Here is a 222,009-nt window from a genome sequence, read left to right on the forward strand (position 1 = left end):
GGGTCGTGGGTGCACGGACGGCAGGTGGCCGAGCGCTCGCCGGGCAGCGCGCCCTTCGCCGGGTCCGCCTGATCACCGAGCGGCCCCTTCGCCACAGCCGCGCGATCGACCGCCATGGCGAACGCGAACCGCACGGCCGCGTCTTCGAACCGCTTGTCCCCCAACGGAAACACCAGATAGCCCGCGGACGGCAGCGGCCACATCGCGTGCCGGTCGGCGAAATCGGTGTGCATCGCGTCGTGGCGGTCGCCGGGCACCTCGGTGGCCAGGTCGAGAGTGCCCGCCTTCACCTCGTCGTAGTGCGTGCCCGGCGCGCCGACGCGCAGCTCGATTTCCTTTGGTTTCCCCGGTTCCGGCGTGACGCGGGTGAGTTTCGCGCCCTTGCCGGGTTCCCAGGGCGCGGCCATCCGGTAGGGCCCGTTGCCGATCGGAGTACGGGAAAAGCCGGCCCAGTCCCGGGAAACGAGCACCGATTCCGGCAGCGGGAGAAAGGCGGGCGCGGTCAGCTTCACCGGGATTTCCCCGGACGGCTGGGCGAGCACGATCCGCACGGTGGAATCGTCGACCGCGGTGATTTCCGTGGCGCCCAGCGAACCCCCGGTCAATCGCCAGGTGTCCACATAGGACTTCGCGGTGACCGGGGTGCCGTCGTGGAACCGGCCGGTGGGTGGCTTCACCGTCCAGGTGCGCAGATCCGGGCTGGTGGCCGCCGACGGCGGGATCGGCGTCCACAGCGCCGAAACCACCGTCCGCCCGGTCTGGTCGCGGAGTTCGGCGGGCACCAGGCTGCCCGGCTCGGTGACGCCGGCGGTGAGCACGTCCGGGGCGGGCGGCTCGGGGGCCGGCGTGCACGCGGCGGCGAGCACCGCGGCGGCCAGGAGGGCGGGGATCAGGCGCATGGGCTCTGTCTAGCACCAACGGAAGGCGGTTGTATCCGGTGAACGCCGCGCAATACAGTGCTCTGGGCTCGTCACTGGGAGGTCACCGATGTTCCGCACCTGCCTGACCCTCGCCGCCGTGGTCACCACGGCGATCGTCACCGCCCTGCCCGCCGGCGCGTGCGGGGAGGAGGACGGGCCGGAGCCCAAGGCGGCCCCCGCCGCCGGTGCGCCCGGCGCGGTCAAGAACGTCGACGCGGTCGGCAACGTGCCCGACGCCCAGGGCGCCATCGCACTGGAGTTCCTGGACTACGGCAGGCGCGACGTCATGGTGGTCTCCGGTGAGTTCGGCCTGAAGACCTACGACCTGGCCGATCCGACCGCGCCCAAGCTGATCGGCGAGCTGAGCCTGCCCGGCATGTGGGAGACCGAGAACACCGAGGTCGACCGCAAGCGCAAGCTGGTCTTCCTGGCCAGGGACCCGCGCGCGTTCGGCGGGAACACCCAGACCGGCGAGTCCGGCATCTACGTGGTCGACGTGAAGAACCCCGAGAAGCCGGTGGTGCGCAGCTACGTGCAGGTGCCCGCCGGGCACACCACCAGCTGCGTCAACGACTGCCGGTACCTGTGGACCGGCGGCCCGGCGAAGGCGGCGAACCAGCCCGCCGACTGGGGCGGGCGGCCCATCTGGGTGACCGACGTCCGCGACCCGGCCAAGCCGAAGGTGCACCCGGAGCCGATCGAGCTGGCCCGCAACGACGGCAAGACCGACTACGTGCACGACGTGCAGGTCGACCAGACCGGCGTGGCCTGGGTGTCCGGCCGTGGCGGCGTGCGGGGTTACTGGACCGACGGCTGGCGCAAGGACCCGGTTCAGGGCAAGTGGCGCAAGGCCACGCCGACCGCGCCGGTGCCGTACGCCGGTGGTGGCGTCGAGGAGACCGCGGCGCCGTCGAAGTTCATGCACAACAGCCTGCGCCCGGTCGAGCACGGGCCGTGGGGCGAGAACGACCTGATCTACGCCGTCGAGGAGAGCTTCCTCGACGGGTGCGCGGGCGACGGCGTGCTGGTGATCTCCTCGCTGGAGGGTTCCTACGACGGCCAGGGGTGGCGGTCCACGCCGGAGGACCCGTTCCGGATGAAGACGGTCGGCACCTGGGGCGTGGCGGGCCAGGAGGGCAGCGACCCGGCGTCGGGTGACTGCTCGGCGCACTACTTCGACAAGCGCGGGGACGTCCTGGTGCAGTCGTTCTACGCCCAGGGCACCCGCTTCCTCGACGTCAGCGACCCGACCGACCCGAAGCAGATCGCCTACCACCGGCCCGCCGACGCCGCGTCGTGGGCGCCGTACTGGCACAAGGGGCTGGTCTACGTCGCCGACAACACCCGCGGCGTGGACATCCTGAAGCTCAGGAACTGAGCTCCAGGAGCATCCTCGTGTTGCCGAGCGTGTTCGGTTTCACAAAAGGAAGATCGAGGAACTCGGCGACGCCGGGGTCGGCGGAGCGCCGCATCTCCTCGTAGACCTCCTGCGACACCGGCGCGCCGTCGATCTCGCGGAAGCCGTGACCGGCGAAGAACGAGGTCTCGAAGGTGAGCACGAACAGGCGGCGCAGGCCCAGGTCCACCGCGTGCTGGATGAGCCTGCCGACCAGCGCGTGCCCGATGCCCTTGCCGCGGGCCTGCTTGCCCACCACGATCGTGCGGAGTTCGGCGAGGTCCTCCCACAGCACGTGGAGCGCCCCGGCGCCGGCCACCTCGCCGTTCCCGGCGCCGTCCTCGGTGCCGGTCACCTCGGCCACCCAGAACTCCTGCACGCTCTCGTACAGGGTGACCAGGTCCTTTTCCAGCAGCACCCGGCCGGCGTCGGCGTCCACCAGCTCCTTGATCCGGCGGACGTCGGCGATCAGGGCACGGCGGACGACGACCTGGTCCGCTTCACGCTTCATTGGCACGTCCGCCAACCTAGGCGCTGTCCGGCGAGTCTGGTCGATGGGCTTCGCGATCCAGGTGGTTCCTGGCGGTGCGGCGGGATCGCCCTCGTACTGGCCGTACTCGGGCGCATCCCGCCGTGCCGCCAGGGGCCGCCTGGGCGTGAAGAGGGCGACCAGGGCTGGCCGGACAGTGCCTAGGACCGGCGCTCCGAGGGACGACAGTTACGCTGATCCTCGTGCCTTCTTCCACCACGAACGCTTCGTCCAGCCCGCGGCGGGTCTCGCTGCTGACCCTCGGGTGCGCCCGCAACGAGGTCGACTCCGAGGAGCTGGCCGGCCGGCTGGCGGCCGGCGGCTGGGAGCTGGCCGAGGAGCCGGAGGGCTCCGACGTGATCGTGGTGAACACCTGCGGCTTCGTCGAGCAGGCCAAAAAGGACTCGGTGGACACCCTGCTGGCCGCCGCCGACACCGGCGCGAAGGTGGTCGCGGTCGGCTGCATGGCCGAGCGGTACGGCGCGGAGCTGGCCGAGAGCCTGCCCGAGGCCGACGCCGTGCTCGGCTTCGACCACTACCCCGACCTGGCCGAGCGGCTCGGCGACGTGGTCTCCGGCCACGCCGTGCCCTCGCACGTGCCCGCCGACCGCCGCACGCTGCTGCCGATCAGCCCGGTCCAGCGCCCGGCCGCGGCGCAGGAGGTCGCGCTGCCCGGCCACGCGCAGGAGGGCTGGGGCCCGCGTGTGCTGCGCACCCGGCTGGACGACTCGCCGGTGGCCGCGCTGAAGATCGCCTCCGGCTGCGACCGGCGCTGCTCGTTCTGTGCCATCCCGTCCTTCCGCGGCTCCTTCGTCTCGCGCCGCCCGGACGAGCTGGTCGCCGAGGCGCGCTGGCTGGCCGAGCGGGGCGTCAAGGAGCTGTTCCTGGTCAGCGAGAACTCCACCTCCTACGGCAAGGACTTCGGCCGCGAGTTCGGCGGCACCCGGGCGCTGGAGCTGCTGCTGCCGCAGCTGGCCGAGATCGACGGCATCGAGCGCGTGCGCGTGTCCTACCTGCAGCCCGCCGAGACCCGGCCCGGCCTGGTGCAGGCGATCGCCACCACGCCCGGCGTTGCCACCTACTTCGACCTGTCCTTCCAGCACTCCAGCGAGACCGTGCTGCGCCGGATGCGCCGGTTCGGCTCCACCGACTCGTTCCTCGCGCTGATCGAGCAGATCCGCGAGTACGCGCCGGACGCGGGCATCCGCACCAACGTGATCGTCGGCTTCCCCGGCGAGACCGAGGCCGATGTGGCCGAGCTGGAGCGGTTCCTGATCGGCGCGCGGATGGACGCCGTGGGTGTGTTCGGTTACTCCGATGAGGACGGCACCGAGGCCGAGGGCTTCGACGGCAAGCTCGACGAGGAGACCGTGGCCAAGCGGGTCGCGCGCGTCTCGGCGCTGGTGGAGGAGCTGACCACGCAGCGCGCCGAGGAGCGCATCGGTGACTTCGTGGACGTGCTGATCGAGTCGGTCGAGGAAGGCCCAGACGGCGAGGTGACCGGCCGCGCCGCGCACCAGGCCCCCGAGGTCGACGGCGAATGCGTGCTGGTCGACGCCGGCGAGCGCGAGGTCGGGGAGTTCGTGCGCTGCGAGGTGACCGACTCCGCCGGAGTGGACCTGATCGTGCGTCCGGCGGGCGCGGACCGGTGAGTGCCGCGCCCAGCGAACCGGCCGAGGGCGAGACCGGCCCCCCGCCGTCGCCGCGGCCGGTCGAACTGCCGGAGCCGACGCCGGTGCCCACGCTCAACGTGGCGAACCTGCTCACGCTGTCCCGGCTGGTGCTGGTGCCGCTGTTCATCGCCGCGCTGTTCGCCGGGGACGGCACCGAGACCTTCTGGCGGGCGGTGGCCACCGCGTTGTTCGCGGTGGCCTCGTTCACCGACCAGGTGGACGGCTGGGTGGCCCGCAAGTACGGGCTGATCACCGACTTCGGCAAGATCGCCGACCCGATCGCGGACAAGGCGCTGATCGGCGCCGCGCTGGTCGGCCTGAGCGTGCTCGGCGAGCTGGGCTGGTGGGTGACCATCGTGATCGCGGTCCGCGAGATCGGCGTCACCCTGCTGCGGTTCTGGGTGATCCGGCACGGGGTGATCCCGGCCAGCCGCGGTGGCAAGGCGAAGACGATGGCGCAGATCGCCGCGATCACCGTCTACCTGCTGCCGCTGCCCGCCTCCGCCGATTTCGTCGGCTGGGCGCTGATGGGCCTGGCGCTGGTGCTCACCGTGGTGACCGGCATCGACTACCTGATCCGCGCGCTGAAGCTCCGCGCTCTGGGTGATCGGACCGGCTCGACCTCGTGAACGCCGACGAAGTGGTCGCCGCCCTGATCCGCCGCGGTGAGACGGTCGCCACAGCCGAGTCGCTGACCGCGGGTCTCGTCTGCGTGACGCTGACCGAGGTGCCCGGGTCGAGCGAGGTGGTGCGCGGCGGCCTGGTGGTCTATGCCACCGAGTTGAAGGCGACTCTGGCCGGGGTCGACCCGGACTTGCTCGCCGCTCGGGGCGCGGTCGACCCGGAGGTGGCCGCGCAGCTGGCCGCCGGGGCGCGAACACGCTGCGGAGCCGACTGGGGCCTCGGCCTGACCGGGGTGGCCGGCCCGGCGTCGCAGGACGGCGTTTCCCCTGGCACGGTCCACCTCGGGCTGGCCGGACCGGGCGGGACGATCACCCGTGAGCTGCGCTTACCCGGCGATCGGGCGGCCGTGCGGACCGGCTCGGTGACGGCCGCGCTGGGCCTGTTGGGGGAACAAATCACCTGAAATCGGCGTTCGCCCTTGGCGTACGTACGTGTGTACTGATGCTATCCACCGAGTTCTCTGGGTAACGTGGACACAGATCGATGGAAGGGAGGCGCGCGATGACCGTGCTGTTGCGTGAGGCGATCGGTGATCGGCTCCGTCATGCCCGCACCAACCAGCGGCGAACGCTGCGCGACATCTCCCGCGCCGCCAAAGTCAGCCTGGGCTACCTGTCCGAGGTCGAACGGGGGCAGAAGGAGGCTTCCAGCGAGCTGCTCGCCTCGATCTGCGAGGCGCTCGAGCTGCCGCTGAGCGAACTCCTGCACAAGGTGGCCGCCGACGTGTCCGCGCTGGACAAGGTGGAGGAGACCCTCGACCGGCCCGAGCGCGGTGGCGCCAAGCCGGTGGAGACGGCCTCGGCCGAACGTGGTTTCGAGGGTGGCCGCCCGGTGCCCGAGGTGATCGGTAACGATCTGGCCGATCTCCGCCTCTCGCCGCCGCGCATGTCGACCACGCTCCGTACCACCATCACCACCCCGGAACTGGCGGCCATCGTCGCCGCCTGATCCACCGCGGTCGTTACCGCCCAACGGCAGAAGTGGGGCAGCTCTCACGCGCGAGCGCGAGTGCTGCCCCACTTTCCGCGTTCCGGCTGGTAGCTCTCGGTAGGGGCCATCCCTGAATTACCCCGGGGTCGCCTGGAACGACGGCGGTCAACCTGACACGATGGAACCCAACGCCGGGTACGGAACGTTGCCTAGTCGGATCGATCGCCCGCCAGGTATGGGGGAGGGCCGGTTCGATCAACGGGCGCGCAGCGCACCCGGTGACAGGACCAGTGGGACGCAAGAAGGCAGGCGGAGGAGATGGCCAACCCTTTCGTGAAGTTCTGGAAGTACCTGATGGCGTCGTTCTCGTCGAAGGTCGACGAGCACGCTGACCCCAAGGTGCAGATCCAGCAGGCCATCGAGGAGGCGCAACGCCAGCACCAGGCGCTCTCCCAGCAGGCCGCTTCGGTGATCGGCAACCAGCGTCAGCTGGAGATGAAGCTCAACCGCCAGCTCGGCGAGGTGGAGAAGCTGCAGGCGTCGACCCGGCAGGCGCTCGTGCTCGCCGACGAGGCGCGCGCCAAGGGCGACGAGCAGAAGGCGCAGGAGTTCGAGACCGCGGCGGAGGGCTTCGCGGCCCAGCTGGTCACCGCCGAGCAGAGCATCGAGGACCTGAAGACCCTGCACGACCAGTCGCTGCAGGCCGCCGCCCAGGCGAAGCAGGCCGTCGAGCGCAACGCCAGCATGCTGCAGCAGAAGCTGGCCGAGCGCACCAAGCTGCTCTCGCAGCTGGAGCAGGCGAAGATGCAGGAGCAGGTCTCCGCTTCGCTGAACCAGATGTCGCAGCTGGCCGCGCCGGGCAACACGCCCTCGCTGGAGGACGTGCGCGAGAAGATCGAGAAGCGCTACACCACCGCGCTGGGCTCCGCCGAACTGGCGCAGAACTCGGTGCAGGGGCGCATGCTGGAGGTCCAGCACTCGACCACGCAGCTGGCCGGGCACTCGCGGCTCGAGCAGATCCGCGCGTCGATGAAGGGTGACTCGGTCGCCCAGGTGACCAGTGGTTCCCAGGCCGCCGCCGCGGCGAAGGACCAGGCCGCCGCGGCCAAGACCAGCGCGAACATCCAGCAGGAGATCCAGCAGCGGGTCCAGGCCGAGCAGCAGAAGAACCAGGCCTGAGAACCGGCGGCGGGCACGGGGAGTGGTGATGGGGTCGGGTAAGCGGGATTTCGGCGAACTCAGCGCGAAGCTGGAGAAGCACATCGAACGCTTGCCCGACTACGCCCAGCGTGCCCAGGAGAAGCTGCAGAAGTACCTGCCGCCGAACGACGGCACGAAGCCGGACGAGCAGCGGGATCCGCAGGTCTACCGCAAGGTGTACCCGCCGAGCGGCTCGGCCGACGGCGAGGGGCGGAAGCCGTCGCTGCCCGTGCCGAAGCTGCCCAACCTGCCGAACCTGCCCGACTTCGCCGCGGCGTCGCCCGCGGTGGACGGGCTCAAGGCGAAGTGGGTCCAGTGGAACGAGCCCGCCGCCAAGCTGGAACGGCGCAAGCGGCGGGCCTCCCGGGCCGCCACCCTGTGGCTGGTGCTGGCCCTGATCAGCGTGCTCGTGGTGGTGGCGGGCTTCATCGCCGCCACGACGGCCACCGCCGCGCTGATGACCCCGCCGGTGCTGGGCGGGGCCGCGGGCGCGATCGCCTTCAGCACGCTCGGCGTGCGCTCGGCGACGCGGTTGCGGCAGCTCAACCGGATGGAGATCCCGGCCAGCACGGCGCCACCGCCGCTGCCGCCGTCCGGCTCGGCCGCCAGGAAGCCGATGGAGCGCCTGGCCGAGTCGGAGGCCTCGCTGCGGGAGCTGCTGCGGCAGCTGGCCGTGCCGAGCACCACCGGGGTCACCGCGGTGCCCGAGGTGTCCGTCGAGGACGCCCGCAACACCGCCGACGAGGCGGCGAAGAGCCTGCGCGGGCTCGCCGGCCGCATCCAGGCCATCGAACGCGCCCGCAACGCCGCTCCGCAGGGTGAGCGGGCCGCGCTGGACGGCGCCGTCCGCACCCTGGCCGAGCAGCTCGACGACGGGCTGGAGGGGTACGGCGCGCTGGTCGCCGCGGCCGGTCGCACGGTCGCCGCGAGCAGCGACGGCATCGGCACCTCGAAGGAAGCCCTGACCGACGCCACCGACCGCCTGGCCGGTCTCGCGATCGCCCTGCGTGAGCTGGGTTCTTGAATCTAGCCGTCCTTTGTGGACAGGTATGGACACGGTGTGCGCGCGGTGTCACTCTGTGACGGAGTGAAACACGTACGTAACCGAATGGACGTTTCCGTCGCAATCGCCGTTGCCTACCGTTTTCCTCATGTCCACATCCATTCCGGAGGCACCAGTGCGCTGATCGCGGGTCCCCCACGAGGAAAGGACGGCGGCTGTGAACACACTTCCTCCCGAACCGGAGCCGTTACCCACGGCACCGCCGAGTGCTTTCCAGCGGGTGATCTCCGCTTACGAGCGCCTAGCCGAAACCGATCGCGCGAACGACTGGGAGACCCTGCGTTCCGAAGAGGACGTCCTGGTCGAGGCCAAGGCCATCGACGAACGCGTGCGGGCGGGTGAGGACCTGCCGCTGGCCGGGCAGCTGCTCGCCGCCGGCGCCACCACGGCCATCGCCGGACTGCCCGGCGACACCGGGCTCGCCGAGGTCAGCGCGGTCGCCGTCCAACGGCTGACGCAGGCCGGAGCGGTGGTGCTCGGCCGGGCCGGGAAAGCCTCGGTACCGGCCGTTGTTGTCTCCGGGGCCGCCGACCTGGGGTTGGAGACCGGCATCCCGCACCGGGAGGCCGCGTTCGCGCTGCGGGCCACGCCGGGGCTGATCCCGGACGTGCCGGTGCTCTACGCGCGGGAGCTGACCCTGGCCCGCCAGGCCATGGGCACCGCGACCGCCGCCGACGCCTGGCCCGCCTCGTTCCGCCTGTCCGCCGGGGAGCACCCGCGCGTGGCCGTGCCGGGTGCGGCCGAGCTCGCGCCGCTGCCGGTGGCCGTCCGGCGGTCGTTCGAGGCCGTGGTGGCCGCCTTCGCCGCCTCGGGCATGCGCATCCGGTCGTTCGGGGAACGGTTCGACGTGCAGCTCACCCCGTTCGCGCTGGACCTGGCCGGGCCCGAGTTGCCGACGGTGTCGGTGCCGCTGGGTGAGGTCGGCGGGGAACCGTTCGGCATCACCCTGGCCACCGCCGCCTACGAGGAGCAGCTGGCGCTCGACCTGGCCTCGCTGCTCACCGCGGCCCCGGCGGGGGAGCCGTACGCGGCCACCAGCGTCGAATTCGTGGTGTTCGGGGAACAGGTGCGCGGCCGCCCGCTGAGCGCGTGGCTGGCCGAACTGGGCGCCCGCTACGCCGGGGACGTGGTCACCGCCTCGCACTACCGGATGGTGCTGCTCGCCGGGCCCGAAGCCGGGGTGGTGCCGGGTGCGCAGGCGCTGACCGGGGAGCGGTGGACCATCTCCCCGGACTCCTTCGAGCAACTGCGGGACGGGCTGGGTGCCCCGCTGCGGATCACCACGGTCCGCCTGGAGAACGGGGTCTCGCTCCCCGCCATCACCTGCGACCCGATGGCCGAGAGCACCGAGCTCACGTCCTATCGGGACTGGCGGGCCTACCTCCGCTTCCTCAGCACCGCGAAGGGGAAGACGGCTTAGGCATCGGCCAGGCCCCGGTGCACGCGGCGGACCAGGCCGGGGCCGTGCAGGGCGAAGCCGGTGTAGAGCTGGATCAGGCTCGCACCGGCGTCCAGCATGCGGGCCGCGTCGTCGCCGGACATGATGCCGCCGACGCCGATGATCGGCAGCCTGCCGCCCGACTCCTTGTGCACGAAAGCGACCACCTCACGCGCACGAGCGGTCAGCGGGCGGCCGGACAGCCCGCCCGCCTGCTCGGCGGTCGAGGCCTCCGGCGGGATGACGCCTTCGCGGCTGAGCGTGGTGTTCGTGGCGATCAGGCCGGACACGGCGTGCTCCTCGCACACCTCGATCAGCTCGGCCAGCGCCTCGTCGGTCAGGTCGGGCGCGACCTTGACCAGCAACGGCGTGGCCAGCTTGCCCGCCTTCGCCGCGAGCGAGGCCGACGTGGCCTGGAGTTCGTTGAGCAGTTCGCTCAGCGCCCCGCGGTCCTGCAGGCTGCGCAGGCCGGGGGTGTTGGGGGAGCTGACGTTCACCGCGAAGTAGTCGGCGTGCGGGTGCAGCAGCCGCAGCGACTCCTGGTAGTCGGCCACCGCCTCGTCCAGCGGCGCCGCCTTCGACTTGCCGATGCTCACGCCCAGCGGCACCGGCGGCTTGCCGGTGCGCTCCAGCCGCTCGGCCAGCGCGGCCGCACCGGCGTTGTTGAAGCCCATCCGGTTGATCACCCCGTCGCTGCCGGGCAGGCTGAACAGCCGGGGGCGCGGGTTGCCGGGCTGCGGCAGCCGGGTCACCGTGCCGACCTCGACGAACCCGAAACCGAGCGCGGGCCAGGCCCGCAGCGCGCGCCCGTCCTTGTCCATGCCGGCGGCCAGGCCGACCGGGTTCGGGAACTGCACGCCGAACACCTTCACCGGCCGGTCGGCGCGGTAGACGCGGTGCAGCGCACGCAGGACGGGCTCGGCGGCGGACAGCCTGCCGAGCGCGGTGATGGTGCGTTCGTGCACCAGCTCGGCGTCGTTCTTGCTCAGCCGGTAGAGCGCGGGGCGGACCAGGTTGTCGAAGAGCACGGCTACATGGTGCCGCACCGGCTCTTCCACTCGTCCTCGAGCATGGCGTAGACGAACTCGTCACCCCATTCGCCCTTGAACACCTCGGCCTCGCGCAGGTGGGCCTCGCGGCGGAGGCCGAGGCGCTCCATCAGCCCCCACGAGGCGGTGTTGCGCGCGTCACATCGGCCGCAGATGCGGTGCAGGCCGAGTTCCTCGAAGCCGAGCCGGAGCAGTTCGGTGGCCGACTCCCTGGCGTAGCCCTGGCCCTGGTGGTCGGGGTGGAAGACAAAGCCGAACTCGCCCTGCCGGTGGGCGCGGCTGGTCCACTGGAGGTTGAGGTCACCGATCAGCTGCCCGGTTTCGGCGAGTTCGACGGCGACGGCGAGGAACTGGCCCTCGGTTTCCAGCGTCGCGTTCCGGATGCGGGTTTCCAGCGCCAGCGCGGATTCCTCGCGCGAACGCGGTTCCCAGTAGAGGAAGCGGGCCACCTCGGGCCGCGACTGGAAGTCGTTCAGCTCGTCGAGGTCGGCCGGGGTGAACGCCCGCAGCAGCAGGCGCGCCGTCCGGATCGGATAGGCGGGTCGAAGCAAAGTTCCCCAGATTTCTTGCCGTGGTGTGGGTTTCCCCGGTGCGCCTCCCACGCGCCGTCAAACGCGCGGGCCCGAGCCGGACCGTTGCTCGGGAGCACCGGGGAACCGGTGACTGCCTGGTATTCACTGGCAGGCAACAAAACGAAGCAGGGTACGAGCCGACAGGTGGCCGAGTCGCCTGCTTGGTCAGTCCATTCGTTCTGCCGTCCGCTAGCGGACAGTCACCTCACGAGTCCTGTTGATATCCAACTTCGGACCACCTCCCTTCTCGTGTACTGCCCACGCTAGGCAAGTTCTCGCGCTCCGGCAACAAGATTTCGTCACCCGGTACGGGGAGCGAGTCGATCTCCGCGAGCAGCACCGCCTTGGCCTCGGCGGAAAGGAACGAGGACGTCACGGAATTCGCCGCCAGCCGCGCCAGTTCGGCCGGGCGCAGGCCCAGCGTCCTGGCCACCGCGAGGTATTCGCCGGTCAGCGTGGCGCCGAACATGGGCGGGTCGTCGGTGTTCAGCGTCACCACCACCCCGTGGTCGAGCAGGCGCCGCACGGGATGCGCTTCGAGCGAACGCACCTGGCCGGTGCGCAGGTTGGAGGTCGGGCAGACCTCCAGCGGGATGCGGTGCTCGGCCAGGTGGGCCAGCAGCGCCGGATCGGCGGCGGCGCTGGTGCCGTGGCCGATCCGCTCGGCGCCGAGGTCGTGCACCGCCGACCAGACGGTGGCCGGGCCGGTGGTTTCCCCCGCGTGCGGAACGCTGTGCAGCCCGGCTTCGCGGGCGGCGGTGAAGAACGGCGCGAACTGCGCGCGCCCGACCCCGACCTCGGGCCCGCCGAGTCCGAAGCCGACCAGTCCCTCGGGGCGTTCGCGCAACGCGAACAGCAGGGTTTCCCGGCCGGCCTTGACGCCCTTCTCACCGGGAATGTCGAAGCACCAGGCCAGTTCCACCCCGTGCTCGGCCGCCGCGGCGGCCCGCCCTTCGGTGAGCCCGTCGAGCAGTTCGTCGCCGGACATGCCGTCGAGGAGGTGGTTGTACGGGGTGACGGTCACCTCGGCGTAGCGGGCGTTCTGCCGCGCGAGTTCGGCGGCCAGGCCGACCACCAGCGTGCGGACGTCCTCGCGCCCCTTGATCATCGACTGGACGGCCCAGTAGACGCGGAGGAAGTGGTCGAAGTCGCGGAAGCGGAAGAACTCCGCCAGCGCGGCGCGGTCGGCGGGCACCCCGGCCTCGGGGTGGCGGCGGGCGAGGGCGAGCACGGTGTCGATCCCGGCCGAGCCGACCAGGTGGACGTGCAGTTCGGCCTTGGGCAGGGCCTGGACGAAGGCGCGCAGATCCGCGCCCGTGGTGTTCGCGGGCATGGCGAAGCTCCCTGGGTTTTCGGTAAGGGGTGTGGTGACGGGAGGAACCGCGGGCGATCAGGGAGCGAGATCGCCGCGTTCGGTGTCCGCGCCGTAGAGCGGCAGCTTGAACGACGTCACAGCCCCGATCCTAGCTGGCGTGAGCTGGTCCGCGCGGGTGTTTCTCTAGCCGGCCGGGGCTGGCCCGTGCTGACAGCGGGGGCAGTACCAGGTGGGCCGTCGCTGGACGTCGTGGCCTTGGGTGCCCACGCGGACCCGGCCACCGCAGCGGAAGCAGCCCTGCCGCGTGCGTTCGTAGACCCAGTTGCGCCGCCCGCGCGCGAGGTCGCCGGTGGTGCTCTGCTCGTGGCGCCAGGCGTTGGCGAGCAGCAGTTTGCGCGCCAGCGCGACCGTCGCCTCGGTGTCCACTTCGGACACCGGTGTCCACGGGGTGACCCGCAGCAGGTGGCAGACCTCGCACTTGTACAGGTTCCCCACGCCCGCCATCACGCGCTGGTCGAGCAGCGCGAGGCCGAGTTCGCGCGCGGGCCGCGCGGCCAGGTTCGCCGCCGCGCGCCGGGTGTGCTCGTCCGTCCACATCGGATCGAGCAGATCCGGGCCGAGGTGCCCGACCAACCGCGATTCGTCTTTGGTGGCAAGGAGTTCCATATCGTGCAGGCGGAACCCGATGACCAGCGAGGTGGCGTTCTCGAACACCGCGCGGGCGTGGTGGGCGGGCATCGGCCAGCGCGCGCCCGGGGTGAGGAAGCGCCACGCGCCGTCCATCTTCAGGTGGCTGTGCAGGCTCAGGTCCCCGGAGAACCGGAGGAACATGTGCTTGCCCGCGGTGCGGACGCCGAGCACGGTCCGCCCGGTCAGGTCCACAGTGGCCAGCCGGGGGTGGCGGAGGTCGGCGCGCAGCAGCTCCCGCCCGGCGAGTGCCTTCTCCACCCGCTTGCCGGCCAGGAAGACCGTGTCGCCTTCGGGCACTAGCGGCCCTGGCCCGGCCCCACCCGGGGGATCGGGCCGGTGGTCTCGGTCTCGGTCGCCTCGGGCGCGTCGTCGGTTTCCCAGGCCGCGCGGTGCCGACCGGCGCGGCTGGAGCGCAGGATCTTCGCCAGCACCATGTTGAAGGTCAGCGCGATCTCCTGCGCCCCGGGCGAGTTCCACTCGTGGATCGGCACGCACGCGCCCTGCGCCTGCTGGATGGCCAGCCGGTCGGGGATGGCCGTGGGCATCACCAGCGAGCCGAACGACTCGCGCAGCTCCGCGATGCGGAACTGGTGCTCGTGCGAGCGCACCCGCAGCTTGTTCACCAGCACCCCGACCGGGCGCAGGCCAGGGTTCATCCGGTCGCGGATCTCCTCGATCGCGTCGAGCGCGCGCTCGGCGCCCGCCACCGCGTACATCGTCGGCTCGGTCACCAGCAGCGCGCTGTCCGCGGCCACCAGCGCCGACTTGGTCAGCCTGCCCAGCGACGGCGGGCAGTCCAGGATCACCAGCTCGTACGGGTCGCCCCGCAGCGGCTCGCGGTGCAGCTCGTCGAGCGCGCGGGAGAGGTTCTCCAGCCGCCGGTTCTCCGGCCCCGGCTCGTTGAGCTGCTCCAGGTCCTCCGAGCCGACCAGCACGTCGAGCTGGTCGTCCCAGACGCTCGGCGCGATGGCCCGCTCCAGCATCGCCCGGTGCGGGGTCTCCAGCACCTCGGCGAGCGTGGCGTCGGTCAGCGGCGGGTCCAGCGACGCGGTGGCGTTGCCCTGGGGGTCCAGGTCGGCCACCAGCGTGCGGGAACCCCTACGGAGCGCTGCCGAGGCGATACCCAGCGCGACGGTGGTCTTGCCGACCCCACCCTTGAGGCTCAGTACGGCGACGGTGTGCACGCCAAGCAGCCTACGGGCGAAGCCACCACTACGCTGTGGCCCCATGCGAACGGACACCGCGGCGGCCCGCGGCCCGGCGGCGGTCCGCCGGGTGCTGGAATCGGAGCTGACCAAGGCACGGGAACGCGGCTCGGCCGAGCCGCACGTCGTCGACGTGGGCGGCGGCAGCGGCGGGTGGGCCGTGCCGTTCGCCTCGGCGGGCTGCCGGGTGACCGTGGTCGAGCCCAATCCGAACGCGCTGGCCACGCTGCGCCGGCGCGCCGAGGAGGAGGGCGTCGCCCAGCGGATCACCGTGGTCGCCGACGACTCCGACGCGCTCGGCAAGCACGTCGCCGCCGGTTCGGCGGACCTGGTGCTGGCGCACGGGCTGCTGGAGGTGGTGGACGACCCGGCGGCGGTGATCGCGGCGCTGGCTGAGGCGGTCGTGCCCGGCGGGGCGGTCTCCGTGCTCGCCGCCAACCGCAACGCCGCCGTGCTGCACCGCGCGCTGGCCGGCCGCCTGGCCGACGCCCGCCGCCTGCTGCTGATCCCCGACGGGGTGCTGCCCGAGGAGCGCGACACGCTGCTGCGCCGGTTCGACAGCGAGGCGCTGACCGGGCTGCTGGTCGCCGGCGGCCTCGAGATCGGCCTGCTCCAGGGCGACGGCGTGGTGGCCGACGCGGTGGTGCCGGACGGGGTGCTGGCCACCGACGAGGACCTGACCGAGTTCGAGGCGGTGGCCTCGGCCACCGCGCCGCTGCGCGAGATCGCCAGCAGGCTGCACGTGCTGGCGCGGCGCCCGAAACTGTCGTAGGCACCGGCTACTGTCGGGCGCATGGGGAGGAACACCGGGCTGCCCGCCGAGTTCGCCCGGTTCAAGGTCACCGCCGAGGCGGAGGCGGCCGGACCGGGCGCCGAGGGCTGGCCCGAGGACGAGGGCTGCGCGTTCCTGCACGTGGACATGGACGCCTTCTTCGCCGCGGTCGAGCTGCGCACCCGGCCGGAGCTGGTGCACCGGCCGGTGGTGATCGCCGGGGCCGGGCCGCGCTCGGTGGTGCTCTCGGCGAACTACCCGGCGCGCGAGTTCGGCGTGCGCTCGGCGATGCCGGTCGGGGCGGCGAAGCGGCTGTGCCCGCACGCGGTCTACCTGCCGCCGACGCGCGGGCTGTACAGCGAGGTCTCCGCGGGCGTGATGGCCATTTTCGCGGAGCTGACGCCGCTGGTGGAGCCGCTGAGCCTGGACGAGGCCTTCCTCGACGTGAGCGGCGCGCTGAGGCGGCTGGGGACCACGCCCGCCGGGATCGGCGCGATCATCCGGCGGCGGGTCGAGCGGGACCACGGCATCACCTGTTCGGTGGGCGTGGCCGGGGCCAAATTCCTGGCGAAGCTGGCCTCGGGCATGGCCAAACCGGACGGCATGGTGGTGGTGCCGGTGGCGCGGGCGCTGGAGTTCCTGCACCCGCTGCCGGTCTCGGCGCTGTGGGGGGTCGGCAAGCGCACCGAGGAGCAGCTGCGGCGGCTCGGGCTGGCCACCATCGCCGACGTGGCGAACGTGCCGCCCGCCCGGCTGCGGCGGGCGGTGGGCAACGCGGTCGGCGACCACCTCTACGCGCTGGCGCACGGGCACGACAACCGGGCCGTGGTGCCGGACAGCGCGGAGAAGTCGCTGGGCGCCGAGGTCACCTTCGACGTGGACGAGTTCGACCGGGCGAAGCTGGCGCGGGAGCTGCTGCGGTTGTCCGAACGGGTGGCGGCCAGCCTGCGCGGGCGGGGGCTGCGCGGGCGGACGGTGTCGATCAAGGTGCGGTTCGCCGACTTCAAGACCGTCACCCGGGCCCGCACGCTGGTCTCGGCGACCGATGTGGCGCATGCCATCCACGCCACCGCCGTGACCTTGCTGACGGAACTGGGGCACGGGGGCGCGGTGCGGCTGATCGGGGTCCGGGTCGAGGGCCTGGAGGACGCGGACTCGGCCGAACAGCTCACCTTCGAGACCGATGCCCCGCGCTGGCGGGACGCCGAGGTGGCGGCCGACGTGGCGCGCTCCAAGTTCGGCTCGGCGGCGGTGCGCCCGGCGTCGCTGCTGTCCAGCCACGAAGAGTGAACAGGGGTGGATTCCGGGGGTTCAACCGGGGTTCGCGTACTCGTTGCGGGTGGTTCCCGGCAATTCGTTCAGTGCTTGATACGGGATCGGGTAGTCGTTCGCCCGCCGGACTCGTATCCTGGAGTGCAGACACCCCAGACGGGGTGAAGTTGGGTCCACTACTGTTGCGCGGCCCGGCGCCCGCGACAAGCTGTGCCGGAGGAGGAAAGATGCCACTCTCCGAGCATGAGCAGCGGCTGCTCGACCAGATCGAGCGCGAGCTCTATGCCGAGGACCCCAAGTTCGCATCCACGGTGCGTGGCACCAGGTTGCGCCGACCCGCCCGACGCCGGCGCCTGCAGGGCGTGGCCCTGTTCGTCGTCGGGGTCGCGCTGCTGGTGCTGGGCGTGGTGGTGCCGTTCCGGGTCGCCGACATCCCGCTGATCAGCGTGTTCGGTTTCCTGGTGATGTTCTTTGGGGTTCTGCTCGCCGTCACATCGTTGCGGCAGCAACCAGAGGGTGAAGGGTCAGAAGGCGAGCAGGCGGGTTCCTCACGCGGACGGCCGCAGGCGCGCAAGAGCTCGTTCACACAGCGGATGGAGGAGCGCTTCCGCCAGCGTTTCGAAGACCAGTAGCGAGTTTTCTCCCGAGCGCACAACTGAACAGACCGAGTGTGGGGCATGACCGGTGGACGCCGGGCATGCCCCACACCCACTTGTGCCCTGGTCGCCGGTCGCGGGTGCCTGACCTCGCTCAGGTACCCGCGTACTGCTTCGCGGGTGCCTGAGCGAGTGGCTTGAGCGCCGGCTCACCGGCCGCACCCGGCTCAGGCGAGCCGGGCACGGGCCTCAGCGTCAGCGGCGCCGGCGGAACAGGGAGCGCGGGAACAGCCGTCCCCGCCAGGACATGGGGGCGTTCCGGGTCAGGCTGGACCGCACCTCGTCGAAGGCCGGGCCGAAGCGCGGGTCCGGGTCCGCCGCCCCGCCGTACCAGGAGCGCTCGACCACACCGACCACCGTGCGCAGCCCGCCCTTGCCCTCCTCGTCGAGGCGGTGGCGCTGCGCGATCTTCTGCGCCGTGGTCCGCACCGTGTCGCTGACTTCCACCGGCACCCCGCGGTCCCGGCACTCGTCGAGCAGCTCCCGCCACGCCGCGTTCGCCGCGTCCGGACCGCTGGCGCCGATCACCTGCAACCGCTTCCGCCGCACCACCTCGCGCGCCATCGACGGCCCGACCGCGACGAGCAGCACGACCACCAGCGGCACCGCGAGCAGCGCCGTCCACAGCCAGGCCAGCAGGCCGACCCCGATGATGCCCAGCCCCGCCGCGATGGCGGGCAGCCAGCTCTCCGCGGCGCCCTGGGGCGCGCGGGCCGGCGGCGGACCCGGGGGAGCCCCCGGTCTCGGCGGCCCCGGTCTCTGCCTGCTCGCCCGTTGCCACAGGATCCCGGCCACCACGGCGGCCGCGGCCAGCGCGACCAGCGCCAGCCACAGCGCCCAGTCCGGGCCCTCACCCGGCCGCTGCTCCTCCTCCGGCTGGTCCGGCAGCGGCGCGGCGTCCGGCGTGTTCGTCTCCTCGCCCGGCAGCCGCGGCGACTCGACCGACGGGGCGGTGCTCGGGGCACCCGAGTCCGCCGGGTCCTGGGGGCTGTTGTCCGGGCGCAGGTACGGCGGGATGAACCCGCGCGAGTCGGACAGCGGGGTCGGGTCGAAGGTGACCCAGCCCAGCTCGCCGAAGTACGCCTCGACCCACGCGTGCGCGTCCTGCGAGGTGATCGACCGGTAGTCCGCGGTGGTGTACCCGGGGGTGAACCCGATCGCCACCCGCGACGGGATGTTCAGCGTCCGCAGCATCACCGCCATCGCGGAGGCGAACTGCTCGCAGTACCCGCGCTTGCCGTTGAGCAGGAAGTCCGCCAGCGCGTCCGAGTCGGCGGCCGCGGCGGTGCGGGTGTCGTAGGTGAACCCGTTCTGCGAGTTGAAGTAGTTCCAGACCGCGGTGGCCCGGTCGAAGTCGTTGGTGGCGCCCTGGGTCAGCTGCTTGGTCAGCGCGACCACCCGGTCGTCGACCCCGTCCAGTCGCGTGTAGATGGACGGGATCTGGTCGGCCTCGGTGTCGGCGTTGCGCAGCGCCTCCTTGGTCGGGATGCGCAGCGAGGCGGTCTGCACGTACGGCGGCGACTGGCGCTTGGCCTCGCTGTACACCGCGCCGCTGACCGAGTCGTACTGCCAGCCGTCGGAGATGTTGCGCAGCGCGCGCGGCGCGCCGTACACCGGCAGCCAGACGTCGACCCAGTTGACCGGCTCGATCTGGATCTCCTTGGTCTCCCCGGTGCCGTCGTCACCGGGGGCCAGGGGCAGGCTGGGCTGGTTCGCCGGGACGCCCGGCGGCATCCGCGGCTCGTCGGCGATCTTCCAGCCCTGGTTCGGCTCGAAGTAGTTGAGCGTGAACGCGCGCAGCATGCGCCGGTCGCCGGGGGCGTTGAGCCCGCGCACCCGGAACAGCTCCACGTTCTGCCCCTGGTCGAGCAGGCCGCGCAGCTGGGTGAACGGGTTGATGCCGAGCCCGCCGGTCGGCTGGCTGCCCTCGCCGCCCTGGCCGTTGCCGGGAATGCTGCCGACCGTGCCGATCGCGGTGATCGTGCCGCCGGCCACCAGGCCCAGCGCCAGCGCCACGGAGACCACCGCCACCGGCGCGGAGGCCGCGGCCGGGGACGCGCCGAGGCCGGGGGCGGTCCGGTTGCGCCAGCGCCGGTGCCGGTGACTGCCGTCGACGGCGAGCAGTCCGGCGAACGCCGCCGCGCCGAGCAGGAAGGTCCACCACGGCAGCATGCCGTCGGACAGCGAGGCCGGGACCGCGTAGACGCACAGCAGCACCAGCCCGGTGGCCGCGGGCGCGGAAGCCGCCACGGCGAGCGTGTCCACCAGCACCGCGACCAGCCCGATGGCGATGGTGACCAGGCACAGGATCGGCGGGGTCGGCTCCACCGGCGGCAGGCCCATCCGGATCTGCTCGGCCGATTCGACCAGCACCTCCCGCAGTTCCGAGAGCGCGGCGGGGCCGGGGATGATGCCGAGGATGCCGTTGCTGGTGAACACCCCGGTGATCAGGAAGGCCAGCACCAGCAGCTGCGCGAGCCCGACCACCAGGGTCGGCGTGCGCAGCGAGCGCAGGGCCAGGCCGGTGCACGCGATCAGCACCACGGCGACGATCAGGTAACCGAACCAGGCCGCGCCGCCGACCACCCCGGTGATCGAGGTGGACGCGCAGATCGTGGCCAGTCCGGCGGCGAGCGGGGCGAAGATCGAGCTGACCCAGGGCGCGGCCGGGGGCTCGGGCCGTTCGGTCGGGGTGTGCGGGATCGGCGGGGCCGGGGGCGCGGCGGTCACCGGGCGTCGCCGATCAGCGTGGCGCGCCGGGCGGTCGAGCGGCACAGCTCGCCCCACACCTGCGGCATCGGGCTGGCCGGTCCGGCCACCACCACGCCCCAGCCGGCCGCGCGCAGCAGGCTCGCCGACTCCTCGGTGGCCGCGGCGCGGTGCTCGGGCGCGCTGACCCCGCCGGACCAGGCCGGGGTGTCGAGCAGGACGGCGAGGCTGCGGATGCCGCGCGGGCGGAACCGGTTGAGCTCGTGCACCGCCTCGTTGCTCACGGTGCCGAGCACGGCGATCAGCTCCTGTCCCTCGGCGGGATCACTGCCGGTGGTCACGTCGCGCTGGTGCGCGGGCTGCAGCCCGGCGAGCGCGTCGAGGATGAGGTGGTCGTGGTGGTCCCCGCCGTCGCCGGGGGCGTCGGCCAGGGTGAGCCCGTGCTCGGTGACCAGCCGGACGCGGTGCCCGGCGCGGCGCAGGTGCAGGCACACGCTGGCGACGAAGGACACCGCCCACTCCAGGCTGGCCGACGGGCCGGTGCCGTGGTGCGCGGCCGCGCGGTGGTCCAGGAGCACAGTGGTGCCCCCGCGCCACGGCCGCTCTTCGACGCGGACCATGATCTCGTCGCGGCGGGCGGTCGAGCGCCAGTGCACCTTGCGCAGGTCGTCACCCTGGCGGTACTGCCGGACGATCACGTCGGACTCGCCCTGCCCGGCGTGCAGCCGGACGTTGCCGTCGTCGCCGACGCCGATGCCCGCCCCGGACGGCAGCCCCCACAGGCTGACGAACCGCGGCACCACCACCAGCTTGGTGTGCCCGATCAGCTCCCGCTCGAACTCGCACAGCCCGAACGGGTCGGTGACCGTGGCGCGCAGCGGGCCGACCTGCTGGATCCCGCGCAGCATCGGCTGGATCGGGTAGCGCAGGGCGACCGCCTGGTGCTGCGGCAGCCGCTCGACCACGAACCGGGGCCGCCCGCCCAGCGAGTACGGCACGCCGTCCTCGAGCAGCACCTCCCCGGTCGGCAGCCGCCCGGTGCGCCACAGCTCCAGCTGCACCTCACCGGCGCCGCCGACCTGCACCCGGTCCGGGAACAGCTTGCGGGCCGCGCCGATGCGCACCTTGGCCGCCGAGATGAACCACGCCACCAGCAGCGGCAGCGCGATGACAAAAACGGCGACCCGCAGCAGATCGCGCTCGTTGAGCACGGTGGCGCAGACCGCGGCGGCCACGCCCGCGGCGAGCAGGCAACGGCCTCGGGTGGTCAGGCCGGACAGCGAGCGCAGCATGACCGGGCTACCGGCGGCTCTGCCCGTTGGCCGGCGAGCCCGCCTGCGGCACCGGCACCCGGCTGAGCACCGCGCGCACCACGTCGGTGGCCGAGCGGCGGGCGGCGTGCGCCTCGGTGGTCAGCACCAGGCGGTGCGCGAGCACCGGCACCGCCACCGCGTGCAGGTCGTCCGGGACCACGTACTCCCGGCCGGCCAGCGCGGCCTGCGCGCGGGCCGCGCGGACCAGCTGCAGGGTGGCGCGGGGCGAGGCGCCGAGGCGGATCTCCGGCAGCTGCCGGGTGGCCGAAGCCAGCTCGACCGCGTACTGGCGGACCTCGGGCGCCATGTGGACCTTGCGGACCGCGCGGATCAGCCGGTGCACGGTGGCCGCGTCGGAGACCGGGCGCAGGTCCTGCAGCGGGTTGTGCCCGGCGTGCTCGTCGACCATGGCCAGCTCGGCCTGCGGGTCGGGGTAGCCGATCGACACGCGCGCGGTGAAGCGGTCGCGCTGCGCCTCGGGCAGGGCGTAGGTGCCCTCCATCTCGATCGGGTTCTGCGTGGCGATCACCATGAACGGCTCTTCCAGCTCGTACGTGCTGGTGTCGACCGTGACCTGGTGCTCCTCCATGCATTCGAGCAGCGAGGACTGCGTCTTCGGCGAGGCGCGGTTGATCTCGTCGCCGACCACGATGTTGGCGAACACCGGGCCGGGGCGGAACTCGAACCCGCCGGTCTGCCGGTTGTAGATGGACACCCCGGTGACGTCGCTGGGCAGCAGGTCGGGGGTGAACTGGATGCGGCTGACCGTGCAGTCGATGGACCGGGCCAGCGCCTTGGCCAGCGAGGTCTTCCCGACCCCCGGCACGTCCTCGACCAGCAGGTGGCCCTCGGCGAGCAGGGTGACCAGCGCGACCCGCACCACGTCCGGCTTGCCGACCAGCACCCGCTCGACGTTGGCCGCGATCCGGGCGGCGGTGTCGTGCAGCTCGCCGAGCGACGCGGAGCCGTGCCCGTTGGCGCCGCTCGTCCCGCGCGCCCCGGCCGCGGGGTCACTGGGGTAGTACGGCGTCTGGTCGCCGGGCACCGCGGACTGCGTTCTCGACGTCACTCGACCTCCTGGTGCCGACGCGCAAGCGTCTTGGAACAACGGGCGGACGCGCCCGTGCGTGCCTGTACCGGCCACCCGTTCAAGGGTCAGCCTCCCACGAAGTGTGTCAAACGTGAGCGAAACGATGGGGAGAACCCTGCGATCACTGAGTGCTACCACCAATATTGGGCCATTCGGGTGAGTAACGCCCTGGTGGGCTGGGCGATGTTCTCACGCCGCGTTCTGTCGTATTCTCCTGAGCGGATTCAGTCGGCTACGGAAGGTGCTTGCCATGCCGGAGGTCGAAACGAGGGACCGGGTCACCCCGGGGGCCGCCGCCGCGTTCAGCGTGGCGCCGGAGCTGGCCGGTGACGCGTTCACGCGGCTGTCGGAACTGCAGGACGTGGTCGGCGAGATGGTCCGCCACGCCAAGGTGCTCGGCAGGCAGGTCCCGCTCGGTGGTGGATACGCGGACGAGGTCGGCCGGTTCATGGCCGAGTACGGCATCGGGCAGCAGGGCTCGGCGGTCGAGTCGCTGATCGCCTTCGGCCGGGAGCTCGAGGACCTCAAGTCCCGCATCGCCGAAGCCGTGGAGCAGTACTCCGAGGCCGACGGCAAGGCCGCCGACGACGTCGAGTGCACCGGCGGCTGACCCGGATGCCCCGAACGCCCCGCCTCTTCCTTCTGCTCCCCGCGCTGGCGCTGCTCGCCGCCTGCGGTCAGGGCGGCCAGGCCGCCTCCGGGGAGAACACGGTGCACACCGTGCCGCCACCGCCCGCGGCACCCAGCACCGCCCCGCCCGCGAACCAGGGCGGCCTCGACCCGTGCACCCTGCTGACCTCGGCCGAGCGGTCCACCGCCGGGCTGACCTCGGTCGGCGAGCCCAAGGCGATCGGCTCCGCGCGCACCTGCGACTGGACCGAGCCCGGCACCTTCGGCCTGGCCATCTCGGTGGACGGGTCGAAGGGGCTGACCGATCTCCGCACGGAGAAGAAGACCGCGAAGCAGATCAAGGTCGGTGCCCGCGAAGCCCTCAAGGTCGCCGATCCGAAGGCCGATGACGGAACCTGTGCGGTGTTGCTGGGCGCGGGGGAGTCGGCGAGCGTCCAGATCGACGTCAGCAACACGAACTTCACCGGCACCGAGGCCGCGTGCGCCCGCGCGGACAAGGTCGCCGGACTGGTGGAGCCCAAACTGCCCTGAGCCGCCACCGACCCCTGAGCCGCCACAGCGATGGGAGCACCGATGCCCGAGCACAGTCCGCCCGTGTCCACCCGGCGCTACGAGGCCTACAGCCACCAGGCGATGAAGGACGAGGTCGAAGCGGGCAACGATCCCGGGGAGGCCGGCCTGATCGGCGGCCAGTGGGACGAGCTGGCCGGCCGGTTCCACGAGTCGGCCCAGGCGCTGACCGCCCTGCTGGAGAGCAGCCGGGAGAACTGGTCCGGGGAGGGCGGCGAGGCGCTGCGCGGGGTGCTGACCCAGGCGGCGCGGTGGTCCGGTGAGGTCGCCGGGGTGTCCACTTCGGTCGGTGGCTCGGTCTCGGCGCAGGCGGAGATCGCCGCCAGGGCCAAGGCGGAGATGCCCGAACCGGTGGAGTACGACCCGGCGAGCATGATCCGCAACGCCGCGGCCAGCGGCAACCTGCTCGCGCTGGCCGGGCTGCCCGCGGCGATGGAGGAGACCAAGGCCGCCGCCGAAGCCGCCCGGCAGAAGGCGATCGACGTGCTGACCGCCCGCGACGCGGCCCTGCGGGACGCCATCCCGGTGCAGCAGACGTTCTCGCCACCGCCGCACCTGACCAGTTCCTGAGGCCCCGGCGTGATCCGGGTTTCCGCCTCGGCCTTCGACGTGCTGTGGGCCGACCTCGGGCTGCCGCGCGCGCCCGAGGTGCTCGGCGTGCGCAGCGTGGGCACCACCGACGCCGAACGCGCCGAGATCAAGGAGTCGGTCTACGCCAACCTCGCCGAGCGCGGGCTGTACGACCCCGCCCACGGGCTCGACGAGGCGCTGGCCGACCGGCTGCACACCCTCGCCACCGCCTCGGTCTACGTCGAGTGCGAAGCGCTGCTGGACATGACCTCGGACACCCCGTTCCGCGCGGTGGCCGCGGCGAAGGGGCGGCACGGCGTGCTGGCCACCCAGCCGAACCGGACGATCGGGCTGTCCACCATCCGGGACGGTGAACTGCTGCCGTCCATTGTGGAACTGCTGCCCGCGCTGGAACCCGGCCCCGGTTACGGGGTGAGCCTGCCCGCCGCCGCGCTCGCGGCCGGGGTCGAGGACCCGGTGTTCGCCGGGAACGGGCGCGCGGCCGGGCGGGAGAAGCAGGTCCGCGAGGTGCTCGCGATCCAGGCCCGGCCGATCTTCGGCGCCGGGCAGTTCACCGTGCGCGTGCGTGACGGAGCCCACCCGCGCCGGGTCGGCGGGATCAGTTGGTTCTGGACCGACGTCGGCGCCTACCTGAGTTCGCTGGAGCCGGGCCGCGGCGGGCAGGACTGGGTCACCGTGACCCCGGTCGACGGCCCGCGCCTGGTCCAGCGGCTGGCCGGCCTGCTCGAGGGCTGATTCCCCACTTCCCCCACCCGCCCCCACCCGGGACCGCCCGCGGGGGTGCCGGGGGACGCGTGGCGACCGCCCCCGTTGCCCCTCACCCCCGACTTGGGGGATCTTCGTCGGCACCCCCCACTGCGCCCCCACCTGGCCCCCACCGCTCTCACCTGCGGAAACGGCTGCTCGGGGGAGTGAATATGCGGTCAATTGCCGTTGACTGTGGTGAAAAGTGGGGTACGGTGGTGCCAAGTGGGGCGGAAGGGAGCCCCGTGGCCGATCCCCGCCTTGGCGGAGACCGGCGGGGAGGTGGCGGCCGATGTTCCTCGGTACCCACACCCCCAAGCTCGACGACAAGGGGCGGCTCACACTGCCCGCGAAGTTCCGCGACGCGCTGGCAGGTGGGCTGATGGTCACCAAGGGACAGGACCACTGCCTGTATGTCTTCCCGCGCGCCGAGTTCGAGCAGATGGCCCGCAAGGTCGCCGAAGCCCCGTTCACCAACGAGGCGGTGCGTGCCTACCAGCGCTACCTGTTCGCCGGGACCGACGAACAACGCCCGGACGGGCAGGGGCGCATCCCCATCGCGCCCGAGCTCCGCCGCTACGCGGGGCTCAACAAGGAGTGCGTGGTGATCGGGGCGATCACCAGGCTCGAGATCTGGGACGCCCAGGCGTGGCAGGGCTACCTGGACGAACACGAGGACAGCTACTCGAAGGCACAGGAGGAAGTCTTGCCGGGCGTGTTCTGACACGCGGCCGCCGGCACCCACGCCGTCGGGGGGCGGGGGTCCCACCGGCCGCACGAGGAGAGTTCCGGCTTCGCGGATGCCGTCAGGCCTCTGTCCGCTCAGTGGCCCTGGTGCACCTTCCCCGGCACCAGGTTCGCAGCGGGCGGACGGAGACCTGGCGGCATCGGCGTTTCCACCAGTGCCAGGCAAGACCGAGGAAGGGGGTGGGTGTGGTGGCCGAGCACGTTCCGGTTCTGCTGGACCGGATCCTCGAGCTGTTCGAGCCCGTCCTCGCCAAGCCGGGCGCGGTGCTGGTCGACGCCACCCTCGGCCTCGGCGGCCACTCCGACGCCCTGCTCTCCGCGCACCCGGAGCTCACGCTGGTCGGGCTCGACCGCGACCCGGCCGCGCTGGAGCGCTCGGCGGACCGCCTCCGCCACCACGGCGACCGCGTGCACCTGGTGCACGCGGTCTACGACGAACTGCCCGGCGCGCTGGCCGGGCTCGGCATGTCCACTGTGGACGGGCTGCTGTTCGACCTCGGCGTGTCCTCGATGCAGCTGGACCGCGACGAGCGCGGGTTCTCCTACGCCAGGGACGCCCCGCTGGACATGCGGATGGACCCGACCACCGGGCCGACCGCGGCCGACGTGCTGAACACCTACCCGCCCGGCGAACTGGTCCGGATCCTGCGCGAGTACGGCGAGGAGCGGTTCGCCCAGCGGATCGTGAAGTCGGTGGTGGCCGCGCGCGAGAGCGAACCGTTCGAGCGCAGCGGCAGGCTGGTCGAACTGCTCTACGCGGCGGTGCCCGCGGCGAGCAGGCGCACCGGCGGGCACCCGGCCAAGCGGACCTTCCAGGCGCTGCGGATCGAGGTCAACGGCGAGCTGGAGGTGCTGCGGCGGGCCATGCCCGCGGCGCTGGGCGCGCTGGCGATGGGCGGCCGGATCGTGGTCGAGTCCTACCAGTCGCTGGAGGACCGGCTGGTCAAGCAGGCACTGGCGGCGAAGGCGAAATCCCGCACCCCCGAAGGACTTCCGGTCGAACTGCCGGGGCACGGCCCCGAGCTGCGGCTGCTGACCAGGGGCGCGGAACAGGCGAACGAAGCGGAAATCGAGGCGAACCCGCGAGCGAGCTCGGTGCGGCTGCGAGCCGCGGAGCGGATCGGAGAGGCGGCACAGTGACGGCACCAGCTCGTTCCCGCACCCGCGCGCGTACCGAGCAGCGCGGGACCACCGGCGGCCGCACCCGCACCTCGGCCGCCGAGCGCGCCTACGCCCGCCGGGCGCAGCGCGCCGCCGAAGCGGTGGCACGCCCCGAAAACCAGCTGGAGGGCGCCGCCTCGGCGGTCAAGGTCCGCCCGAAGCTGAAGCTCAAGCTGCGGCTGCCGCGCTCGCGCGCGTCCTTCGTGCTGCTGATGATGGGCCTGCTCGCGGTGGGCGTGGTCACCACGCTGTGGCTGTCCACCCAGGCCATCGCCGACAGCTACCGGCTCGACGAACTGCGCAAGGACAACGCCGGCCTGGTCGAGCAGGCCGAGCGGCTGCAGCGCGAGGTCACCAAGCAGGAGTCGACCTCCTCGCTGGACGAGCGCGCGAAGGCGCTCGGCATGGTGCCCGGCGGCGATCCGGCCCGGATCATCGTGAACCCGGACGGCACCATCACGGTGATCGGCGAGCCGAAGAAGGCCGCCCCGCCCGCCGCACCGGGCGCGGGTGACCAGAGCGAGCCGCAGGACGCGCCGCCGCCCATCCCGGCGGTCGGCGGCGGCCAGCCGGATCCGTCGCTGCAGCTCCCGGAAGCCGAGCGGCAGCAACAGGAACAACAGCAACAGCAGCAGGACCAGCAGAACGCGCCAGGAGGACAGTGAGATGACGGGCAGGCCGCGGCGGGGCCCGGTCCGCGTGGCCGGCACGCGGGCGCAGGCCAGGCGGACCAGCGCGGAGACCGCCCGCGGGCGGTCGGCCCCGCACCGCACCTATTCGGCGACCGGACTCCGCCGCGCCAACGGCAAGACCGCCGAGGGCAGCACGCGCAGCCGGTTCGCCTCGGTGCGGATCATCCTGGTGGTGCTGCTGTCCATCGCCGGGCTGCAACTGGTGAAGGTGCAGGCGTTCGACGCCGAGGCGCTCTCGGCCAGCGCCGAGCGCCAGCGCACCACGCCGATCGACATCCCGGCCCAGCGCGGGTCCATCATGGACCGCAACGGCACCAAGCTGGCGTTCAGCGTGGAGAACCGCACGCTGTCGGTGAACCTGCGGCTGATGCGCAAGACCTGGACCGAGTTCGCCCAGGAGCACCCGGAGAAGGGGCAGAACTTCGAGACCCGGTCCGCCGCGGCGGCCCGGTTCATCGCGCAGAAGCTGCCGGACAAGACCACCGAGGCCGAGCTGCTGGAGAAGTTCCGCAAGCCGGACAACTTCACCTTCCTGGTCGACGACGTGGAGCCGTCGATCGCCGACGAGATCACCGACGGCGAGAACTTCCCGGAGATCAGCAAGGAGAAGCGCGCCAAGCGCGAGTACCCGGGTGGCACGCTGGCGGCGAACGTGGTCGGCGTGGCGAAGTGGCAGATGGAGGACCCGGACGTCTCCAAGCACAACCTGCACGGCCTGGCCGGGCTGGAGGCCACCTGGGACAACGAGCTGGCCGGTACGCCGGGCCGCCGCCTGGTGGACACCGAGCAGGGCGGGGACGTGGTCATCCCCGGTACCGAGCGCGACCTGCAGCCCGCCACCGCCGGCTCCGACCTGGAGCTGACCCTGGACGCCGACCTGCAGTACGACCTGCAGAGCAAGCTGTCCGACTACGTGGCCAAGAGCCGCGCCAAGGGCGGCAGCGCGGTGATCATGGACTCGAAGACCGGTGAGGTCTACGCGCTGGCCAACGACCGCACCTACGACCCGAACGACCTGGCGAAGGCCACCCCGGACCAGATGAACAACCGGGCGGTGACCACCCCGTTCGAACCGGGTTCGGTGAACAAGATCGTCACCGCGGTGGCGGCGATCCAGAACGGCATCGCCACCCCGGAGTCGGTGCTGTCGGTGCCGGGCGCGCTGCGCGTGGCCGACCACACCGTGCGCGACGCGTGGACACACGGCACGCAGAACTTCACCACCGCGGGCATCTTCGGCAAGTCCTCGAACGTGGGCACGCTGCTGCTCGCGCAGAAGCTCGGCGAGGAGCCGTTCGCGGACATGCTGAAGAAGTTCGGTCTCGGGCAGCGCACCGGCATCGGCCTGCCCGGTGAGAGCCCCGGTTCGGTGCCGCCGCGCAACCAGTGGTCCGGCACCACCTTCGGCAACCTCCCGATCGGCCAGGGTCTGTCGATGACCGTGGTGCAGATGGCCGGGATGTACCAGGCGATCGCCAACGGCGGTGTGCGCGTGGAGCCCAGGGTGGTCCGCGCCAAGGTGAACCCGGACGGCACGCGGGTGGACCAGCCCGCGCCGAAGACCACCCAGGTGACCACGCCGGAGACGGCGAAAACGGTGCTGGACATGATGCGCGCGACGGTGCAGAAGGGGAAGGGCCAGAACTCCGGCACCGCCCCGACCGCGGCGCTGGAGGGGTACCAGATCTCCGGCAAGACGGGCACCGGGCAGCAGATCGACCCGAAGACCAACGCCTACAGCGATTCGCTGTACAACATCACCTTCGCCGGGGTGCTGCCCGCGGACAACCCGCGGTTCGTGGTGGGCATCCACCTCGACGCGCCGGACACCACGCTGCCGGCCGGGCACTCCGCCGGTCCGCTGTTCCACGACGTGGCCTCGTACCTGGCGCAGCGCTACCAGCTGCCCCTGTCGGACGGCGCTTCCCCGGTGGTCCCGCTCGTCCTGAGCTGACCGAGTCGGCCCGCCGCGGCACCGGTACCGGCGGCTCGGCGGGGCCTCAGAAACGCTGTGAATGTGGCTTTCACTGCGGAATCCGCAGTGAAAGCCACATTCACAGCACCTGGGCGCGGCCCGCCGGGGGACCGGTACCGTCGCCGGGGAGCTTCTCGGCGACGGAAGGGAACGGCATGACTGGGGTGGATCGGGCGCGGGCGCTGCTTTCGGCGGCGCAGCTGGCGGATGGGCACAACGACCTCCCGTGGGCGTTGCGCGACCTGGCCGGGCCGGATCCGCGCGAGGCGGTGGCCGCGGTCGACCTGCGCCAGCACCAGCCCCGCCTGCACACCGATCTGCCGCGCCTGCGCGAGGGCAAGGTCGGCCTGCAGTTCTGGTCGGTGTTCGTGCCGTGCGGGTTCACCGGCGACAGCGCGGTCACCGCGGTGCTGGAGCAGATCGAGGTGGTCCACCAGCTCCTGGAGCGCTACCCCGACCACCTGGCACCGGCCCGCACCGCCGACGAAGCCGAGGCCGCCTTCCGCGACGGCAAGGTGGCCTCCATGCTCGGCGCCGAGGGCGGGCACAGCATCGCCGGCTCGCTGGGTGTGCTGCGGATCCTGCGCCGCCTCGGGGTGCGGTACATGACGCTGACGCACAACTCGAACACCCCGTGGGCGGATTCGGCCACCGACGAGCCGGAGCACGGCGGGCTCACCGACTTCGGCCGCGACGTGGTGCGGGAGATGAACCGCATCGGCATGCTCGTCGACCTGTCGCACGTCGCGCCGAGCACCATGCGGGACGCGCTCGAGGTGAGCACCGCGCCGGTGGTCTTCACGCACTCGTCGTGCCGGGCGGTCAACGACCACCCGCGCAACGTCCCGGACGACGTGCTGGCGCGGCTGGCGGGCAACGGCGGGGTCTGCATGGTCACCTTCGTGCCGAAGTTCGTCTCCGGCAAGGAATCCGTCGGTGTCGAGGACGTGGTCGAGCACCTGGAGCACGCGCGCGAGGTGGCCGGGATCGACCACATCGGCGTCGGCGGCGACTACGACGGGGTGAAGTCGCTGCCCGCGGGACTGGAGGACGTCTCGAAGTACCCGGTGCTCTTCGGCGCGCTGCTGGACCGGGGCTGGAGCGAGGACGACTGCGCCAAGCTGGCCGGCCGGAACGTGCTGCGCGTCCTGCGCGGTGCCGAGGACGTGTCGAAGGCCGCGGGCTACCCGATGGCCTGATCTGTGGCCGTTCGGTCATTGTGGACATCCGGGGATCCGGTAAGTCTGGGGTGGTGCAGACCGGGGAGATCGTGCGCGACGTGGTGATCGTCGCGGAGCCGGGGCTGGCGGCGCTGGACGCCACCGGCCCGATGGACGTGTTCGCGTTCGCCGCCGCCGCGGGTGGCCGGTACCGGGTGCGGATCGCCGCGCCCGCGGGGGCGCCGGTGCGCACCGGCAGCGGTTTGCGCATCGCCCCCGACCTGGCGATCGAGGAGCTGGACGGCCCGGTCGACACGCTGATCGTCACCGGCGGGCTGGGGGCGAACGGCTCGGTGCCGGTGTCCCCGCGGCTGGTGCGCGAGGTTTCGCGGCTGGCCCCGCACACGCGCCGGATCACCTCGGTGAGCACCGGGGCCTTCGTGCTCGGCGCGGCCGGGCTACTCGACGGGCGCCGGGTCACCACGCACTGGCTCTGGTGCGACCTGCTCGCCGAGCGCTGCCCGGCGGCGGTGATGGTGCCGGACGCGATCTTCGTCCGTGACGGGCGGGTGGCCACTTCGGCGGGCATCACCGCGGGCATCGATCTGGCGCTCTCACTGGTGGAAGAGGACCACGGCGCCGACCTGGCGCGCGAGGTGGCCAAGTTCATGGTGGTGTTCCTGCAGCGCCCCGGCGGGCAGTCGCAGTTCAGCGTGTGGTCGAAACTGCCGGCGCCGCAGCATTCCGCGCTGCGCAAGGCGACCGACGCGGTGTTGCTGGAACCGGCCGCCGACCACTCCATCCCGGCGATGGCGCGGCGGGCCTCGGTCAGCGTGCGGCACCTGAACCGGCTGTTCTCGGAGAAGCTCGGCACCACCGCCGCGGCCTACGTGGAGCAGGTACGGGTGCAGGCGGCTCAGGGGTTGCTGGAGTCCAGTTCGGACGGTATGGAGGCGGTCGCGCGCCGCTGCGGCTTCGGCAGCCCGGAAACCATGCGGCGCGCCTTCGTCCGGCTGATCGGCATCTCGCCGGGTGCCTACCGCTCCCGTTTCCGCTCCGCGGGCTGGAGCATCGCCTAGGCGAGCCGCGCGGAGACGACGACTTCCTCGGTGTGGTTCCCGACGCTGCGGTCGTAGGTCGCCGCGCAGGTGACCAGGCGGAGTTCCGCGCCGTTGCCCGGGCTGCCGGTGTAGTCGGCGGCGGTGGCCGGGCCCGTCTTCCGCGGCCGCTTCTCCACCAGGTACACGGCGAACTCCGCGATCGTGCCGTCCGACCGGCCCACCCGCACGAGGTCCCCGGCCCGCAGTTCGCGCAGCCGCTCGAACACCCCGCGCGCGAAGGCGTACATCGCGTGCCCGCTGATCAGCGACGGGCCGGTCTCGCCGGGGGCCGGGCCCGGGGCGTACCAGCCCGCGCGCTGGCCGTCACCCGGTACCTCCATCGCGCCGGTCGCGGTCTGGCCCAGTTCGGCCAGCGCCCCGGTGGACAGCCCGATCGCCGGGATCTCCAGCGAGACGGGCTTCGCGGGTGGCAGCGGGCGGTTCGACGGGGTCGGGGCCCCGCGCGGGGCGACCGCCAGCTCCCCGCCGGTCGCCGGGACCGCGCTCCGCTGCGGGGTGACGATCAGCGTCACCCCGGTCAGCGCGCCGGTGAGCACCACAACCACGGCCGCTACCACGGTGGCCAGCCGCCCGGTGTCCCCGACCCCGCGGCACCCCTCTTTCATGGCTGCTTGATCGCTGTTAACCACGTACGGCGTTACCTCCCCGAGACCCGGTGCCCCTGGGTATCACCCGGATGGGGTATGTTAAAGATTCCTTTACTGGGGTTTGGCGGCGTGAATTTGCGGGAAGAATCGGGTACCTGCGGACCCTGTGCACACAGTGGGAGGTCGTGCGTGCCGGAACAGCTCGTCGGAGTGCTTGATGTGGGGGCGTTCAGCGCACGGCTGGTGCTGGTGGAACGCGGCGGCTCACCGGTGGAACCGGCGCTCGTGCACAAGACCAGGCTGCGCCTGGACCGCGCGCTCGACGCCGAGGGCAGGCTGAGCCGGGACGGCATCGAATCGATCGCCGACGCGGTGCGCAAGGCGAACCGCGTCATGGTCGAGCACGGTGTTCAGACCGTCTTCCCGTTCGCCACCTCGTCGGTGCGCGACGCGGCGAACGCACGCCAGGTGGTCGCGAAGGTGGCCAGGGCGACCGGCACCGAGCTGCGCTTCCTCTCCGGCCGCCGCGAGGCCGAGCTGTCGTTCCTGGCCGCGCGCCGGTGGTACGGCGCCTCCGCCGGGCCGCTGGTGGTGCTGGACGTCGGCGGCGGCACGGTGGAGATCGCCGCGGGCTCCGGTGAGGTGGCCACCTTCGCGCGTTCGCTCAAGCTCGGCGCGCGGGAGATGACGCGGTCCTGGCTCCGCAGCGACCAGGCCTCGGCCAAGCGGATGGACGCGCTGCGGGAGCACACCCTCGACCAGGTCAGGGCGTCGCTCGGGGACGCCGGCGAGCTGATCCGCGGCGCGCGGGCGATCGGCTGCTCGAAGGTGCTGCGCCAGCTGGCCCGCCTCGCCGGGGCGAGACCGCAGCGGGACGGCGACTTCGTCCCGCGCACGCTGCACGTCGAAGACCTGCGCCGCTGGATCCCGCGGCTGGCCAAGCTGCCGGTGGACCGCCGCGCCGAACTCCCCGGCATCTCCCGCTGCCGCTCCCGCCAGGCGCTCGCCGGCGCCATCGTCGCCGAAGCACTGCTGACCCTGTGCGGGGAGCGCGTGGAGATCTGCCCGTGGTCCACCACCGAGGGCCTGCTGCTGACCATGCTGGACGGCGAGGCGGGCGACCTGCGCCTGATCGCTTAGCGAACCACCGTCCGGGTACCCCTCGGACATGGTCATCCACGTGAGCCGGGACGCCTTTCTCGGCACCTACGTCAACGACCACCTCGCCGGCGCGACCGGTGGGGTGGACCTGATCCGCCGGTTGGCGGCCGCCGAACGGCAGACGGACTACGGTCCCGAACTGCGCAGGCTGGCCGCCGAGATCGCGGAGGACCACCGCAGCCTGCTCGGCATCATGGGCGCGCTCGACGTGCCGCGCGCCAAGCACAAGGAGGCGCTGGCCTGGGCGGGGGAGAAGGTCGGGCGGCTGAAGTTCAACGGCAGGCTGTTCAGCCGGTCGCCGCTCAGCCGGGTGGTGGAACTGGAGGCGATGCGGCTCGGCGTCGAGGGCAAGGCGGCGGCCTGGCGCACGCTGCGGCAGCGCGCGGTCGGCGACTCGCGCCTGGACGTGGCCGAGCTGGACCGGTTGCTGGAGCGGGCGAACGCGCAGAGCGAGGCGCTGGAACGGCTCCGGATGCGCGCGGTCACCGAGGCTTTCGGCTGAGCGAGGTTGTCAACGCGCCCGTTCGCGGGTAACCCGGGAGTATGCGCGAACACCAACGTCGCCTCGACGACGAAGACGAGGACCAGCCGCTGTCGGCGGAAGTGCCGCGTCCGCCGCACCGCGATCTCGACCCCCAGCACACCAAGGACGTCGACACCGACCTCCTCCCGAACCAGGACGACGTGGAAACCCCGCCGACGGGCGAGAAACCCGAGCCACCCGACTAGCGGCGCCGTATCGGGGCCCGGCCCGGCGGCTGGACGGGCGCGGGCAGGTCCGGTGCGGCCGGGATGGGCAGCGTGGCCGCCGTGGCGGTCACGGTGACCTTCTCGCCGTGGTGGCGGATGTCCAGGTGCTCCCCGGTGATCAGCCGGTAGCTGGCCTGATCGCCGGTGATCTCGACGGAGAAGTGGCTGCCGCGGAAGATCAGCCGGAAGGCCACCCGGTCCAGCCCGCGCGGCAGGCGCGGGGTGAACGACAGGCTGCCGTCGTGGTCGCGCAGCCCGCCGAGCCCGGCCACGGTGGCCAGCCACGCCCCCGCCAGCGACGCCATGTGCAGCCCGTTCCGCACGTTGTTGTGCACGTCGTGCAGGTCGGTGAAGGCGGCTTCGGCGAGGTAGTCGTAGGCCAGGTCGAGGTGGCCGACCTCGGCCGCCAGCACCGCCTGCGTGCCCGCCGACAGCGAGGAGTCCCGCACCGTCCGCGCCTCGTAGTAGGCGAAGTTGCGGGCCTTTTCCTCCGGCGTGAACGAGTCCCCGCGCAGGTGCATGGCCAGCACCAGGTCGGCCTGTTTGACCACCTGCTTGCGGTACAGGTCGAAGTACGGGTAGTTCAGCAGCAGCGGGTAGTGCTCGGCCGGGGTGCCTTCGAAGTCCCAGTCCACGTGCTGGGTGAAGCGCTCGGCCTGCGGGTGTACCTCGAGCAGGTCGTCGTAGGGCACCACCATCTCGTCGGCGGCCCGCCGCCATTCGGCGATCTCGCCGGCGTCCACCTCGAACGCCCCGGCCAGGTCGGCGTGCCGTTCGCAGGCCAGCGCCGCCTCGCGCAGGTTCCGCTGCGCCATCAGGTTCGTGTAGACGTTGTTGTCCGCGATCGCCGAGTACTCGTCGGGACCGGTCACGCCGTCGATCCGGAAGCCGCCGTGCCTGCCGTGGTGGCCCAGCGAGATCCACAGGCGGGCGGTTTCGAGCAGGATCTCGGTACCGCAGTCCCGCTCGAACTCCTCGTCGCCGGTGGCCGCCACGTACCGGGCGACCGCGTCGGCGATGTCGGCGCTGACGTGGAACGCGGCGGTCCCGGCCGGCCAGTACGCCGAGCACTCGGCGCCGTTGATCGAGCGCCACGGGAAGGCCGCGCCGCGCAGGCCGAGCTGGGCCGCCCGCTCGCGTGCTTTGCCCAAAGTGGAGTGACGCCAGCGCAGCGCGTCGCGCGCCGCCTCCGGCATGGTGTAGGTGAGCACCTGGAGCACGAAGGATTCGGTGTCCCAGAAGGCGTGCCCGTCATAGCCCGGCCCGGTCAGCCCCTTGCCGGGAATGGCCCGGCTCTCGCCGCGGGCCCCGGCCTGGAGCACGTGGAACAAGGCGAACCGCACGGCCTGCTGCAGTTCGGGGTCGCCGTCGATCTGCACGTCGGCGGACTCCCAGAACTCGTCGAGGAACCGGCGCTGTTCCTCGAGCAGGCCCTCCCAGCCGGTCTGCAGCGCGCCGTCGAGCGCGGCCTCCACCTGCGCGCGCAGCGCGGGGGCCGACCGCTGCGCCGACCAGCCGTACCCGAGGTACTTGGTCAGCGTGAGCTTCTCGCCCGCGGGCACGTCGACCGCGGCGGTCAGCCTGGCCAGGTCGTCCTCGGCGTGGATGTTGGTGCGCAGGCCGTCGGAGGTCTCCAGCCGGTGGTCCATCGCCGCGGCCATGCGCAGCCCCGACTCCCGCGTGCGGTGCACCAGCACCGCGCGCGTGTCCTCGGCCATGGCGAACTCGCCGACCAGCGGCGACTGCAGTGCCGCGGCCACCCGCGGGTCGCTGGTGTCGGACTCGATCGGCTCGTTGGCCAGCAGGTCGGACTGCACCACGAGCTGGATCTCACCGTCGAGCGGCTCCACCTCGTACCGGATGGCCACCACCGCGCGCTGGGTGAACGAGACCAGCCGTTCGGTGCGCACGCGGACGCGGCGTCCGGTCGGCGAGGACCACTCGGTGGTGCGGCGCAGCGTGCCGGAGCGGAAGTCGAGCACCCGCTCGTGCGCGGTGGCCTGGCCGTAGCGCATGTCCAGCGGTTCGTCCTCGACCAGCAGCCGGATGATCTTGCCGTCGGTCACGTTCACCACGGTCTGCCCGGCCTCGGGGTAGCCGTACCCCGCTTCGGCGTAGGGCAGCTGGTACGACTCGTAGAACCCGTTCAGGTAGGTACCGGGCAGCCCGCGCGGCTCGCCCTCCTCCAGCGTGCCGCGCAGCCCGATGTGCCCGTTGGACAGCGCGAAGGTCGATTCGGTGCGCTGCAGCTGTTCGACGTCCATGCCGACCCACCGCAGCTCCCACGGCGACCGGTCGGACTGTTCGTAGCCGTGAGTCACTCAGCCCTCCAGTAGCTCGGCCAGATCGTCGACCACCACGTCGGCACCCGCCGCGCGCAGCTGATCGGCCTGATCGGCCCGGTTCACCCCTACCACGTACCCGAATTCTCCCGTTTTACCCGCTTTGACCCCGGCGATGGCGTCCTCGAAGACCGCCGCCGCGGCCGGTTCGGTGTCCAGCGCCCTGGCCCCGGCCAGGAACGAGTCGGGGGCGGGCTTGCCCCGCAGTCCCTGCTTGACGATCTCCACGCCGTCGATGCGGGCCTGCACGAACTGGGTCAGGTCACCGCCTTCGAGCACCTTGGCCCCGTTCGCCGACGAGGTGACCACGCCGATCTTCAGCCCGGCGTCGCGGGCGGCTTCGAGGTAGCGCACCGAACCGGGGTACGGGCGCACGCCGCGTTCGTCGATGATCGCCAGCACCAGGTCGTTCTTGCGGTTTCCCACCCCGTGCACGGTCGCGCGGTCCGGCGGGTCGTCGGGGCCGCCTTCGGGCAGGGTGATCTCGCGTGAGGCGAGGAACTCGCGGACGCCGTCGAACCGCGGGCGCCCGTCGACGTGGTCGGCGTAGTCGCGCTCGGTGAACGGGCGGAACCCGTCTCCGTCGCGGGCGCGCAGGAACTCGTCGAAGGTCTGCTTCCACGCCTGCTTGTGCAGTTCGGCGGTGCCGGTGAGCACGCCGTCGAGGTCGAACAGGCAGGTGGTGATCTCCTCGGGCAAACCAAGCATGTTTCGCACGGTACCGGCGTCGTGGCGGTGGTGCCTGCCAGCGCCGGGGTGGGGGCGGACGTGGTGGATCAGGTCGTGCGCGGTGGCGTCGGCGAGGCGGTAGCGCACCACGCGGCCGGTGCGGTGGCCGGTGACCAGGCCGTGCGCGCGCAACAGCCGCAGCGCGTGCGAGACGGCGGTGTCGCTCATCCCGGCCGCCGTGGCCAGGTCGGAGACGCAGATCTCCTCGGCGTAGTGGATGCACACCAGCAGGGTCAGGCGCGAGGGATCGGCGAGGATGGCGAACCGGTCGGCCCACTCGCGCACGGTGGCGCGATCGCCGAGGCCGTCGAGGGCACGCTCGACCCGGTCTGGGTCGATCGGTTCCACCGGCACGCCCCCGATCGTCTCACGCGCCCCGGCGCCGGGCGGGCTACTTGCCGCGGGCACGCAGGAAGCGGTCGGCGCCGGTCCGCAGGTCGACGATCGGGGACGGGTAGTCCTCGGCGCCGCTGTGCTTCCACGGTTCGTGCACCGCCGGGCCCTCGATGCCCGAAAGTTCCGGCACGTACTCGCGCACGTAGTCACCCCGCGGGTCGTACCGCTTCCCCTGCAGGATCGGGTTGAGCACGCGGTTCGGCCGCGTGTCGGTGCCGGTCCCGGCCACCCACTGCCAGTTGAGCTGGTTGTTCGCCACGTCCGCGTCCACCAGGTGCGCGAGGAAGTGCCGCGCGCCCTCCCGCCAGTCCACGTACAGCGTTTTGGTCAGGAAGCTGCCGACGATCAGCCGCGCCCGGTTGTGCATCCAGCCCTCCCGCAGCAGCTGGCGCATCCCGGCGTCCACGATCGGCACCCCGGTACGGCCTTCCCGCCAGGCATCCAGGTCCTTTGTGGACTTACGCCAGCGGTCGCCGTGGGAGCGGTAGTCGGTGTGCGAACTGGCCGGGCGCGCGGCGAGCACCTGGTGGTGGAAGTCGCGCCAGGCCAGCTGCCGCACGAACGCCTCGGCCCCGGCCGACCGGCCCGCGCGGTGGACCAGCTCGTTCGCCGACACCGAGCCGAAGTGCAGGTGCGGTGAAAGCCTCGACGTGCCACCGGCGGCCATGTCGTCCTGCAACCGCGTGTACTCGTCCACCTGCCCGCCGAACCAGTCGTCCACCAGTTCGCGGCCCGCGCGCTCACCGCCGTCCGGCAGTCCCGGCGCGGTCTTCCCGGCGCAGATGTCCTTGGCCGACGGCACTTTCCCGAGGCGCACCCGCGCGGGTGTCAACCGCGGTGGTTCGAGCACCGAGCGCCGGTCGGCCTCCGACCAGCGCCGGAAGTACGGGGTGAACACGGCGAAGTGGTCCTTGCCGCCGGTCGGCGTCACCGCGCCCGGCGCGAGCACCGTGGTCACCGCGTCGTGCACGACCAGCCGATCGCCCAGCGCCTCCCGCAGCGCGTCCTCGCGCCGGTGGGCGAACGCGCTCACGTCGGCCGCCACGTGCACCTCGTCGGCGTCGAACGCGCACACCTCGTCGACCAGGTTCCCGCGCCGGTTCACCAGCCGCGCGCCCAGTTCCTTCAGCCCGGCGTCCAGGTCCCGCAGGCAGGCGGCGAGGAAGGCGGCCCGGTTCGGCGTGCCGGTGATCCGCTCGTCCAGCACGAACAACGGGATCACCCGGTCCGCCTTCGCCGCCGCGGTCAGCACCGGGTTGTCGTGCACCCGGAGATCCCTGGTGAACAACGCGATCGCGACGCTCAAAAGTCCTCCCGTTCCCTCTCCTGCTCGACCAGCGCGTCCAGATCGGACAGCCGGGAAAGGCCGTTCAGCGGTTGCCGCATCCGGTGGTTGTCCCGCAGCCGGTCGGCGTTGCGGTCGAGGAAGGCCCAGTAGCCCGCGGTGAACGGGCAGGCGTCGGCCCCGACGCGCACCTTCGGATCGAACTCGCACCGTCCACAGTGGTCACTCATCCGGTTCAGGTAGGCGCCGCCCGCCGCGTACGGCTTGGTCGCCACGATGCCGCCGTCGGCGTACTGGCTCATCCCGATCACGTTGGCGGGCATCACCCACGGGAAGCCGTCGACGAACGCGGTGGCGAACCACTCGGTCAGCTCGCGCGGCTGGTAACCGCGTTGCAGCGCGTGGTTGCCGAGCACCATCAGCCGTTCGATGTGGTGGGCGTAGCCGCGGTCCCGCACCCCGGTCAACGCGGTGCGCAGGCACCGCGCGGTCACCGCGTCGGGATCGAGGTCGCGCCACCAGTCCGGCAACGGCTTCCTGGCCAGCAACCTGTTGCGCCCCAGGTAGTCCGGGCCGAGGTACCAGTACAGCTGCCACACCCACTCGCGCCAGCCCAGCAGCTGCCGGACGAAGCCTTCGACGCAGGCCAGCGGCGCGCGGCCGGCCTCGTAGCGGGCGGCGGCCCGCTCGGCGACGTCGAGCGGGTCGAGCAGGCCGAGGTTCAGCGGAACCGACAGCAGCGCGTGCGACATCGCCCAGTCCGCGCCGAGCATCGCGTCCTGGTGCGGGCCGAAGGTGGGCAGCCGGTCGTCGAGGAACTTCCGCAGCGCCCGGAGCGCTTCGGCACGGCTGACCGCGAACCGGCGCGGCCCGTCGACGCCGATGGGCTGGATCTCGCCGTCGCGCGCCATCCGGTCCAGGTCCGCGCGGACCTCGTCGTCGATCGCGTTCTCCCGCGGCTGCCACGGTCCCGGCACGTCCAGCGTGCGCTGCTTCGGCGGTGGTTTCCGGTTCTCCTGGTCGAGGTTCCACCGCCCGCCCACCGGTTCGCCGTCGGGTTCCAGCAGCACCCCGAGCCGGCGGCGCTGGTCGCGGTAGAAGTCCTCCATCAGGAAGCGCCGCCGGTCGCGGGCCCAGTCGGCGAAGTCCGCCTTGGTCCGGGTGAAGCCCGGTGTCGGCCGGATCCCGGTCACCACGCCCTCGCGGTGCAGCCGGCGCACCAGGCGGTTGGCCGCGTGCGAACCCGGTTCGTGCACCACCACCGGCCTGCCGTACTCGGCCAGCCCGGCCCGGTAGGTCGGCGCGCGGAGGTAGGTGACGCGATCGCCGAGCTCGGCCGCGAGCTGCCGCATCCCGGCCAGCACGAGGTGCAGTTTCTGCCGGTGGAAGCGCTTGTGCGCGAAGGCGTGCGCCGACTCGATCAGCACGATCGGCCGGTCCGCCAGGTCCCCGGTGCGGAAGTGCGGGCCGAGCTGGTCGGCGAACAGCCACAGCGCGCTCTGGTCAGTCACCCGACCAGCCTGCGGGCAGCGCGCCCGTCCCGCAGCGCGAAAACGCCCCGGCGGGGTGATGCCCGCCGGGGCGCTTCCGGTCCGGCGCGATCAGCCGCCGTTGCGTTCCTTGGTGGCCCTGGCCGAGCGGGTGCAGACCTCGCCGACGTCCACCGTCTGCCCGCGATCGGCGAACACGTCGGTCAGCCCGACGATCTTGCCGCGCGGCGAGGTGCAGGTCAGCGTGTACGCCTCCTTGGGCCCGTAGGTGGTCGGCAGCGGCGAGGCGAACTCGACGCGGCCGGTCCAGTCGTCCGGGCTCGCCGGGTCGACCTGGTCGTAGTTGACGAAGACGGCCAGGTAGTCACCGGCGGGCGGATCGAACATCACCGCGCGCTCGGAGCGCGTGCTGCCGTTGGCCGACTGGGTGACCAGCTTGCCGGTCGAGTCGAACACGTAGACGTCCCAGTCGGTGGCCGTGCTGGTCCAGTCCACCGCCACGGTCAGCTTGCCGTTGTCCACCGCGGGCAGCCCGTCCACGTGGAACGGCACGCTCTCCACGTTGACGTCGTCGTTCGGGTAGTCCTGGTTCTCCGCGGGCACGCCCGGCGGGTTGGCCAGGGTGATCCCGGCCTGCGGCGGGCCCTGCGGGTCGCGCCCGTACCGGCCGGCCACGTACGGCCGGGTCGACGGGTTGACCGACCAGGCGAACCGGCCGCCGGTGGTGGTCAGCTTCGAGTCCAGCTGGTCGGTCACGTAGATCGGCGCGCCGGTCGAGCCGTCCGGGTTCTGCACTGGCGAGGTCGGCGTCTGGAAGGTCTTGTGCAGCTTGAGCTCGTACCCCTTGGGCGCCGAGCCGATCAGCGTGGAGTGCGCGGCCGGGTCGGCGGCGTTGGCCAGCATGTCGACGAACGCCTGCCGGTTGCCGCCCTTGCCCGCGCCCGCCGCCGGGGCCAGCCCGGCGTACTCGGCGATCACCCCGTCGGCGAACGGCGGGTGGAACTCGTTCGGGCCGATCTCGAAGGTGAAGCCCCAGCCACCGGTGGCCCAGTAGGACCAGTCCTCGGTGGACCCGGTGGTGTCGTAGAGCGCCCACGACGGCTGGTTGGTGTACCCGTTGCGGGAGGCCATCTTCGCGCCGAGCGCGGCGTAGGCGGGCTCCTCCAGCGGCGCCCGCACGTCGGCCACGCCGGGCACCCGCAGCACCAGGTTGGAGTAGGTGTGCAGGGTGATCAGGTTGGTCACCTGGCGCGAGGACACGATCGAGCGGATGTTGCGGGTCTCCGGCTCGGAGAACGGGCCGGAACCGCGGAAGGTGTCGTCGCTCCACGCGGTCGCCGCACCGGGACCGCCCCAGAACCCGGCGTAGTTGCGGTTCGGGTCGGTGCCGCGCAGCCTGCCCGCCGGGTTCGCCTTGCACACGCCGGTGGCGTACTGCGGCGGCGAGTCGGCGGCGTTGCAGTTCTTCCGCTTCATCTCGTAGTCGAACAGGGTGAAGTCACCGCGCGGCTCGGCCTCACGGGAGATGGAGAAGCCGTCGGGGTTGACGATCGGGACGACGATGTTGCGCGTGCGGCCGACCAGGTTCTTCAGTTCGGCGTTGTTCGTGCGGTAGCCCTTGACCAGTTCGTGCAGCCACTCCATGGCGTGCTCACCGGCGGGCCACTCGCGGGCGTGGTGCACGCCCATGGTGAAGTTCACCGGCTTGCCGTCGGCCGGGTTGGTCACGTTCGTGGCCACCTCGGCGGCGACCACGTCGCGGCCTTCGTGCGTGGCCTCGGGCAGGGTGAACGCGCGCACCAGGTTCGGGTTGTTCCGCGCGAGTTCCTTCACCTCGAACTCGTAGTCGTAGAGGTGGCGGTAGGCGGTGCGGCCCGACGGCAGCACGCTCGGCGGCGCCTTCGCCGCGAACTCGGCGTCGGTCTTGGCGTTCTGCACCGACTTCGCCGACAGGTCACCGATGACCACGGTGGACTGCAGGCCGCTGGCGGCCAGCTTGCCGCGGTCCTCGTCACCGGCCAGCACGACCTCGACACCGGTGGCGTCGGCCTTCTCGGTCACGTCGAGGCCGAGGTCCAGCAGCCGGTCCTTGTCCTTTTTGGACGGAGTGTGCACGCGGACCAGTTCGGCCTTCTGCGGGGCGGTGCCCTGCGGGGTCAGCGCGAGGAAGTCCACGCCGAGCACGGCGTTGCGGGCCGGACCGCCGTAGCGGCACGCCTGCACGACGAGCTGCTGGCCCTGCTTGACGAAGCTCTCGGCGAGTTCACGGGTGCGCAGTCCGGCGGACGCGGCGACCACCTTGCCGGAGGCCTTGTCGAACACGGCGAGGTCCCAGTCGCCCTCGCTGCCGCGCGAGGGCGACAGCCGGGCCTGGACCAGCCCGTCCACCGAGGCGGTCACCTCGCGGCGGTCCGCGCCGGGCGCGTTCTTCGGCAGTGGGGCGGCGAAACAGGATCGGTTGACCGATTTGTCCGCGCGGACCACGTTGTCCGCGGCGGTCGCGGTGGTGGCGGACGCCAGCCCGCCCGCGAGCGCCACGGCGAGCGCGCCCGCGGTGACCCCGCGCCGGAGTCTTCTTCGTTCCGGTGAATTGCCCACTTGCCGGTCCTCCCAGAAAGTTGTTGCCCCGCAGGGGATTCGCCCCGCCGGGTGCACCGGATGAGGACTGTAGACGGTCGGCAGCGGTTAGGCGATAAGCCGAAAGTCGGTTCAGTCCAACTGGCGGACCCGGCGCTGCCGCACGGCTTCGGTGCCGCCGAGGCGGTGGAGGATTTCCGCCAGCAGGGCGCGGGCATCGGCGACCCGGTCGACGCCCCACTCCGCTTCCAATTCGGACTCCAGCGCGGCCCGGTGCGCCCGCGCGGATTCGACCGACGCGCGCCCGAACCCGGTCAGTTCGAGCAGGCGCGCCCGCGCGTCGTCCGGGGCGGGCTTCCTGGTGAGCACACCCCGGCGGACCAGATCGGCCACCGCCTTCGACGCGGCCTGCTGGGTGACGCCCATGCGCTCGGCGAGCGCGGAGACGGTCAGCGGTCCGGCGAGCACGTGCTGGAGCACGAAGCCGTCGTTGAACCGCAGCCGCTCGAACCCGTCGCCGTCCATCCGCCGCTGGACCTCGCCGGTCATCGCCCAGCCGGCGAACAGGGACAGCAGCGACAGTTCGGTCCGGCTCGGCTCTACCGGTGGCTCGCTCATCGGGTTAAAGTACACAACCATGGTTGTGGAATCGGCGGTGACCCCCGGCGAGGTGGTGGCCGGCTTCGTGCGGGTGGCCCACCGGGTGGTCTGGTGCTCGATGGCCACGGTCGACCGGCGCGGGCGGCCGCGGTCGCGCGTGGTGCACCCGTACTGGGAAACCGGCGCGGACGGCCTCACTGGCTGGGTGACCACGCGACCGACGCCGTTGAAGCGCGCGCACCTGGCGCGCACGCCCTACGTCTCGTGCTCGTACTGGGATCCGGGGCACGAGGTGGCCGTGGCCGAATGCGAGGCCGAGTACGCCGATGCGCCGTCGATCCGGCGGCACGTGTGGGAGCTGTTCGGCGCGGCCGACCCGCCACTGGGCTTCGACCTGCGGATCCTGGGCGTGGACGACCCGCTGGACGAGCGGTTCACCGTGCTGCGGCTGCGACCGTGGCGGCTCAGCGCGGGTGAGCTGGCGTGGCGGCGCGGGGTCGGCCATCCGGCCGATGGCGGCCCGGCCGAAGGAATGATCCCGTGGTGATCATCACCCCATAGTGTGACCTCTGTCAGCAAATCGTCGTCTACGGGGAGATCACGAAAATGCTTCGCAGAACAGGGGTGCTGGTGGCCGGACTGGCCGCCGCGGGCGCGGTGCTGGTCCCGGGGGTCGCCGCGGCGGCCGAGGGGCCCACGCCGTACGTCATCGGGGGCCACGACGCCACCGAGGACTACTCGTTCATGGTGTCGTTGCAGCAGGCGGGGAACCACTTCTGTGGTGGCTCGCTGATCAGCGACGAATGGGTGGTGACCGCGGCGCACTGCGTCGACGGGGCCAAGCCGGAGGAGGTCACCACCAGGATCGGCGCGCGGGAGCACGCCAGCGGCGGCACCGAGACCGGCGTCGGCAAGATCATCGTGCACCCGGACTACAGCGGGCTGAACCCGCCGGGGAACGACATCGCGCTGCTCAAGCTGGACAAGAAGGTGAGCGAGCAGCCGATCAGGATCGCCGCCGCCGCGGGGGAGACGGGCACGGCGACCCGGATCCTCGGCTGGGGTGAGCACTGCGTCGACCAGAACTGCGGGGCGCCGGACGTGCTCCAGGAACTGGACACCAAGGTGATGGCCGCTTCGGACTGCACCAACTTCGCCGAGGGGCAGGAGATCTGCACCGGGACCGACACCCCGGACGCGATGGGCTGCCACGGCGACTCGGGCGGGCCGCAGATCAAGGGCCGCACGGGGGAGTGGGAGCTGATCGGCGCCACCAGCCGTGACGGGGACCAGGACCCGAAGTGCGCCAGCGGCCTCGGCGTGTGGACCGACGTGACGGCCTACACGCCCTGGATCGCCGAACAGCAAGCGAGCTGACCGGCGCGCGCTGCCGCTGTGAATGTGGCTTTCACTGCGCCAGGCGCAGTGAAAGCCACATTCACAGCATCGCGGGGGCTACTCCTCCAGGTCGCCTTCCAGTTGGAGGTAGACCTCGCGCATGCGGGCCAGCAGGTCCGGGTCGGGTTCGGCCCACAGGCCCCGGTCGGCGGCCTCGGTCAGCCGCTCGATGATGCCCCGCAGCGCCCACGGGTTCGCCTTGGTCAGGAACTCCTGGTTCTCCTTGTCCAGCACGTAGGACTCGGAGAGCTTCTCGTACATCCAGTCCTGCACCACGCCCGCGGTGGCGTCGAAGCCGAACAGGTAGTCCACCGTGGCCGCCAGTTCGAAGGCGCCCTTGTACCCGTGCCGCCGCATCGCGCCGATCCAGCGCGGGTTCACCACCCGCGCGCGGAACACGCGCGTGGTCTCCTCGCCGAGCGTCCTGGTGCGCACCGCGTCCGGGGTGGTGCTGTCGCCCACATAGGACACCGGGGCCTGGCCGGTCAGCGCGCGCACGGTGGCGATCATGCCGCCGTGGTACTGGAAGTAGTCGTCCGAGTCGGCGATGTCGTGCTCGCGGGTGTCGGTGTTCTTCGCCGCCACGGTGATCCGCCGGTACGCGGTTTCCATGTCCGACCGGGCCGGGGCGCCGTCGAGGTCGCGGCCGTAGGCGTAACCACCCCACACCGCGTACACCTCGGCGAGGTCGGCGTCGTCGCGCCAGTTGCCCGAGTCCATCAGCGGCAGCAGCCCGGCGCCGTAGGAACCCGGCTTCGAGCCGAAGATGCGGGTGGTCGCGCGGCGTTCGTCACCGTGCTCGGCCAGGTCCGCCTTCGCGTGCGCCCGCACGAAGTTCTCCGAGTCCGGCTCGTCCAGCCCGGCCACCAGCCGGACCGCGTCGTCGAGCAGCTCGATCACGTGCGGGAAGGCGTCGCGGAAGAACCCGCTGATCCGGACCGTGACGTCGATGCGCGGGCGGCCCAGCTCGGCCAGCGGGATCGCCTCGATCCCGGTCACCCGCCGCGAAGCCTCGTCCCACACCGGCTGAACCCCCAGCAGCGCCAGCACTTCCGCGGCGTCGTCACCCGAGGTGCGCATGGCCGCGGTGCCCCACACCGAGAGCCCGACCGACGGCGGCCACTCACCGGTGTCCTCGCGGTACCGCTTGAGCAGCGAATCCGCCAGCGCCTGCCCGGTTTCCCAGGCCAGCCTGCTCGGAATGGCCTTCGGGTCGACGGTGTAGAAGTTGCGGCCGGTGGGCAGCACGTTGATCAGCCCGCGCAGCGGCGACCCGCTCGGCCCGGCTGCGACGTACCCGCCGTCGAGCGCGTGCAGCACCGCGTCGATCTCCCCGGTGGTCCCGGCCAGCCTCGGCACGATCTCGTCCGCGGCGAAGGACAGTACTTTGTGGACGGTCTCGTCCGGGGCGCCGAGCACCTCGGTGCACACCGCCCCGACCGCGGCCGGGGCCCAGTCGCGCTGCTCCATCGCTTCGACGAGCTTGCGCGCGGTCGCCTCGATGGCGTCCACTTCGGACGTCGGCGCGTCGCCGTTCTCCTTGAGCCCCAAGGCCGAACGCAGACCGGGAACCGCGCCGTGCTGACCGCCGAAGATCTGCTGCGCCCGCAGCATGGCCAGCACCAGGTTCACCCTCGCCTCGCCGGCCGGCGCTTCACCGAGGATGTGCAGCCCGTCGCGGATCTGCGCGTCCTTGACCTCGCACAGCCAGCCGTCGATGTGCAGCAGGAAGTCGTCGAACTCCGCGTCGTGCGGGCGTTCGTCCACGCCGAGGTCGTGGTCGAGCTTGGCGGCCTGGATCAGCGTCCAGATCTGCGCGCGGATCGCGGGCAGCTTCGCCGGGTCCATCGCGGCGATGTTCGCGTGCTCGTCGAGCAGCTGCTCCAGCCGCGCCATGTCGCCGTAGCTCTCGGCGCGGGCCATCGGCGGCACCAGGTGGTCGACGATGGTGGCGTGCGCGCGGCGCTTGGCCTGCGCGCCCTCCCCGGGGTCGTTGATCAGGAACGGGTAGATCAGCGGCAGGCTGCCGAGCACCGCGTCCGGCGCGCACGACGCGGACAGCCCGGCGGTCTTGCCCGGCAGCCACTCCAGCGAGCCGTGCTTGCCCAGGTGCACCGCGGCGTGGGCGCCGAAGTCCTCCTCCAGCCAGCGGTAGGCGGCCAGGTAGTGGTGGCTCGGCGGCAGGTCGGGGTTGTGGTAGATGGCCACCGGGTTCTCGCCGAACCCGCGCGGCGGCTGGATCATCAGCAGCACGTTGCCCGCCTGGATGGAGGCCAGCACGATGTCGCCGCCGTCCACGTACAGCTCACCGGGCGGCGGACCCCAGTGCTCCGCCATGTCCGCGCGCAGGTCCTCGGGCAGCGCGTCGAACCACTCGCGGTAGCGCGCGGCCGGCACGCGGATCGGGTTGCCGGAGAGCTGTTCCTGCGTCAGCCATTCCGGGTCCTGCCCGCCCGCGGCGATGAGCGCGTGGATGAGCGCGTCGCCGTCGGGCTGGTCGGTGCCGGTCGGGTCGAGGCCGGGCAGGCCGTCACCGAGGTCGTACCCCTGGTCCCGCATGGCGCGCAGGAGTTTCACCGCGCTGGCCGGGGTGTCCAGGCCGACCGCGTTGCCCACGCGCGAGTGCTTGGTCGGGTACGCCGAGAGCACCAGCGCGATCCGGCGCTCGGCGGGCGGGATGTGCCGCAGCCGCGCGTGCCCGAGCGCGATCTTGGCCACCCGGGACGCGCGTTCGGGGTCCGGCACGTAGCGCGGGAGGCCGTCGCTGTCGGTTTCCTTGAAGGAGAACGGGACGGTGATCAGCCTGCCGTCGAACTCCGGCACCGCGACCTGCGAAGCCGCGTCGATCGGGGACAGGCCCTCGTCGTTGGCCGACCAGGCCTGGTGGTCGTTGGTCAGGCAGAGCGCCTGCAGGATCGGGATGTCCAGGGCGGCGAACTCGGCCACGTCCCAGGCTTCGTCGTCCCCGCCGGCGCCCGCCTCGGCCGGTTTGGTGCCGCCCGCGGCCAGGACGGTGACCAGCAGCGCGTCGGCCTTGGCCAGCTCGGCTATCATCTCGGGTTCGCGGGTGCGCAGGGTGGCGCAGTAGACCGGCAGCGCGCGCCCGCCCGCGTCCTCGACCGCGTCGGCCAGCGCGTGCACGAACGCGGTGTTCCCGCTGAGCTGGTGCGCCCGGTAGTAGAGGATCGCGATGGTCGGACCCTCGGTGGTGCGGGGTTCGCGGTCGAGCACGCCCCAGGCGGGCTGCTCCACCGGCGGCTCGAAGCCGTGGCCGGTGAGCAGGAGCGTGTCGGAGAGGAAGTGGTGGAGTTGCTCCAGGTTCGCCGGGCCGCCCTGCGCGAGGTAGGCGTGCGCCTCGGCGGCGATCCCGGCGGGCACGGTGGACAGGCGCATCAGCTCCGCGTCCGGGGCCTGCTCGCCGCCGAGCACCACCACGTGCGCCCCGCTCGCGCGGACCTGGGCGAGCCCGTCGGGCCAGGTCCGCTCGTTGCCGAGGATGCGCACCACGACCACCGGCACCCCGTCGAGCAGCGCGGGCAGTTCGGCGAGCTCGAGCCGGGCCGGGTTGGCGAGCCGGTACTCGGCCCCGGCCGCGCGGGCGCTGAGCAGATCGGTGTCCGAAGTGGACAGCAGCAGGATCATGACGCGGGACGCCTCCGTTGAGTAGGTCGGCTCTCACTCTCCGGGCACGCCGTGGCCCGCGTCAAGGTGATCTAAGCCGACCGCTCCGAGTCGCCGATGCGCGGGAAGGGGGCGGTCGAGAAGATCACCTCGACCGCCACCTCGAAGTACTCCGCGATCTTCAGCGCCAGGTAGAGGCTGGGGCTGTACTCACCGCGTTCCAGGTAGCCGATCGTCTGGTAGTGCACGCCCAGCGCCTCGGACAGCTGCCGCCGCGAGATGCCCCGTTCGGCCCGGAGCACGGCGATCCGGTTGTAGATCGCCTCGCTCATCGGAGTTCCCCGTTCACGTCCCCACCCGCTGCATCGCCCGTTCCCGCCGGGCGGCCACCGCCGAACCCGACTCACGGCGGGCCATCCTACGCAACAGGACCGGGGCCAGCACGAGTCCGGCCACCGCCCACACGCCGAGCACACCGACCGTCTCCAGGTGCCGCCACGACTCGCCGATCTCGGCGGCGACCAGCGCGTCCGGCAGCAGCGCCGAGCGCATGCCCAGGCCGAGCCAGTACATCGGGAACACCTGCGCGATCCACTGCACCCACTCCGGCAGCGCGGTGATCGGGTAGAAGATGCCCGAGATCGCCGCCAGCCCCATGAACGGCAGCATCACCAGGCCCATGTTGCGCGGGTTGGCGGTCAGCGAGCCGATCGCCGCGCCCAGCGGCATGGTGGCCAGCATGCCGAGCACCAGCACCGCGACGAAGCCGGCCCAGGCGCCGAACCCGCCGTCGAACAGCCCGTCGAACAGGAACACCGCGGGCACCAGGATCATCAGCAGGCTGACCACCACGGTGGCGGAGAGCATGGTGATCTTGCCGATCAGGTAGCCGATCATGCCGTGCGGGGTGGCCTTCGCGCGCAGCAGCGTGCCGTCCTCGCGGTCGACCATCAGCTGCCCGGCCACGCCGATCATGCCGCCGAAGACCACCTGCATGCCGAGCACGCCCGGCACCGCGGCGCTGCCGAGGGAGAAGTCCGTGCCGGGCACGGTGGCGCCGCGCATGAAGATCATCACCACCAGCAGGATCAGCATCGGGATGACCGTGCCCGCCAGGTCCTCGCCGGTGGTCAGCGTGTTGCGCAGTTCGATCCGCCCGCGGGCCAGCCCGGCCCGGACGGCGTTCGTGGTCGGGTTCATGCCTGCTCTCCCGTGAACTCGCGGACCGCTTCGGTGGCGTGCCCGGTCTCGGCCTGGTGCACCAGCGTCATGTAGGTGTCCTCCAGCGACGCGCGGCGCACCTCCAGCTCGCCGATCCCGTCGCCGTACTGCTTGAACAGCTCGTGCACGTACTTGGTGGACTCGGTGGTCAGGTGCACGAACCGCTGGCCGTCGCGGGTCCAGCGGATCTCCGCCTCGCCGCTGATCCGGCGGGACAGCTCGTCGGCCGAGCCGTCGGCGATGATGCGGCCGTCGGCCAGGATCAGGATGCGGTCGGCCAGCTTCTCCGCCTCGTCCAGGTCGTGCGTGGTGAGCAGGATCGTGGTCTCGTCGTCGTCGGCGAGGCGGTGGACCAGGTCGTGGAACTCGCGCCGCGCCTCCGGGTCGAAGCCCGCCGTCGGCTCGTCGAGGAAGAGCAGTTCGGGTTTGCCGACGATGCCGATGGCCACGTCGAGGCGCCGCCGCTGGCCGCCGGAGAGCCGCCCGATCCGCTTGTGCGCGTGTTCGGTGAGCCCGACCGTCTCGATCAGCTCATCGGTGTCCCACGGACGGCTGATCTGGTCGGTGGCGAACGGCGCGTAGTAGCGGCCGAGGTGCGCGAGCAGGTCGCGCACGCGGAAACGGCCGTGGTCGCGCCAGGACTGCAGCACCACGCCGAGGCGGGCGCGCCAGGCCTCGTCGCCGTGCGCCGGATCGGTCCCCAGCACGGACACCTCGCCCCCGGAGCGCATGCGGAAGCCTTCCAGTATCTCGATCGTCGTGGTCTTGCCCGCGCCGTTCGGCCCCAGCAGTGCCACGACTTCACCGCGGCTCGCGGTGAAGTCCACCCCCTTGAGCACGTCGTTGGTGCCGTAACGCATGCGCAGGTCGCGGACCTCCAGCACCGCGTCCCCGGCCGGTCCCGGTCTGGGCGCCTGGGTCACCGGTTCTCCCACCCTCGTCATAGACCTTCACCACCCCATCTAATGTCTCGTGCAGATGATAGTACATCTACTACATCCTTTACAGTGACGAACGTGGAAATCCGCCAGCGCGCCGACGCCTGTCCCGGCGTTTTCGCCACGCACGACGCCGCGGACGGGGCGCTGGCCAGGGTCCGCCTGCCCGGCGGCCGGGTCACCGCCGCGCAGCTGCGCGAACTCGCCGCCTGCGCGGCCGACCTCGGCGACGGCGAACTGCACCTGACCTCACGGGGGAACCTGCAGCTGCGGGGCCTCCGGCGGAACGACCCCCGGCTGGCGGAACGGCTCGCCGCCGCCGGGCTGCTGCCCGCGTTCAGCCACGAACGGGTGCGCAACTACCTGGCGTCACCGGAGCCCGAGGTGGACGACCTGGTCACGGCGCTGGACCGGGCGGTCTGCGCGGAACCGGACCTGGCCGCGCTGCCGGGCCGGTTCCTGTTCGCGATCGACAGCGGCCGCGGGGACGTCGCCGGGGAACGCGCGGACGTGACCTGGTGCGGTGGCGCCTTCCTGATCGACGGCGAGGACACCGGCGTGCGGATCACCCGTGCGCGGGCGGTCGAGGCGCTGGTCGCCGCGGCGCTGGCGTTCGTGGCTTCGCGCGGGGAGGCGTGGCGGCTGCGGGAGTCCGCGGTGGCACGCGACGCGGTGCTGGCCGCTGTCCGTCCACTGGGGACGGTCGTCGAGCCGGAGCGGCCGGTGCTGACCGGCCCGCCCGCGGTCGACGGCCGGGTGGTGGCGCCGTGGTTCGGCTGCCTGACCGGGGCGCAGGCCGGGGTGCTGGCCGCGCTGGCGCCGTCGGTGGTGGTCACGCCGTGGCGGTCGATCGTGCTGCCCGAGGCCCGTCCTTCGCTCGCCGGCGCGGGCTTCTTCGTCGACCCGTCGACGCCCGGGGTTGCGCTGAGCGCGTGCATCGGCTCGCCCGGCTGCGCGAAATCGCACGCCGACGTGCGGGCCGAGGCGCGCCGGGTGGCCGCCGCGCTGCCGGTGAGTCTCCGCGCACATTTCTCGGGATGCGATCGCCGCTGTGGTAGACCCCGGGGCGACCATGTGGACGTGGTCGCCACCGGCGACGGTGGTCGTTCCGTGGACGGGCAACGGTTCTCGTCGGTGGACGAGTGGCGGGAAGGACGCGTGTGATCGAGTACATCCGGGACGGGGCGGAGATCTACCGCCACTCCTTCGCCACCATCCGGGCGGAGGCCGATCTGGCCGTGCTGCCCGACGACCTGGTGCCGGTGGCGGTGCGGATGATCCACGCCTGCGGCATGGTCGACCTGGTCGAGGACCTGCGGTACACGCTCGACGTGGTGGAGTCGGGCCGGGCCGCGCTCGAGGCGGGTGCCCCGGTGCTGTGCGACGCGAACATGATCGTCAGCGGCATCACCCGCAAGCGCCTGCCCGCGGCGAACGAGGTGCTGTGCACGCTGTCCGACCCGGCGGTGCCCGGACTGGCCGAGCGCATGGGCACCACCCGGTCGGCGGCGGCGCTGGAGCTGTGGCGCGACAAGCTGCCCGGTTCGGTGGTGGCCATCGGCAACGCGCCGACCGCGTTGTTCCGGCTGCTGGAGCTGCTCGACGAAGGGGTCGGCGCCCCGGCCGCGATCCTCGGCGTGCCGGTGGGTTTTGTCGGCGCGGTGGAGTCGAAGGAGGCGCTCGCCGAGCGGGCGCCGGCGCCGTACCTGCTGGTGCGCGGGCGGCGGGGCGGCAGCGCGCTGGCCGTGGCCGCGGTGAACGCGATCGCGAGCGAGGTCGAATGAGCGGCGTGCTGTACGGGGTCGGGCTCGGCCCCGGTGACCCGGAGCTGGTGACCATCAAGGCCGCGCGGGTGATCGCCGAGGCCGACGTGATCGCGTACCACAGCGCGCGGCACGGGCGCAGCATCGCGCGGTCGGTGGCCGAGCCGTACCTGCGGGCGGGGCAGCTGGAGGAGGCACTGGTCTACCCGGTGACCACCGAGACCACCGACCACCCCGGCGGCTACGACGGCGCCATCGCGGAGTTCTACGAGCTGAGCGCGAAACGACTCGCCGAGCACCTGGACGCCGGGCGGTCCGTGGTGGTGCTGTGCGAGGGCGACCCGTTCTTCTACGGCTCGTACATGTACATGCACGAGCGGCTCGCCGACCGGTACGAGGCACACGTGATCCCCGGGGTGACCTCGGTCAGCGGGGCGGCGGCGATGGTGGGGCTGCCGCTGGTGCAGAAGGAGGAGGTGCTGACCGTGCTGCCGGGCACGCTGCCCGGGCCGCAGCTGGCGATGAAGCTGGCCGAGGCCGACGCGGCGGCGGTGCTCAAGCTCGGGCGGACCTTCACCACGGTGCGTGACGCGCTCGCCGAGGCGGGCAAGCTGGACGACGCCTGGTACGTCGAACGCGCGACCTGGGGCTCGCAGCGGATCGAGCGGCTGGCGGAGGTGGATCCGGCTTCGGTGCCGTACTTCTCGCTGGCCCTGTTGCCGAGCCCGGCCTACGCCTCGCGGGTCCGGGGGACGCCTGCTTCTCCGCCGGTGGCGGTTTCGCCGGGTTCCGTTGTGGTGGTGGGCCTGGGTCCGGCCGGTCCGGACTGGCTGACCCCGGAAGCCGCGGCGGCGCTGAGCGCGGCCGACCACCTGGTCGGGTACGGCCCGTACCTCGCCAGGGTGCCGCAACGGGCGGGCCAGCAGCGGCACAGCACGGGAAACCGGGTGGAGGCCGAACGGGCGGTGGACGCCTTGGAGCTGGCCCTTTCCGGGGCTTCGGTGGCGGTGGTGTCGTCGGGTGATCCGGGCGTTTTCGCGATGGCGTCGGCGGTGCTGGAGCAGGCGGAGGACGCCCGGTTCTCGTCGGTCTCGGTCCGAGTCCTGCCCGGGGTGACCGCCGCCCAGGCCGCCGCCGCCCGGGTGGGGGCACCCCTCGGCCACGACTACTGCGTGCTGTCGCTGTCGGATCGGCTGAAGCCGTGGGAGGTGATCGAACGCCGCCTGGACGCGGTGGGCGCCGCCGACCTGGTGCTGGCGATCTACAACCCGGCGTCGCGGAGCCGGACCACGCAGTTGGCCACGGCCGTGTCGGTCCTGCTGCGGCACCGTTCCGCGGACACCCCGGTCGTACTCGCGCGGGACGTGGGCGGGGCGGAGGAGTCGGTGCGGGTGGTCACCCTGGGCACCCTGGATCCGTCCGAAGTGGACATGCGGTGCCTGCTGATCATCGGCTCGTCACGGACGCGCGTCTCGGAGGACGGCTCCGTCTGGACCCCGCGCCGCTACTGACGGCTCGGGGTCCAGCCCTGGACGGGGTCGGCTACCGCGTCGGCTGGGTGCCGTCCGGCTGGGCCGGCCCCGGGCCCGGGGACCACCAGCCCGAGTGCACCTCCTGGCCCCGGATCACCATCGGCGGCGCGCCGTCGGTGTACGGCTCCAGTTGCTTCAGCACCCCCCACGGCGCCCCCGGCTGGCCCATCAGGAAGCTCGGCACCTCCGGCTGGTCGGCGACCTCCTCCAGGAAGCCGTTCGGCCCGCCGGTCTTGCTGCCCGCCCAGTCCGCCTCGAACGCCAGGTCACCGGCGGTCACCCGGTACGACGGCACCTCGGCGATCCCGTCCCGCACCTTCATCGGGTTCATGCACGGGTACACGAACGAGGCCGGCCAGTCCAGGTACACCGGCGCGTCGCCGACCCGCTCGGTCAGCGTGGTGAACGTCGGCACGCGGGGCGCGGTGGCCGCCACCCAGCCGTCCTCGGTGAGGTCGTTGTCGGCCGCGACCACCCGGACCGAGGACACCTCGGGCGGCAGGAAGTCCAGTCCGATCCGCACGTCGTTCCAGCGGAAGTTGCCGCCACCGGGCACCAGCACCGGCAGGCTGCGGACGGTCTTCATGCCCTCGTCGGTCTCCGCGCCGAACTCCAGGTCCACCGTGGTGGCCTTGGTCGGCGGCGACATGGTGGCGATCACGATCTGCCCACCGGCCGGCCGCTCGGACAGGTCGTACCAGTCGCTGCGCAGCCGCCCGATCGGGCTCTCCTTGGTCCGGTAGCTGCTCCACATCGGCACGGTGTCGGTCTTGAACCCGTGCGGTGGCTCGTCGAGCGGGTCGTTGGTGTCGATCGGCTCGCGGTGGAACCCGGACTGCACCGGCCCGTTCTCCAGCTCGGGCAACGGGAGCGCGTTCTCGTCGGCCGGCTCCGGCTGCTCGATCGGCGCGGTGGCCTGCTTGTCCGGCGGCAGCGCGGACAGCACGCTGGACACCGGCTCCCGCTCCACCATCACGTGGTCGGACAGGTTGCAGCTGCGCCCGAACAGGTGCCCGAAGTTCGCCGCGCCCAGGCTGTAGCTGGACCGCTGGGTCTGGATCGCCCAGGCCATCGAGGCGAACTCGGCGGTGGCCATCAGGCCGCACACCACCACCAGCGACAGCGAGCCGAGCTTCAGCGCCCGCCCGCGTTCCTTCTCCTGCTGGATGCCGAACATCCGGTCCGGCCGCTGCGCGCGCACGTTCTCCATGAACGCCACCACCGCCGAGATCGCCGCGGCGACCAGCAGGATGGTGGACAGGTTCACGCCCTGGATGGTCGGCGCCTGCGCGGCCCACGGCACACCCATGTTCGAGACGAACCAGTACGCGTTCGGCCCGGTCATCGCCAGTGCCGCGACCACCAGCAACCCGGCCAGGAACCCGGCCCGGTTGCGTTTCGAGCGCAGCACGGTGGAACTGGTGGCCAGCGCGGTCAGCGCCGCCATCGCCGCGCCGACCGCGGCGAACGCGCCGAAGTGGTGCGTCCACTTCGTCGGCGTCAGCGCCAGCAGCAGGAAGAACAGCGCGACCGTGCCGATCAGCCGCCGCGACGGGCCGAGCGCGGCACCCGGGATCCGCCCGCGGCGCAGCAGCACCACCAGGCAGGCGCCGGTGCACAGCAGCACCAGCAGCACCGGGAACCGGCGGGCGGCCGAACCGTCCGCGGTGGGGCTGAACAGCAGTTCGTAGCGGGACAGCTCCTCGAACCACGACAGGCTGGGGCCGACCTTGCTGCGGATGCGGGTGGCCTCCTGCACGGTGGCGAAGGTCTGGTCGGCGAAGACCACCACCAGCACCATCAGCCCGGCCGCGAAGATCGGCGCGAGCACCGCCGACCAGCTGCCCCGCGCCCGCTGCTTGAGCAGGTGGAACAGCGGGCGGCCGGCGACCAGGAACGGGGCCACCGCGATCAGCCCGGTCGGCGTGGCGGCCAGCGTCAGCGCGGCGGCGATCAGGCCGAGGCACAGCGGCAGCAGCCGCCGGGTGACCAGTGCGCGTTCCACCGCGCAGATCGCCAGCAGCGAGCCGACCGCGGCCACCGGCTCCGGCCGGACCCCGTTGTTGAACGGCATCCACCAGACCAGGAACACCGCGGCGGCGGCCCAGCCCGCCGCGCGGCTGGTGCGCACCTGGGTGCCCAGGCGCGGCATCACCTCGCGGCTGATCAGCAGCCAGCTGATCACGCCGAGCAGGAACGAGGGCAGGCGGATCCACGGCGGCACCACGCTGACGTGCGACATCAGCTCGTAGACGTGGTAGAACCAGCCGAACGGCGCCTCCGCCACGCCGAACCACCGGTGGTAGTTCGCCAGGAAACCGGCGTCCTCGGTGACCCTGGACATGGTCAGGATGTAGCCGTCGTCCGAGGTCACCGGGCCGATGAAGACCCACACCCCGAGCGCGACGATGACCGTGGTGTCGCGGCCGGTCAGCCGCCACCAGCCGACCGGCGCCCACTTGGGCGCGCGCCGGGCGACCCGCGAGTCGAGCCGGTTCACCGCGATCAGGCAGCCGATCAGGGAGAGCACGCAGAGCACGCTGACCGCGGTCTTCCAGCCGGTCGGCGAGGACTGGTAGCGGGTGTCCGGGGTGACCGAGACGTCCAGGCCGGTGATCGGGTCCTGCTCGGCGGTGATGTCGGTGTAGATGCCGACCACCCGCGGGCGCACGTCGTTCGAGTCGGTGTAGAGCACCTGCCCGGCCACCGTGATGGTGGTGGCGTGCACGGTGGAGGAGACGCCGATGTCGCAGTTCTCCGGCGGCAGCGGCTGGCGGGCCAGCTGCTGCGCCCGGTTCGACACGATCAGCAGCCCGTTGTCCACCTGCAGCTGCATGCCGGTGCCCTCGGGCACCCTGGCCTCGGGCACGGTGGAGAACAGCATCGCCGGGCCGTCGGTGCGCTGGTCGAGCGAGCGCACGGTGTCGCACGGGAAGCTGGCGCTCAGGTCCTGGGCCCAGTACGCGGTGAGCGGGGCGTTGACCTGGCTGGTGTCACCGTTGGCCGGCCAGGCGATGCGCGCGGTGTCCTGCACCACGGGCATGAAGGGGACCGCCAGCGCACAGGCGGCGGACAACAGGCCGAGGGTGATGGCGAGCAGGCGCCACACTCGAATGCGGCTGCTTTCCGGGGTGTTGTGCTCCGGATCTGTCGCCTGGTCAGGCTCGGCCGAACGGCTACGGGTCGCGATCGGCATCGCGACAACGCTAGCGCCCGCCCGGATGGGCCTTGCGCGGGGATACCGGATTCCCCTGGTTCGCGCACGGTGGCCACACCGGCACGACCGGTTAGTCCGCTTGCCGTAGTGACTCGGGGGCGGTCTCCACGGCCGGTGGGCGCAGCCACTCCAGTGCGGCCTCCACGGTGGCGACCGTGTGCGGTGCCCCGGCCGGGGCGGGCCGCCGGACCAGCACCACCGGCAGGCCCAGCCGGCGCGCCGCGTGCAGTTTCGCGGCGGTCATGCCGCCGCCGCTGTCCTTGGTGACGAGCACCTCGATCCGGCGCGTGCGCAGCAGCTCGATCTCGCCCCCCACCTGGTACGGACCGCGGTTGAGCAGCAGTTCGTGCTGCCGCGGCAGCGGCGGCTCCGGCGGGTCCACGCAGCGGATGAGGAACCACAGGTCGTCCAGGTGCGCGAAGGCCGGGAGGCCCTGGCGGCCGCTGGTGAGGAACACGCGACGGCCCAGCCCCGGCAGCAGGTCCGCGGCTTCGGGCAGCGACGACGCCCAGTGCCAGTCGTCCCCGGGTGAGGCCTGCCACCCCGGGCGTTCGAGCCGGAGCAACGGGACCCCGGCCTGACCGGTGGCGGCCACCGCCGAGGCGGACATGCGTTCCGCGAACGGATGGGTCGCGTCGACCACCGCGCCGACGCCCTGCTCGGCCAGCCACGCGGCGAGCCCGTCCGGACCGCCGAAGCCGCCGACGCGCACCTCACCGACCGGCAGGCGCGGGCGCGCCACCCGCCCGGCCAGCGAGGACACCACCGGCACCCCGCGCTCGGCCAGCGCGACGGCCAGCGCCCGCGCCTCCGCGGTGCCTCCGAGGATGAGGACCTTCTCCACCCCGATCTCCTCCCAACGACCGATGCCGCCCGCCGCCGATCTTCCTACCGTTCGGAGGCGGCCGTTCGAGGGCCATCGGAAAGGGGCTGATCAGTGGGGATCCGGGGGATCGTGCTCACCGCGCTGGTGGTGGGCGCTTCGGTGGTCGTGCCGGGGGTCGCGACCGCCACACCGAAGTTGACCGGCGAGGGCGTGTTCCTGCCGAACCTGGACGACGACACCAGCCGGTGCGCGCTCGAACCGGGCGACCTGGACCGGCCGGGGCTCGAGGTCGACCGTCGGCTGGCGGCCTGCCACGACGCCGCCGACGAGGTGGTCAACGGCAGGCGCGACGAGGACGACCTGACCAAACTGCGGCTGAAGGGGAGCGAAGCCGCGCGGGTCGAGGTCGACCGGGGCGAGTACCTGCGGGTGTTCGTCCGGCGCGGTGGGCAGTACCGCGTGCTGGCACCGGGGGAGGTGCTCACGGCGCGGGAGATGCGGACCGGGGTGGATGTCGCGGTGGAGGGCCGCGACATCGTCCGCGACGCGGCGAAGTGGGACGGCCGGGTGCGCCTCACCGTGCGCTCGGCCGGGCGGGCGGTGGTCCGGGAACTGCGGGTGGCGCCGCTGCTGTTCCAGCACGACCTGCTGCCCGCGACCACGGTGTTCGCCGCGAAACCGGGGGAGGGGCCCGGGTGGCCGGTCGAGGGGCTGCCACCCGGGCATCCCGGTGAGTGGGACCGGTTCAGCGGCACGCTCCGGCAGGCGACCGCCGGCGTGCCGACGCGGTTCATCGCGGGCAGCAGCCTGTGGTGGAAGGACGTCTGGATGCAGGACCTGTTCGAACCGGCGGTGGCGAGCAACGGGCGGCAGACCATGCGCGTGGCGATCCGGTCGGCCAACAAGTGGGACGCGGGCGAGCCGACGCTGCGCCCGGCCGGGCGCCTGCTCTTCCGCGACTTCCGCGGGCCGGACGTCGGCGTGGTGCAGGAGTTCACCGACGGCCCGCCCGCCGACGCCTGGACCGACCAGCGCAACGCCACCGGCAACTTCGAGGCGCTGCCGCCGTACCGCGGTTATCCGAAGGGGCGGATCTACTACGGCACGGGCGACAGGAAGCCGGACGCGGCGTTCCTGCGGATGCTCGGCGCGCAGGGGCAGCAGCCGCCGGTGGCGATCGACACGTCGTGGCTGATGGTCGGCCACGTCGACGAGACGCTGCACGTGGTGCGGGCGGACAACGCGCGGGGCTGGACGCTGATGGTGGCCGACCCGCGGTTGGCGGAAAGCCTGCTGCGCCAAGCGAACGGGACGGGCACCCGGTTGTTCGAAGGCACGAACCACGAGTACCAGCCGACCGTGGAGGAACTGCTGGGGAACGCGGATTTCCTGGCGCAGAACGAGACCGCGGCCCGGCACATCGACGATCAGGTGGCGATCATGCTGCGGGAGACGGGATTGCGGGCCGACGAGCTGGTGCGCGTGCCGGTGCTGTTCCACGAATCCCAGCGCGCGCCCGGCCTGGTGGCGCTGGCCCCGGCGGTCACCAACGGCCTGTCGGTGACCGCGGACCGGTACGCCGCGCCGGACCCGCACGGCCCGGTCGTCGGCGGCCGGGACCTGTTCAAGGCGGCCACCGAGCGTGCCCTGCGCGGCATCCGGGTGAACTGGGTGGAGGACGTGTTCTGGGCCCACGTCGGCGGTGGCGAGGTGCACTGCACCACCAACGCCTGGCGGGATACGAGGCCTCTCACCGGCTGAGCCCGGTTAGAGCGAGTCCGGTTGCCGGGAGCGGTCCCGGGCCGCCGAGTACAGGAAGCTGTCCGGGAACTTCTCCGCCGCCAGCGTCCGGCCGACGAAGATCACCGCGGCCCGGCCGATGCCCGCCTCCCGCACCTGCGAGGGCAGCGAGGCGAGCGTGCCGCGCAGGATCTTCTGGCCGGGTTGTGAGGCGTGCGCGACCACGGCCGCCGGGCAGTCCTCGCCGTAGTGCGGGATCAGCTCGGCGGCCACCCGGTCGATCTTGGTGATGGCCAGGTGCACCGCGAGCGTGGTGCCGCTGGCGGCGAAGGTGGCCAGGTCCTCCCCGGGCGGCATCGAGGTCGACCGCGCCTGCACCCGGGTGATCACCAGGCTCTGCCCCACCTCGGGCACGGTCAGCTCGCGGTTCAGCACGGCCGCCGCGGCGGCGAACGCGGGCACGCCCGGCACCACGTCGTAGGGCACCCCCGCCGCGTCGAGGCGGCGCATCTGCTCGGCGACCGTGCTGTACAGCGAAGGATCACCGGAGGTCAGCCGCGCGACGTCGTGGCCGTCGGCGTGCGCGGCGGTCAGCTCACCGATGATCTCGTCCAGGCTCAGGTTCGCCGTGTCCACCACGCGCGCGCCCGGCGGGCAGTGCGCGAGCAGGTCGGGCGGGGTCAGGCTGCCCGGGTACAGGCACACCGCGCAGGCGGCGAGCAGGTCGCGCCCGCGCACGGTGATCAGGTCGGCGGCACCGGGTCCGGCGCCGATGAAGTGCACGGTCATCGGGTGAAGCTCCACTGGGTCACGGTGCGGGCGGGGGTCCAGCCGGTGAACCCGCCGAGCGGCGCCGCCTGCTCGACGGCCAGCCGCAGCAGGTCACCGCCGTGGCGGGCGTACGCGCCGGCGAGCACGGTCTCGGTTTCCAGGGTGACGCCGTTGGCGACCACCTTCGGCGCGTGCAGGCAGGCGTCCAGCACCTCGGAAGTGATGCCGCCGCCGAGGAACACCGCGTCGGGCACCGGGAGGCCGTCGAGCGCGTCCGGCGCCGCACCGGTCACCACGCGCAGTTCCGGCACGCCGAGGCGTTGGGCGTTCCGGGTGATGCGCGCCGCTCGATCGGGGTCGCGTTCGATCGCGATGGCGCGGTTGTCCGGGTGCGCGCGGGACCATTCGATGGCGACGCTGCCCGAACCGGCGCCCACGTCCCACAGCAGCTGCCCGGGCAGCGGGCCGAGCCGGGCCAGGGTGACCGCGCGGACGTCGCGTTTGGTCAGCTGGCCGTCGTGCTCGAAGGCGTGGTCGGGCAGGCCGGTGCGCGGCAGCGGTTCACCCTTGGTCTCGCATTCGATCGCGACCACGTTCAGCGCCGCGCCCGGCGGGTGGTCCCAGCCGTCGGCGAGCCCGCTGAACCGCCGTTCGGCCGGTCCGCCGAGTTCCTCCAGCACGGTGAACCGGCTCGGCCCGTACCCGGCTTCGGTGAGCTGCGCGGCGAGCACCGCCGGGGTGGTGGCGTCCTCGCTGAGCACCAGGAGCCGCGCGCCCGGCGCCAGCGCGCGGTTCACCCGGTGGGGCGAGCGGCCGACCACGCTGATCACCTCGGTGCTCTCGGCGGACCACTTCAGCCGCGCCCTGGCCAGTGCCGGTGACGACAGCGCGGGCAGCACCTCCAGCTCGCCGAACCGGCGCGCCAGCGTGGTGCCGATGCCGGACAGCATCGGGTCGCCGCTGGCCAGCACGCACACGCGGCGGCCGTGGTGCTCGGCGAAGAGCGCGTCGAGGTGGGGCAGCAGCGGACTGGGCCACGCCACCTTGACGGCCCGGCTGCCCGGCACCAGGTCCAGCTGGCGCGGGCCGCCGATGAGCACCTCGGCGGCCTCCACCGCCGCGCGCGCCGGACCGGAGAGCCCGGCCCAGCCGTCGGCTCCCACGCCTACCACGGTGATCTGCACGGTGGTTGACGGTAAACCCGTCGTGCGGCGGGCGCGGGGTCAGACTTCTCACGTCTTCGGCGGCGGTTCGCTGTGCGATGATCGGCGAGGGCTGTTTTCTCGGGCAGGCGTTGGGAGTTGTGCATGCGGGCGTTCCCGTTCACCGCGGTGGTCGGCCTGGCCGACCTGCGACTGGCGCTGGTGCTTTCGGCGGTGTCCCCGGCCATCGGCGGGGTGCTGGTCCGCGGCGAGAAGGGCACCGCGAAGTCGACCATGGTGCGGGCGCTGGCCGGGTTGCTGCCGCCGGTGGACGTGGTGACCGGGTGCCGGTTCTCGTGTGACCCCGCCGCTCCCGATCCCGCCTGCCCGGACGGACCGCACGACGCCGGTGCCCCCGCCGAACGCCGCCCGGCCCGGTTGGTCGAACTGCCCGTGGGCGCCGCCGAAGACCGGGTGATCGGTTCGCTGGACCTGGAACGCGCGCTGGGCGAAGGCGTCACCGGCTACCAGCCGGGACTGCTCGCCGCCGCGCATCGCGGGCTGCTCTACGTCGACGAGGTCAACCTGCTGCACGACCACCTGGTCGACGCGCTGCTGGACGCCGCGGCGATGGGACGCGCGACCGTGGAGCGCGAAGGCGTTTCCGTCTCGCACGCCTCGCGGTTCGTGCTGATCGGGACGATGAACCCGGAGGAGGGCGAACTCCGGCCGCAGCTGCTGGACCGGTTCGGGCTGACCGTCGAGGTGCGCACCAGCCGCGAGCCGTCCGAACGCGTCGAGGTGGTGCGACGGCGCCTGGCCTACGAAGCCGACCCCGACGGGTTCGCTGCCCGGTACGACGAAGCCGAAGCCGCGCTGGCCGTGCGGATCGCCGACGCCCGCCGCGGGCTGCCCGCGGTCACCCTCGACGACGCCGCGTTGTTGCAGATCGCCGAGGTCTGCGCCTCCTTCGACGTCGACGGGATGCGGGCGGACATCGTCACCGCGCGAACCGCCGCCGCGCACGCCGCTTGGTCCGGTCGCACCGAAGTGACTACAGAGGACATTCGCGTGGCGGCCCGGCTGGCCCTGCCGCACCGCCGTCGCCGCAACCCGTTCGACGCGCCCGGTATCGACGAAGAGCAGCTGGACCAGGCCCTGCGTGACGCCGAGCCGGAACCGCCGACCGACGGACCGGACGACGACGGCCCCGGCTCGGGTGACACACCACCTTCGGCGGAAGCCGAGCCGCAGAAGCAAGAAACCCCGGAACAAGCACCGCAAGGTCCACAGCAGACGGTCGGCGCGGGCCAGCCGTTCCGCGCCCGTCTGTTCACTGTGGACGGAACCGGCGAAGGCGCGCACGGCCGCCGCTCGCGCTCGCTCACCGACAGCGGCCGCACCATCGGTGTCAAACCGCCCAGCGTGCGCGAAGGCCGCCCGCACCTCCCGGCCACCGTGCTGGCCGCGGCCCCGCACCAGCGGGCACGCGGGCGCAGCGGGGCGGGTCTCGAACTGCGGTCGCGGGACCTGCGGTTCGCGCTCCGGGAAGGGCGCGAGGGCAACCTGGTGCTGTTCTGCGTGGATTCCTCGGGCTCGATGGGCGCGCGATCGCGCATGAGCGAGGTCAAGGCGGCCGTGCTGTCGCTGCTGCTGGACGCCTACCAGCGGCGCGACAAGGTCGGCCTGGTCACCTTCCGCGCGTCGGCCGCCGAACTGGCGCTGCCGCCGACGATCAGCGTGGACGCGGCCGCGTCCCGCCTCGAATCGCTGCCCACCGGCGGCCGGACCCCGCTGGCCGAAGGCCTGCTGCGGGCCGCCGAAGCGCTGCGCGTGGAGTCCATTCGCGACCCCCGCCGCCGCCCGCTGCTCGTGGTGGTCACCGACGGCCGGGCGACCAGCGGCCCGGACGCCGTGGCCAGGTCGCACGCCGCCGCGGACCTGATCGCGCGGCAGGGCGTCGCGTCGGTGGTGATGGACTGCGAAAGCGGGCGCATGCGGCTCGGCCTGGCCGGGGAACTGGCCGCCCGGCTGGGCGCCGAGCACGTGCCGCTGGGCGAGGTCGCCGCGGACTCGCTGGCCGGCGCGGTGCGCGCGCGGACGGGCCGGGCCGCCTGATGCCGAAGGGAAAGCCGGAGTACGTGCCGGACGACGGGCTGACCACCCGCCAGCGCCGCAACCGGCCGCTGCTGATCGTGCACACCGGCGCGATGAAGGGGAAGTCCACCGCGGCCTTCGGCATGGCGCTGCGGGCGTGGAACCAGGGCTGGTCGATCGGCGTGTTCCAGTTCGTCAAGTCGGCGAAGTGGAAGGTCGGCGAGGAGGCCGCGCTGCGCGCGCTCGGTGAGGTGCACGCGAACACCGGCCAGGGCGGGCCGGTCGAGTGGCACAAGATGGGCGAGGGCTGGAGCTGGTCGCGCAAGGCGGGCACCGAGGAGGACCACGCGGCCAACGCCCGCGAGGGCTGGGCGGAGATCGCCCGCCGGATCGCCGCCGGGCAGCACGACTTCTACGTGCTCGACGAGTTCAACTACCCGCTGCACTGGGGCTGGATCGACGTCGGCGAGGTGGTCGAGGTCCTGCGGGACCGCCCCGGCCGCCAGCACGTGGTGATCACCGGCCGCAACGCGCCGCCGGCGCTGGTCGAGGCCGCCGATCTGGTGGTGGAGATGACCAAGGTGAAGCACCCGATGGACGCCGGGCAGAAGGGCCAGCGAGGCATCGAATGGTGACCCTGCCGCGGGTCGTGATCGCTGCGCCCGCCTCCGGGCACGGCAAGACGACCGTGGCGTCGGGGCTGATGGCGGCCCTGCGGCGACGCGGGTTCGCGGTGTCCGGGCACAAGGTCGGGCCGGACTACATCGATCCGAGCTACCACGCGCTGGCCACCGGGCGCCCCGGCCGCAACCTCGATCCGTACCTGCAGCGCGAGGAACTGGTCGCGCCGCTGCTGCTGCACGGGGCGTCCGGTGCCGAGATCGCGGTGATCGAAGGCGTGATGGGCCTGTTCGACGGGGCGCTGGGCACCGAGGGCTACGCCTCGACCGCGCACGTGGCCAGGCTGGTCGACGCGCCGGTGGTGCTGGTGGTCGACGCGAGCGCGGCGAGCCGCAGCGTGGCCGCGACGGTGTACGGTTTCGCCCACTTCGACCCGCGCGTGCGGCTGGCCGGGGTCATCCTGAACAAACTGGGTTCCGAGCGGCACGAGCGCGAGATCCGGGAAGCGATCGGGAAAACCGGGATCCCGGTGCTGGGCGCGCTGCGCCGCTCCGACGACGTGCATTCGCCGAGCCGCCACCTCGGGCTGGTGCCGATGGCCGAACGCGCCCGCGAAGGCGCGGTCATGGTGGACCGGCTCGCCGCCTGGATCGAGTCCGGCGTGGACATCGAGGCCGTGGTGCGGGCGGCTCGTGAAGCCCCCGCGGTGGCAGCGGAACCGTGGTCACCGCCGGAGCCGGTGCCGGGGCCGCGGGCCGTGGTGGCGGCGGCCGGGGGTGAGGCGTTCTCCTTCCGGTACGCCGAAACCGGCGAGGTGCTGGCCGCGCTCGGGGTCGATCTGGTGGACCTCGACCCGATCAACGACACGCGGTTGCCGGACGGCTGCGCCGGGTTGTACTTCGGCGGTGGTTTCCCCGAGGTGCACGCGGAAGCCTTGTCCGCCAACGAATCCCTGCGCACCCAGGTCGCCGCGGCGGTGTCCGGTGGGCTGCCGGTGGTCGCCGAATGCGCCGGGCTGCTGTACCTGTGCCGTGAGTTGGACGGCCTGCCGATGACCGGTGTGCTCCCGGCGACGGCCAGGATGACCAAGCGTGGCGCGCTCGGCTACCGCACGGCGACGGCGGTCGCGGACAACCTCCTCGCCTCGCGTGGTGACCAGGTGACCGGGCACGAGTTCCACCGGACCGAGGTGCTGCCCGACGGGCCGTTCGCTGCCGCGTGGCGCTGGAACGACGCCGAGCACGGGTACTCCTCGCCCACGCTGAACGCGTCCTACCTGCACGTCCACTGGGCGGGGCATCCGGCGAGGGCGGCGGCCTTCGCCCGCGCGGTGCGCCGTGGTTGACCTGTGGCACCACGGGGATCGGGAGGTCGGGCCGGGGCTGGTCGATCTCGCGGTCAACGTGCGGCTGGCCGAACCGCCCGGCTGGCTGATCGCCGAACTCAGCGCCGCGCTGCCCCGGCTGGCCGCCTACCCCGACGCCACTGAGGCGACCGAGGCGGTGGCCGCGCGGCACGGCCGGTCTCGCGACGAGGTGCTGGTGACCTCCGGTGCCGCCGAAGCGTTCACCCTGGTCGCGCGCGGGCTTGGCGCGCGCCGGGCGAGCGTGGTGCACCCGCAGTTCACCGAGCCGGAGGCCGCGCTGCTGGCCGCGGAGGTGCCCGTGTCGCGGGTGTTGTTGCGGCCGGAGAACGGTTTTGTGCTCGGCCCGGTGCCCGAGGACGCGGATCTGGTGGTGGTCGGCAACCCGACGAACCCGACTTCGGTGCTGCACCCGGCCGGGTCGCTGCGCGCGTTGTGCCGTCCTGGCCGGGTGGTCGTGGTGGACGAGGCGTTCCTCGATTCGGTGCCGGGGGAACCGGAGTCGCTGGCGGGCTCGCCGGTGCCGGGGTTGCTGGTGATCCGCAGCCTGACCAAGACGTGGGGGATCGCGGGCCTGCGCGCGGGGTATGTGCTCGGGCCGCCGGAGTTGATCGAGCGGTTGCGCGCGGTGCAGCCGCCGTGGTCGGTCTCCGCGCCGGCGGCGGTGGCCGTGGTGGCGTGCTGCCGTCCCGCCGCGGTGAAGGAGGCCGACGAACTGGCGGTGGCTTCCGAGGCCGATCGGGAGTTCCTGCTGGCGGGGCTGCGGGAGCTCGGGGTGGCCGTGCACGGGGTGCCGCGGGCGCCTTTTGTGCTGGGCGAATTCCGTGACGGGGCCCGGCTGCGCGAACGGTTGCGCGATCGGGGTTACGCGGTGCGCCGGGCGGACACGTTTCCCGGGCTCGGGCCGGACTGGCTGCGCGTCGCCGTGCGGTCGCGGCCGGTCATGGCGGAGTTCCTGACTACGTTGAAAGAACTAACAACGCCGCGGTGACGCCGGTCTCCACGCACGCGCCGAGCACGTCGCCGGTGATGCCGCCGAGTCGTTTGGTGCACCGCCACAGCAGTAGCCCGCCCGCGCACACCGCTGCGGCCACCGCGAGAAGCCCTTGCCACCAGGGCAAACCGGCGAAGGTGCCGCCCCAGGCCGCCAGCCCGGCGCACGCGGTGACCGAAACGACGGCACCGAGCACCGGCACCGACCCCGCGACGGTGGCGCCCAACCCCTCCGGCCGCGCCGACGGCACCCCGCGCGCACAGGCGACCGCGAGCAGCCCCCGCCCCGCCACCACCGCGACGACGATGGCCACGATGCCGTGGCCCGCGTCGATCGCGCCCGCGAGCGCTCCACATTGGACGATGAGGGTGAGGAGGAGGGTGGCCACGCCGCTGGGGCCGGAATCGCCCTTGCGCATGATGGTCAGCGCTCGCTCGCGGTCGTAGGAGGCGGCGAGACCGTCGGCGGTGTCGGACAGCCCGTCCAGATGCAACCCGCGACTACCGAGGGCGATGGCCCCCAGCGCGAGCGCGGCCAGCGGCAACGCGGGCAGCGGCAACAGGGTGATCGCGGCGCCGACGAGGGCCAGCGGCAGGACCGCAAGGGGCGCCAGCAACATCGCCCCGCGGGCCACGCGCCCGTCGATCACGCCGGGGGCGGGTACGGGCAGCACCGTCAACGTACCCACCGCCATGCGCAGGGCGTCGCGCATCAGGTGCGCCGAAAGCAGGACAACCGTGATCGCGTCACGTCAGGTCAGCCAGCGAACTCATCTCGGCGAGCACCGCCCTCGCTGCCCGCAGCACCGGCACCGCCTGCACCGCGCCGCTGCCTTCGCCCAGGCGCAGCCCCAGGTCCAGGATCGGCTCCAGCCCGAGCGCCTTGAGCGCGTACGCCTGCGACGGCTCCGTCGACCGGTGCCCGGCGAGCCACCACGCCACCGCCCCCGGTGCGATGTCCTGCGCGACCAGCGCCGCCGCGCCGGAGAACACGCCGTCCAGTACCACCGGCACCCCGCGCACCGCGCCCTGCACGAGAAAGCCCGCCGTCGCGGCGGCGCAGGCGCTGCCGAGCGCGGTGAGCCGGTCGAACGGGTCGTCCGCACGCTCACCCGCCCGCGCCAGCGCGGCCGTGACGGCCTCGACCTTGCGCGCCCGCCCGGCTTCGTCGACACCCGTGCCGGTGCCGACCACCTCCGACGCCGGCAGACCCAGCCGCGCGGCCACCAGCGCCGCCGCGACCGTGGTGTTCCCGATCCCCATGTCCCCGGGGATGAGCAGGTCGGCACCGTCGTCGATCTCGGCGTCGGCGATCCGGCGCCCCGCGTCGAAGGCCCGGCTCGCCTCCCCGGGCGCCAGCGCGTCCTCACGATCGATCGAGCCCGAACCGCGGCGGATCTTGTACGCGGTGACCTCGTCCGGCAGCCCGTCCGCGTCCACCGCGAGGTCGAACACCCGCACCTTCGCCCCGACCTGCCGCGCGAGCACGGTCACCCCGCTCGTCCCGGCGAGGAACACCTGCACCATCGCCGCGGTGATCTCGCGCGGGTACGCCGAGACCGCCGACGCGGTGATCCCGTGGTCCCCGGCGAACACCGCGACCCGCACGTCGGCGAGTTCCCGCGGCGGCACCGCGTCGTGCGCCGCGCTCAGCCAGGCCGCCAGTTCCTCCAGGCGACCCAGCGAGCCCAGCGGTTTCACCAGGCCGTCCAACCGGGCCAGCGCTTCTTCCCGCGCTGCCGCCGAGGGGGGTGTGATCTTCACTGCCCATCCTTCCCGGAGAGTTCGAGCACCCGGCCGGCGACCACCAGCACCACCTGGTCCGAATGCGCGGCGACTTCGCTGTTCAGCGCGCCGAGCACGTCGCGGAACACGCGGCCGGAGAAGGTCCCCGGCACCACGCCGCTGCCGACCTCGTTGCTCACCGCGACCACCGGCACCCGCGCGGTCCGCCACGCGTCGACGAAGTCGAGCAGGTGCTCGTCGAGCCGTTGCTGCCAGCCGTCGGCCTGGTCCCAGGCGCCGACCTCGCCGAGCACCCGCGACAACCAGGTGCCGAAGCAGTCGATCAGCACCGGGGCGGACGCGGTCCGCAGCGCACCGGCCAGATCGGCCGTCTCGACCGTGCGCCAGCCCGCCGGTCTGCGCGCGCGGTGGGCCGCCACCCTGGCCGCCCACTCGGGGTCGTCGTCGCTGGGCGGCAGCCCGGTGGCCAGGTAGACCACGTGCGGGTGCCGCGCCAGCAGCCGTTCGGCATGCCGCGATTTGCCCGACCGGACGCCGCCGAGCACCAGAACCTTGCCGTTCTGGCCGTGGGCGAACCGGCGCAACGCCCTCGCGCCGGCGTCCAGGCGGGCGGCCGCGAGCCGGGCCACGCGCCGCAGGTGCGTACTCATGCTGGGCATTCTGGCCCACCGGCTAGGCTCGCACAGTGCTGCATCCGGTGGATCAAGACCGCTACCGGCCGCGACTCCCGGTTCGGGCGGCTGGGCTGCTCGCCGGGTACGCCGCCGACCGCGTGTTCGGCGACCCGCGCCGGGCGCACCCGGTGGCCTGGTTCGGCAGCCTGGCCACGGCGGTGGAACGGCGGATCTGGGCGGATTCCCGCCCGCGCGGCATGCTTCACCTGCTCATCTGTACCGCAACGGCCACCGGTCTCGGGGTAGTGGCCGAGCGTGTCGCCCCGGCGCCGCTGCGCTTCCTCGCCACCGCGACCGCCACCTGGGTGGTGCTCGGCGGCCGTGGGCTCGCCACCGAGGGCACCGCGATGGCGGACCTGGTCGAAGCCGGTGATCTGGACGGCGCCCGCGCGCGGCTGTCCCACCTGTGCGGCCGCGACGCCGCCGAGCTCGACCTCGGCGAACTCACCCGCGCGGCCACCGAGTCCATCGCCGAGAACACCTCCGACGCCGTGGTCGCGCCGCTGTTCTGGGGTGCGCTCGCCGGGATCCCGGGCCTGCTCGGCTACCGCGCGCTGAACACCTTGGACGCGATGGTCGGCCACCGCTCGCCCCGGTACGAGCGCTTCGGCTGGGCGTCCGCGCGCGCCGACGACGTCGCGAACCTGATCCCGTCCCGGGCGGCCGCCCTGTGCACCGCGGTGTGTGCCGGTCGTGACGCGCGGCGCGTGCTCCGGGTGTGGCGGCGGGACGCCGGGGTCCACCCGAGTCCGAACGCGGGCCAGGTGGAAGCCGCCTTCGCCGGCGCGCTCGGCGTCCGGCTCGGCGGGGTGAACCGCTACGGCGGTGCGGTGTCCGAACGCGGTCATCTCGGTGACGGTCCTCCTCCGGAACCGGCCGACCTGCGCCGGTCCGTGCGGTTGTCACTGGCGGTCGGGGCGCTGGCGGCGCTCGCGGCCGCGGCGGTGGCCCGATGAGCGGGCTGCTGGTCGCCGGGACCACTTCGGACGCGGGCAAGAGCCTGGTCGCCGCCGCGCTCGGGCGCTGGCTGGCCCGCCGCGGCGTGCGCGTGGCGCCGTTCAAGGCGCAGAACATGTCGAACAACTCGATGGTCTGCGCCGACGGCGCCGAGATCGGGCGCGCGCAGTGGCTGCAGGCGCGGGCGTGCCGCGTCGAGCCGGAAGCCGCGATGAACCCGGTGCTGCTCAAACCGGGCAGCGACCGCCGCAGCCACGTGATCGCGCTCGGCAAACCGTTCGGCACGCTGGAGGCGGGGGAGTTCGCCACCGGCCGCGCCGGGCTCGCGCAGCTCGCCTTCGGGGCGTTGCGCGAGCTGCGCACCCGGTTCGACGTGGTCATCTGCGAGGGCGCGGGCAGCCCGGCGGAGATCAACCTGCGCGCGGGCGACTACGTGAACATGGGCCTCGCGCGCGAGGCCCGGCTGCCGGTGCTGGTGGTCGGCGACATCGACCGCGGCGGGGTGTTCGCCGCCATGTACGGCACGCTGGCGCTGCTCGAACCCGAGGACCAGGAACTGATCGCGGGCTGGGTGGTGAACAAGTTCCGCGGTGATCCGGCCCTGCTCAAACCCGGGCTGGACGCGCTGGAGGAACGCACCGGCCGCCCGTTCTACGGTGTGCTGCCGTGGCTCGACGGGGTGTGGATCGATTCGGAGGACGCGCTGGCCGTGGCGGGCTGGCGCGGCGACCGCACGCGGGTCTCCGGCCGCCGTCCGCTGCGTGTCGCGGTGGTGCGCTTTCCCCGTGCCTCCAACGCGACCGACGTGGACGCGCTCGCCGCCGAACCGGGCGTGGAGGTCACCGTCACCGCCGATCCGGACGTGGTCGCGGGCGCGGACGTGGTGGTGCTGCCGGGCAGCCGGGCCACTGTGGACGACCTGCGCTGGCTGACCGACCGCGGCCTGGCCGAGGTGGTCAGGGCACGCGCGGCCGACGGGCGCCCGGTGCTCGGCATCTGCGGCGGGCACCAGATGCTCGCGCGCCGCATCGCCGACGACGTGGAATCCGGCGCCGGGGTGGTCGACGGGCTGGGGCTGCTGCCCACCTCGGTCACCTTCGACGCGGCGAAGGTGCTCGGGCGGCCACGCGGTGAATGGCGCGGACATCCAGTCCACGCCTACGAAATCCACCACGGCACCGTCCACTTGGAAGGGTCCGCCGAGCCGTTCCTCGACGGCTGGCGGCAGGGTTCGGTCTGGGGCACCACCTGGCACGGCGCCTTCGACAACGACGCCTTCCGCCGCGCGTGGCTCACCGCCGCCGCCGAGCAGGCGGGCACCACCTGGGCACCCGCCGCCGGCGCGCGGAGCTTTTCCCTGCTGCGGGAGGAAATGCTCGACCGGCTGGCGGACGCGGTCGAGGAACACCTCGACACGCGCCGCCTGCTGGAGCTGATCGAGTCGACCGGGTCCGCCGTCGGCTGAGTGCCCGTCCGACTGGAACTCATCGAGCGAGCCGGCTCTCCCGGTTCGTGAGCACCTTCTCCGCCAGCGCCCCGAAGACCAGGCCGAGCGCCACCCACAACACCAGTTGCGTGCCGAGCGAGGCGATCCGGAAGGTCCACAACGTGGAACCCGGGAAGCCGTCCGGCACCTCGTCGATCGACGGCATCAGCGCGGCCGTCACCGAAACCAGCGCCACGTAGGCGCCCGCCCCGGCCAGCCCGCCGTTCCAGCCGCCGATCCGCCGGCCCAGCACGGCCGCGCCGATGGCGAAAACCAGTGACAGCGCGACAAAACCGAAGTACAGCGCGGTCCGGTCGCCGATGGTCTCGCTCTGCCCGACCGCGGGCGGGTTCGCCGGGTACTTCAGGAACGGCACCCCGACGACCACGACGAACGTGGCCACCGCGAGCAGTGCGGACAACGCCCGCGGCCGCAGCGAACCCAAGCGGCCGTAGGAAAAGGCGAACGCGAGCGAGAAGAGCCCGCCACCGGCGATCGCGTACGCGCCGACGCCGATCAACAGCCCGAGCGTGCTCTGCACGTCCCGGCTGACGAGTTCGGTTTCCTCGTCGCCGTGGGAATGCTCGTGGGAGTGGGCGCCCGCTTCCTCGATGCCGATCGCGGCGTCGACCGGTGGTTCACCGACGAAGAAGGCGAAAACGGCCGCGAGCACACCGGCGGCCAGGCCCGCGAGCAAGCCGCGGACCAGCAAGGTCCTCATCATGACGCGCCCGCGCTCAGTGGCAGGGGAAGGCGAGCAGGTGACGGCCGTCGTGCACGAACTCGTGCACGTAACCGTTGGAGAACAGGGCGAGCGCGCCCTGCTCGGTGCTGACGAAGTAGAGCACCACCAGCGCGAGCACGCTGATGAACACGGCCCACGGCAGGATCTCGCGGATCGGGATGCGGAGCTCGGGCGTGACGGGAAGGGGAACCGCTGCTGGGGTCACGGGGAAACCTCCTTGGGCTTTCGCGGCCCGGTCGGTGTGCGCGACGGCGGCGGGTCTGACTCCCGTGGGGCGGTTACAGTGGCGCGACCGTGCGGATTCTCACCGGCTTCCGGCCACCGTCGCATGGCCGACCGAGCGTAAGGAGCCCGCTCAGGCGGTGTCAATGTGACGATCGGCTACGGATTCCGCGCGATCGGCCGTCCGGGTGATGCCGTTGACGAACCGCGGCCACAGCTCCGGCGGGGTGTCATGTCCCATTCCTGGCACCATGTCCAGTTCCGCGCCGGGAATGGCGCGGGCGGTGGCCCGGCCGCCCGACGGGTTCACCAGCGGGTCCGCCGCGCCGTGCACGACCAGCGCCGGCACGCGCAGCTTCCGCAGTCCGGCGGTCCGGTCGGGGGCGGCCATGATGGCGCCGAGGTGGCGGATCGTGCCCGCCGGGTTCGCGCCGCGGTCGTAGGTGGTCGCCGCGCGGGCCCGCAGCCGTTCCTCCTGCGCCGGGTAACCGGGCGAGCCGATCACCCGGAACGTCCGGATCATCTGCTCGATGTAGGCCTCGCGGTCCTTCGCGGCCGGTTGCAGCAGCGCCTTCATCGCCCGCGGGCTGGGCAGGCCGACCAGCTTGCTGCCGGTGGTGGACATGATCGAGGTCAGCGAGCGCACGCGCGACGGGTGCCGGATGGCCAGCGTCTGCGCGATCATGCCGCCCATCGAGACCCCGGCCACGTGCGCCGCCGGGATGTCCAGCGCGTCCAGCAGCGCGGCGGCGTCGTCGGCGAGATCGGTCAGCTGGTACGGCGAGCGGCGCAGCAGGAGCGCGGGCAGCAGCCCGGCGCGGCCGTGCATCGCGGTGGAGCGGCCGGTGTCGCGGTTGTCGTAGCGGATCACCCGGAAGCCGCGGTCGGCGAGCTGCTCGCAGAACTCCTCGTCCCACCAGGTCATCGGGCCGCCGAGGCCCATGATCAGCAGCAGCGGGCGCGCGTCCGGCTCGCCGAAGACCTCGTAGCAGAGTTCGATCCCGTTCGCCTCGACCGTGCGCTCGTTCACCGTGCCCCTTCCTCGTCGGCCAGCTTGCCCAGCTCGTCCAGCCCGTCGCGGAGGTAGTCGATCAGGCTCCAGACGTCCGGCACCAGCTCGCGGCAGACGACGATGCCGAAGTCCAGCTTGCCGTCGTAGCTCATCACGGTGATGTTGATCCCGCCACTCGCGTCGGTGATCGCCGAGACCGGGTAGTGGCCGAGCAGTTTCGCGCCCGCGGTGTAGAGCGGCATCTGCACGCCCGGCACGTTCGACACCACCAGGTTGACCAGCGGCGAGGTGGCCCCGGCGAACTTCATCAGCGCGCGGGCCGACAGCGCGCCGAGCGCGGCGGGCAGCATGGCGCTGAAGTCGACCAGCCAGGAGGCGGGCAGCGGCCGGTACCGCTGCTTGGCCGCGGCCATCGCCGAGACCACCTCGTCCAGCCGGGCCTTCGGATCGGCGATGTGCACCGGCAGCGGCGCCAGCATCACCGAGATCTGGTTGCCCGCGGTGCCCGCCTGCTGCGGGGTGCGCACCGACAGCGGGACCAGGGTGACCAGCGGGGTCGCCGGGATGGCCTGGTGCTCGGCCAGCCAGCGGTGCAGTGCCGAGGCGCACAGGGCCATCACCACGTCGTTGACCGTGTGGCCGAAGGCGTTCTTGACCCGCTTGACCTCGTCGAGCGGCAGCGAGCCGTAGGCGAACCGGCGGTGCTGGGTGATCGGGCCGTTGAACGGGGTGTGCGGCGGGACCAGGACGGGGCGTTCGGCTTCGTGGCGGCCGGGGCCGAGCTTGGCCGCTCTGGCCAGCCTCCCGGTGGCCTTCGCCAGGGCGGCGGCACCCGGAATCCGGGCCGCGCCGGGGAGTTCGTCCAGGTGCGGGAGCATTTTCGGGACGGACAGGGCGATCTTGACCGGCTGGAGGGCGAGCCTGCGGGCGGCGGTGGCGAGCAGCGACAGCCGTGGCGGCGGGCCTTCGACCTGACGGCTGCCCGGCGGGTCGACGTGGCGTGGTTCCGGGGTGAGGTCCATCAGCACGCCGAGCAGCTCCGCGCCGGAGACGCCGTCGATCGCGGCGTGGTGGACCTTGGTGTAGAGCGCGATGCGGCCGTGTTCGAGGCCCTGGATGAGGTAGGCCTCCCAGAGCGGGCGGCGCCGGTCCAGCGGGCGCGCGGCGATCCGGGCCACCTGCTCGGCGAGTTGCTGGTCGTTGCCGGGGGCGGGCAGCGCGATTTCGCGGACGTGGTACTCGAGGTCGAAGTCGGCGTCTTCGACCCAGTAGGGGTGGTCGAGGTTCAGCGGGACTTCGAGCAGGCGCCAGTGGAGCGGGCCGGCCAGGTGCAGGCGCTTGGCGATCAGCGCCCGGATGTCCTCGACGGTGACCAGGCCCCGGGGCGCGGTCGACGGGTCGAGGATCGACAGGCCGCCGACGTGGCCGGTGGTGGTGGCGGATTCGGCGTTCAGGAACTGCACGTCGAGCGCGCTCAGCTGACGCATCCCAGGCCTCCTCGGTAGTGGTCCCGGCACTGTCTGGAATCGTATCCCGCGTGACTACCGACGAGGGAACTCGCGCGCTGTGCTTCCGCGGCCGCCGGATCGTCACCGACCGCGCGCTGGTGATGGCGATCGTCAACCGCACGCCCGACTCGTTCTACGACCGGGGGGCGACGTTCAGCGACGAGAAGGCGCTGGCCGCGGTCGACCGCGCCGTGGCCGAGGGCGCGGACCTGGTGGACATCGGCGGGGTGAAGGCCGGGCCGGGCGACGAGGTGACCGTCGAGGAGGAGATCCGGCGGGTGGTGCCGCTGGTGGCGGCGGTGCGGTCGCGGCACCCGGACCTGGTGATCAGCGTCGACACGTGGCGGGCTTCGGTCGGCCGGGCGGCCTGCCTGGAGGGGGCCGACCTGCTGAACGACACCTGGGCGGGGGCGGATCCGGGGTTGGTGGAGGTCGCGGCGGAGTTCGGGACCGGGTACGTGTGCTCGCACACGGGAAACGCGGTGCCGCGGACCCGGCCGTTCCGGGTGCGGTATCCGGATGTGGTGGCCGAGGTGATCGAAGAGACCGTCCTGCGGGCTGAAGCGGCGGTGGTCCTGGGGGTGCCGCGGGAGGGGATTCTGATCGATCCCACGCATGATTTCGGGAAGAACACCTGGCACAGCCTGGCTTTGCTGAGGTACGCGGATCGGCTGGCGGCGACCGGGTGGCCGGTGTTGATGGCGTTGTCCAACAAGGACTTCGTGGGGGAGACGCTGGGGGTCGAGCTGGAGGAGCGGGTGGACGGGACGCTGGCCGCCACGGCGTTGGCGGCGGCGGATGGGGCGCGGGTCTTTCGGGCGCACGAGGTGAAAAGGACGCTGCAGGTGCTGGAGATGGTGGCTTCGATCAAGGGGAACCGGCCACCTTCCCGGGCGATCCGGGGGCTTGCTTGACAGGGGTGTCTGTCAGTCCGGGAAGGCGGCGTCCACATCCGCTTCGGTGAGGCCGAAGTCCGACAGTTGATACCGGTGCGCGGGGGCCCGGGCGCCTGAACGGCTTTCGGCGTGCAGGGCGACCATGCGGGCCCGGGCGTCCTCGGACAGGTGGAGGCCGAAGTGCCGGTAGAGCCCTTCCACCGTGCCGATGGGGTCGCCGACGAAGTCTTCGTACTGGACGTCGTAGAACTGGGACGCGTCGTGGCACGCGCGGGCCGAGCGGAAGTCCGACAAACCCCGGGACCACAGGGCCAGCTGGCTTCGGCCGACCACCTCGCCCTTGAACGCGGTGGACCAGTCCGCTGCCGCGTTTTCGTTCAGGCTGCAGACCGAGGCGATGGCGGTGCGGGGGGCCCGGTGCGTCTGGACCACCAGCGCGTCCGGGTAGACCGTGAGCAGTTCGTCCAGTGCGAACAAGTGGCTCGGGTTCTTCAGCACCCAACGTCGATCGGCGTCGTTCAGGCCGATCAGGCGGAGGACATCGCGGTGCCTGCGGTACGCGGTGGTCCAGTCCTGCCCGCGCAACCAGTCCGAATAGGACGGGACGTGCGCCAGGCATTCGAACGAGATCGAGCGCATCGACTGCCGCAGCAGTTGCCAGCATTCTTCGACCTGCTCGGCCGAGCTGTAGTGCAGCCCCATGAACTCCGGGTGTTCCTGGTGGTGCTGCTCGTACCCGGCCTGGATGCGGGCGAAAACCGGGTTCGACTCCCAGGTTTCACGCGGCGGGCGTGGTTGCGGGAACTCGGTGAGCCACAGTTCCGGGCCCTGGTGCGCGGGATCGGCGGTGAGCAGCCGGTGCAGGGCGGTGGTGCCGGTGCGCGGCAACCCCGTGACGAAGATCGGGCGCTCGACGGGGACGTCCGCGTAGGCCGGGTTTTGCTTCCAGCCCGCTTCACTGAGCAGCCGCGCCATGAGGGCGCCGCGGAGGAAGGCGCGTTTGATCTTCTTGCCGAACGGAGTCAGTTCCGCCTCGCGCTCGTACGCCTCCAACAGCACCGCGAGGCCTTCGGTGTAGTCGTCCTCGCCGAAGTCCGCCAGGCCGGTCACCTTGGTGGCCGACGCGTGCAGGTCCTCGACCGTGCCGACCGAATCCCGTTCCATACCCGCCCCCTCAGTGGTGGAACTCGCCGCAGTTGACGTCCAGGCACTGCCCGGTGATCCCCGAGGCCATCGACGACGCCAGGAACACCACGGTGTCGGCGATCTCGTCCGGTTCGGGCAGCCGCCGCAGGTCGGTGGTCGCCGCGGTTTCGGCGTAGACCGCTTCCCGCGTCGTCCCGCGTTCCTTGGCCAGGTGGCCGAAGTACCACTTCAGCGCGTCGGCCCAGATGTAGCCCGGTGCCACCGTGTTCACCCGGATGCCCCGCGGGCCGAGTTCGGTGGCCAGCGACTGGGCCAGCGAAAGCAACGCCGTCTTCGACATCTTGTACGCGCCGAAGGTCCGCCGCGAATGCCGGATCACCGCCGAGTTGATCATCACCACCGCACCGTCCACTTCGGCCAGTGCCGGGGTGAACAGGCGGGTCAGCCGCAGGGCCGCGAGCACCGTGGTGTCCAGTGCGGTGCGGATCGCGGCCGGGTCGGCGTCGAGCAGGTCGCCCATCGGCGGGAAGGCGAACGCGTTGTGCACCAAGGCGTCCACGCGGCCGAACTCCTCCACCGAGCGAGCGGCGAGCCGCTCCGCCGCGGCCTCGTCGGCGATGTCGGTGGGCACGCAGAGCGCTCGGCGCCCCAGTGCGGTGACCTCCTTCGCCACCTCCTCCAGCCGTGATTCGGTGCGCGCGGCCAGCACCACGTCGGCCCCCGCGGCCGCGGCGCGGACCGCGATCGACCGGCCGAGCCCCGGGCCGATGCCCGAGACCACCACTACCTTGCCCTCGAGCATCGTCATCCGAGCATCCTGGTGGCGAAGGCGGCCTGCCGGGCCGCGATCCGGCCCGCGTACTCCCGCGGGGTGACCCTGGCCTGCTGGTAGTACGGCAGCCGCCGGGGGAGTTCGGCGAACGGCACCACCTCCACCTCCGGCCCGTCCTCGGGTTTCAGCTCACGGGACAGCCGTTGCCAGCGGATCTGCACGAAGCCCTGCGCGTGCCCGGTGCGCTCCAGCCAGTTCGCCAGCCCCGGATCCCGTTCGCTGACCACGAACCGGATCTTGCCGTCGGGATCGACGCGGGCCTGCGAGGTGTTCAGGCTGGTCTGGTGGTTGGCGTAGTCGAGCGAGACGTACCACCGGCTGCCCAGCTGGATGCCCTGGTACGGCGCGTCGGACGCGGGCACGGTGACCACCAGCACCTGGTCGTCGGTCAGGTCGTAGTGCCCGGCCGAGGAGAACTGCGTGGTCAGCCCGCCCGGCGTCGACCGCGGTTCGGTCATCGTGTTCACCGGCAGCTTGAGGTAGAACCAGTCCGGGAACTTCAGGAACGTGTGCAGCCGGTTGAGCAGCAGTTTCCCGGCGACGCCGTACCGCTTGGTCATCTTGTCCTGCGTCGGGCGAGGCGGCACCTCGCCGACGCGGTCCGCGCGGTGGATGCGCAACAGGCCGCGTTCCTCGGTCCAGTCGCTGAAAACCTCGCGCGCGACCAGCATCGCCGAGCCCGGGGCGAGGGTGAAGTAGTTGGGGTCGCTGGACTTCTCCGGCCCGAACCGGATCTCGAAGGTGCCGTCGGGCTCGATCCGGATGGACCGGTCGTCGAAGGCGGTGACGCTGTCCGGCACGTCGACCGGGGTGTAGTCGCCCGCCAGCACCTGGAAGCTCAGGTCCGCGGTGGTGCCCCGGCGGCCGGTGACCACGTACTCGGCGTCGTCGCGCAGGTAGGCGTGGAAGTACAGGGTGTCGGGGTTGTCCAGGCCCATCTTCGTGTACGGCCCGGTGGACTGCACGAAGTACGGGAAGTCCCGCTCGTAGGCCCACGCCATCTGCAGCGACGCGCGGATGCTGCCGACGAGGTAGTCGTACCCCTCGGTCAGGTCCTGGTCGGTCCGGATGTGCGGGGCCGAGGTGATGATCTTCTCGGCTTCGGCGATCGCTTCGGCGAACGGCTGGGTGAGCACCCGGTTACGGTAGAACGTGTTCTAATTCACGTCAATGCTCTCCAAGCTGTGCAACTCGTCAAGAACCAGCACGGTATGACTCGACAGCACGTCAGGCATGGTTTGCAGGCGGTGCAGCACCAGTTGCCGGAGGCTGGAGGCGTCCGGCGCGCGCACCAGTAACACGATGTCGTGCTCGCCGGAGACGAGCGCGCCGTGCCAGACCTCGGGGATCTCCAGCACCCGCTTGCGCACCGCCTGCCACGAGTGCTGGCTGATCTTCAGGTACACGTACGCCGAGATGCCCAGCCCGGCGCGCTCCGGGTCGATCACCGCGCTGTAGCCGGTGATCACGCCGTCGCGGTGCAGCCGGTCGACGCGGGAGTAGACCGCCGCCCGCGAGATGTGCAGGCGTTCGGCGAGCGCGCGCATGGACAGCCTGCCGTCCGCGCGCAGCTCCTTGACGATTCGGCGATCGGTCTCATCGAGTGCGGCCATGTGGCCCACCCTAACGGCGTTCACAAGCCAAACGTCCGGAGAATTGGCCTCGCTCTGGAATATTGGCCGGGCGGCGGCGGAGCATTCGCGCCATGACGACGGTCACCCGTTCCGAGCGCGGCCTGCTGCCCGCGGCCGAGCCGCTCGCCCTGCTCACCGCCGCGGGCGAGCCGGTGCCCGCCCCGGTCCTGCCGATGCCCGGCGACGAGGTGCTGCTCGACCTGCACCGGCGGATGGTGCTCGGCCGCCGCTTCGACGCCCAGGCCACCGCGCTGACCAAGCAGGGCAGGCTGGCGGTCTACCCGTCCTCGCGCGGGCAGGAGGCCTGCGAGGTCGGCGCGGTGCTGGCCCTCGACGAGCGCGACTGGCTGTTCCCCACCTACCGCGACTCGGTCGCCCTGGTCACGCGCGGCGTCGACCCGGTCGAGACGCTCACACTGCTGCAGGGCGGCTGGCACCTGGGTTACGACCCGTACGAGCACCGCGTCGGCCCGCAGTGCACCCCGCTGGCCACCAACACGCTGCACGCCGTCGGCGTCGCGCACGCCGCGCGGCTCAAGGGCGAGGACAGCGTCGCGCTGGTCCTGCTCGGCGACGGCGCGACCAGCGAGGGCGACACGCACGAGGCGCTGAACTTCGCCGGGGTGTGGCAGGCGCCGGTGGTCTTCCTGGTGCAGAACAACGGGTACGCGATCAGCGTGCCGATGAGCAAGCAGAACGCGGCGCCTTCCTTGGCGCACAAGGGAATCGGCTACGGCGTGCCGTCCGTGCTGGTGGACGGAAACGATCCGGCCGCGGTCTACGCGGTGGTGCGCGACGCGGTACGGGCCGCGCGCGAGGGCGGCGGGCCGACGCTGATCGAGGCGAAGACCTACCGCATCGAGGCGCACACCAACGCCGACGACGCCAACCGCTACCGCGACCCGAGCGAAGTGGCCTACTGGCTCAGCCGCGACCCGCTCGACCGCATCGAGGCCTACCTCCGGTCGCGCGGCCTGCTCGACGACGCCCGCCGCGACGCCGTGCTGGCCGAGGCCGAGGCGTTCGCCGCGAAGGTGCGCGACGGCATGAACGCCGACGTGGCACCGGATCCGGCCGAGTTGTTCGAGCACGTCTACGCCCAGCCGACGCCCGCGCTGCGGGAGCAGGCCGCCCAGCTCGCCGAGGAGCTCCGATGACAGCGCCGACCCTCTCCATGGCGGGCGCGCTGAACCGCGGCCTGGCCGACGCGCTCGACGCCGACGACCGCGTGCTCGTCTTCGGCGAGGACGTCGGCCCGCTCGGCGGTGTGTTCCGGGTGACCGACGGGCTCGCCGCGCGGTTCGGCGAGCGGCGCGTGTTCGACACCCCGCTGGCCGAGTCCGGCATCGTCGGCACCGCCATCGGCATGGCGATGAACGGCCTGCGCCCGGTGGTGGAGATGCAGTTCGACGCCTTCGCCTACCCGGCGTTCGAGCAGATCACCAGCCACCTGGCGAAACTGCGCAACCGCACGCGCGGCAAGGTCGAGGTGCCGGTGGTCATCCGGATCCCCTACGGCGGCGGGATCGGCGGCGTCGAGCACCACTGCGACTCCTCGGAGATGTACTACACGCACACGCCCGGCCTGCGCGTGGTCACGCCCGGCACCCCGGAGGACGCCTACCACCTGCTGCGCGCGTCGATCGACTCGCCGGACCCGGTGATCTTCCTGGAGCCGAAGCGGCTCTACTGGGCGAAGTCCGAAGTGGACTTCGCCGCGGGCGTGCCGGTGGACCGCGCGGTGGTGCGGCGCGAGGGCGCCGACGTCACGCTGATCGCCTACGGCCCGATGGTGCCGGTCGCGCTGGAAACCGCCGACGCGGCCAGGGAAGAGGGCTGGGACGCCGAGGTGGTGGACCTGCGCACGCTGTCGCCGTTCGACGACGAGACGGTCGCCGCGTCGGTGCGCAAGACCGGCCGCGCGGTGGTGGTGCACGAGGCGTCGGGGTTCTGCGGGTACGGCGCGGAGGTCGCCGCCCGGCTCACCGAACGCTGCTTCCACCACCTGCACGCGCCCATCCTGCGCGTCACCGGCTACGACATCCCTTACCCGCCACCGAAACTGGAGGAGCACCACCTGCCGAACGTGGACCGGGTGCTGGACGCGATCGCGCGGCTGCAGTGGGACGACCAGGTGGACGGAGTGGTCGGCGTTGCCTGAGTTCAAGCTCCCCGACCTCGGTGAAGGGCTGACCGAGGCGGAAATCGTGCGCTGGCTGGTGTCGGTCGGCGAGACGATCACCGTGGACCAGCCGGTGGTCGAGGTGGAAACCGCCAAGGCGGCGGTCGAAGTGCCCTCTCCCTTCGCGGGAGAAGTGACCGCGCTGCACGGCGCCGCGGGCGAAACGCTGCCCGTCGGGGCACCGCTGCTCAGCGTGGGCGGGCCGGCTCCGGGATTCACCGAACCGGGCGTGGTGGTCCCGGAGCCGGCCGGTGAGACCGAGGGCAGCGGCAACGTGCTGATCGGCTACGGCACGTCGGCGACGAAACGGCGGCGGCGATCACCGCGGCGCGCGGTCGCCGCGGTCACGTCCGCGGCGGTCGCGCCTGCTCCGGTCGCTGTTGCCCCGGAACGCACGTCGACGGCGGTCATCTCGCCGATCGTGCGCCTGCTGGCCAAGAAGAACGGCGTCGACCTCCGTTCGGTGCCGGGCAGCGGCCCGCACGGGGTGATCCGGCGGTGCGACGTGGAACGCGAGATCGCCGGGCGCGCACCTTCGGGCGAAGGCCGCCGGATTCCGTTGAAGGGCATGCGGAAGGCCGTCGCGGAGAAGCTGGCGACCTCCCGCCGGGAGATCCCCGAGGCGACCGTCTGGGTCGACGTCGACGCCACCGGCCTGCTCGCGGCCCGTGACCAGCTCGACGGCGTGGGCCTGCTCGCGTTGCTGGCGCGGTTCGCCGTGGCGGGGCTGAAGAAGTTCCCCGAACTGAACTCCCGCGTCGAGCGGGACGCGATCGTGGTGCTCGACCGGGTGCACCTCGGGTTCGCCGCGCAGACCGAGCGCGGGCTGGTCGTGCCGGTGGTCCGCGACGCGCAGGCGCTGAGCACGCGCGCGCTGTCGGAAGCGTTGCGGGAGAAGACCGCGGCGGCACGGGCGGGGGAGCTGACCCCGGCGGACCTCACCGGCGGCACGTTCACGGTGAACAACTACGGCGTGTTCGGCGTGGACGGTTCGGCGGCGATCATCAACCACCCGGAGGCGGCGATCCTCGGCATGGGCCGGATCATCGACCGGCCGTGGGTGGTCGACGGGGTGCTGGTGGCGCGGAAGGTCTGCCAGCTCACGCTCGCCTTCGACCACCGCGTCTGCGACGGCGGCACGGCGGGCGGCTTCCTGCGCTTCGTCGCCGACTGCGTCGAAGCCCCGGTGCGGGCACTGGCGGACCTCTAGCCCAGGTGGTGTGAATGTGGCTTTCACCGCCGAATCCGCTGTGAAAGCCACATTCACACCACTCGGCGCCACCGCTCAGTCGGTGATCGCCTCGATCAGGCGGAGTACCTCGGTGGTCGCGGCGACACTGCCCAGCACCACCACCTTCATCGAGCCGCGTTCCTCGTGGTAGACGGTGTCGACCCGCAGCGGCGTGCCGTCGTCGTCGCGGGCGCTGTTCGCCGCGCTCATCAGCAACGTGGTGAGCCGCTGGGCGGTCGCCGCGTCCACCGCGTCGACCTGCACGATGCTGGACACCTCGACCCGGCGCGTCCCGCTCACCGCCGGTTTGCCGGTCAGCTCCTCCAGGTCCTCGCGCGCGATGCGGTACTGCTTCCCGATGCGCACCGCCTTGAGCCGCCCGTCGCGGACGTAGTTGCGCACGGTCCGCACGTGCAGCCCCAACCGCTCGGCCACCTGCTCCACCGAGAGCAACTCTCCCGCCATCCCTCCAAGCTACTAGCCGACCAGGTGGGCCAGCGCCGCGGCGGCGTCCTCAGCTTCCGTTGTGGACACCGAGGCCGGGTCCAGCAACGCGCGCTGGGCCAGTCCGCTGAGCAGGGCGTGCGCGGCCAGGCTCAGCCGCCGCGCCTGCTCACCGGTGGTCCGGCCGCGGCCCAGCCTGCGTCCGGTGAGCAGTTCCCGCAGGCGCCGCACCGGGATCGGTTCCCCGGCCTCGGGTTCGCGCAACGCCGCCGCGGTGGCCTCCAGTTCGAACGCGAACCGGTCGCGCGCGCCCTTGCTCGCGGCCATCCGCATCCAGACCCCGGCCGCGCCGCGCAGCACGTCGGCCACCGGCAGCTCCGGGTCGGCGAGCGCGTCCAGCTCGGCGGCCAGTTCCTCGGCGAGCTGGTCCATCGAGGCGGCCAGCAGGTTCCGCTTGCTGCCGAAGATCGAGTAGATCGCGCCGGTGCTCAGCTCGGCGCGGTCGGCGATGTCCTCCAGCCGGGCGTCGCGGTAGCCGCGCGCGGCGACCTCGGCGAGACAGGCGTCGATCAGGGCTTCGCGATTGCGCGCCTTGAGCACGGTCCGTTTCACGTTCGTGATGGTAATCTGATTATTATAGTAATCAAATTATCAATCCGGAGGGTGTGTCGTGGACGAGGTCGCCCGGATCACCGCGTCGATGGAGCAGGCCACCGGTTTTCCCACGGTCGACCGGATGCACCGGTTCACCGCCGAGATCGCCGAGAAGCACCCCGGCACGGTCTCGGTGGCCATGCTGGGGCACTCGAAGCTGGGCGATCCGATCCACCACGTCCGGGTCGGGGACGGCGCGCGGCAGGTGGTGGTGATCGGCAGCCCGCACCCCAACGAGCCGATCGGCCTGCTCACCATCCGGCAGCTGATCCGCGTGCTCGCCCAGGACACCGAGCTCCGCGACGCCCTCGACGCTACCTGGCACTTCGTCCCCTGTGCCGATCCCGACGGCACCCGGTTGAACGAGGGCTGGTTCGACGGCCCGCTCACCCGCGACCACGTGGCCCGCAACTTCTACCGGCCGCCGAGCGCCGAGCAGGTCGAGTGGACCTTCCCGGTCCAGTGGCGCGGCCGGACCGTCGGCACGCCCATCCCGGAGACCAGGGCGCTGATGAAGCTGATCGACGCCACCCGCCCGCAGCTGATCGCCTCCCTGCACAACGCCGACTTCGGCGGCGGCTTCTTCTACGTCTCCGGCCGCGGCGACGCCACCTACTACGCCGCGCTGACCGCACTGCTCGACGAAGCCGGGATCCCGCTGGACCGCGGCGAACCCGACGCGCCGGGTGCCCGCGCACTCGCGCCCGCGGTGTTCGAGATGCCGTCGTTCGGCACGCTCGCCGAAGCGATGGGCGGCCCGTTGCTCACCGGTGGCAGCACACGCGACTACTCCGCGCGCTACGGCAGTTCCGTGCTGATCAGCGAACTCCCGCTGTGGGTCGACCGCGGTGAGTCCCACCCGGACGGTGACTACGGCCAGGACCTCGAGTTCTTCACCGAACTGCTGCGGCCGGTGCGGTTGAGCGGGCGCAGCCCGTTCGAGCACGCGATCACCGATTCGCTGCGCTGGTTCCGCTTCGCCGGCGGGCAGGTGTGGCCGAGCGTGATCCGCTTGCGGTGCGCCGGGATGCTGCTGCGGTTGTTCGCCGACGAACCGGCGTCACCGGAGATCGAGGCCGCGCGCGCGACGCTGACCCCGGTCTTCGAGCGCTGGTGCGCCGAGGTCGCCGAACGCGCACCGGGCACGCTCGTGCCCCCGCACCGGCTGGCCGGCGTGCAGGCGGGCGCGATCGTCACTGCGGTGACCCGGCTGCGCGACGGCCTGCCGGTGTGACTGCTCCATCCGGGTGGCCCGGGAACTGAACGCCCCGCGCCGACGACCTCCACTTCGAACGGCTGACGAAGTGAAGGACGGGGTGCATGGCCTGGTACGACGATGACGACCTGTGGGCCGGGTTCGCCGGGGCGATGTTCTCCCGGCGCAGGGCTGCCGAAGCCGCCGAGCTCGTCGCCAAATCGCCGTTGCTGGCCTTCCCCACCGGGGCCAGGGTGCTCGACCTGTGCTGCGGACCGGCGATCCACCTGGTGCCGCTGGCCCAGCGCGGCGACCGGGTCACCGGGGTGGACCTGAGCGAGGTCATGCTGGCGCGGGCCCGCGAAGCCTGCCGGGACGCCGGGGTCGAGGTCCGCCTGGTCCAGGCCGACATGCTGGAGTTCACCGAGGAACGCGGCTTCGACGTGGTGCTCAACCTGTACACCTCGTTCGGCTACTTCGACGATCCCGCCGACAACCTGCGCGTGCTGCGCAACGCCCACGCCAGCCTCGACCGCGGTGGCTCGCTGCTGGTCGACGTGCTGGGCAAGGAGGTCCTGGCGAGCTGGGTCGGCCGCCCGCAGGCCGTCGACGTCGAAGAGGGCACGGTGTACATGCGCGACACCATCCTCGACGACTGGACCCGCCTCCGTACCGAATGGACACTCGTGGCCGGGGACACCGTGCGCCACGCGACCATCACCAGCTTCCTCTACAGCGCCGCCGAACTGCGGGCGTTGTTCGAGCAGGCCGGGTTCACCTGGGTCGAGTGCTTCGGCGACTTCGACGGCAGCCCGTACGACAACCACTCCCGGCGGCTGATCGTGCGTGGCCGTGCGAACTGAGGCGCGGACTGAGGTACGCGGCGAGCCGCGCTGGCGCCTGCTCGCCGAACCGTCGGAGCCGGACGCGCCGGCCAGGGGCGGGCTCACCGGCGGCATCGTCGTGCTTTCGGTGGTGCTGGTGGTTTCCGTGCTCGCCGGGATCGCGCTCGGCCCGACCGTGATCCCGCTCGACGAGGTGCTGCGCTACCTGCGTGCCGCGCTCACCGGTGGCTCGATCAGCCAGGCCGAGCTGACCGGGTACTCGATCGTCTGGGACGTGCGCACGCCGCGCGTGCTGCTCGCGGTGGTGGTCGGCGCGGGGCTCGCGGTGGTCGGCGTCGCGCTCCAGGCCCTGGTGCGCAACGCCTTGGCCGAACCGTTCGTGCTCGGCATCTCCTCGGGTGCGTCGGTCGGGGCCACCGCGGTCGTGGTGTTCGGCGTGTTCGCCTCGCTCGGCGTGCTGGCCATGTCGGTGGCGGCCTTCCTCGGCGCGCTGGTCGCGACCGTGCTGGTCTACCTGGCCGCCCGCAGCGCGCTGGGGCTCACGCCGTTGCGCCTGGTGCTGACCGGGGTCGCGCTCGCCTACGCCTTCCAAGCCGTCATGAGCATGATCGTGTTCCTCGCGCCGAACAGCCAGGCCGCGCAGACGGTGTTGTTCTGGCTGCTCGGGAGCCTGGGCGCGGCCAGCTGGCAGTCGCTGCCGATCGCGGCGGTGGCCGTGGTGATCACCATCGTGGTGCTGCTGCGCAAGAGCAGGCCGCTCGACATCCTCTCGCTCGGCGACGAGACCGCGGCCAGCCTCGGGGTGGACGCGGCGGCGTTGCGGCGAGGGCTGTTCCTGCTCACCGCGGGCGCGACCGGGCTGCTGGTGGCGGTCAGCGGCGCGATCCCGTTCGTCGGGCTGGTGCTGCCGCACGTGGTCCGGATCGTGGTCGGCTCCAGCCACCGCCGGGTGCTCGCCATCGCGCCGCTGGCCGGGGCGGTGTTCCTGGTCTGGGTGGACGTGCTGGCCCGGGTCGTGGTGGCGCCGGAGGAACTGCCGATCGGCGTGATCACCGCGTTGATCGGGGTGCCGGTGTTCATCGTGCTGATGCGCCGGCGCGGCTACATGTTCGGAGATCGCTGATGGGACAGGCAAAGCTCTCGCTGCGGGACGTCTCGGTCGAGATCGCGGGCGCGACGCTGGTCCGCGAGCTGCGCCTCGACGTCGGTGAGGGCGAAGTGGTCGGCCTGGTCGGGCCGAACGGCAGCGGAAAGTCGACCGCGTTGCGCTGCGTCTACCGCGCGCTGCGCCCGACCGGCGGCGCGGTGCTGCTCAACGACGAGGACCTGAGCCGGGTGCCGCTGGCCGAGAGCGCGCGCTCGATCGCCGCGCTCACCCAGGACAGCCGCGCGGAACTGGACTTCACCGTGGAGGAGGTGGTCGCCCTCGGGCGGTCACCGCACCAGCGCGGTAACGCCCGGCTCACCGCCCGCGAGCGCCAGCTGTGCCGGGATGCCTTGCGTCGCATGGACATCACGCATCTCGCGTTGCGCAGCGTGCTGTCGCTGTCCGGTGGGGAACGCCAGCGCGTGCTGATGGCCAGGGCGCTGGTGCAGGAGCCGAGCGTGCTGGTGCTCGACGAGCCGACCAACCACCTCGACGTGCGTCACCAGGTGGAACTGCTGACCTTCCTGGCCGGGTGCGGGCTGACCGTGCTGGTCGCGCTGCACGACCTGAACCTCGCCGCCGCGGTGTGCCAGCGCATCGCCGTGCTGCGCGATGGCGAACTGGTGGCGTGCGGTTCCCCGGCCCAGACGCTCACCCCGGCTCTGGTGCACGACGTGTTCGGCGTCTGGGCCAGCGTCGTGACCCACCCGCGTACCGGGATCCCGCAGCTGCTGTACGACCTCGACCCCGAAGGCCCGGAAAGTCCCGAAAGGACAGACACCGCATGAAGACGCGTACTCGATGGGCCGCGCTGGCGGCGCTGCTCCCGCTGCTGGCGGCCTGCGGGGCCACGGTCGAGCCCGCCCCCGCCCCGGCCGGCGGCCAGTCGGCCACCGTGGCCAACTGCGGTGAGCAGGCCACCTACCCGGTCCCGCAGCGCGCGGTGTCCTACGACATCAGCGGGACGGAGAAGATGTTCGCGCTCGGGCTCGCCGACCGGATGCGCGGGTACGTGCTGAACAAGGTGGCCGATCCGTCCATCGACGGCTCGGCGTACAAGGCCGACTACGCCAAGGTGCCCCGGCTCGGCACCGCGCGGATCACCAGGGAGATCGTGGTCGACGCGCAGGCCGACTTCGTCTTCGCCGGGTGGAACTCCGGGTTCAGCGAGGAACGCGGCATCACCCCGAAACTGCTGGAGCAGCTGGGCATCCGCAGTTACCTGCACACCGAGACCTGCTGGGACTACGGTGCCGCCAAGGCCGATGTGTCCCCGATCGAGGCGTTGTTCGCCGATCTGGCGAACCTGGGCAAGATCTTCCAGGTCGAGGCGCGGGCGAACGAACTGGTCGGGCAGTTGCGCGGCCGGCTCGACGCGGTGCGCAAGGGCGTGCCCGCCGGGGTGGAGCCCGCCAGGGTGTTCGTCTACGACTCGGGCACCGACCAGCCGTACACCGCGGGCAAGCACGCCGCGCCCACCGATCTCATCGCCGCGGCGGGCGGGCGCAACGTCTTCGGCGAGCTGGCCGACGGCTGGGGCTCGGTCGGCTGGGAGCCGGTGGTGCAGGCCCAGCCCGAGGTGATCGTGGTGGTCGACTACGGCGACCAACCGGCCCAGCAGAAGATCGACTTCGTGAAGTCGTTCGAGGGCTTGAAGAACTCGCCCGCGGTCCAGGAGAACCGGTTCTACGTGATGTCGATCGGGGAGCTGGTCAGCGGCCCGCGCAACATCGACGGCGCCGAGAACCTGGCGCGTTACCTGCGGTCCGTCGGCCGATGACGCACACACCGGAGACCGCGGTGCTGACCGGGGTGCACGAGCACGTCACCGACGCGATCAAGGACCCGAGCCTGATCCGGCTGGCGCCGAACGTGGTGCTCGCCCGGTTCGAGACGATGAAGGTCTACGCCGCGCTCGGGGCGGTGCGGTCGCTTTTGGACAGTGGGATGGTGCGGCCGGGCCAGACGCTGATCGACTCCTCCAGCGGGATCTACGCGCTCGCGCTGGCGATGGCCTGCCACCGCTACGGGCTGCGCTGCCACATCGTCGCGTCGACCACCGTGGACGCGACGATCCGCGCGCAGCTGGAGGTGCTCGGCGCCACGGTGGACCAGATGCCGCCGTCGGCGAGCCTGCAGCTGGACCAGGAACGCCGCGTGCGGCGGGTGCGGGCGCTGCTGGCCGAGCGCCCGGACATGCACTGGATGCGGCAGTACCACGACGAGGTGCACTACGCGGGGTACGCCGAACTCGCCGAGATCGCGGAACGGGCGCTGCCGTCCGGGCCGCTGACGGTGGTCGGCGCGGTCGGCACCGGTGCGTCGACCGGCGGCCTGGTGCAATCGCTGCGACAACGGGACCGGGACGTGCGGGACCGGGACAGGGGCGGGCGAGGCCGGGACGTGCGGGGCCGGGACGGGGGCGTGCGGCACCGGGATGGGGATGGGCGAGGCCGAGATGGGGACGGGCGAGGCCGGAATGTGCGGCAGGGTGACCGGGACGTGCGGCTGACCGGGATCGAGCCGTTCGGCAGTGTGAGCTTCGGCAGTGAGCGGCTGTCCGATCCGGAGGCGATCATCGCCGGGATCGGCAGTTCCATCCCGTTCGGCAACGTGCGCCACACGCTGTACGACCGGCTGCACTGGGTGGACTTCCGGTACGCCATGGCCGGGGCGGTCGGCCTGCTGCGGGAGCACGCGGTGTTCGCCGGGCTGTCCACCGGGGCGGCCTACCTGGCCGCGCGGTGGGAGGCCCGGGCCGAGCCGGAGCGGATGTTCCTGGTGATCGGCGCGGACACCGGGCATCGCTATGTCGACAAGGTGTTCTCGCGGCACCAGGACGCGCTCGACCCGGACCTGCTCTTCCCGGTCGAGGTGGCTTCGCTGGCCGAGCTGACCCTGCCCTGGTCCACAATGGACTGGGCGCGGCGGGCGTACCGGGTGGGCCGATGACCGTCGTACTGCTGGAGGCGTTGTCGTTCGGGCTGGGCCGCCTCGCCGACGCGGCTGCTTCGCTGGGCCGGCGCCTGGTGTTGTTCACCGGTGACCGGTCGATCTACCGGCACGAGCTCCGGTCGTCACCGGTCGAGGTGGTCGACGTCGACACCTTCGACGCAAACGCTTGCACCACGGCACTTTCCCGGGTATCCGACCTGGCGGGCCTGATCAGCTCGACCGACACCTGGGCCATCCCGGGCGCCCGGCTGGCCGCCGACTTCGGCCTGCCGGGCCCGCCGGTCGAAGCCGTGCGAACGCTCCGGGACAAGGCCCGGGTGCGGCAACTCCTGCACGCGCGGGGCTTGAGCCGGGGGACCGCCGTCGACGCTTCGGCCGCGTTGACGGACTTCCCGTTGGTGGTCAAGGATTCGGCGGGCACGTCCTCGCGGGACGTGTCGCTGGTGCATTCGGCTGAGGAGTTGCGGGCGGTGCTGTCGTCGGCGGGGCCGTTGAAGGGACGGCTGATCGCGGAGCCGTTCCTGGCCGGGCCGGTGTACAGCGCGGAAACGCTCACCTGGGCCGGGCAGACGCGGCTGCTCGGCGTGTCGAGCCGCCAGCTGTCGCGGGAGTTCCGGTTCCGGGAGGAGTCGGCGGCCTTCCCGGTCGCGTTCGGGGACAAGGACAGCGAGGTGCTGCGGGCCTGGGTGGCGGAGGTGCTGGCCGTGGCCGGGCACGAGCGGGGCTTCGCGCACGTGGAGTTCGTCCTGACCGGCGCGGGACCCGAGCTGGTCGAGATCAACGCGCGCATCGGGGGCGCGCTCGTCGGTGAGGCGCTGTGCCGTTCGCTGGGCACCAACGTCTACGAGGCGATGGTGCAGATGGCGCTGGGGGCGCGCCCGGCGCTGCTGGACTCCCCGGTGCCGGGAGGCCCGGCGGTGGCGTTCAGCCTCATCTACCCCGCGCGACCGGGACGCTTACGCGGCTGGTCCGGCTTGGACGCGCTGTCCGCGTACCCCGGCGACCCGGAGTGGTACCCGACCGCGGCGGCCGGCGACACGATCACCGCCTTGCCGGACCAACGTGCGTGCACAGGCCTCGTCCTGGTGCACGGCGATACCGCGGAACTGGCCGCCCACCGAGCACTCGCCGCGGCCGCCTCCATCCACCCCCTGATCGACTAACGGTCTCCGTGCCAGGAGTGCCACAGGGCGGAGTACGTGCCCCCGGCATCGACCAGGGAGGCGTGCGTGCCGAGTTCGGTGATCCGCCCGCCGTCGACCACGGCGATCCGGTCGGCATCGTGCGCGGTGTGCAGCCGGTGCGCGATGGCGACCACCGTGCGCCCTTCGAGCACCGCGGCGACCGAGCGTTCCACGTGCCGCGCGGTCCGCGGGTCCAGCAGGGCCGTCGCCTCGTCGAGCACCACCGTGTGCGGGTCGGCCAGCACCACCCGCGCCAGTGCCAGCTGCTGCGCCTGCGGCGCGTCCAGCCGCACGTCCCTGGTGTCCAAACCGGACTCCAGCGAGCGCACCCAGTCGGCGTCCACCACCTCCAGCGCCGCCAGCAGCTCCGCGTCCGAGGCACCGGGGGCGGCGATGGTCAGGTTGTCCCGGACGGTCCCGAGGAAAACGTGGTGCTCCTGGGTCACCAGCACCACCCGCTCCCGCAGCACCTCCGGCGCCAGGTCCGCCACCGGCACCCCGCCCACGGTCACCGAGCCCGAACCCGGCGCCGCCAGCCCGGCCAGCAGCCTGCCCAAAGTGGACTTCCCGGCCCCGGACGGCCCGACCAGCGCCAGCCGCTCACCCGGCCGCACCGACAGGTCGACCCCGTGCAGGACGTCCCCGGAAGCACCGTAGGCGTACCGCACGTCGCGGACCACCAGCTGGTCGTCCACCGGCACCTCAGTGGTCGGCACCCGGTCCGGCACCGCCTTCGCCACGCCCTTCAAGCGCGCGAACGACGCGCCGCTGCGCTGCAACTGGTCCAGCCAGTCCAGCAGGAAGTCCATCGGCTCGGTCAGCTGCCACGCGTACAGCACCGCCGAGACCGCCGCGCCCAGGGTGACCAGGTCGTTCGCCACGAACACGCCACCGGCCAGCAGCAGCACCGCGGCGGGCAGCGCGTAGACGAAGTCCACCACCGGGTACAGCACCGAACGCAGGAACAACGTCCGCCGACGGGCCGCGTACGCGCGGCGCACCCGGGCGTCGGTGGCCGCGATCTGCCGTTCCCCCAAGCCGAACGCCTCGACCGTGCGCGCGCCCTCCGCGGTTTCGACCAGGCTGTCCGACATCTCCGAGAGCGTCTGTCCTTCGTGGAGGTAGGCGTCCCTGGCCCGCCGCAGGTACCACCGGCTGATCACCAGGATCAGCGGCAACCCGACCATCGAGCACACGCCGAACAACGGGTCGAGCACGAACAACGCGGCGAAGACGAAGGTCAGCTGCACCGAGGAGATGAACAGCGTCGGCGCCGCGTCGCGCAGGGTGACGCCCACCGTCGACACGTCCGCCGCGCCCCTGGCCATCAGGTCGCCGGTCCCGGTCCGCTCGACCACCGGAGCGGGCAGCGACAGCGTGTCGTCGACGAAGTCCTCGCGCAGCCGCGCCAGCGTCCGCTCGCCGAGCCGGTGCCCGGCGTTGCGGGCGAACCGGGTCAGCAGCACCTGCGCCAGCGCGCACCCGATGATCGCCGCCGCCAGACCATCCACAGTGGACACCGTGGCGGTGCCGTCGCTGACCCGGTCGACGATCCGCCCGACCAGCCACGGCGCGGCCAGCCCGGCCAGCGCCGCCAGCGCGTTCAACCCCAGCACCACCACCAGCGCGCGGCGGTCGGCCCTGATCAGCTGCCAGGTCGCCCGCCGGACCTCGGGCGCACCCGCCACCGGCAGGCTCATCGCGCCACCTCCTCTTCGGCACCGCGGTAGACCAGGGCGCGGTACCGCGGTTCGGACTCCAGCAGGCTCGCGTGCGTCCCGGTCGCCACCACCCGGCCCTCGACCAGGAACGCGACCAGGTCCGCCCGCCCGGCCTGCAGCGGCGAGGTGGTGGCCACCACCGTGGTCCGCCCGGCGCGGAACTCCCGCAGCCGCGCGGCGATCAACGCCTCGGTCGGCGCGTCCACCGCGGACGCCGGTTCGACCAGCAGCAGCACCTCCGGTTCGGCCAGCAACGCCCTGGCCAGCCGCAACCGCTGCCGCTGCCCGCCGGAAAGGTTGGCCCCGCGGGCTTCCAGCAGCGAGTCGAGCCCGTCCGGCAACCCGGCGACCACGTCCTCGGCGGCGGCCGCGCGCACCGCCGCGGTGATCGCCGCGTCGTCGTGCTCGGCCCGCGTGGCGATCGCCTCGCGCACCGGTCCGGCGAACAGGTGTTCCTCGTTGCGCGCGAGCAGGATGCGCTCGCGGACCTCCTCGAGCCGGATGCCGGAAAGCGCCACCTCGTCCCAGGTGACCGCCGAATCGGTGTACCGCCCGAGTCGGTCGAGCACGGCGGCCGAGTCGGCGGGCGCCCCCGACACCACGGCCAGCAGCACGCCCGGCGGGACCACCAGACCGGAGTCCGGGTCGGCCAGGTTCGCCGGACCGTCCGGGCCGGGCCGGTCGCCGCCGGTCTGCTCCGGTTCGATCCGCAGCAACGCGGTGACCCGGCGGGCCGCGACCAGTCCGCGCGCCAGCTGGTCACTGCCCTCGATCAGGAAGAACATCGGGATCACCAGCGCCGCCACGTACCCGTAGACGGCCACCATCTCGCCGATGGTGATCTCGCCGGCGGCGGTCATCCGCGCGGTCAGCCAGGTGATCACCGCGAGGAACACCACCGGCATGCCGGTGGTCAGCGCCTTGACCCAGCTGGTCACCCGGCCGACGCGGTAACCGTCCTCGCGCAGCAGCCGCGACGAAGTGTGGAACCGCCGCGAAAACTGCTCACTGCCACCGATCCCGCGCAGCACCCGCAGCCCGCCGACGATGTCCCCGATTTGCGAGGTCAGCTCGCCCTGCCGTTCGCGGTACCCGGATTCGTTGCGCTGCAAGCGTTTCAGCAACGGCACGATGGCGAACGCGAGCAAGGGCACGCCGATCAGCACCACCAGCGCGAGCACCGCCGAGACGTCCAGCAGGAGCAGGGAAACCGCGAGGAAGGCGAACACCGCGCCCACCCCGGGCCCGACCAGCGTCAGGCATTCGGAGATGGTGCTGATGTCGGCCGCGCCGATGTGCGCGACTTCGCCGGAGGACACCCGGCGTGACAGCGTGGCACCGAGCCGGGCCACGTGCCGCACCACCACCCGCACCGTGCGCAGCGCGGCGTCGACCCGCACGAAGGTCATCGTGCGGTGGCGCATCAGCCCGAGCAGCGCGTTGAACAGCGCCGCCGCCAGCACCGCGCCGGTCCACCCCGCCAGCGCGGCGAAGTCGCCGGTGCGCAGGCCGTTGTCGATCGCCCGGGAGCTGAGGTACGGCGGCAGCATCGTGCTGACCATCCACACGCTGCCGTAGAGCGACCCGCGCGCCGCGCGCCACGGCTGGCTGCGCACCAGCCACCAGAGGTACCGCGCGGCGCTGCGGCAGTCCGGGGTGCCGGGGCCTACTTCCGCCATTCGGACCGGTCCACCGAGTACTCGACCTCACCGTGCTCCGAGCCCTCGATCGGGTCCGCCCAGTCGGCGAAGAAGGTGCGCGCGTACCGCAGCCCGGCCTTCTCCATCACCCGCCGCGAGCCGGAGTTGACCGCCATGGTGGTGGCGAAGACCCGCTTCGCGCCCAGTTCGGTGAACGCCTTCTCGACCAGCGCGAGCGAACCCTCGGTGGCGTAACCCTTGCCCCAGGCCGCCTGGCGCAGGCGGTAACCGAGCTCGGGCTCGTCGGCCGGGCCGTCGGGGTCCGGGCGCAGGTGGAACCAGCCGAGGAACTCCCCGCTCGCCTTCTCGTGCGCGAGGAAGAAGCCGTAGCCGTGACCGCGCTCGGCGTGCGCCAGCATTCGCGGCAGGAAGTGGGTTTCCACGCGCTCGCGCGAGGTCGGCACGCCGCCGGTGAGGTAACGCATCACCGCCGGATCGGAATCCAGCTCGACGAGCAGGTCCGCGTCGGCCGCGGTGATCCGGCGCAGCGTCAGCCGTTCGGTCTCCAGGAAGGTCCCCACCATGGCTACCGAACCTAGCGACCGCGAGCCGGTGACGCTTCCGATTTATTCGGCTACGCTGAGCCCGCCGCCAGACATCCACCAGACCGCCGCCCCGTCTGATTGGAAGTCGCTCATGCCGAGGAAACGCGCCCTGGCGGGGATCGCTTCGCTCTGCGCACTGCTGTCCACCGTGTTCGTGCCGGCGGCCACCGCCCAGGTCGACGGCGGTGGCTGGACCTCGTACTCGCCCTCGTTCACCGAACAGGAACGCGGCTGCGGGCAGATCAGCAACCTGACCTTCACCCTCACCTGCTCCACCGGCAGCGGCGACCAGCGCGCCGAACGCCGCTACGCCACCTACACCGGCGGCACCCGCCAGTTCGAGGGCAGCTTCCGGATCAGCAGCCTCGGCGGCACCCGGATCAGCCTGAAGCAGACCTTCCAGGACCCGAGCGGGCCGTTCTTCATGCTGGCGGTGGAACGCGGTGGCCGGCTCTACGCGGTGCACGGCGGGGACACCGTGGCGACCGGCGCGACCGTGGGCACCACGGTGCGGGTCAACACCGTGCACCAGCCGGGGAACAACCACAAGACCTACGTCAACGGCTCGCTGAAGCACACCGTGTCCAGCCCGGGCGGCAGCTTCTACGACAAGTTCGGCGCGTACCGCACGAACAGCGGCGCTGGCCCGGCGACCGTGGTGTGGAGCGGGATCAAGTTCTGGCGCAGGTGACCACCCGCCGCCCCCGGTGAAACGCCGGGGGCGGCCTCCGCCCTGCCGGGTGCGCCGCCGGGGTGGCTTCCCGCCCTGCCGGGTGCGCCGCCGGGGTGGCTTCCCGCCCTGCCGGGTGCGCCGCCGGGGTGGCCTCCCGTCCTGCCCGGCGATGCGCCGTGGCGGCCTCCTGTCCTGCCCGGTGACCACCGACCCTCCCCTCCCGCCTTCCTGCTTCCCGAGGTCTTTCCCATGCGCAGAACCCTGTTCCTGCTGTCCGCGCTGCTGCTCGCGGGGTGCTCCGCCGAAGCTCCCGAGCCCACCCTGCGTGCCACGCTCGTCGGTTCCGACGACGTCGTGCTCGACTGGCCGCCCGCCGAACCCGGTGCGGCGGGCCGGGTCCTGGAATTCGCCACCGGCGGGGACTACACCGTCCTGCAGTTCATGCCGCCCGCCCAAACGCGGTACACGCACCCCGACCTCATTCCGCACACGCATTTCCAGTACCGCCTGCGCCCCTACGCCGGTCCGGTTTCAGCCACGACCGAAGTCGTGCTCCCACCGGGTGAATTCGACGAAGCGACCCAAGCGCTGAACCACGATTGGGCGGTACCGGTGGTCACCCCGGGCGACCCGGCGACCCAGCACCCGGTGCGGTCGGCCGAAGCCGCGCCCACCGACTTCCGCGCGGTGGTCGAGCACGCCAACGGGATCCGGTTCACCTGGACCGACCACGCCACCGACGAGGAGGGCTACCTGCTGGAACTGCGGACCACCGGCGACTACCGGGTGGCCGCGGTGTTCGAGCCGGACGTCACCTCGGCCGGGCTGATCACCCTGCCGGAGGAGAAGGCGGCGACCTACCGCGTGCGGGCGTTCCGCTACGGCCCGCCGTCCACAGTGGCCGATGTCCGGACCGGACAGGAAGATTGACAGCCCTTCGGCCGCCGTGATTGGTTCCGACAACGATGTCAGCCAGGGAGGCCTGCCATGTTCCGTCGGATCGCGCCCGCCGCCCTCGCCGGCGCACTGGCCGCGGGCACCCTGCTGGCCGCCGGGCCCGCGGCCGCGCAGGAGGACCCGGTCTCCCTGGTCAACCCGTTCATCGGCACGCAGAACTTCGGCAACACCTTTCCCGGCGCGAGCGCGCCGTTCGGCATGGTCCAGCTCAGCCCGGACACCGGCGGCCAGGGCGGGTACGACTACCAGCAGGACGCGATCCACGGCTTCAGCCAGACCCACCTCTCCGGCGTCGGCTGCGGGGTGGCCGGTGAGCTGCCGATCATGCCGACCACCGGCGCGATCGGCTCGGTGAACCCGGACGAGTACCGCTCGAAGTACTCCCACGACGACGAAGAAGCCGAGCCCGGCTACTACCGGGTCGGCCTGTCCACCTACGGCGTCGACGCGGAGCTCACCGCCACCGAGCGCACCGGCTGGCAGCGCCACACCTTCCCGGCCACCGGCGAGGCGAACCTGCTGTTCAACACCGGCAAGGCCAACCAGAGCGTGCACGACTCCGAGGTGCACGTGGTCGGCGACCGCACGGTCGAGGGCCGGGTCCGCGCGGGCGGCTTCTGCGCCGGGCGCGACGACCACACCGTCTACTTCACCGCCAGCTTCGACCGCCCGTTCAGCTCGTTCGGCACCTGGCGCGAGTCGGCGAAGAGCCCGGGCTCCCGCGACGCCGCGGGCACCGGCGGCAACGGTGCCTGGCTCACCTTCGACGCCACCGAGGACCGCGACGTGGTGGTCAAGGTCGGCTTGTCCTACACCGGCGTGGACGGCGCGCGGAAGAACCTGGCGGCCGAGACCGGCGACTCCTACGACTTCGACGCCACCAGGGCGAACCTGCGCGACACCTGGGCCACGCAGCTCGGCTCGATCAAGATCGACGGCGGCGCGCCAGAACGACAAACCGCGTTCTACACCTCGCTCTACCACTCGCTGCTGCACCCGAACCTGGCCGGTGACGTGGACGGCCGGTACGCCGGGTTCGACCGCCAGGTGCACACCGCGACCGGCTACACCCCGTACCAGAACTTCTCGCTGTGGGACACCTACCGCCCGCAGAACCAGCTCCTGGAGCTCCTGCGCCCGCAGGTGGCCAGGGACGTGGCGCTGTCGGTGGTGGCGGCGGGCCGTGACGGCGGCTGGCTGCCGCGCTGGGCGCTGGCCAACAGCGAAACCAACATCATGACCGGCGACCCGGTCACCCCGTTCCTGGTCGAGGCGTGGTCGAAGGGACTGCTGGCCGGGCACGAGGCGGAGACGTACGCGCTGCTCAAGCAGAACGCCACCAGCCTGCCGCCCGCCGAATCGGCGTACAACGGCAGGTCGGGGCAGGAGTACTACGCCGAGCGGGGATACATCCCGTCGGGCCTGGAGTTGGGCGTGGACTGCGCGCACCAGGGCGGGGACAACGACTGCAAGCACCCGGCCTCGGCGACCATGGAGTACGCGGCCGCCGACGCGTCACTGGCGCTGATGGCGGAGGCGCTCGGGCACCACGAGGACGCGGCGATGTTCGCCGACCGCGGCCAGTGGTTCCGGAACCTGTGGGACCCCTCGATCCGGCAGTTCCGCCCGCGCACCGAGGACGGCACCTTCCTCTCGCCGTACAACCCGGTCGACGCCGGGCACCAGTTCCACGAGGGCGGCGCCTACCAGTACCAGTGGCTCGCGCCGCAGGACCCGAACGGCCTGGTCGCGCTGATGGGCGGCAGGCAGGAGACGGAGAAGCGGCTCGACGCGTTCTTCGCCTACGACAAGCTGCTCAGCGATCCGGCCGGGACCGCGCGCGAGGACTGGATCACCGAGCCGTACGACTACTACGGCAAGCCGACCTACAACCCGAACAACGAGCCCGACCTGCTCGCGCCGTACGTCTACGCCTCGGCCGGGGCACCGGCGAAACGGCGACCGTGGTGCGCGCGGCGTACACGCTGTTCACCGCCGGGCCGGACGGCATGACCGGCAACGACGACCTCGGCACGATGTCGGCGTGGTACGTGTTCTCCTCGCTCGGGCTGTACCCGACGATGAGCGGGGCGAACTTCCTCGCCGTGTCCAGTCCGCAGTTCGAGTCCGCGGTGGTCCACATCGGACAGTTCGCGGACCGGCAGGGCGGCACGCTGACGGTGACCGCGCCCGGGGTGAGCGACGCGAACCGGTACGTGCAGAGCCTTTCGCTCAACGGCACGCCGGTGGACAAGGCGTGGCTCGGCTGGGAGTCGCTCGCCCGCGGCGGGAACCTGGCGCACGTGGTCGGCGAGCAACCGTCGGCGTGGGGCACCGCGCCCGGCGCGGAACCGCCGTCGGTGAACAAGGCTCGCCCGGACCAGCGCACGCACCTGGCCGCGTCGCTGCGGCAGGCCACCGTCGTCGCGCCGGTGGGGGACGGGCCGCAGCAGGCCGCACTGGCGCTGGACGTGCTCGGGCAGGCGCCGGTCGGACTGCCGGTGACCGTGCGGACCACGGCACCGGACGGCTGGGCGGTGACCGCGTCGCCCGCTTCCCCGTTCGTCCTGCGGTCCGGGCGGATTCCCACGCAGCAAACGGTTTCGCTGTCGCTGACCGTGCCGGCCGGGACGCCGGAGGGGGAGTACCCGGTGGCCATCGAGGTCTCGGCCGGTGGTGCGGAACCGGTCAACCGCACGGCTACCGTGGCGCTGCGGCCGGGCACCACCTGCGCGAGCGTGGCGGACGGGCAGTGCGCGGTGGACCTGTCGAAGGAGGTCAACCACGACGGCACGGCCTCGGTCTCGGTCCCCGGCGAAGGCAACTTCGACGGCTCGGGCTGGAGCTACGACGCCGCGTTGCTGCCCGCGGCCGGTCCGGTCGACTGGGCCGGAACCCGTTACGCCGCACCGGATCCCACGGGCACGGCGGCGAACTTCGTGGAGGCGCGGGGCCAGGGCGTGTTGCTGCCGGCCGGTTCGCACGAGTCGCTGCGGCTGGTTTCCGCGTCGCACAACGGACCGGTGACCGTCGCGGTCATCGTGCAGTACACCGACGGGACTGGCGTCGAACTGCCGGTGACCGTCGGGGACTGGGCGGGCTCGGCTCCCGACGGGACCACGGTCGCACTGGAGCTGCCGCACCGGATCAAGGCGGGCCAGGGCGTCGACGGGCCACCGGTGCGCCTGTTCGCCCAGTCCCTGCCGCTGGACCCGGCGAAGACCGTGCGCTCGATGACCCTGCCGGACGACCCGCGGGTGGAGCTCTACGCGGTCACGCTTCGCTGAGCGCGTCGAGGATCTGCTGGCCGTACTTGGCCAGCTTGCTCTCGCCGACGCCGTTGACCTGGCCGAGCTGCTCCAGGCTGGCCGGCATCGAGGTGGCGATCTCCTGCAGCGTCTTGTCGTGGAAGATGACGTAGGCGGGCATGCCCTGTTCCTTCGCGGTGGCTGCCCGCCAAGACCGCAGCAGCTCGAACACCGGCTTGGCCTCGGCGGGCAGGTCGGCCTGCTCGCGCTTGGCCTTCGCCACCTTCGCGGCCTTGGCCACGCGCTCCGGCTCGCGGCGCAGGCGCACCTCGCGGCGGCGGCCAAGGACCTCGCCGCTCTCCTCGGTGAGCACCAGCGTGCCGTAGTCGCCCTCGACCGCGAGCAGGCGCTGCGCCAGCAACTGCCGCACCACGCCGCGCCATTCGCCCTCGGACAGCTCGGTGCCGATGCCGAACACGGTCAGCGAGTCGTGGTCGTGCTGGATGACCTTGGCGGTCTTCTTGCCGAGCAGGATGTCGATCAGCTGGCCGGCGCCGAACTTCTGCCGCCGCTCGGTCTGCAACCGGTACACAGTGGACAGCAGTTTCTGCGCGGGCACCGTGCCGTCCCAGGACTCCGGCGGGGTGAGGCAGGTGTCGCAGTTGCCGCAGGGGTCGCTCTTCTGACCGAAGTAGGCGAGCAGCTGCACGCGGCGGCACTCGACGGTTTCGCACAGCGCCAGCATCGCGTCGAGGTGGCTGCCGAGGCGGCGGCGGTGTGCGTCGTCGCCCTCGGAGGTGTCGATCATCTTGCGCTGCTGGACCACGTCCTGCAGGCCGTAGGCCAGCCAGGCGGTCGAGGGCTGGCCGTCGCGGCCCGCGCGGCCGGTCTCCTGGTAGTAGCCCTCGACGGACTTGGGCAGGTCGAGGTGGGCGACGAAGCGCACGTCGGGTTTGTCGATGCCCATGCCGAAGGCGATCGTGGCGACCACGATCAGGCCCTCCTCGCGCAGGAAGCGCGACTGGTGCTCGGCGCGGGTGCGCGCGTCCAGCCCGGCGTGGTAGGGGACGGCGCGGAAACCGTTGGCGGAAAGGAACTCGGCGGTCTTCTCCACCGAGTTGCGGGACAGGCAGTAGACGATGCCCGCCTCACCGGCGTGCTCGGTGCGCAGCAGCTCCAGCAGCTGGCGCTTCGGCTCGTTCTTCGGCGCGATGCGGTACTGGATGTTCGGGCGGTCGAAGCTGGCCACGAAGTGCCGGGCCTCGCCGAGGTTCAGCCGGGTGGCGATCTCGTGGTGGGTGGCCTCGGTGGCGGTGGCGGTCAGCGCGATGCGGGGCACGTCGGGCCAGCGCTCGTGCAGCTGGGAGAGGTTGAGGTAGTCGGGGCGGAAGTCGTGGCCCCACTGGGCGACGCAGTGCGCCTCGTCGATGGCGAACAGGGAGATCTTGCCGCGGTTGAGCAGGTTGACCGTGGACTCGACCTTGAGCCGCTCCGGGGCGAGGTAGAGCAGGTCCAGCTCACCGGCGACGAACTCGGCCTCGACCAGGCGGCGCTCCTCGAAGTCCTGGGTCGAGTTGAGGAAGCCGGCGCGCACGCCCAGCGCGCGCAGCGCGTCGACCTGGTCCTGCATGAGCGCGATCAACGGCGAGATGACCACGCCGACGCCGTCGCGGACCAGGGCGGGGATCTGGTAGCACAGCGACTTGCCGCCGCCGGTCGGCATCAGGACCAGTGCGTCACCGCCGCCGGTGACCTGCTCGATGATCTCCTGCTGCTGCCCGCGGAACGAGTCGTAGCCGAAGACCCGCCGCAGTACCTCGGCCGGTTCGCTCACGGAAAGTCCGGATGCGGTCATGGGGCGATCCTAGGGGTGCGAGTGGCGGCTGACCCCCACTGCCTACCACCCGCCCCCGTCAAAACCACGACCGGCGCGCTTCGAGCCCCCTGAGCCGGGCATGCCGCCGGCGCACCGCCCCAGGGGGCCAGGCCATGCTGTGAATGTGGCTTTCACTGCGGAATCCGCAGTGAAAGCCACATTCACAGCACCAAGCCGGTCTCGAGCACCAAGCCGGTCTCGGCAGGCCAGGTGGGAGCGGCGGCCGGGCCGCGGGGTCACTCAGGCGCGGGCCGCGCGCAGCGGGGCGCCCACCTCGTGCAGGTGCTCCAGCACGTACCGGTACGAGCGCAGCAGGCCGCACTGGGCGTACGGGATGCCCCGCTCGGCGCAGAACTGCCGCACGATCGGCTGCGCGTGGCGCAGGTTCGGCCGCGGCATGTGCGGGAACAGGTGGTGCTCGATCTGGTAGTTCAGCCCGCCCAGCGCCAGGTCCACCCAGAACCCGCCGCGCACGTTGCGCGAGGTGAGCACCTGCTTGCGCAGGAAGTCCTTCGAGTCCTCCTCGGTGGGGGTCGGCATGCCCTTGTGGTTCGGCGCGAACGAGCACCCCATGTACACGCCCCACAGCCCTTGGTGCACCACCAGGAACACCACCGCGATGCCCGGCGAGAGCACCAGGAACACCGCACCGAGGTACAGCACGAAGTGCACCGCGAGCAGCGCGCCGTCGATCCAGCGCGACCGGACCTCGCCCTTCCACACCGCGCGCACGCTGGCCGCGTGCAGGTTGAGGCCTTCGAGCAGGAGCAGCGGGAAGAACAGGTACGCCTGGTACTTGGCCATCCACCGGGTGAACCCGGTCTTCAGCCGCGCCTGGCCCTCGGTGAAGGCGAGCGCGTCGATGTTCACGTCGGGGTCGTCGTGCTCGTGGTTCGGGTTGGCGTGGTGCTGGTTGTGCCCCTTGTTCCACCAGCCGTAGCTCATCCCGATCAGCCCGCCGTGCAGCCTGCCGACGAAGGTGTTCGGCTTGCCCTTCCGGAAGATCTGCTTGTGCCCGGCGTCGTGGCCGATGAACGCCAGCTGCGCGAACACCAGCGCCAGGAACGCGGCCACCAGCAGCTGCCACCAGGAGTCACCGATCAGCGCGAACGCCACCCAGGCACCGGCCATCGCCAGCAGCGTGAGCGTCATCTTCACCAGGTAGTAACCGCGGCGCCGCTCGAGCAGGCCGGCGCCGCGGACCAGCTTCGACAACGCGGCGTAGTCGCCGAGCGTGGGCGGGGTTTCGAGTGAGGTCGGCATGGCCGGCGCTCCCAGGTGCAGTTGCCGAAGACGAAACCGGTTCGGCCACCGGGATACGACAAGCCCTCAACGGGGCCGACTGTACCGGGCGCGGGTTACCGCCAGATGGTCACCGGGTGGAACTCTTTGCCGGAAATTCGCTTGTCGGGGGCCGAATCGCTGGTCACAGTGGTGATCGGGGGAAAACCGAGGAGGGTGTCGTGCGCGAATACGAGTTCGTCAGGATGGGCGGCGAGAGCACGTTCGCCGCGCTGGTCCTGCCCGACGGGGACCGGGCCGAGTCGGCCGTGGTGCTCTACCGGCGTGGCGTGCGCGTCGGCGAGTTCGAGGTGCCCGGCGAGGACGACGGCGAGCTGGCCTCCTGAGCGCACCTGAACGGCGTATTGACCGGTCATGGTCTAGACCACGAAGGTGAGCGGACGGGTCTCCGCTCTCTCCCCGCCGCCGGAGCGAGGCACTGATTCCTCCGGAGGAGAAACCATGCCCGTCCGCTGGCGGCCCCTGTCCGCCCTCCTGGCCTTCCTGACCGCGTTCGCCCTGGCCAGCGTGCCGCAGTCGGCTTCGGCCGCACCACCGTCGTTCACCCACCCCGGCGTCTTCCTCAACCGCGCGCAGCTCGACTTCGTGCGGGACCGGGTCGCCGCCGGCACCCAGCCGCAGGCCGCGGCGTACGCGCAGCTGACGGCCAGCCCGCTCGCCTCGCTGAGCCGCCAGCCCAAGCCGCGGGCGGTGGTCGAATGCGGGCCGTACAGCAACCCCAACCTCGGCTGCACCGACGAGCGGCAGGACGCCATCGCCGCCTACACCCACGCGCTGAACTGGTACATCACCCGTGACAGCCGGTACGCGGCCAAGGCGATCTCGATCATGGACGCCTGGTCGGCGGTGCTCAAGGACCACACCAACAGCAACGCCCCGCTGCAGACCGCCTGGTCGGGCACCTCGTGGGCGAAGGCGGCCGAGATCATCCGGCACACCGGCGGCGGCTGGTCGCAGGCCGGGATCGACCGGTTCGCCACCATGCTGCGGCAGGTCTACCTGCCGGAGATCATCAACGGCCGGGCGAACACGAACGGCAACTGGGAGCTCACCATGATGGAGGCCTCCCTCGGCATCGCGGTGTTCCTGGAGGACCGGGCCGCCTACGACAAGGCGGTGGGCATCTTCCGCACGCGCGTGCCCGCGTTCATCTACCTGCCCGCGGACGGCGCGCTGCCGAAGACCCCGCCGGGGAGCGGGATCGACACCCGGGACGAGATCGTCGGGTACTGGCACGGCCAGCAGACCTTCGTGGCCGGGCTGGCCCAGGAGACCTGCCGCGACTTCACCCACACCGGGTACGGCGTGGCCTCCATCGCCAGCTTCGCCGAAACCGCCCGTCACCAGGGGCAGGACCTGTACCCGGAGATCCAGGAGCGGCTGCGGCACACGCTCGGTTTCCACGCGAAGTACGAGCTGGGCGAGCCGGTGCCGTCGTCGATCTGCGGTGGCAGCGTCAAGCGGGGCCTCGGGCCGGTGCCGGAGGTGGCCTTCGCCGCGTTGAACACGCGTCTGGGCATCCCGATGTCGAACACGCAGAAGCTGGTCGAGCAGCAGCGCCCGGCGGGCACGAACAGCCTCTTCGTCGCCTGGCAGACCCTCACCCACGCGGGGAACCCGAACTGAGCCATTAATTCGGTTGGCGCGCGCGGCGGGGCTTGCTAACTTGGTCGGGTGATCTGATCCAGCAGAACCCGCCGCGCCGCCGTTCCCGTGCCGCGCGTGCCTCACTTCCTCGGTAGCCCCAGCGGCTCGTCTTTCCCGGCCACCGTGCCGTGTTTCCACCAAGGCGAGGAGGTTTCCTCATGCGTGCCAACCCTTTCCACGAAAACGAAGTCACCCCGGCGCCGGCGAACCGGCGTGAGCGCCGCGCCGCGCGGTCCGGGGGCAAGATCCCCGACCGCGGCAGGTCCACCCCTGTCGTGCTGCCGCGCCAGTACGCCGTCCGCCGCCGCGGGTGACTCCATGCCGTGGCGGGCTCAGGCGAGCCCGCCACGGCTTCACTACCTCGTCGCCGCCGGGCGCACCACAATCTCGTTGACGTCCACTTCGGACGGTTGGGCCACGGCGAAGGTGATCGCCTCGGCCACCGCCGCGGCGGGCAGCGCGATCTTCCGGTACTCGACCATGCCCGCGGCCGCCTCCGGATCGGTGATGCTGTCGGCCAGTTCGGACTCGGTGACCCCGGGCGAGATCACGCTCACCCGCACGTCGCCGCCCGATTCCTGGCGCAGGCCCTCGGAAATCGCCCGCACGGCGTACTTCGTCGCGCAGTAGACCGCCGCCGTCGGCACCACCTCGTGCGCGCCGATCGAGGCCACGTTCACGAACTGCCCCGACCCCTGTGCCCGCATCACCGGCAGCGCGGCGGCGATGCCGTGCAGCACGCCCCGGATGTTCACGTCGATCATCCGGTCCCACTCCTCGACCAGTCCGGCGTCCAAAGAGGACAACGGCATCACGCCGGCGTTGTTGACCACCACGTCCACCCGGCCGTACCGCTCCCGCGCGAACTCGACGAAGGCGCGGAAGCCGGCCAGGTCGGTCACGTCCAGTTCCCGGTACTCCGCCGACCCGCCCGCTTCGCGGATCGCCCCGGCCAGTTCCGCCAGCCGGTCGGCCCGCCGCGCGCCGAGCACCACCCGGTGCCCGGCCGACGCCAGCCGTAGCGCGGCCGCGTGCCCGATGCCGCTGCTCGCGCCGGTGATGAGGACGATCTTCTCGGTTGCTTCGCTCATGACACCGAGTCTCGACCGCCCGGCCCGCCTGCGGCAGGACGCCGTTTTCCCGGGTGCCCCACACCCAGGATTGTTGGCCGCGCCTCCGGCACGGCGGCGAGGTCGCTCTGGATCCGGTCGCTGGGCCGGACCACGCCACGCCGCTGGGGCGACCTGGCGCGGCCCGGCCCAGCGACCGGCGCGACCTCGCGTTGCAACCCCCTGCAACCCTTCCCGCGCGCGGAGCCGGGAGGTCTGATGGCAGCGTGACGGTGCAGCCACAGCCGACGATCGGGATCGTCGCGAACCCCGCGTCCGGGCGGGACATCCGCCGACTGGTCGCGCAGGCCTCGGTGTTCCCGACCGCGGAGAAGGCGAACATGGTGCGCCGCCTGCTCGCCGCCTTCGCCACCACCGGCGTGGGCCGGGCCCTGCTCTCCACCGACCTCGGCGGCATCTCCGCCGCGGTGCTGCGCGCCGCCCGCACCCGCCGCCCCGGCAAGGACGCGCCCTGGCCGCGGATCGAGTTCTGCGAGGACGACCCGCTCACCGGCGACGCCCGCGACACCACCAACGCCGTGCACCGGATGGTCGACGCCGGCGCCCGTGTGATCGTCTGCCTCGGCGGCGACGGCACCGCCAGGGTGGCCGCCGCGGCCTGCGGTGACGTGCCCCTGCTCGCCCTGTCGACGGGCACCAACAACGCCTTCCCGGAGATGCGCGAGGCCACCGTGGCCGGACTGGCCGCCGGGCTCGTCGCCACCGGGGCGGTCGACCAGAGCACGACCGTGCGCCGGGCGAAGGCGCTCGAAGTGCGCGCGGGGGAGCGCACCGAGCTGGCACTGGTCGACGTCTGCGCGTCGCTGTCGGCACACGTCGGCTCGCGCGCGCTCTGGAACCCCGCCGAGCTGACCGAACTGTTCTGCACCTTCGCCGAGCCCGACGGCATCGGGCTCTCCAGTGTTCCCGGGCTGCTCTGCCCGGTGCCGCACCTGGCGAAGAACGGGGTCGCGCTGCGGCTCGGCCCGGTCGACCAGGCGCGCTTCGTCGTCGAGGCCCCGATCGCGCCGGGGCTGGTGGTCCCGGTCGGCGTGCGCGACTGGCGCCCGCTGCGGCCGGGGGACACCACCGAGATCGTGCTGCCCGGCGGCGTGGTCGCGGTCGACGGGGAACGGGAGATCGAAGTCGGCGCGGCACCGGTCGAGGTGCGCCTGCGACCGGGGCCGCGCTGCGTGGACGTGCCCGCGGTGCTCGCCGAGGCGGCCCGCCTCGGCCTGCTCGTCCGGCGGAACCATCGAGAAGGGAGCGTCAACGATGACGGACACCTTGCCCACACCGGTGACCGGTGGTCTGGCTGAGAACCGGTTGCTCGAGGCGTATCGCCTGATGCGCACCATCCGCGACTTCGAGGAGCGGGTGCACGACGAGTTCGCCACCGGGGAGATCCCGGGCTTCGTGCACCTCTACGCCGGTGAGGAGGCCTCCGCCACCGGGGTGTGCCTGCACCTCGACGAGCGCGACTCGATCGCCAGCACGCACCGCGGGCACGGGCACTGCATCGCCAAGGGCGTGGACGTACCGGCCATGATGGCCGAGATCTACGGCCGCAAAACCGGTTCGTGCCACGGCAAGGGCGGCTCGATGCACATCGCCGACCTGGCCAAGGGCATGCTCGGCGCGAACGGCATCGTCGGCGGCGGGCCGCCGCTGATCTGCGGCACCGCGCTGGCCGCGAAGCAGAAGCGCACCGGTGGCGTCGGCGTGGCCTTCTTCGGGGACGGCGCCAGCAACCAGGGCACCACGCTCGAAGCGCTGAACCTGGCCTCGGTGTGGAACCTCCCGGCGATCTTCGTGGCGGAGAACAACGGGTACGCCGAGGCGACCGCGAGCACCTGGTCGGTGGCCGCGGACAACATCGCCGACCGCGCCGCCGGCTTCGGCATGCCAGGCGTGATCGTGGACGGCTTCGACTTCTTCGCCGTGCACGAGGCGGCTGGTGAGGCGATCGAACGCGCCCGCGAGGGCGGTGGCCCGACGCTGATCGAGGTCAAGTTCACCCGCTACTTCGGCCACTTCGAAGGCGACCAGCAGAGCTACCGCGCCGACGAGGTGGCCAGGGCACGCGAAACCCTGGACTGCCTCAAGCGCTTCCGCGGCCGGGTGGTGGAAACCGGGCAGCTGACCGAGGCCGCGCTCGACGAGATCGACGCCTCCGTGGCCGCGCTCATCGACCGGTCCGTCACCGAGGCCAAGGCCGCGCCGAAACCGGACGCGTCCGACCTCGAAACCGACGTCTACGTCTCGTACTAGGAGGGTCCGGCTATGGCACGCACGATCAGCTACCGCGAGGCGATCAACGAAGCCCTCGCCCAGGAGATGGAACGGGACGAGTCGGTCATCGTGCTCGGCGAGGACAACGCCGGTGGCGCGGGCAGCCCCGGTGACGACGACGCGTGGGGCGGCGTCCTCGGCGTCACGAAGGGGCTCTACCACCGCTTCCCTGGCCGCGTGCTGGACACGCCGATCTCCGAATCGGCCTTCGTCGGCGCGGCCGTCGGCGCCGCCACCGCCGGGCTGCGGCCGGTGGCGGAGCTGATGTTCATCGACTTCATGGGCGTCTGCTTCGACCAGATCTTCAACCAGGCGGCCAAGTTCCGCTACATGTTCGGCGGCAAGGCGGTCACCCCGGTGACCATCCGCACCATGTACGGGGCCGGGCTGCGGGCCGCGGCACAGCACTCGCAGGTGCTCTACCCGCTGTTCACCCACATCCCCGGGCTGAAGGTGGTCGTTCCGTCCAGCCCGTACGAGGCGAAGGGCCTGCTGATCCAGTCGATCCGGGACGACGACCCGGTGATCTTCTGCGAGCACAAGGCGATGTACGACATGGCGGGCGAAGTGCCGGAGGACAGCTACGCGATCCCGTTCGGCGAAGCCAACGTCGTGCTCGACGGCGACGACGTGACGATCGTGGCGCTCGGGCGCATGGTGCCGGTCGCCGTCGAAGCCGCGCGGGAGCTGGCGGCCTCCGGCATCTCGGCGGAGGTCATCGATCCGCGCACGACCAGTCCGCTGGACACCGAGACGATCCTGGAAAGCGTCGAGAACACCGGCAGGCTGGTGGTGGTCGACGAGGCCTCGCCGCGCTGCAACCTCGGTACGGACATCTCCGCGCTGGTGGCCAGGGAGGCCTTCGGCGCGCTTAAGGGTCCGATCGAGCTGGTCAGCCCGCCGCACACGCCGGTCCCGTTCGCCGATTCGCTGGAGGACCTCTACCTCCCGGACGCGCAGAAGGTCGTGAACGCGGCCAAGTCCGTGGTGGACTGGAAGCGCTGAGGCATGGCGGAGATCAGCAAGGTCATCATGCCGAAATGGGGCCTGTCCATGGCCAGCGGCAAGATCACCGAATGGATCGTGGCCGAAGGTGACGTGATCGGCGACGGCGACGACCTCGCCGAGATCGACACCGACAAGATCGCCGGGGTGCTCGAAGCCAGCGACGAGGGCGTGCTGCGCAGGGTGGTCGCCGAGGTCGGCGAGGACGTGCCGGTGGGCGGCACGATCGCGCTCATCGCCCCGGCTTCGGTGCCGGACGAGGAGATCGAGGCCGCCGCCCGCGTGGCGCGGGAGGAACTCGACTCGGGCGCCGTCGAGGAAGCGGCGGGTCCGGAGGCCGGGACGGTCGAGGTCGACGGGCGCACGCTGTCGTACGCCACCCTCGGAGAAGGCGCCGACCAGGTGGTGCTGGTGCACGGGTACGGCGGCGACAAGAACTCGTGGTTGTTCGTGCAGGAACCGTTGTCCGAGAACGCCGTGGTGCACGCGCTCGACCTGCCGGGCCACGGCGAGTCCACAAAGGACGTCGGCGACGGCTCGGTGGACGTGCTCGCCGCCGCGGTGCTCGGTTTCCTGCGGGAGAAGGGGATCGAGCGCGCGCACCTGGTCGGTCACTCGCTCGGCGGTGCGGTGGTCACCGCGGTCGCGGCCAAGGAACCGGCGCGCGTCGCGTCGCTGACGCTGGTCGCGCCCGCCGGGTACGGCACCGAGATCAACGCCGGTTACCTGCGCGGGTTCGCCGCGGCGAAGTCGAGGCGCGAGCTGAAACCGCACCTGGGCGACCTGTTCGCCGATCCGGCGCAGGCCACCCGCCAGCTGGCCGACGACCTGATGAAGTACAAGCGCCTCGACGGCGTGGACCAGGCGCTGGACGCCCTGCTGGGCACCCTGCTGGACGGCGATTCGCCGGGCATCGACGCGCGGCCGTGGCTGTCCGGAGTGGACACACCGGTCGAAGTGGTGTGGGGCACGCGCGACGCCGTGCTGCCGGTGGCCAACGCCGCCGTGCTCGGCGAGCGGGTCCGGCGGGTGGCGGACGCGGGGCACATGGTGCACCTGGAGAAGCCGGGTGCGGTGGTGGACGCCGTGAAAGCGGCGAAGGGCGGGGGATGAGCATGCGCGCGGTGGTTTACCGCGGCCGGGAAGAGGTCGCCGTCGAGGAGGTACCCGAACCGGAGTGCGGGCCGGACCAGGTCAAGATCAAGGTGGCGCACAACGGGATCTGCGGAACCGACCTGCACGAGTACTACGCCGGGCCGATCTTCGTGCCGACCGCCGAGCCGCACCCGCTGACCGGGGCGAGCGCGCCGGTGGTGCTCGGGCACGAGTTCGCCGGCACGGTGGTGGAAACCGGGGCCGCGGTCGACGGGCTGAGCACGGGGGACCGGGTGGCGGTCGAGCCGGTCTACCGGTGCGACACCTGCCCGGCCTGCCTGGAGGGCCACTACAACATCTGCCGCACGATCGGCTTCCACGGCCTGTCGTGCGACGGCGGCATGGCCGAGTACACCGTGGTGCCCGCGCGCATGGCGCACAAGCTGCCCGCCTCGGTGAGCGACGAACTCGGCGCGCTGGTCGAGCCGATGTCGGTGGCGTACCACGCGGCCGGGCTCGGGGAGGTCGGGCCGGGCTCGTCGGCGGTGGTCTTCGGTGCCGGGCCGATCGGCATCGGCGTGTGGTTCGCCCTGCGCGGGCTGGGCGTGGAGAAGATCACCGTGGTGGAGCCGTCGCCGGTGCGCCGGGCAGCGCTGATCGCGCTCGGCGCGGACGACGTGCTCGACCCCGGCGAGACCGACGCGGTGGCGCACGTGCGGGACCGCACCGGCGGGCGTGGCGCGGACGCGGCCTACGACGCGGCCGGGGTGCGGGCCGCGGTCGACACCGCGCTCGACTGCCTCGGGCACCGCAAGCACCTGGTCTCGGTGGCGATCTACGAACGTCCACTCGAGACCAGTTTGATCAAGCTCGTGATGTCGGAGAGCGGGATCCGCGGCTCGCTGTGCTACACCGCGCGGGACTACGCCGCGGTGATCGACCTGATGGCGGGCGGGCACTACGACACCACCGGCTGGGTCGAGCACATCCCGCTGAACAAGGTGGTGGAGGAGGGCTTCTCCGCACTGCACGCCGGGCTCAAGATGAAGGTGCTGGTGGATCCCGCCTGATCCGTTGCGGTCCGTTCCGGGGAGGGGCTTTCGTTTCAGCAGGGCGGGAGCCACACTGACCGGGTGGTCGCCGGAAATCTCGAGGCAGCGCTGCCGGCCGGGGCGGATCCCCGGCGGTACGCGCGCGTGCTCGCCCGCGTGCACGAGGCCGCGCTGACCGGGGCCGCGCTGCCGAGCCGCCCGCGTTCGGTGATCGGTGCCTCGTGGCAGCGGATGCGGCAGCTCGGGATCGATCCGGACCGCGGGGCCGAGCGCCCGCCGCTGGGCCCGGACCAGCTCGAAGCGCGGCGGCGCGAGAGCGGGCTGGCCGAGGCGCTGCCGACGCTGCGCGGCGGGCTGGTCAGCCTGGCCGAGGCGGCCGCGCACATCATGGTGGTGGTCGACGCCGAGGGCCGGGTGCTTTGGCGCGACGGCAGCACGCCGGTCCGGCGGCGCGCCGACGGGCTCGGCTTCACCGAGGGCGTCGACTGGCACGAGACCGCGGTCGGCACGAACGCCATCGGCACCGCGCTGGTGGCGCGGCGGCCGGTGCAGGTGTATTCGGCCGAGCACTACGTCCGCTCCCACCACGAATGGACCTGCGCGGCAGCGCCGCTGCACGATCCGCGGGACGGCAGGCTGCTCGGGGTGGTCGACCTGTCCGGCCCGGCGGAAACCGTGCACGCGTCCACGCTGGCGCTGGTCGACGCGGTGGCGAAGCTGGCCGAGACGCACCTGCGGACCGCGCACCTGAGCGAGCTGGAGCGGTTGCGGGCGGTCGCCGTGCCGACGTTGTCGAAGGTGGGCGGCCGGGCGGTGGTCATCGATCCGCACGGCTGGGTCGCCGCCGCGTCCGGGCTGGCGCCGGTCGACCGGGTGGCGCTGCCGTCGCGGTGCGCGGCCGGGCGGACCTGGCTGCCAGCGTACGGCGGGTGCGTGCTGGAGCCGCTGCCCGGTGGCTGGCTGGTGCGGTTGGTCGACGAAGAGCACCCGGCGCCGACGAAGGTGGTGCTCGACGTGTCGGGCGCGCGCCAGGCGGTGCTGACCGTGTCCGGCAGCGGCGGGACGTGGTCGCACAACCTGAGCCCGCGGCACGCCGAGATGCTCTACGTGCTGGCGCGGCACCCGGCGGGCCGGTCGGCCGCGGAACTGGCCGCCGACCTCTTCGGCGACCCGGCGCGGACGGTCACCGTGCGCGCCGAGATGTCGAGGCTGCGCCGGCACTTCGGCGGCATCCTGGCGCCGCGCCCGTACCGCTTCGCCGAGGACATCGAGCTGGTCGTGGTCCAGCCGGAGGGCTCGGCGCAGGTGCTGCCCTACTCGTCGGCCCCCGGGATCAGGGGGATTGGGCGTGCCGGAGGGCGATGACCGCCTCCTCCGGGGTGAAGCCCAGGTCCCGCGCGATGCGCGCGTATTCGGTGGCGGCGGCGTGCAGGAGCGCGGTCTTGCCCGGCCGGTCGGCAGCTTCGGTGACCACCGTGCCCTTCGCGCGGGCGGTGTGCACCCAGCCGCCCGTCTCCAGTTCGCGGTAGACCCGCGCGACGGTGCCCGACGCGAGTGCGAGGTCCCTGGCCAGTTGCCGGATCGGCGGCAGGCGGCTGCCGGGGAGCAGGTCGCCGGCGGAGATCAGCCGGACGATCTGGTCGTGCACCTGCCGCCACGGCGCGACCCCGCTGTCGGCGTCGACGACCACCTTCAACGGCATCAGGCCCGGACCGCGCGTCGCCCGCCTGCCAGGTGGAACCACACCGCCAGCCCGCACAGCACCAGCAGGCCGGTGAGCAGGTTGGTGACCGGGGTGGCCAGCGACGCGGTGGCGGCGGCCCCGAGCCCGGCGGCCACCCTGGCGCTGCGCACCCGCAGCGCCGCGTCCACCGCACTGTCCCCTGTGGACGGACGGCGGACGGCCAGCGCGATGATCAGCCAGGTGAGCGCGGTGACCACGGCGGCCAGCCCGAGCAGCGGCCACGCCCGGGTGAGGGCCAGCAAGACCACCGTGAGCGCGGTGATCAGCGCGTAGGAAACCAAGCCCCACAACGGAATCAGGTCACGGACGCCGCGTCGGTCCAGACTGGCCTCGCGCCGCCGGGTCCGCGGCGGACGCTGCGCCAGCACCTCGGCGATCAGCCCGCCGAGCAGCAGCGTGCCCATGATCACCGCGACCGTGTCGTCCTCGAAGTACCGGTGGAAGCCGACCGCCTCGGCCAGTGCGGGCAGGCTGATGTACAGCCACGGGTACCAGAACCGGCGCCGCCGCAGGTACCGCACGGCTTCGGCGACGTCGGCCGCGTCCGGATCACCGACGCCCCAGCGGCGCAGCACCTTCACGCCCTGTCTTTCCCCCGGCCACAGCGCGATCAGGATGAGCAGGCCGAACAGGCCCATGAACACGGCAACGCCGAGTGTCCTGTCCCACTCCACGGTGGACCCTCCCGTCTTGTATCAAGTACATGATACAAGACTTCGCTAGCCGGGCCACACGAACAGGCTGACCGGCGTGGAGGCCAGGGCGAGGGTGGCGGTGAGGGCGATCCAGCGGGCGGGCAGGAGCTGCCGCCGCCGCGGTTCGGCGATGCGGTCCAGCCGCGCGGCGATGTCGCCGTCCAGGCCCAGCGTGCCCGCCGGGGCGGTGAACCCGCCGTCGCGGAACCGCCGCAGTGCCGCCTGCAGGCAGCCGCGGGTGTGCGCGCGGCACGCCTTGTCGTCGGCGCGCATCTCCAGCAGCAAGGCCACGGTGGCCGAGATTTCCTTGGCGTAGCGCGAATTCGGCAGCACCCGGCGCAACGCGGTGAACGGCACCAGCACCAGGTCGTGCCGTTCGCGCGCGTGCGCCCGCTCGTGCCCGAGCACTGCGGCGAGCTGACCGTCGTCGAGCATGTCCAGCGTGCCGGAGCTGACCACGATCCGCGGTCGCAGGCCCGGCACGCAGTAGGCCATCGGCGCCGGGTGGTCCACCACCACCGCGCCCGGTGCGGCCGGATCGGTGCGCCCGAGCAGCGCGAGCAGGTCGCGCTGGCGGCGCCGGACCCGCAGCACGCCCACAGTGGACACGACCACGGTGACCGGCACCAGCACGGCGGTGACCACCGCGGCGACCAGCCAGCACAGGCGCGCGAGCGTCATCTCCGGCGGCAGGCCGGTGCCCAGGTCCTCGGTGAACTCGCCCAGCGCGGGCAGCATCGGCCGGTCGTAGGGGGCCAGGCCGAGCGCGCCGAACAGGCCCACCACGCTCAGCACCCCGGTCGCCAGCAGCAGTTGCCAGGCCACCACGGCGGCGCCGGGGCTCTGGCTGCTCCAGCGCGCGCCCAGCAGCGGCGGCACGGCGAACAGGCAGAGCACCAGCGTCACGGCCAGGTGCGCGACCGCGCTCATCCGGACTTCCGGTGCCTGTCCAGTGCCTGGCTGAGCGCCTCGGCCTCGGGATTGCTCACCGAGCGCGCGAAGTGGGCCAGCGCGGCCTCGCGGTCACCGGTCAGGTCGAGCGCGTCGAGCATCAGGCGGGCCACGTAGGCGTCGCGGCTGGCGGCCGGGCGGTAGGACCAGGCGCGGCCGTCGCGTTCGCGGAGCACAAAACCCTTCTTCGCCAGCCGGTCGAGCACGGTCATCACCGTGGTGTACGCCGGTTTGCGCTCGGCCAGCGCGTCGGTGACCGCGCGCACCGTGACCGGCTCGGCGTCGTCCCGATCCCACAGCACGTCCATCACCGCGCGTTCCAGCTCACCCAAACCGCCTGTTCCCGCCATGCGCCACATGGTAGGTGGCGGCCGGGCTAGACTCGGCCGGAGCTCTCTCGGCAGTTCTCGGCAGTGGAGAACCCCATGCGCACGATCCCACCGGCACCCGACGCGACGCGTTGACCGCGCACGAGTTCACCGGCAGCCGCGCGGTGATCACCGGCGCGGCCGGGGTCATCGGGGCCGCACTGGCCAGGGCGATCGCCGCGGCGGGGGCCGAGGTGCTGCTGGTCGACCAGGACCCGGCGGCGCAGGTGCTGGCGGCCGAGCTGGGTGGCCGCGCGGTGCTCGGCGATCCGAGCGAGAGCGGGTTGCCCGCCGAGGTCCTGATGGAACTGGACGGTCCGCCGGAGTTGCTGGTGCTGGCGGCGGACGAGGAGGTCCGCTCACCCGCGGTCGAACTGAGCGAGGCCGACTGGCAGCGGCTGTCCGAAGTGAACGTCGGGGCGCTGTACCGGATGGTGCGCGCGGCCGCGCCGTCGATGGCCCGGCGGGGTTCGGGCGCGGTGCTGGCGGTTTCGTCGGTGACCGCGGAGCGGGCGCTGGCCGGTGGGGTGCCCTACGGCGCGACGAAGGCGGCGGTGTCGCAGTTGGTGCGCGGGCTGGCGGTGGAGCTGGGGCCGAGCGGGGTGCGGGTGAACGGGATCGCGCCCGGGCCGCTGGCGGACAAGCGCAGCCGGCGGCGGGTGGTGGAGCGCGTCCCGCTCGGCCGGCTCGCCGCCCCGGCCGACCTGGTGGGGCCCGCGATGTTCCTGCTGTCGGCGGAGGCACGCTACGTGACCGGTCAGGTGCTGGTGGTCGACGGAGGGTACGCGCTGACGTAATCAACTTGTGACGCAGGTCTCACTCGTTGGAGGTGTAAGCCGCCGTCCGAGTGGGTAATCGGGTCGAGGCTATGTCTGACCTGGGAGAGGTGCCCGATGACCGACAGCCGAGGCGCCGCGTCGCTGGAGATGATGTTCAACGCCTGGCGGATGGAGATCGACCGGGAACCCATGGCCGATTGCCTGTCCACCACCGCCATCCTCGACCGGCTGCGGCAGGCCGCGGAACCCGGCTGGCTTTCCGCGAACCCCCCGCGCCGGCCCGGCGCCGTCGCCTGACGCTTCCCAGCCCTGAGACCCCGGCCCTTTCCGGCCGGGCAGTTCCCCGCTGCCCTCCGACGGGCACCCCGCTTGCGCACACCGGCGACTCGGCCGGACGGCAGCGCTCCGCCCGCAACCCCGGCGGCTCGATCGGACGGTGGTCCTTGCTCGCTGTCGAGCGAAGCCGCCGGACAGCGCCTTTCGCTGCCCGGCGAGCGAGTGGTTCCGATGGATTAGTCGGTGGTCCAGTCCATGTGCTCGATCCAGTGGTCGAGCAGGGCTTGGTCGCCGAGGACTTCGAGGGTGGTGGCCTCGGTCAGGGGTCGTCGCCTGCTCAGCACGAGCAGTAGTTCCTCCGCCGTGCCGCGCAGGGCGACGTCGGCCTTGGTGTGGGTGCGTTCCAGGACGATGGTGTCGGGTTCGCGGCGGGCCACCCATTCCCCGGGGGTGTCGGTGGCGTGGAAGTGCAGGGTCTGCCCGGTGCCCCGCATCGCGGCGGCGTAGTCCGGCTTGTTCTCCCAGTAGCCGCGTGAGGTCATCGTGTCCAGCCAGTCCTCCACGGCCGCGGCGGCGGGTTCGGGTGCCAGTTCGTACGGTCTGCCCAGCGCGGAGGCCGCGTCGGCGCGGTGCACGCAGATCTCGCCGAGCAGCCGCCGTGACCAGAACGGCACACCCGCCTCGGCACCGGAGGGGTCCCACACCGGGGTGTCGTCGCTGACCGCCTCGAACGCCTGTGCTGCTTCGGCGGCGCAGGCGTTGAGCCAGGCGCCCCATTCGGCGGGGTCTTCGGGGGCGGGGACGTAACCGGCGAAGGCCTGGCTCGGTTCGGTCATCCGCCCGCCGACGAGCATGGCCACCATGCGCTGGGTCGAGCCCACGTGGTCGACCAGGTCCGCCAGTGTCCACTTCGGACACGTCGGCACCGGGGCCGCCGGGTCCTGGCCGTCCACCCACCCGGCGAGCGTCCTGGTCTGGTCGGCGACGGTGGTCAGGAACGCTGATGTGCTCATCACTGCCGTGATCCTTTCCCCTCAGGCCCCGGCCGGGCGACGGTTCCCGCCCGCACCGGGGTGTGCGCCGGTTCCCCGCAACGCGGGGACGGCTCGGACGACCTCATCCTTGAGGAGCGCGGCGTTCCAGTCCAGTGCCCGGCGCGGTCAGTTGCCGGGCGGCTGCTGCTGCCCGTTCTGCGGGGGCTGGCCGCCGTTCTGCTGCCTGCCGCCGTCCTGCGGACCACCCTGCGGACCGCCCATGATCACGCGTTCCGAGACCGTCTTGGCGACGGCACCCTCCCCGGGCGCCGCGGTGACGGTGACCGTGTCGCCGCCGGCGATGTCGTCCGCGCTCCCCCGGCCGAACGTCGTGTTCCCGTCGATGGGGTAGGTCTTGGTGTAACCGTCCTCGCTCTTCACCGAAACCGAGGTCGCGCTGATCTCGGTCACCTCCCCGAGCTGCATCACCTCGGTGGTGTACCCGCCCTTGCCGTCGGGCACGGTGTACTCGCCGTGCAGGGCGGACGCCAGCCCCTCGGGCAGGCGCATCATCGGGCCACCGCCGTTCGTCATCATGCCGCCGGGGCCGCCGCCCTGTTCGCTGCTGGAGGTGCCGCTCGCGGCGTAGACGGCGACCCCGCCGGTCGCCGCGATGCCGACCGCGATCGCCGCCGCGGCCGCGGTCTTCTTGCCCGACCACCGGGCCCGGGGCGCCGGGGCGCCCCACTCCGGGGTGGGCTCGGAAGGCTGGGGGTTGGCTGGCTCGGTCATTGAACTCACTCCTCGTCGCTCCGGCTTCGACGCCGGCTGGGTCCCACCTTCGAGCCGTTCCCTGTGCGCCCGCTGTGCGAAGCCTTGGCCCGGCCTATGGCTCGCGCTCACAGGCACGCCACAGGATCAGCACAAGGAGCACCCAGCCCCGGGCACCAGTTTCGAAGCCATGACAGCGACTCTGCCCGCGGACACCCGGCGTGCGCCGGTCGAGACGGACGGCCCGGCCCCGGTGCTCGACGTCGTGGTGCCCGTGTACAACGAAGAGACCGATCTCGGCCCCAGCGTGCGGGAACTGCACCGGCACCTGAGCCGCCGCTTCCCGTACCGGTTCCGGATCACCATCGCCGACAACGCCAGCACCGACCGGACCTGGTCGATCGCCGAGCGCCTGGCCGGTGAACTGGCCGAGGTGACCGCGGTCCGGCTGGAGCAGAAGGGCCGCGGTCGCGCGCTGCACTCGGTGTGGCTGGCCTCGGACGCGCAGGTGCTGGCCTACATGGACGTCGACCTGTCCACCGACCTGGCCGCGCTGTCCCCGCTGGTCGCCTCGCTCATCTCCGGGCACTCCGACGTGGCGATCGGCAGCAGGCTGGCGCGCGGGGCGCGGGTGGTCCGCGGTGCCAAGCGGGAGATCATTTCGCGCTGCTACAACCTTCTGCTGCGCGGCACGCTGTCGGTGCGCTTCTCCGACGCCCAGTGCGGGTTCAAGGCGATCCGCGCGGACGTGGCGCGGGAACTGCTGCCGCACGTCGCCGACACCGGCTGGTTCTTCGACACCGAACTGCTCGTGCTGGCCCAGCGCGCGGGCGCGCGCATCCACGAGGTCCCGGTGGACTGGGTGGACGATCCGGACAGCCGCGTCGACATCGTCTCGACCGCGCTCGCCGACCTGCGCGGCATCGCCCGGCTCGGCCGGGCGCTGGCCACCGGCACGGTGCCGATCGCCAGGCTGCGCGACCAGCTCAACCGCGCGCCCGCCCCGGTGGAGGCGCCCGGGGTGCCCGGCGGACTGGTCCGCCAGCTGGTCCGGTTCGCCGCCGTCGGCGTCGCCAGCACGCTGGCCTACCTGCTGCTCTTCGTCCTGCTGCGCGGTGGTTTCGGCCCGCAGGCGGCCAACTTCGTGGCGCTGGCGGTGACCGCGGTGGCCAACACCGCGGCCAACCGCAGGCTCACCTTCGGCGTGCGCGGCGCCGCCGGTGCCGGGCGCCACCACTTCGAGGGCATGCTGGTGTTCCTGCTCGGCCTCGGGCTGACCAGCGGTTCACTGGCCCTGCTGCACTCGGCCACCAGCCCGTCGCAGCCGATCGAGCTGGTCGTGCTGGTGCTGGCCAACCTCACCGCGACCGTCCTGCGCTTCCTGCTGCTGCGCGGCTGGGTGTTCAACCCCCGCCGGAACCGATCGGAGACCCCGTGACCGCCACCCTGACCGCCCCCGCCGGTCCCGTTGTGTCCACTTCGGATAATGCGGCACCGCCCCGTTGGGTGCGGCCCGCGTTCTGGGGGCTGCTGCTCGCGACCGCCGTGCTGTACCTGTGGAACCTCGGCGCGTCCGGCTGGGCCAACTCGTTCTACGCCGAAGCCGCCCAGGCCGGTTCGATGGACTGGAAGGCGTGGTTCTTCGGCTCGCTCGACCCCGGCAACACGATCACCGTGGACAAACCGCCCGCGGCGCTGTGGCTGATGGGCCTGTCCGGGCGGATCTTCGGCTTCTCCAGCTGGAGCATGCTGGTGCCGCAGGCGCTGCTCGGCGTCGGCTCGGTGGCGCTGCTGTACGCGGCGGTCCGCCGGTGGTCCGGCCCCGGCGCGGGACTGCTCGCCGGTGCCGCGCTGGCGGTGACCCCGGTGGCGGCGCTGATGTTCCGCTTCAACAACCCGGACGCGCTGCTGACCTTCCTGCTGGTGCTCGGCGCCTACTGCGTGGTGCGCGCGCTGGAGAAGGCGTCACCGAAGTGGCTGGCGCTGGCCGGGGTGGCGATCGGGTTCGGCTTCCTGACCAAGATGCTGCAGGCGTTCCTGGTGCTGCCCGCGTTCGCGCTGGTGTACCTGCTCGCCGCACCGACGGGACTGGGCAAGCGGTTGCTGCACCTGCTCGGCGCCGCGGCCGCCGTGGTGGTCTCGGCGGGCTGGTACATCGCGGTTGTGGACCTGTGGCCCGCGGCTTCGCGGCCGTACATCGGCGGGTCCACCGACAACACCGAACTCGACCTGGCGCTGGGTTACAACGGGCTCGGCCGCATCTTCGGCGGCGGCAACGGCGGCGGCATGGGCGGCGGTGGTGGGAACGTCGGGTTCGGCGGGGAGGCCGGGCTGGGCCGCATGTTCGGCGACAGCTTCGGCACCGAGGTCTCCTGGCTGCTGCCCGCCGCGCTGATCGGGCTGGTCGCCGGGCTCTGGTTCACCCGCGGGCGGCCGCGCACCGATCGCACGCGGGCCGCGCTGGTGCTGTGGGGCGGCTGGCTGGTGGTGACCGCGCTGGTGTTCAGCTTCATGGGGGGCATCGTGCACCCGTACTACGCGGTCGCGCTGGCCCCGGCGATCACCGCGGTGGTGGCGATCACCGGGCGTGAACTGTGGCGCGGCCGGGCGCACTTCGCGCCGCGGTTGTTCCTGGCCGGAATGGTCGCGGTGACCGCGGTGTGGAGCTACATCCTGCTCGACCGGTCCTCGGCGTGGCAGCCGGCGATCCGCTGGACGGTCCTGGTGCTCGGCATCCTGGTCGCCACCGCGATCGCGGTCGGGGTGCACGAGTTCCGCCGGGTCACGCGGGCGGTGGCGGTCGCGGCGGTGGCCGTCGGGCTGGCGGGCACGCTGGTGTTCGGGGTGGCCACCGCGGCCGTGCCGCACACCGGGTCGATCCCGATTTCCGGGCCCGCGACCGGGATGGCCTTCGGCATGCCGGAGGGGGAGACCCCGTCGGCGGACCTCGTGGCCGTGTTGCAGTCGAGCACCGAACAGTGGGCGGCGGCGAGCAGCGGCACGCGGGGCGCGGCCGCGCTGCAGTTGGCCAGCGGGAAGTCGGTGATGCCGATCGGCGGGTTCAACGGCGGCGACCCGGCGCCGACGCTGGCGCAGTTCCAGCAGTACGTGGCCGAGGGCAAGATCGGGTACTACATCACCGACGGTGGTCGCATGGGTGGCCCCGGTGGGAGCAGCGAGATCGCCGAATGGGTGGAGGCGACCTACCCCGCCACCACCATCGGCGGGCAGTCGGTCTACGACCTCACGCCGTAGGCTGCCGCTCATGGGGATCGACCGGATCAGCCCGCCGCTGCGCGGGGACGAACGCGAAACGCTGCGCGCCTTCCTGGACTTCCACCGCGCCACACTGGAAATGAAGTGCGACGGATTGTCCACAGAGGAACTGCGGCAGCGGTCGAGCCCGCCGTCCACGCTTTCGCTGCTCGGGCTGGTCCGGCACCTGGCCGAAGTGGAGCGGACCTGGTTCCGCCGGGTGCTCAACCAGGAGAAGGACCTGCCGTTCCTCTGGTCGTCCAACAAGGACTTCCAGGCCGCCTATGACGCCTCGAACGCCACCCGAGAGGAGGCGTTCGAGGCGTGGCGGGCCGAGGTGGAGCACTCCCGCCGGATCGAGCGCGAAGCGGAATCCCTTGACGTGACGGCACACGTCCCCCGGTGGGGTGAGGACGTGTCGCTGCGGCTGGTGATGCTGCACCTGATCCACGAGTACGCCAGGCACAACGGTCACGCGGACTTCCTGCGTGAGGCCATCGACGGCGAAGTCGGGGCCTGACCTGCGGTTGTGGCGCAGTTTCGCGGTGTCGGCCAGGATGGCGCCATGACCACTGGGGTGAACGACTACGACAGCTTCGCCGAGGCGTACAACGCGGAGAACGAAAGCAGTCTCAACAACGCCTATTACGAGCGGCCCGCGACCCTGGCCCTCGCCGGGGACGTGGCCGGCAGGCGCATTCTCGATGTGGGTTGTGGTGCGGGCCCGCTGTTCGAGGCTTTGCGTGATCGGGGTGCGCTGGTGTCCGGTTTCGACCGCAGCGCCGGAATGCTCGAGCTGGCCCGGCGTCGCCTCGGTGCCGACGCGGACCTGCGGGTTGCCGACGTGGCCGAGCCGTTGCCCTACCCGGACGCCTCGTTCGACGACGTCATCGCCTCCCTGGTGTTGCACTACCTGCAGGACTGGGGCCCGACCCTCGCCGAGGTGCGGCGGGTGCTCAAGCCCGGCGGCCGATTCATCACCTCGGTCAACCACCCCACGGCCGAATACTGCTTCGCGCGCCTGTCCGGGCACCGGCCGGACTACTTCGCGACCTACGAGTCGATCGAGGAATTGGACCTGGCCGGGGTGGCCGCCCCGGTGCGGTACTGGAACCGCCCGCTGCACGCGATGACCGACGCCTTCACCGCGGCGGGTTTCCGGCTGTCGGTGCTCAGCGAACCGCAGCCGGTGGAGGCCGCGAAGGAGAAGTTCCCCGGGGATTTCGAGCTGCTCGCGACGGCGCCGAGCTTCCTGTTCTTCGTGCTGGAGTCTCCTTCCGGTTAGAGGAGTTTGTCGAGGGTGATGGGCAGGTCCCGGATGCGTTTGCCGGTGGCGTGGTGGACGGCGTTCGCGACGGCGCCGGCGACGCCGGTGATGCCGACCTCCCCGATGCCGATCAGGCCCAGCGGCATGGTCGGGTCCGGCACGTCCAGGTAGTGCACGTCGATCGGCGGGATGTCGGCGTGCACGGGCACGTGGTACTCCGACAGGCTCGGGTTCATGATCCGCCCGGTGCGCGGGTCGACCAGGGTCTCCTCCGACAGCGCCATGCCGATGCCCATCACGATCCCGCCCTTGAGCTGGCTGGTGGCGGTTTTCGCGTTGATCACCCGGCCCACGTCGAACACGCCGGTCCAGCGGGAGACCCGGGTTTCCCCGGTGTCCGGGTCGACGCGCACCTCGCAGAAGTGCGCACCGCTCGCCGCCTTCACCCAGCGCCGCTGGTCCATGACGAACTTCGACATGAACCGGACCTGCCCGGCCACCGCGCCGAGACCGGATTCGGCGCCGACCGAGGCTTCCAGGTAGGGCTTCCCGGCGGCGGCGATGATCTCACCGGGTGAGCCGCCGGGGTGCTTCTTCGCCAGTGCGGCCAGTGCGGTCGTGAGCTTCTCGCAGGCGGAGAGCAGGCTGGCCGCGACGCTGGCCGTCTGGGCGGAGCCGCCGGCGCTGGGGCCGGTCGGCAACACGGTGTCGCCGTACTCCACGCGGACCGATTCGAACGGGACGCCGAGCGCGTCCGCGGCGATCTGCGCCTGGGCGGTCGCGGCGCCCATGCCCATTTCCTGGAAGCCGCAGCGGACCAGTACCGAGCCGTCGGCCGACCAGCGCACCAGCACGTTGGCCGGGAACTGCCACGCCGGGTGGTACGCCGCCGCGACGCCCCAGCCGACCAGCCACCGCCCGTCCCGCATCGAACCGGGTTCCGGGGTCCGGTCGGCCCAGCCGAATTCGTCGGCTCCGCGGGCGAAGCACTCGCGCAGCATGCGGTGGGCGAACTTCTTGCCGTCCAGCGGATTCACCGTCGGTTCGTTGCGCATGCGCAGTTCGATCGGGTCGATGCCGATGCGGTAGGCGAGTTCGTCGACGGTGGCTTCCAGCGCGAAGGTGCCGATGGCCTCGCCGGGGGCGCGCATGAAGGTGTTCGGCGTGGTGTCGAGTTCGACGAGGTTCTGCTGTACGAGGATGTTCTCGGCGGCGTAGAGGTGCCGCGACTGCGAGGTGACCTGCTCCGGGCCGCCGCCTCCGCTGCCGGTCTGGGTGATGCTGGTGTGGATGAGCGAGGTCAGCCGCCCGTCGGTGTCGGCGCCGAGCGCGACCCGCTGGCTGGACGGCGTCCGGCCGCCGACCGTGCGGTAGACGCTTTCCCGGCTGAGCAGCATGCGGACCGGGCGGCCGGTCATCCTGGCGGCGAGCGCGGTCAGCACGGTGCCCGCCCAGACCGCGCCCTTGCCGCCGAAGCCACCGCCGACGAACGGTGCGAGCACGCGGATCCCGGCGACCGGCACGTCGAACTTCAGCGCGAGGTGCCGCCGCACCCAGTCGACGCTCTGCGTGGCTTCGTGCACGGTCAGCCGGTCGCCGTCCCACAACGCGGTGGTGGCGTGGGGTTCGATCGCGTTGTGGTTGTGGGCCGGGGTGGAGTACCGCAGGTCCACCGAGACCGGCGCGGCGGCGAGCGCGGCTTCGGCGTCGCCCTTCTTGGCGCCCCCGGACTGGATCATGCTGTTCGGCTGGGGTTTGGCGTTCTTCTGTTCGGTCTTGAAGTCCACTGTGGACGGAATGGTCGTGTACTCGGCGCGTACCAGCGCGCCCGCCTCGCGCGCGGCTTCGAGCGTGTCGGCGACGACCACCGCGATCGGCTGCCCGTTCCAGAAGATCTCGTCGGTGTTCAGGTAGTTCACCCTGGTACCGGAGGCGAGCGTGCTCAGGTTGAGGGGGTTGGGCTTCGCGGGCTTCTTCATGCGCGGCGCGTTCTCGTGGGTGATGACGGCCAGCACGCCGGGCACGGCGAGCGCGGCCGCGGTGTCGATGGCAGCGATCCGGCCGCGGGCGACGGTCGAGTGCACCATGGCCGCGTAGGCGAGGCCCGGGAAGGGGAACTCCGCGGCGTAGCGCGCTTCGCCGGTGGTCTTGACCGCACCGTCGACCCGATCCAGCGGACGGCCGACGGCCTTGGCGGCTGAGGGGGCTTCTTGCAGTTGGGTCATGGTTTCCTGCCGGTCGGTGGTCGCAGGGACATGGGCGGGGCGGCGGCGGTTTTGGGGTGCGATTTGCGGTGGGGTTTAGGGCACCGGGGTGGGGTGTCGGCCGTGTTGGGCGGCTGCCGGTGGGGTGGTCGGTTGGCGCGGAGCTGTGGTGGTGGCGCGTGGGCGAGGGCGCGGTGGTGACCCCGTTGGATGAGGGGTGGTGGCCCGTTGGGTGGGTGTTGTGGCTTCGTGGGGTGAGCGGAGGCGCGGAGGCGGTTCCGGGATGCTGTGGGCGATGGCGGCCAGGATGGATGGGTTCCCTGCGGCCAGGGCGGTGTGGGAGGGGAACTAAGGGGTGAGGGTGGTGGTGAGCTGGCGCAGGGTGGCGACGATGGTCCGGCGCGCCAGGTCGATCTTGAAGGTGTTGTGGTCCCGGCCGATCGCGGTGGTGAGTTCGGCGTCGGCGGCGGTGGTGAAGGAGGGGTCGGTGGCGGGCGAGCCGAGTAGGGAGCGTTCGGCTTCGTGGGCGCGCCAGGGCTTTCCAGCCACGCCGCCGAGGGCCAGGCGCACGGAGGTGATCGTCTGGTCCTGGACCTCCAGTGCGGCGGCGACCGAAACCAGGGCGAACGCATACGAGGCGCGGTCACGCACCTTGCGGTACCGCGAGTTCACGGCGAACGGCAGCGGCGGCAGTTCGACGGCGGTGATCAGCTCGTCCGCGGCCAGTTCCGTTTCAACAGAAGGGGTATCGCCCGGTAGCCGGTGGAACTCGGTGATCGGGAGGCGGCGGATCCCCCGCAGGCTCTCCACCTCGATCGTCGCGTCCAGGGCGGCGAGGGCGACGCACAGGTCCGACGGGTGCGTGGCGATGCACGCCTCGCCGGTGCCGAGGATGGCGTGGCCCCGGTTGAACCCGCCCAGCGCGTCGCAGCCGGCGCCCGGTTCGCGCTTGTTGCACGCCGACGCCGGATCGTAGAAGTACGGACACCGGGTGCGCTGCAGCAGGTTCCCGCCGACCGTCGCCATGTTGCGCAGCTGGGCCGACGCCCCGGCCAGCACGGCCTGCGTGAGCACCGGGTAGCGCGTGCGGACCAACGGGTGCGCGGCCAGCGCGCTGTTGCGCACGAGCGCCCCGATGCGAAGGCCGCCGTCGGGCAGTTCCTCCACTTCGGTCAGCGGCAACCGGCTGATGTCCACGATCGCGTCCGGTCGCTCGACGGTGGCGCGCATCAGGTCGACCAGGTTCGTGCCGCCGCCGAGGAACTTCGCGTTCGGTTCGGCGGTGATGGCCCGCAGCGCCCCGGGCACGTCCGTGGCGCGGTGGTAGGTGAAGGACCTCATGGCGTGGCCACCTCGCGGATCGCGTCGACGATGCCGTTGTACGCACCGCACCGGCACAGGTTGCCGCTCATCCGCTCGCGGATCTCGGCGTCGGTCAGCTCGGTCCGCGGCGCGCCGACGTCCTCGGTCACCGCGCTCGGCATGCCCGACCGGTGCTCACCGAGCATGCCGAGCGCCGAGCACAGCTGACCCGGGGTGCAGTACCCGCACTGCAGGCCGTCGTGGCGGACGAACGCCGCCTGCAGCGGGTCGTCCAGCCCCTCCACGGTGGTGATCTCGGCGTCCTCGTACTGCACGGCCAGCGCCAGGCACGAGTTGATCCGCACCCCGTCCGCGAGCACCGTGCAGGCCCCGCAGGCGCCCTGGTCGCAGCCCTTCTTCGTGCCGGTCAGCCCCAGGTGCTCACGCAACGCGTCCAGCAGGCTGACCTGCGGCGGAAGGCTGAGCGCCGTGGTGGCCCCGTTGACCCGCAAGCGCAGCTCGGTCACTGGTCCTCCTCTTCAGTCCGGTGGGGCCAGGTTAACGGAACGGTGGTCTCTTAACAAGAGGACGGCGTTCTTTTAAGCTGGGTCGTATGCTGTTGCGCGAGATGGGACAGGGATTCGTCCGGGCCAGGAGGCCGGAGCAGAAGCGGCAGCGGCGCGAGGCGATCCTCGCCGCCGCGCGCGAGCTCGCGCTGAAGTCCGGCGTGCGCTCGGTCAGCCTCGGCAACGTGGCCGCCGCCGTCTGCCTGGCCAAGTCCAATGTGGTCCGCTACTTCGGCACGCGCGAGGAGATCTACCTGGAGCTGGCCGCCGAGTGCTGGACCGAGTGGGGTGAGGCGCTCAAGGCCAGGCTGCCCGAGGTGGACGCCGCCGACAAGCTCTCCACCGCGATCGCCGAGACGCTGGAGGCGCGGCCGCTGTTCTGCGACCTGCTCGGCCACTCCGCGACCAGCCTGGAGCACAACGTGTCGGTCGAGGCGGCAGGCGCGTTCAAGCGGCAGGTGAAGCTGGTGCTCGGCGAACTGGGTGACGCGATCGCACGCAGGCCCATCGGCCTGACCGCCGCCGAGGGCTTCGAGATCGCGGCCGCGGGCACGATCTTCGCCGCCGCGCTGTACCCCGCGGCGAACCCGCCGTCGACCCTGCTCGAGGTGTACGAGCTGGACCCGGCGCTGAAGGCGATGTGCCCGCCGTTCGTGCCGACGATCGAACGCGCCCTGTTCGCGCTCGCGGCCGGGATGCCGGCGCTGCGATGATCGAGGGCACGGTCGCGCCGGGTTTCGAGGACGTCCGCGAGGCGTTCGACCTGGACCACGGCGGCGGCGCGCAACTGGCCGTCCACCAGCACGGCGAGTCGGTCGCCGATCTCTGGACGACCGGCGCGGCCGACCGGATCGCGGTCACCATGTCGTGCACGAAGGGGGTGCTGGCGATCTGCGCCCACCTGCTCGCCGAACGCGGTGAGCTGGACCTCGACGCGCCGGTGACCCGGTACTGGCCCGAGTTCGGCACCGCCATGCCGGTCGCGTACCTGCTGTCCCACCGCGCCGGGCTGCCCGCCTTCGAGCTCGACGGCGCCGACCTGCTCGACTGGGACCGGTGCACCGGAGCGCTCGCCGGGCAACCCCCGGAATGGTCGCCGGGTACCGCGTTCGCCTACCACTCGACCACGTTCGGCTTCCTGGTCGGCGAGGTGATCCGGCGGGTCACCGGCACCAACGCCGGCCGGTTCTTCGACGAGGAACTGGCCCGCCCGCTGGGGCTCGACCTGTGGATCGGGCTGCCCGCCGAGCAGGAACACCGGGTCGCGCCGATCGGCCCGAACCGGACACCACTGGCCGAACTGCTGACGACGCGCGCGGGCCGAGCCGCGGAAATCCCGTCGGCCAACGGAATCGGTGACGCGCGCTCGCTGGCCAAGCTGTACTCGGCCGTCCTCAATGGACTCCTGAAGCCGGAAACCCTCGACCGCGCGTGCGTTCCGCAGACCGACGGACTGCCGACGCCGGTGGTCATGCCGCACCCGCAACGGTTTTCCCTCGGCTTCGAACTGGAGCGCAGTGCGTCGCCCCTGCTCGGCCCGACCTCGTTCGGTCACGCCGGTGCCGGTGGGCGGCTGGCCTTCGCCGATCGCGAGACCGGCCTGGCCGTCGGGTACGTGTGCACGCATTCCGGCTGGAATCCGGGGCGCGGGCCGGACGAGCGCTGGTTGCCGTGGCTCACCGCGCTCAGGCGTCGGCGCTCGTGAGCCTGCTCGTGGTCCACGTGGCGAACGTCGCCCGCCGACGCCACTTCGCCCGGTTGCGGGCGCACTGCCCGCGCCTGCTCCTGCTGATGCGCGAGCCCTCGTGGGAGGCGGAGTTCGCCGATCGGGTGGTCGACGCGGACACCACCGACCTGGCCGCCACCGTGGCGGCGGCGCGAGCGCTGGCGGAACGCGAGCCGGTGCACGGGGTGCTCGCGTTCGTCGAGCACGCGGTGCCGCTGGCCGCGGCGGTCGCCGCCGAACTCGGGTTGCCGTTCGTCAGCCCGGAAACGGCGTACCTGGCCAGGGACAAGCACGCGATGCGGCAGGCATTCGCCGAGGCCGGTCTGGCACAGCCCGGATTCGGTGTGGCCCGGACGGTCGCCGAAGCACTCGCCGCGGCCGATCGGATCGGGTATCCGCTGGTGCTGAAGCCGATTCTGGGCGGTGGCAGCAAGTACGTGGTGCGGGTGGACGACCCCGGGCAGCTCGCGGAGCGGTTCGAAGCCACGCGCCGGGGCGCCTGGGACGGCTTCGCCGACGACGCCCTGCGCGAGGTCGCGCTCGAACGACACGGCGAAGGCCTGCTGCTGGAAGGGTTCCTGCCCGGCGCCGAGGTCAGCGTCGAGTCGCTTGTGGACGGTGGACGGACCGAAGTGGTGGCGGTGCACGACAAACCACTGCCGATGAACGGGCCGTACTTCGAGGAACTGAGCTACACCACGCCGAGCCGGTTGTCCTCCCCGGTGCTTGACCGGATCGCCGAGGTGACCGCCGCCGCGCACGACGCGCTCGGCATCACCCTCGGCGGCACGCACACCGAACTGCGGATCGACGGCGGGGAGCCGAAGATCCTGGAGACGGCCGCCCGGGTCGGCGGCGGTGGTGTCTACCGGTCGGTGTTGCTGAGCACCGGCGTCGACCTGATCGCCGCGGCGGCGGATCTCGCGCTGGGGCGGTCGCCCCAGGTGCGCGCGGAGGCGGCCCGGCCGGTGGGAACGTACACCTTCTTCGCCGAGAAAGCTGGTGAAGTCGTTGCGGTGAAAGGACTTCCCGATCCGGCGGTAAGCGAGTACGAGGTCTACGTCGAGCCGGGTGATGTGGTGGACGTGCCACCGCACGTGTCGAAGTCGCACGGCTGCGCGTTGTTCACCGCGGACACGGTGTCCGGACTGGACGAGGTGCAGCGCCGGCTGACGCGCACGATCCGGATCGAAACCCGGTGAAGGCGTTACACCTGCTCGTTCTCGGTGCCTGGCCGGAGCTGGCGAACAACCTCGCCGGGCTGCCCGCCAGGGTCACCCTGGTGCAGTTGCCGTCGCCGGAACCGGGACGGGAGGCCGCCTGGGTCCACCGGTACCTGCCGCTCGACTACCGGGACGTGCCCGGCACGGTCGCCGCGATGGAACGCCTGCACGCCAACGATCCGGTCGACGTGGTGGTCGGACTGCGGCACTACTCGCTGCCCGCGCTGGCGGCCGTCGCGACGGCGCTGGGCGTGCCGTCGACGCCCGGTCCGGCGCACACCGTGGCGCAGGACAAGGCCGACGTCCGCGCCTTGATCGCCGAGGGGGCGCCACGCCCGGTCGCGTACCGGATTTGCCGTGACGAAAGGGAACTGGCCGCCTTCGCCGCGGAAACCGGGTACCCGCTGATCGTGAAACCCGTGGTGGGAGCCGGGAAAGAGGGTGTCCATTCGGTACGGGACGCGGCGGAGATCGGACGAGCCTGGCGGCACGCGGCGGCGACCGGCGTGGCCGTGCTGGCCGAGGAACTGGTCACCGGTCAGGAGCTGAGCGTGGAACTGCGCTCGGTCGGCGGCAGGCACGAAGTGCTTGCGGTGACGGACAAACTGACCACCGGGCCGCCGAACTTCGTCGAACTGCGACACGTGCTCCCCGCCCGGATCGGCGCGGCGGAGGCCGAAGCGGTCGCCACCGAAGCCGTGCGCGCGGTGACCGCGATCGGGCATCGCGACGGCCCCACGCACGTCGAGTTCGTGCTCACCGCCGACGGGCCCGCGGTGGTCGAGATCAACCGGCGGATGGCCGGTGACCAGATCTTCGAGCTGCTGCACCTGGCCACCGGCCGGAACCTGATGCGGGAGTCGTTGCTGGACGCCATCGGCGTGGCGCACGAACCGCCCGCGGACCTCGGTTTCGGGGCGGCGATCCGGTTCCCGGTCGCCGCGCGGTCCGGCCGGGTGGCCGAGCCGCTGCCCGCGGTGGCGGTGCCCGGCCTGGTGCGTGCCCGATTTGTGGTGGTATCGGGGGAAATGGTGCATCCGCCAGTGACCAATCACGACCGTCTGGGGCAGCTCGTCACCGTCGCGGACACGGCCCGCGAGGCGGCCGAAGCCGCCGATTCGGCGGACCGGTTGATCGCTGTTCGATTGCTTGAGGGCTGAACACCGGCGGGCTCCGTTTGCCACTCAGCGGTAGTCCGGGTGGCGGTATCGGTGCAGGTGAGCCCGGTCGGTGGTGACAGTGTGTTGAAAATTTTCCCGATCATTCGTCCGTTGTGCCATCATTAGGCCGTTCGCGGTTTGAGGGAACCGGCGAATGGGGGACACAGAGCTACCGGTCCTGTAATTCCGGCCTATCTGCGTCGCCCGGTTGGTGCAGTACAGATCATCAGGGGAGGAGATCGCGATGACCACCACCGAGACCGATCGCAAGGAACAGCCGGTCGAGAAGCCCGAAGACCAGCACGAGGGCCACAACCACGAGCTCGGCATCGAGTGCGGCGGCGGGTGCCCGCAGTCGCCACCGCCGAACCCGTGAGCTGACCGCTTCGAGCTGATCACCGAGTGATCTTCAGCCCGCCCGCCGCCATCCGGCTGGGCGGGCTGACTTTGTGGCTACGTTCTGTGTTGTCATAGAAGGGTGCCGGTAATCGAGCAGCGCCCGACCGAAGTGCTTCGCCGGGTCCGGGAACTCCACCAGAGCGGGGTGGACGCCGCGTGCGTCCAGCGCCAGCACGAAGCCACCCGCCTGCTGCGCAGAGGGATCCGGCTGCTCGACACGATTCACCCGGTGGCGCCCGAGCACCAGGACGACTGGCTGCGCGTCCGCATCCGGCTGCTCACCACGCTCGCCTTCTCCGAGGCGGAGGTGGTCGGCCTCGCCAAGGGTCTGGTCCGGCTCGACGACGTGCGCACCGCGATCGAGCGGTTCGAGGATCCGGCCGTGCGCGCGGAGCTGACCGCGCCGGTCAACCACAACCGCGGGCTGCTGCTGATGGGCGGCGGGCGCAACGAGGACAGCATCGCCTGCTTCGACGCGGCGCTGGCTTACCGCGAGGAACAACTCGCCGCCACGCCCGAACCGGTGCCCGCGCAGGTGGTCGAGTCGCTGCTGAACACGCTGGCCACCCGCGGGCTGGCCTATACCCGGCTCGGCCGCGTGAAGCGGGCTCGCGAGGACCTCACCCGCGGGATCAAGCTGGCCGAGAAGTACGAGCTCCGGGTGACCGTCGCCGAGATCCGCCGCCACCTGGGCGCGCTGGAGCGCCGGATCGGCAACGTGCCCGCCGCGCTGCGCTGCTTCGACGAAAGCGAGCGCACCTACGGCGCGCTGGGCGCGGAGGTGCCGACCCAGCTCCGGCGCGAGCGGGTCGAGGCGTTGCTGGCGGCCGGGTTGTCCGACGAGGCGGGCATGCACCTCGACGAGATCCTCCCGCGGTTGCGGCAGGAGCAGAGCAACACCCGCGAGCTGGGTGACGCCGAACTGTTCCGGGCGGAAGCGGCGTTGATGTCCGGCGACCTCGACCTCGCGCGCGGGCTGGCGGAGTCGGCGCGGCGGCGCATGCGCCGGTGGGGCTGCCAGACCTGCGTGGCCAACGCGACCATCATCGGTCTGCGTGCCGACACCGCGGATGCCTTGCGCGCCGGGGAGATCCCGGCCGGGCTGCCCGCCCGCGCGCTGCGCCACGCGCGGGCCATGGCCGCGCCGAGGCTCGCCGAGCAGGCCACCGTGGCCAAGATGCTCACCGTCCGGCTGGAAACCCGGCGCGGCAACCTGCGGCGCGCGAGCACGCTGCTGGCCGAGATCCCGCGGCCGGGGCAACTCACCCCGATCGACCACCGCATGCTGCGACGGCTGTGCCGCGCCGAACTCGCCGTGGCACGCGACGACCGGCGCACCGCGCTCGGCGAGATCCGCGCCGGGCTGGCCGAACTGGACCGCGTCCGCGACCGGATGGGCGGGCTGGAACTGGTTTCCGGCACCGCACTGCACGGCCGCGAACTCGGCGAGCTGGCCGTGCGCCTGGTGCTCGGCGGCGAGGACCCGCGGCGGTTGTTCGACTGGCTGGAGCGCACACGCGCGCAGACCTACCGCTACGAACCCCAGGCCCAGGCCGAAGACCCCGAGCTGGCCGAATGCGTGGCCGAGATCCGCGGCCTGACCCAGTCGATCCACCAGGCGCGGCACGAGGGGCACCCGACCGCCGCGGCCAGGGCGCGCCGCGCGGACCTGCTGCGCGAGGCGCACCGGATGGGCTGGCACACCGGGAACTGGGGCAAACCCCGGCCGGTGGCCAAAATGGACGAAGTCGCGGCGCGGCTGGGGGACCGGGCGCTGATCAGCTTCGCCGCCTCGGCCGACGAACTGGTCGCGGTGGTGGTGCTCGACGGGGGCGCCAGCATCATCCGCCTCGGCTCGGCCGAGCAGGCCGCCGAGAGCGCGCGCATGCTCAACGTGGACCTCAACGCGATGGCGCCCGACCACACCCCGCCCCCGCTCGCCGAGGTGATCATGACCTCGGCGCGGCGGCAGGCCGAACGGCTCGACGCCCAGCTGGTGCGGCCGCTGCTCGCGGTGACCGGGGAACGCGACCTGGTGATCGTGCCGACCGGTGGGCTCTACGCGGTGCCGTGGGGCGTGCTGCCGAGCCTGCACTACCGGCCCACCGTGGTGGCGCCGTCGGCCACCGCGTGGCTGTCGGCGGAGCTGGCCGAAGCCGGTCGCGCGCGCAAGGTGGTGCTGGTCCGCGGGCCCGGCCTGCCCGCCGCGCGGGCCGAGATCGACAAGCTGGCCACGCACTACCGGGCGTCGAAGCAGCTGGCCGGGGCCGGTGCCACCGCGACGGCCGTGCTCCCGGCGGTGGACGGCGCGAAACTGGCGCACATCGCCGCGCACGGCGCGCACGAACCGGAGAACGCCTTGTTCTCGCGGCTGGAACTGGCCGACGGCGCGATGTTCGCGCACGAGATGGCCGGGCTGGCGCGCCCGCCGCGGCAGGTGGTGCTGGCCGCGTGCGAGCTGGCGCTGAACCGCATCCGGCCGGGTGACGAGGCGCTCGGCTTCGCCAGCGCGCTGCTGGCCAGCGGGTCCCAGACGGTGATCGCGCCGCTGAGCAAGGTCGGCGACCAGTCCTCGGCGGCGGCGATGGACGACTACCACCGCGCGCTGGCCGGGGGCGCGAGCCCGGCCGTCGCGCTCGCCGACGCCATCGCGGTGGACCCGATGCGACGGCCGTTCGTCTGCCTCGGGGCCGGATAGTTGACTTCAACCCAAGTTCAGGTTGTGCACTGGGGGCATGTCCTTCACCACCGCGGAACTCACCTTCCTGACCGAGCACGACCTTGGCCGGATGGCCACCGTGCAACCGGACGGCACGCTGCAGGCCAGCCCGGTCGGCTACCACTACAACGCCGAACTCGGCACGCTCGACGTGCGGGGGTTCAACCTGGCGAAGAGCCGGAAGTTCCGCAACATCGCGGCCAACGGCCGGGTCGCCTTCGTGGTCGACGACCGGCCGTCGCTGGACCCGCCGCGGGTGCGCTGCCTGGAGATCCGGGGCCGCGCCGAGGCGGTCACCGGCATCGACCCGGACGGCCACCTCGACGGCTCGGTCATCCGGATCCACCCGGAGCGGATCATCAGCTTCGGCATCGACCAGCCCGACACCGAACCGCACGAGCTGACCGCGCACAACCGGAACGTCTAGACCAAGTTCCGCGGGCGGTCCGAGACCGGCCAGACGTAGGGCAGGTCGTCGGGCACGTCGGGGAACCAGGGGCGGTAGTGCACCGGGTCCTTCCGCACCAGCGCGGACTGGTGGCTGAGGTGGAACTCCGGCGAGCCCAGCCACGGCGGCACCTCGCCGTCGGCCTCCAGTTCCGCCTGCGTGCGGACCGCGGGCACGCCGGATTCGGTGCGCAGCTTCAGCGCGCAGGTGTCGGCCGAGCCGGTGGCCGTCCACACCGCGCACACGTCGAGCCCGTACCGGACCAGCGCCTCGGGGTAACCGGCCCACATCGCCGCGGCCGGGTGGTGGCGCCACCCGTAGCCCGGCACCGTCAGCGCGCGCAGGACCTGCAGCGCCTCGACGCGCTGCTTGCCCAGCCGCCGCCGGTCCAGCGTGCGGGCGGAGTCGGTGAAGCAGGCCAGCGGCAGGAAGGTCTGCACGGCTCAGGCGGTGAACCAGCCCGCGGCCAGCGCGAACAACAGCGCGGCGACCAGCAGGGTGCCGACCGCGGCGAGCACGATGGCGACCACCGGCACGCCCTTCGACGGCATCGGCTGCGGGTGCGACAGCCCCGAGGTCTGCCCGGACTCGGGCGGGGTGGCACCGGGCTCGACGCCCGGCGTGGGGTCGGGTTCGGGGTCGGGAGGGGTGGCGGTCATCCGTCTCGGCTACCCGGCCCCGCCCGTGGTTAATCTGCGCGGCGTGAACCCGATCGGCCGGTTCTGCGGATACCGGGTATGAGTCGAGACGCTGACGTCGTGGTGATCGAGCGCTCACGGGCCGAACCGGCCCGGTTCGCCGAGATCTACGACCGCCACGCCGCGCACATCAAGCGGTACCTGGTCCGCCGCATCGGCGCCCAGGCCGCCGACGACGCGCTGAACGAGACCTTTCTCGCCGCCTTCGGCAAACGGCACCGGTACGACCGGGCCTTTCCCGACGCGCGCCCGTGGCTCTACGGCATCGCCACCAGGGTGGTCGGCCAGCACCGCCGCGACGAGGTGCGCGAGTACCGGCTGCGGGCCTCGCTGGGCCCGGCCGGCCAGGTGGACGGGCCGGCCGACCGGGTCGCGGCGAAGGTGACCGCGCAGGCCGGGGCGACCGCGGTGGCCGCCGCGCTGACCGGCCTGTCCGACGGCGACCGCGACGTGCTGCTGCTCATCGCGTGGGAGGGGCTGAGCTACGAGGAGGTCGCCGCCGCGCTGGCCATCCCGGTCGGCACCGTCCGCTCGCGGCTCAACCGCGCCCGGCGCAAGGTCCGCGGCGCACTCGACCCGGACGCCCGCACCCTCGAGGAGATCAACCATGGATGAGCTGCAGTCGGTCCGTGACTTCGCCGGACCAGCCACCCTGCCTTCGCCGGAGGAACTCGCCCCCGGCCGTGACCGCCTGGTCGCCGCCTTCGAGTCGCCGCCCCGCCGGTCGCGCCGCCTGCTCTGGGCCGGGGCGACCGCCGTCGGACTGGCCGCCGCCATCACCGGGGTGCTCGCGCTGGCCCCCGCCGAGGTCGGGCCGCCGGTCGCGCACGCCGACCCGGTCGTGGTGCTGCGGGAGGCCGCCGCCGCGGCGCGGCAGGAACCGGCGGCCGATCCCCGGCCGGACCAGTTCGTCTACACCCGGACGCAGACCTCGGAAGGTGTGCGCGAGGTGTGGCTGTCCACCGACGGCACCCACGACGGCCTGATCCAGAACCCGGGTGAACCGGGCATCCCCAGTCCCGGTTGCCGGAACGGGAAGCGGGCCGTGGAGAAGGGCAATGAGCCCGTCCCCGGTCAGTTCGACGAGTGCGAACCGGCTCCGGCGTACTTCGCGGACATGCCGGAGACCGTGGACGGGGTGCTCGACTGGCTCGGCCGGAACCACAGCGGCGGCGAACGCGACGTCAACGCGCTCGGCAAGGACATCGTCAGCCTGTTGAACGAGTACTACCTGCGGCCGGCCTCCCGCGCGGCGCTGCTCGAAGCGGCGACGCGGATCCCGGGGCTGAAGGCGGTGCCCGACGCGAAGGACGCGGCCGGTCGCACCGGCACGGGCATCACCTGGGACCGGTCGAGCACCACGTTCGTCTTCGACCAGGAGAGCCACGTCCTGCTCGGGCACACCGGCTCGGCGGTGCTCGATCGGGGGATCGTCGACCAGGTGGGCCAGGTGCCCTAGCGGGCAGACTGGGCACCATGGTCAAGCCCGCGCACGGCGAGTCCGTGGTGTCCAGGGTGGTGCGGATCGTCGAGACCTTCGGGTCGGACACCCCGGCACTACGGGTCTCCGACGTCGCCCGCCGGGCCGGGCTGCACGTGGCCACCGCGTCCCGGCTGATCGACGAGCTGAGCAGGCACGGCTGGCTCGAACGCGACGACGACCGCCGCGTGCGCGTCGGCGTCCGGTTGTGGGAACTGGCCTCGCGCGCCTCGCCGACCCTGGGGTTGCGCGAGGCCGCGATGCCGTTCATGGAGGACCTGCACGCGGTGGTCGGCCACCACACCCAGCTCGGCGTGCGGCAGGGGCGGGAAGTGCTGTTCGTGGAACGGCTTTCGGCGCCCGGGGCGGTGGTCAACATCACCCGGGTGGCCGGGCGGCTGCCGCTGCACGTGTCCTCGTCCGGGCTGGTGCTGCTCGCGCACGCCCCGGCCGAGGTGCAGGAGGAGGTGCTGGCCGGGCCGCTGAAACCGCAGACCGAGCACACCCCGGCCACGGTCACCGAGCCGGCCAGGCTGCGGCGGCTGCTGGCCGACGTCCGCCGGGACGGGCACGTGGTCTGCCGCGGTTTCATCGACCGGGAGACCGCCGGGGTCGCGGTGCCGGTGCGCGGGCCGGGGGAGCAGGTGGTCGCGGCGCTCGCGGTGATCGTGCCGAACGACCGCGACGCGCGGGCGCAGGTCCCAGCCCTGCTCGCCGCCGCTCGCGGGGTCTCGCGGTCGATGTCCTCTCAATGAATGAGAATGCGGTAGTGGGCACCGGCGGGTGCTGCGCATTCTTCTCGGCATGGCGACGCGAACCAGGGTGGCGATCATCGGGGCCGGTCCGGCCGGGCTGCTGCTGGCCCACCTGCTGCACCTCGACGGCATCGATTCGGTACTGGTCGAGCGGCAGAGCGCGGCGTACGTGCAGGCCCGCATCCGCGCCGGGATCCTGGAGGCGTCGACGGTCGACCTGCTCAAGCGGGCCGGGGTCGGCACCCGGCTGGCGGCCGAGTCGATGGAGCACCGGGGCATCTACCTCCAATGGCCCGGCGAACGCCACCACCTCGACTTCGTCGACCTCGCCGGGCGCAGCGTCTCGGTGTACGGCCAGACCGAGGTCACCAAGGACCTGATGCGCGCGCGGGAGGAGGCCGGGGGACAGGCCTTCTACGAGGCGTCGGAGGTCGAACTGCACGACGTCGGCACCGACCGCCCGTCGGTGACCTTTGTGGACAGTGAGGGTCGGCCGCAGCGGCTCGAAGCCGAGGTGATCGCCGGGTGCGACGGGTTTCACGGGCCGAGCCGCGGCACGATCCCGGAGCCGCTACGGAACACCTGGGAGCGCGAGTACCCGTTCGCCTGGCTGGGCGTGCTCGCCGAGGTCGCGCCGTCCACCGACGAGCTGATCTACTCCTGGCACCCGGACGGGTTCGCCATGCACAGCATGCGTTCGCCGCACGTGAGCCGGTTCTACCTCCAGGTGCGGCCGGACGAGGACATCGCCGCCTGGAGCGACGACCGGATCTGGACCGCGCTGACCACCCGCCTCGAAGCCGGGCAGCCCGGCTGGCGGCTGGAAACCGGCCGGATCACCGAGAAGAGCGTGCTGCCGATGCGCAGTTTCGTCACCACGCCGATGCGGCACGGCAGGCTCTTCCTGGCCGGCGACGCGGCGCACATCGTGCCGCCGACCGGGGCGAAGGGCCTCAACCTGGCGGTCGCCGACGTCGCGCTGCTGGCGCGGGCGCTGACCGCCTGGCTGCGCGAGGGCTCGACCGGGCTCGCCGAGTCCTATTCGGACACCGCGCTGCGCCGCGTGTGGCGGTGCACGCACTTCTCCTGGTGGATGACCACCATGCTGCACCGCCACGGCGACGACTTCGACGCCCAGCTCCAGCTCTCCCAGTTGCGTCGCACGGTGAGTTCACCGGCCGCGGCCACCGAACTCGCGGAGAACTACGCCGGGCTGCCGATCGGTTATCAGTGAACCGGTGAGGCCTCCGGCATGAGCCCGCGCCAGCGCTCGCCGAGCGCGGCGAACTCGGCGTCGCTCAGCTCGTAGGTGGTCAGGATGGCCATGCCGGCACCGAAGATCAGCAGGCCGTTGCCCCATTCGTCGACCGACAGCCCGAGCTGGTTGGCCGAGCGGAACCACACCTGGCCGTGCACTCGCTCCCCGGCGATTTCGGCTTCGTATCGGGATCCCGGCGCGAGACCGGCCACTTCGGACAGTCCGATCCGCCGGGTCACCTCGTCGACCCGGCTCCGGTCGGTGCTGAGGAAGTGGGTGCGGCGGGGGGTGGTGATCCCGTACGCGAGCGCGAACCGGAGCTGCTGCAGGAACGAGATCCAGCCCTCGGTGATGTCCTCGTAGTAGGCGTCCCATTCGGCGTTGCCGCTGAGCGGGGCCCGCGTCACGGTGATGCGGGCGCCGTCGCCGTCCGCGGTGACGGTGAACCGGTCGCCACCGGAGGCGGTCAGCACGTGGTTCTCCGCGTCCTCGACGGCCTCGTCGAAGAAGATCTGGTTCACCTCGTTCTCCAGGTCGGGGGCCTGCCAGCCGTGCCACTGCAGGACGGATTCCTTGTCCCGCAAGGCGCGCCAGGCCGTTTCCACGGTGACCGGAACGTGGATCTCCAGGTCCTTCTCGCTCATCATCGCTCCTTCTGCTCCGCCGCGGGGTGTCCGCCCACGACGATCCGGTACGGGCGGCCCTGCTTGGTTTCGTAACGCTCGACGAGCTGCGCGATGGCCTGCGTCAGCTCGTCGGTGAACTCCTGCGCCTGCGACGGTCGCGCGAAGCGCACCTCGGCCTCGATGGTGAAGGTGAGCAGCTTCTTGCCGCTCTCGGCGGCTTCCCCCTGCATGCGGGCGACGTCGCGGACGGTCGCCGCGGCCACCTCGACCAGGTGCTCGGCGGCGTACTGGTCGTGCGGCACCGCCGGCTCGCCCTCGCGCATCACCGCCGGATCGACCACCAGCGCGCCCGGTTTCACCCGCAGGATCCGCTCGACGCAGCCCCGGCGCTGCCGCAGCTCGGCGACCTCGACCAGGCCGGCCGCCTCCAGTGCGCGCAGGTGGTAGTTCACGCGCTGCCGGGGCAGCTCCAGCCGGGCCGCCAGCTGGGTGGCGGACGCCGGTTCGCGCAGGAGGGCGAGCAGCCGCCGCCGCAACGGGGGCAGCGCGGTGAGGACCCGATCCGGGTCGTCCAGGTAGTTGATGCCGCCGCTCATGGCTCGATGGTCTATTCGACAGTTTGATTTGTCAAATCGCGGACGGCTAGAGTGGGCGGCGGAGAGTCACGAAACCTGGGGGGAAGTCATGGCGCACGAGGTCGAGCACCAGCAGTTCAACGCGGACCGGATCCTGGCCGGCTGTGCCATCGGCTCCGGCCTGGCCAGCCTGGTCGCCGGTTTTGTCACCACCGACGAGATGCTGATGCCGATGTTCAAGCTCGGCAACGACGTGCTCTTCTGGGGCGGCGGGATCCTGCTGGTGCTGGGCGTGCTGTTCGCCGTCGTCCGGGACTAGTGGTCACCGCCGGAAGACCTTCGTGGGTATCGGCGGATTCAGGTTTCCGGTGGGCGTGCCGCGCCGAGGCCCTCGTACCGAGTTGTACTCGGGACTTGGCGCGGTGCGTCCACCGGGAAGCTGGGCCGTCGAGACCCCGAAAGACTTCCGGCGGTGACCACTAGCTTTCCGCCCAGGTCCGGGACCAGGACTCCAGCGGGAGCAGGGCGGCGACGAGGTCGGTGCCGAGCGCGGTGAGGTGGTAGCCGTCGGTGGTCTGGGTGACCAGGCCGGCGTCGGTGAGTTCGGCGAGCCGGGTGGTCAGCACGCTCGACGACATCTGGCCGCAACGCCGTTGCAGTTCCCGGAAACCGGCCGAGCCCTGGTGCAGTTCCCAGATCACGCGCAGCGCCCACCGCCGGCCGAGCAGGTCCAGCGCGGCCATGATCGGCCGGCCGGTGGTGGACCCGCGGACCGGCCTGCCCGGCTTCGGGGTCACGGCCGCGCGCTCGGCAGGGGAGTCGCCCGCAGTGCGGCACCCATTTCGGCGATCTTCTGCTGCAGCAGGGAAAGCGGGCGCAGCATCAGGGTCGCCTCGACGAGGTGGTCCGACGAGTCGTAGCGCTCGTCGAGCACGCCCCGGAGCCCGCCGCTGGAGAAGAACGTGGTGACGTGCGGCCACGAACCGACCTCGCGGTCCGGCGTGATCTTCCGCAGTACTCCGGAGATCAGGCCGAACAGGTGCGCCACGTCGGCCCGGCCCGCGTAGTCGGCGACGGGCGAGTGGAAGCGGACGTCGTCGGCCAGCAGCGCGGCCAGCCCGGCCTCGTCCCGGTCGCGCAGCAGGGGAAGCAGCGTCATGCCACCACCGTACGCCGAGGTGCTTCTGTTTTCAAAGCAGTCGGCCGACCCCGGCGTACGGCAGGTTGTTGATCTCCGGGTCCTCGGACATGTCGCCGACGCCCTGCGGGTTCCACATGGCGCAGCCGACCAGCCCCGGCTCGACCAGCTCGAAGCCGTCGAAGAACCGCATCACCTGCTCGTGCGTGCGCGGGAACGGCTGGTTCTGCGTGCTCTGGTACGCCTCGATCGCCTCGTCCAGCCCGGCCGAACCGGCGTCCGCGGCCACGTGCGACACGGCCAGGAAGCTGCCGCTCGCCAACCGCGCTCGGTAGCGGGCCAGCAGCGCCACCGGATCCCACGAGTCCGGCACGAAGTGCAGCAGCAGCAACATGAACAGCCCCACCGGCTGGTCGAAATCCAGCAGTGCGGTGGTTTTCGGCGAGGTCAGGATCTCCTCGGCGTCGCGCAGATCGGCCTGGAGCGCCACGCACCGGTCGTTGCCCCGGAGCAGCAACTGGCTGTGCGCCACGGCCACCGGCTCGCGGTCGACGTAGACCACGCGGCACTCGGGGTCGATCGACTGCACGATCTCGTGCAGGTTGCCCACGGTCGGGATGCCCGAGCCGATGTCGAGGAACTGGCGCACGCCGGACTCCACCATGAACGTGGCCGCCCGGCGCAGGAACGCGCGGTTGAGCCGGGCGGCGTCGCGCACCCCCGGCATGATCCGCAGGATCTGCTCGCCGAGTTCCCGGTCCGCCGGGAAGTGGTGGTCGCCGTCCAGCCAGTAGTCGTACACCCTGGCCGGGTTCGGCACGTTGACGTCGACCTCGGGGGGCACCCAGCTCAAATCCGGAATCACCGCGACTCCCGTCTGTTCGTGCGGAATCCGTCCGGCGCGGGAGTGTAGCCCCACGGCGAGGAGCAACGTCGTTCGTCCGTTCGTGTGCATGCGGTGGCCGCCCCGCCCGTGCGCGCCCTACTGTGGCCGCCTCACGCCGTGCTCGCCTCTGGAAGGACCGAAGTTGGCCCGAGCACCGGAAAACGCGCCCGGCCGGTGGCCGCTGCTGGGGCACACCGTGCCGCTGCTGCGTGATCCGCTCGCCCTGTTCTCCGCCGTGCGCGACCGCGGCGACGTGGTGAAGCTGTACCTCGGCCCGCTGCCGGTTTTCCTGGTCACCACCCCGGAACTGGCCTGGCAGCTGCTGGTCACCGACGGGCCGAAGTTCGACAAGGGCATCGTGTTCGACAAGATGCGCCCGCTGTTCGGGGACGGGCTGGCCACCTCCAACGGCGAGCTGAACCGGCGGCAGCGCCGCCTGGTGCAACCGGCCTTCCACCGCGACCGCATCGCCGGCTACACCGAGCAGACGATCACCGGTTTGGCCGCCGAAGTCGCGAATTCCTGGCAACCCGGGGAAGTCGTCGCCTTCGACCAGCGGATGCAGGACTTCGCGCTGACCGCGTCCGGCCGCACGCTGTTCTCCACCGAACTCGGCGAGGAGGTGCTCACCGAGATCCAGCGGTCCATCCCGATCATGCTCAAGTACGTGCTGCTCCGCGCGTTTTCCCCGAAGCTGGTGGAGAAACTGCCGATCCCGGCGAACCGGCGGTTCGACGCGGCCGCCGCACGCCTGCGCCGGGTGATCACCGAGGCGGTGGTGTCGGCGCGGTCGGCCGGGACCGACCACGGCGACCTGCTGTCGATGCTGTTGCTCGCCCGCGACGAGGAAACCGGCGAGGGCATGAGCGACCAGCAGGTGCGCGACGAGGTGATCACCATTCTCACCACCGGCGCGGAGACCACCGCGGTGGCGCTGGCCTGGTTCTTCCACGAACTCGGGCAGCACCCGGAGGTGGAACGCCGGTTCCACGCCGAGGTCGACGAGGTGCTCGGCGGGCGCCCGGTGCGCTTCGAGGACCTGCCCGAACTCGGCTACACCCAGCGGATCATCCACGAGATCGGCAGGCGGACGCCGCCGCTGATCCTGATGCGCCGCGCCCGCGAGGACACCGAACTCGGCGGGGTGCGGATCCCGGCCGGTGCCGAGGTCGCGGTCAGCCAGCACACGCTGCACCAGGATCCCCGCTATTTCCCCGATCCCGGCCGGTTCGACCCGGACCGGTGGATACCGGACCGGATGGCGGAGCTGCCACGTGGCGCGTTCATCCCGTTCGGCGCCGGGGCCCGGCTGTGCCCGGGGCACCTGCTCGCGCCGGTCGAGATCGCCGTCGCCGCGGTGACCATCGGCGCGCGCTGGCGGCTGGTGCCGGTGCCGGGAAAGCCCGTGCGCGCCAGGATCAAGGCCACCCTGCAACCCGATCGGTTGCCCATGCGGGTGGTTCCCCGGGACACGGGTGCCACCTCAGGGTGAGCGATCCGCTACCGCGTGTACGCTGTGTAGCTCTTCGCTGAACTCCACTCGGAGGTAACCCGTGAGAACGCCGACCAAGCTGACCGCCGCGATGTTCGCCTGCTGCGCGTTGCTGGGGAGCCCCCTCTGCTCGGCTTCGGCCGCCTCCGCGACAGCCGCCGCGGTCAGCTGCTCGGACACCGATCTCCCGGTCAGCGGGCCGGACGGGCCGACCACCGTGCACGGCCGGTTCTGCCTGCCGTCCGGCACCACCCCGGACGCGGTCCAGCTGCTGGTGCACGGCGGCACCTACAACAGCGCGTACTGGGACATTCCCCATGAGCCAGCGCGAAATTCCTACCAGCGCGACATGGCCGCGCACGGGTACGCCACCTTCGCGATGGACCAGCTGGGTGCCGGTCGCAGCGGTAAGCCGGTCAGCCCGGCGCTGCTCCTGCCCGCGGCGGCGAAGGCGGTGCACGAGGTGGTCGGGCACCTGCGCGCCGGGCACGTGGGCGGGCACGCCTTCGGCAAGGTGGTGCTGGTCGGGCATTCGGTCGGCTCCGGGGTGGTCGCCGCGGAAGCGGCCACCTACCACGACGTGGACGCGGTGGTCCTGTCCGGCATAACCCACCTGCCCGCGGTGCCGGTGCTCGCGCTCGGCGTGCTTTTCGGCTTGCAGCCGGCTTTTGCGGAACCGCAGTTCCTCGGTAGTGACCTGCTGTATTTCACCACCAGGCCGGGATCGCGCGAGTGGTTGTTCTACCACCGGGAAAACGCGGATCCGGCCGTCATCGCCGCGGACGAGGCGACGAAGGACCAGGTTTCCGTTCCGGGTATGGGAACGGTGGCGGTTTTCGGCATTGTGCTTCCGGTCACAAAAGGCATCGACGTGCCGGTGTTCCAGGCGGTCGGCGAAAAAGACGTGCTTTTTTGCGGGGTGCTCGCCCTCCGGGACTGTTCCACCGCGGAAAAACTGCACGTACAGGAGGCGCCGTACTACCGGCCGGAGGCGAAACTTTCGACCTACGTGCTGCCCGGAGCCGGGCATTCCCTGGCGCTGCACCGGAATGCGGCCGCCTATCGGGAGGCCACCCGATCGTGGCTGTCCGGCCAGCTAGGATTGGCGCCGGAGGGTTACCACCCGATCGGATGACCCTGGAGCGGTGGGTCCCGGTAGAGAATCCGGAAGGATCTTTGCGACTTCCCCGGTGAGCTGAAGAGACAGGCAGCAGTGACCGTCCCGAATCCGCACGAAGACGCGTCTTCGACCCCCGGCGGTGCGCCGTCGGCTCGGCGACGCGCGACTTTGGCGCGTAAATGGGCGTACCTGATCGGCTCGACGGCCTATCTGCCGTACACCCACCAAGAACTGGAATCGCACCTCCGCGAACTCGTGGACCAATTGATCGAAGTGGTGTGCAGCACCCCGTTCGAACCCGCGCCGGCGAGCCGGGCCGGTGCGTGACTGGTGGAATTGCGCTGCGTCGGCCCGGACAGCCTGCGGCGGACGCTGGAGGTGCTCGGCAAGGCGCTCGCCCGCGACCAGCCCGCGGACCGCGTGGTGCTCGCGCTCGGCGCGCTGACCGCCGGCTACAGCGAAGCCCAGCGCGAGATGTTCCAGAAGCAGCAGCGGGAACTCAACCGCACGCTGCTCGACGTCGAGCGGGAGGCCCGGCGGCGGCAGGCGACGACGCAGGCGCAGTTCGAGGAGATCTTCGTCGGCTCGGCCAGCGGGGTGGCGGTGACCGAGCCGGACGGCACCCTGGTGCGGATCAACGCCGCGCTCGGCAAGACGCTCAACCGCGCGCCCGCCGACGTCGCCGGGGCCAGCCTGTTCGACCTGGTCCACCCCGAGGACGCCGGCGGGCTGCGCGAGGGCTACCGCGACCTGGCCGAGGGGAAGATCGCCCGGCTGCGGATCGGCCGCAGGCTGCTCACCGAGACCGGTGAAACGATGTGGGTGACCCTGACCGGCGGGGTGATCAGGGACGGCGCGGGCGAAGCCGAGCAGTTCGTCACGATCGTCGACGACGACACGGATGTCTCGCTGCTGCAACGTCGCTTGAGCCACCAGGCGCTGCACGACGCGCTGACCGGCCTGCCGAACCGGCAGTTCTTCAGCACCCGCCTGGAACGCGCGCTGCGGCTGGCCGACCCGGCCACCGGCATCACCGTGTTCCACCTCGACCTCGACGGGTTCTCGGTGATCACCGACGGGCTCGGCCCCGGCAGCGGCGACCGCCTGCTCCGCAGCGTCGCGGCCACGCTGGAGGCCGTTGTGGAGGAGGAGAACGCGATCGTGGCGCGGCTCGGCGGCGACGAGTTCGGCATCCTGATCGAGAACACCGAGCGCACCCCCGACATCGGCACCACCATCCGGCGGATCAACCAGGAACTGGCCGAACCGGTCTACCTCGACGAGCACACCGGCGTGGCGGTGTCGGCGACCTTCGGCGTGGCGCACCGGCCGTCGCGCGACCTGGCCCCGAGCGAACTGCTGCGCGCCACCGACATGACGCTGCGCCGCGCCCAGCGCAACGGGCACCGGCAGTGGCAGGTGTTCGACCCGGCCCAGGACGTCCGCGACCGGCACGACTTCAGCCTCGCCGCCTCCATGGCCGGCGCCTGGGAACTCGGTGAGCTGGAAGTGGTCTACCGCCCGGCGGTCCGGCTGGAGGACCGCACCACCACCGCGGTGGAGGCGTTGCTGCGGTGGAACCACGAGCGCGAGGGCGTGCTCGGCCACCAGACCTGCGTGGAACTGGCCGGGCGCACCGGATTGCTGCTACCGCTGGGGGAATGGCTGCTGCGGACCGCCTGCGAGAAGGTGCGTCACGAACAGGGGCACGTGCTCGTGGTCGGCCTGACCACCGAGCAGGCCACCGATCCCGATCTGGTCGGCACCGTGCGGCGGGCGCTGTCCGAGACCGGGCTGAGCCCGGCGCGGCTGCGGCTCGGCTTCCCGGTACGGGCGCTGCTCGCCGAGCGCGGTGAGGCCGCCGACAACCTCCGCGTGCTCGCGGAAATCGGGGTGTACAGCGAAATCCTGGACTTCGGCGCGGCTGGTGACGTCGACTGCCTCGGTGAACTGCCGGTGCGCACGGTCCGGCTGGCTCGCCGCCTGGTCGACCGGCGGCACGAGGCCACCAGCCTGCTGGTCGCGCGGTCGGTGGCGAACCTGATCGAGCTGGCGCACCTGGCCGGGACCACCGTGCTGGTGGACGGCATCGGGACCGCGGAGCAGGCCGACTGGTGGCGCCAAGCGGGCGCGGACGCCGGGTTCGGGTCCTACTTCTCGGTGTGAGGGAACAGGAACCGCGCGATCGACCGGGCCATGACGGTGGGATCGTCGTCCGTTTCCAGTGCTCCGGTCAACACGAGCGTGGCGTAGCCGTGCACGAGTGACCACGCGGCCACCCGGGCGAGGCGGTTGTCGGGGCCGGTGCGCGGGTCGGCGGCGACCCCGGCGGCGAGCGCGTCCCCGGCCCTGGTGCGCGCGGCATCGAGTTCCTCGTCGTCGGTGCGGTAGTAGTCGGGGCGGAACATCACGTCGAAGTGCGCGCGGTGCTCGATGGCGAACCGCACGTACGCCACACCCATGTCGATCATCCCGCCCCCGGCTTCGCGGGCGCCGGTGATCGCGTCGGCCAGCAGGTCGTACCCCTCGGCGGCGAGCGCGGTGAGCAGGCCCGCCTTGTCGCCGAAGTGGTGGGCCGGCGCCGCGTTGGACACCCCGGCCCGGCGCGCCAGCTCGCGCAGGCTGACCGCGGCGGGCCCGGACTCGGTGATCGCGTCGACCGCCGCGGTGAGCATGGTCCGCCGGAGATCGCCGTGGTGGTAGGGCATGCCGGACAGCCTAGCCCAATCTAAGCATTGACAAGATGGGGCCCGTGCCGCAATCTTGTCGCTGACAAGTTTCGGCGAGATCGGGGGATGGCATGGCACCGTTCGTGATTCTGGTGGTGGTCACACTGGTGGCACTGGGGCTCGGCGCGGCGGGTGTGCGGTGGCTGAGGCCGTGGCCGGTGGCGGTGCGCGGTGGGCTCGCCGCGATGTTCGTCGCCACCGGGGTGGCGCACTTCGTCGGCATGCGGGCGGAGCTGGTGGCCATGGTGCCGCCGTCCCTGCCCGCGCCGGAGCTGCTGGTCACCGTGACCGGCGTGCTGGAACTGGCCGGCGCGGCGGGACTGCTGTGGGCGCGGACGGCGCCGTGGGCGGCCGGTGGGCTGGCGCTGATGCTGGTGGCGATGTTCCCGGCGAACGTGCACAAGGCGGTCACCGGCGTCGGCCTGCCGTGGGACGACCAGCTGGTGCCGCGGACCGCCATGCAGGTGGTCTTCCTGGCCGCGGCACTCAGCGTGGTCGTGTTCCACGTGCGGGCGAGCCGCCGTCAGCCGGTGGCGGTGTCGGCGGCGCCGACGACCCGGTCGACGAAGCCGTAGGCGAGCGCCTCCTCGGCGTCGAACCAGCGGTCGCGGTCGGCGTCGGCGGTGATCCGTTCCACGGACTGGCCGGTCTGGCTCGCGGTGATCTCGGCGATCCGGCGCTTCATCTTGCCGAACACCTCGGCCTGGATGGCCACGTCCGCCGCGGAACCGCCGATGCCCGCCGACGGCTGGTGCATCAGGATCCGGGTGTTCGGCAGCAGGAAGCGCTTGCCGGGGGTGCCCGAGGACAGCAGGAACTGGCCCATCGAGGCGACGAAGCCGAGGCCCCAGGTGGCCACGTCCGGCTGGATCAGCCGCATGGTGTCGTAGATGGCCATGCCCGCGGTGACCGAGCCGCCCGGCGAGTTGATGTAGAAGGTGATGTCGCGGTCCGGGTCGTCGGCGGCCAGCAGCAGCAACTGTGCGGTGATCCGGTTCGCCACCTCGTCGGTCACCTCCGAGCCGAGGAAGACGATGCGGTCGCGCAGGAGTTGCTCGTAGACCGAGTCGTTGAGGGACAACCCGCTCGACGGCGCGGACAGTTCGGGAACCAGCTCAAGTGTCATGGGGGCGACGGTAGAGCGCGAAAACCCTGGAACCAGCCCGCGTTCGCTCACAGCGAGGCGGGTTCGCCGACAGCGATCATCAGGTCCGGCCGAGCAGATCGCTGATCCACGGCCGGAAACCCAGGCGCTCGTACAAATCCGCCGCACCCGTGTTCGCCGCCAGCACCCCGATCGACCAGTACTCGATGCCGCGGTTCTTCAGCTCGGTGCGGCAGGCTTCCAGCAACGCCGTGCCGACGCCGTCACCGCGGATCGCCGGATCGACCACCAGCGAATCGACCTCACCCCTCAGTTCCCCGAAGTCGAAGGTGGCGCCCGAGGGCAGCAGGCGGCAGCACAGGTAGCCCGTCGGGGTGTCCCGTTCTCCTTGGTGCGCGGTGAGGATCAGCGCCTTGCCCTCGCGCAGCCACGTCCGGTACTGCTCGTGCCGCACTGACCAGGACGCGGAATTGTCCCGCACGGGCAGGGTTTCGCCGATCAGCGATCGGTGGTGTTCGGTCAGCGCGACCCACAACGGTTCGAGCGCCCCGAGATCCCGTTCCGCTGCCTGGCGTACCCCGACCGTCATGCGCTGATCCCCTCCCGGACGCCGAACGTGCGGCGGTAGGCCGACGGCGCGATCCGCATCGCCGCGGCGAAGTGGTGCCGGAAGGTCACCGCGGTGTCGAAGCCGACCGTGGTGGCGATCCGCTCGATCGGGAGGTCGGTGGTCTCCAGCAGCGGCAGGCTGGCCTGCACGCGCTGGGTGATCAGCCAGCGGATCGGGCTGGTGCCGGTGGCCCGCAGGAAGTGCCGCAGGTAGGTGCGGGCGGACATGGTGGCGATCTCGGCCAGCCGGGCCACGGTGATCGGCTCGGCCAGGTGCTCCAGTGCCCAGGCCATGCTGCGCGCCACGTGGTCGTTGCCCGGGTCCGGCGGCATCGGCGCTTCGATGTACTGCGCCTGCCCGCCGTCGCGGTGCGGCGGGATGACCAGGTGCCTGGCCACCGAATTCGCCACCGCGGCTCCGAAGTCGGCGCGGACCAGGTGCAGGCACAGGTCCAGGCCCGCCGCGCAGCCCGCGCTGGTGAACACCCCGCTGTCCTCCACGTACAACGGGTTCGGGTCCACCTCGACCTGGGGGAACCGGCTGGCGAGCAGGTCGGCGTACCGCCAGTGCGTGGTCGCCCGGCGCCCGTCCAGCAGACCGGCCCCGGCCAGTGCGAAGGCGCCGGAGCAGATCGACACGATCCGCGTGCCCCGGTGGTAGGCGTGCCGCAGCGCGGCGACCAGTTCGGGCGACGGGTCGGCGGCGGGGTCGGCCACGCTCGGCACCACGAGGGTGTCGGCGTCGGCGAAGTCGTCCAGCCCGTACGGGGTTTCCAGGGTGGCGCCGCCGATCATGCGCACCGGGCCCGGCCGTTCCGCGCAGATCTTCAGCCGGTACCAGGGCACCCCGAAACCCCGCCATTCGAGCCCGAACACCTCGGTCACGATGCCGGTCTCGAACGCGGACATGCCCTGGTACGCCAGTACCGCGACGCGGGGACCCGCTGTTTTCGCCATGGGCCCAGCCTAATCAGCGGAGCCGGTTCGACCAGTGGCGTGAGCGCCACCCACCGTCAAGATCTCGCCACCGTCGGGTGAGGGGCCAGCCTTCCGGACGGCGGGGAAGCCGGAATCGCGCGAGAATCGGAGGTGGCCGGTGACTCACTACGGAGGAGCTCCCGATGTCCGACTACAACGCACCGCACGCGCGCGACGCCCGGCCCGGGGTCGACGCGGGCCGGTTGTGGGCGGGCGGCATCGCCACCGCGGTGGTGGCCGCGCTGCTGGCGATCGTCGGCCTGCTGATCGCGCGCGGCCTGTTCGAGGTCGAAGTGCTCGCGCCGGAGGGCGAGGGGATCTGGGGCAACGCGAGCACGCCCTACTACGCGGTGACCGCGGCCGTGGTGGCGATACTGGCCACCGGGCTGATGCACCTGCTCAGCGTGGCCACGCCGGCGCCCGGCCAGTTCTTCGGCTGGATCATGGCGCTGGTGACGCTGATCGCGGTGGTGCTGCCGCTGACGCTGACCGTGGACCTGGGCGCGAAGGTGGCCACCGCGCTGATCAACCTGGTGCTGGGGCTGGTGATCGGCGTGATCGTGCACAACATGGCGGAAAACGCGCGGACCCTGCACCGGCGCAAGCGTGCCGCCGACCCGCAGGCCCCGACGCGCCAGTGGAACCAGCCGCCGCCGCCCACCACCTACTACGACCGCTGACCCACCGTGTCACGAATGTGGCTTTCGAGACGTTCGGCCTCTCGAAAGCCACATTCGTGACATCCGGGGCGTGAGCGCCACCTGCGTGCCGGGCGGCCTGGGACCGCGGGGACAGTGATCGGGTGAACCTGTTCGCCGAAGTCCTCGCCGTGGTGCTGCTCGCGCTGGTGCTGGCGGCCGCCGTCGTCCGGCCGCGCGGGTTGCCCGAGGCGGTGGTCGCGGTCCCGGCCGCGGTGGTGCTGATCGCGGTCGGCGCGCTCCCGGTCGAGCACGCGGGCGAGGAGGTCGTGCGGCTGGCTCCGGTGACCGGGTTCCTCGCCGCGGTGCTGGTGCTCGCCCGGTTGTGCGCGGACGAAGGGCTCTTCCACGCCTGCGGGGTGTGGCTCGCGCGGGCCGCGGCCGGACGGCCGAAACGGTTGCTGGGCGGGGTGTTCGGCATCGCGTCGGTGGTCACCGCGGTGCTCAGCCTGGACGCCACCGTCGTCCTGCTCACGCCGGTGGTGTTCGCGACCGCGCGACGGCTGGGGGTGCCGCCGAAACCGCACGTGCACGCCTGCGCGCACCTGTCGAACTCGGCTTCGGTGCTGCTGCCGGTGTCGAACCTGACCAACCTGCTGGCGTTCACCGCCAGCGGCCTCGGCTTCACCCGGTTCGCCGCGTTGATGCTGGCGCCGTGGCTGGTGGTGATCGGCGTGGAGTACCTGGTGTTCCGGCGGTTCTTCGCCGCCGAGTTGAGCGGTTGCGGGGAGAGCGCGCCGGAGCCGGTCGCCGTGCCGTGGTTCGCGTTGATCACCGTTGCCCTGACGCTGGCGGGCTTCGCCGTCGCCTCGGCGCTGGGACTGGACCCGGCGTGGGCGGCCGCCGCCGGGGCGGCGGTGCTGGCGGTCCGCGCGCTGGTGCGCCGCCGGACGACCGCGGGGGCGCTCGTGCGCGCGGCTTCCCTGCCGTTCTTGGCTTTTGTGCTGGCGCTCGGCGTGGTGGTCCGGTCCGTTGTGGACAACGGACTGGCCGACGGCCTACGGCGGTTGGTGCCCGGCGGTTCCGGGTTGCTCGCGCTGCTCGGCATCGCGGTGGTCGCCGCGGTGCTGGCGAACCTGATCAACAACCTGCCCGCGGTGCTGGTGCTGTTGCCGCTGACCGTGGCCGCCGGGCCGGGCGCGGTGCTGGCCGTGCTGCTGGGCGTGAACATCGGCCCGAACCTGACCTACGCCGGTTCGCTGGCGACGCTGCTGTGGCGCCGGGTGGTCCACGACCACGACGCCGAGGTCAACTTCCGCGAATTCACCCGGCTCGGGTTGCTGACCGTGCCCGCCTGCCTGGTGCTTTCGGTTCTCGCCCTGTGGGCCTCGCTCCAGGTGATCGGGCCCGGTCAGGTGTAGTAAGGAAGCATGCGCGCCGAGGAACTGCTCACCGGACGTGATCACGTGCTGGTCGCGTTCGACGGTCCGGTGGCCGAGTTGCCCGCCGGAGACGACGTGGCCGGGCGGCTGCGCGTCCTGCTCGGCGAAGCGAAGTTGCCGCGTAAGGTCGCGCGCACCGACGACCCGGCCCTCGTGCTCGCGCACGCGGCGACGATCGGGCCCGCGACCGAACGCGCGGTGCGCACCCAGCTGGGCAGGCTCGACGCCGAACTGGTCGCGGCGGCGCGCCTCGCGCCCGGTGTCCACGGCGCGTTCGCCCGGCTGGCCGCGGCGGGCACGCGGCTCACCGTGATCGGCCGCCTGGCACCCGAGCCGATCCGCGCCTTCCTGGTGATGCACGGGCTGGACGAGTACGTGCGCTGCCTGGCCGATCCCGACTCGATCGCCACCGCGATCCGGGAAGTCGCGCTGAAGGACTGCCTGTTCGTCGGCAGCACCAAGAGCGATCTCGCCGCCGCGCGGGCCGCCGGGGTGGACACCGTCCGCTACGCACTTCCCGCCGAGTCCTGGTTCGCGGCAGTGGGTCAGGTGTAGACGCGCCGCAGGTGGTCGGCCAGTGCGGCGACCGCTCGCGAAGACTGGCGCACCCGCGCACCCCAGCACAGCAGGTGCCGCCGGTGCGCCCACGGGTCGTGCAGCTCGCAGATGTCCAGCGCCAGCCCCGGCGGCACGGCCCGGCGCGGGATCACCGCGAGCCCGACCCCCGCCGCGGCCAGCGAGATCTGCGTGTCGAGGTTCGTGACCAGCGTGCGGTACCGCGCCACCGGCGCGTGCGGCCCGAGGTTCTTGTCGATCCACCGCTGCAGCGGCGCGCTCGCGTCGAGGCCGACGAGCGGGTGTTCGGCGATCTCGCGGTAGGCCAGTTTCCCGCGCCCCGCCAGCACCCCGCCCGCCTGGCCGACGACCACCAGCGAGTCGTCGCCGAGCAGTTCGGTCTCCAGCCCCGAATCCCGCGCCTCGTCCTCGATCACGATGCCGAGGTCCGCCTCGCCGCTGGTGAGCAGCCGGACCGTCTGCGGGGTGCGGCGTTCGAGCACGGTCACGTCCTGGTCGGCGTACTCCAGCAGGAACGCGATCAGCGCGGGCGGCACCAGCCGGTGCATCGCCGAACTGCCGGTGACCAGCACCAGCGGCTCGGCCGGTGACCGCGCGTACCCGGCGACCGCGTTCTCCAGCCGGGCGGTCCGGTCGAGCACTTCCTTGGCGTGCCGCGCGAGCGTGGCCCCGGCCGGGGTCGGCCGCACCCCGCGACGGCCGCGGTCCAGCAGCGAGACGCCCGCGTGGCGCTCCAGGGAACGCACCCGCGCGCTGGCCGACGGCAGGCTCAACCGCATCCGCCGCGCGCCCGCGGTGATCGACCCTTCGGTGACGACGTGCACGAAGAGCCGGAGATCGTCGAGGTCGTAACGCATGCGTGTCAGCCTATGGCCCAGACAGAGGCTGGCTGCGGAGATCACGCATTGCGCGCCCCGGTCGCGGCGGGTGATGCTCGGCGGGTGCCCGAGTTGCTGATGCTCGTACTGGCCGGACTCGCCGCCGGTGGGTTGAACGCGGTCGGCGGCGGGGGCACCTTCGTCGCGTTGCCCGCGCTGGTCGCCGCCGGGCTCACGCCGGTCACCGCGAACGCGGCCACCACCGTCGCGCTGGTGCCGGGTGCGGCGGTCAGCGCGTGGGTGTTCCGCCGGGAAATCCACCCGGTGGGCGGCACTTCGCTGCCCGCGCTGACCTCGATGAGCGTGCTCGGCTCCGCGCTCGGGGCCGGGCTGCTGGTGGTGCTGCCGTCGTCCTCGTTCGACGTCGCGGTGCCGTGGCTGCTCGCCTTCGCCACCGTGGTGCTGGCGTTCGGCCGCCCGCTCGCGCGCCGCCTCGGCACGCTGGACGTGGCGGGCGGGATGAGCGCGAAGGCGGTGCTGGCCGGTCAGTTCCTGCTCTGCATCTACGGCGGTTACTTCGGCGGAGCCGTAGGCATCCTGATGCTCGCGCTGTGGAGCGTCGGCCTCGGGCTGGACGCGGCGGTGGGCAACCCGATGCGGGTCGCCCAGATCGCCGCGGTGTTCCTCGCCGCGACCGTGTTGTTCCTGTTCGCCTCGGACGTGCTCGCCGAACCGGTGCCGTTGCTGGTCGTGCTCGGCAGCGCGATCGCCGGTGGGTTCGCCGGCGCGCAGTGGGCGCGGCGGCTGCCCGCGTGGCTGGTGCGCGGCATCGTGCTGGCCACCGCGGCCACCATGACGGTGCTGTACTTCGTGAAGTCCGCTTAGAGCTGCCAGAGCCGGTCGAGCAGGCGCTTGCGGAAGTCGGTGTGCTCGTACCAGTCGAGATCGGTCTGGGTGGGCCAGGTGACCTTGACCCGCAGCCCGCTGAGCCGGGCGTGCGTGCGGTTGCGGCGGGGGAACGCGCCCGGCGCCCCCAGCGGGAACAGCGCCGCGTCGAGTTGGAGGGTGCCTTGGTGGGCGGGAAAAGTCATGGCACCCCCGGGCTCGGGCAGTTGAGTGGACAGGTGTTCACTGTGACCGAACGGGGGAGTGCCGTCAATCATTCGGGCGAGTGAAGATCGGCTTCCCGGACGAGATCACACCCGCTGTCGAATCCGCCCGCGCTCGCGCGTCGAGGGAGATGAGTGCGCCGATCACGGCGCCGCGACGAGCGGAGAGAACATGCGGAAACTGGTGGTCATCGCCTTCACCTCGCTGGACGGGGTGATGCAGGCGCCGGGCGGCCCGGACGAGGACACCGGCGGCGGCTTCACCCACGGCGGCTGGGCCGCGCCGCTGGTGGACGAGCCGACGATCGAGCTGATGACCGGGCTGACCAGCCGGGCGGGCGCGTTGCTGCTCGGCCGCAGCACGTACGAGGTGTTCGCTGAAAGCTGGCCGCTGACCGAGGCGGATGACCCGGTCGGCTCACTGCTGAACCCGATGCCGAAGTACGTCGCGTCGCGCACGCTGAAGACGGTGGAGTGGCAGAACTCCACGTTGCTCACCGGCGACGTGCCCGAGGCCGTGCGCGCGCTCAAGGCGCAGGACGGCCGGGAGATCCAGGTGCACGGCAGTGCCGGGCTGATCCAGACGCTGCTGCGGCACGACCTGGTCGACGAGATGCAGGTGCTGACGTTCCCGGTGCTGCTCGGCTCCGGGAAGCGGTTGTTCGGCGAAGGCACCGTGCCCGCCGGGCTGCGGCTGGTCGGCTCGGCCACGTTGCGCACCGGCGTGGTGGCCGGCCGGTACGCGCGTGACGGCGAACCGGTCTACGGTGCGCTGGGGCCGGAAACCGGGAACTGGTGAAGGGACGACCGATGCCGCAGTACGCGATCCTGATCTACGAGAAGGAGCTGCCGGGCGGGGTGGCGGACATCCCGCCGGAGGTGATGGAGGCCAACCTGCGCGTCGGCGAGCAGATCGAGGCGATGGGCGCGCGGGTGGTGCACGAGCAGGGGCTGCAGCCGGTGGCGCGGACCCGGACCATCCACAAGGGAGGGTTGGTCACCGACGGGCCGTTCCTGGAGAGCAAGGAAGTGATCGCGGGCTTCTTCGTGGTGGAGACCGAGGACTTCGACACCGCGGTCGCGATCGGCAAACTGCTGCCGATCATGGACGGCGCGGTCGAGGTGCGGCCGTTGTTCGAACCGTGAGCACCGCCGCGGCGGCGATGGCGGACGCGCACCGGCGCGAGTGGGCCCAGGTGCTCGCCGCGACGGTGCGCGTCACGCGTGACCTCGGGCTGGCCGAAGAATGCGTCCAGGACGCCTACGCCGCCGCGCTGGTGGACTGGACGGCCAACGGCGTTCCGGCGAATCCCGGTGCCTGGCTGAACACCGCCGCCCGGCGCAACGCGCTCGACCTGCTCCGCCGGTCCAGGACGCTGCGGTCGAAGCTGCACCTGCTGGTGGAGCCGGTGGAGGCCGCCGAGCCCGCGCGGGACGACCGGCTGAGGCTGGTTTTCCTGTGCTGCCACCCGGCGTTGTCGGTGGAGGCGCAGATCGCGCTCACCCTGAGGCTGGTGTGCGGGGTGAGCACGGCCGGGATCGCGGACGCGTTCCTGGTCACCGAGACCACCATGGCCGCGCGCCTGACCAGGGCGAAGAAGAAGATCGCCGCCGCCGGGATCCCGTTCCGGATGCCGGGCCCGGCCGAGTTGCCGGACCGGCTGGACGCGGTGCTGACCGTGCTGCACCTGGCCTTCACCGCCGGGCACACCGCGCCCGCCGGCCCGGAGCTGACCGACGACGACCTGGCGGGGCGCGCGGTGGACCTGGCTCGGTTGCTGCACTTGCTGTTGCCGGGGGAGCGGGAGGTGTGCGGGCTGCTGGCGCTGATGCTGGCGGGTTACGCGCGGCGGGGTTCTCGCCAGGGGGAGGGGTTGCTGCGACTGTCCGAACAGGACCGTTCTTTGTGGGATCGGGAGCTGATCGCCGAGGCGGATCGGCTGGTGGTCGCCGCGTTGCGGGGCGGGCGCCCGGGGCGGTTCGCGCTGCAGGCCGCGATCGCCGCGCTGCACGCCACGGCGCCGTCCTATGAGGACACCGACTGGAGCCAGATCCTGGTGCTGTACGGGGAGTTGGCGCGGGTGTGGCCGTCGCCGGTGGTGGCGCTGAACCGGGCGGTGGCACTGGCGATGGCCGATGGCCCCGAGGCGGGACTGGCGGAGGTCGTGGCGCTGGAGGGGGATGAGCGGCTGGCCGGGTACCACTACCTGCCCGCCGTGAAGGCCGACCTGCTGCGCCGCCTCGGGCGGTTCGGGGAGGCGGCGGTGGCTTATGAACGGGCACTCGCCCTGGTGGGGAACGAGGTGGAACGCGCCTTCCTGCGGGGCCAGCTGGCACAGCTGGGCCGGTAGCGCCGCGCCCAAAGCCGCCGGTTAGAGGGGGCTCGGCGGGTCGGCGGCGCGCTCGGTGGGGTGGTGGTGGCGGAGGCGGCCAGGCCAGGCGGCCCGGTCGGGAGGTGGCGCCGGGTTTAGCGCAGTTCGGTCAAGAGGCGCCGCGTGCGGGCTGGGGCTGTTGGGGGCAGGGCCTCCAGGATGCTGCCCAGGGTGTCCGCGGCCAACGACTGTCGCCAGGCTTCGTGAGCGGAGGCCATTTTCGCGGCCAGGATGCAGGTGTTCCGGCAGTCCTCCGCAGGGAGGGCGCCCCGGCCCTGCTGGCGGATTTCCCGGCACTCATACGGCGACGACCCCCCGTCGACCGCCTCGACGATGGCCAGCAGGGTGATCTCCCCCGCCGGCTTCGCCAGCCGGAAACCCCCGCGCGGACCGGTCGACGCGGTCAGGATCCCCGCCCGCACCAGCGCCTTCAACTGCTTGGCCAGGTACGGCGCCGGCAGGTCGAAGTACTCCGCGAGCTGGTTCGTCGACGCGCTGGCCCCCGGCTCGAGCTGCGCCAGGCTGGTCGCGCAGTGCAGGGCCCATTCGGTGCTGACCGGAAGCTTCACGCCCACCAGTCTATAGGCGACATTGTGGACCCGCAAAGTCCGTGATAGCTTCGGGCCGACAACGAAGGAGTCGAACATGCGAATCGCAGTGGCCGGGGCCACCGGGAACATCGGCGCGCTCACCGTGGCGGCCTTGGAGCGCCAGGGACACGACGTGGTGCGGATCAGCCGCTCACTCGGCGTGGACCTCTCGACCGGAGCCGGACTCGACGAGGCGCTGACCGGTGTCGAGGCCGTCGTCGACGCGATCAACGCGCCCGCCGCCGACGAGGCGGCGACGGTCGCCTACCTCGGGACGGCGACCCGGCACCTGCTCGCCGCCGAGGCGCGCGCCGGGGTGCGCCACCACGTCCTGCTTTCGATCGTCGGCATCGCCGAGGTCGGCGGCAACGCGCACTACGCCGGGAAGCGCGAACAGGAGCGACTCGTCGAAGCGGGTCCGGTGCCCTGGACGATCGTGCCCGCGACGCAGTTCCACGACTTCGCCGAGATGGTGACCGGCTGGACCGAACAGAACGGTGTCGCGACCATCGCGCCGTTGCTGGTGCAGCCGATCGCGCCCGCGGATGTGGCGGCCGTGCTCGCCGAGATCGCGCTGGGTGACCCGAAGGGGCGCTACCCGGACGTCGCCGGACCCGAGACGCAGGACCTCGTCGACATGGCCCGGCGGACGCTGGCCGTGCGGGGACGCGAGATCAAACTGGTTCCCACCTGGGACGGCGTTTTCGGCGTGTCGATGTCGGGCAACGCCCTGCTGCCGAAAGAGGACGCCCGGCTGGAATCCACGACTTTCGACGAGTGGTTGTCCGGGCGGGATTAGGCCGGGAAAGTCCACATCTGGTCCCCAATTGTCCACCCGCCGTTCCGTAATCTCAGGTCCGGTTCGGCGGTGAACGGAGATCAGGGATGGTGGCACTGGGGGAGCGGAAACGCCGCCGCCGCCGGGATTCCCGGACGCCGTACCTGCTCATCGCTCCCGCGGTGCTGGCGATGCTGGCCTTCCTGGTCTACCCGGTGGCCAGCGTCGTCTACTACAGCCTCCAGCACCGCCAGCTCAGCAAGCCGTGGCTGGACGGGTTCGCCGGCCTGGACAACTTCACCAGGATGCTCACCGACGACCCGTTGTTCTGGCAGAGCCTCGCGTTCACCGCCAAATGGGTCACCGTCGAGGTCGCCCTGCAGTTCGTGCTCGGCCTCGCGCTCGCGTTGATCGTGAACGAGACCTTCGTCGGCCGGGCCGTCGCGCGGGCGCTGGTGTTCTCCCCGTGGGCCGTGTCCGGGGTGCTCACCACCGGCATCTGGGTGCTGCTCTACAACCCGACCACCGGACTTTCCCGCTACCTCGCCGATCTCGGGCTGATGGAGTACGGCGCGGCGCCGCTGGCCGATCCGTCGACCGTGTTCTCCGCCGCGGTGCTCGCCGAACTCTGGCGCGGGGTGCCGTTCTTCGCGATCCTGCTGCTCGCCGATCTCCAGGGCGTGCCCAAGGACCTCTACGAAGCCGCGTCGGTGGACGGCGCCGGCCGGGTCCGCCGGTTCGTGCACATCACGCTGCCGCACCTGCGCGACACCATCATCCTCGCCACCCTGCTGCGCGCGGTCTGGGAGTTCAACAACGTCGACCTGCTCTACACGCTGACCGGCGGCGGGCCCGCGCACCAGACGACCACGCTGCCGCTGTACGTGGCCGCCACCGCCGCCCAGTCCCACGACTTCGGGTACGGCTCCGCGCTGACCATGGCCGGGTTCCTGATCCTGACCTTCTTCTCCATCCTCTACCTGCGCCTCGGCCGGTACGGAGCACAGCGATGAGCACGACCGAAGCGGCGCCGCCGATCGCCCCGCCGAAGGCCCCGGAAACCCGGCGCGCCAAAACCCGCTGGGAGATCTACGTTCCGCTCGGCCTGTACCTGGTGTTCACCCTGGTGCCGTTCTACTGGATGGTGGTCTTCGCGGTGCGCCCGCGCGGGTCGTCCTCGCTGGTGCCGTGGCCGGTTTCGCTGGAGAACTTCGAAACGGTCTGGAACGGCATGGGGTTCGGCGTGTTCTTCCAGAACAGCTTCCTGGTCGGGGTGGCCTCGCTGGTGGCGACCACGGCGATCGCGCTGCCCGGCGGCTACGCGCTGGCCCGGTTCCGCTTCCGCGGCAGGCGGGTTTTCCTGATCTCCCTGCTGTGCAGCCAGTTCATCCCCGGCGCGATGATGCTGATCCCTCTGTTCGAGATCTTCCGCACGCTCGGCCTGGTGAACAGCCTGAGCAGCCTGGTGATCGCCGAAACCGTGTTCCAGCTGCCGCTGTCGCTGGTGCTGATCAGCGGGTTCATCGCGAGCATCCCGGTGGAACTGGAGGAGGCCGCGCAGGCCGACGGCTGCACCCGCACGCGTGCCTTCTTCGCGGTGGTGCTGCCGCTGCTGCGGCCAGGGCTGGTCGCGGTCGGTTCGTTCGCCTTCATCCACAGCTGGAACAACTTCCTGTTCGCGCTGATGTTCGTCAGCGACCAGGACAAGTTCACCGTGCCGGTCGGGCTGGCGTTCACCCTCGGCGAGTTCAGCGTGGACTTCGGCGCGCTGGCCGCCGGTGGCGTGGTGGCCGCGCTGCCGGTGGTGCTGGTGTTCGCGGTGGTGCAGCGGTACCTGGTGCAGGGCCTGTCGGCGGGTGCGGTGAAGGGATGAGCGTGGATCCGGTGCGGGTGGTGCTGGCGGGGGTGCACGGGCACGGCCGGTGGCACCTGGACAACCTGCGCCGGCTGGCCGACCGGGGCGCGGTGCGGCTGGCCGGGGTGTGCGACACGCGGCCGGTGGACGCCGCGCAGCTGGCCGGGTTCGGCAAGCCGGAGCAGTCCGGCAAGCTCGCCCCGCTGATCCGGCACACCGGCGCCGAACTGGTCATCCTGGCCACCCCGATCCACACGCACGCCGAGCTGGGCACCGAGGCGCTGCGCGCCGGGGCGCACCTGCTGCTGGAGAAACCGCCCGCCGGCAGCTACGCCGACTACACGCGACTGTCCGAAGTGGTCAGTTCGACCGGGCTCGCCTGCCAGGTCGGCTTCCAGAGCCTCGGCTCGGCCGCGTTGCCGTACCTGCGCGAACTGCTCGCCGGTGACCGGCTCGGCCAGGTGCGCGGGATCGGCGTGGCCGGTGCCTGGGCGCGCCCGGCGGCCTACTTCGAACGCGCGCCGTGGGCGGGGAAGCGGCGGCTCAACGGTTTCGCGGTGACCGACGGCGCGCTGACCAACCCGTTCGCGCACGCGGTGGCGAGCGCGTTGTCGCTGGCCGGGGCCGAGGAACCCGAGTCGCTGCGCGAAATCGACGTGGAGCTGTACCGGGCCAACCCGATCGAGGCCGACGACACCTCCTGCGTCCGGCTGCGGGTGGCGGGCGGCACGGTGATCACCGTCGCGGTGTCGATGTGCGCGGAACGCCGTCACGAGCCCGCGGTGGTGGTGCACGGCGAACACGGGCAGGCGGAGCTGACCTACACCACCGACGAGGTGTGCCTGCGCCGCCCCGGCGAGCCGGACGAGATCACCCGGCACGCGCGGACCGATCTGCTGGAGAACCTGGTGGCGCACATCCGGACCGGCGCCGAGCTGCTGGTTCCGTTGCGGCGCACCGGGGCCTTCATGCGCGTGGTCGACGCGGTCCGGCGCGCGGCCGAGCCGCGGCCCATCCCGCCGACGCACCTCGCCGGGCAGAACGGCGGGCGGGTGCTGGCCGGGATCGAGCGGCTGACCCGCCGCAGCGCGGAGAACCTGGCGCTGTTCTCCGAACTGGAGGTGCCGTGGGCGCCCGCCGAACTGCCGCTGCGTGCCGGTGACCGCGACGTCGCGGCGTACCGCTGGTACACCGACGGCCTGCCCGCGACCGTCGCCCCGCGCCCCCACCTCTACTCGGTGCGCACGCTCGGCGGGACCGAGGTCAGCGAGACCGCGCCACCGGACCACCCGCACCACCTCGGTGTCGGCCTCGCGGTGTCCGATGTGGACGGTACGAACTTCTGGGGCGGGCGCACCTACGTCCAGGGGCAGGGCCCGCGCTGGCTGGGCGACCACGGCAGCCAGCGCCACCTCCGGTTCACCCGCCGGGAATCCTGCGGCTTCACCGAACTGCTGGAGTGGGTGGACGCCGAAGACCGGGTGCTGGCCCGTGAACGCCGCACGGTGATCGCCCGCCGCCACAAGCCATCGCGGCTGCCTGGCTGCTGGGAACTGGACTTCACCTTCCGGCTCGACGGCGCGGGCCGCCTGCCGCTGACCATCCGCAGTTCGCACACCAAGGGCCGGGCCGGGGCCGGGTACGGCGGTTTCTTCTGGCGCGCCCCGGCTTCCTCGACCCGGCGCCGCGTGTTCACCGCCGAGGCCGACGGCGAGGACGCGGTCAACGGCGGTGCCGCCGACTGGGTCGGGCTCTCGGGCAGCTCACCGTCCGGCCGGGACTGGACCCTGCTGTTCACCCAGTGCGGCCCCGACCGCGACCGCTGGTTCGCCAGGGAACGCGACTACCCCGGCATCGGGCCGGGCCTGGCCTGGGAGCGGCCGCTGAGCACCGGATCGGTGACCAGGCGGATCCGCACCGTCGTGGCCGACGGGCGGCTGGACCGCCGGACCGCGGCCGCGCTGATCCGCCGGACAAGCGAAAGGTAGGTTTTCCGATGGGCAGGTTCCGACGCCCGTGGCGGACGGCCGCGGCACTGCTGCTGACCATGGCCACCGCTCTTCCCGCACTCGCCGCCTGCGGTTCCGAAGCCGCCGGCGGGGTCACCACGATCACCTTCTGGGACGACAACGGCGGTCCGGCGCGCACCCCGGTCTGGCAGCACATCATCGCCGAGTTCGAGAAGGCCAACCCCACCATCAAGGTGGAGTACGTGGGCATCCCGATCGCGCAGGCGCAGCAGAAGTACGACACCGCGGTGGCCGGCGGCGGCCTGCCCGACGTGGGCGGGGTGACCACGGCGATGCTGGCGAACCTGGTGCCGCAGCGCGCGCTGGAGCCGGTGGACGACCTGTTCGGCGCCAGCCCGCTGGCCGGGCAGTTGAACGAGCGCATCGTCGGCTCGGTGCGCCAGACCGTGCCGGACGGCAAGCTGTACCTGCTGCCGATCTCCACCAACACCGGGGTGTTCTGGGCGCGCAAGGACTGGCTCGCCGAAGCCGGGTTGCCCGAACCGGAGACCTGGGACCAGTTGTTCGCCGCGATCGAGCGGTTCACCGCGCCGGGGCAGAACCGGTACGGCTTCACCATTCGCGGTGGCGCCGGGTCGATCGCGCAGATGCTCGAGGTGGTCTACGGGCAGTCCGGCATCACGAAGATGTTCGAGCCGGACGGCCGGTCCACCGTCGACGACCCGCGCAACGTGGCCGCGCTGGAACGGCTGGCCGGGCTGTACAAGCGGTTCACCCCGGAAGCCGATCTGACCAACGACTACGCGAAGATGGTCGCCCAGTTCGGCGGCGGCAACATCGGCGTGATGCAGCACAACGTCGGGTCCTACCAGGACCAGGTGAAGGCGCTCGGCGCGGACAAGGTGGTCGCGCTGCCGGTGCCGAAGTCGGCCGCCGGGACCAGGGCGGTGCTCTCCCACCCGACCACCGGGCTCGGCGTGTTCAGCCAGGGCGAGCACACCGAGGCGGCGTTCAGGTTCGCCGAATTCGCCGCGAGTCCGGCGATGAACACCTACTGGGCCGAGCAGACCGGCACGCTGCCGGTGAACAGCGGGGTCACCGCGAGCGATCCGGCGAAACCGCAACCCGGGGTGGCGCTGGCGAAGGTGCTCGCCGAGCCGTCCACCACCGTGGTCCAGATGCCCTACCACCTGCCGGAGTTCAACTCCATCACCAAAACCGAGTCCGAGCCGGGATTCCAGAAGGTGCTGCTCGGCGAACTGTCCGCAAAGGACTTCCTCACCGAACTGGCCGGGAAACTGGGCCGGGCGCAGGCGGAGTACCAGCAGCGCACGGGGTGAGCCCGCATATTCCACCCGTTGTTCGTGATTCTCCACATCCGGCTGCCTAACGTGGGAAATCGAGGGACGGACAACCGGAATTAGGAGTCAAGTCATGCGCAGATCGTTCGCCAGGCGAAGCCTGCCCGGCCTGCTCACCGTGGCCGCGGCCGCGGCGCTCACGGTGGCCACCGCCGGCCCCGCGGCCGCCGCGGGCACGCCGACCGGATTCGCCGCGGGCACCACCGGCGGCGGCAGCACCCCCGCGGTCACCGTGACCACCGCTTCGGCGCTGATCAGCGCGATGCAGTCGAGCAGCCCCGCGGTGATCAGGGTCAGCGGCACCATCTCGATCAGCGGGATGCAGGACGTGAAGTCGAACAAGACGCTGATCGGCGTCGGCTCCGGCGCCACCATCACCGGCGGCGGGCTGGACGTCGACAGCGCCACCAACGTGATCATCCAGAACCTGAACTTCCGGAACTGGGCCGACGACGCGATCAACGTCACCGACGCCTCGACCAAGATCTGGATCGACCACAACACCTTCAGCGACGGCTACGACGGCGCCGTGGACATCAAGCGCGCCTCGGACTACGTGACCGTGTCGTGGAACAAGTTCACCTCGCACGACAAGACCATGCTGCTCGGGCACAGCGACGGCAACGGCAGCCAGGACCGCGGGCACCTGCGGGTCAGCTACCACCACAACTACTTCGACGGCACCGGGCAGCGCCACCCGCGCGTGCGCTTCGGCAACCCGGTCCACGTGTACAACAACTACTACGGTGGCGTGACCGACTACGGCGTCGCGTCCACGGTGGAAGCCGGGGTGCTCGTCGAGGGCAACTACTTCGAGAACACCAAGGACCCGTTCCACCGCGGTGAGGGCAGCTCGCCCGGCGGCTCGCTGGTCGCGAAGAACAACCACTTCGTCAATTCCGGCTCCGGTGACCAGGGTGGTTCGGTGAACTCCGTGCCGTACTCGTACAGCCTGGACCAGGCCTCCTCGGTGAAATCCATCGTGCAGGGCGGAGCCGGGACCGGAAAGGTCGGCTGAACCGGTTCAGCCGCGGGCCCCGGCCACCCCGGGGCCCGTTTTCGATGTTATCGTTAACACCCGTTCTGCCCTAGCAGTTCACGGTCCGCCGCCACTAGGTTGCAGGCAGTTCCGCCGCAACCACTTCGTCGATGAGGACGAGCGAGGCGAGCATGACCGGACACCGCCGGGCGATCGGCCTGGTGACGGCCAACATCGATCTGGGCGTGGCGCCCGCGGTCTTCTCCGGGGTGCTGGCCGCCGCCCGCCGCCACGACGTGGACCTGATCTGCTTCCCCGGCGGGGAGATCGGCACCGCCGACCAGCCGGCCAACGCGGTCTACCACCTGGTCACCCCGGGCCTGGTGGACGGGTTGATCTGCTGGGCCTCCGCGCTTGGCCTGCCGGAACGCCATCCGCGCGCGGAGAAGTTCGGCCGCCGGTTCGGCCGGGTGCCGATGGTCTGCCTCAACGGCGCGATCGGCGCCCAGCGGCCGCTGACCCTGGACAGCTACCAGGGCATGTGCAAGGCCATCGACCACCTCATCGGCGTGCACGGCCGCCGCGACCTGGCCTTTCTCCAGGGGCCCGTGCGGAATCCGGTGACCGCCGACCGGTTGCGCGCCTACCACGACACGCTCGACCGCTACAAGATCCGTCCGGATCGCGCGCTGGTGTCCTCACCGGTGGAGTTCCGCCGGGACGCCGGAGCCGCGGCGATGCGGGTGCTGCTCGACGCGCGGCGGCTCGAACCCGGCCGCGACTTCACCGGCTTGGTGGCGTGCAGCGATTTCCTGGCCGCCGAAGCGATCGCGGTGCTCACCGAACGCGGGGTGCGGGTGCCCGAGGACGTGGCGGTGATCGGGTTCAACGACTCGCCGGAGGCCCGGTTCTGCTCGCCGCCGCTGACCTCGGTGTCGATGCCGTTCGCCGAATTGGGCGGGCAGGCGGTGGAAACCCTGTTGTCCCGGCTCGGCGGTGATCCCGCGCGTGGCCGGTCGGCGCCGGTGGCCGAACTCGTGCTCCGCCGGTCGTGTGGTTGCGCGGGGGAGCCACCGGCGAGGGAATGCGCGGGATTCACCGCCACCGTGCGGAAACACGGCATTCCCGCGGAAAACGGCCGGCGTTTGGAAGTGGCGTTCCGCGCGGCGCTGGCCGGGGAACCGGCCGTCGATTTCCCGGCTTTCGCGGCGAAAATGGCGGAAGGCGGGGACGCCGACGCGTGGGACGAAATCCTGCTCGCACTGGACGAAGGCAGCGAACTGATTTCCCGGGCACGGATCGCGGTGGCCGGCAATGCCCGGCGAATGCTCGAATACGAACGCTGGCAGGCCGAGCAGACCGCCCAGCGGCTGCGGGAAACCGGGGTGGCGCTGGCGTCCGTTGTGGACGAACGGGAGCTCACCGCGGTGCTGGCGCGCCAGCTCCCGCTGCTCGGCGTCGGCGACTGGAAGCTCTCGATCGGCCCGGCCACCGCGCTCACCCGGTCCGACGTGCTGCACGGCGATCGGCGCAGCACCTGGATCGCGGTCCCGCTGCAGGTCCGCGAGGAACCGCTCGGCATCGGCCTGTTCGAGGCCGGGCCGCCGGACGGCGGGTTCTACCGCGCGCTCGGGGAGCAGATCTCGTCCGCGGTGCAGGACATCCGGCTGTTCCGCGAGGTCGAGGCGGCCGAAGAGGCGGACAGCGTGAAGACCAGCCTGCTGGGCAAGATGACCGAGGAACTGCGGGCACCGGTCGAGGCGATCCTCAAGGACTCGGTGGGGGCACTGGCGGCCGGTCCGCCGCCCGAGGTCCGCGACGCGCTGAACCGGATCACCGCCGGGGCCGAGTACCAGCTCGGCGTGCTCGGCGACCTGCTCGAACTCGCCGACGCCGAACTCGACTCGCTCAAGCTGTGCGCCGGGCTGATCGATCCGCGGGAACTGCTCGCCGAAGTGTTCGGGGAACAGGGTTCGGGCAGGCTGCCGCTGATCGAGGCCGACGGGCAGCGGCTGCGGCAGGCGCTGCTCACGCTCAGCCGCAGCCTCGGGCACCGCGCCCGGCGGACCGTCGAGGCCGACGTGCTGCCGCCGCACCTGCGCATCCGCGTGAGCTACGAGGGCACCGGCACGCCGAGGGGCGGGCTCGGGTTGTCGATTGCGCGGCGGTTGATCGCACTGCACAACGGTTCGCTGCGCTTCGAGACCGGTTCGGCGGGCGGCACCTTCCACCTGTTCCTCCCGCTACCGGGACCGCAGGGGCGGGCGCTGCCGGACGAGGCGGCCGACTCGCTGCTGTGCGTGGCGGACGGGCCCGCGCCCGAGGAGGCGGTCGCGGCGGCCGGGCTGGCGGGGTTGTCCGTGCTGAAGCTGGGCACCGGCGACGACGTGGCCGCGGTGGTCGACGAGAACCGGCCTGCCGCGGTCGCCTGGGACACCACCGCGCTGCGGCCGGAGCACTGGGCGGTGCTGCGGCAACTGCACGACCACCCGAAGCTGCGGCGCACCCCGTTCCTCGCCTACGCCGCCGCGCACGGGCGCGACCTGCACGAGGTGATCGCCGCCGTGCGCCCGGTGGAACTGGCCGGGCTGGCGGTGATCGCCGATCCCGATCCGCGGGCGCAGGCGGGCACGCAGCAGCTGATCGCCCAGCTGCGGCCGGGGCACCTGGCGCTGACCGCGCCGGACGGGGCCACCGCGTTGTCGCTGATCGGCCACGACGTGCCGAACCTGCTCGTGCTGTCGCGGCAGCTGCGGGACATGGACGCCTTCGACGTGCTGGAGCGCCTGCACGGCGACGCCCGGCTCAGCGACCTGCCCGCGCTGGTGCTCACCGGCGACGAACTGACCTACGACGACGTCCGGCGGGCCGCACCGCACGCGCGCACGGTGTTGCTGGGCAAGGGCATCCTCTCCGACGCCGAGACGATCACCCTGCTGCGGCGGCTGCTCGACCCGAAGCGGCCGCCGAACCGGCAGGAGGTCCAGCGCGCGGTGGTCTACCTGCACCAGAACTACCAGCACCAGATCACCCGGCGGCAGGTGGCGAAGGCGGCCGAGATGAGCGAGGACTACCTGAGCCGCCGGTTCCACCGCGAGCTGTGCGTCTCGCCGTGGGAGTACCTGACCCGGCTGCGCATCGCGCGGGCGAAGGAGCGGCTGCAGGAGACCGACGACAGCATCCAGGCCATCGCCCGGCAGGTCGGCTTTCACGACCGCGCCTACTTCAGCCGGATCTTCCGGAAGCACACCGGGGTGCCCCCGCAGAGCTTCCGCTGCCTCCGCCGGTGACCGTTAATCCGTACTTACCAACGCGCATTACTCAGTCATTGTCCAACCAGTACCTAATTTTGTTCTGAACGAACGAAAGTAGGTGACGAGCGGGGGTGTCCTGGGTCACTCTTCGTGGGCCGGTTGTCACCGGTGTCTCCCCGACCCACTTCCCTGCCGAAAGTGAGTTGCCGGTCATGTCCAAGAAGACCCTGCGGCGCACCCCCGCCGCCATCGCCGTGCTGGCGGGCGCCACCGCCCTGTTCAGCGGCGCCCCGGCTTCGGCCGCCGTCGAAGGCTATTCGACCGTGGTGCAGAACGCCGCGGTCAGCTCGATCACCTCGAGCCTCGGCGTGAGCACCGCCGCGGCCGAGCAGGTGCTGCGCGTGCAGGACGCCAGCGCCCGCACCCTCGACCGCGTCGAGTCGGCGCTGGCCGGACGGCACGCCGGTGGTTTCCTCGACGCCGCCGGCCTGCCGGTGGTCAACGTGCTCGACGCCGCCGGTGCCGCCGAGGCGCAGCGCGCCGGGGCCACCGCGAACGTGGTCAAGTACTCCCTGTCCCAGCTGGACTCCGCCCGCGCCGCGCTCGAAGCGCTGCCCGCGGTCCCGCACACCACGATCGGGACCGACGAGAAGGCCAACCAGGTCGTGCTCACCGTGTCCGACGCGGCCGTGGGTGCCGAAGCGCTGGTCGCCAAGGCCGGCGCGCTCGGCGACGCGGTGCGCGTGGAGCACACCACCGGCACGATGAGCAAGGCCATCTACAACGGTGAGGCCATCACCGGCGGCGGCACCCGCTGCTCGGCGGGCTTCAACGTCAACCGCGGCGGCCAGCTGCACATCCTCGACGCCGGCCACTGCACGCGCGCGGTGTCGCAGTGGAACGTCGGCCCGTCGGTGGGCGCCAGCTTCCCGACCAACGACTACGGCCTGATCCGCAACACCACCGGCAGCGGCCCGGGCGCGGTGACCCTGTGGAACGGCTCCACCCAGCGGATCAGCTCCGCCGCGAACGCCCGCGTCGGCCAGCAGATCTGCAAGAGCGGCAGCACCACCCGGCTGACCTGCGGCGTGGTCGAGGCCACCAACGTCACGGTCAACTACCAGGAGGGCCCGGTCTACCAGACCGTGCAGACCAGCGCCTCGGTCAACCCCGGTGACTCGGGCGGCTGCCTGTTCTCCGGCAGCGTCGGCCTCGGCATCACCTCCGGCATGGGCGGTGGGAACTCCTACTTCCAGCCGGTCGTGGAGGCACTCAACGCCTACGGTGCTTCGCTGACCTGATCTCCCCCGCGGCCCCACCCGCGTGCCCCCGAGGCCCCCGCCTCGGGGGCACGTCCCTGCCTGTGCTTAGGGTAGGCAAACCTGGGAGGGGGAGCATGCGAGCGGAATGGCTGACCGGGGACGCGGTGATCACCTCGGAGGCGCGGCTGCGGGAGATCGTGCCGCCGCCGGCGCCGGTGATCGCCGACAAGGCCACCGACCACGTCGACGCGGAGTCGGCCCGGTTCCTGGCGCGGGCGACCTTCTGCCTGGTCGCGTCGCGCGGGCCGGACGGTTCGCTGGACCTGTCGCCGCGGGGTGACCCGCCCGGCCAGGTGCTGGTGCTCGACGACAAGCACCTGGCGATCGCCGACCGCCGGGGCAACCGCCGCGCCGACACCCTGCGCAACCTGCTGCACCACCCCGAGATCGGGCTGTTGTTCCTGGTGCCCGGGGTGGAGCACGCGCTGCGGGTCAACGGCACCGCGCGGATCGTGCGGGCACCGGGGCTGCTGGAGCTGTTCGACGGGGAGCCCGCGCTGGCGGTGGTGGTCGAGGTCGCCGAGCTTTTTGTCCACTGTGGACAAGCGCTGAAGCGGTCCGGGTTCTGGGATCCGCCTTCGTGGACCGAGGACGTGCCGAACGCGGTGGAGTTGTGGCGGAGCCAGACCGCGGGGCGCTTCGACTGAACGCCGCATACCGGGAGACGACCGGACCGGTCCCCGCCTGGCACCGTGGTGGACAGCGGCCCACCCCGCGGAAGGAGGCGACCCGGTGCGGATCCTGGTCACGACGGTGGCGTTGCCGGGGCACTTCTTCCCGCTGGTCCCGCTCGCCTGGGCGGGCCGGGCGGCGGGGCACGAGGTGCTGGTCGCCTGTGCCGCGGAGTTCGTGCCGACGGTGCTCGGTTCCGGCCTGCCCGCGGTGTCGACGGGCGCCGGTGAGCGCTTCGACGACGTCAGCGCCGACGACCGCCCGGCCGCCGGGCTGACCCAGCAGCGCATGGCGCACGGCCGGGTGTTCGGCCGGATGGCCGCGCGGAACGTGCCGGGGCTGACCGCGATCGCGAAGACGTGGAAGCCGGACCTGGTGATCAGCGAGCGCGCCGAGTTCGGCGGGCCGCTGGTGGCGGCGAAGCTGGGGTTGCCGCAGGTGGAGCTGCACTGGGGGGTGGCCGAGCTGCCCGAGTACCGGACCGGTGCGGCGGCCGAGCTGGCGCAGCGCGGGCTGCCCGCCCCGCCGGTGCCGGAGCGCCTGCTCAACCCGTGGCCGCCGTCGCTGCGCAAGGCGTACGCGGCGCGGCACGAGGGGATCCGGACGATGTCGTACAACGGTGAGGCCCGGGTGCCGGACTGGGTGATGCGGCCGCGCCGACGGCCGCGGATCTGCCTGACGCTGGGCACGGTGGTGCCGCGGAGCGGGAGCAGCCAGGTCGCCCACGGTGCGGTGGACATCGTGCGCGCGTTGTGCGGGCTGGGCGCGGACGTGGTGGTGGCCATCGACGACCGGATCGCGGCGAGCTGGCCGCCGTTGCCCGCCGCGGTGCGGCACGTGGGGAGGTTGCCGCTGTCGCAGGTGTTCCCGGCTTGTGATGTGGCGGTCCACCACGGGGGACAGGGGACTTCGCTGACCGCGTTGGAGGCCGGGTTGCCGCAGCTGGTGCTGCCGGTCTTCGACGACCAGTTCGACAACGCGGACGCGGTGGTGCGCGCGGGGGCGGGGGTGCGGATGCTGCCGCAGGAGGTGGAACCGTCGGCGATCGCGGCGCGGTGCGCGGAGATCCTGGCGAGCGACGCGTACCGGCCGGCGGCGGAACTGGTGGCGGCGGAGATCGCCGCGCAGGCCACACCGGTGGAGGTCGTGCGCGGGCTGGGCTGGGGCGGAGGATTGCGGCGGGTTGCCTGAGGGCGCTCATCTGGTTGTCAGGCGAGTTCGGTGGTCAGCGTGGTTACGGTGGGCAGGTCGGGGAGCGAGAGGGTCAGGTCGGCGATGCGCTCCGCCTGCTGGGTGCTTACCGTGCGGGTGGCGTTGAGGCGGAACTTGGTGGCCAGTTCCTCAGTGGACAGGGGGTTGCCCGAGCCACCGCGGTTGGCGTCCACTCGTTCTTCCAGGTGCGTGCCGTCGCGGAGCCAGACGCGCAGGACGGCCGGGAACTGGTGCGGGAAGATCTCGTCGCAACGGGCGTCGGGGACGCAGGTGACCTTCGCCGCCAGTGCCAGGCGGGCGGGGTCCGCGGCGGCTTCGTCGGTGAAGTCCTCGTGGAACACGCCGAGGCCGCCACCGCCGAGCAGGCCCGCGGCCACCGTGTACGGGCCCGAAAACGCCGCGTGGTAACCGGATTCCGGGGCGATCTTCGCTTCCCGGGGTTCGCCGATGGTGCGCAGGACGGCGGTGGGGGCGCCCAGTTCGATGCGCTCAATCGCCCCCGGATCGACACCGCGGGCGGCGATGCGCCGGGCCGCGTCGATGCCCGCGTGGGTGAAGTGGTTGCAGGGATACGGCTTGAAGAAGATGCCGGGCAGTTCCCAGTCCTCGCCGAGGCCGTCGGTGATGGCGGCCAGGTTCGTCTGGTCACCGCAGAAGGCTTGCAGCAGACCGAAGCGTCCTTCGAGGACGGTCGGCGGGCCGGTGATCCCGGTTCGCGCGAGACCCGCCGCGGTGACCGCCGAGTGCGCCGCCCAGCCGCAGTGCACGCGTTTCACCGTGCCCCCGGTGCGGTTCGCCTCCAGCAACCCGGCGCCCATGCTGGACGCGATGCCGATCGCGTCGGCGACGTCCACATCGGACAGCATGGCCGAGGCCGCCGCCCCGCCGAGCGCACCGCAGATCGCGGTCGCGTGCAGGCCGCGTTCGAAGAAGACCGAGTTGCCCAGTTCCTCGTCGTAGCCCGCCATGCCGATCCGCACGGCGATCTCCACGCCGACACCGATCGCGTCCAGCAGCTGCGCGCCGGTGGCCCCCCGCGTCTCCGCGGTGGCCAGTGCGGCGGGCACCACCGAAGCCGACGGGTGCAGCACCGAGGGCAGGTGCGTGTCGTCGAAGTCGAGCGAGTGCGCGAGCGTGCCGTTGAGCAGGGCCGCGCTCGGTTCCGGCAGCCGGCCGGCGCCGATCGCGGTGGCACGGCCGTCGCCACCCCATTCGCGGACCAGCGTGCCGACCGCGGCCGCCGGGGGTTCGGCGGTGGCGGCCAGGCTGTTGCCGAGCACGTCGAGCACCCGCCTCGCGGCGTCGGCCCGTAGTTCGGCGGGGAGTCCCTTCTGACGCACCGACGAAGCGAAGGCGGCCAGCTGCCGCACCACGGTCATGCGCTCACCGCCGCGAGCGGGCGGATCGGGGAGCCGGTGCCGCCGGTGATCCGCAGCGGCGCCAGCAGGAAGGTGAACTCCCGCACGCCCGACGCGGCGATCTCCTCCAGGTTCAGGTGCTCCATGATGAAGATGCCCGACTCGACCAGCAGCACCCGGTGCACCGGCAGCACCGCGTGCCCGGCCCCGGCCGGGATCTGCTCGTAGGCGGTGGTGTCGGCCCCGGTGGCCACCACCCGCCGCGCGGCCAGCCACTGCCCGGCGCTCACCGTGGCGCCCGGGACGCCGGTCTGCTTGCCCAGGTAGGCCGGGGTGTCGTCGAAGTTGCGCGCCCAGCCGGTGCGGATCAGCGCCACGTCACCGGGGCCGGGTTCGGCACCGGCGAGTTCCGCGGCGGCGTCGAGGTCGTCGGCGGTGACGCCGTAACCACCGGGCAGGGTCGGCACCCCGTGCACCGCCGCCACGTCGAGCAGCACGGCGCGCCGCAGCAGGCCGGGGAGGTTCTCCGCGCCGTGGGTGGAGAACACCCCACCCTTCTGCGCCTCGGCGGCGTCCACCCCGCCGTGCAGTTCACCGCAGTGGCTCACGTGCGACAGCGCGTCGATGTGCGTGCCGACGTGCCCGCCGGTGACGATGATCTCGTTGGCGGCCGAGCCGCCGTCGGCCCGTTCCATGTCCCCGTGCCGCCGGATCAGCGTCATCCGGAACCCCGGGTGGTTCGGCGAGCACGGCATGCCGGTGAAGAACGGCTGGCCGAGCTCGATCAGCCGCACACCGCCGATGACGGCTTCGAGCAGCGGATCCTGGGTGCGTGTCATGACTTCGGGCCTTCCTTGGCGTTCAGGGCGACGTACTGGTCCGCGACCGAGAGCAGCCACCGCGCGCGCTCGAGCACCGCCTTGTCGACAAACTGTCCTTTGTGGTCGATCCAGGCCGCCTGGTCGTGGTCCACGACCGAACGGGCCCAGGCGACCTCCTCCTCGTCCGGCGCGCACACCTCGTGCACCACCGGCAGTTGCGCGGGGTGGATCACCGAACGGCCGAAGAACCCGGCCCGCCGCCCGGCCACGGTGTCCGCCCGCAACCCGCCGAGGTCGCGCACCGCGGTCCACACGCTCTGCACCGGGCTCGGCAACCCGGCGGCCCGCGCGGCGACCACCACGCGCGAACGCGGCCACGCCAGCGCCGGTCCGCTCGCGACCCGCAGATCGGCCGCGAGATCGGCCTCACCCAGGGAAATCCCGGCCACCAGCGGGTGCGCGGTGGCCAGCGTGAACGCGTTCTCCACGCCCAGCGCCGATTCCAGGATGGGGAACACCGGGACGCCGAGCCGGTCGGCGACCCGCCGCAGCTCACCGGCGTCCTCGCACTTGGGCACCCGCACCCCGGCCAGCGCGCCGGGCGAGCCGGCCAGTGCGCGGAGGTCGGCTTCCCCGGCGTCGCTGCCGGGGGCGTTGATCCGCACGTAGGCCTTGTTCTCCGCCAGCGTCGCCAGCACGTGCTTCCGCGCCTCGTCCTTTGTGGACGGCGATACCGCGTCCTCCAGGTCGAGGACCACCGCGTCGGCCTCGCCGGCGAGTGCCTTGGCCATCCGGTCCGGGCGGTCGCCGGGCACGTACAGCCAACTGCGCGCGATCACTTGATGACGCCCTTCTCCCGCAACGAATCCAGGTCGGTGATGCCGTAGCGCGCCAGCACCTGCTCGGTGTGCGCGCCGAGCGGCGCCCCGGTGGAGCGGATGTCACCGGGTGTCTGCGACAGCCGGAACAACACGTTCTGCATCTTCACCGGGCCGAGTTCCTCGTCGTCCAGCGTGGCGATCGTGCCGAGCGCCTGGAACTGCGGATCGGCCATGATGTCGGCGGCGTTGTAGATCGGCGCGACCGCCGCCTGCGCTTCCTCGAAGGCCTTGATCACCTCTTCGCGGTCTCGCTCGGCAATCCACGAACCCACGGCCTCGTCGAGTTCGTCGGCGTGCTGGGCGCGTTCCCGGCCGGAGGCGAACCACGGCTCGTCGATCAGTTCCGGCCTGCCGACCAGGCGCATCACCCGTTCCGCGATGGACTGCGCGCTGGTGGAGATCGCCACCCAGCGGCCGTCACGGGTGCGGTAGGTGTTGCGCGGCGCGTTGTTCGCCGACCGGTTCCCGGTGCGCTCCTGCAGCTCGCCCAGCTGGTCGTAGGCGATCAGCTGCGGCCCGAGCAGGGTGAGGATCGGCTCGATGATGGCCAGGTCGACCACCTGGCCCTCGCCGGTGTGCTCCCGCGCGCGCAACGCGGTCAGCACGGCGAACGCGGTGGTCAGCGCCGCGATGCCGTCGGCGAGGCCGAACGGCGGCAGCGTCGGCGGCCCGTCCGGCTCGCCGGTGATCGCGGCGAACCCGCTCATCGCCTCGGCCAGCGTGCCGAACCCCGGCCGCTTGGCGTACGGGCCGACCTGCCCGAACCCGGTGACGCGGGCCAGCACCAGCCCGGGATTGAGCTCGCGCAGTTCGTCGTACCCGAGGCCCCAGCGCTCCAGCGTGCCGGGGCGGAAGTTCTCGATCACCACGTCCGCGTCGGCCACCAGCTTGCGGAAGACCTCCTGCCCCTCCGGCGAACCGAGGTACAGGGTGATGGCTTCCTTGCCGCGGCCGAGCATCTTCCACCACAGGCCGACCCCGTCGCGTTGCGCGCCGTGGCTGCGCACCGGATCGCCGTTCGGGTGCTCGATCTTGATCACCTCGGCGCCGAAGTCGGCCAGCATCGTCGCGGCGAGCGGTCCGGCGAACAGCGTGGCCGTGTCGAGCACCCGGATTCCGGACAAAGCGCCGGTCATGCGGCCTCCCGCCTCTTGGTCTGTGTTTCGTTCAGGGAAACAGTAGCGAACGCTGTGTTTCTGACTCCTGCTGACCAAGTTCGCACTGATCGCCGCGTTACGTCAAGTTGACGAGGTTATTGACCTGTGGTGGCGGCTGATGTCACCATGGGCCAGCACTTCGCCGGTGTTTCTCTCAGCGAAACGCCAGGAAAGGAGAGGTGGCATGGCAGGACGGGCACTGATGGCCGGTCTGTGCGCCGGCGTGCTGCTGGCCACCGCGGCCTGCGGTGGCTCGGCGCCGTCGGGGGCGGCGGGCGCGGCGGCGGGCCGGGACGAGGGGCCGGTGAAGATCGGCGCACTGCACCCGGTCAGCGGCGCCTTCGCGGTGGACGGCCAGCAGATGCGCCGCGGCGCGGAACTGGCGGTCGAGCAGCTCAACCGGAACGGCGGCGTCGCCGGGCGGCCGGTCGAGCTGATCACCGGGGACACGCAGGGCAAGGCCGAGGTCGGGCAGAGCGAGGCGCAGCGGCTGATCGCCGAGGGCGCGGTCGGCCTGGTCGGCACCTACCAGAGCGCGGTGAGCACCAACGTGGCCGTGGTCGCCGAACGCAACAAGGTGCCGTTCGTGATGGACGTGACCGCCTCGGACGCGATCTTCACGCACGGGTACCAGTATTCGTTCCGCGTGCAGCCCGGCAGCACCGCGATCGCCAGTGCCGCGGCCAACTACCTCAAGGAGGTTTCCGCGCGCACCGGCAAGGAGGTGCGCAAGGTGGCCTTCCTGCACGAGCAGACCGACTTCGGCCGCGGCGCCGCCGAGGGATTCAGCGCGGCCGCCGAGAAACTGGGCATCGAGGTCGGGCCGGACATCAGCTACGACGCCACCACCGTCTCCGACCTGACCGCGCAGCTGACCCAGGTCAAGGCGTCCGGCGCGGACGTGCTCGCGGTGGCCGGTTACTACTCCGACAGCCTGCTCGTCTCCCGCGCGCTCGCCTCGGTGAAACCGGATCTCGACGCGGTGTGGGGCGTCTCCAACGGCGCCTACGACCAGCCGAAGTTCGTCACCGACGCCGGTCCTGGCGCGGAGTTGTACTTCAACACCAACTACCACTACGACGCGACCAAGCCGGAAACCGTGGCGCTGCGCGAGGAGTACCAGCGCCGCTACGGCGCCCCGATGCGCACCGGCGCGGTGCTCGCCTACGACGCGGTGCAGGTGGTCGCGCAGGCCGTGGCCGGCTCCGGCAGCACCGATCCGGTGCGCGTGCGCGACACCATCAGCGCGCAGGAGGTCGAGCCGCTGACCGTGGGCAACGGCCCCATCTCCTTCGACGGCAAGGGCGACAACCGCAACGCCGTCCCGGTGCTCACCCAGGTGCAGGGCGGGGCGATCAAACAGGTCTACCCGCCGGAGATCGCCGAATCCGAACCCGACTACACCGTGATGTGGCGGCAACCATGACAACCCTTTCCCCGGACCGGAAACGGCTCGACGCCGGGACGCTCAAACGCGGCGGCGCACTGGCCGCCGTGGTGGCGGCGGCCATCGCGCTCGCGCTGCTGCAGTCCGGCAGCGCGCTGGTGGTGTGGCAGTCGGTGGTCACCGGCATCCTCACCGGCGGGCTCTACGGCCTGATCGCGATGGGCCTGACACTGATCTTCGGCGTGCTCGACATCGTCAACTTCGCCCACGGCGCCCTGCTCGCGGTGGCCATGTTCCTGGCCTTCGGCGTGGTGCAGGCGACCGGGCTGCACCCGTACCTCGCGCTCGTGGTGACCGTGCCGGTGCTGTTCCTGATCGGCGCCGCCGTGCACCGAGGCCTGCTCTCGGGCAGTGGCGGCGGTTCGCTGGAGAACCAGCTGCTGATCACCCTCGGGCTGTCCCTGTTGCTGGAGAACGGTTTGCTGTTGTTCTTCGGTGCCGAACCCCGCAGCATCGGCCTGCCGGGCGAGATCCAGATCCCGTTGTTCGGCGCGGTGGTGGCCGGTTCCCGGCTCTACGCCTTCGCCGGTGCGCTCCTGCTGGGCGCGCTGCTGTACTGGCTGCTGCGGCGGACCCGGCTCGGCACCGCCATCCGCGCGGTCGCGGCGAACGGGCCCGGCGCGGAACTGGTCGGCATCAACGTCCGCCGCCTGCACACGCTCACCTTCGCCATCGGCACGGCCTGCGCCGGTGCCGCCGCGGTGCTGGCCGCGCCGCTCATCTCGATCACGCCCACGCTCGGCGCGCAGTTCAACATCACCGCGTTCGTGGTGGTGGTGCTCGGCGGCATGGGCAACGTGGTCGGCGCGCTGGTCGGCGGCCTGCTGATCGGCCTGGTCGAGCAGCTCACCACGATCTTCCTGAACGGCCAGAGCTCCCTGCTCGGCGTGTTCGTGGTGTTCGTACTGGTGCTCTTCCTCCGCCCGCAGGGACTGTTCGGGAGGCGCGCGTGACCGCCACGATCGAACGACCCGCCGAGAAGCCGGTCAAGGCGCCGCCGCTGCGCCCGCAACACCGGCAGCTGGCCGTTCTCGCGGTGCTGGTGCTGCTGGCCATCCCGCTGCCGCTGGTGCTGCCGCCCGCGCTCGGCGCGGTCGCCGTGCGGATCCTGATCTTCCTGCTGATGGCCGTCGGCTGGAACATCATGAGCGGGTTCGGCGGCATGTTCAGCTTCGGCCACGCCGCGTACTTCGGCCTCGGCGCCTACACCAGCGCGTACCTGCTGACCGAGCACGGGGTCTCGCCGTGGATCGGCATGGTGGCCGGGATGGGCGTCGCCGCCGCGGTGGCGGTGGTGATCGGCTACTTCTCGTTCCGCTACCGGTTGCAGGGCGCCTACTTCGCGCTGGCCACCTTCGCCTTCGCCGAGGCACTGCGGCTGATCGCCACCAGCAGCGACTTCGTCAACCGCGCGGTCGGCTTCCAGGTCCCGCTGATCCAGGGCGAATCGTTGTGGCAGCTGCAGTTCGCCGCCGACTCGCCCGCCTACTTCTGGGTGGCGCTGGTGCTGGCCGGGCTCGCGGTGGCGGTCAGCATCGTGTTCCTGCACTCGCGGGCGGGCAAGTACGTCACCGCCATCCGCGACGACGAACTGGCCGCGGCCTCGCTCGGCACGCCGGTGATGCGGCACAAACTGCTCACCGTGGCGCTGTCCGCGGCGATCACCGCGGTGGCCGGGGCCTACTACACGCAGTACTACCTGTTCGTGAACCCGGATCTGGCCTTCGGCGCCTCGGTGTCCATCCAGGCCATCGTGCCGGTGGTGATCGGCGGCATCGGCACGGTGTGGGGCCCGGTGGTCGGCTCGGTGATCATGGGTTCGCTGTCCGACGTCACCGCGACGCTGCTGCGCACCCCGCCGGAGTTCCTGAGCTTCCTGCAGGGCCGCAGCGGGCTGGACGTGGTGCTCTACGCGATCCTGCTGATCTTCATCGTGCGCCTGCTGCCGAAGGGGATCGTGGGCACGCTGAAGGAGAGGTGGCGGCGATGAGCCTGGTGCGGATCTCCGGTGTCGGCAAGTCCTTCCGCGGCCTGCACGCGCTGTCCGAAGTGGACCTCACCGTCGACGAGGGTGAGATCGTCGGCATCATCGGGCCGAACGGCGCGGGCAAGACCACCCTGTTCAACGTGGTGTGCGGGGCGCTCAAGCCCGACACCGGCTCGGTGGAGCTGGCCGGGCGCGACCTCACCGGCGCTTCCCCCGACCGCATCGCGCGGGCCGGCATGGTGCGCACGTTCCAGCTGATGCGCCCGTTCGCCAGCATGACCGTGGTGCAGAACGTCAGCCTCGCCGCGCAGCACCGGCGGATGCCGGCGAAACGGCTGTACGAGCATTCGCTGTCCGTGGTCGAACGGGTCGGGCTCGGCCCGTGGGCGCACCGCCTGGCCACCGAACTGCCCACCGCCGGGCTCAAACGCCTCGAACTGGCTCGCACGCTGGCCATGCGCCCGCGGGTGCTGCTGCTCGACGAGGTGCTGGCCGGGCTGGTGCCCGCGGAACGCGAGCCGGTGCTCGACCTGCTCGCCGAACTGCGCGAGCGGGACGGCACCACGCTGCTGTTCATCGAGCACATCATGGCCGCGGTGATGCGGTTGTCCGACCGGGTGCTGGTGCTGGACCAGGGGCGCGTGCTGGCCACCGGGGCCCCGGAGGAGGTCACCAGCGATCCACGGGTGATCGACGCCTACCTCGGGGAGGAGCCCGCCCGTGCTGACTCTTGACCAGGTGTGCGCGGGATATGGCCGCATGCGCATCCTGCACGAGATCGACCTGCACCTCGGCGAGGGTGAGATCGTGGCGCTGGTCGGCGCGAACGGCGCCGGGAAGACGACCACGCTGCGGTCCATCTGCGGCCAGCTGCGCCCGTCGTCGGGCACGATCACCTTCGACGGCAAGCCGGTCGCGGGCCGCAGGCCGGACCAGCTCGTCCGAGACGGGCTGGTGCACGTGCCGGAGGACCGCGCCCTGTTCGGCACGCTGACCGTCGAGGAGAACCTGCGCATGGGCGCGTGGACCCGCACGGCCGAGCAGGCCGAGGCCTCGTTGCGCGAGGTGCACGAACTGTTCCCGATCCTGGCCGAACGCGGGTCGCAGCTCGCGCAGACCTTCAGCGGCGGTCAGCAGCAGATGCTCGCCATCGCGCGTGCGCTGATGGCCGGGCCGAGGCTGCTGATGCTCGACGAGCCGTCGACCGGGCTGTCGCCGAAGCTGACCTGGACCATGCTCGAAGCGATCCGCCGCATCCGGGACACCGGGGTTTCGGTGCTGCTGGTGGAGCAGAACGCCAAGCAGGCACTGGGCATCGCGGATCGGGCGTACGTGCTGGAGAGCGGGTCGGCGGTGCTGACGGGCACCGGTGCCGAACTGGCCGGCGACGCCCGCGTGCGGAAGGCGTACCTGGGCCTGTGAGCAAGGAACACGTCGACGAACTGGGGCGCTGGGTGTCCACAGTGGATGCCGCGCCGGTGTGCGACCGGCTCGGGCTGGTGCTGCTGGACGTGCTCGGGGTGATGGCACTCGGTACGAACCAGCCGGAGCACCGGGCGCTGGTCGAGGCGTGGCGCCCGCCCGCCGGGCCCGCGCCACTGATCGGCACCGGCGAGCAGGTGTCGGTGGACGCCGCCGCCTGGCTCGGCGCGATGGCACTGGTGTCGCGGGAACTGGACGAGGGCAACAAGTACGCCAAGGGACATCCGGCCGCGCACGGTTTCCCCGCCGTGCTCGCGCTCGCCGCCGAACTCGACAGCAGCGGGGCCGACCTGGCCGCCGCCCTGCTCGCGGCGTACGAGGTGGCGTCGCGGTTCGGCCGGGCCACCCGGCTGCGGCCCGGGACGCACCCCCACGGGAACTGGGGCGTGCCGGGCGCGGCGGCGGGCTGCGCGCGCCTGCTCGGCCTGGACGCGGCCGCCACCGCCGCGGCGATCGACACCGCCGCCGGTATGCCCATCGCCGGGCACTTCGCCTCGGCCACCACGGGAAACCCGGTGCGCGACGCGTGGCTGGGCGCGGCCAACGTGTCCGGTCTGGTGGCCGCGCGCATGGCCGCCGCCGGGATCGCCCGCAACACCGGCACGGCCGCGTTGTCCCTCGGAGAGCTGCTGGGCTCGCTGGACGCCGCCGAGCTGACCGCGGAACTGGGCACCCGCTGGGACATCACGCTCGGCTACTTCAAACGGCACGCGGCCTGCTCGTTCACCCATCCCGCCGCCGACGCGGTGCTCACTCTGCGCGGGCCGGAGATCGAGAGCGTGCTGGTCGAGACGCACGCGCTCGGCGCCGGACTGTCCGGTGTGGACTGGGACAACCGGCTGTCGGCGATGTTCTCCACGCCGTTCGCGGTCGCCACCGCCGCGCTCACCGGCTCGGTCTCGCCGGACGCGCCGCTGGACGATCCGGCCGTCCGCGACCTGGCGAAGCGCGTGCGGCTGGCCGAGGCGGCCGACCTGACCGCCCGCCTGCCCCACGAGCGGGCCGCGCGCGTCACGGTGACCTACGCCGACGGCCGCACCCGGACCGCCGAGGTACCCAACCCAATCGGCGACGCCGACCACCACCCGCTCGGGGAAGCCGAGCTGACCGCCCTGCTCGGCGCGTGGCTGCCGGACCGGCCGGGGCTGGTCGAGCGCGCGGTGGCGCTGAGCCGCGATCTGCCCGGCCTGGCTGCCACCGGTGCCGCCCTGCGTGCACTCGACGGAGGGGAGCCGAGCCGCGACCTGCCCGGCTTGCCTGCCACCGGCGCTGCCCTGCGCGCACTCGACGGAAAGGAGCCGAGCTGATGCGTGCCCTCGCGATGACCCCGATCCACCTCCCGCCCGAGGAGATCGCCCGTCGCCAGTCCCGTTACGACCGCCTCGCCCCACCCGGCCTGCGGATCGAACTGCGCGACGTGGGCCCGGACGCACCGTCCGCATTGGACACGGACGGGTCGGTCCGCGACTCCGAGCGTGCCGTTGCCGCCGCGCTGGCCGCCGCGGACGGAGACTGGGACGTGGCCTTTCCCGACTGCGTGCTCGACCCGGCCGTGCCCGACCGCGTGGCGATCGGCCCGCGCCCGGTGCACGGCCTGCTCAAGCTGAGCGCGTCGCACCTGGCGGCCAAGGGCGAGCGGTTCGGCGCGGTGGTGCGCAACCACGCCATCGGCGCGGAACTGCGCTGGCGGCTGTCCGCGTACGGCATCACCTCCAACCTGGTCGGGGTGCGGGTGCTCGACCTGCCGTTCGAGGCGATCGCGGACACCGCCGCGTGGAACGCCGCGCTGGCGGAAGCGGTGTGCGACCTCGCCGAACAGGGCGCGACCGCGGTGCTCAACGGCTGCTCGGCGGTGGACGTGGTACCGGCCGACCTGCCCGCGCGCGTGGTGGACCCGACCGCGCTGGCGTTGACCGTGCTGATGGCGGAAGGGGAGCACGCGTGAGCGAAGGACCCGATCTGGTCGTGGCTGGTGCGGGCGGCGGGCTCGCCGGGGCGTTGCGGGCCGCCGAACTCGGGCTGAGCGTGCTGGTGGTCGAAGCGAGCGAGCACTTCCGGCGCGGCAACAACACCTCGATGTCCACCGCGATGTTCCCCGGTGCCGGTTCGCGCTGGCAGCGGGAAGCGGGGATCGACGATTCCCCCGGCGGTTTTGTCGCCGACATCATGGCGAAGACCCACGGCCGGGCCGAACCCCGGCTGGCGCGCACGCTGGCCGAGGTCAGCGCGCCGCTGGTGGAGTGGCTGGCCGACGCGGTGCGGTTGCCGCTCTCGCTGGTCACCGACTTCAACTACCCCGGCCACGCGGTCCCGCGCTGCCACTCGATCCCCGGGCGGCACGGGTCCGGGGTGATCGACCACCTGGCCCGCCTGGTCACCGAGCACCCCGCCATCGACCTGCTCGTGCCCGCGAAACTGGTGGACGTGCTGACCGATGTGGACGGTGCCGTGCGGGCGGTGGTGGTCCGCGACCCGAGCGGCGCGGAGGAGGAGATCCCGGCGCGCGCGGTGTTGCTGGCCACCAACGGTTACGGTGCCGACCGCGAGCTGGTGCGGCGGCACCTGCCGGAGATCGCGGACGCGTTGTACCAGGGCAGCGACCAGTCGCTCGGCGACGCCCTGCGCATCGGCGAAAAGCTCGGCGCGGCAACGGGTTTCCTGGACGCCTACCAGGGGCACGGCGCGGTCGCGGCGAACGCGGGCACGCTGGTCGGCTGGGCCACGATCATCCACGGTGGCATCCTGGTCGACCTCGGTGGCCGCCGGTTCGGCGACGAGACCCGGGGCTATTCGGAGTACGCCGCCGAACTGGCCGCACGGCCGGGCGGCACCGGCTGGATCGTGCTCGACGAGGTGATCTTCGAGCAGTGCCAGCCGTTCCAGGACTTCCGCGACACGGTTTCCGCCGGCGCGGTGCACTTCGCCGACGACATCGCGTCGCTGGCGCGCGTCACCGGCCTGCCGCCGGACGCGCTCGCCGCCGAACTCGGCACCGCCGCCGCGATCGCGCGGGGTGAGCGGGCCGACGAGTTCGGCCGCACGAACTGGGAGCGCCCGCTCGCGCCGCGGTACGCCGCGGTCCGCGTGGTGCCCGCGTTGTTCCACACGCAGGGCGGGTTGCTGGTGAACGAGAACGCCGCCGTGGTCGACGCCGCCGACCGGCCGATCCCCGGGCTGTACGCGGCCGGGGGCGCGGCCGCCGGGATCTCCGGCCACGGCGCCGACGGCTACCTGCCGGGCAACGGCCTGCTGCCCGCGTTCGGCCTGTCCTACCTGGCCGCGAACGACATCGCTAAGGAGTAAACGGAAGTGGCTACAACAGAACTGCTGGTCCGCAACGTTCGCGTGGTGCGCCCGGAGGACGCCGACGGGGTGCCGGAACTGCTCGACATCGCGGTGAACGACGGCACGATCGTCCGCGTCGGACCGGGCCTGGACCCGGCCGGCGCCGCCACCGTGGTCGACGGCCGCGGCCTGCTCGCCTTCCCCGGCGTGGTGGACGCCCACCAGCACTGGGGCATCTACAACGAACTGGGCACCGACACCCGGACCGAGAGCCGTGCGAGCGCGCAGGGCGGGGTGACCACCGCGCTGACCTACATGCGCACCGGGCAGTACTACCTCAACAAGGGCGGCAGCTACCGCGAGTTCTTCCCGGAGGTGCTCGGCGCCGCCGCCGGTAAGTCCTATGTGGACTACGCGTTCCACCTCGCGCCGATGATGGCGCAGCACATCGACGAGATCCCGGACCTGGTCGAAGAGCACGGGGTCACCTCGTTCAAGATCTTCATGTTCTACGGCAGCCACGGCCTGCACGGGCGGTCGAGCAGCCAGAGCGACTTCCTGATGATCCCGCCGGAGGAGCGCTACGACCTGGCGCACTTCGAGTTCGTCATGCGCGGCATCCAGCGGGCGCGCGAGCAGCTCACCGACTACGCGGACCACCTTTCGCTGTCGCTGCACTGCGAAACGGCCGAGATCATGACGGCGTACACGAAGCTGGTGGAGCAGGACACCTCGGTGTCCGGGCTGCGGGCGTACAGCCGGTCGCGGCCGCCGCACTCGGAGGGGCTGGCGGTGACGATCGCGTCCTACCTCGCGCACGAGACCGGGCTGCCGAACATCAACCTGCTGCACCTGTCGTCGGAGAAGGCGCTGGATGCCGCGCTGCGCATGGCGAAGACGTTCCCGCAGGTGGATTTCCGGCGTGAGGTGACGGTCGGGCACCTGCTGGCCGATGTGGACACCGCGAGCGGGATCGGCGGCAAGGTCAACCCGCCGCTGCGTGAGCGGGAGGACGTCGAGGCGCTGTGGGGGCACGTGCTCGCCGGTGAGGTCGACTGGGTGGTCAGTGATCACGCGTGCTGCCGCGACGAACTGAAGTTCGGCGAGGACCGGGACGACGTGTTCCTGGCGAAGTCCGGCTTCGGCGGGGCGGAGTACCTGCTGCCGGGTCTGGTCGGCGAGGGCGTGAAGCGGGGGCTCTCGCTCCAGCACATCGCGCGACTGACCTCGTGGAACCCGGCGCGGCGGTATGGCCTGCTGCGCAAGGGCACCATCGCCGAGGGGTACGACGCGGACTTCGCGCTGGTGGACCCGGACGTTTCGTGGACCGTACGCGCGGCCGAGTCGGAGTCGACGCAGGAGTACACGCCGTTCGAAGGCTTCCCGATGACCGCGAAGGTCACCGACACCTTCGTGCGCGGCCACCACGTCTACGCCGACGGCAAGGTGACGGGGGAGCCGATCGGCCAGTACCAGCGACGAGGCCGCTGACCGGGCTCGGCGGGTTGCTCTTTGAAAAGCTCAGTGCACGGCGAGCGGGGCCCGGGTGATCTCGTCGGCGGCTACCCGCACCAGGTCGCGGTAGTGGTCGACGAGGTCCGGGGTGAAGCGGTACTCCGGCCCGCAGATGCTGATCGCGCCCTGCACCTCGCCGTTCGGGCCGAACACCGGTGCGGCCACCGAACCCGCCCCCGCCTGGCGCTCGCCGAGCGACACGGCGACGCCGTCCTCGGTGACCCGCCGGAGTTCGGCGCGCAGGTCGTCCTCGGCCACGATGGTGCGGTCGGTCAGCGCGTCGCGCGGGGCGGTGAGCAGCGCCTCGCGGCGGTCGTCGGGCAGGTTCGCCAGGATCACCTTGCCCGACGACCCGGCGTGCAGCGGGAACCGCTTGCCCAGCTCGACGGTCATCTTGATCTCGCGCTCGCTCTCGAACTGCTCCAGGTAGACGCGCTGGTCACCGAGCAGGCCGGACAGCGTGGTGGTCTCGCCGGTGTCCTCGCGCAGCCTGCGCAACACCGGGGCGGCGGCGGCACGGAGGTCGAACCGGCGCAGCGCGCTCGCGCCGAGCGCCACCGCGGCCGGGCCGAGGCGGTACCCTGCCACGCCGGGGTCGGTGCCGAGCATCTCGCGCGAGACCAGCGACTGGAGGATGCGGTAGACCACCGCCTTCGACACGCCCAGCTCGCGGCTGATCTCGCTGACCCCGCGGTACTTCGGCCCGGCGGCGAACAGCAGCAGCACGTCGGCGACCCGGCCGGCCACTTCGGTGCCGGAGGTTTTGTCTTTGGTCACGAGCCCTGTTTCTTTCAGAGGAACGACTAGTTCAGTGTGACGGGTGAAATTCCCTCGGTCAAGCTGCGGCGTTCCGCCCAGCGGTACGCCGTGCCGGGTGTGTTGCCTGCTAGCGTGGTCCGCGTTGATCGAACCAGGGGGAGCCGATGACCAGAGTCCTGCGCGACGAGGCCGAACTGCGGGAGCTGATCCGCGAGCCGCACCGGCTGGTCGCCGAGAAGCACATCGACCACATCGACCCGGAGTCGCGGCGGTTCATCGAGGCCAGCCCGTTCTTCCTGCTGGCGACCTCGGACGCCGAGGGGCACTGCGACGTCTCCCCGCGCGGCGACCCGGCCGGGAGCGTGCTGGTGCTGGACGAGCACACGCTCGCCTTCGCCGACCGCAAGGGCAACCGGCGCCTGGACAACCTGCGGAACATCCTGGCGCACCCACAGGTCGGGTTGCTGTTCGTGGTGCCGGGCATCGGTGACACGCTGCGCGTCAACGGCAGCGCGCGAGTGGTGACCGAGGCGCCCTACCTGCCGTCCATGGCCGTGGCGGGCGTGGTGCCGGTGATCGCCGTCGAGGTGCGGGTGGAGGAGCTGTACTCGCACTGCAGCAAGGCGTTCCTGCGCTCGAAGCTGTGGGACCCGGCCGCGTGGCCGGACCGCCGCTCGGTGCCGACCGCCGGGCAGCTCGCCCGCTCCCAAAGCGGCACCCGCATCCCGGCACGCATGCTGGACGCCGCCCTCCGCACGGAAGCCAAACACAACCAGTACTGACCCGCCAGCCGCCTGGTGAGTGCAGTGAAAGCCACATTCACCGCGTCGGCGCTGTGTCCTGGTGGCCGTGGCCGGGATGCGTGGAACCCGTTCTAGTCCGCGGTGGCGGGGGCCGGGGCCCAGCGGTTGGCGGTGAAGCGGAGGCTCGGCAGGTCGTCGAGCGAGTGGCTGGTCTCGTACGTGCGCTGGTAGCCGGTGCGGGCGATGCGCCAGCGCCCGTCGGCGCCCCGGCGGTACGTGTCTTCGTAGAACGCCGCGCCCGCGATCACCACCCGGTGCTCCGTCGCGATCACCAGGTCCTGGAACGCCCAGGTCCCCGTCGCCCGGTCCCCGTCGAGGTCGATTTCGGGCTGCGTGGCGAAGTGCGTGGTGATGATCTCCGGCACCAGCGTGGTGCGCAGGAACTCCAGGATGGCCTCCCGGCCGGCGAGCGCCAGCGGCTTCCCGTAGGACGGCGTGCCGTAGTCGGCGACCGCGTCCTCGGTGAGGGCGTCGGCCAGGTCGTCCCAGTCCTTCGTGTCGACGCAGCGGAGGTAGCGGTACTTGAGCCGCTTGATCTCTTCGAGCGCGATGAGGTCGGCGATGTCCATGCGCACCAGCTTCCGCCCCCGCCGCCGCTGACGCAAGAACGTGTTCTAATTTTCCGCCGAGACCGGGGGCAGGGCGGCGCGGGCCGCGCGGTACTCCTCGACGATGCGCGCGACGATCTCGGCCGCGGGCAGCACCGAGTCGATCAGCCCCGCCGACTGCCCCGCCTCGACCTTGCCCTCGGCGACATCACCGTGCAGCGCCGCGTCCTTCAGCGAGGACGCCTGGAAGGTCTTGCGCCGCAGTGCTTCCTCGGCGCCGCTGTCCTCCAGGTCGAGCATTCGCGCGGTGAACTCGTTGGCCACCGACCGGATCACGCCGAGTCCGCGCCCGACCGTCCGCGTGCCGTCGACACCCGCGCCGAGCACGGCCGCCTTGTAGCCGGGGTGCACCGAAGCTTCCTCGCTGGCCAGGAAGCGCGTGCCGAACTGCGCGCCCCCGGCGCCCAGCGCGAGCATCGCGGCCAGCCCGGCACCGTCGGCGATCCCGCCGGACGCGAGCACCGGCACCTCCGGCACCGCCCGCACCACGGCCCGGACCAGCACCTGCGTGGTGACCATCGCGGGCGGCGGGTGCCCACCGGCCTCCGCACCGACCACCACCAGCGCGTCGACCCCGGCCGCGGCCGCCTTCCTGGCGTGCTCGGTCCCGGCGACCACGTGCAGGCACCGCGTGCCCACCGCGTGGAACCGCTCCAGGTACCGCCGCGGCCCGCCCTGCGAAGCGATCAGCACCGGCGGACGCCGGTCGAGCAGCAGCTCGATCACCGCGTCCGCGTCCGCCCGGTACAGCGGGAGGTTCACCGCCCACGGCCGGTCGGTGCCCGCCGCCACCTCGTCGAGCGTGCGGGCCAGGTCCGGCAGGCGCATCGGCCCCGCCGCGACCACCCCGAGCCCACCGGCGCCGCTGACCGCGAGCGGCAGCGCCGAACTGGACGACGCCCACGACATGCCCGCCTGCACGATCGGCAGCTCGATGCCGAGCAACCGGGTCACCGCGGTGCTGATCACGACAACACCTCGCCGAGCAGGGCCCGCGCGTGCTCGGCCAGCCGGTTCTTCTGCACCTTCGAGCTGGCCGTCATGCCGATGCCTTCGAAGCCGTCGACCACGCGCAGGTGCCGCGGCACCTTGAAGCCGGCCATCCGCGCCCGCGCCCACGCGAGCAGTTCCTCCGGGGTGAGCCCCGGATCGCTGAGCACCACGAAGGCGAACGGCACTTCGAGCAGCCGGTCGTCCGGCACCCCGACCACCGCCGCCTGCCGCACCAGCGGATGCCGGTGCAGCACGTCCTCGATGTCCGCGGGCGCCACGTTCTCCCCGCCGACGCGGATGATGTCCTTGGTGCGCCCGGAAAAGTGCAGCCTGCCCGACTCGTCCAGCGAACCGATGTCCCCTGTGGACAACCAGCCGTCGGCGTCGATCGTCGCAGCCGTCTTGACCGGATCGCCGAGATAACCCCGCATCACGTTCCACCCGCGCACCAGGATCGAGCCCGGTTCACCCGGCCCGCAGTCGCGGCGGTCGTCGAAGTCGCGGATGCGGACCTCCACCCCCGGTTCGATCGCCATCGCCCCGGACGCCCGGACCTCCTCCGGCTCCCACCACGCCGACTGCGCCACGTTCGGTGACGCCTCGGAAAGTCCGTACCCGGCAACACATTCCCGTGCCCCGAGTTCGTCGATGACCCGCCGGATCACCGTCGGGGAGGCGGCCACCCAGGCACCGCGCAAGCACAAGCGCGGCCGGTCGGGGTGGTTGAGCAGCAACAGCGCGATGGTGTCGTTGCCGGAGAAGTGCGTGCAGCGCTCGTCCGCCAGCAGCCGCAGCGCCTCGGCCGGTTCGAACTTGGGCATGGTGACCAGCGTGGTGGCGTGCTGGACCGACGCCAGCACGGACAGCGTGCTGCCCGCGACGTGGAAGAACGGCCGCGCCGAGTGGAACCGGTCGCCGGGCCGCAACCCCATCCGCGTCCCGGAGAAGAACGCGTCCGCGCACATGCTCCGATGCGTCAGCAACACGCCCTTGGGCCGCGCGGTCGTGCCGGAGGTGTACTGCACCAGCAGCAGATCGTCGGCGACGGCGGTGGGTTCGGTCTTCCGGCCCGCGCCCGCTTCCAGGAACGCGGACCACGAAGTCGCATACGCGGGCACGTCCGCGCCGAGCATGACGATCGACTTCAACGCGGGCAGGTCCAGGTCCCCGAGCATCCCGGCGAAATCGGAGCTGAGCACCCGGTCGGCGGTGAACAGCGTGGTGACCTCGGCGTGCGAGAGCGTGTAGTGCACCTCGTCGGCGGTGAACCGGGTGTTGACCGGCACGGTGATCGCGCCGACCGAACCGATGGCGAGGAACAGCGCCACCCAGTCCGGCCCGTTGCCCAGGCACAGCCCGATCCGGTCGCCGCGGCCGATCCCGGCGGCCACGAGCGCGTCGCGGATGCGGTCGACGGCCGCGGCCAGTTCGCCGTAGGTGATCCGCTCGTCGGCCGTCACCACGGCTTCGACGTCGGGCGCGAGCAAGGCCGCGCGCGCCAGCGCTTCGTGCGTGGTGAGCGGGCAGGCGGTGCGCAGGTCGATCATTCGCTTTCTCCGTTGAACCGGGCGACACCGTCACGCCAGCCGCCGTCGGCGAGGCACTGCTCGATCGCGGACATCTCGATCCGGATGCCGCGGTCCAGATCGGTTTCCCCGCCGAGATCCACCGCGCGCTTGGTCAGCGCGATGGCCAGCGGTGGCGCCTTGGCGATCTCCCGCGCGGTTTCCGCGCCGGTCGAGGCCAGCGCGTCCGGTGCGACCACCTGCGTGACGATCCCCAGCCGCAGCGCGTCTTCGGCGTCGAGCGGGCGATTGGTGAACAGCAGTTCCTTGGCCTTGCGCTTGCCGATCGCGCGCTGCAGCCGCTGTGTCGCGCCGACCGTGCCCCAGTGCGGTTCGGGGAAGCGGAAAACGGTGCCTTCGGCGGCGATGGCGAAGTCGGCGGCCAGGGTGATCTCCCCGCCGGACCCGACCACCGCGCCCTGCACCAGCGCGACCACCGGACGGCGGCACTGCTCGATCGCGGCGTAGGCGGCGAACGAGGCCACCCGGCGCCGGCGCACCCAGGCCGCGTCCTTGCCGGTGCGCTCCTTGAGGTCGGCACCCGCGCAGAACACCGGACCGCGGCCGCTCAGCACCACCACCCGGACGTTCTCGTCGGCGTCGATCTCGTCGAACGCCGCCCGCAGCTCTGTGCACATCGGCAGGTCGACCGCGTTGCGTGCGCCGGGCCGGGTCAGCTCGACGTGCGCGATGCCGTCGGTGACCCCGAGCCGGACCCGGTCAGCCATCTCAGATCACCCCCGCGGCCCGCAGGCCCTCGATCTCGTCCGCCGCGAGCCCGGCCAGGTCCGCCAGCACGTCGTCGGTGTCGGCACCGAGCAGCGGCGGCACACCGGTGGCAGGTGGCTCACCGGCAGTCTCGCGCAGTGGCGTGCGCAGTGCCGGGAAACGCCCCTCGGTCGGGTGGTCGAACTCGCCGACGACCCCGCGCGCGACCGCGTGTGGATCGGCCAGCGCCTCGCGCACCGAACGCACCGCGCCGACCGGCACGTCGGCCGCGCGCAGTTCCTTCACCAGCGCGTCCCGATCGTGCTGGGCGATCGCGCCACGCAGCGCCTTCATCACCCGGTCGCGGTGTTCCACTCGGCCGGAATTGGTGCCCAGCAACGGATCCGCGGCCAGTGAATCGAGGCCGAGCACTTCGCACAGCGGCCGCCAGTGCTGGTCGCTTCCGCTGATGTGCAGCCATTCCCCGTCACCGGCCTGGAACGCCGCCGACGGCACGCGCCCGGGGTGTTCGGTGCCGGTGCGCGCCGGATCCTCGTCCAGCGCGAACAACCGGGCCGCGTTCAGCGCGTGCAGGCTGAGCTGGACGTCCATCATGGACACATCGAGATGACGGCCCCGGCGACCGGCCAGTCCGGCGAGCACGGCGATGGTCACCCAGAGCCCCGAGGTCAGGTCCGCCACCGGCACCCCGGTCTTCGACGGCGGCCCGGCGGGTTCCCCGGTCATCGCCATCACCCCGGACAGCGCCTGGAACACCGTGTCGTACCCCTTGCGCGTGCGATCCGGCCCGGTCTGGCCGAAGCCGGTCGCCGACACGTACACCAGGTCCGGGTTCTCCCGCGAGAGCTGGGCGTAACCGAGCCCGAGCCGGTCCAGCGCGCCGGGCAGGAAGTTCTCCACGACCACGTCGGCACGGGCCGCTAGCCGCCGGGCGACGGCCTGCCCGCGCGGATCCTTCAGGTCCAGTGTGACCGAGCGCTTGCCCCGGTTGAACGCGAAGAAGTACGCGCTTTCCCCGTGCGGCAGGCGGGGTTCGAAACCGCGGGTCTCGTCACCGCTGCCCGGCCGCTCCACCTTGACCACCGTGGCGCCGAGTTCGGCCAGGATCTGGGTGGCCAGCGGGGCGGCGAGCACCCGCGAGAAGTCCAGCACGGTGATGCCGTCGAGCGGGCCGGTCATCGGCGGAACCCCCGCATCAGCGCGTTGACGTCCTGCCCGGCACGCATCGCGGCGTCGGTCGGCAGGTCCGCCACCCGGTAGAACAGGTCCTTCGCGGCGGCGATCGCCCGCGGCTCGACCTCGGCCCACCGCCGCGCGATCTCCAGCGCCGCCTCCACCACCTCGCCGGGTTCGACCACGCGGTTGACCAGCCCGTGCTCGGCGGCTTCGGCCGCGGTGAGCAGGCGGCCGGTGCTCACCAGTTCGAACGCGAGCTTGCGGCCGAGGTGCCGCACCAGCCCGGTCATCACCAGCGCGGGCACGATCGAGTGCTTCAGCTCGGGATAACCGAACTTCAGGTCCGTGCCCGCGACGGTCATGTCCGCCCCGATCGCGAGCCCGGCACCGCCGCCGACGGCCGCCCCGCGCACCGCGGCGACCACCGGGATCGACATGCCCTGCATCTGCGTCTGGAGCCGGGCGGTCAGCGCGGCGCGTTCGAGCACCGCGTCGGGCTGATCCGGGGTGAGCGAGGAGAACTCGCCGAGGTCGGCGCCCGCGCAGAAGCCGCGCCCGCTGCCGGTCAGCACCACCGCGCGTGCTTCGCGCTCGGCCGCGGCCAGCGCCTCGCTGAGCGCGCGGGTCAGTGCGGTGTCCAGTGCGTTCAGCTTGTCCGGCCGGTTCAGCACGAGGACGCGGACGGAGCCGTGGTCCTCGGTCAACAGCACGCTCACGGGGTCTCCTGGGGGTTGAAGCCGGCGCGCGCCACCATGCTGTGCAGCGGGCGGCCCAGCGCGCGTTCGCAGGCGGCCGAAGCCGCGGCCAGCCGGTCGAGGTCGAGCCCGGTGTCCACGCCCATCGCCTCGAACAGGCTGACCAGGTCCTCGGTGCAGACGTTGCCGGTGAGCCCGGCGCCGTAGCTGATCGTCGACGGGTGCCCGCCGACACCGCCGAACGCGGTGTCGAAGTGGCGGCACCCGGCGTCCAGCGCGGCGACCGCGTTCGCGATACCGGTGCCGCGGGTGTTGTGGAAGTGCGCGATCACCGGCAGGCCGGGGAGTTCGCGGCCGAGCCGGGTGAACATCGCGCGGACCGCGCCGGGCGTGGCCACGCCGGTGGTGTCGCCCAAGGTGACCATCGACGCGCCGAGATCGGCGAACCGCGCCACGTCCTCGGCGACCCGGCCCGGGTCGACCCTTCCTTCGAACGGGCAGCCGAAGGCCACCGAAACCACGCCGATCAGCCGGAACCGCCCACCGGCGAGGCCGGCCATCTCGGTCACGCGGGCCCACTGGCCGGCGCGATCGGTGCGCAGGTTGCGTTCGGTGTGGCTCTCGGTGGCCGACACCAGCAGGCTGAGTTCCTCCGCGCCGTGCCCGGCGTCGAGGTCGGCGAGCGCGCGGGACACCGCCCGCGGGTTCGGGCAGGTCGCCTTGAACGCCACGCCTTCGCGGCGGTCGATGCCCGCGAGCACCTCGGCGGCGTCGGAGAAACCGGGCACCCGCGCGGGATGGCTGTAGCTGGTCGCCTCGATCCGCCGGAAACCGGTGTCCGCGAAGGAGTTCAGCAGCGCGATCTTGGTTCCGGTCGGCAGGGGCACCGGTTCGTGCTGGAGCCCGTCACGGGCGAAGCACTCGCAGATCGTGACGGCGTCGGTCGTCGAGCCGGGCAAGCGAGCCACCTCCTCTTCGGTGACTCCAGAATTACGCTCCTATGTTGATGAAGTCAACACTAGGCCTCGGTTGAGCGAGCTCGCTCACGTTCTTCCATGGTCAGTGCGACGTCGGTCAGCTTGGCCAGTGCCTGGTGCAGGGCGGCCGCCTCTTCGGCGGTCAACGCCCCCAGGAACGCCGCGTCGCGTTCGTTCGCCGCGGTGATCAGGCCGCGGTAGACGCGCGTGCCCGCCTCGGTCAGCGCGAGCTGCGACCGGCGCCCCGAAGCCGCCGTCCGGTTCACCAGGCCGCGCTCGGTCAGGCGGCTGACCACGCGACTCATCTGCGCTTTGTCCAGTCCGGCGCGGCGGGCGAGCCGGTTCAGGGTGAGCGTCGGATCGGCCGCGATGAGCGCGAGGGCGCGCCATTCGCCGAGGCTGACGTCGAACTCGCGCTTGTAGTGCAACGCCGCGCTGCGCGACATCGCCGCCGAGGCGCGGGACAGCCGGTAGGACAGCAGTCCGGCGATCTGTACCGGGTCACGCCCGTCCGCGCGTTCACTCATGGGCAGATGGTATCGGACCGGCCGCGTCTGTTGACAAACACAACACCGAGGTCGACACTGGCCCGGTCACCGCCCGCCGGACAAAGGAGTCGCTGTCGTGGCCGAACCCCCCATCGCCACCGGACGGCCGGAGGCCGGCGTCGACCGCCCGGCGACCTACCGGACCATCGCGCTGCGCGTGATGCCGCTGCTGGTGATCTGCTACGTGGTCAGCTTCATCGACCGCACGAACATCGGCATCGCGCAGCAGGGCCTCAAGCGCGACCTCGGTTTCGGGCCCGCGGTCTACGGCCTCGGCGTGACCCTGTTCTTCGTCGGGTTCATCCTGTTCGAGGTGCCGAGCAACGCGCTGCTGGCGCGGATCGGCGCGCGCAAGACGCTCGTCCGCATCATGGCCTCGTGGGGCCTGGTGACCGTCGCGACCATGTTCGTGCGGGACGAATTCACCTTCTACCTGGCCAGGTTCCTGCTCGGCGTGACCGAGGCCGGCTTCTTCCCCGGTGCGCTCTACCTGCTCTCGCGGTGGTTCCCGTCGGCCCGCCGCACCCGGATGACCGCGGTCTTCTTCATCGGCGTGCCGGTCTCGGGGGTGCTCGGCTCGCTGGTGTCCGGCTGGATCATGCACACCTTCGGCGGGGTGGCCGGACTGGCCGACTGGCAGTGGCTGTTCCTGCTCGAAGGCGTGCCGCCGATCCTGCTCGCCGTGCTGGTGCTCTTCTTTCTCGCCGACGAGCCGGAGCAGGCGAAGTGGCTCACGCCCGCGCAGAAGGCCGCCGTGCGCGCCGATCTGGAGGCCGACCGGCGCCGCAAGGGCGACGTGGCCGAGGGTGAGGCACACGGCGGGCTGCTGCTCGCCCTGCGCGACACCAAAGTGTGGATCCTCGGCCTGTGCGCGTGCGGTGCCTACACGCTGGCGAACGCGGTTTCCTACTGGACACCGCGGATCATCGCCGACGCCGGGGTCGGCGACGTGCTGAACCTGGGGCTGTTCTCGGCCATCCCGCCGCTGCTGGGCATCGTGGTGATGCTGGTGGTCGGGCGGCACTCGGACCGGACGCTGGAACGCCGCTGGCACGCGGCGACCAGCTGGATCGTGGCCGCGTTCGCGATGCTCGCGCTGTCGGTCTCCGGCGGCAACGTGGTGGTGGTGATCCTGCTGCTGGCCATCATGGCGGCGGCCCACTACTCCGGGCTGACGGTGTTCTACTCGATCCCGTCGATCTACCTGAGCGACCGGGCCGCGGCCACCGGCATCGCGGTGGTCACCTCGATGGGTTCCTTCGCCGCGGCCGCGTCGCCGTCACTGCTCGGCTTCATCCAGTCGGCCACCGGCAGCCTGTCGCTCGGTCTGCAGATCAGCGCCGGCATCGTGCTGCTCGCCGTGGTCCTGCTGCTGACCGGGGTGAAGGCGGCCGATCTCAAGGAGGATCGGTGAGCCGGTAGCCGGCCCCGGGCAGCGTGGTGATCACCGGCGGGTCGCCGAGCTTCCGCCGCAGCCGCCCGATGGTCACGGTGACCGTGTTGGTGAACGGGTTGGTGTGCTCGTCCCAGACCCGGTCCAGCAGGTCCTCGGTGCTGCTCCAGGCGGACCCGGCCTGGAGCAGCGCGGTGAGCAGGGCGAACTCCTTGACCGAGAGGTCGAGCGGGCGGCCGTCGCGGGTGGCGGTGCGCCGGATCGGGTCGAGTTCGATGCCCGCGGCGCGCAGGATCCTGGCGCGGGCGGCCGGGCGGCGGCGGGCCAGTGCCTGGATCCGCAGCACCAGTTCGGGGAAGTGGAAGGGTTTGGCGAGGTAGTCGTCCGCGCCGAGGGTGAGGCCGCTGACCCGGTCGCCGGGGGCGCCCGCGGCGGTCAGCATCAGCACCATCGCGCGGTCGTCCCGGTCGGTGATCATGCCGCAGAGCACGTCGCCGTGAATGCCGGGCAGGTCGCGGTCCAGCACCACCACCTCGTACGGGTGGAGGTCGAGCTTGGCCGCCGCGGTGTGGCCGTCGTAGGCCAGGTCGACGGCCATGCCCTGGTCCCGGAGTCCCTCGGCGATCACGTCGGCGAGCGCTCGCGCGTCCTCGACCACCAGCACCCTCATACCGCCACCCGCAAGCCGCCGCCGGGACGGGCTTCCAGGCGGAGCCCGCGCCCGTGGGCCTCCGCGATCGCCGCGACGATGGACAGGCCCAGCCCGCTGCCACCGTCCGAAGTGGTCCGATCGGCGGCGAGCCGCCGGAACGGGTCGGGGAGCCGGTCCACCTCCGCCTGGTCGAGCACCGCGCCGCCGGTCTCCACCACCAGCCCGGCCTCGCCGGTGGTCACCCGGATCCAGCCGCCGCGTTCGTTGTGCACGATCGCATTGTCGAGCACGTTCGCCACCAGCCGGGACAGCAGCGCCGGACTGCCCTGGACGCGGGCGTCCACCAGGTCCCGCTCGACCGTGAGGTCCTTGGCCGCGAGCGCTTCTTCGCGGGCTCGCAGTCCCTCCGTGACCAGCTCGCGCCACGAGACTTCGGCCTGGTCGGCGAAAGCGCCGTGCTGGGCACGAGCCAGGACCAGCAGCCCCTCCAGCAGGTGGTCGACCTGGTCGAGTTCGGTGCGGAAACGCTCGGCCAGCTGGTCGTCGAGCCGCGGTTCCGGCTTCGCCGCGGCGACGTCCAGCGAGGCGCGCAGGGTCGCCAGCGGGGTGCGCAGCTCGTGCGAGGCGTTCGCGACGAACCGGCGTTGGGCGGCGAACGCGGCCTCCAGGCGCTCCAGCAGGTCGTCGATGGTGTCGGCGAGGTGCTTGACCTCGTCGGCCGGTCCGGGCACGGCGAGGCGTTCGTGCAGGTTCTCGGCGGTGATGCGCCGGGTCGCGGCGGTGATGGTGCGCAGGGGGCGCAGCACCCGCCCGGCGACGTACCGGCCCAGCAGCACCGACACCACCACCATCACCCCGAGCGCGATCAGCGAGCCCGCCAGCAGCTGTCGCGCCCGCACGACTTCCAGCTGTTCGGGGAAGTTCGCCGGGGCGGTGGCGGTGAACAGGTTGGTCAGCACCAGCAAGCCGACACCGGAGACGAGGAACAGCGAGGCGTACAGGATGGTGAAGCGCAACCGGATCGTGCCCATGGGCTCAGCATGCCGCGCGGGACCTAACAGCGGCGTGACAACCGGGGTTCGGCCGGTGTTAGGGCCGGTTCCGTAGACCGGAGCCGTGCAAGCAAAACAACTCTTCGCGCTGCTCGGCGGCGTACTGCTGACCGTGTTGCTGGGCGTGCTCCCGGCGGTGGCCGCCCGATCGACCTGCAGTGTGGGCGCGGTCGAGGTCGCCTGCCCCCGGGATCCGGTGGGGCCGGACGGGCGGGCGGTCAGCGACCGGTTCACCTTCGCCCACCGTCCACTCGGGACCGAAGGCGAGGTGGTCGCCCATCTCGCCTCGATGTCCGGGGTGATCACCTATCCACCACCCGAGCACACCCGGATCGTCGAGGGCCTGGTGCCGTGGGCGAAAGCGGGGCTGATGGTGAAGGACGGGCTCGACCCGGGGTCGTCCTACGCGGCGGTGATGTTCACCGGCGACCACGGCGTGCGGATGCAGCACGACTACGTCCACGACGTCGCGGGCAGTGCCACCGGGGCGAGCTGGCTGCGGCTGACCCGGTCCGGTGACACGATCACCGGCTACGAGTCGGCCGACGGCCGCGGCTGGACACCGATCGGCACCGCCGTGCTGGCCGGCCTGCCCGCCACCGTCCAAGTAGGACTCTTCGTCACCTCGCCGGGTGACCTGACGCTCGGTTCGGCCGGGGCGCAGATCCGGTTCACCCAGGCCAGTGCTTCCTTCGACCAGGTCACCGTGTCCGGTGCGGCCGAGGCGGACTGGATCGGGAGCACGGTGGGGGAGAGCGGGACCACCGACTGGGAACGCCTGCACCGGGCAGCCGGGCTCGTCGCGGAAAACGGCGTGCTGACCGTGACCGGTTCCGGGGACATCGGCCCGGTCGGCACGATCGGCGGAGCTCCGCTCGAACGCGCGCTGCTGCTCGGGCTGCCCGTGCTGGTCCTGGTCGTGGCCGTGGTGGCCGCCCGGCATCGAGGGCGGCGCGTTGTTGTTGGTGCGACGGGGTTTCTCGCCGGTTCGCTCGCCGCTGGGCTGGCGTTGCCCGCGGGGGTGGTGGCCACCGGGATCGCCGGTGGCTCCGTGCTCCCGGTCGACGCGTTCACCTGGGTCGGGGTGATCGTCGGCGTCGCGCTGCTGGTGGGCGCGATCGCGGTGCTGGCGCACGCACTCCGGTCCTGGCTGCTCACGGCCGCGGTGACGGTGGTGCCGTACGTCCTGGCGCTGGTGCTGCCCGCCGAAGCGGGCGACTGGCTGCTGCGCGTCACGCCCGCCGCCGGGTTCGCTGTGGTGCAGACCGCCGAGGAGTACCCGCAGGTACTGGCGGACTATTCCCCCGCGGTGGGCTACTTCCCGCTGCCCGGCTGGGCTGGGCTGGCCGTCACGTGCGCCTTCGCCGCCCTCGCTACAGTCCGCCGACCTTCACCGGGAACCTCTGGATGGTGGCGATCGCGGTATCCGGATCGTCCGGCAGCACCAGGTCGACCGGGTTCTGCAGCCGGTACAGGTCACCCCTCGGCGGGAACTGGGTGAGCTTGCCGACGAGCACCGCCGGGTCCTTCGTGGTCAGCACGAGCGGTTCGCGGGTCCGGGCGCCGTCGGGCTGGTCGACGGTCATCGTGAAACTGAGCACCATGACGTTCTCGTAGCGGGGCGGGTACCGCTGCGTCAGCGTCAGCAGGCTCTTCGGGTCCACGTCGACGTCGTTCTGTTCGATGGTGATCGTGCCGCCGTCCTGACGCTGATCGAAGTCGGCGGTCGCCCGGAAACCGACCACCCGCAGCCGGACCGACTTGTCCGGGTCATCGGGATTGATGTCGACCCTGACCTTGATCCCGCCCCGGAAGTCCACGCTCAGCAGCGAGGACCGGATCCGCAGCGGCGTGTTCACCGCGTACATGCTGCACGGGATCTCGGCGCCGATCGGGGGCAGGCCGGTCTGGCTGGTGGCCCGTGCGGCCGGGGTGCCGAGCAGGCCGAGCGTCGCCGCCCCGGTCGCGGCGGCCGCGACGGTGAGGAAACCCCGCCGGTCCAGTCCACCGGCAGAGCTGTCCGCGAACGTAGACATTCCTTGTCCTCCTTGGACTTTGGTGTCCGTCGGTTCGAACGTAGTTCGCGGGAACGGGGCTCGGCAGGGGCGGCGGGGAGGTCTAGCCGGACGTGTCCGGAGTGGCACGGGAAGGTGACCCCGTGCCACCGCCGGTCACGCGCGGTGAGCGGGCGGCCAGCCGGGCGAGCGGCCGAGCAGCGCCACGATCCGGTCCAAACCGGACAGTCCTTCGGCATCGACGGCGGGACCGAAGGCCGAACCGGGTGCCAGCCTGGACTGTCCGTCCGGGACGCTCTCGGCGATCTTCAGCGCGGCGTCGAGCACCTCCTTCTGGAAGGTGAGCGGCAGGCCGAGCGTGCGGGCGACGTCCCACGAGTGCACCACGTAGTCGACGAAGTGGAAGCCGATCGCCTGTTCGGCGGTGAAGGTGAACTCGGTGGTGAACTCGGGCAACGGGAACTTGCGGTCGGCGATGTCGTTGGCGGCGAAGGCGTTCAGCACCCGGTTCACCGAATCGCGGTAGGTGGCCACGGGATCGTCGCCGAGGGCGACCAGCTTCCAGCGGTCCGGGTCGCCGTCGCCGCCCGCCGCGGCGGCGAAGCCGAGGTGCTGGGTGGTCATGTGCGCGAGGAGGCCGTGCAGGGTCCAGGCCTCGCAGGGGGTCGGCTTGGCCAGGTCGGCGGGTTCGACGCGGGCGACGAGGTCGAGGCTGGCCCGGGTGGCGAGGGCGTCGAGGATGCGGAGCTCATTGATAGGCATTCGCACATCATCTACACATGCTTATGATTCGTCAAGGAGTTAGGGTCGGCGCATGGCGGAGCGCACCCGGCCGGACCTCGCGGCGATGCTCGGCGGCCTGATGCGGCGGCTGATGGCGGCCGAGGCGCCGGTGCTGGCGGAGCACGGCCTGAGCATGTGGGGGTACGTCGTGCTGAGCGCGCTCGACGACAGCCCGGTGCGCACGCAGGCCGCGCTGGCGCGGGCGATCGGCGCGGACAAGACGCGGATCATCGGCACGCTGGACAAACTGCAGGAGGACGGCCTGATCAGCCGCGACCCGGATCCGGCGGACCGGCGGGTGCGGCTGCTGGCGATCACCGACGAGGGGCGCGCGCGGCGGCGGGCCGCGCAGAAGCAGATCCAGGCGCACGAGGACGAACTGCTGGCCGGGCTGCCCGCGGCCGACCGGGCGGCCTTCCTGCGTGCCGCGCAGGCGCTGGCTAAAGACCTCGGCTGAGGGACTTCAGCTGGTCGATCGCGGTGGCTTCGCCCTCGAAGTCGAGGCGGACGGCGTCGCGGCCGAAGGCGAAGAGCAGGATTTCCAGCGGGGCGCCGGTGAGGGTGACGGTGCCGGGACCGGTTTTCGCGGCCACTTCACCGTGACCGGGTGCGCGCAGGAGCACCCCGACCGGCGAGTTGCGCAGGGTGAGCTTCGCGATCGCCCGCACCGAACGCCAGGCGGCGGCGTCCCGTGCCGCGTCGGCCGGACGGGGTTCCCAGTCCGGCCGGCCACGACGCGCGTCCTCGTGGTGGACGAGGAACTCGGCGCTGTTGACCAGTTCGTCGAGCGGGGGCAGGCGGGTGGGCCAGAACCAGGCCGGGCCGGAGCGTACCCGGTCGACCAGCTTCTCCCACGGCTCGGCCGCGTACCGCCGCTGGACGGATTCGGTGTGGGAAGCCAGTGCGGGCACCATGATCCCGGCGGCCGCGTCGGGCCGGTGCTCCCGCACGACCAGGTGCGCGGCGAGGTCCCGGGTGCGCCAGCCCTCGCACAACGTCGGCGCGTCGGGCCCCAGCTCCTCGAACAGTCTGCACAACGCACGACGCTCGTCAGCGGCAACTCCCATGCCCGCGACCCTACCCGCCGTTCGCCGAACGGGCCGCGCCGTGCTGGTACCCCGACCCGGGCCGGTGGGGCACCACGCTGGGGGAGTCGCGGGTGGCGGCCGGGTGGCGGGCCACCGGGTTCGGGCCGGGCCGCAGGCCGAACGGGTCCTGGCTGAGGTACCGCTCGACCTCCGGGTCGTAGTACCGGTCGAAGTGGTAGTGCAGCCCGCTTTCCGCGTCGGCGTCCCAGCACGGCGCGTCCCAGGCGGAGGCCTGCCAGCGCAGGGTGCCGTCGTCGTCGAGCAGCTCGGTGGGCACGCCGTCGGCATCGGTCACGATCGAGCTGAACGCGTCGGGCCCGGACTGCGCCACCAGCCGTCCGTCCCGGTCGTGGGCCAGGGTCACCACCGACCGGGTACCGCCGGAGCGGGTCAGCCGTTCGACGATCTCCGTGCCGCTCCAGGCGAAGCGCGTTTCCTCCACCACCGTGCCGGACGCCCACCGCTGCTTCGCGAACCGCCTGCCCAGCGCGTCGTACAGGTACGTCCACCGCGCGCCGTCCGGGGTCGTCAGCTCGGTGAGCCGGTCGAGCCGGTCCCAGGTGAAGGTCCACGCGCGATCCCCCGACCGGCGTTCGGTGACGCGGCCCTGCCGGTCCGCGGTGTACCGCGTGCCGCCCGCCTCGAACAGCTGGTTGCGGTGGTACGTCCGGGTCTCCGCGCCGGCCCTGGTGATGTTGCCCGCGGTGTCGTACCGGTACCGCAGGGTGCCGCGCGGGCCGGTGCTCTCGGTGATCCGCCCGAGCGCGTCGAGCCGGAGCCGGGTCGGACCGGCGGCCGAATCGTCGATCGCGATCAGCCGCCCGTCGATCCGGTAGGTGAACTCGCGCTTCTTCAGCACCTGCTCGCCGTGGGCCAGCAGCTGCTCGACGAGCTGGTCCTCGGCGTCGAACCGTTGCGCGAGCACGCGGAGCCCGTCGACGAACCGGGTGCGTTCCCGGCCGGCCGCGTCGCGCTCGATCCGGATCTCGTGCCCGGCGAAGGTCAGGCCGTCCGGTCGCCACGCACTGTCCACACCGGACGGTGTGCGCCGGCGCGGCCCGGTTTCGCCGTAGCGCCAGCGCACTTCGTGGCCGTTGATCGACTCGGCGAGCACGCGGCCGAGCGCGTCCCGGCGGATCTCCAGCACGGAATCGCGGTTCGCCGCGTGCACCAGGCGGCCGAGCGGGTCGTAGGCGTAGGTGGCGGTGTCCTCGGCGGTTCGCTGCTCCACCAGGTTGCCGAGCCGGTCGTAGCCGAACTCGGTGACCTCGCCGAGGCCGTTGGTCAGCCGGGTCAGCTGGCCTGCCTCGTTGTAGTCGAAGCTGATCCGGCGGCCGTCGAAGTCCTCCTCCTCGATCGGCCTGCCCGCCGGATCGTAGGTGTAGCGCCAGGTCAGCCCGGCCGGATTGGTCACCGAGGTCAGCCGCGCCCGGCCGTCGTAGGTGTAGGTGGTGCGCCCGCCATCGGCGTCGATTTCGGTGGTGAGCAGGCCGAACCGGCCGTAGTGCCGTCGTGAGACCTGCCCGGTCGCGTCGCGGTGTTCGATCGGCTGGCCCTCGGCGTCGAACCGCCACACGTCGCGCCTGCCCAGCGGGCCCTGCCGCACCGCCCGATGCCCGGCCACGGTCCAGCCGAGCCCGACCGTGCCGCCGGACGCCGTCTTCGTGGTGCGCGGCCTGCCGAAGGCGTCGCGTTCGGTGACCGGCCCGGCGTCTGGCGGCTCGTTGGCGAACGGGTCGTCCGGCGCGGCCGCACGCCAGGGCGCGGCGACGCCGATCGGCTCGGTCAGCGGGTCGACGACGGTCCGAGCCCGCACCGTCCCGTCCTGAGTGGACAGTTCGCCCGAGGTGTACGAGAGCACCGATCCGTCCGGCCGGATGACCCCGGTCAGCCCCTCGTCGTCGTGGGTGAACAGCGTGGTCCGGCCCAGCGGGTCGGTGCGCGAGAACAACCTGCCCTGCTGGTCCCAGCTGTAGCCGTGCCTGCCGCCGAGCGGGTCGACCTCCTCGGTGAGCCTGCCCGCTTCGTCGAACCGGAACTCGGTGGTGTGGCCCAGCGCGTCCGTGTGCCGGGTGGCGCGGCGATCGTCGTCGTAGGTGTACGCGCCGGAGAAGTACCCGTCGGCGCCGATGGTCCGCACGCAGCGGCTACCGGGGTCGTAGGCGTAGCGGTACCAGGTGCCGACGCGGTCCTGCCAGCCGATGAGCCGGTCGCTCAGGTCGTAGTCGAACGACATCGGCGGGCCGCCGGCGTTCGCCACCTGCACGAGCTGCCCGAGCCGGTTGTAGCCGAAGCGCACCACGGCGGTGGTGATGCCGTCGCCGAGCACGTCGATCCCGGTGATCCGGCCGTCCGCGGTGGTGAACCGGACCTCCTGGCCACCGGCGCCGCGCAGCACACCGGGCGCGCCGCTCTCGGTGTACTCGATGGTGGCCGGTGGGCTGCCGGGGTGCTCGATGGCGAGCAGGCGCCGGACCCCGGGCTCGGCACCCGGTTCGAACAGCAGGGTGCCGTCCGGGGTTTCGACGCGGTGGCCGTCCGCGCTCCGCCGCAGCGGGTCGCCAGGGCCGGTCACCGGGTGCACGGCCTCGGTGCCGGTCGGGTGCGGGTAGCAGCGGATCCGGCCGTCGGCGGTGAACAGGCGCAGGTGCAGCTCGTCGACCAGCAGTTGCTGGTCCACAGTGGACGCCCAGGAGGCGCCGAACCAGCGGCCGGCGCGGTAGGACGAGCGGTGGAAGCGCCGGAGGACCAGGTCCGGGCGGCCGGTGAGGGTGAGATCGGCCTGGGCCAGCACCACCTCCCCGGTGGCCACGTCGACCGGCTCGCGCGCCGCGGCGAACAGGGGATTGGCCATGCTGGTAGTCAAGGCAAGCCCGGGCGCCGGGACAACAGCCGGGTGCGGAGCGTGCCCGAGCGGTCGCTGATGGTTGCCCGATCATCCCTCGGCCGTTCGGATCCACTGTGGACGGTTCAGCCGGCCTGCTCGTGCCGGGTGCCGGGGTGGTGCGGGGCGAGTTCGCGGGCGGACCGCTCGGCGTGTGCCGCGCACAGCAGCCGGTCGCCGCCCTCGGTGCCGGTGAGCAGGGACGACGCCGGTTCGGTGCAGCCGTTCCGGTGGCTCCCCAGCCAAAACCGCCCGCAGTCCTCGACGGTGCACCAGGTCCAGTCCGCGGTGGTGGCCAGCGCGAACCCGTGTTCCGGGCAGATCACCCCTGGCCAGCCGCAGATCGGGTTCCGCCGTTGTGCGGCCGGTCGGACAACGGCCGGGTGGCGGCCGCTCCAGACGCGGAAAAACCTGATCATTCCGGCCCCTTCCGCCTGGTCGACACCCCTGTCGCCTGCGGGCACCATGCGGGAGAACGGCGTTCCGGTCAACCGCCCGAATCGGGCGGATAGCTCATCACCAGCAGCGCGCGGCCGCCGTCCGGCCCGGCGGCGTAGACGTGCGACGCGGCGCCGTCGAAGTGCGCGGTGTCGCCCGGTGCGAGGTCGAGGAGGTGCCCGGCGGGACCGCAGCTCACCGTGCCTTCGACGCAGTGGACGAGCTCCCGCGTGCCCGGATCGTGCGGGTCGCTTTCGAACCGCGAGCCGGGCGGCAGCACCAGTTCGAAGACCTCGGTGCGGTGGTGGCTGTGGTCGGTCTGCAGCAGCCGTCCGCGCATGCCGCCGGTGGACTCGACGATCGTGCCCTCGCCGGCGCGCTGGAGCCGGGCGGGCGCGGCGCCGGACCGCTCGATCAACTGCCCGACGCTGAGCCCGAGCGCGTGCCCCAGTTGCCACAGCGTTTCCAGGGACGGATTGCCTTCGCCCGCCTCGATCCGGGCGAGGCTGGTCTTGGACAGGCCGGTGAGCCTGCTCAGTTCGCCGAGCGACTGGTTGTGCGCCTTGCGGTGGCCGCGCACCGTCTCGGCGAGGTGCCGCGCGGCGGCGGCCGACGTTGACCGGGTATCCATCGTTCCCTAGATTGGACGTATCGTAACTTCTGTGTGACGCAGTCTAGCGCGAAGGAGCGCCGATGCACGACGCGATCCGGGCTTGGCTCGAGCCGCGTGCCGACGAGATGGCGGACCTGCTTGCCGACCTGGTCGCGGTCGAGACGGAGAACCCGCCGGGCCGTGACCTCGGTACCTGCGCGCGGGTCCTGCGTGACGCGATGGCGCGCCTGGGGCTGGCGCCCGAGGTCATCGAGCTGCCGCCGTCGGGGGAGCTGGCGGAACCGGCCGTGGTGCGCGGGACCGCGGGCGCGGGGGAGAAGCTGCTGTACTTCCACGGCCACTTCGACGTCGTCCCGGTGCAGGACCGCGGTCAGTTCACCCTCGTCCGCCGGGACGGGAAGCTGATCGGCCGGGGCACCGCGGACATGAAGGGCGGCCTGGTCAGCATGCTCTACGGCGCCGCGGCGGCGCGTGAGCTGGGCTTGCTCGGCGACGGCCGGATCGTGCTGCACCTGGTGTGCGACGAGGAAACCGGCAGCGTCGCGGGGGCCGGGTACCTGCGCGAGGCGGGGCTGATCGACCCGGCCGCGGTGGCCATGGTGACCGCCGAACCGAGCGGCGGCCGGATCTGGCACGAGGCCTGCGGGGCGATCTCGCTGCGGGTCGACGTCCGGGGCCGCGAGGCACACGTCGGCCAGGCGAACACCGGGGTGAACGCGTTCGCGCACCTGCTCCACGTGGCCCGGCCGGTCGAGGCGTACGCGGTGGAGCTGGCCGCGCGGGACTCCATGGTCGTGGTCGGCGGGCAGGCCGGCGGCGGGGCCAGCTTCAACGTGGTGCCGGGCTCGGCGTTCTTCACCGTCGACAGCCGGTACCAGCCGGAGGAGGACCTCGACGCGGAGTTGAAGCGCCTGACCGGGCTCATCGAATCCGCCGCCGCGGAGATCGGTGCCGATGTGTCGGTCGAGGTGACCCAGTTCCAGCCAGCCGCGGGCACCTCGCGGGCGCACCCGGCGGCGGTCGCGCTGGCGCGGTGCGTCAGCGAGGTCGAGGGCGCACCGGCGCGGTTCGACCGGTGCGAGGGCATCCTGGACATCCGGTGGTACGCCCAGCTCGGCATCCCGGCGTTCGCCTACGGTGCCGGGCGCCTGGACGTGTCGCACGGCCCCGCCGAGTACGTCGACGAGGCCGCGCTGCACCGGTGCGCCGCCGTCTACGCGTCCTACGCGGCGACGGTGCTCAGCCGCTGACCGCCTGGATCGCCGGGATCCGGATGGCGCGGCGGGCCGCGCCGAGAACGGTGCCGAGGGTCAGCAGCGCGGCGATCGCGACGATCACCCCGTAGATCAGCGGGCTCTGGTCGGGGATCACCGAACCCGTGCGCAGGATGCTGTACGGCACGATGGCGGCCACCGCGGCGAGCGAGCCGAACAGGATGCCGGTCACCGCCAGCAGCGTGCCCTCCACGCTCACCATGCCCAGTACCTGCGGCGGCGTCGAGCCGGCGAGGCGTTGCGTGCCGAACTCCGCGCGGCGGTGGGTGATCGCCGCGGCCAGGGTGTTGATCACCATCACCGCGGCGAACAACGCGATCATGCCGACCACGACGAAGTTCAGTGTCTCGATGCTCTGGTGCTCCGGCGCCCGCACCACGTTCGCCGAGTTCTCGATCGCTTGCAGGTACAGGGTTCCGGTGGCGATGCCGGTGAACAGGATGACCGCGATCAGGCCGTCGGCGAACTGCCGGGTCCGCTGGCGGACGGTGAGCACGGTCAGGTAGCCGCCGACGCCGGTCAGCGTGCGCACGGGGGTGCCGACCACGGCCAGTACCGCGCGGGCCAGCGCGGGCGAGAGGACCGCGAGCCCGATCGAAGACAGGATCACCGCCTGCCCGGCGACGGCCATCACCTCCAGGCCGCCGTCCTTGAACACCGTCGCGGTCAGCACCCCGCAGTTCAGCCCGGCCAGCAGGAGCAGCACCCCGAGCACGACCCGTTTCCGGCTCATGCGCGGGTTCGCGGTCACCGCGAGCATCGCCTGGCGCGCGGACACCACGGCCGCGCGGCGGGCCGCCACCACCGCGGCGAGCACGGCCGCGGTGAGCGTGATGCCGAGCCCGATGGTCAGCGCCAGTACGCCGAACCGGTGCTCCGCGCCGGGCGCGACCTGACCGGTGTCGATCAGCAGGCGCAGCAGGACTTCGCCGCTGAACGCCGCGGGCACGATCGCCAGCAATCCGGCCACCGCGGCGATCACCGCCGTTTCCCCGGCGATGAGCCGCACGGTTTGCGCGGGGGTGGCGCCGATGCTGCGCAGCAGCGCCATTTCCCGGTTTCGCTGGCGCACCAGGAGGGTGAGCGTGGAACCGACGGCGAAGGCGACGATGATCAGGCCCCAGCCGCCGACCACCGCGGCGACCAGGTTCAGCGTGCGGGCCGAGGTTTCGTCGACGCCGGCGGCGGTGTCCATCATGGACGCGAAGGTCATCAGGATGAAGGCGCCGAGGAACAGCGCGAGGAAGCTGGCGACGAAGCCGCCGGTGCGGTAGCGGAGTGAGCGCAGGGCGAGGAAGAACACGGCTCACTCACCCGCCGCGATGGTGTGCCGGCGGGCGCCCAGGTGGGTCATCAACTCGGCGACGTCCTTCGCGCTGGGGCGGTGCAGGTGGTCGACGATCCGGCCGTCGGCGAGGAACACGACCGAATCGGCGTAGGCGGCGGCGACCGGGTCGTGGGTGACCATGACCACGGTCTGGCCCAGGACGTGCACGGCGTCGGCGAGCAGGGCGAGCACCTCGCTGGCGGTGTGGGTGTCGAGCGCGCCGGTCGGCTCGTCGGCGAAGATCAGGTGGGGGCGGGCAACGAGGGCGCGCGCGATCGCGACGCGTTGCTGTTGGCCGCCGGACAGTTCGGGCGGGCGGTGGTCCAGGCGGTCGCCGAGTCCGGTGCGCACCAGCACTTCCCGGACGAAGGTGTCGTCGATCTTCTTGCCCGCCAGGCGAAGGGGGAGCGTGGTGTTCTGCCAGACGGTGAGCGTGGGCAGGAGGTTGAACTGCTGGAACACGAAGCCGACGCGGGACCGGCGGAACTTCGTCATGGCGGTCTCGGTGCCGTGGGTGAGCGGGGTGCCGTCGATGAACACCTCGCCGCCGCTGGGCTGGTCGAGCCCGGCCGCGCAGTGGAGGAGCGTGCTCTTGCCCGAGCCGGAGGGGCCCATCACCGCGGTGAAGGTCGCGGGGGCCAGGGTGAGCGTGGCGTTGCGTAAGGCGTGCACGGGGTTTTCGGGTGTGCCATAGGTTCTGCTCACCCCGACGAGCCGAAGCGCCGGTCTTTGGTCCATCGTGCTGCCCCTCCCACTTGGATGCGGCAACGCTACGAAGGGCGGGAGGTGGCGGCCATGGGGCGTTCCCCCGTGCGCACGGTGAGGACAGCCCTACCGGGGCCCGGTTCGGGTGGCGCGGCTTTGGTGGCGCATGGTTCGGTGGGGCGTAGTTCGGTGGGCGTGGTTGAGTGGCTTAGTGGACAAGTGGCTCAGCCACTAGACCACTGAGCCACCTGGCCACCCAGCCACTGAACCAGCGGGCCACTGAACCAGTGGGCCAGTGGGCTACCGGACACTGTGGCCTCCGAGCCTCCGAGCTCCCGGGGCTGCTCGGCGGGCGTCGGGTGGGTTAGTCGTGGGAGGTGCAATGGGCGCGGGGGCACCTGGGCACCGCCGGTGGTTTCGGCGCCTCTGGCCGGGTCGTGCCGTGGCCACCTGGCGTGCGCGGGTGGCGTGCCCGCTGCCGGTCAGTGGCGGTTGCGGGTGAACTCGGCGATCTTGCTGCGCCGGACCGTGCCCAGGTGATCGGCCATGGCCTGGTCGGCGGCCGCCGGGTCGCGGCGGCGCAGGGCGGTGACGATGTCCCGGTGCTGCCGCTGCCCCAGCGCGATCTCCTCCGTGTTGTGCTGGTGCATCAGCGGGTTGTAGATCCGCTGCACATCCAGCACCTGTTCCAGCAGGCGCGACATCGTCCGGTTGTTGCCACACGCGCGCAAAGCTTCGTGCCACGCCACGTTCAGCGGGCGGATTCGCGCCCGGATGTCCGCCGCGGCCGGCTCGTCCGCTGCCCACAGCTCCCGGATCAGCTGGTCCAGCTCATCGGTCAGGTCTTCGAGCCGGGCCAGCTGCAACTCCCCGGCGGCGGTGGCGGCCCGTTCGGTGATCGCCCGCTCCAGCACGATCCGGGTGTCGAACACCTCCAGGATCTCCTCCGGCGTCAGCTCGTGCACCACATAACCCCGCGTGCGCCGGGTGATCAGGCCCTCCTGGGCCAGCCGGGCGAGCGCCTCGCGCACCGGCGTCCGCGAGACGCCGAGGCGTTGCGAGAGCGGGGTTTCCATCAGCACGGACCCCGGCGGCAGCTCACGCTCGAGGATCATGCCGCGCAGCCGCTGGTACTGCGCGCTCGCGGTGTCATCTGGTCGCATCATGGACAAAAGCGTATACGTTCCGCCGCCTGATGCGTGGTCAAAGCGGCATTTTCCCCGGTGTCCACATACCGGAATGGATACACAAGTCGTTGACATGAACACACTCGCCGACCAAGACTCGATCACACGCGAGCCAGCCGGCCGCGGTCAGCCGAGTGACGGAGCGCGCCATGCCAACACCCCGCCGGACCGGACTGCTGGCCGGGCAGCTCGCCCTGCTCGCCGGGGTCCTGGTGCTCTGCGAAGCGCTGGTCCGCGGCGGCGTGGTGTCGAGCCTGTACCTGCCCGCGCCCACCGACGTCTTCGGTGAACTGACCGGTCTGCTCGCCGGCGACGACGGCTTCTACGGCAACCTCGCGGTGACCCTGCAGGAGTTCCTCGCCGGTTACCTGCTCGCCGTGGCCGCGGGCATCCTCTTCGGTCTCTTCCTGGCACTGGTCCCGCTCGCCGAGGAGTTCTTCCGCCCGTTCCTCGCCGCGCTGATGGCGGTGCCCAAGGTGACCGTGATCCCGCTGCTGACCCTGTGGTTCGGCCTCGGCCTCGGCCACAAGGTGATCATCGTCTTCCTGTTCTGCTTCTTCCCGATCGTCTACAACACCATCGCCGGGGTGAAGCAGACCGCGGCCGAACACCTCAAGGTGGCGCGCTCCTTCCGCGCCAGCCGGGTGCAGGTGATCACCAAGGTGGTGCTCCCCTCGGCCGTCCCGACCATCTTCGCCGCGCTGCGGGTCGAGGCGGCCGCGGCGCTGGTCGGCGCGATCTTCGGCGAGATGGTCGCGTCGAAGGCGGGACTGGGCAACGGATTGACCGAGGCCACCTCGCTCTACGACACACCGAAGGCGTTCGCCCTGATCATCCTCATCACCCTCGTCTCGGTCGTCGGCGTCACGCTGATCGACCAGCTGGAACGACGGGTGTTCCTCAAGTGGCGGCTCCGGCAGACCCGGTTGCGCTGAGCGCTTTCCCCGAACCAGGAGGCATTCCCGACATGTTCCGCACGACGAAAAAACTGGCCGCGGGCGCACTGGCGGCGGCGCTGGTGCTCACCGGCTGCGCGGCGGACGTCGAGCGCACCGCCGACGGTCTGGTCAAGCTCACCTACGCCTCCTTCGCCGGTCCGAGCGGCCTGCCCGCGAAATTCGGCAAGGAGAAGGGTTTCTTCGCCGAGGAGGGCCTCGACGTGACCTTCGTCGAGGCGCAGGACCCGGTGGGCCTGGTCAGCAGCGGCGACGTCCAGATCGCCGACTCCGACACCACCTCCGCGGTGATCGCCGCCGGGAAGTCCGCGCCGATCCGGATCGTGTCCTCGATGTACCGGACGAAGGGGCCGTTCTACCTCATCGGCGGCCCGAATGCGAAGACGCTGGCCGACCTCAAGGGCAAGAAGATCGGCATCGGCCGCAAGGGCTCCGGCATGGAGGTCTACACGCGGTACATCCTGAAGCAGAACGGGATCAGCGAGTCCGAGGTGACGCTCATCCCCACCGGCGCCTACCAACCCGCCTACGCCGCACTGGAAAGCGGCCAGGTGGACGCGACGATCATCCACGAGCCGTTCGTCTCGCTCGCTGAGTCCACCGGCGTCGGCACGCTGCTCGCCAAGGGCTGGGACTACCTGCCGAACTTCCACACCGGCGTCGAGATCACCTCGGCCCAGTTCGCCCAGCAGAACCCCGACGTGGTCAAGAAGTTCCTCAAGGCGTACTTCCGGTCCGCGGTCTACGCCAAGCAGAACCAGGCCGAGTTCCGCGACTACGCCGTCTCACAGATCAAGGTACCCGCCGAGGTCGAGGACAACGCGCTGCGCCGCGAGGACCCGATCTGGGAGAACCGCCCCGAAGTGGACACGAACGCGTTGCGCGAAACCCAGGAGATCCAGCGGGAACTGGGTTTCCAGGACACCGTGTACGACACCACCGACGTGGTCGACAGTTCGTTCCTGCCGAGTGCGGAGGAGTTGCGTTGAGCGGGTTCGCGGTCTCCGGCGTCACCAAGACCTTCGACGACACACCCGCGCTCGACGGCATCGACCTCACCGTCGACGAGGGCGAGTTCGTGGTGCTGCTCGGGCGCAGCGGGTGCGGCAAGAGCACGATGCTGGAAATCATGGCCGGGCTCCAACCGGCCACCGAAGGCACGGTCCGGCTGGCGGACAGGGAGATCACCGGCCCGGACGACCGCATCGGCGTGGTGTTCCAGGACCCGTCGCTCTTCCCGTGGCGCACCGTTGCCCGCAACGTCGAACTCGGCCTCGAACTGGCCGGAATGCCCAAGGCGCAACGGCGCACCGTCGCCCGCGAGCACCTGGAACTGGTCGGCCTGCCCGACGCGGGCAGCCGGTACCCGAGGCAGCTCTCCGGCGGGATGCGCCAGCGCGTCGGCATCGCCAGGGCGCTGGCGACGCGGCCCGAGGTGCTGCTGATGGACGAGCCGTTCGGCGCGGTCGACCACCTCACCCGGTTGCAGTTGCAGCGGGACCTGCTCCGCCTGTGGTCCGACGACCGGCGCACGGTCGTCTTCGTCACGCATGACGTCGCCGAGGCGCTCGTGCTCGCCGACCGCATCGTGCTGCTGACCCCGGGACCGGGTCGCATCGCGCGGACGTGGGAGCTGACCGAGCCGAGACCGCGTGCGCTCGACGACCCGGCGCTCGCGGCACTGCGCCAGGAGATCTACGCCCACATCGAAGGAACACAGGAGCAGCACGCACCATGAGCACCCCCAGGCAGCCCTATCCCGGCCTCCGGCAGCGGCGGCAGCGGGAGCTGGCGGAGGAACTCGCCGCGACCCCCGCGGCCACCTCACCGCACACCGGCGCACCCGCCGAGACGATCGGCCGGCTCACCGACCGGCTCGGTGAACTCCGCGACGACCTCACCGCGTTGTCGCTGGACCTCCACGCCCACCCCGAACTCGCCTACGCCGAACACCACGCGGCGGCGGCGATCGCGAAACTGGTGCGGGAACACGGAATCCCCGCGGAGGTAGGTGCCTACGGCCTCCCGACGGCGATCCGTGCGGTCGCCGGGAAGGGCGGGCCGCGCATCGGCGTGGTCGCCGAATACGACGCGCTGCCCGGCATCGGGCACGCCTGCGGCCACAACATCATCGCCGCCAGCGCGGTCGGTGCTTTCCTCGCCCTGGCGCACGTTCTGGACGAAGGCACGGTCGAGCTGATCGGCACGCCCGCCGAGGAAGGGGGCGGCGGCAAGCAGCGGATCCTCGACGCGGGCGGGTTCGACGAGATCGACTTCGCGCTGATGGTCCACCCCGGCAACATCGACGTCGCGGGCAGCCGGTCGCTGGGGTTCCGGCAGGTGGCCGTCACCTACCGCGGCCTGGCCGCGCATTCGGCCACCGGCCCGCACTGGGGCGTCAACGCACTCGACGCCGTGGTCACCGCGTACAACGGAATTTCCCAGCTGCGCCAGCACATCCTGCCCTCGGACAAGGTGCACGGCATCATCACCGACGGCGGGCAGGCGCCCAACGTGGTGCCGGAAACCGCGTCGGCGGTGTTCTATGTGCGCTCGCTCGCCCTGGACACCCTCGCCGACCTGCACACCAGGGTCGACGCGATCCTGCACGCGGCGGCGAGCGCGACCGGCACGGTGGCGGAGGTCAGCTGGGACAACGCACCCGCGTACCTTCCCCTGCGCGCCAACGACGTGCTCGAAGCCCGGTACGCGGTGAACCTGGCTTCGCGGCGCAAGGTGCTGCCCGCCTCGGCCCGGCCCGCCGACGAGGTGGCCTCCACCGACATGGGCAACGTCAGCGTTTTCGTGCCGTCGATCCACCCGATCATCGCGATCGCGCCGCGCGGGGTCGCCAACCACACGGCCGAGTTCGCCACCCACGCGGCCGCCGAAACCGGCGTCACCGCGGTGCACGACGCCGCGGCGGGCATCGCCGCCACGGCGGCCGACTTCCTGTCCGACGAACGGCTGCGGGCCGACGCCCGCGCCGAATTCGACCGCGCCGGCGGGCGGTTGCGCCTCGCCGACGCCCTTGGCACCCCGAAAGGCAGCGCAGGATGACCGAACCACTGCTCGACCACCTGGTCTACGCCGGGCCCGACATCGACGCGCTGGTCGCGTCGTTCACCGAGCAGGCAGGGGTCGCCCCGGTGCTCGGCGGCAGGCACGTCGGCCGCGGCACCCGGAACTACCTCACCGGGCTCGGCGGCAACGCCTACCTCGAACTGATCGGCCCGGACGACCCGCGGGCCCCGAAACCGGCCACCTTCGGCATCGACCGGCTGACCGGCCCGAAGCTCGCCGCCTGGGTGGTCCGGCCCGCCGACATCGAGCACACCGTGGCCCAGGCGCGGAAACTCGGCTACGACCCCGGTGACATCGGCCCGCTTTCGCGGCGCACGCCCGAGGGCACGCTGCTGGAGTGGCGGCTCACGCCCAACCGCGGTGACCGCTTCGGCGGACTGGCCCCGGCGCTGATCGACTGGCTCGACGCCCCGCACCCGACCACGAACGACCTGCCGGTGCTGCCGCTGGTTTCGTTGCGCGGCACGCATCCCGACCCCGACGCCGTCCGGGGTGCGCTCGACGCGCTCGACGTCGAACTCGACCTCACCGAGGGCACGCCGGCGCTGGAAGCCGTGCTCGACACCCCGAACGGCCGGATCACCCTCCGCTGACGCGGACGACGGAAGGACTTCCCATGACCCAGCGGCAGATCGGCCTCACGCTGCCCCAGCGCGGTGCCTTCTTCGACGTGCTCAGCCTGAGCGAACTCGTCGAAACCGGGCACTACGCCGACGAAACCGGCTTGTTCGATTCCGTCTGGATCGGGGACAGCCTGCTGGCGAAACCGCGGCCGGAGGCGATCGCGTTGTTCGGCTCGCTGGCCGCGGTGACCAGCCGGGTCCGGCTCGCGGTGGGCTGCCTGGCCAGCTTCCCGGTGCGCGACCCGCTGCTGTTCGCCGGCCAGTGGGCCACGCTCGACCAGCTGTCGCAGGGGCGGATGCTGCTGGCCGTGTGCACCGGCATCGTCAAGGCGAACGACGCTTCGGCCCGCGAAGGTGCGATCTACGGTGTCACCGACCGGTCGCGGGCCGCGCGTCTGGAGGAGAACACCGAGATCATCCGTCGCTTGTGGACGGAGGAAAACGTGACCTTCGAAGGGGAGTTCACCTCGTTCGAGGACGTAACACTGCTGCCGAAGCCGGTGCAGTCCCCGCCGCCGGTCTACATCGCGTCGAACCCGGCGCCGCAACCGCTGGCCAAGCGCGCGCTGCGCCGGGTGGCGCGCATCGCCGACGGCTGGATGACCACGCGCAAGAGCCCCGAGCACCTGACCGTGAACCTGCCCGCGATCAAGGAGTTCCTGGTCGAAGAGGGCCGGGACCCGGAGAAGTTCGGGGTTTCGGCCTACCACAACCTCAACCTGACCCCGGATCGTGAAGAGGCCTACGAGGAGAGCTACCGCTTCCTCGGCGAGTACTACGGACCGGTGTTCAGCCGCGAGGACACCCGGCACTGGACGGCCACCGGCACCCCGGAGCAGGCCGCCGCCGACATCAACGCGCTCTACGCCGACGGCGCCACCGAGGTCACCCTGCGCATCACCTCGTGGGACTGGCGGCGCCAGCTCAAGATCCTGGTCGAGGAGGTCATTCCCCGCCTGGAACTCGGGCGCTGACATGCTGGGGGCATGACGTCGGAGCTGAGCAGGGCGGAACGGGCACTGCACCACCGCGCGGGGCTGGCCTGCGCGGCGGCACGCGAGGCCGGGGTGCCCGGCCGCTTCCGGGTGTGGGCGGAAGCGGGCCTGCTGGCGGTGCTGGCCACGGATCCCGAACTGAGCTTCCTCTCCACGGTTTCCGGGATTTCGCGGGAAAACACGGCCGCCGCGGTGGAACTGGCACAGGCCGAGGGCCTGACCGCGGTGGCCTCCGCCGATCTCGCACTGCCCGGGATGACGCGGGCAGGCGACCGGCTGCTGGCCGTCCGACCGCTGGAAGGTGAGCAGTCCGAGGCGAGTGTGGTCGAAGCCGGTGACGAGTTCCTCGACGTGCTGCTGGCGGGCTACCAGGTGAGCGGAGTGGTCGGCGCGTACATCGCGGCCGAGCACTCGATCCCGGCCCTGCGGCGGTTCCTCGTGGTCGAGGACGGCGAGCCGATCGCCGCGGCGGGTATGACCGTGCACGACGACGTCGCCGTGCTCGGTGGGGCGTCGACGTTGCCCGCCCACCGCGGGCGTGGCGCGCAGCCGTGCCTGTTGCGGCACCGCCTCGCGGTCGCGGCGGAGGCGGGGTGCACGCTGGCGGTGGCGACCGCGCGGCCCGGCTCGGTGAGCGCGGCCAACCTCGCCGCGGCCGGTTTCACCTTGCACCGGCGGTCAGCTTGGCGGACGGAAGCGCGAACGTGAGGGCCAGCGCGCCCGCGCCGACCACGGCGAAGGTGACGAAGGCCGTGGCGTAACTTCCCTCCGCCACGAGCACCGCGGCCACCTGGGCGCCGACCGCGCCACCCGCGGTCCTGGCGATCGTGTTGACGCCGGTGGCCATCCCGGTCCGGCCGGCGTCGACCGCGTCCACCACGAGCGGGCCGAACGCGGCGAACGCGAGCCCGTGCCCGGCGCCGAGGAACAGCCCGGCCACGCAGATCTGCCACAGCTCGTCGTGCGCGAACACCAGTGCGGCACTGGAAACGATGCCCAGCGCGGCTCCCGCGCGCACCGCCCGCCGACCGCCGAGCCGGGCCGCGACCGGGACGGCGGCCAGCATCAGCACGACCATCGGCAGCAGCGCGACCGCGATCCGGTGCTGCGGCACCAGCGGCGGGATCAGCGTGACCACACCGAACATGGCCGCGGCGACCACCACCGTGGTCAGGTTCGTCACCGCCATGCCGCGGCTGCCGAGCAGCCGGAGGTCGACCAGTGGCTGCCGCGTGCGTGCCTCCACCGCGGCGAACCCGGCGAAGAGCACCACCGCGAGCGCGAACAAACCGAGCGAAGGCCCGGTGCCCCAGGACTTCGCCTGGCTGATGCCGAGCAGCAACGCGGTCAGCGCGCCACCGAGCAACGCGGCACCAGCCGAGTCGACCTGGCCACCGCCCGCGCTCACGTCGGCAGGCAACGACAGGACCAGCGCGAACGCGACCAGTGCGAGTGCCAGCAACGGCCAGAACAGCCAGCTCGTGCCGAAGGTGAGCAGCGGGCCCGCGGCGAGCATGCCCGCGGCACCGCCGATGCCGAAGATCGCCGAGAGCAGCGCGACCGCACCCGGCAGCCGGTCCGCCGGCACCGCGCGGCGCACCAGCCCGAAGGCGAGCGGGAACAACCCGCCCGCCACCCCGGTCAGCACCCGCCCGGCGAGCAGCAGCGGGAACGAGTCCGCCAGCGCGCAGAGCAGCAGGCCCGCGGTGAAGGAACCGAGGCACGCCAAGGCGATCCGGCGGTAGCCGAACAGGTCGCCGAGCCGTCCGGCGATCGGCGTGGCGACCGCGCTGGCCAGCATGAACGCGGTCAGCGCCCAGGGCACCACGGTGCCGGGCACGCCGAACTGGCCCGCGAACGCCGGTAGCGCCGCGATCACGATCGTCTGCGTGGTGCTCGCCGCGAAGGCGGCGGCCAGCGCCGCGGCGAGAGTCGTGCGCATGAGCCCTCCCAGTGGGTCAAGTAAGGCTCACCTAAACACGTGCGGACAGCGTCCGCAAGTATGCTGCGCGGGTGACCGACCGTCGCCCGTGGGGCAGCCTGGAACGGGCGCAGATCATCGGCGCCGCGCTGGACCTCGCGCGCCGGGAGGGGCTCGCCGCGCTCACCATCCGGCGGCTGGCCACCGAGGTCGGCGCCTCGCGGATGGCGTTGTACCGGCACGTGCCGGACAAGGAAGCGCTGCTGGACCTGGTCGCGAACGAGATCGCGGAGAAGCACGTGATCCCGGAGGAGGCGCTGCGCGGGCCGTGGGAGGAGCGGCTGCGCCTGCTCGCGCACGGCATGCGGCGGGAACTGCGCGCCTACCCCGGATTCGCCGAGCGCATCATGACGCGCGGCAACGCCGGACCGGGCGGGCTGCGGGTCGCCGAGACCATCGCCTCGGTGCTCACCGCCGCCGGGCTGTCCGAAGCGAGTGCGGCGCGGTTCTACCTGATCACCATCGACCTCGTGCTCGGCCGCGCGCACCGCGAGGCCAACGGCGACCCGACCACCCCGCACCGCAACGCGGAAGTGTTCGCCGCGGCCGAATCCGGTGATCGCGCGCCGCGGTTGAAGGCGCTGCTGCCGCACCTGCGCGAGGTGACCAGCGACCAGGTCTTCGACGCCGAACTGGACCTGCTGATCGGTGCCATCCGCCGCGAGACGAACTGAACCACCGCGGCCGTTCGGCTGGCTACCCCTCGAAACGTTTCAAGTACGGTCGGCGATGAGCGGGGCAGTGTGCTCCGGTGTGCTGGGATAATTCTGGGATCGGTCTGGGATCGCGGGGTGGCGGATGTCCGTGGAGTTCGGCTTGCTGGGTGAGGTCCGGGCTCAGGCGGGAGGTGTCGCGGTCGACCTCGGCCACGCGCGCCAGCGGTGCGTGCTGGCGGCGCTCCTGGTCGAGCCCAACCGGCCGCAGGCGCTGGACGTGCTGATCGAGCGCGTCTGGGGCGAGCGCCCGCCGCGCCAGGCCCGCAACACCCTCTACGGCTACCTCTACCGGTTGCGGCAGGCGCTGGGCGAGGTGCACGCGGGCATCGACCGCACGGCCGGGGGTTATCTGCTGCCCGTCGACGAGGACTCCGTCGACCTGCACCGGTTCCGGTCGCTGGTGCGCGGTGCGGCGGCACTGGGGGACGAGGAAGCGCTGGCACAGGTGGAATCCGCGCTCGCGCTGTGGCGCGGGCAGGCGCTCGGCGGGGTGGACGGCGAGTGGGTCGAATCCGTGCGCCGGACCCTGGAACAGGAGCGCTGGCAGGCGGTGCTGCACCGCAACGACCTCGCCCTGCGCCTGGGCGGGCACGACGCGCTGGTGGCCGAACTCCCGGCGCTGTCCGCCGAGCACCCGCTCGACGAACGCCTGGCCGGGCAGCTCATGCTCGCGCTCTACCGCTCCGGCAGGCAGGCCGACGCGCTCGGCCGCTACCAGGAGATCCGGCACCGGCTCGCCGAGGAACTGGGCGCCGATCCCGGTCCGCTGCTGCGGAAACTGCACCAGCAGGTGCTCGAAGGCGAGCAGGCGGTCGCCACGCGCACGCCCACCCCGCGTCAGCTGCCCTCGGTCTCGCGCCTGTTCGCCGGCCGGGCCGACCAGCTCGCCAGGATGGACAAGGCGCTGGCGGCGGGGGACGCGCCCGCGCTGGCGGTCGTCGGCGCGGCCGGGGTCGGGAAGAGCACGCTCGTTTTGCACTGGGCCCACCGCGCGCTCGACCGCTTCCCGGACGGGCAACTGCACGCCGACCTGCGCGGGTTCGATCCGGCCGGGCCGCCGGTGTCCCCGTCGGCGGTGCTGCGCCGGTTCCTCGAAGCGCTCGGGGTGCCCGCGGGTTCCGCGCCCGCCGAACCCGACGCGCAGGCCGCGCTCTACCGGAGCTTGGTGGCGGGCAAGCGGATGCTGGTGGTGCTGGACAACGCGCGTGACGCCGAGCAGGTGCTCCCGCTGCTGCCCGGCAACGGCGGTTGCACGGTGCTCATCACCAGCCGCCACCGGCTCACCGGCCTCGCCGCCGGTCACGGTTTTCCCTTGCTGGACCTGGAAGTGCTGCCTGACGACGACGCGCGGGAGCTGCTCGCGCGCCACCTGGCGGAGCAACGGCTGCGCGAGGAACCGGAGGCCGTCGAGGACCTGCTGCGGTGGTGTGCCGGACTGCCGCTGGCACTGGGCCTCGTCGCCGCCCGCGCCACCGTGCACCCCGGCTTCCCGCTCGACGCGCTGGTCGTGGAACTGCGGGCGGCGGAGGGCTGGGACGCGGGGGAGGCGAGCACGAGCCTGCGCGCGGTGTTCACCACCTCGTACCGGGTGCTACCGCCGGAAGCCGCCAGGGCGTTCGCGTTGCTGGGGGTCGCGCCGGGCCCGGACATCGGCCTGCCCGCGGTCGCCGCGTTGCTCGCCCTGCCCGTGCCGCGGGTGCGGGAACTGGTGCGGCACCTGGAAACCGTGCACCTGGTGCGCCAGCACGCGCCCGGCCGGTACCGGATGCACGACCTGGTCCGGACCTACGCCGCCGAGCGGGCCGAGGCCGAGTACCCGGACGAGGTGGCGCCGGCCCTGGGACGGGTGATCGACGCCTACGCGAAATCCGGGCTGGCGGCGGAAAACGTGCTGTACCCGTACGAAACCCCGGCCGCGGTCGGACCGGCCGAGCCGGACCCGGCCATCACGGACGAGGCGACGGCGTTGTCCTGGCTGACCACCGAGTACCCCAGCCTGCTGGCGGCGCAGGACGCGGCCGCGCGCCTGGGCCTCACCCCGGCGGTGCTGCGGCTGGCCTGGGCGCTGGACACGTTCCAGCGGCGGCAAGGGCACTTCGAAGACCAGCTCGCGGTGTGGCGGGCAGCGCTGGCCGCCGCCGACGAACCCGGTCAGCGCGCGCTGGCGGCGTGGCGGCTCGGTGCCGCGCTCGCTCGCGCCGGTGAACTCGCCGAATCGGAACGCCACCTCGACGACGCGTTGACCCTGAGCCGCGAGTCGGCCGACGTTTCCGCCGAAGCCAACGTGCACCAGGCCCTCGCCTGGGTCCGTGAACGGCACGGCGACGACGCCACCGCGTTGCACCACGGGATCAGCGCGCTGGACATCCTGCGGGAACTCGGCGTGCCGATGCGGGAAGCACACGCCCTCAACCAGGCGGGCTGGTACGCGGCGAAGGTCGGGGATCTCACGCGGGCGCAGCGGTGGTGCGAGGACGCGCTGGAGATCTGCCGCCGGCACGGGGACCGCGACGCCGAGGCGCGGACGCTGGACAGCCTCGCCTACATCGCCCACCTCGGCGGCCGGTACGACGACGCGATCCCGTACTACGAAGCGGCGCTCGCCGGGTTCGAGGACGCCGGGGCCGCCTACGACTACGCCGACACGCTGGAACGGCTGGCCGACAGCCTGGCCGCGGCCGGGCACGCGGAACGCGCGCGGTCCAGCCTGGGCACGGCGCTGTCGATGTTCCGCGACCAGCACCGGCAGTCCGATGTGGACCGTCTCGAGCAGCGGGTCAGCTGAGGCCGCAGAGGCGGCTCAACGCGGTGAAGCCGTCGTCGGTGCCCGGCCAGTGCCGCCGCACCGCGTCGAGCCCGGCGCGGCGCACGACCCCGCGCAGGGTGGCGGTGACGATGATCGCGTCGTCGGCGTACCCGAGTACCGGGATGAAGTCGGGCACCAGGTCGATCGGCAGCGCGAGGTAGGCCATCAGGAGCAGCAGGCGGACGCGGACGCCGCGGGGGAGGTCGCGGTCGGCGGCGAGGCGGCGCAGCAGGCGCAGGACGTCGGGCAGCAGGCGCAGGGCCTCGGCGAGCAGGCCGCCGCGTGGCCGGACGACCACCAGCACGGCGACCAGCACCAGCCAGGTGACCAGCAGCGCGGCGCCCACACCGAGCAGCAGGTCCCACCAGAAGGAGTCGGTCACCCGCCCCATCCTGCGTCAACCGCGCCACCGGATGCGGTGAATGTGGCTTTCACAGCAGAATCGGCAGTGAAAGCCACCTTCACAGCGCCCGGTCAGTCGACGACGGCGGTGGCCTCGATCTCGACCATGAGGTCGGGCTCGGCCAGCGCGGCGACACCGATGCCGGTCAGCGGCGCCGACGGCGTGACACCGAGCTTCGCCGACGCCCTGGCCAGGCCTTCGGCGAACAACGGCATCTTCTCCGGGGTCCAGTCGACCACGTACAGGGTCAGCTTCACCACATCGTCGAAGGTGGCGCCCGCCTCGGCCAGCGCGGTGCCGAGGTTGAGGTAGCACTGCTCGACCTGGGCGGCGAAATCACCTTCGCCGACCTTGCCGCCGTCGGCGTCGCGGGCGACCTGCCCGGCGATGAAGACCAGCTTCGACCCGGACGCGATCGACACCTGCCGGTAGAGGTCGACCTTCGGCAGTCCGGCGGGGTTGACCAGGTTGACGGCCATGTTCTGACTCCTCGGGGTAAGTTGGTGACCCATTCTATAGCAAAGCTATGTTATGTAACCTGAGCCGATGGCCAGGTCGAAGGATCCAGCGGTGCGCACCCTGCTGATCGAACGGGCCGCGCAGATGCTCCGCACCCGCGAGCCGATCACGCTGCGCTCGCTGGTGGCGGGCACGGCCGTGTCGACGATGGCCGTGTACACCCATTTCGGCAGCATGGACGGCATGTGGCAGGCCCTGCGGCAGGAGGGCTTCACCCGGCTGGCGGCGAGGTTCGCCGCGGTGGAGCTGTCCGCCGACCCGGTCCGCGACCTGGCCGCGCTGATGGCCGCCTACCTCCGCAACGCGCTGGACCACCCCGACCTGTACCGGGTGATGTTCGACGCGAACTTCGAGCTGGAGGACCTCGGGGCGGCGGACGCCACGCTGGAGTACCTGGTCCAGGCCGCCGACCGCGGCCGTCAGGCGGGCCGTTTCGACACCGGGGTCGTACCGCTGGACCTGGCGATCCAGACCTGGTCCATCGGCCACGGCCTGGTCTCCCTGGTGGCGGGCGGCCCGCTGCCCCGCGAGACCCTCGACCACGGCGCGCCGATGCTGGCC

Annotated in this window: 215 protein-coding genes and 2 pseudogenes (2 of these 217 cut by a window edge); 123 read left to right on the forward strand and 94 right to left on the reverse strand. The window is 72.1% G+C overall.

The window, feature by feature from the left end; translation table 11 throughout:
- A protein-coding gene (locus tag JYK18_RS23805) for an ABC transporter substrate-binding protein (RefSeq protein ID WP_206804803.1) crosses the window boundary here: on the reverse strand, positions 1–899 show its 5' portion. 463 nt of this gene lie to the left of the window's left edge; only the first 899 of its 1,362 coding nucleotides appear in the window; the start codon lies at positions 897–899; its stop codon lies off the left edge, out of view.
- 88 nt (positions 900–987) lie between these two features.
- Between JYK18_RS23805 and JYK18_RS23810 the strand changes: the two genes are divergently transcribed.
- A complete protein-coding gene (locus JYK18_RS23810) occupies positions 988–2,298 on the forward strand; it encodes an LVIVD repeat-containing protein (protein WP_206804805.1) in 1,311 nt (436 codons plus the stop codon).
- Here the strand turns inward: JYK18_RS23810 and JYK18_RS23815 are convergent.
- Positions 2,288–2,827, reverse strand: a complete 540-nt coding sequence (locus tag JYK18_RS23815) for an amino-acid N-acetyltransferase (RefSeq protein WP_206804807.1) — start codon at positions 2,825–2,827, stop codon at positions 2,288–2,290. The two genes, JYK18_RS23810 and JYK18_RS23815, sit on opposite strands and share 11 nt — an antisense overlap.
- A gap of 221 nt (positions 2,828–3,048) precedes the next feature.
- On the opposite strand from JYK18_RS23815, the gene rimO reads away from it, so the two are divergent.
- The 7 genes from rimO to JYK18_RS23850 all read left to right on the forward strand — a co-directional run bounded on the left by rimO (position 3,049) and on the right by JYK18_RS23850 (position 9,815).
- The gene (gene rimO / locus JYK18_RS23820; RefSeq protein WP_206804809.1) at positions 3,049–4,497 is read left to right on the forward strand and encodes a 30S ribosomal protein S12 methylthiotransferase RimO; all 1,449 of its coding nucleotides are present in this window, start codon (positions 3,049–3,051) and stop codon (positions 4,495–4,497) included.
- Complete coding sequence (pgsA, locus tag JYK18_RS23825; RefSeq protein ID WP_206804811.1) at positions 4,494–5,147, forward strand: CDP-diacylglycerol--glycerol-3-phosphate 3-phosphatidyltransferase; 654 nt, start codon at positions 4,494–4,496, stop codon at positions 5,145–5,147. Before rimO ends, pgsA begins: the two co-directional genes overlap by 4 nt.
- Positions 5,144–5,605, forward strand: a complete 462-nt coding sequence (locus JYK18_RS23830) for a CinA family protein (protein ID WP_206804813.1) — start codon at positions 5,144–5,146, stop codon at positions 5,603–5,605. Before pgsA ends, JYK18_RS23830 begins: the two co-directional genes overlap by 4 nt.
- Before the next feature lie 98 nt (positions 5,606–5,703).
- Positions 5,704–6,150 carry a helix-turn-helix domain-containing protein gene (locus JYK18_RS23835; RefSeq protein WP_206804816.1) on the forward strand — a complete coding sequence of 149 codons (447 nt, stop codon included), beginning with the start codon at positions 5,704–5,706 and terminating at the stop codon, positions 6,148–6,150.
- Positions 6,151–6,450: 300 nt separating this feature from the next.
- On the forward strand, positions 6,451–7,311 hold the full coding sequence (locus JYK18_RS23840) for a PspA/IM30 family protein (RefSeq protein WP_206804817.1): 861 nt from the start codon (positions 6,451–6,453) through the stop codon (positions 7,309–7,311).
- Positions 7,312–7,339: 28 nt separating this feature from the next.
- A complete protein-coding gene (locus JYK18_RS23845) occupies positions 7,340–8,356 on the forward strand; it encodes a hypothetical protein (RefSeq protein ID WP_206804819.1) in 1,017 nt (338 codons plus the stop codon).
- Positions 8,357–8,552: 196 nt separating this feature from the next.
- On the forward strand, positions 8,553–9,815 hold the full coding sequence (locus JYK18_RS23850; RefSeq protein WP_206804821.1) for an amidase: 1,263 nt from the start codon (positions 8,553–8,555) through the stop codon (positions 9,813–9,815).
- Here the strand turns inward: JYK18_RS23850 and JYK18_RS23855 are convergent.
- From JYK18_RS23855 to JYK18_RS23875, 5 genes are all read right to left on the reverse strand, one after another.
- A complete protein-coding gene (locus JYK18_RS23855) occupies positions 9,812–10,861 on the reverse strand; it encodes a quinone-dependent dihydroorotate dehydrogenase (protein ID WP_206804823.1) in 1,050 nt (349 codons plus the stop codon). The genes JYK18_RS23850 and JYK18_RS23855 overlap by 4 nt on opposite strands.
- A gap of 2 nt (positions 10,862–10,863) precedes the next feature.
- Positions 10,864–11,433 (reverse strand): GNAT family N-acetyltransferase, encoded by a 570-nt coding sequence (locus tag JYK18_RS23860; RefSeq protein WP_206804825.1) that lies wholly within the window; start codon positions 11,431–11,433, stop codon positions 10,864–10,866.
- A gap of 226 nt (positions 11,434–11,659) precedes the next feature.
- Complete coding sequence (gene add / locus JYK18_RS23865; RefSeq protein WP_206804827.1) at positions 11,660–12,787, reverse strand: adenosine deaminase; 1,128 nt, start codon at positions 12,785–12,787, stop codon at positions 11,660–11,662.
- A gap of 165 nt (positions 12,788–12,952) precedes the next feature.
- On the reverse strand, positions 12,953–13,756 hold the full coding sequence (locus JYK18_RS23870; protein WP_206804829.1) for an Fpg/Nei family DNA glycosylase: 804 nt from the start codon (positions 13,754–13,756) through the stop codon (positions 12,953–12,955).
- Entirely contained in the window at positions 13,756–14,643 is an 888-nt protein-coding gene (locus JYK18_RS23875) for a ParA family protein (RefSeq protein WP_206804830.1), read from the reverse strand. The genes JYK18_RS23870 and JYK18_RS23875 overlap by 1 nt, the downstream gene beginning before the upstream one ends.
- A gap of 43 nt (positions 14,644–14,686) precedes the next feature.
- Here JYK18_RS23875 and JYK18_RS23880 point away from each other — a divergent pair, with 43 nt between their 5' ends.
- The 3 genes from JYK18_RS23880 (at position 14,687) to JYK18_RS23890 (ending at position 17,340) form a co-directional block, all read left to right on the forward strand.
- The gene (locus tag JYK18_RS23880; RefSeq protein WP_206804832.1) at positions 14,687–15,436 is read left to right on the forward strand and encodes a methyltransferase domain-containing protein; all 750 of its coding nucleotides are present in this window, start codon (positions 14,687–14,689) and stop codon (positions 15,434–15,436) included.
- Between the two features lie 21 nt (positions 15,437–15,457).
- A complete protein-coding gene (dinB, locus tag JYK18_RS23885; protein ID WP_206804834.1) occupies positions 15,458–16,726 on the forward strand; it encodes a DNA polymerase IV in 1,269 nt (422 codons plus the stop codon).
- Between the two features lie 209 nt (positions 16,727–16,935).
- A complete protein-coding gene (locus JYK18_RS23890; RefSeq protein ID WP_206804836.1) occupies positions 16,936–17,340 on the forward strand; it encodes a DUF3040 domain-containing protein in 405 nt (134 codons plus the stop codon).
- 219 nt (positions 17,341–17,559) lie between these two features.
- On the opposite strand, the gene JYK18_RS23895 is transcribed toward JYK18_RS23890, so the two are convergent.
- The 3 genes from JYK18_RS23895 to JYK18_RS23905 are packed head-to-tail and all read right to left on the reverse strand — an operon-like array spanning position 17,560 to position 22,455.
- Positions 17,560–20,094: a DUF3488 and transglutaminase-like domain-containing protein gene (locus JYK18_RS23895; protein ID WP_206804837.1), complete on the reverse strand. Its 2,535-nt coding sequence runs from the start codon at positions 20,092–20,094 to the stop codon at positions 17,560–17,562.
- The gene (locus JYK18_RS23900) at positions 20,091–21,365 is read right to left on the reverse strand and encodes a DUF58 domain-containing protein (protein WP_206804839.1); all 1,275 of its coding nucleotides are present in this window, start codon (positions 21,363–21,365) and stop codon (positions 20,091–20,093) included. The genes JYK18_RS23895 and JYK18_RS23900 overlap by 4 nt, the downstream gene beginning before the upstream one ends.
- A gap of 7 nt (positions 21,366–21,372) precedes the next feature.
- Positions 21,373–22,455: a MoxR family ATPase gene (locus JYK18_RS23905; RefSeq protein WP_206804841.1), complete on the reverse strand. Its 1,083-nt coding sequence runs from the start codon at positions 22,453–22,455 to the stop codon at positions 21,373–21,375.
- Between the two features lie 271 nt (positions 22,456–22,726).
- Between JYK18_RS23905 and JYK18_RS23910 the strand changes: the two genes are divergently transcribed.
- The 10 genes from JYK18_RS23910 (at position 22,727) to JYK18_RS23955 (ending at position 31,825) form a co-directional block, all read left to right on the forward strand.
- The gene (locus JYK18_RS23910) at positions 22,727–23,086 is read left to right on the forward strand and encodes a hypothetical protein (RefSeq protein ID WP_206804843.1); all 360 of its coding nucleotides are present in this window, start codon (positions 22,727–22,729) and stop codon (positions 23,084–23,086) included.
- Positions 23,087–23,091: 5 nt separating this feature from the next.
- Entirely contained in the window at positions 23,092–23,637 is a 546-nt protein-coding gene (locus JYK18_RS23915; RefSeq protein ID WP_206804845.1) for a DUF3558 family protein, read from the forward strand.
- Between the two features lie 42 nt (positions 23,638–23,679).
- Entirely contained in the window at positions 23,680–24,246 is a 567-nt protein-coding gene (locus JYK18_RS23920; RefSeq protein WP_206804847.1) for a PE-PGRS family protein, read from the forward strand.
- A 9-nt stretch (positions 24,247–24,255) separates the two neighbouring features.
- Positions 24,256–25,002, forward strand: a complete 747-nt coding sequence (locus JYK18_RS23925) for an ESX secretion-associated protein EspG (RefSeq protein ID WP_206804849.1) — start codon at positions 24,256–24,258, stop codon at positions 25,000–25,002.
- A 301-nt stretch (positions 25,003–25,303) separates the two neighbouring features.
- Positions 25,304–25,735 carry a division/cell wall cluster transcriptional repressor MraZ gene (mraZ, locus tag JYK18_RS23930; protein WP_206804871.1) on the forward strand — a complete coding sequence of 144 codons (432 nt, stop codon included), beginning with the start codon at positions 25,304–25,306 and terminating at the stop codon, positions 25,733–25,735.
- A gap of 212 nt (positions 25,736–25,947) precedes the next feature.
- Complete coding sequence (rsmH, locus tag JYK18_RS23935; RefSeq protein WP_374195061.1) at positions 25,948–26,898, forward strand: 16S rRNA (cytosine(1402)-N(4))-methyltransferase RsmH; 951 nt, start codon at positions 25,948–25,950, stop codon at positions 26,896–26,898.
- Positions 26,895–27,584: a hypothetical protein gene (locus JYK18_RS23940; RefSeq protein WP_206804875.1), complete on the forward strand. Its 690-nt coding sequence runs from the start codon at positions 26,895–26,897 to the stop codon at positions 27,582–27,584. The genes rsmH and JYK18_RS23940 overlap by 4 nt, the downstream gene beginning before the upstream one ends.
- A 1-nt stretch (position 27,585) precedes the next feature.
- Positions 27,586–29,565 carry a penicillin-binding protein 2 gene (locus JYK18_RS23945; protein ID WP_206804877.1) on the forward strand — a complete coding sequence of 660 codons (1,980 nt, stop codon included), beginning with the start codon at positions 27,586–27,588 and terminating at the stop codon, positions 29,563–29,565.
- 176 nt (positions 29,566–29,741) lie between these two features.
- On the forward strand, positions 29,742–30,785 hold the full coding sequence (locus JYK18_RS23950) for a dipeptidase (protein ID WP_206804879.1): 1,044 nt from the start codon (positions 29,742–29,744) through the stop codon (positions 30,783–30,785).
- 53 nt (positions 30,786–30,838) lie between these two features.
- The gene (locus JYK18_RS23955) at positions 30,839–31,825 is read left to right on the forward strand and encodes a GlxA family transcriptional regulator (RefSeq protein WP_307796029.1); all 987 of its coding nucleotides are present in this window, start codon (positions 30,839–30,841) and stop codon (positions 31,823–31,825) included.
- On the opposite strand, the gene JYK18_RS23960 is transcribed toward JYK18_RS23955, so the two are convergent.
- Positions 31,822–32,472 (reverse strand): sortase domain-bontaining protein, encoded by a 651-nt coding sequence (locus JYK18_RS23960; protein ID WP_206804881.1) that lies wholly within the window; start codon positions 32,470–32,472, stop codon positions 31,822–31,824. The genes JYK18_RS23955 and JYK18_RS23960 overlap by 4 nt on opposite strands.
- Positions 32,473–32,643: 171 nt before the next feature.
- Between JYK18_RS23960 and JYK18_RS23965 the strand changes: the two genes are divergently transcribed.
- Genes JYK18_RS23965 through JYK18_RS23975 form a run of 3 tightly spaced genes read left to right on the forward strand, consistent with a single transcriptional unit; the run spans position 32,644 to position 34,344 of the window.
- Positions 32,644–33,594 (forward strand): exopolyphosphatase, encoded by a 951-nt coding sequence (locus JYK18_RS23965; RefSeq protein ID WP_307796030.1) that lies wholly within the window; start codon positions 32,644–32,646, stop codon positions 33,592–33,594.
- 28 nt (positions 33,595–33,622) lie between these two features.
- Positions 33,623–34,117, forward strand: a complete 495-nt coding sequence (locus tag JYK18_RS23970) for a hypothetical protein (protein ID WP_206804885.1) — start codon at positions 33,623–33,625, stop codon at positions 34,115–34,117.
- Between the two features lie 41 nt (positions 34,118–34,158).
- Positions 34,159–34,344, forward strand: coding sequence for a hypothetical protein (locus JYK18_RS23975; RefSeq protein ID WP_206804887.1), 186 nt, complete (start codon positions 34,159–34,161; stop codon positions 34,342–34,344).
- Here the strand turns inward: JYK18_RS23975 and JYK18_RS23980 are convergent.
- From JYK18_RS23980 to JYK18_RS24010, 7 genes and pseudogenes are all read right to left on the reverse strand, one after another.
- Positions 34,341–36,629, reverse strand: coding sequence for a glycoside hydrolase family 65 protein (locus JYK18_RS23980; RefSeq protein ID WP_206808081.1), 2,289 nt, complete (start codon positions 36,627–36,629; stop codon positions 34,341–34,343). The two genes, JYK18_RS23975 and JYK18_RS23980, sit on opposite strands and share 4 nt — an antisense overlap.
- Before the next feature lie 57 nt (positions 36,630–36,686).
- Positions 36,687–37,415 (reverse strand): HAD family phosphatase, encoded by a 729-nt coding sequence (locus JYK18_RS23985; RefSeq protein ID WP_206808082.1) that lies wholly within the window; start codon positions 37,413–37,415, stop codon positions 36,687–36,689.
- Between the two features lie 45 nt (positions 37,416–37,460).
- Positions 37,461–37,790: pseudogene (locus JYK18_RS23990) on the reverse strand (ArsR/SmtB family transcription factor); the annotation flags it as partial.
- Between the two features lie 37 nt (positions 37,791–37,827).
- Complete coding sequence (locus tag JYK18_RS23995; RefSeq protein ID WP_206804889.1) at positions 37,828–39,138, reverse strand: deoxyribodipyrimidine photo-lyase; 1,311 nt, start codon at positions 39,136–39,138, stop codon at positions 37,828–37,830.
- Positions 39,135–40,628: a cryptochrome/photolyase family protein gene (locus JYK18_RS24000; RefSeq protein ID WP_206804892.1), complete on the reverse strand. Its 1,494-nt coding sequence runs from the start codon at positions 40,626–40,628 to the stop codon at positions 39,135–39,137. The genes JYK18_RS23995 and JYK18_RS24000 overlap by 4 nt, the downstream gene beginning before the upstream one ends.
- A 90-nt stretch (positions 40,629–40,718) precedes the next feature.
- Entirely contained in the window at positions 40,719–43,205 is a 2,487-nt protein-coding gene (locus JYK18_RS24005; protein WP_206804894.1) for a M14 family zinc carboxypeptidase, read from the reverse strand.
- Positions 43,206–43,316: 111 nt separating this feature from the next.
- On the reverse strand, positions 43,317–43,802 hold the full coding sequence (locus JYK18_RS24010; protein ID WP_206804903.1) for a MarR family winged helix-turn-helix transcriptional regulator: 486 nt from the start codon (positions 43,800–43,802) through the stop codon (positions 43,317–43,319).
- Positions 43,803–43,821: 19 nt separating this feature from the next.
- Here JYK18_RS24010 and JYK18_RS24015 point away from each other — a divergent pair, with 19 nt between their 5' ends.
- Together JYK18_RS24015 and JYK18_RS24020 are read left to right on the forward strand one after the other, a co-directional pair.
- Entirely contained in the window at positions 43,822–44,331 is a 510-nt protein-coding gene (locus JYK18_RS24015) for a pyridoxamine 5'-phosphate oxidase family protein (protein ID WP_206804913.1), read from the forward strand.
- A gap of 59 nt (positions 44,332–44,390) precedes the next feature.
- Positions 44,391–45,161, forward strand: a complete 771-nt coding sequence (locus JYK18_RS24020) for a trypsin-like serine protease (RefSeq protein ID WP_206804914.1) — start codon at positions 44,391–44,393, stop codon at positions 45,159–45,161.
- 78 nt (positions 45,162–45,239) lie between these two features.
- Here JYK18_RS24020 and cobN read toward each other — a convergent pair whose 3' ends face one another.
- From cobN to JYK18_RS24040, 4 genes are all read right to left on the reverse strand, one after another.
- Entirely contained in the window at positions 45,240–48,824 is a 3,585-nt protein-coding gene (gene cobN / locus JYK18_RS24025; RefSeq protein ID WP_206804916.1) for a cobaltochelatase subunit CobN, read from the reverse strand.
- Positions 48,825–48,895: 71 nt separating this feature from the next.
- Positions 48,896–49,135: a helix-turn-helix transcriptional regulator gene (locus tag JYK18_RS24030; RefSeq protein ID WP_153034440.1), complete on the reverse strand. Its 240-nt coding sequence runs from the start codon at positions 49,133–49,135 to the stop codon at positions 48,896–48,898.
- A 13-nt stretch (positions 49,136–49,148) separates the two neighbouring features.
- Complete coding sequence (locus JYK18_RS24035) at positions 49,149–50,003, reverse strand: ABC transporter permease (protein WP_206804918.1); 855 nt, start codon at positions 50,001–50,003, stop codon at positions 49,149–49,151.
- Entirely contained in the window at positions 50,000–50,884 is an 885-nt protein-coding gene (locus JYK18_RS24040) for an ABC transporter ATP-binding protein (RefSeq protein WP_206808083.1), read from the reverse strand. Before JYK18_RS24040 ends, JYK18_RS24035 begins: the two co-directional genes overlap by 4 nt.
- 105 nt (positions 50,885–50,989) lie before the next feature.
- On the opposite strand from JYK18_RS24040, the gene JYK18_RS24045 reads away from it, so the two are divergent.
- The 3 genes from JYK18_RS24045 to JYK18_RS24055 are packed head-to-tail and all read left to right on the forward strand — an operon-like array spanning position 50,990 to position 54,236.
- A complete protein-coding gene (locus JYK18_RS24045; RefSeq protein ID WP_206804920.1) occupies positions 50,990–52,126 on the forward strand; it encodes a precorrin-3B synthase in 1,137 nt (378 codons plus the stop codon).
- The gene (locus JYK18_RS24050) at positions 52,123–52,746 is read left to right on the forward strand and encodes a precorrin-8X methylmutase (protein WP_206804922.1); all 624 of its coding nucleotides are present in this window, start codon (positions 52,123–52,125) and stop codon (positions 52,744–52,746) included. The genes JYK18_RS24045 and JYK18_RS24050 overlap by 4 nt, the downstream gene beginning before the upstream one ends.
- The gene (locus tag JYK18_RS24055; RefSeq protein ID WP_206804924.1) at positions 52,743–54,236 is read left to right on the forward strand and encodes a precorrin-2 C(20)-methyltransferase; all 1,494 of its coding nucleotides are present in this window, start codon (positions 52,743–52,745) and stop codon (positions 54,234–54,236) included. Before JYK18_RS24050 ends, JYK18_RS24055 begins: the two co-directional genes overlap by 4 nt.
- A 31-nt stretch (positions 54,237–54,267) precedes the next feature.
- Here the strand turns inward: JYK18_RS24055 and JYK18_RS24060 are convergent, their stop codons facing one another.
- On the reverse strand, positions 54,268–57,453 hold the full coding sequence (locus tag JYK18_RS24060) for an arabinosyltransferase domain-containing protein (RefSeq protein ID WP_206804939.1): 3,186 nt from the start codon (positions 57,451–57,453) through the stop codon (positions 54,268–54,270).
- 91 nt (positions 57,454–57,544) lie between these two features.
- Entirely contained in the window at positions 57,545–58,318 is a 774-nt protein-coding gene (locus tag JYK18_RS24065; RefSeq protein WP_307796031.1) for a cobalt-precorrin-6A reductase, read from the reverse strand.
- Between the two features lie 93 nt (positions 58,319–58,411).
- On the opposite strand from JYK18_RS24065, the gene JYK18_RS24070 reads away from it, so the two are divergent.
- Positions 58,412–60,061 (forward strand): protein-arginine deiminase family protein, encoded by a 1,650-nt coding sequence (locus JYK18_RS24070; protein ID WP_206804941.1) that lies wholly within the window; start codon positions 58,412–58,414, stop codon positions 60,059–60,061.
- Positions 60,062–60,067: 6 nt separating this feature from the next.
- On the opposite strand, the gene cobM is transcribed toward JYK18_RS24070, so the two are convergent.
- Entirely contained in the window at positions 60,068–60,829 is a 762-nt protein-coding gene (gene cobM, locus JYK18_RS24075) for a precorrin-4 C(11)-methyltransferase (RefSeq protein WP_206804943.1), read from the reverse strand.
- A complete protein-coding gene (gene cbiE, locus JYK18_RS24080; protein WP_307796032.1) occupies positions 60,826–61,995 on the reverse strand; it encodes a precorrin-6y C5,15-methyltransferase (decarboxylating) subunit CbiE in 1,170 nt (389 codons plus the stop codon). Before cbiE ends, cobM begins: the two co-directional genes overlap by 4 nt.
- Before the next feature lie 123 nt (positions 61,996–62,118).
- Between cbiE and JYK18_RS24085 the strand changes: the two genes are divergently transcribed.
- From JYK18_RS24085 to cobC, 4 genes are read left to right on the forward strand one after another with little or no spacing between them, the layout of a single operon-like run.
- Positions 62,119–64,071, forward strand: coding sequence for a putative cobaltochelatase (locus tag JYK18_RS24085; protein WP_206804945.1), 1,953 nt, complete (start codon positions 62,119–62,121; stop codon positions 64,069–64,071).
- Positions 64,071–64,685: a cob(I)yrinic acid a,c-diamide adenosyltransferase gene (gene cobO, locus JYK18_RS24090; RefSeq protein WP_206804963.1), complete on the forward strand. Its 615-nt coding sequence runs from the start codon at positions 64,071–64,073 to the stop codon at positions 64,683–64,685. Before JYK18_RS24085 ends, cobO begins: the two co-directional genes overlap by 1 nt.
- On the forward strand, positions 64,679–66,016 hold the full coding sequence (locus JYK18_RS24095; protein WP_206804965.1) for a cobyrinate a,c-diamide synthase: 1,338 nt from the start codon (positions 64,679–64,681) through the stop codon (positions 66,014–66,016). Before cobO ends, JYK18_RS24095 begins: the two co-directional genes overlap by 7 nt.
- A complete protein-coding gene (cobC, locus tag JYK18_RS24100; RefSeq protein ID WP_206804967.1) occupies positions 66,009–67,025 on the forward strand; it encodes an Rv2231c family pyridoxal phosphate-dependent protein CobC in 1,017 nt (338 codons plus the stop codon). Before JYK18_RS24095 ends, cobC begins: the two co-directional genes overlap by 8 nt.
- Here the strand turns inward: cobC and JYK18_RS24105 are convergent.
- The 3 genes from JYK18_RS24105 to JYK18_RS24115 are packed head-to-tail and all read right to left on the reverse strand — an operon-like array spanning position 66,994 to position 69,423.
- Positions 66,994–67,740, reverse strand: a complete 747-nt coding sequence (locus JYK18_RS24105; protein WP_242582027.1) for an adenosylcobinamide-GDP ribazoletransferase — start codon at positions 67,738–67,740, stop codon at positions 66,994–66,996. The two genes, cobC and JYK18_RS24105, sit on opposite strands and share 32 nt — an antisense overlap.
- A gap of 34 nt (positions 67,741–67,774) precedes the next feature.
- Positions 67,775–68,791, reverse strand: coding sequence for a nicotinate-nucleotide--dimethylbenzimidazole phosphoribosyltransferase (cobT, locus tag JYK18_RS24110; protein WP_206804976.1), 1,017 nt, complete (start codon positions 68,789–68,791; stop codon positions 67,775–67,777).
- On the reverse strand, positions 68,788–69,423 hold the full coding sequence (locus tag JYK18_RS24115; RefSeq protein WP_374195062.1) for a bifunctional adenosylcobinamide kinase/adenosylcobinamide-phosphate guanylyltransferase: 636 nt from the start codon (positions 69,421–69,423) through the stop codon (positions 68,788–68,790). The genes cobT and JYK18_RS24115 overlap by 4 nt, the downstream gene beginning before the upstream one ends.
- Positions 69,424–69,461: 38 nt before the next feature.
- On the opposite strand from JYK18_RS24115, the gene JYK18_RS24120 reads away from it, so the two are divergent.
- Entirely contained in the window at positions 69,462–70,403 is a 942-nt protein-coding gene (locus tag JYK18_RS24120; protein ID WP_242582634.1) for a cobalamin biosynthesis protein, read from the forward strand.
- Complete coding sequence (locus JYK18_RS24125; RefSeq protein WP_206804980.1) at positions 70,400–71,869, forward strand: cobyric acid synthase; 1,470 nt, start codon at positions 70,400–70,402, stop codon at positions 71,867–71,869. The genes JYK18_RS24120 and JYK18_RS24125 overlap by 4 nt, the downstream gene beginning before the upstream one ends.
- Before the next feature lie 19 nt (positions 71,870–71,888).
- Here the strand turns inward: JYK18_RS24125 and JYK18_RS24130 are convergent, their stop codons facing one another.
- The 4 genes from JYK18_RS24130 to JYK18_RS24145 form a co-directional block, all read right to left on the reverse strand.
- Complete coding sequence (locus tag JYK18_RS24130) at positions 71,889–72,614, reverse strand: CbtA family protein (protein WP_206804982.1); 726 nt, start codon at positions 72,612–72,614, stop codon at positions 71,889–71,891.
- A 13-nt stretch (positions 72,615–72,627) separates the two neighbouring features.
- A complete protein-coding gene (locus tag JYK18_RS24135) occupies positions 72,628–72,840 on the reverse strand; it encodes a CbtB-domain containing protein (protein WP_206804985.1) in 213 nt (70 codons plus the stop codon).
- Between the two features lie 150 nt (positions 72,841–72,990).
- The gene (locus tag JYK18_RS24140; RefSeq protein ID WP_307796033.1) at positions 72,991–73,887 is read right to left on the reverse strand and encodes an alpha/beta hydrolase; all 897 of its coding nucleotides are present in this window, start codon (positions 73,885–73,887) and stop codon (positions 72,991–72,993) included.
- Positions 73,884–75,356, reverse strand: a complete 1,473-nt coding sequence (locus JYK18_RS24145) for a wax ester/triacylglycerol synthase family O-acyltransferase (protein ID WP_206804987.1) — start codon at positions 75,354–75,356, stop codon at positions 73,884–73,886. Before JYK18_RS24145 ends, JYK18_RS24140 begins: the two co-directional genes overlap by 4 nt.
- A 122-nt stretch (positions 75,357–75,478) precedes the next feature.
- Between JYK18_RS24145 and folP the strand changes: the two genes are divergently transcribed.
- Entirely contained in the window at positions 75,479–76,291 is an 813-nt protein-coding gene (folP, locus tag JYK18_RS24150; protein ID WP_206808089.1) for a dihydropteroate synthase, read from the forward strand.
- 12 nt (positions 76,292–76,303) lie between these two features.
- On the opposite strand, the gene JYK18_RS24155 is transcribed toward folP, so the two are convergent.
- The 4 genes from JYK18_RS24155 to JYK18_RS24170 are packed head-to-tail and all read right to left on the reverse strand — an operon-like array spanning position 76,304 to position 79,864.
- Entirely contained in the window at positions 76,304–77,437 is a 1,134-nt protein-coding gene (locus JYK18_RS24155) for a sulfotransferase (protein WP_206804989.1), read from the reverse strand.
- A gap of 10 nt (positions 77,438–77,447) precedes the next feature.
- The gene (locus JYK18_RS24160; protein ID WP_206804991.1) at positions 77,448–78,227 is read right to left on the reverse strand and encodes an SDR family oxidoreductase; all 780 of its coding nucleotides are present in this window, start codon (positions 78,225–78,227) and stop codon (positions 77,448–77,450) included.
- A complete protein-coding gene (locus JYK18_RS24165; RefSeq protein ID WP_206804993.1) occupies positions 78,224–79,387 on the reverse strand; it encodes a hypothetical protein in 1,164 nt (387 codons plus the stop codon). Before JYK18_RS24165 ends, JYK18_RS24160 begins: the two co-directional genes overlap by 4 nt.
- A gap of 21 nt (positions 79,388–79,408) precedes the next feature.
- Positions 79,409–79,864, reverse strand: a complete 456-nt coding sequence (locus JYK18_RS24170; protein ID WP_206804995.1) for an Lrp/AsnC family transcriptional regulator — start codon at positions 79,862–79,864, stop codon at positions 79,409–79,411.
- Between the two features lie 92 nt (positions 79,865–79,956).
- Between JYK18_RS24170 and pdhA the strand changes: the two genes are divergently transcribed.
- The 3 genes from pdhA to JYK18_RS24185 are packed head-to-tail and all read left to right on the forward strand — an operon-like array spanning position 79,957 to position 83,277.
- A complete protein-coding gene (gene pdhA, locus JYK18_RS24175; RefSeq protein WP_206805005.1) occupies positions 79,957–81,042 on the forward strand; it encodes a pyruvate dehydrogenase (acetyl-transferring) E1 component subunit alpha in 1,086 nt (361 codons plus the stop codon).
- Positions 81,039–82,046: an alpha-ketoacid dehydrogenase subunit beta gene (locus JYK18_RS24180; protein WP_242582029.1), complete on the forward strand. Its 1,008-nt coding sequence runs from the start codon at positions 81,039–81,041 to the stop codon at positions 82,044–82,046. The genes pdhA and JYK18_RS24180 overlap by 4 nt, the downstream gene beginning before the upstream one ends.
- Positions 82,039–83,277, forward strand: a complete 1,239-nt coding sequence (locus JYK18_RS24185; RefSeq protein ID WP_206805007.1) for a dihydrolipoamide acetyltransferase family protein — start codon at positions 82,039–82,041, stop codon at positions 83,275–83,277. The genes JYK18_RS24180 and JYK18_RS24185 overlap by 8 nt, the downstream gene beginning before the upstream one ends.
- A gap of 75 nt (positions 83,278–83,352) precedes the next feature.
- Here the strand turns inward: JYK18_RS24185 and JYK18_RS24190 are convergent, their stop codons facing one another.
- Both JYK18_RS24190 and JYK18_RS24195 read right to left on the reverse strand, forming a co-directional pair.
- A complete protein-coding gene (locus tag JYK18_RS24190; protein WP_206805009.1) occupies positions 83,353–83,763 on the reverse strand; it encodes a helix-turn-helix domain-containing protein in 411 nt (136 codons plus the stop codon).
- A gap of 12 nt (positions 83,764–83,775) precedes the next feature.
- Entirely contained in the window at positions 83,776–84,354 is a 579-nt protein-coding gene (locus JYK18_RS24195; RefSeq protein WP_206805011.1) for a TetR/AcrR family transcriptional regulator, read from the reverse strand.
- Between the two features lie 58 nt (positions 84,355–84,412).
- On the opposite strand from JYK18_RS24195, the gene JYK18_RS24200 reads away from it, so the two are divergent.
- The 7 genes from JYK18_RS24200 (at position 84,413) to JYK18_RS24230 (ending at position 91,701) form a co-directional block, all read left to right on the forward strand.
- Positions 84,413–85,630 (forward strand): M14 family zinc carboxypeptidase, encoded by a 1,218-nt coding sequence (locus tag JYK18_RS24200; protein ID WP_206805013.1) that lies wholly within the window; start codon positions 84,413–84,415, stop codon positions 85,628–85,630.
- Positions 85,631–85,716: 86 nt separating this feature from the next.
- Positions 85,717–86,454: a class I SAM-dependent methyltransferase gene (locus tag JYK18_RS24205; RefSeq protein ID WP_206805015.1), complete on the forward strand. Its 738-nt coding sequence runs from the start codon at positions 85,717–85,719 to the stop codon at positions 86,452–86,454.
- Between the two features lie 37 nt (positions 86,455–86,491).
- Positions 86,492–87,559: an iron ABC transporter permease gene (locus JYK18_RS24210; RefSeq protein ID WP_206808091.1), complete on the forward strand. Its 1,068-nt coding sequence runs from the start codon at positions 86,492–86,494 to the stop codon at positions 87,557–87,559.
- Positions 87,559–88,371 carry an ABC transporter ATP-binding protein gene (locus tag JYK18_RS24215; protein WP_206805017.1) on the forward strand — a complete coding sequence of 271 codons (813 nt, stop codon included), beginning with the start codon at positions 87,559–87,561 and terminating at the stop codon, positions 88,369–88,371. The genes JYK18_RS24210 and JYK18_RS24215 overlap by 1 nt, the downstream gene beginning before the upstream one ends.
- A complete protein-coding gene (locus tag JYK18_RS24220) occupies positions 88,368–89,363 on the forward strand; it encodes an ABC transporter substrate-binding protein (protein WP_206805019.1) in 996 nt (331 codons plus the stop codon). Before JYK18_RS24215 ends, JYK18_RS24220 begins: the two co-directional genes overlap by 4 nt.
- A complete protein-coding gene (locus JYK18_RS46860) occupies positions 89,360–90,535 on the forward strand; it encodes a pyridoxal-phosphate dependent enzyme (RefSeq protein WP_242582031.1) in 1,176 nt (391 codons plus the stop codon). The genes JYK18_RS24220 and JYK18_RS46860 overlap by 4 nt, the downstream gene beginning before the upstream one ends.
- Complete coding sequence (locus JYK18_RS24230) at positions 90,532–91,701, forward strand: ATP-grasp domain-containing protein (RefSeq protein ID WP_206805021.1); 1,170 nt, start codon at positions 90,532–90,534, stop codon at positions 91,699–91,701. The genes JYK18_RS46860 and JYK18_RS24230 overlap by 4 nt, the downstream gene beginning before the upstream one ends.
- Here JYK18_RS24230 and JYK18_RS24235 read toward each other — a convergent pair.
- Genes JYK18_RS24235 through JYK18_RS24245 form a run of 3 tightly spaced genes read right to left on the reverse strand, consistent with a single transcriptional unit; the run spans position 91,698 to position 95,667 of the window.
- Positions 91,698–93,422: an ABC transporter ATP-binding protein gene (locus tag JYK18_RS24235; protein ID WP_206805030.1), complete on the reverse strand. Its 1,725-nt coding sequence runs from the start codon at positions 93,420–93,422 to the stop codon at positions 91,698–91,700. The two genes, JYK18_RS24230 and JYK18_RS24235, sit on opposite strands and share 4 nt — an antisense overlap.
- Positions 93,419–95,122: an ABC transporter ATP-binding protein gene (locus tag JYK18_RS24240; protein ID WP_206805032.1), complete on the reverse strand. Its 1,704-nt coding sequence runs from the start codon at positions 95,120–95,122 to the stop codon at positions 93,419–93,421. The genes JYK18_RS24235 and JYK18_RS24240 overlap by 4 nt, the downstream gene beginning before the upstream one ends.
- Positions 95,110–95,667 carry a GNAT family N-acetyltransferase gene (locus JYK18_RS24245; RefSeq protein ID WP_242582033.1) on the reverse strand — a complete coding sequence of 186 codons (558 nt, stop codon included), beginning with the start codon at positions 95,665–95,667 and terminating at the stop codon, positions 95,110–95,112. The genes JYK18_RS24240 and JYK18_RS24245 overlap by 13 nt, the downstream gene beginning before the upstream one ends.
- A gap of 112 nt (positions 95,668–95,779) precedes the next feature.
- On the opposite strand from JYK18_RS24245, the gene JYK18_RS24250 reads away from it, so the two are divergent.
- From JYK18_RS24250 to JYK18_RS24260, 3 genes and pseudogenes are all read left to right on the forward strand, one after another.
- A complete protein-coding gene (locus tag JYK18_RS24250; RefSeq protein ID WP_206805034.1) occupies positions 95,780–96,379 on the forward strand; it encodes a hypothetical protein in 600 nt (199 codons plus the stop codon).
- A gap of 231 nt (positions 96,380–96,610) precedes the next feature.
- A complete protein-coding gene (locus tag JYK18_RS24255) occupies positions 96,611–97,291 on the forward strand; it encodes a fibronectin type III domain-containing protein (RefSeq protein WP_206805036.1) in 681 nt (226 codons plus the stop codon).
- Between the two features lie 57 nt (positions 97,292–97,348).
- Positions 97,349–100,605 (forward strand): annotated as a pseudogene (locus JYK18_RS24260) (GH92 family glycosyl hydrolase).
- Here the strand turns inward: JYK18_RS24260 and recQ are convergent.
- The gene (recQ, locus tag JYK18_RS24265) at positions 100,592–102,421 is read right to left on the reverse strand and encodes a DNA helicase RecQ (RefSeq protein WP_206805038.1); all 1,830 of its coding nucleotides are present in this window, start codon (positions 102,419–102,421) and stop codon (positions 100,592–100,594) included. The pseudogene JYK18_RS24260 and the gene recQ sit on opposite strands and share 14 nt — an antisense overlap.
- Positions 102,422–102,682: 261 nt before the next feature.
- A complete protein-coding gene (locus JYK18_RS24270) occupies positions 102,683–103,705 on the reverse strand; it encodes an acyl-CoA desaturase (protein ID WP_206805040.1) in 1,023 nt (340 codons plus the stop codon).
- A 200-nt stretch (positions 103,706–103,905) separates the two neighbouring features.
- Here JYK18_RS24270 and JYK18_RS24275 point away from each other — a divergent pair, with 200 nt between their 5' ends.
- The 3 genes from JYK18_RS24275 (at position 103,906) to JYK18_RS24285 (ending at position 105,705) form a co-directional block, all read left to right on the forward strand.
- Positions 103,906–104,070: a hypothetical protein gene (locus JYK18_RS24275; protein ID WP_206805041.1), complete on the forward strand. Its 165-nt coding sequence runs from the start codon at positions 103,906–103,908 to the stop codon at positions 104,068–104,070.
- A 115-nt stretch (positions 104,071–104,185) separates the two neighbouring features.
- Complete coding sequence (locus JYK18_RS24280) at positions 104,186–105,370, forward strand: alginate lyase family protein (RefSeq protein WP_206805051.1); 1,185 nt, start codon at positions 104,186–104,188, stop codon at positions 105,368–105,370.
- Positions 105,371–105,549: 179 nt separating this feature from the next.
- Complete coding sequence (locus tag JYK18_RS24285; RefSeq protein WP_206805053.1) at positions 105,550–105,705, forward strand: hypothetical protein; 156 nt, start codon at positions 105,550–105,552, stop codon at positions 105,703–105,705.
- Between the two features lie 42 nt (positions 105,706–105,747).
- Here the strand turns inward: JYK18_RS24285 and JYK18_RS24290 are convergent, their stop codons facing one another.
- The gene (locus tag JYK18_RS24290; protein ID WP_206805062.1) at positions 105,748–106,482 is read right to left on the reverse strand and encodes an SDR family oxidoreductase; all 735 of its coding nucleotides are present in this window, start codon (positions 106,480–106,482) and stop codon (positions 105,748–105,750) included.
- Positions 106,483–106,727: 245 nt separating this feature from the next.
- Between JYK18_RS24290 and JYK18_RS24295 the strand changes: the two genes are divergently transcribed.
- From JYK18_RS24295 to JYK18_RS24320, 6 genes are all read left to right on the forward strand, one after another.
- The gene (locus JYK18_RS24295) at positions 106,728–107,819 is read left to right on the forward strand and encodes an NAD(+)/NADH kinase (RefSeq protein WP_307796034.1); all 1,092 of its coding nucleotides are present in this window, start codon (positions 106,728–106,730) and stop codon (positions 107,817–107,819) included.
- On the forward strand, positions 107,776–108,771 hold the full coding sequence (locus JYK18_RS24300; RefSeq protein WP_206805064.1) for a thiamine pyrophosphate-dependent dehydrogenase E1 component subunit alpha: 996 nt from the start codon (positions 107,776–107,778) through the stop codon (positions 108,769–108,771). The genes JYK18_RS24295 and JYK18_RS24300 overlap by 44 nt, the downstream gene beginning before the upstream one ends.
- Positions 108,772–108,783: 12 nt before the next feature.
- On the forward strand, positions 108,784–109,797 hold the full coding sequence (locus JYK18_RS24305; RefSeq protein ID WP_206805066.1) for an alpha-ketoacid dehydrogenase subunit beta: 1,014 nt from the start codon (positions 108,784–108,786) through the stop codon (positions 109,795–109,797).
- A 3-nt stretch (positions 109,798–109,800) separates the two neighbouring features.
- Positions 109,801–110,910, forward strand: coding sequence for an acetoin dehydrogenase dihydrolipoyllysine-residue acetyltransferase subunit (locus JYK18_RS24310; protein WP_206805068.1), 1,110 nt, complete (start codon positions 109,801–109,803; stop codon positions 110,908–110,910).
- Between the two features lie 2 nt (positions 110,911–110,912).
- Positions 110,913–111,962 (forward strand): 2,3-butanediol dehydrogenase, encoded by a 1,050-nt coding sequence (locus JYK18_RS24315; protein ID WP_206805070.1) that lies wholly within the window; start codon positions 110,913–110,915, stop codon positions 111,960–111,962.
- A 63-nt stretch (positions 111,963–112,025) separates the two neighbouring features.
- On the forward strand, positions 112,026–113,309 hold the full coding sequence (locus JYK18_RS24320; RefSeq protein WP_206805078.1) for a GAF domain-containing protein: 1,284 nt from the start codon (positions 112,026–112,028) through the stop codon (positions 113,307–113,309).
- Here the strand turns inward: JYK18_RS24320 and JYK18_RS24325 are convergent.
- From JYK18_RS24325 to JYK18_RS24340, 4 genes are read right to left on the reverse strand one after another with little or no spacing between them, the layout of a single operon-like run.
- On the reverse strand, positions 113,278–113,646 hold the full coding sequence (locus tag JYK18_RS24325) for a GntR family transcriptional regulator (protein WP_206805080.1): 369 nt from the start codon (positions 113,644–113,646) through the stop codon (positions 113,278–113,280). The two genes, JYK18_RS24320 and JYK18_RS24325, sit on opposite strands and share 32 nt — an antisense overlap.
- On the reverse strand, positions 113,646–114,362 hold the full coding sequence (locus tag JYK18_RS24330) for a hypothetical protein (protein WP_206805082.1): 717 nt from the start codon (positions 114,360–114,362) through the stop codon (positions 113,646–113,648). Before JYK18_RS24330 ends, JYK18_RS24325 begins: the two co-directional genes overlap by 1 nt.
- 45 nt (positions 114,363–114,407) lie before the next feature.
- On the reverse strand, positions 114,408–115,313 hold the full coding sequence (locus tag JYK18_RS24335; RefSeq protein ID WP_206805084.1) for a M56 family metallopeptidase: 906 nt from the start codon (positions 115,311–115,313) through the stop codon (positions 114,408–114,410).
- Positions 115,310–115,684, reverse strand: a complete 375-nt coding sequence (locus JYK18_RS24340; protein ID WP_206805093.1) for a BlaI/MecI/CopY family transcriptional regulator — start codon at positions 115,682–115,684, stop codon at positions 115,310–115,312. The genes JYK18_RS24335 and JYK18_RS24340 overlap by 4 nt, the downstream gene beginning before the upstream one ends.
- A 110-nt stretch (positions 115,685–115,794) precedes the next feature.
- Here JYK18_RS24340 and JYK18_RS24345 point away from each other — a divergent pair, with 110 nt between their 5' ends.
- The gene (locus tag JYK18_RS24345; protein WP_206805095.1) at positions 115,795–116,499 is read left to right on the forward strand and encodes an SDR family NAD(P)-dependent oxidoreductase; all 705 of its coding nucleotides are present in this window, start codon (positions 115,795–115,797) and stop codon (positions 116,497–116,499) included.
- A 96-nt stretch (positions 116,500–116,595) separates the two neighbouring features.
- Entirely contained in the window at positions 116,596–116,778 is a 183-nt protein-coding gene (locus JYK18_RS24350) for a hypothetical protein (RefSeq protein ID WP_206805097.1), read from the forward strand.
- A 215-nt stretch (positions 116,779–116,993) separates the two neighbouring features.
- Here JYK18_RS24350 and JYK18_RS24355 read toward each other — a convergent pair whose 3' ends face one another.
- Positions 116,994–117,770 (reverse strand): maleylpyruvate isomerase family mycothiol-dependent enzyme, encoded by a 777-nt coding sequence (locus tag JYK18_RS24355; RefSeq protein WP_206805099.1) that lies wholly within the window; start codon positions 117,768–117,770, stop codon positions 116,994–116,996.
- Positions 117,771–117,917: 147 nt separating this feature from the next.
- A complete protein-coding gene (locus JYK18_RS24360; protein WP_242582036.1) occupies positions 117,918–118,523 on the reverse strand; it encodes a hypothetical protein in 606 nt (201 codons plus the stop codon).
- A 169-nt stretch (positions 118,524–118,692) separates the two neighbouring features.
- Here JYK18_RS24360 and JYK18_RS24365 point away from each other — a divergent pair, with 169 nt between their 5' ends.
- The 4 genes from JYK18_RS24365 to JYK18_RS24380 are packed head-to-tail and all read left to right on the forward strand — an operon-like array spanning position 118,693 to position 123,042.
- Positions 118,693–119,940: a glycosyltransferase gene (locus tag JYK18_RS24365; RefSeq protein WP_206805103.1), complete on the forward strand. Its 1,248-nt coding sequence runs from the start codon at positions 118,693–118,695 to the stop codon at positions 119,938–119,940.
- Positions 119,937–121,757, forward strand: a complete 1,821-nt coding sequence (locus tag JYK18_RS24370) for a glycosyltransferase family 39 protein (protein WP_206805105.1) — start codon at positions 119,937–119,939, stop codon at positions 121,755–121,757. Before JYK18_RS24365 ends, JYK18_RS24370 begins: the two co-directional genes overlap by 4 nt.
- A gap of 10 nt (positions 121,758–121,767) precedes the next feature.
- Positions 121,768–122,277, forward strand: a complete 510-nt coding sequence (locus JYK18_RS24375; protein ID WP_206805106.1) for a DinB family protein — start codon at positions 121,768–121,770, stop codon at positions 122,275–122,277.
- Positions 122,278–122,322: 45 nt separating this feature from the next.
- Positions 122,323–123,042 (forward strand): class I SAM-dependent methyltransferase, encoded by a 720-nt coding sequence (locus JYK18_RS24380; RefSeq protein ID WP_206805108.1) that lies wholly within the window; start codon positions 122,323–122,325, stop codon positions 123,040–123,042.
- Here the strand turns inward: JYK18_RS24380 and JYK18_RS24385 are convergent.
- From JYK18_RS24385 to JYK18_RS24395, 3 genes are all read right to left on the reverse strand, one after another.
- Positions 123,039–125,249, reverse strand: a complete 2,211-nt coding sequence (locus JYK18_RS24385) for a xanthine dehydrogenase family protein molybdopterin-binding subunit (protein WP_206805110.1) — start codon at positions 125,247–125,249, stop codon at positions 123,039–123,041. The two genes, JYK18_RS24380 and JYK18_RS24385, sit on opposite strands and share 4 nt — an antisense overlap.
- Positions 125,250–125,576: 327 nt before the next feature.
- Positions 125,577–126,569: a xanthine dehydrogenase family protein subunit M gene (locus JYK18_RS24390; protein WP_206805112.1), complete on the reverse strand. Its 993-nt coding sequence runs from the start codon at positions 126,567–126,569 to the stop codon at positions 125,577–125,579.
- Positions 126,566–127,057, reverse strand: coding sequence for a 2Fe-2S iron-sulfur cluster-binding protein (locus tag JYK18_RS24395; RefSeq protein WP_206805114.1), 492 nt, complete (start codon positions 127,055–127,057; stop codon positions 126,566–126,568). The genes JYK18_RS24390 and JYK18_RS24395 overlap by 4 nt, the downstream gene beginning before the upstream one ends.
- A gap of 86 nt (positions 127,058–127,143) precedes the next feature.
- On the opposite strand from JYK18_RS24395, the gene JYK18_RS24400 reads away from it, so the two are divergent.
- The 7 genes from JYK18_RS24400 to JYK18_RS24425 all read left to right on the forward strand — a co-directional run bounded on the left by JYK18_RS24400 (position 127,144) and on the right by JYK18_RS24425 (position 134,750).
- The gene (locus JYK18_RS24400; RefSeq protein ID WP_242582038.1) at positions 127,144–127,809 is read left to right on the forward strand and encodes a TetR/AcrR family transcriptional regulator; all 666 of its coding nucleotides are present in this window, start codon (positions 127,144–127,146) and stop codon (positions 127,807–127,809) included.
- Positions 127,806–128,801 carry a serine hydrolase gene (locus tag JYK18_RS24405; protein WP_206805116.1) on the forward strand — a complete coding sequence of 332 codons (996 nt, stop codon included), beginning with the start codon at positions 127,806–127,808 and terminating at the stop codon, positions 128,799–128,801. The genes JYK18_RS24400 and JYK18_RS24405 overlap by 4 nt, the downstream gene beginning before the upstream one ends.
- The gene (locus JYK18_RS24410; RefSeq protein ID WP_307796035.1) at positions 128,768–130,024 is read left to right on the forward strand and encodes an ATP-grasp domain-containing protein; all 1,257 of its coding nucleotides are present in this window, start codon (positions 128,768–128,770) and stop codon (positions 130,022–130,024) included. Before JYK18_RS24405 ends, JYK18_RS24410 begins: the two co-directional genes overlap by 34 nt.
- Complete coding sequence (locus tag JYK18_RS24415; RefSeq protein ID WP_206805118.1) at positions 130,021–131,205, forward strand: ATP-grasp domain-containing protein; 1,185 nt, start codon at positions 130,021–130,023, stop codon at positions 131,203–131,205. The genes JYK18_RS24410 and JYK18_RS24415 overlap by 4 nt, the downstream gene beginning before the upstream one ends.
- A gap of 244 nt (positions 131,206–131,449) precedes the next feature.
- Positions 131,450–131,581, forward strand: coding sequence for a hypothetical protein (locus tag JYK18_RS47595; protein ID WP_277992297.1), 132 nt, complete (start codon positions 131,450–131,452; stop codon positions 131,579–131,581).
- Between the two features lie 102 nt (positions 131,582–131,683).
- On the forward strand, positions 131,684–134,302 hold the full coding sequence (locus JYK18_RS24420) for a CHAT domain-containing protein (protein ID WP_206805120.1): 2,619 nt from the start codon (positions 131,684–131,686) through the stop codon (positions 134,300–134,302).
- A 37-nt stretch (positions 134,303–134,339) separates the two neighbouring features.
- Positions 134,340–134,750 carry a PPOX class F420-dependent oxidoreductase gene (locus tag JYK18_RS24425; RefSeq protein ID WP_206805128.1) on the forward strand — a complete coding sequence of 137 codons (411 nt, stop codon included), beginning with the start codon at positions 134,340–134,342 and terminating at the stop codon, positions 134,748–134,750.
- On the opposite strand, the gene JYK18_RS24430 is transcribed toward JYK18_RS24425, so the two are convergent.
- Together JYK18_RS24430 and JYK18_RS24435 are read right to left on the reverse strand one after the other, a co-directional pair.
- The gene (locus tag JYK18_RS24430; protein ID WP_206805130.1) at positions 134,747–135,211 is read right to left on the reverse strand and encodes an MSMEG_6728 family protein; all 465 of its coding nucleotides are present in this window, start codon (positions 135,209–135,211) and stop codon (positions 134,747–134,749) included. The genes JYK18_RS24425 and JYK18_RS24430 overlap by 4 nt on opposite strands.
- Positions 135,212–135,214: 3 nt before the next feature.
- Positions 135,215–135,430 carry a DUF6480 family protein gene (locus JYK18_RS24435; protein ID WP_206805132.1) on the reverse strand — a complete coding sequence of 72 codons (216 nt, stop codon included), beginning with the start codon at positions 135,428–135,430 and terminating at the stop codon, positions 135,215–135,217.
- Between the two features lie 78 nt (positions 135,431–135,508).
- Here JYK18_RS24435 and JYK18_RS24440 point away from each other — a divergent pair, with 78 nt between their 5' ends.
- The 4 genes from JYK18_RS24440 to JYK18_RS24455 are packed head-to-tail and all read left to right on the forward strand — an operon-like array spanning position 135,509 to position 138,938.
- Positions 135,509–136,084: an RNA polymerase sigma factor gene (locus tag JYK18_RS24440; RefSeq protein ID WP_206805134.1), complete on the forward strand. Its 576-nt coding sequence runs from the start codon at positions 135,509–135,511 to the stop codon at positions 136,082–136,084.
- Entirely contained in the window at positions 136,077–136,928 is an 852-nt protein-coding gene (locus JYK18_RS24445; protein WP_206805136.1) for a CU044_5270 family protein, read from the forward strand. The genes JYK18_RS24440 and JYK18_RS24445 overlap by 8 nt, the downstream gene beginning before the upstream one ends.
- Before the next feature lie 17 nt (positions 136,929–136,945).
- Positions 136,946–137,704, forward strand: a complete 759-nt coding sequence (locus tag JYK18_RS24450) for an IclR family transcriptional regulator (protein WP_206805138.1) — start codon at positions 136,946–136,948, stop codon at positions 137,702–137,704.
- A 49-nt stretch (positions 137,705–137,753) separates the two neighbouring features.
- Positions 137,754–138,938 carry a 4-hydroxybenzoate 3-monooxygenase gene (locus JYK18_RS24455; RefSeq protein WP_206805147.1) on the forward strand — a complete coding sequence of 395 codons (1,185 nt, stop codon included), beginning with the start codon at positions 137,754–137,756 and terminating at the stop codon, positions 138,936–138,938.
- Here the strand turns inward: JYK18_RS24455 and JYK18_RS24460 are convergent.
- Positions 138,932–139,606 (reverse strand): SRPBCC domain-containing protein, encoded by a 675-nt coding sequence (locus JYK18_RS24460; protein ID WP_206805155.1) that lies wholly within the window; start codon positions 139,604–139,606, stop codon positions 138,932–138,934. The genes JYK18_RS24455 and JYK18_RS24460 overlap by 7 nt on opposite strands.
- Positions 139,606–140,184, reverse strand: a complete 579-nt coding sequence (locus tag JYK18_RS24465) for a helix-turn-helix domain-containing protein (protein ID WP_206805163.1) — start codon at positions 140,182–140,184, stop codon at positions 139,606–139,608. Before JYK18_RS24465 ends, JYK18_RS24460 begins: the two co-directional genes overlap by 1 nt.
- 88 nt (positions 140,185–140,272) lie before the next feature.
- Between JYK18_RS24465 and JYK18_RS24470 the strand changes: the two genes are divergently transcribed.
- Positions 140,273–140,482 (forward strand): hypothetical protein, encoded by a 210-nt coding sequence (locus JYK18_RS24470; RefSeq protein WP_153034366.1) that lies wholly within the window; start codon positions 140,273–140,275, stop codon positions 140,480–140,482.
- A 160-nt stretch (positions 140,483–140,642) separates the two neighbouring features.
- On the opposite strand, the gene JYK18_RS24475 is transcribed toward JYK18_RS24470, so the two are convergent.
- From JYK18_RS24475 to JYK18_RS24485, 3 genes are read right to left on the reverse strand one after another with little or no spacing between them, the layout of a single operon-like run.
- Complete coding sequence (locus tag JYK18_RS24475; protein WP_307796036.1) at positions 140,643–140,960, reverse strand: helix-turn-helix domain-containing protein; 318 nt, start codon at positions 140,958–140,960, stop codon at positions 140,643–140,645.
- Positions 140,957–141,322, reverse strand: coding sequence for a nuclear transport factor 2 family protein (locus JYK18_RS24480; RefSeq protein ID WP_206805170.1), 366 nt, complete (start codon positions 141,320–141,322; stop codon positions 140,957–140,959). Before JYK18_RS24480 ends, JYK18_RS24475 begins: the two co-directional genes overlap by 4 nt.
- A gap of 31 nt (positions 141,323–141,353) precedes the next feature.
- Entirely contained in the window at positions 141,354–142,166 is an 813-nt protein-coding gene (locus JYK18_RS24485) for an SAM-dependent methyltransferase (protein ID WP_206805179.1), read from the reverse strand.
- 163 nt (positions 142,167–142,329) lie between these two features.
- Between JYK18_RS24485 and JYK18_RS24490 the strand changes: the two genes are divergently transcribed.
- The 4 genes from JYK18_RS24490 to JYK18_RS24500 all read left to right on the forward strand — a co-directional run bounded on the left by JYK18_RS24490 (position 142,330) and on the right by JYK18_RS24500 (position 146,965).
- A complete protein-coding gene (locus JYK18_RS24490) occupies positions 142,330–143,679 on the forward strand; it encodes a cytochrome P450 (protein ID WP_242582041.1) in 1,350 nt (449 codons plus the stop codon).
- 61 nt (positions 143,680–143,740) lie between these two features.
- On the forward strand, positions 143,741–144,814 hold the full coding sequence (locus JYK18_RS24495; protein ID WP_307796037.1) for an alpha/beta fold hydrolase: 1,074 nt from the start codon (positions 143,741–143,743) through the stop codon (positions 144,812–144,814).
- 78 nt (positions 144,815–144,892) lie between these two features.
- The gene (locus tag JYK18_RS46865; RefSeq protein WP_242582044.1) at positions 144,893–145,126 is read left to right on the forward strand and encodes a hypothetical protein; all 234 of its coding nucleotides are present in this window, start codon (positions 144,893–144,895) and stop codon (positions 145,124–145,126) included.
- A 3-nt stretch (positions 145,127–145,129) separates the two neighbouring features.
- A complete protein-coding gene (locus JYK18_RS24500) occupies positions 145,130–146,965 on the forward strand; it encodes an EAL domain-containing protein (RefSeq protein ID WP_307796038.1) in 1,836 nt (611 codons plus the stop codon).
- On the opposite strand, the gene JYK18_RS24505 is transcribed toward JYK18_RS24500, so the two are convergent.
- Positions 146,950–147,507, reverse strand: coding sequence for a TetR/AcrR family transcriptional regulator (locus JYK18_RS24505; protein ID WP_206805192.1), 558 nt, complete (start codon positions 147,505–147,507; stop codon positions 146,950–146,952). The genes JYK18_RS24500 and JYK18_RS24505 overlap by 16 nt on opposite strands.
- A 92-nt stretch (positions 147,508–147,599) precedes the next feature.
- Here JYK18_RS24505 and JYK18_RS24510 point away from each other — a divergent pair, with 92 nt between their 5' ends.
- Positions 147,600–148,103 (forward strand): DoxX family membrane protein, encoded by a 504-nt coding sequence (locus JYK18_RS24510; RefSeq protein WP_206805209.1) that lies wholly within the window; start codon positions 147,600–147,602, stop codon positions 148,101–148,103.
- On the opposite strand, the gene JYK18_RS24515 is transcribed toward JYK18_RS24510, so the two are convergent.
- The 3 genes from JYK18_RS24515 to JYK18_RS24525 all read right to left on the reverse strand — a co-directional run bounded on the left by JYK18_RS24515 (position 148,052) and on the right by JYK18_RS24525 (position 150,199).
- Entirely contained in the window at positions 148,052–148,654 is a 603-nt protein-coding gene (locus JYK18_RS24515; RefSeq protein WP_206805211.1) for a ClpP family protease, read from the reverse strand. The genes JYK18_RS24510 and JYK18_RS24515 overlap by 52 nt on opposite strands.
- 79 nt (positions 148,655–148,733) lie before the next feature.
- Positions 148,734–149,222, reverse strand: coding sequence for a GNAT family N-acetyltransferase (locus tag JYK18_RS24520; RefSeq protein WP_206805213.1), 489 nt, complete (start codon positions 149,220–149,222; stop codon positions 148,734–148,736).
- Positions 149,219–150,199 (reverse strand): helix-turn-helix domain-containing protein, encoded by a 981-nt coding sequence (locus JYK18_RS24525; protein ID WP_206805215.1) that lies wholly within the window; start codon positions 150,197–150,199, stop codon positions 149,219–149,221. The genes JYK18_RS24520 and JYK18_RS24525 overlap by 4 nt, the downstream gene beginning before the upstream one ends.
- Positions 150,200–150,363: 164 nt before the next feature.
- Here JYK18_RS24525 and JYK18_RS24530 point away from each other — a divergent pair, with 164 nt between their 5' ends.
- The 3 genes from JYK18_RS24530 to JYK18_RS24540 all read left to right on the forward strand — a co-directional run bounded on the left by JYK18_RS24530 (position 150,364) and on the right by JYK18_RS24540 (position 152,855).
- On the forward strand, positions 150,364–150,900 hold the full coding sequence (locus JYK18_RS24530; protein ID WP_206805217.1) for a DUF6069 family protein: 537 nt from the start codon (positions 150,364–150,366) through the stop codon (positions 150,898–150,900).
- A 122-nt stretch (positions 150,901–151,022) separates the two neighbouring features.
- On the forward strand, positions 151,023–152,279 hold the full coding sequence (locus JYK18_RS24535; RefSeq protein ID WP_307796039.1) for an SLC13 family permease: 1,257 nt from the start codon (positions 151,023–151,025) through the stop codon (positions 152,277–152,279).
- A gap of 9 nt (positions 152,280–152,288) precedes the next feature.
- Positions 152,289–152,855, forward strand: a complete 567-nt coding sequence (locus JYK18_RS24540) for an HAD family hydrolase (RefSeq protein ID WP_206805219.1) — start codon at positions 152,289–152,291, stop codon at positions 152,853–152,855.
- On the opposite strand, the gene JYK18_RS24545 is transcribed toward JYK18_RS24540, so the two are convergent.
- The gene (locus JYK18_RS24545; protein ID WP_206805221.1) at positions 152,846–153,733 is read right to left on the reverse strand and encodes a LysR family transcriptional regulator; all 888 of its coding nucleotides are present in this window, start codon (positions 153,731–153,733) and stop codon (positions 152,846–152,848) included. The genes JYK18_RS24540 and JYK18_RS24545 overlap by 10 nt on opposite strands.
- Positions 153,734–153,817: 84 nt before the next feature.
- Here JYK18_RS24545 and JYK18_RS24550 point away from each other — a divergent pair, with 84 nt between their 5' ends.
- Positions 153,818–154,579 carry a sulfite exporter TauE/SafE family protein gene (locus tag JYK18_RS24550; protein ID WP_206805223.1) on the forward strand — a complete coding sequence of 254 codons (762 nt, stop codon included), beginning with the start codon at positions 153,818–153,820 and terminating at the stop codon, positions 154,577–154,579.
- Here the strand turns inward: JYK18_RS24550 and JYK18_RS24555 are convergent.
- A complete protein-coding gene (locus JYK18_RS24555) occupies positions 154,576–154,785 on the reverse strand; it encodes a hypothetical protein (protein WP_206805225.1) in 210 nt (69 codons plus the stop codon). The two genes, JYK18_RS24550 and JYK18_RS24555, sit on opposite strands and share 4 nt — an antisense overlap.
- Before the next feature lie 190 nt (positions 154,786–154,975).
- Between JYK18_RS24555 and JYK18_RS24560 the strand changes: the two genes are divergently transcribed.
- Genes JYK18_RS24560 through JYK18_RS24570 form a run of 3 tightly spaced genes read left to right on the forward strand, consistent with a single transcriptional unit; the run spans position 154,976 to position 157,154 of the window.
- Positions 154,976–155,602, forward strand: coding sequence for a dihydrofolate reductase family protein (locus tag JYK18_RS24560; protein WP_206805227.1), 627 nt, complete (start codon positions 154,976–154,978; stop codon positions 155,600–155,602).
- Between the two features lie 11 nt (positions 155,603–155,613).
- A complete protein-coding gene (locus JYK18_RS24565; protein ID WP_206805230.1) occupies positions 155,614–155,949 on the forward strand; it encodes a YciI family protein in 336 nt (111 codons plus the stop codon).
- A complete protein-coding gene (locus tag JYK18_RS24570; protein ID WP_307796040.1) occupies positions 155,946–157,154 on the forward strand; it encodes a DUF6596 domain-containing protein in 1,209 nt (402 codons plus the stop codon). Before JYK18_RS24565 ends, JYK18_RS24570 begins: the two co-directional genes overlap by 4 nt.
- Before the next feature lie 116 nt (positions 157,155–157,270).
- Here the strand turns inward: JYK18_RS24570 and JYK18_RS24575 are convergent, their stop codons facing one another.
- Complete coding sequence (locus tag JYK18_RS24575; RefSeq protein ID WP_206805240.1) at positions 157,271–157,744, reverse strand: Rrf2 family transcriptional regulator; 474 nt, start codon at positions 157,742–157,744, stop codon at positions 157,271–157,273.
- Positions 157,745–157,820: 76 nt separating this feature from the next.
- Here JYK18_RS24575 and JYK18_RS24580 point away from each other — a divergent pair, with 76 nt between their 5' ends.
- The 10 genes from JYK18_RS24580 to JYK18_RS24625 all read left to right on the forward strand — a co-directional run bounded on the left by JYK18_RS24580 (position 157,821) and on the right by JYK18_RS24625 (position 171,147).
- The gene (locus JYK18_RS24580) at positions 157,821–158,564 is read left to right on the forward strand and encodes an SDR family oxidoreductase (protein ID WP_206805242.1); all 744 of its coding nucleotides are present in this window, start codon (positions 157,821–157,823) and stop codon (positions 158,562–158,564) included.
- An 86-nt stretch (positions 158,565–158,650) separates the two neighbouring features.
- On the forward strand, positions 158,651–159,556 hold the full coding sequence (locus tag JYK18_RS24585; RefSeq protein ID WP_206805244.1) for a carbohydrate ABC transporter permease: 906 nt from the start codon (positions 158,651–158,653) through the stop codon (positions 159,554–159,556).
- On the forward strand, positions 159,553–160,416 hold the full coding sequence (locus JYK18_RS24590; RefSeq protein WP_206805246.1) for a carbohydrate ABC transporter permease: 864 nt from the start codon (positions 159,553–159,555) through the stop codon (positions 160,414–160,416). Before JYK18_RS24585 ends, JYK18_RS24590 begins: the two co-directional genes overlap by 4 nt.
- Positions 160,413–162,386, forward strand: a complete 1,974-nt coding sequence (locus JYK18_RS24595) for a DUF6807 family protein (RefSeq protein WP_206805249.1) — start codon at positions 160,413–160,415, stop codon at positions 162,384–162,386. Before JYK18_RS24590 ends, JYK18_RS24595 begins: the two co-directional genes overlap by 4 nt.
- 8 nt (positions 162,387–162,394) lie before the next feature.
- Complete coding sequence (locus JYK18_RS24600; protein ID WP_206805251.1) at positions 162,395–163,708, forward strand: sugar ABC transporter substrate-binding protein; 1,314 nt, start codon at positions 162,395–162,397, stop codon at positions 163,706–163,708.
- A gap of 94 nt (positions 163,709–163,802) precedes the next feature.
- Entirely contained in the window at positions 163,803–164,747 is a 945-nt protein-coding gene (locus JYK18_RS24605) for a polysaccharide lyase family 1 protein (RefSeq protein ID WP_206805253.1), read from the forward strand.
- 152 nt (positions 164,748–164,899) lie between these two features.
- Positions 164,900–167,998: a substrate-binding domain-containing protein gene (locus JYK18_RS24610; RefSeq protein WP_206805262.1), complete on the forward strand. Its 3,099-nt coding sequence runs from the start codon at positions 164,900–164,902 to the stop codon at positions 167,996–167,998.
- A gap of 176 nt (positions 167,999–168,174) precedes the next feature.
- Positions 168,175–169,263 carry a S1 family peptidase gene (locus JYK18_RS24615; protein WP_206805264.1) on the forward strand — a complete coding sequence of 363 codons (1,089 nt, stop codon included), beginning with the start codon at positions 168,175–168,177 and terminating at the stop codon, positions 169,261–169,263.
- A 95-nt stretch (positions 169,264–169,358) separates the two neighbouring features.
- Positions 169,359–169,931 carry an MSMEG_1061 family FMN-dependent PPOX-type flavoprotein gene (locus JYK18_RS24620; protein ID WP_206805266.1) on the forward strand — a complete coding sequence of 191 codons (573 nt, stop codon included), beginning with the start codon at positions 169,359–169,361 and terminating at the stop codon, positions 169,929–169,931.
- Positions 169,932–170,016: 85 nt separating this feature from the next.
- Positions 170,017–171,147 (forward strand): nucleotide disphospho-sugar-binding domain-containing protein, encoded by a 1,131-nt coding sequence (locus JYK18_RS24625; RefSeq protein ID WP_206805267.1) that lies wholly within the window; start codon positions 170,017–170,019, stop codon positions 171,145–171,147.
- A gap of 17 nt (positions 171,148–171,164) precedes the next feature.
- On the opposite strand, the gene JYK18_RS24630 is transcribed toward JYK18_RS24625, so the two are convergent.
- The 4 genes from JYK18_RS24630 to JYK18_RS24645 are packed head-to-tail and all read right to left on the reverse strand — an operon-like array spanning position 171,165 to position 175,364.
- A complete protein-coding gene (locus JYK18_RS24630; protein ID WP_206805269.1) occupies positions 171,165–172,547 on the reverse strand; it encodes an MmgE/PrpD family protein in 1,383 nt (460 codons plus the stop codon).
- Positions 172,544–173,365, reverse strand: coding sequence for a cyclase family protein (locus JYK18_RS24635; protein ID WP_206805271.1), 822 nt, complete (start codon positions 173,363–173,365; stop codon positions 172,544–172,546). Before JYK18_RS24635 ends, JYK18_RS24630 begins: the two co-directional genes overlap by 4 nt.
- Positions 173,362–174,186, reverse strand: a complete 825-nt coding sequence (locus JYK18_RS24640; protein ID WP_206805273.1) for a CoA ester lyase — start codon at positions 174,184–174,186, stop codon at positions 173,362–173,364. The genes JYK18_RS24635 and JYK18_RS24640 overlap by 4 nt, the downstream gene beginning before the upstream one ends.
- Entirely contained in the window at positions 174,183–175,364 is a 1,182-nt protein-coding gene (locus tag JYK18_RS24645) for a CaiB/BaiF CoA-transferase family protein (protein WP_206805275.1), read from the reverse strand. The genes JYK18_RS24640 and JYK18_RS24645 overlap by 4 nt, the downstream gene beginning before the upstream one ends.
- 205 nt (positions 175,365–175,569) lie before the next feature.
- Here JYK18_RS24645 and JYK18_RS24650 point away from each other — a divergent pair, with 205 nt between their 5' ends.
- The 9 genes from JYK18_RS24650 to JYK18_RS24690 are packed head-to-tail and all read left to right on the forward strand — an operon-like array spanning position 175,570 to position 185,077.
- Positions 175,570–176,811 carry an ABC transporter substrate-binding protein gene (locus tag JYK18_RS24650; RefSeq protein WP_206805279.1) on the forward strand — a complete coding sequence of 414 codons (1,242 nt, stop codon included), beginning with the start codon at positions 175,570–175,572 and terminating at the stop codon, positions 176,809–176,811.
- A complete protein-coding gene (locus tag JYK18_RS24655; RefSeq protein ID WP_206805281.1) occupies positions 176,808–177,785 on the forward strand; it encodes a branched-chain amino acid ABC transporter permease in 978 nt (325 codons plus the stop codon). Before JYK18_RS24650 ends, JYK18_RS24655 begins: the two co-directional genes overlap by 4 nt.
- Positions 177,782–178,822, forward strand: a complete 1,041-nt coding sequence (locus JYK18_RS24660) for a branched-chain amino acid ABC transporter permease (RefSeq protein ID WP_206805283.1) — start codon at positions 177,782–177,784, stop codon at positions 178,820–178,822. Before JYK18_RS24655 ends, JYK18_RS24660 begins: the two co-directional genes overlap by 4 nt.
- Positions 178,819–179,553: an ABC transporter ATP-binding protein gene (locus JYK18_RS24665; RefSeq protein WP_242582047.1), complete on the forward strand. Its 735-nt coding sequence runs from the start codon at positions 178,819–178,821 to the stop codon at positions 179,551–179,553. Before JYK18_RS24660 ends, JYK18_RS24665 begins: the two co-directional genes overlap by 4 nt.
- Positions 179,540–180,241 carry an ABC transporter ATP-binding protein gene (locus JYK18_RS24670; RefSeq protein WP_206805286.1) on the forward strand — a complete coding sequence of 234 codons (702 nt, stop codon included), beginning with the start codon at positions 179,540–179,542 and terminating at the stop codon, positions 180,239–180,241. Before JYK18_RS24665 ends, JYK18_RS24670 begins: the two co-directional genes overlap by 14 nt.
- The gene (locus JYK18_RS24675) at positions 180,238–181,608 is read left to right on the forward strand and encodes an MmgE/PrpD family protein (protein WP_206805288.1); all 1,371 of its coding nucleotides are present in this window, start codon (positions 180,238–180,240) and stop codon (positions 181,606–181,608) included. Before JYK18_RS24670 ends, JYK18_RS24675 begins: the two co-directional genes overlap by 4 nt.
- On the forward strand, positions 181,608–182,246 hold the full coding sequence (locus tag JYK18_RS24680) for an aspartate/glutamate racemase family protein (protein ID WP_206805290.1): 639 nt from the start codon (positions 181,608–181,610) through the stop codon (positions 182,244–182,246). Before JYK18_RS24675 ends, JYK18_RS24680 begins: the two co-directional genes overlap by 1 nt.
- The gene (locus JYK18_RS24685; RefSeq protein ID WP_206805292.1) at positions 182,243–183,604 is read left to right on the forward strand and encodes an FAD-binding protein; all 1,362 of its coding nucleotides are present in this window, start codon (positions 182,243–182,245) and stop codon (positions 183,602–183,604) included. The genes JYK18_RS24680 and JYK18_RS24685 overlap by 4 nt, the downstream gene beginning before the upstream one ends.
- A gap of 6 nt (positions 183,605–183,610) precedes the next feature.
- On the forward strand, positions 183,611–185,077 hold the full coding sequence (locus tag JYK18_RS24690; RefSeq protein ID WP_206805303.1) for a dihydroorotase family protein: 1,467 nt from the start codon (positions 183,611–183,613) through the stop codon (positions 185,075–185,077).
- Positions 185,078–185,107: 30 nt separating this feature from the next.
- Here the strand turns inward: JYK18_RS24690 and JYK18_RS24695 are convergent, their stop codons facing one another.
- On the reverse strand, positions 185,108–185,878 hold the full coding sequence (locus tag JYK18_RS24695) for an IclR family transcriptional regulator (RefSeq protein ID WP_307796041.1): 771 nt from the start codon (positions 185,876–185,878) through the stop codon (positions 185,108–185,110).
- A 146-nt stretch (positions 185,879–186,024) separates the two neighbouring features.
- Between JYK18_RS24695 and JYK18_RS24700 the strand changes: the two genes are divergently transcribed.
- On the forward strand, positions 186,025–186,642 hold the full coding sequence (locus tag JYK18_RS24700; RefSeq protein ID WP_206805304.1) for a pyridoxamine 5'-phosphate oxidase family protein: 618 nt from the start codon (positions 186,025–186,027) through the stop codon (positions 186,640–186,642).
- A 92-nt stretch (positions 186,643–186,734) separates the two neighbouring features.
- On the opposite strand, the gene JYK18_RS24705 is transcribed toward JYK18_RS24700, so the two are convergent.
- The 8 genes from JYK18_RS24705 to JYK18_RS24740 are packed head-to-tail and all read right to left on the reverse strand — an operon-like array spanning position 186,735 to position 193,933.
- Entirely contained in the window at positions 186,735–187,232 is a 498-nt protein-coding gene (locus JYK18_RS24705) for a nuclear transport factor 2 family protein (RefSeq protein ID WP_206805311.1), read from the reverse strand.
- Between the two features lie 45 nt (positions 187,233–187,277).
- Positions 187,278–188,240 (reverse strand): nitronate monooxygenase family protein, encoded by a 963-nt coding sequence (locus JYK18_RS24710; RefSeq protein ID WP_206805319.1) that lies wholly within the window; start codon positions 188,238–188,240, stop codon positions 187,278–187,280.
- Positions 188,237–189,811, reverse strand: a complete 1,575-nt coding sequence (locus tag JYK18_RS24715; RefSeq protein WP_242582050.1) for an AMP-binding protein — start codon at positions 189,809–189,811, stop codon at positions 188,237–188,239. The genes JYK18_RS24710 and JYK18_RS24715 overlap by 4 nt, the downstream gene beginning before the upstream one ends.
- Positions 189,808–190,557 carry an enoyl-CoA hydratase/isomerase family protein gene (locus JYK18_RS24720; RefSeq protein ID WP_206805321.1) on the reverse strand — a complete coding sequence of 250 codons (750 nt, stop codon included), beginning with the start codon at positions 190,555–190,557 and terminating at the stop codon, positions 189,808–189,810. The genes JYK18_RS24715 and JYK18_RS24720 overlap by 4 nt, the downstream gene beginning before the upstream one ends.
- Before the next feature lies 1 nt (position 190,558).
- Positions 190,559–191,737, reverse strand: a complete 1,179-nt coding sequence (locus tag JYK18_RS24725) for a CaiB/BaiF CoA-transferase family protein (protein WP_206805323.1) — start codon at positions 191,735–191,737, stop codon at positions 190,559–190,561.
- A complete protein-coding gene (locus JYK18_RS24730; RefSeq protein ID WP_206805325.1) occupies positions 191,734–192,450 on the reverse strand; it encodes an enoyl-CoA hydratase/isomerase family protein in 717 nt (238 codons plus the stop codon). Before JYK18_RS24730 ends, JYK18_RS24725 begins: the two co-directional genes overlap by 4 nt.
- On the reverse strand, positions 192,447–193,388 hold the full coding sequence (locus JYK18_RS24735) for a hydroxymethylglutaryl-CoA lyase (protein WP_206805327.1): 942 nt from the start codon (positions 193,386–193,388) through the stop codon (positions 192,447–192,449). Before JYK18_RS24735 ends, JYK18_RS24730 begins: the two co-directional genes overlap by 4 nt.
- A 59-nt stretch (positions 193,389–193,447) precedes the next feature.
- Entirely contained in the window at positions 193,448–193,933 is a 486-nt protein-coding gene (locus JYK18_RS24740) for a MarR family winged helix-turn-helix transcriptional regulator (protein WP_206805338.1), read from the reverse strand.
- Positions 193,934–194,030: 97 nt separating this feature from the next.
- Between JYK18_RS24740 and JYK18_RS24745 the strand changes: the two genes are divergently transcribed.
- On the forward strand, positions 194,031–195,368 hold the full coding sequence (locus JYK18_RS24745) for an MFS transporter (RefSeq protein WP_307796042.1): 1,338 nt from the start codon (positions 194,031–194,033) through the stop codon (positions 195,366–195,368).
- Here JYK18_RS24745 and JYK18_RS24750 read toward each other — a convergent pair.
- Entirely contained in the window at positions 195,352–196,017 is a 666-nt protein-coding gene (locus tag JYK18_RS24750) for a response regulator transcription factor (protein ID WP_206805340.1), read from the reverse strand. The two genes, JYK18_RS24745 and JYK18_RS24750, sit on opposite strands and share 17 nt — an antisense overlap.
- Positions 196,014–197,030: a HAMP domain-containing sensor histidine kinase gene (locus tag JYK18_RS24755; RefSeq protein ID WP_206805342.1), complete on the reverse strand. Its 1,017-nt coding sequence runs from the start codon at positions 197,028–197,030 to the stop codon at positions 196,014–196,016. The genes JYK18_RS24750 and JYK18_RS24755 overlap by 4 nt, the downstream gene beginning before the upstream one ends.
- An 85-nt stretch (positions 197,031–197,115) precedes the next feature.
- Between JYK18_RS24755 and JYK18_RS24760 the strand changes: the two genes are divergently transcribed.
- Positions 197,116–198,552, forward strand: coding sequence for a hypothetical protein (locus JYK18_RS24760; RefSeq protein WP_206805344.1), 1,437 nt, complete (start codon positions 197,116–197,118; stop codon positions 198,550–198,552).
- Positions 198,553–199,222: 670 nt separating this feature from the next.
- Here the strand turns inward: JYK18_RS24760 and JYK18_RS24765 are convergent.
- The gene (locus JYK18_RS24765) at positions 199,223–199,828 is read right to left on the reverse strand and encodes a TIGR03086 family metal-binding protein (RefSeq protein WP_206805346.1); all 606 of its coding nucleotides are present in this window, start codon (positions 199,826–199,828) and stop codon (positions 199,223–199,225) included.
- A gap of 52 nt (positions 199,829–199,880) precedes the next feature.
- Here JYK18_RS24765 and JYK18_RS24770 point away from each other — a divergent pair, with 52 nt between their 5' ends.
- Positions 199,881–200,306, forward strand: coding sequence for a MarR family winged helix-turn-helix transcriptional regulator (locus tag JYK18_RS24770; protein ID WP_206805349.1), 426 nt, complete (start codon positions 199,881–199,883; stop codon positions 200,304–200,306).
- Here JYK18_RS24770 and JYK18_RS24775 read toward each other — a convergent pair.
- The 4 genes from JYK18_RS24775 to JYK18_RS24790 form a co-directional block, all read right to left on the reverse strand.
- On the reverse strand, positions 200,290–200,916 hold the full coding sequence (locus JYK18_RS24775) for a TIGR03085 family metal-binding protein (protein ID WP_206805358.1): 627 nt from the start codon (positions 200,914–200,916) through the stop codon (positions 200,290–200,292). The two genes, JYK18_RS24770 and JYK18_RS24775, sit on opposite strands and share 17 nt — an antisense overlap.
- Before the next feature lie 10 nt (positions 200,917–200,926).
- Entirely contained in the window at positions 200,927–203,791 is a 2,865-nt protein-coding gene (locus tag JYK18_RS24780) for a DUF6531 domain-containing protein (RefSeq protein WP_206805360.1), read from the reverse strand.
- A gap of 116 nt (positions 203,792–203,907) precedes the next feature.
- Positions 203,908–204,240 (reverse strand): hypothetical protein, encoded by a 333-nt coding sequence (locus JYK18_RS24785; protein ID WP_206805361.1) that lies wholly within the window; start codon positions 204,238–204,240, stop codon positions 203,908–203,910.
- A gap of 68 nt (positions 204,241–204,308) precedes the next feature.
- Positions 204,309–204,890, reverse strand: coding sequence for a helix-turn-helix domain-containing protein (locus JYK18_RS24790; protein WP_206805369.1), 582 nt, complete (start codon positions 204,888–204,890; stop codon positions 204,309–204,311).
- Between the two features lie 62 nt (positions 204,891–204,952).
- Between JYK18_RS24790 and JYK18_RS24795 the strand changes: the two genes are divergently transcribed.
- Positions 204,953–206,122, forward strand: a complete 1,170-nt coding sequence (locus tag JYK18_RS24795; protein ID WP_206805371.1) for a M20/M25/M40 family metallo-hydrolase — start codon at positions 204,953–204,955, stop codon at positions 206,120–206,122.
- On the opposite strand, the gene JYK18_RS24800 is transcribed toward JYK18_RS24795, so the two are convergent.
- The 3 genes from JYK18_RS24800 to JYK18_RS24810 form a co-directional block, all read right to left on the reverse strand.
- Positions 206,112–207,449, reverse strand: coding sequence for an FtsX-like permease family protein (locus JYK18_RS24800; protein ID WP_307796043.1), 1,338 nt, complete (start codon positions 207,447–207,449; stop codon positions 206,112–206,114). The genes JYK18_RS24795 and JYK18_RS24800 overlap by 11 nt on opposite strands.
- 3 nt (positions 207,450–207,452) lie before the next feature.
- Positions 207,453–208,211 (reverse strand): ABC transporter ATP-binding protein, encoded by a 759-nt coding sequence (locus JYK18_RS24805; RefSeq protein ID WP_206805374.1) that lies wholly within the window; start codon positions 208,209–208,211, stop codon positions 207,453–207,455.
- A gap of 449 nt (positions 208,212–208,660) precedes the next feature.
- A complete protein-coding gene (locus JYK18_RS24810; protein WP_242582053.1) occupies positions 208,661–209,344 on the reverse strand; it encodes a GntR family transcriptional regulator in 684 nt (227 codons plus the stop codon).
- Positions 209,345–209,514: 170 nt separating this feature from the next.
- Between JYK18_RS24810 and JYK18_RS24815 the strand changes: the two genes are divergently transcribed.
- The 7 genes from JYK18_RS24815 to JYK18_RS24845 are packed head-to-tail and all read left to right on the forward strand — an operon-like array spanning position 209,515 to position 215,731.
- Entirely contained in the window at positions 209,515–210,300 is a 786-nt protein-coding gene (locus JYK18_RS24815) for an ABC transporter permease (RefSeq protein WP_206805376.1), read from the forward strand.
- A 32-nt stretch (positions 210,301–210,332) separates the two neighbouring features.
- Complete coding sequence (locus JYK18_RS24820; protein WP_206805377.1) at positions 210,333–211,310, forward strand: ABC transporter substrate-binding protein; 978 nt, start codon at positions 210,333–210,335, stop codon at positions 211,308–211,310.
- Positions 211,307–212,059: an ABC transporter ATP-binding protein gene (locus JYK18_RS24825; protein WP_206805379.1), complete on the forward strand. Its 753-nt coding sequence runs from the start codon at positions 211,307–211,309 to the stop codon at positions 212,057–212,059. Before JYK18_RS24820 ends, JYK18_RS24825 begins: the two co-directional genes overlap by 4 nt.
- Positions 212,056–213,381, forward strand: coding sequence for an amidohydrolase (locus JYK18_RS24830; RefSeq protein WP_206805381.1), 1,326 nt, complete (start codon positions 212,056–212,058; stop codon positions 213,379–213,381). Before JYK18_RS24825 ends, JYK18_RS24830 begins: the two co-directional genes overlap by 4 nt.
- Positions 213,378–213,998 carry a VOC family protein gene (locus JYK18_RS24835; RefSeq protein WP_206805384.1) on the forward strand — a complete coding sequence of 207 codons (621 nt, stop codon included), beginning with the start codon at positions 213,378–213,380 and terminating at the stop codon, positions 213,996–213,998. Before JYK18_RS24830 ends, JYK18_RS24835 begins: the two co-directional genes overlap by 4 nt.
- A 23-nt stretch (positions 213,999–214,021) precedes the next feature.
- The gene (locus JYK18_RS24840; protein ID WP_206805386.1) at positions 214,022–215,002 is read left to right on the forward strand and encodes an LLM class flavin-dependent oxidoreductase; all 981 of its coding nucleotides are present in this window, start codon (positions 214,022–214,024) and stop codon (positions 215,000–215,002) included.
- A 12-nt stretch (positions 215,003–215,014) separates the two neighbouring features.
- Entirely contained in the window at positions 215,015–215,731 is a 717-nt protein-coding gene (locus tag JYK18_RS24845; RefSeq protein ID WP_206805395.1) for a GNAT family N-acetyltransferase, read from the forward strand.
- Here the strand turns inward: JYK18_RS24845 and JYK18_RS24850 are convergent.
- A complete protein-coding gene (locus JYK18_RS24850) occupies positions 215,685–216,965 on the reverse strand; it encodes an MFS transporter (protein ID WP_206805397.1) in 1,281 nt (426 codons plus the stop codon). The two genes, JYK18_RS24845 and JYK18_RS24850, sit on opposite strands and share 47 nt — an antisense overlap.
- Positions 216,966–217,036: 71 nt before the next feature.
- Here JYK18_RS24850 and JYK18_RS24855 point away from each other — a divergent pair, with 71 nt between their 5' ends.
- Positions 217,037–217,678 carry a TetR/AcrR family transcriptional regulator gene (locus JYK18_RS24855; protein ID WP_206805398.1) on the forward strand — a complete coding sequence of 214 codons (642 nt, stop codon included), beginning with the start codon at positions 217,037–217,039 and terminating at the stop codon, positions 217,676–217,678.
- A gap of 124 nt (positions 217,679–217,802) precedes the next feature.
- Entirely contained in the window at positions 217,803–220,505 is a 2,703-nt protein-coding gene (locus JYK18_RS24860; protein WP_206805400.1) for a BTAD domain-containing putative transcriptional regulator, read from the forward strand.
- Here JYK18_RS24860 and JYK18_RS24865 read toward each other — a convergent pair.
- On the reverse strand, positions 220,498–220,908 hold the full coding sequence (locus JYK18_RS24865) for a YkvA family protein (RefSeq protein ID WP_206805402.1): 411 nt from the start codon (positions 220,906–220,908) through the stop codon (positions 220,498–220,500). The genes JYK18_RS24860 and JYK18_RS24865 overlap by 8 nt on opposite strands.
- Positions 220,909–221,000: 92 nt before the next feature.
- The gene (locus JYK18_RS24870; protein ID WP_206805404.1) at positions 221,001–221,408 is read right to left on the reverse strand and encodes a RidA family protein; all 408 of its coding nucleotides are present in this window, start codon (positions 221,406–221,408) and stop codon (positions 221,001–221,003) included.
- 67 nt (positions 221,409–221,475) lie between these two features.
- Between JYK18_RS24870 and JYK18_RS24875 the strand changes: the two genes are divergently transcribed.
- A protein-coding gene (locus tag JYK18_RS24875) for a TetR/AcrR family transcriptional regulator (RefSeq protein WP_206805407.1) crosses the window boundary here: on the forward strand, positions 221,476–222,009 show its 5' portion. The gene runs 75 nt beyond the window's last position; 534 of the gene's 609 nt are visible here — the first part of the coding sequence; it begins with the start codon at positions 221,476–221,478; its stop codon lies beyond the right edge, outside the window.

Source organism: Amycolatopsis sp. 195334CR (assembly GCF_017309385.1).
Taxonomy (GTDB): Bacteria; Actinomycetota; Actinomycetes; order Mycobacteriales; family Pseudonocardiaceae; genus Amycolatopsis.

What these genes read in the sequence shown, in the direction of transcription:
- JYK18_RS23810 (WP_206804805.1), top strand. Translation starts at nt 988, where the DNA reads ATGTTCCGCACCTGCCTGACCCTCGCCGCCGTGGTCACCACGGCGATC.
- JYK18_RS23815 (WP_206804807.1), bottom strand. Translation starts at nt 2,827, where the DNA reads ATGAAGCGTGAAGCGGACCAGGTCGTCGTCCGCCGTGCCCTGATCGCC.
- JYK18_RS23835 (WP_206804816.1), top strand. Translation starts at nt 5,704, where the DNA reads ATGACCGTGCTGTTGCGTGAGGCGATCGGTGATCGGCTCCGTCATGCC.
- JYK18_RS23840 (WP_206804817.1), top strand. Translation starts at nt 6,451, where the DNA reads ATGGCCAACCCTTTCGTGAAGTTCTGGAAGTACCTGATGGCGTCGTTC.
- JYK18_RS23845 (WP_206804819.1), top strand. Translation starts at nt 7,340, where the DNA reads ATGGGGTCGGGTAAGCGGGATTTCGGCGAACTCAGCGCGAAGCTGGAG.
- add (WP_206804827.1), bottom strand. Translation starts at nt 12,787, where the DNA reads ATGCCCGCGAACACCACGGGCGCGGATCTGCGCGCCTTCGTCCAGGCC.
- JYK18_RS23880 (WP_206804832.1), top strand. Translation starts at nt 14,687, where the DNA reads ATGCGAACGGACACCGCGGCGGCCCGCGGCCCGGCGGCGGTCCGCCGG.
- dinB (WP_206804834.1), top strand. Translation starts at nt 15,458, where the DNA reads ATGGGGAGGAACACCGGGCTGCCCGCCGAGTTCGCCCGGTTCAAGGTC.
- JYK18_RS23890 (WP_206804836.1), top strand. Translation starts at nt 16,936, where the DNA reads ATGCCACTCTCCGAGCATGAGCAGCGGCTGCTCGACCAGATCGAGCGC.
- JYK18_RS23900 (WP_206804839.1), bottom strand. Translation starts at nt 21,365, where the DNA reads ATGCTGCGCTCGCTGTCCGGCCTGACCACCCGAGGCCGTTGCCTGCTC.
- JYK18_RS23910 (WP_206804843.1), top strand. Translation starts at nt 22,727, where the DNA reads ATGCCGGAGGTCGAAACGAGGGACCGGGTCACCCCGGGGGCCGCCGCC.
- JYK18_RS23915 (WP_206804845.1), top strand. Translation starts at nt 23,092, where the DNA reads ATGCCCCGAACGCCCCGCCTCTTCCTTCTGCTCCCCGCGCTGGCGCTG.
- JYK18_RS23920 (WP_206804847.1), top strand. Translation starts at nt 23,680, where the DNA reads ATGCCCGAGCACAGTCCGCCCGTGTCCACCCGGCGCTACGAGGCCTAC.
- mraZ (WP_206804871.1), top strand. Translation starts at nt 25,304, where the DNA reads ATGTTCCTCGGTACCCACACCCCCAAGCTCGACGACAAGGGGCGGCTC.
- JYK18_RS23945 (WP_206804877.1), top strand. Translation starts at nt 27,586, where the DNA reads ATGACGGGCAGGCCGCGGCGGGGCCCGGTCCGCGTGGCCGGCACGCGG.
- JYK18_RS23950 (WP_206804879.1), top strand. Translation starts at nt 29,742, where the DNA reads ATGACTGGGGTGGATCGGGCGCGGGCGCTGCTTTCGGCGGCGCAGCTG.
- JYK18_RS23960 (WP_206804881.1), bottom strand. Translation starts at nt 32,472, where the DNA reads ATGAAAGAGGGGTGCCGCGGGGTCGGGGACACCGGGCGGCTGGCCACC.
- JYK18_RS23970 (WP_206804885.1), top strand. Translation starts at nt 33,623, where the DNA reads ATGGTCATCCACGTGAGCCGGGACGCCTTTCTCGGCACCTACGTCAAC.
- JYK18_RS23975 (WP_206804887.1), top strand. Translation starts at nt 34,159, where the DNA reads ATGCGCGAACACCAACGTCGCCTCGACGACGAAGACGAGGACCAGCCG.
- JYK18_RS23980 (WP_206808081.1), bottom strand. Translation starts at nt 36,629, where the DNA reads ATGGACGTCGAACAGCTGCAGCGCACCGAATCGACCTTCGCGCTGTCC.
- JYK18_RS23985 (WP_206808082.1), bottom strand. Translation starts at nt 37,415, where the DNA reads ATGCTTGGTTTGCCCGAGGAGATCACCACCTGCCTGTTCGACCTCGAC.
- JYK18_RS24010 (WP_206804903.1), bottom strand. Translation starts at nt 43,802, where the DNA reads ATGAGCGAGCCACCGGTAGAGCCGAGCCGGACCGAACTGTCGCTGCTG.
- JYK18_RS24015 (WP_206804913.1), top strand. Translation starts at nt 43,822, where the DNA reads ATGGTTGTGGAATCGGCGGTGACCCCCGGCGAGGTGGTGGCCGGCTTC.
- JYK18_RS24020 (WP_206804914.1), top strand. Translation starts at nt 44,391, where the DNA reads ATGCTTCGCAGAACAGGGGTGCTGGTGGCCGGACTGGCCGCCGCGGGC.
- cobN (WP_206804916.1), bottom strand. Translation starts at nt 48,824, where the DNA reads ATGATCCTGCTGCTGTCCACTTCGGACACCGATCTGCTCAGCGCCCGC.
- JYK18_RS24030 (WP_153034440.1), bottom strand. Translation starts at nt 49,135, where the DNA reads ATGAGCGAGGCGATCTACAACCGGATCGCCGTGCTCCGGGCCGAACGG.
- JYK18_RS24035 (WP_206804918.1), bottom strand. Translation starts at nt 50,003, where the DNA reads ATGAACCCGACCACGAACGCCGTCCGGGCCGGGCTGGCCCGCGGGCGG.
- JYK18_RS24040 (WP_206808083.1), bottom strand. Translation starts at nt 50,884, where the DNA reads ATGCGTTACGGCACCAACGACGTGCTCAAGGGGGTGGACTTCACCGCG.
- JYK18_RS24045 (WP_206804920.1), top strand. Translation starts at nt 50,990, where the DNA reads ATGTCTCGTGCAGATGATAGTACATCTACTACATCCTTTACAGTGACG.
- JYK18_RS24055 (WP_206804924.1), top strand. Translation starts at nt 52,743, where the DNA reads ATGAGCGGCGTGCTGTACGGGGTCGGGCTCGGCCCCGGTGACCCGGAG.
- JYK18_RS24060 (WP_206804939.1), bottom strand. Translation starts at nt 57,453, where the DNA reads ATGCCGATCGCGACCCGTAGCCGTTCGGCCGAGCCTGACCAGGCGACA.
- cobM (WP_206804943.1), bottom strand. Translation starts at nt 60,829, where the DNA reads ATGACCGTGCACTTCATCGGCGCCGGACCCGGTGCCGCCGACCTGATC.
- JYK18_RS24085 (WP_206804945.1), top strand. Translation starts at nt 62,119, where the DNA reads ATGCGGGCGTTCCCGTTCACCGCGGTGGTCGGCCTGGCCGACCTGCGA.
- cobO (WP_206804963.1), top strand. Translation starts at nt 64,071, where the DNA reads ATGCCGAAGGGAAAGCCGGAGTACGTGCCGGACGACGGGCTGACCACC.
- JYK18_RS24095 (WP_206804965.1), top strand. Translation starts at nt 64,679, where the DNA reads ATGGTGACCCTGCCGCGGGTCGTGATCGCTGCGCCCGCCTCCGGGCAC.
- JYK18_RS24105 (WP_242582027.1), bottom strand. Translation starts at nt 67,740, where the DNA reads ATGCGCGACGCCCTGCGCATGGCGGTGGGTACGTTGACGGTGCTGCCC.
- JYK18_RS24115 (WP_374195062.1), bottom strand. Translation starts at nt 69,423, where the DNA reads ATGAGTACGCACCTGCGGCGCGTGGCCCGGCTCGCGGCCGCCCGCCTG.
- JYK18_RS24125 (WP_206804980.1), top strand. Translation starts at nt 70,400, where the DNA reads ATGAGCGGGCTGCTGGTCGCCGGGACCACTTCGGACGCGGGCAAGAGC.
- JYK18_RS24130 (WP_206804982.1), bottom strand. Translation starts at nt 72,614, where the DNA reads ATGATGAGGACCTTGCTGGTCCGCGGCTTGCTCGCGGGCCTGGCCGCC.
- JYK18_RS24145 (WP_206804987.1), bottom strand. Translation starts at nt 75,356, where the DNA reads ATGCGTCAGCTGAGCGCGCTCGACGTGCAGTTCCTGAACGCCGAATCC.
- folP (WP_206808089.1), top strand. Translation starts at nt 75,479, where the DNA reads ATGGCGATCGTCAACCGCACGCCCGACTCGTTCTACGACCGGGGGGCG.
- JYK18_RS24155 (WP_206804989.1), bottom strand. Translation starts at nt 77,437, where the DNA reads ATGGAACGGGATTCGGTCGGCACGGTCGAGGACCTGCACGCGTCGGCC.
- JYK18_RS24160 (WP_206804991.1), bottom strand. Translation starts at nt 78,227, where the DNA reads ATGACGATGCTCGAGGGCAAGGTAGTGGTGGTCTCGGGCATCGGCCCG.
- JYK18_RS24170 (WP_206804995.1), bottom strand. Translation starts at nt 79,864, where the DNA reads ATGGCCGCACTCGATGAGACCGATCGCCGAATCGTCAAGGAGCTGCGC.
- pdhA (WP_206805005.1), top strand. Translation starts at nt 79,957, where the DNA reads ATGACGACGGTCACCCGTTCCGAGCGCGGCCTGCTGCCCGCGGCCGAG.
- JYK18_RS24180 (WP_242582029.1), top strand. Translation starts at nt 81,039, where the DNA reads ATGACAGCGCCGACCCTCTCCATGGCGGGCGCGCTGAACCGCGGCCTG.
- JYK18_RS24190 (WP_206805009.1), bottom strand. Translation starts at nt 83,763, where the DNA reads ATGGCGGGAGAGTTGCTCTCGGTGGAGCAGGTGGCCGAGCGGTTGGGG.
- JYK18_RS24205 (WP_206805015.1), top strand. Translation starts at nt 85,717, where the DNA reads ATGGCCTGGTACGACGATGACGACCTGTGGGCCGGGTTCGCCGGGGCG.
- JYK18_RS24215 (WP_206805017.1), top strand. Translation starts at nt 87,559, where the DNA reads ATGGGACAGGCAAAGCTCTCGCTGCGGGACGTCTCGGTCGAGATCGCG.
- JYK18_RS24220 (WP_206805019.1), top strand. Translation starts at nt 88,368, where the DNA reads ATGAAGACGCGTACTCGATGGGCCGCGCTGGCGGCGCTGCTCCCGCTG.
- JYK18_RS46860 (WP_242582031.1), top strand. Translation starts at nt 89,360, where the DNA reads ATGACGCACACACCGGAGACCGCGGTGCTGACCGGGGTGCACGAGCAC.
- JYK18_RS24230 (WP_206805021.1), top strand. Translation starts at nt 90,532, where the DNA reads ATGACCGTCGTACTGCTGGAGGCGTTGTCGTTCGGGCTGGGCCGCCTC.
- JYK18_RS24235 (WP_206805030.1), bottom strand. Translation starts at nt 93,422, where the DNA reads ATGAGCCTGCCGGTGGCGGGTGCGCCCGAGGTCCGGCGGGCGACCTGG.
- JYK18_RS24240 (WP_206805032.1), bottom strand. Translation starts at nt 95,122, where the DNA reads ATGGCGGAAGTAGGCCCCGGCACCCCGGACTGCCGCAGCGCCGCGCGG.
- JYK18_RS24245 (WP_242582033.1), bottom strand. Translation starts at nt 95,667, where the DNA reads ATGGTGGGGACCTTCCTGGAGACCGAACGGCTGACGCTGCGCCGGATC.
- JYK18_RS24250 (WP_206805034.1), top strand. Translation starts at nt 95,780, where the DNA reads ATGCCGAGGAAACGCGCCCTGGCGGGGATCGCTTCGCTCTGCGCACTG.
- JYK18_RS24255 (WP_206805036.1), top strand. Translation starts at nt 96,611, where the DNA reads ATGCGCAGAACCCTGTTCCTGCTGTCCGCGCTGCTGCTCGCGGGGTGC.
- recQ (WP_206805038.1), bottom strand. Translation starts at nt 102,421, where the DNA reads ATGACCGCATCCGGACTTTCCGTGAGCGAACCGGCCGAGGTACTGCGG.
- JYK18_RS24270 (WP_206805040.1), bottom strand. Translation starts at nt 103,705, where the DNA reads ATGCCGACCTCACTCGAAACCCCGCCCACGCTCGGCGACTACGCCGCG.
- JYK18_RS24280 (WP_206805051.1), top strand. Translation starts at nt 104,186, where the DNA reads ATGCCCGTCCGCTGGCGGCCCCTGTCCGCCCTCCTGGCCTTCCTGACC.
- JYK18_RS24285 (WP_206805053.1), top strand. Translation starts at nt 105,550, where the DNA reads ATGCGTGCCAACCCTTTCCACGAAAACGAAGTCACCCCGGCGCCGGCG.
- JYK18_RS24290 (WP_206805062.1), bottom strand. Translation starts at nt 106,482, where the DNA reads ATGAGCGAAGCAACCGAGAAGATCGTCCTCATCACCGGCGCGAGCAGC.
- JYK18_RS24300 (WP_206805064.1), top strand. Translation starts at nt 107,776, where the DNA reads ATGACGGACACCTTGCCCACACCGGTGACCGGTGGTCTGGCTGAGAAC.
- JYK18_RS24305 (WP_206805066.1), top strand. Translation starts at nt 108,784, where the DNA reads ATGGCACGCACGATCAGCTACCGCGAGGCGATCAACGAAGCCCTCGCC.
- JYK18_RS24310 (WP_206805068.1), top strand. Translation starts at nt 109,801, where the DNA reads ATGGCGGAGATCAGCAAGGTCATCATGCCGAAATGGGGCCTGTCCATG.
- JYK18_RS24315 (WP_206805070.1), top strand. Translation starts at nt 110,913, where the DNA reads ATGCGCGCGGTGGTTTACCGCGGCCGGGAAGAGGTCGCCGTCGAGGAG.
- JYK18_RS24325 (WP_206805080.1), bottom strand. Translation starts at nt 113,646, where the DNA reads ATGCCGTTGAAGGTGGTCGTCGACGCCGACAGCGGGGTCGCGCCGTGG.
- JYK18_RS24335 (WP_206805084.1), bottom strand. Translation starts at nt 115,313, where the DNA reads ATGAGCGCGGTCGCGCACCTGGCCGTGACGCTGGTGCTCTGCCTGTTC.
- JYK18_RS24340 (WP_206805093.1), bottom strand. Translation starts at nt 115,684, where the DNA reads ATGGCGGGAACAGGCGGTTTGGGTGAGCTGGAACGCGCGGTGATGGAC.
- JYK18_RS24350 (WP_206805097.1), top strand. Translation starts at nt 116,596, where the DNA reads ATGACCGACAGCCGAGGCGCCGCGTCGCTGGAGATGATGTTCAACGCC.
- JYK18_RS24355 (WP_206805099.1), bottom strand. Translation starts at nt 117,770, where the DNA reads ATGAGCACATCAGCGTTCCTGACCACCGTCGCCGACCAGACCAGGACG.
- JYK18_RS24360 (WP_242582036.1), bottom strand. Translation starts at nt 118,523, where the DNA reads ATGACCGAGCCAGCCAACCCCCAGCCTTCCGAGCCCACCCCGGAGTGG.
- JYK18_RS24365 (WP_206805103.1), top strand. Translation starts at nt 118,693, where the DNA reads ATGACAGCGACTCTGCCCGCGGACACCCGGCGTGCGCCGGTCGAGACG.
- JYK18_RS24375 (WP_206805106.1), top strand. Translation starts at nt 121,768, where the DNA reads ATGGGGATCGACCGGATCAGCCCGCCGCTGCGCGGGGACGAACGCGAA.
- JYK18_RS24380 (WP_206805108.1), top strand. Translation starts at nt 122,323, where the DNA reads ATGACCACTGGGGTGAACGACTACGACAGCTTCGCCGAGGCGTACAAC.
- JYK18_RS24385 (WP_206805110.1), bottom strand. Translation starts at nt 125,249, where the DNA reads ATGACCCAACTGCAAGAAGCCCCCTCAGCCGCCAAGGCCGTCGGCCGT.
- JYK18_RS24390 (WP_206805112.1), bottom strand. Translation starts at nt 126,569, where the DNA reads ATGAGGTCCTTCACCTACCACCGCGCCACGGACGTGCCCGGGGCGCTG.
- JYK18_RS24400 (WP_242582038.1), top strand. Translation starts at nt 127,144, where the DNA reads ATGCTGTTGCGCGAGATGGGACAGGGATTCGTCCGGGCCAGGAGGCCG.
- JYK18_RS24405 (WP_206805116.1), top strand. Translation starts at nt 127,806, where the DNA reads ATGATCGAGGGCACGGTCGCGCCGGGTTTCGAGGACGTCCGCGAGGCG.
- JYK18_RS47595 (WP_277992297.1), top strand. Translation starts at nt 131,450, where the DNA reads ATGACCACCACCGAGACCGATCGCAAGGAACAGCCGGTCGAGAAGCCC.
- JYK18_RS24425 (WP_206805128.1), top strand. Translation starts at nt 134,340, where the DNA reads ATGTCCTTCACCACCGCGGAACTCACCTTCCTGACCGAGCACGACCTT.
- JYK18_RS24435 (WP_206805132.1), bottom strand. Translation starts at nt 135,430, where the DNA reads ATGACCGCCACCCCTCCCGACCCCGAACCCGACCCCACGCCGGGCGTC.
- JYK18_RS24440 (WP_206805134.1), top strand. Translation starts at nt 135,509, where the DNA reads ATGAGTCGAGACGCTGACGTCGTGGTGATCGAGCGCTCACGGGCCGAA.
- JYK18_RS24445 (WP_206805136.1), top strand. Translation starts at nt 136,077, where the DNA reads ATGGATGAGCTGCAGTCGGTCCGTGACTTCGCCGGACCAGCCACCCTG.
- JYK18_RS24450 (WP_206805138.1), top strand. Translation starts at nt 136,946, where the DNA reads ATGGTCAAGCCCGCGCACGGCGAGTCCGTGGTGTCCAGGGTGGTGCGG.
- JYK18_RS24455 (WP_206805147.1), top strand. Translation starts at nt 137,754, where the DNA reads ATGGCGACGCGAACCAGGGTGGCGATCATCGGGGCCGGTCCGGCCGGG.
- JYK18_RS24460 (WP_206805155.1), bottom strand. Translation starts at nt 139,606, where the DNA reads ATGAGCGAGAAGGACCTGGAGATCCACGTTCCGGTCACCGTGGAAACG.
- JYK18_RS24465 (WP_206805163.1), bottom strand. Translation starts at nt 140,184, where the DNA reads ATGAGCGGCGGCATCAACTACCTGGACGACCCGGATCGGGTCCTCACC.
- JYK18_RS24470 (WP_153034366.1), top strand. Translation starts at nt 140,273, where the DNA reads ATGGCGCACGAGGTCGAGCACCAGCAGTTCAACGCGGACCGGATCCTG.
- JYK18_RS24480 (WP_206805170.1), bottom strand. Translation starts at nt 141,322, where the DNA reads ATGACGCTGCTTCCCCTGCTGCGCGACCGGGACGAGGCCGGGCTGGCC.
- JYK18_RS24505 (WP_206805192.1), bottom strand. Translation starts at nt 147,507, where the DNA reads ATGCCCTACCACCACGGCGATCTCCGGCGGACCATGCTCACCGCGGCG.
- JYK18_RS24510 (WP_206805209.1), top strand. Translation starts at nt 147,600, where the DNA reads ATGGCACCGTTCGTGATTCTGGTGGTGGTCACACTGGTGGCACTGGGG.
- JYK18_RS24515 (WP_206805211.1), bottom strand. Translation starts at nt 148,654, where the DNA reads ATGACACTTGAGCTGGTTCCCGAACTGTCCGCGCCGTCGAGCGGGTTG.
- JYK18_RS24520 (WP_206805213.1), bottom strand. Translation starts at nt 149,222, where the DNA reads ATGACGGTCGGGGTACGCCAGGCAGCGGAACGGGATCTCGGGGCGCTC.
- JYK18_RS24525 (WP_206805215.1), bottom strand. Translation starts at nt 150,199, where the DNA reads ATGGCGAAAACAGCGGGTCCCCGCGTCGCGGTACTGGCGTACCAGGGC.
- JYK18_RS24530 (WP_206805217.1), top strand. Translation starts at nt 150,364, where the DNA reads ATGTCCGACTACAACGCACCGCACGCGCGCGACGCCCGGCCCGGGGTC.
- JYK18_RS24540 (WP_206805219.1), top strand. Translation starts at nt 152,289, where the DNA reads ATGCGCGCCGAGGAACTGCTCACCGGACGTGATCACGTGCTGGTCGCG.
- JYK18_RS24545 (WP_206805221.1), bottom strand. Translation starts at nt 153,733, where the DNA reads ATGCGTTACGACCTCGACGATCTCCGGCTCTTCGTGCACGTCGTCACC.
- JYK18_RS24555 (WP_206805225.1), bottom strand. Translation starts at nt 154,785, where the DNA reads ATGACTTTTCCCGCCCACCAAGGCACCCTCCAACTCGACGCGGCGCTG.
- JYK18_RS24560 (WP_206805227.1), top strand. Translation starts at nt 154,976, where the DNA reads ATGCGGAAACTGGTGGTCATCGCCTTCACCTCGCTGGACGGGGTGATG.
- JYK18_RS24565 (WP_206805230.1), top strand. Translation starts at nt 155,614, where the DNA reads ATGCCGCAGTACGCGATCCTGATCTACGAGAAGGAGCTGCCGGGCGGG.
- JYK18_RS24580 (WP_206805242.1), top strand. Translation starts at nt 157,821, where the DNA reads ATGCGAATCGCAGTGGCCGGGGCCACCGGGAACATCGGCGCGCTCACC.
- JYK18_RS24585 (WP_206805244.1), top strand. Translation starts at nt 158,651, where the DNA reads ATGGTGGCACTGGGGGAGCGGAAACGCCGCCGCCGCCGGGATTCCCGG.
- JYK18_RS24590 (WP_206805246.1), top strand. Translation starts at nt 159,553, where the DNA reads ATGAGCACGACCGAAGCGGCGCCGCCGATCGCCCCGCCGAAGGCCCCG.
- JYK18_RS24595 (WP_206805249.1), top strand. Translation starts at nt 160,413, where the DNA reads ATGAGCGTGGATCCGGTGCGGGTGGTGCTGGCGGGGGTGCACGGGCAC.
- JYK18_RS24600 (WP_206805251.1), top strand. Translation starts at nt 162,395, where the DNA reads ATGGGCAGGTTCCGACGCCCGTGGCGGACGGCCGCGGCACTGCTGCTG.
- JYK18_RS24605 (WP_206805253.1), top strand. Translation starts at nt 163,803, where the DNA reads ATGCGCAGATCGTTCGCCAGGCGAAGCCTGCCCGGCCTGCTCACCGTG.
- JYK18_RS24610 (WP_206805262.1), top strand. Translation starts at nt 164,900, where the DNA reads ATGACCGGACACCGCCGGGCGATCGGCCTGGTGACGGCCAACATCGAT.
- JYK18_RS24615 (WP_206805264.1), top strand. Translation starts at nt 168,175, where the DNA reads ATGTCCAAGAAGACCCTGCGGCGCACCCCCGCCGCCATCGCCGTGCTG.
- JYK18_RS24620 (WP_206805266.1), top strand. Translation starts at nt 169,359, where the DNA reads ATGCGAGCGGAATGGCTGACCGGGGACGCGGTGATCACCTCGGAGGCG.
- JYK18_RS24630 (WP_206805269.1), bottom strand. Translation starts at nt 172,547, where the DNA reads ATGACCGTGGTGCGGCAGCTGGCCGCCTTCGCTTCGTCGGTGCGTCAG.
- JYK18_RS24635 (WP_206805271.1), bottom strand. Translation starts at nt 173,365, where the DNA reads ATGACACGCACCCAGGATCCGCTGCTCGAAGCCGTCATCGGCGGTGTG.
- JYK18_RS24645 (WP_206805275.1), bottom strand. Translation starts at nt 175,364, where the DNA reads ATGACCGGCGCTTTGTCCGGAATCCGGGTGCTCGACACGGCCACGCTG.
- JYK18_RS24650 (WP_206805279.1), top strand. Translation starts at nt 175,570, where the DNA reads ATGGCAGGACGGGCACTGATGGCCGGTCTGTGCGCCGGCGTGCTGCTG.
- JYK18_RS24655 (WP_206805281.1), top strand. Translation starts at nt 176,808, where the DNA reads ATGACAACCCTTTCCCCGGACCGGAAACGGCTCGACGCCGGGACGCTC.
- JYK18_RS24665 (WP_242582047.1), top strand. Translation starts at nt 178,819, where the DNA reads ATGAGCCTGGTGCGGATCTCCGGTGTCGGCAAGTCCTTCCGCGGCCTG.
- JYK18_RS24680 (WP_206805290.1), top strand. Translation starts at nt 181,608, where the DNA reads ATGCGTGCCCTCGCGATGACCCCGATCCACCTCCCGCCCGAGGAGATC.
- JYK18_RS24700 (WP_206805304.1), top strand. Translation starts at nt 186,025, where the DNA reads ATGACCAGAGTCCTGCGCGACGAGGCCGAACTGCGGGAGCTGATCCGC.
- JYK18_RS24705 (WP_206805311.1), bottom strand. Translation starts at nt 187,232, where the DNA reads ATGGACATCGCCGACCTCATCGCGCTCGAAGAGATCAAGCGGCTCAAG.
- JYK18_RS24715 (WP_242582050.1), bottom strand. Translation starts at nt 189,811, where the DNA reads ATGATCGACCTGCGCACCGCCTGCCCGCTCACCACGCACGAAGCGCTG.
- JYK18_RS24720 (WP_206805321.1), bottom strand. Translation starts at nt 190,557, where the DNA reads ATGGCTGACCGGGTCCGGCTCGGGGTCACCGACGGCATCGCGCACGTC.
- JYK18_RS24725 (WP_206805323.1), bottom strand. Translation starts at nt 191,737, where the DNA reads ATGACCGGCCCGCTCGACGGCATCACCGTGCTGGACTTCTCGCGGGTG.
- JYK18_RS24740 (WP_206805338.1), bottom strand. Translation starts at nt 193,933, where the DNA reads ATGAGTGAACGCGCGGACGGGCGTGACCCGGTACAGATCGCCGGACTG.
- JYK18_RS24750 (WP_206805340.1), bottom strand. Translation starts at nt 196,017, where the DNA reads ATGAGGGTGCTGGTGGTCGAGGACGCGCGAGCGCTCGCCGACGTGATC.
- JYK18_RS24755 (WP_206805342.1), bottom strand. Translation starts at nt 197,030, where the DNA reads ATGGGCACGATCCGGTTGCGCTTCACCATCCTGTACGCCTCGCTGTTC.
- JYK18_RS24765 (WP_206805346.1), bottom strand. Translation starts at nt 199,828, where the DNA reads ATGCCTATCAATGAGCTCCGCATCCTCGACGCCCTCGCCACCCGGGCC.
- JYK18_RS24770 (WP_206805349.1), top strand. Translation starts at nt 199,881, where the DNA reads ATGGCGGAGCGCACCCGGCCGGACCTCGCGGCGATGCTCGGCGGCCTG.
- JYK18_RS24775 (WP_206805358.1), bottom strand. Translation starts at nt 200,916, where the DNA reads ATGGGAGTTGCCGCTGACGAGCGTCGTGCGTTGTGCAGACTGTTCGAG.
- JYK18_RS24780 (WP_206805360.1), bottom strand. Translation starts at nt 203,791, where the DNA reads ATGGCCAATCCCCTGTTCGCCGCGGCGCGCGAGCCGGTCGACGTGGCC.
- JYK18_RS24785 (WP_206805361.1), bottom strand. Translation starts at nt 204,240, where the DNA reads ATGATCAGGTTTTTCCGCGTCTGGAGCGGCCGCCACCCGGCCGTTGTC.
- JYK18_RS24790 (WP_206805369.1), bottom strand. Translation starts at nt 204,890, where the DNA reads ATGGATACCCGGTCAACGTCGGCCGCCGCCGCGCGGCACCTCGCCGAG.
- JYK18_RS24795 (WP_206805371.1), top strand. Translation starts at nt 204,953, where the DNA reads ATGCACGACGCGATCCGGGCTTGGCTCGAGCCGCGTGCCGACGAGATG.
- JYK18_RS24805 (WP_206805374.1), bottom strand. Translation starts at nt 208,211, where the DNA reads ATGGACCAAAGACCGGCGCTTCGGCTCGTCGGGGTGAGCAGAACCTAT.
- JYK18_RS24810 (WP_242582053.1), bottom strand. Translation starts at nt 209,344, where the DNA reads ATGATGCGACCAGATGACACCGCGAGCGCGCAGTACCAGCGGCTGCGC.
- JYK18_RS24815 (WP_206805376.1), top strand. Translation starts at nt 209,515, where the DNA reads ATGCCAACACCCCGCCGGACCGGACTGCTGGCCGGGCAGCTCGCCCTG.
- JYK18_RS24820 (WP_206805377.1), top strand. Translation starts at nt 210,333, where the DNA reads ATGTTCCGCACGACGAAAAAACTGGCCGCGGGCGCACTGGCGGCGGCG.
- JYK18_RS24830 (WP_206805381.1), top strand. Translation starts at nt 212,056, where the DNA reads ATGAGCACCCCCAGGCAGCCCTATCCCGGCCTCCGGCAGCGGCGGCAG.
- JYK18_RS24835 (WP_206805384.1), top strand. Translation starts at nt 213,378, where the DNA reads ATGACCGAACCACTGCTCGACCACCTGGTCTACGCCGGGCCCGACATC.
- JYK18_RS24840 (WP_206805386.1), top strand. Translation starts at nt 214,022, where the DNA reads ATGACCCAGCGGCAGATCGGCCTCACGCTGCCCCAGCGCGGTGCCTTC.
- JYK18_RS24845 (WP_206805395.1), top strand. Translation starts at nt 215,015, where the DNA reads ATGACGTCGGAGCTGAGCAGGGCGGAACGGGCACTGCACCACCGCGCG.
- JYK18_RS24850 (WP_206805397.1), bottom strand. Translation starts at nt 216,965, where the DNA reads ATGCGCACGACTCTCGCCGCGGCGCTGGCCGCCGCCTTCGCGGCGAGC.
- JYK18_RS24860 (WP_206805400.1), top strand. Translation starts at nt 217,803, where the DNA reads ATGTCCGTGGAGTTCGGCTTGCTGGGTGAGGTCCGGGCTCAGGCGGGA.
- JYK18_RS24870 (WP_206805404.1), bottom strand. Translation starts at nt 221,408, where the DNA reads ATGGCCGTCAACCTGGTCAACCCCGCCGGACTGCCGAAGGTCGACCTC.